This is a genomic window from Caproicibacterium sp. BJN0003 (assembly GCF_026314295.1).
Classification (GTDB): Bacteria; Bacillota; Clostridia; order Oscillospirales; family Acutalibacteraceae; genus Caproicibacterium.
Window position 1 is genome coordinate 1,611,059 of sequence record NZ_CP111108.1, and the last position, 230,686, is coordinate 1,841,744.

Annotated in this window: 239 protein-coding genes, 1 tRNA gene, 7 pseudogenes and 2 riboswitches (2 of these 249 cut by a window edge); of the genes and pseudogenes, 98 read left to right on the top strand and 149 right to left on the bottom strand. The window is 45.8% G+C overall.

Annotated elements, in window-relative coordinates:
* The 10 genes from rimO to OP489_RS07965 all read right to left on the bottom strand — a co-directional run.
* Positions 1–332: the start of a 30S ribosomal protein S12 methylthiotransferase RimO gene (rimO, locus tag OP489_RS07920; RefSeq protein WP_266161425.1), read on the bottom strand. It extends 1,015 nt beyond the left edge of the window; only the first 332 of its 1,347 coding nucleotides appear in the window; the start codon lies at positions 330–332; its stop codon lies beyond the left edge, outside the window.
* On the bottom strand, positions 295–939 hold the full coding sequence (locus OP489_RS07925; RefSeq protein WP_266161426.1) for a regulatory protein RecX: 645 nt from the start codon (positions 937–939) through the stop codon (positions 295–297). Before OP489_RS07925 ends, rimO begins: the two co-directional genes overlap by 38 nt.
* A 38-nt stretch (positions 940–977) precedes the next feature.
* Positions 978–2,108 carry a recombinase RecA gene (recA, locus tag OP489_RS07930; protein WP_266161427.1) on the bottom strand — a complete coding sequence of 377 codons (1,131 nt, stop codon included), beginning with the start codon at positions 2,106–2,108 and terminating at the stop codon, positions 978–980.
* 119 nt (positions 2,109–2,227) lie between these two features.
* Positions 2,228–3,076 (bottom strand): peptide chain release factor N(5)-glutamine methyltransferase, encoded by an 849-nt coding sequence (prmC, locus tag OP489_RS07935; protein ID WP_266161428.1) that lies wholly within the window; start codon positions 3,074–3,076, stop codon positions 2,228–2,230.
* Positions 3,073–4,023, bottom strand: a complete 951-nt coding sequence (locus OP489_RS07940) for a DUF1385 domain-containing protein (protein ID WP_266161429.1) — start codon at positions 4,021–4,023, stop codon at positions 3,073–3,075. Before OP489_RS07940 ends, prmC begins: the two co-directional genes overlap by 4 nt.
* Positions 4,024–5,493, bottom strand: coding sequence for a sensor histidine kinase (locus OP489_RS07945; RefSeq protein WP_266161430.1), 1,470 nt, complete (start codon positions 5,491–5,493; stop codon positions 4,024–4,026). It lies immediately after the preceding gene.
* A gap of 30 nt (positions 5,494–5,523) precedes the next feature.
* Positions 5,524–6,228 (bottom strand): response regulator transcription factor, encoded by a 705-nt coding sequence (locus OP489_RS07950; protein ID WP_266161431.1) that lies wholly within the window; start codon positions 6,226–6,228, stop codon positions 5,524–5,526.
* 30 nt (positions 6,229–6,258) lie between these two features.
* Positions 6,259–7,602: a hypothetical protein gene (locus OP489_RS07955; RefSeq protein ID WP_266161432.1), complete on the bottom strand. Its 1,344-nt coding sequence runs from the start codon at positions 7,600–7,602 to the stop codon at positions 6,259–6,261.
* Between the two features lie 134 nt (positions 7,603–7,736).
* Positions 7,737–9,032, bottom strand: coding sequence for a murein hydrolase activator EnvC family protein (locus OP489_RS07960; RefSeq protein ID WP_266161434.1), 1,296 nt, complete (start codon positions 9,030–9,032; stop codon positions 7,737–7,739).
* A gap of 299 nt (positions 9,033–9,331) precedes the next feature.
* Entirely contained in the window at positions 9,332–10,216 is an 885-nt protein-coding gene (locus OP489_RS07965; protein WP_266161435.1) for a DMT family transporter, read from the bottom strand.
* 454 nt (positions 10,217–10,670) lie between these two features.
* Here OP489_RS07965 and OP489_RS07970 point away from each other — a divergent pair, with 454 nt between their 5' ends.
* A complete protein-coding gene (locus tag OP489_RS07970) occupies positions 10,671–11,138 on the top strand; it encodes a phosphate-starvation-inducible PsiE family protein (RefSeq protein WP_266161436.1) in 468 nt (155 codons plus the stop codon).
* Between the two features lie 93 nt (positions 11,139–11,231).
* On the opposite strand, the gene OP489_RS07975 is transcribed toward OP489_RS07970, so the two are convergent.
* The 4 genes from OP489_RS07975 to OP489_RS07990 form a co-directional block, all read right to left on the bottom strand.
* On the bottom strand, positions 11,232–12,152 hold the full coding sequence (locus tag OP489_RS07975; protein WP_266161437.1) for a DUF6179 domain-containing protein: 921 nt from the start codon (positions 12,150–12,152) through the stop codon (positions 11,232–11,234).
* Entirely contained in the window at positions 12,149–12,616 is a 468-nt protein-coding gene (locus tag OP489_RS07980) for a DUF6323 family protein (RefSeq protein ID WP_266161438.1), read from the bottom strand. The genes OP489_RS07975 and OP489_RS07980 overlap by 4 nt, the downstream gene beginning before the upstream one ends.
* Positions 12,617–12,762: 146 nt before the next feature.
* Positions 12,763–13,302: an ECF transporter S component gene (locus OP489_RS07985; protein WP_266161439.1), complete on the bottom strand. Its 540-nt coding sequence runs from the start codon at positions 13,300–13,302 to the stop codon at positions 12,763–12,765.
* 22 nt (positions 13,303–13,324) lie between these two features.
* Complete coding sequence (locus OP489_RS07990; protein WP_266161440.1) at positions 13,325–13,924, bottom strand: uridine kinase family protein; 600 nt, start codon at positions 13,922–13,924, stop codon at positions 13,325–13,327.
* A 265-nt stretch (positions 13,925–14,189) separates the two neighbouring features.
* Between OP489_RS07990 and OP489_RS07995 the strand changes: the two genes are divergently transcribed.
* Complete coding sequence (locus OP489_RS07995) at positions 14,190–15,230, top strand: M23 family metallopeptidase (RefSeq protein WP_266161441.1); 1,041 nt, start codon at positions 14,190–14,192, stop codon at positions 15,228–15,230.
* Positions 15,231–15,782: 552 nt separating this feature from the next.
* On the top strand, positions 15,783–16,934 hold the full coding sequence (locus OP489_RS08000) for an antiporter (protein WP_266161442.1): 1,152 nt from the start codon (positions 15,783–15,785) through the stop codon (positions 16,932–16,934).
* Between the two features lie 254 nt (positions 16,935–17,188).
* Here OP489_RS08000 and OP489_RS08005 read toward each other — a convergent pair whose 3' ends face one another.
* From OP489_RS08005 to brxC, 12 genes are all read right to left on the bottom strand, one after another.
* Positions 17,189–18,337 (bottom strand): glycerate kinase, encoded by a 1,149-nt coding sequence (locus OP489_RS08005; protein ID WP_266161443.1) that lies wholly within the window; start codon positions 18,335–18,337, stop codon positions 17,189–17,191.
* A 55-nt stretch (positions 18,338–18,392) separates the two neighbouring features.
* Positions 18,393–19,796: a GntP family permease gene (locus tag OP489_RS08010; protein ID WP_266161444.1), complete on the bottom strand. Its 1,404-nt coding sequence runs from the start codon at positions 19,794–19,796 to the stop codon at positions 18,393–18,395.
* Between the two features lie 139 nt (positions 19,797–19,935).
* Positions 19,936–20,841: an IS3 family transposase gene (locus tag OP489_RS08015; RefSeq protein ID WP_416232442.1), complete on the bottom strand. Its 906-nt coding sequence runs from the start codon at positions 20,839–20,841 to the stop codon at positions 19,936–19,938.
* Positions 20,841–21,182, bottom strand: a complete 342-nt coding sequence (locus OP489_RS08020) for a transposase (RefSeq protein ID WP_236875328.1) — start codon at positions 21,180–21,182, stop codon at positions 20,841–20,843. Before OP489_RS08020 ends, OP489_RS08015 begins: the two co-directional genes overlap by 1 nt.
* A gap of 754 nt (positions 21,183–21,936) precedes the next feature.
* A complete protein-coding gene (locus OP489_RS08025) occupies positions 21,937–23,301 on the bottom strand; it encodes an MATE family efflux transporter (protein ID WP_266161445.1) in 1,365 nt (454 codons plus the stop codon).
* Between the two features lie 2 nt (positions 23,302–23,303).
* Positions 23,304–23,882 (bottom strand): TetR/AcrR family transcriptional regulator, encoded by a 579-nt coding sequence (locus OP489_RS08030; protein ID WP_266161446.1) that lies wholly within the window; start codon positions 23,880–23,882, stop codon positions 23,304–23,306.
* A 553-nt stretch (positions 23,883–24,435) separates the two neighbouring features.
* Entirely contained in the window at positions 24,436–25,320 is an 885-nt protein-coding gene (locus OP489_RS08035; RefSeq protein ID WP_266161447.1) for a Kiwa anti-phage protein KwaB-like domain-containing protein, read from the bottom strand.
* Between the two features lies 1 nt (position 25,321).
* Positions 25,322–25,858, bottom strand: a complete 537-nt coding sequence (locus OP489_RS08040) for a hypothetical protein (protein ID WP_266161448.1) — start codon at positions 25,856–25,858, stop codon at positions 25,322–25,324.
* Between the two features lie 18 nt (positions 25,859–25,876).
* On the bottom strand, positions 25,877–27,952 hold the full coding sequence (gene brxL, locus OP489_RS08045) for a protease Lon-related BREX system protein BrxL (RefSeq protein ID WP_266161449.1): 2,076 nt from the start codon (positions 27,950–27,952) through the stop codon (positions 25,877–25,879).
* An 18-nt stretch (positions 27,953–27,970) separates the two neighbouring features.
* Entirely contained in the window at positions 27,971–30,559 is a 2,589-nt protein-coding gene (gene pglZ, locus OP489_RS08050) for a BREX-1 system phosphatase PglZ type A (RefSeq protein WP_266161450.1), read from the bottom strand.
* A gap of 9 nt (positions 30,560–30,568) precedes the next feature.
* The gene (gene pglX / locus OP489_RS08055; RefSeq protein WP_266161451.1) at positions 30,569–33,922 is read right to left on the bottom strand and encodes a BREX-1 system adenine-specific DNA-methyltransferase PglX; all 3,354 of its coding nucleotides are present in this window, start codon (positions 33,920–33,922) and stop codon (positions 30,569–30,571) included.
* Between the two features lie 14 nt (positions 33,923–33,936).
* Positions 33,937–36,288, bottom strand: coding sequence for a BREX system P-loop protein BrxC (gene brxC / locus OP489_RS08060; protein ID WP_266161452.1), 2,352 nt, complete (start codon positions 36,286–36,288; stop codon positions 33,937–33,939).
* On the opposite strand from brxC, the gene OP489_RS08065 reads away from it, so the two are divergent.
* From OP489_RS08065 to OP489_RS08260, 40 genes are all read left to right on the top strand, one after another.
* Positions 36,281–36,817 carry a DUF2815 family protein gene (locus OP489_RS08065; RefSeq protein ID WP_266163505.1) on the top strand — a complete coding sequence of 179 codons (537 nt, stop codon included), beginning with the start codon at positions 36,281–36,283 and terminating at the stop codon, positions 36,815–36,817. The genes brxC and OP489_RS08065 overlap by 8 nt on opposite strands.
* A gap of 71 nt (positions 36,818–36,888) precedes the next feature.
* Positions 36,889–38,829, top strand: a complete 1,941-nt coding sequence (locus OP489_RS08070; protein ID WP_266161453.1) for a DNA polymerase — start codon at positions 36,889–36,891, stop codon at positions 38,827–38,829.
* Positions 38,830–38,910: 81 nt separating this feature from the next.
* Complete coding sequence (locus OP489_RS08075) at positions 38,911–39,336, top strand: DUF4406 domain-containing protein (protein ID WP_266161455.1); 426 nt, start codon at positions 38,911–38,913, stop codon at positions 39,334–39,336.
* Complete coding sequence (locus OP489_RS08080) at positions 39,336–41,609, top strand: phage/plasmid primase, P4 family (protein ID WP_266163506.1); 2,274 nt, start codon at positions 39,336–39,338, stop codon at positions 41,607–41,609. Before OP489_RS08075 ends, OP489_RS08080 begins: the two co-directional genes overlap by 1 nt.
* A 137-nt stretch (positions 41,610–41,746) precedes the next feature.
* The gene (locus tag OP489_RS08085) at positions 41,747–42,028 is read left to right on the top strand and encodes a VRR-NUC domain-containing protein (protein WP_266161456.1); all 282 of its coding nucleotides are present in this window, start codon (positions 41,747–41,749) and stop codon (positions 42,026–42,028) included.
* Positions 42,009–43,376: a DEAD/DEAH box helicase gene (locus OP489_RS08090; protein ID WP_266161457.1), complete on the top strand. Its 1,368-nt coding sequence runs from the start codon at positions 42,009–42,011 to the stop codon at positions 43,374–43,376. The genes OP489_RS08085 and OP489_RS08090 overlap by 20 nt, the downstream gene beginning before the upstream one ends.
* A gap of 71 nt (positions 43,377–43,447) precedes the next feature.
* Positions 43,448–43,645 carry a hypothetical protein gene (locus OP489_RS08095; protein WP_266161459.1) on the top strand — a complete coding sequence of 66 codons (198 nt, stop codon included), beginning with the start codon at positions 43,448–43,450 and terminating at the stop codon, positions 43,643–43,645.
* Positions 43,635–44,069, top strand: coding sequence for a hypothetical protein (locus OP489_RS08100; RefSeq protein ID WP_266161460.1), 435 nt, complete (start codon positions 43,635–43,637; stop codon positions 44,067–44,069). Before OP489_RS08095 ends, OP489_RS08100 begins: the two co-directional genes overlap by 11 nt.
* Positions 44,070–44,179: 110 nt before the next feature.
* Positions 44,180–44,545, top strand: coding sequence for an HNH endonuclease (locus OP489_RS08105; RefSeq protein ID WP_266161461.1), 366 nt, complete (start codon positions 44,180–44,182; stop codon positions 44,543–44,545).
* A gap of 180 nt (positions 44,546–44,725) precedes the next feature.
* Positions 44,726–45,277, top strand: a complete 552-nt coding sequence (locus OP489_RS08110) for a P27 family phage terminase small subunit (protein WP_266161462.1) — start codon at positions 44,726–44,728, stop codon at positions 45,275–45,277.
* 5 nt (positions 45,278–45,282) lie between these two features.
* Positions 45,283–46,515, top strand: coding sequence for a site-specific DNA-methyltransferase (locus OP489_RS08115; RefSeq protein ID WP_266161463.1), 1,233 nt, complete (start codon positions 45,283–45,285; stop codon positions 46,513–46,515).
* Between the two features lie 167 nt (positions 46,516–46,682).
* Positions 46,683–47,591, top strand: coding sequence for a virulence protein (locus tag OP489_RS08120; protein ID WP_266161465.1), 909 nt, complete (start codon positions 46,683–46,685; stop codon positions 47,589–47,591).
* Positions 47,581–47,817, top strand: a complete 237-nt coding sequence (locus OP489_RS08125; RefSeq protein WP_266161466.1) for a DUF4314 domain-containing protein — start codon at positions 47,581–47,583, stop codon at positions 47,815–47,817. Before OP489_RS08120 ends, OP489_RS08125 begins: the two co-directional genes overlap by 11 nt.
* Complete coding sequence (locus tag OP489_RS08130) at positions 47,807–47,983, top strand: DUF5049 domain-containing protein (RefSeq protein WP_266161468.1); 177 nt, start codon at positions 47,807–47,809, stop codon at positions 47,981–47,983. The genes OP489_RS08125 and OP489_RS08130 overlap by 11 nt, the downstream gene beginning before the upstream one ends.
* 153 nt (positions 47,984–48,136) lie before the next feature.
* Positions 48,137–48,316: a hypothetical protein gene (locus OP489_RS08135; RefSeq protein ID WP_266161469.1), complete on the top strand. Its 180-nt coding sequence runs from the start codon at positions 48,137–48,139 to the stop codon at positions 48,314–48,316.
* A gap of 12 nt (positions 48,317–48,328) precedes the next feature.
* Complete coding sequence (locus tag OP489_RS08140; RefSeq protein ID WP_266161470.1) at positions 48,329–48,556, top strand: hypothetical protein; 228 nt, start codon at positions 48,329–48,331, stop codon at positions 48,554–48,556.
* Positions 48,557–48,671: 115 nt separating this feature from the next.
* Positions 48,672–50,273: a terminase large subunit gene (locus OP489_RS08145; RefSeq protein ID WP_266163507.1), complete on the top strand. Its 1,602-nt coding sequence runs from the start codon at positions 48,672–48,674 to the stop codon at positions 50,271–50,273.
* Between the two features lie 16 nt (positions 50,274–50,289).
* A complete protein-coding gene (locus OP489_RS08150) occupies positions 50,290–51,603 on the top strand; it encodes a phage portal protein (RefSeq protein WP_266161471.1) in 1,314 nt (437 codons plus the stop codon).
* Positions 51,548–52,327, top strand: coding sequence for a head maturation protease, ClpP-related (locus tag OP489_RS08155; RefSeq protein WP_266161472.1), 780 nt, complete (start codon positions 51,548–51,550; stop codon positions 52,325–52,327). Before OP489_RS08150 ends, OP489_RS08155 begins: the two co-directional genes overlap by 56 nt.
* Before the next feature lie 15 nt (positions 52,328–52,342).
* The gene (locus tag OP489_RS08160; RefSeq protein ID WP_266161473.1) at positions 52,343–53,524 is read left to right on the top strand and encodes a phage major capsid protein; all 1,182 of its coding nucleotides are present in this window, start codon (positions 52,343–52,345) and stop codon (positions 53,522–53,524) included.
* 13 nt (positions 53,525–53,537) lie between these two features.
* Positions 53,538–53,759 carry a head fiber protein gene (locus OP489_RS08165; RefSeq protein WP_266161475.1) on the top strand — a complete coding sequence of 74 codons (222 nt, stop codon included), beginning with the start codon at positions 53,538–53,540 and terminating at the stop codon, positions 53,757–53,759.
* Between the two features lie 19 nt (positions 53,760–53,778).
* Positions 53,779–54,096 (top strand): head-tail connector protein, encoded by a 318-nt coding sequence (locus OP489_RS08170; protein WP_266161476.1) that lies wholly within the window; start codon positions 53,779–53,781, stop codon positions 54,094–54,096.
* A gap of 2 nt (positions 54,097–54,098) precedes the next feature.
* A complete protein-coding gene (locus OP489_RS08175; protein WP_266161477.1) occupies positions 54,099–54,434 on the top strand; it encodes a head-tail adaptor protein in 336 nt (111 codons plus the stop codon).
* Positions 54,434–54,865, top strand: a complete 432-nt coding sequence (locus OP489_RS08180) for an HK97-gp10 family putative phage morphogenesis protein (RefSeq protein ID WP_266161478.1) — start codon at positions 54,434–54,436, stop codon at positions 54,863–54,865. The genes OP489_RS08175 and OP489_RS08180 overlap by 1 nt, the downstream gene beginning before the upstream one ends.
* Entirely contained in the window at positions 54,862–55,200 is a 339-nt protein-coding gene (locus OP489_RS08185; protein ID WP_230397514.1) for a hypothetical protein, read from the top strand. The genes OP489_RS08180 and OP489_RS08185 overlap by 4 nt, the downstream gene beginning before the upstream one ends.
* A gap of 3 nt (positions 55,201–55,203) precedes the next feature.
* A complete protein-coding gene (locus OP489_RS08190) occupies positions 55,204–55,794 on the top strand; it encodes a major tail protein (RefSeq protein WP_230397515.1) in 591 nt (196 codons plus the stop codon).
* 12 nt (positions 55,795–55,806) lie between these two features.
* A complete protein-coding gene (locus tag OP489_RS08195; RefSeq protein WP_230397516.1) occupies positions 55,807–56,217 on the top strand; it encodes a hypothetical protein in 411 nt (136 codons plus the stop codon).
* 71 nt (positions 56,218–56,288) lie between these two features.
* Positions 56,289–56,423, top strand: a complete 135-nt coding sequence (locus OP489_RS08200) for a hypothetical protein (RefSeq protein ID WP_266163544.1) — start codon at positions 56,289–56,291, stop codon at positions 56,421–56,423.
* A 14-nt stretch (positions 56,424–56,437) separates the two neighbouring features.
* Positions 56,438–58,861: a phage tail protein gene (locus tag OP489_RS08205; protein WP_230397518.1), complete on the top strand. Its 2,424-nt coding sequence runs from the start codon at positions 56,438–56,440 to the stop codon at positions 58,859–58,861.
* A 13-nt stretch (positions 58,862–58,874) separates the two neighbouring features.
* The gene (locus OP489_RS08210) at positions 58,875–59,726 is read left to right on the top strand and encodes a phage tail family protein (RefSeq protein WP_230397519.1); all 852 of its coding nucleotides are present in this window, start codon (positions 58,875–58,877) and stop codon (positions 59,724–59,726) included.
* A gap of 2 nt (positions 59,727–59,728) precedes the next feature.
* Positions 59,729–61,645, top strand: coding sequence for a siphovirus ReqiPepy6 Gp37-like family protein (locus tag OP489_RS08215; protein WP_230397520.1), 1,917 nt, complete (start codon positions 59,729–59,731; stop codon positions 61,643–61,645).
* An 18-nt stretch (positions 61,646–61,663) separates the two neighbouring features.
* Positions 61,664–62,167, top strand: coding sequence for a hypothetical protein (locus OP489_RS08220; protein WP_266161480.1), 504 nt, complete (start codon positions 61,664–61,666; stop codon positions 62,165–62,167).
* Positions 62,168–62,643: 476 nt separating this feature from the next.
* Positions 62,644–64,536, top strand: a complete 1,893-nt coding sequence (locus OP489_RS08225) for a hypothetical protein (RefSeq protein ID WP_266161481.1) — start codon at positions 62,644–62,646, stop codon at positions 64,534–64,536.
* A gap of 73 nt (positions 64,537–64,609) precedes the next feature.
* Entirely contained in the window at positions 64,610–65,038 is a 429-nt protein-coding gene (locus OP489_RS08230; protein ID WP_266161482.1) for a phage holin family protein, read from the top strand.
* Entirely contained in the window at positions 65,035–66,423 is a 1,389-nt protein-coding gene (locus tag OP489_RS08235; protein ID WP_266161484.1) for a hypothetical protein, read from the top strand. The genes OP489_RS08230 and OP489_RS08235 overlap by 4 nt, the downstream gene beginning before the upstream one ends.
* A 16-nt stretch (positions 66,424–66,439) precedes the next feature.
* Positions 66,440–67,159 carry an N-acetylmuramoyl-L-alanine amidase gene (locus tag OP489_RS08240; RefSeq protein ID WP_266161486.1) on the top strand — a complete coding sequence of 240 codons (720 nt, stop codon included), beginning with the start codon at positions 66,440–66,442 and terminating at the stop codon, positions 67,157–67,159.
* Between the two features lie 139 nt (positions 67,160–67,298).
* Positions 67,299–67,520: an SHOCT domain-containing protein gene (locus OP489_RS08245; RefSeq protein WP_266161487.1), complete on the top strand. Its 222-nt coding sequence runs from the start codon at positions 67,299–67,301 to the stop codon at positions 67,518–67,520.
* Positions 67,521–67,570: 50 nt separating this feature from the next.
* The gene (locus tag OP489_RS08250; RefSeq protein WP_266161488.1) at positions 67,571–69,133 is read left to right on the top strand and encodes a recombinase family protein; all 1,563 of its coding nucleotides are present in this window, start codon (positions 67,571–67,573) and stop codon (positions 69,131–69,133) included.
* Positions 69,134–69,565, top strand: a complete 432-nt coding sequence (locus tag OP489_RS08255) for a recombinase (protein WP_266161489.1) — start codon at positions 69,134–69,136, stop codon at positions 69,563–69,565.
* Positions 69,552–71,120, top strand: coding sequence for a recombinase family protein (locus OP489_RS08260; RefSeq protein WP_266161490.1), 1,569 nt, complete (start codon positions 69,552–69,554; stop codon positions 71,118–71,120). Before OP489_RS08255 ends, OP489_RS08260 begins: the two co-directional genes overlap by 14 nt.
* Positions 71,121–71,175: 55 nt before the next feature.
* On the opposite strand, the gene OP489_RS08265 is transcribed toward OP489_RS08260, so the two are convergent.
* From OP489_RS08265 to OP489_RS08355, 20 genes and pseudogenes are all read right to left on the bottom strand, one after another.
* A complete protein-coding gene (locus OP489_RS08265) occupies positions 71,176–71,697 on the bottom strand; it encodes a ferritin-like domain-containing protein (RefSeq protein ID WP_412317289.1) in 522 nt (173 codons plus the stop codon).
* 307 nt (positions 71,698–72,004) lie between these two features.
* Entirely contained in the window at positions 72,005–72,535 is a 531-nt protein-coding gene (locus tag OP489_RS08270) for a VanZ family protein (protein ID WP_266161492.1), read from the bottom strand.
* A gap of 30 nt (positions 72,536–72,565) precedes the next feature.
* Positions 72,566–73,036, bottom strand: a complete 471-nt coding sequence (locus OP489_RS08275; RefSeq protein ID WP_266161493.1) for a GNAT family N-acetyltransferase — start codon at positions 73,034–73,036, stop codon at positions 72,566–72,568.
* 35 nt (positions 73,037–73,071) lie between these two features.
* Positions 73,072–73,689, bottom strand: coding sequence for a lactate utilization protein (locus OP489_RS08280; protein WP_266161494.1), 618 nt, complete (start codon positions 73,687–73,689; stop codon positions 73,072–73,074).
* A 469-nt stretch (positions 73,690–74,158) separates the two neighbouring features.
* Positions 74,159–75,064 carry a teneurin-3 gene (locus OP489_RS08285; protein WP_266161495.1) on the bottom strand — a complete coding sequence of 302 codons (906 nt, stop codon included), beginning with the start codon at positions 75,062–75,064 and terminating at the stop codon, positions 74,159–74,161.
* Between the two features lie 4 nt (positions 75,065–75,068).
* Positions 75,069–75,494: an SMI1/KNR4 family protein gene (locus OP489_RS08290; protein WP_266161496.1), complete on the bottom strand. Its 426-nt coding sequence runs from the start codon at positions 75,492–75,494 to the stop codon at positions 75,069–75,071.
* 12 nt (positions 75,495–75,506) lie between these two features.
* Positions 75,507–75,731, bottom strand: a complete 225-nt coding sequence (locus OP489_RS08295; protein WP_266161497.1) for a helix-turn-helix domain-containing protein — start codon at positions 75,729–75,731, stop codon at positions 75,507–75,509.
* Between the two features lie 519 nt (positions 75,732–76,250).
* The gene (locus OP489_RS08300; protein WP_089981971.1) at positions 76,251–76,502 is read right to left on the bottom strand and encodes a YdbC family protein; all 252 of its coding nucleotides are present in this window, start codon (positions 76,500–76,502) and stop codon (positions 76,251–76,253) included.
* Positions 76,503–76,550: 48 nt separating this feature from the next.
* A complete protein-coding gene (locus tag OP489_RS08305; protein WP_172036006.1) occupies positions 76,551–76,706 on the bottom strand; it encodes an SHOCT domain-containing protein in 156 nt (51 codons plus the stop codon).
* Positions 76,707–76,897: 191 nt separating this feature from the next.
* A complete protein-coding gene (locus OP489_RS08310) occupies positions 76,898–77,908 on the bottom strand; it encodes a hypothetical protein (protein ID WP_266161499.1) in 1,011 nt (336 codons plus the stop codon).
* Between the two features lie 117 nt (positions 77,909–78,025).
* Positions 78,026–79,642, bottom strand: coding sequence for an exonuclease domain-containing protein (locus OP489_RS08315; protein ID WP_266161500.1), 1,617 nt, complete (start codon positions 79,640–79,642; stop codon positions 78,026–78,028).
* A gap of 63 nt (positions 79,643–79,705) precedes the next feature.
* Entirely contained in the window at positions 79,706–80,548 is an 843-nt protein-coding gene (locus OP489_RS08320) for a hypothetical protein (RefSeq protein WP_266161501.1), read from the bottom strand.
* Between the two features lie 15 nt (positions 80,549–80,563).
* On the bottom strand, positions 80,564–80,785 hold the full coding sequence (locus OP489_RS08325) for a helix-turn-helix domain-containing protein (RefSeq protein ID WP_266161502.1): 222 nt from the start codon (positions 80,783–80,785) through the stop codon (positions 80,564–80,566).
* Between the two features lie 142 nt (positions 80,786–80,927).
* A pseudogene (locus tag OP489_RS12345) lies at positions 80,928–81,014 on the bottom strand (DNA recombinase); the annotation flags it as partial.
* 99 nt (positions 81,015–81,113) lie between these two features.
* On the bottom strand, positions 81,114–82,490 hold the full coding sequence (locus tag OP489_RS08330) for a recombinase family protein (protein ID WP_416232443.1): 1,377 nt from the start codon (positions 82,488–82,490) through the stop codon (positions 81,114–81,116).
* Position 82,491: 1 nt separating this feature from the next.
* Positions 82,492–82,908, bottom strand: coding sequence for a recombinase (locus OP489_RS08335; protein WP_266161503.1), 417 nt, complete (start codon positions 82,906–82,908; stop codon positions 82,492–82,494).
* Positions 82,909–83,565 (bottom strand): zinc ribbon domain-containing protein, encoded by a 657-nt coding sequence (locus OP489_RS08340; protein WP_266161504.1) that lies wholly within the window; start codon positions 83,563–83,565, stop codon positions 82,909–82,911.
* Positions 83,566–83,612: 47 nt separating this feature from the next.
* Positions 83,613–84,083 (bottom strand): annotated as a pseudogene (locus OP489_RS08345) (hypothetical protein); the annotation flags it as partial.
* A 73-nt stretch (positions 84,084–84,156) separates the two neighbouring features.
* Positions 84,157–84,708 (bottom strand): DUF2815 family protein, encoded by a 552-nt coding sequence (locus OP489_RS08350; protein ID WP_266161505.1) that lies wholly within the window; start codon positions 84,706–84,708, stop codon positions 84,157–84,159.
* A 5-nt stretch (positions 84,709–84,713) separates the two neighbouring features.
* Complete coding sequence (locus OP489_RS08355) at positions 84,714–85,115, bottom strand: DUF2800 domain-containing protein (RefSeq protein WP_266163508.1); 402 nt, start codon at positions 85,113–85,115, stop codon at positions 84,714–84,716.
* Positions 85,116–85,304: 189 nt separating this feature from the next.
* Between OP489_RS08355 and OP489_RS08360 the strand changes: the two genes are divergently transcribed.
* The 4 genes from OP489_RS08360 to OP489_RS08375 all read left to right on the top strand — a co-directional run bounded on the left by OP489_RS08360 (position 85,305) and on the right by OP489_RS08375 (position 88,277).
* Positions 85,305–86,216, top strand: a complete 912-nt coding sequence (locus OP489_RS08360; protein ID WP_266161507.1) for a DUF2326 domain-containing protein — start codon at positions 85,305–85,307, stop codon at positions 86,214–86,216.
* Between the two features lie 11 nt (positions 86,217–86,227).
* Positions 86,228–86,431 (top strand): helix-turn-helix domain-containing protein, encoded by a 204-nt coding sequence (locus OP489_RS08365; RefSeq protein WP_266163509.1) that lies wholly within the window; start codon positions 86,228–86,230, stop codon positions 86,429–86,431.
* 75 nt (positions 86,432–86,506) lie between these two features.
* The gene (locus OP489_RS08370) at positions 86,507–87,160 is read left to right on the top strand and encodes a DNA-3-methyladenine glycosylase family protein (protein ID WP_266161509.1); all 654 of its coding nucleotides are present in this window, start codon (positions 86,507–86,509) and stop codon (positions 87,158–87,160) included.
* Between the two features lie 13 nt (positions 87,161–87,173).
* Positions 87,174–88,277 carry a hypothetical protein gene (locus OP489_RS08375; protein ID WP_266161511.1) on the top strand — a complete coding sequence of 368 codons (1,104 nt, stop codon included), beginning with the start codon at positions 87,174–87,176 and terminating at the stop codon, positions 88,275–88,277.
* 31 nt (positions 88,278–88,308) lie between these two features.
* Here the strand turns inward: OP489_RS08375 and OP489_RS08380 are convergent, their stop codons facing one another.
* The 3 genes from OP489_RS08380 to rlmD form a co-directional block, all read right to left on the bottom strand.
* Entirely contained in the window at positions 88,309–89,397 is a 1,089-nt protein-coding gene (locus tag OP489_RS08380) for a DNA cytosine methyltransferase (RefSeq protein ID WP_266161513.1), read from the bottom strand.
* Positions 89,390–89,584, bottom strand: coding sequence for an AbrB/MazE/SpoVT family DNA-binding domain-containing protein (locus OP489_RS08385; protein ID WP_266161514.1), 195 nt, complete (start codon positions 89,582–89,584; stop codon positions 89,390–89,392). The genes OP489_RS08380 and OP489_RS08385 overlap by 8 nt, the downstream gene beginning before the upstream one ends.
* Positions 89,585–89,885: 301 nt before the next feature.
* A complete protein-coding gene (rlmD, locus tag OP489_RS08390) occupies positions 89,886–91,250 on the bottom strand; it encodes a 23S rRNA (uracil(1939)-C(5))-methyltransferase RlmD (RefSeq protein WP_266161515.1) in 1,365 nt (454 codons plus the stop codon).
* 623 nt (positions 91,251–91,873) lie between these two features.
* Here rlmD and OP489_RS08395 point away from each other — a divergent pair.
* Positions 91,874–92,560 carry a UDP-N-acetylglucosamine pyrophosphorylase gene (locus OP489_RS08395; RefSeq protein ID WP_266161517.1) on the top strand — a complete coding sequence of 229 codons (687 nt, stop codon included), beginning with the start codon at positions 91,874–91,876 and terminating at the stop codon, positions 92,558–92,560.
* The gene (locus tag OP489_RS08400; RefSeq protein WP_266161518.1) at positions 92,553–93,218 is read left to right on the top strand and encodes an HAD family hydrolase; all 666 of its coding nucleotides are present in this window, start codon (positions 92,553–92,555) and stop codon (positions 93,216–93,218) included. The genes OP489_RS08395 and OP489_RS08400 overlap by 8 nt, the downstream gene beginning before the upstream one ends.
* 118 nt (positions 93,219–93,336) lie before the next feature.
* Here the strand turns inward: OP489_RS08400 and OP489_RS08405 are convergent, their stop codons facing one another.
* The 9 genes from OP489_RS08405 to OP489_RS08445 all read right to left on the bottom strand — a co-directional run bounded on the left by OP489_RS08405 (position 93,337) and on the right by OP489_RS08445 (position 102,952).
* Positions 93,337–94,704 carry a penicillin-binding transpeptidase domain-containing protein gene (locus tag OP489_RS08405; RefSeq protein WP_266161519.1) on the bottom strand — a complete coding sequence of 456 codons (1,368 nt, stop codon included), beginning with the start codon at positions 94,702–94,704 and terminating at the stop codon, positions 93,337–93,339.
* Positions 94,704–96,551 (bottom strand): FtsW/RodA/SpoVE family cell cycle protein, encoded by a 1,848-nt coding sequence (locus OP489_RS08410; protein ID WP_266161520.1) that lies wholly within the window; start codon positions 96,549–96,551, stop codon positions 94,704–94,706. Before OP489_RS08410 ends, OP489_RS08405 begins: the two co-directional genes overlap by 1 nt.
* 141 nt (positions 96,552–96,692) lie before the next feature.
* Positions 96,693–97,544 (bottom strand): pyridoxamine kinase, encoded by an 852-nt coding sequence (locus OP489_RS08415; RefSeq protein ID WP_266161522.1) that lies wholly within the window; start codon positions 97,542–97,544, stop codon positions 96,693–96,695.
* Between the two features lie 156 nt (positions 97,545–97,700).
* A complete protein-coding gene (locus tag OP489_RS08420; protein ID WP_266161523.1) occupies positions 97,701–98,804 on the bottom strand; it encodes a dockerin type I domain-containing protein in 1,104 nt (367 codons plus the stop codon).
* A 219-nt stretch (positions 98,805–99,023) separates the two neighbouring features.
* Entirely contained in the window at positions 99,024–99,656 is a 633-nt protein-coding gene (gene upp, locus OP489_RS08425; RefSeq protein ID WP_180340294.1) for a uracil phosphoribosyltransferase, read from the bottom strand.
* A gap of 31 nt (positions 99,657–99,687) precedes the next feature.
* The gene (gene rpiB, locus OP489_RS08430) at positions 99,688–100,131 is read right to left on the bottom strand and encodes a ribose 5-phosphate isomerase B (RefSeq protein ID WP_266161524.1); all 444 of its coding nucleotides are present in this window, start codon (positions 100,129–100,131) and stop codon (positions 99,688–99,690) included.
* Positions 100,132–100,156: 25 nt separating this feature from the next.
* Positions 100,157–100,861, bottom strand: coding sequence for a tRNA (adenosine(37)-N6)-threonylcarbamoyltransferase complex dimerization subunit type 1 TsaB (gene tsaB, locus OP489_RS08435; protein ID WP_266161525.1), 705 nt, complete (start codon positions 100,859–100,861; stop codon positions 100,157–100,159).
* A 4-nt stretch (positions 100,862–100,865) separates the two neighbouring features.
* Positions 100,866–101,285 carry a tRNA (adenosine(37)-N6)-threonylcarbamoyltransferase complex ATPase subunit type 1 TsaE gene (gene tsaE / locus OP489_RS08440; protein ID WP_266161526.1) on the bottom strand — a complete coding sequence of 140 codons (420 nt, stop codon included), beginning with the start codon at positions 101,283–101,285 and terminating at the stop codon, positions 100,866–100,868.
* Positions 101,285–102,952, bottom strand: coding sequence for a formate--tetrahydrofolate ligase (locus OP489_RS08445; protein ID WP_266161527.1), 1,668 nt, complete (start codon positions 102,950–102,952; stop codon positions 101,285–101,287). The genes tsaE and OP489_RS08445 overlap by 1 nt, the downstream gene beginning before the upstream one ends.
* Before the next feature lie 217 nt (positions 102,953–103,169).
* Between OP489_RS08445 and OP489_RS08450 the strand changes: the two genes are divergently transcribed.
* Together OP489_RS08450 and OP489_RS08455 are read left to right on the top strand one after the other, a co-directional pair.
* Positions 103,170–103,616, top strand: a complete 447-nt coding sequence (locus OP489_RS08450) for a PaaI family thioesterase (RefSeq protein ID WP_266161529.1) — start codon at positions 103,170–103,172, stop codon at positions 103,614–103,616.
* 53 nt (positions 103,617–103,669) lie between these two features.
* Positions 103,670–104,116, top strand: coding sequence for a PaaI family thioesterase (locus OP489_RS08455; RefSeq protein WP_180340288.1), 447 nt, complete (start codon positions 103,670–103,672; stop codon positions 104,114–104,116).
* A gap of 123 nt (positions 104,117–104,239) precedes the next feature.
* Here OP489_RS08455 and OP489_RS08460 read toward each other — a convergent pair whose 3' ends face one another.
* On the bottom strand, positions 104,240–105,529 hold the full coding sequence (locus tag OP489_RS08460; protein WP_266161530.1) for an O-acetylhomoserine aminocarboxypropyltransferase/cysteine synthase family protein: 1,290 nt from the start codon (positions 105,527–105,529) through the stop codon (positions 104,240–104,242).
* Between the two features lie 317 nt (positions 105,530–105,846).
* Positions 105,847–106,266, bottom strand: coding sequence for an RrF2 family transcriptional regulator (locus tag OP489_RS08465; RefSeq protein WP_416232444.1), 420 nt, complete (start codon positions 106,264–106,266; stop codon positions 105,847–105,849).
* A gap of 150 nt (positions 106,267–106,416) precedes the next feature.
* Here OP489_RS08465 and OP489_RS08470 point away from each other — a divergent pair, with 150 nt between their 5' ends.
* From OP489_RS08470 to OP489_RS08480, 3 genes are all read left to right on the top strand, one after another.
* On the top strand, positions 106,417–107,568 hold the full coding sequence (locus OP489_RS08470; RefSeq protein WP_266161531.1) for an FtsW/RodA/SpoVE family cell cycle protein: 1,152 nt from the start codon (positions 106,417–106,419) through the stop codon (positions 107,566–107,568).
* A gap of 101 nt (positions 107,569–107,669) precedes the next feature.
* Positions 107,670–109,010: a MurT ligase domain-containing protein gene (locus tag OP489_RS08475; protein ID WP_266161532.1), complete on the top strand. Its 1,341-nt coding sequence runs from the start codon at positions 107,670–107,672 to the stop codon at positions 109,008–109,010.
* Entirely contained in the window at positions 109,010–109,753 is a 744-nt protein-coding gene (locus tag OP489_RS08480; protein ID WP_266161533.1) for a type 1 glutamine amidotransferase, read from the top strand. Before OP489_RS08475 ends, OP489_RS08480 begins: the two co-directional genes overlap by 1 nt.
* A 30-nt stretch (positions 109,754–109,783) precedes the next feature.
* Here OP489_RS08480 and OP489_RS08485 read toward each other — a convergent pair whose 3' ends face one another.
* Both OP489_RS08485 and OP489_RS08490 read right to left on the bottom strand, forming a co-directional pair.
* Positions 109,784–110,923, bottom strand: a complete 1,140-nt coding sequence (locus OP489_RS08485) for a metallophosphoesterase (protein WP_266163511.1) — start codon at positions 110,921–110,923, stop codon at positions 109,784–109,786.
* Positions 110,924–110,960: 37 nt separating this feature from the next.
* The gene (locus OP489_RS08490; RefSeq protein ID WP_266161534.1) at positions 110,961–111,560 is read right to left on the bottom strand and encodes a putative ABC transporter permease; all 600 of its coding nucleotides are present in this window, start codon (positions 111,558–111,560) and stop codon (positions 110,961–110,963) included.
* 207 nt (positions 111,561–111,767) lie between these two features.
* Here OP489_RS08490 and OP489_RS08495 point away from each other — a divergent pair, with 207 nt between their 5' ends.
* Genes OP489_RS08495 through OP489_RS08505 form a run of 3 tightly spaced genes read left to right on the top strand, consistent with a single transcriptional unit; the run spans position 111,768 to position 118,911 of the window.
* A complete protein-coding gene (locus OP489_RS08495) occupies positions 111,768–116,555 on the top strand; it encodes a nicotinate-nicotinamide nucleotide adenylyltransferase (RefSeq protein WP_266161536.1) in 4,788 nt (1,595 codons plus the stop codon).
* A gap of 29 nt (positions 116,556–116,584) precedes the next feature.
* Positions 116,585–117,832: a lactate dehydrogenase gene (locus OP489_RS08500; RefSeq protein ID WP_266161537.1), complete on the top strand. Its 1,248-nt coding sequence runs from the start codon at positions 116,585–116,587 to the stop codon at positions 117,830–117,832.
* 14 nt (positions 117,833–117,846) lie between these two features.
* Positions 117,847–118,911 (top strand): flavodoxin family protein, encoded by a 1,065-nt coding sequence (locus OP489_RS08505; RefSeq protein WP_266161538.1) that lies wholly within the window; start codon positions 117,847–117,849, stop codon positions 118,909–118,911.
* A 327-nt stretch (positions 118,912–119,238) separates the two neighbouring features.
* Here OP489_RS08505 and gdhA (OP489_RS08510) read toward each other — a convergent pair whose 3' ends face one another.
* The 12 genes from gdhA (OP489_RS08510) to OP489_RS08565 all read right to left on the bottom strand — a co-directional run bounded on the left by gdhA (OP489_RS08510) (position 119,239) and on the right by OP489_RS08565 (position 131,741).
* The gene (gdhA, locus tag OP489_RS08510; RefSeq protein ID WP_266161539.1) at positions 119,239–120,591 is read right to left on the bottom strand and encodes an NADP-specific glutamate dehydrogenase; all 1,353 of its coding nucleotides are present in this window, start codon (positions 120,589–120,591) and stop codon (positions 119,239–119,241) included.
* Between the two features lie 386 nt (positions 120,592–120,977).
* Positions 120,978–121,100: a hypothetical protein gene (locus OP489_RS08515; protein WP_266161540.1), complete on the bottom strand. Its 123-nt coding sequence runs from the start codon at positions 121,098–121,100 to the stop codon at positions 120,978–120,980.
* A 16-nt stretch (positions 121,101–121,116) separates the two neighbouring features.
* A complete protein-coding gene (locus tag OP489_RS08520; RefSeq protein ID WP_266161541.1) occupies positions 121,117–121,290 on the bottom strand; it encodes a DNA-binding domain-containing protein in 174 nt (57 codons plus the stop codon).
* Positions 121,291–121,328: 38 nt separating this feature from the next.
* Positions 121,329–122,543, bottom strand: a complete 1,215-nt coding sequence (gltS, locus tag OP489_RS08525) for a sodium/glutamate symporter (RefSeq protein WP_266161542.1) — start codon at positions 122,541–122,543, stop codon at positions 121,329–121,331.
* A 164-nt stretch (positions 122,544–122,707) separates the two neighbouring features.
* Positions 122,708–123,598: a glutamate racemase gene (murI, locus tag OP489_RS08530; protein ID WP_266161544.1), complete on the bottom strand. Its 891-nt coding sequence runs from the start codon at positions 123,596–123,598 to the stop codon at positions 122,708–122,710.
* 1,062 nt (positions 123,599–124,660) lie between these two features.
* Positions 124,661–126,013, bottom strand: a complete 1,353-nt coding sequence (gdhA, locus tag OP489_RS08535) for an NADP-specific glutamate dehydrogenase (protein WP_266161539.1) — start codon at positions 126,011–126,013, stop codon at positions 124,661–124,663.
* A 386-nt stretch (positions 126,014–126,399) separates the two neighbouring features.
* A complete protein-coding gene (locus OP489_RS08540; protein WP_266161540.1) occupies positions 126,400–126,522 on the bottom strand; it encodes a hypothetical protein in 123 nt (40 codons plus the stop codon).
* A gap of 16 nt (positions 126,523–126,538) precedes the next feature.
* On the bottom strand, positions 126,539–127,384 hold the full coding sequence (locus OP489_RS08545; RefSeq protein ID WP_266161546.1) for a response regulator: 846 nt from the start codon (positions 127,382–127,384) through the stop codon (positions 126,539–126,541).
* A 3-nt stretch (positions 127,385–127,387) separates the two neighbouring features.
* Positions 127,388–128,644, bottom strand: a complete 1,257-nt coding sequence (locus OP489_RS08550) for an ATP-binding protein (RefSeq protein ID WP_266161547.1) — start codon at positions 128,642–128,644, stop codon at positions 127,388–127,390.
* A gap of 320 nt (positions 128,645–128,964) precedes the next feature.
* Positions 128,965–129,624: an HAD family hydrolase gene (locus tag OP489_RS08555; RefSeq protein ID WP_266161548.1), complete on the bottom strand. Its 660-nt coding sequence runs from the start codon at positions 129,622–129,624 to the stop codon at positions 128,965–128,967.
* A gap of 14 nt (positions 129,625–129,638) precedes the next feature.
* On the bottom strand, positions 129,639–130,637 hold the full coding sequence (locus tag OP489_RS08560) for a YdcF family protein (protein WP_266161549.1): 999 nt from the start codon (positions 130,635–130,637) through the stop codon (positions 129,639–129,641).
* 81 nt (positions 130,638–130,718) lie between these two features.
* Positions 130,719–131,741: an aldo/keto reductase gene (locus OP489_RS08565; protein ID WP_266161550.1), complete on the bottom strand. Its 1,023-nt coding sequence runs from the start codon at positions 131,739–131,741 to the stop codon at positions 130,719–130,721.
* 158 nt (positions 131,742–131,899) lie between these two features.
* Here OP489_RS08565 and OP489_RS08570 point away from each other — a divergent pair, with 158 nt between their 5' ends.
* Positions 131,900–132,334, top strand: a complete 435-nt coding sequence (locus OP489_RS08570; RefSeq protein WP_266161551.1) for a GTP pyrophosphokinase — start codon at positions 131,900–131,902, stop codon at positions 132,332–132,334.
* Here the strand turns inward: OP489_RS08570 and OP489_RS08575 are convergent.
* The gene (locus OP489_RS08575) at positions 132,309–133,760 is read right to left on the bottom strand and encodes an alanine/glycine:cation symporter family protein (RefSeq protein ID WP_266161552.1); all 1,452 of its coding nucleotides are present in this window, start codon (positions 133,758–133,760) and stop codon (positions 132,309–132,311) included. The genes OP489_RS08570 and OP489_RS08575 overlap by 26 nt on opposite strands.
* A 237-nt stretch (positions 133,761–133,997) precedes the next feature.
* On the opposite strand from OP489_RS08575, the gene OP489_RS08580 reads away from it, so the two are divergent.
* A complete protein-coding gene (locus tag OP489_RS08580) occupies positions 133,998–135,176 on the top strand; it encodes an iron-containing alcohol dehydrogenase (protein WP_266161553.1) in 1,179 nt (392 codons plus the stop codon).
* A 124-nt stretch (positions 135,177–135,300) separates the two neighbouring features.
* Here OP489_RS08580 and OP489_RS08585 read toward each other — a convergent pair whose 3' ends face one another.
* The gene (locus OP489_RS08585) at positions 135,301–136,569 is read right to left on the bottom strand and encodes a PepSY1/2 domain-containing protein (RefSeq protein WP_266161554.1); all 1,269 of its coding nucleotides are present in this window, start codon (positions 136,567–136,569) and stop codon (positions 135,301–135,303) included.
* A gap of 156 nt (positions 136,570–136,725) precedes the next feature.
* Between OP489_RS08585 and murD the strand changes: the two genes are divergently transcribed.
* The 6 genes from murD to OP489_RS08615 all read left to right on the top strand — a co-directional run bounded on the left by murD (position 136,726) and on the right by OP489_RS08615 (position 142,433).
* Positions 136,726–138,111, top strand: coding sequence for a UDP-N-acetylmuramoyl-L-alanine--D-glutamate ligase (gene murD / locus OP489_RS08590; RefSeq protein WP_266161555.1), 1,386 nt, complete (start codon positions 136,726–136,728; stop codon positions 138,109–138,111).
* Positions 138,112–138,230: 119 nt separating this feature from the next.
* Positions 138,231–139,238: a M42 family peptidase gene (locus tag OP489_RS08595; RefSeq protein ID WP_266161557.1), complete on the top strand. Its 1,008-nt coding sequence runs from the start codon at positions 138,231–138,233 to the stop codon at positions 139,236–139,238.
* A complete protein-coding gene (locus tag OP489_RS08600) occupies positions 139,238–140,260 on the top strand; it encodes a M42 family metallopeptidase (protein WP_266161559.1) in 1,023 nt (340 codons plus the stop codon). Before OP489_RS08595 ends, OP489_RS08600 begins: the two co-directional genes overlap by 1 nt.
* A complete protein-coding gene (locus OP489_RS08605; RefSeq protein ID WP_266161560.1) occupies positions 140,257–140,985 on the top strand; it encodes a GNAT family N-acetyltransferase in 729 nt (242 codons plus the stop codon). The genes OP489_RS08600 and OP489_RS08605 overlap by 4 nt, the downstream gene beginning before the upstream one ends.
* 23 nt (positions 140,986–141,008) lie before the next feature.
* Positions 141,009–142,286 carry an aminotransferase class I/II-fold pyridoxal phosphate-dependent enzyme gene (locus OP489_RS08610; RefSeq protein ID WP_266161561.1) on the top strand — a complete coding sequence of 426 codons (1,278 nt, stop codon included), beginning with the start codon at positions 141,009–141,011 and terminating at the stop codon, positions 142,284–142,286.
* Positions 142,287–142,349: 63 nt separating this feature from the next.
* Positions 142,350–142,433, top strand: a tRNA-Leu gene (locus OP489_RS08615).
* Between the two features lie 58 nt (positions 142,434–142,491).
* Here OP489_RS08615 and OP489_RS08620 read toward each other — a convergent pair.
* The 11 genes from OP489_RS08620 to OP489_RS08670 form a co-directional block, all read right to left on the bottom strand.
* Positions 142,492–144,201, bottom strand: a complete 1,710-nt coding sequence (locus tag OP489_RS08620) for a recombinase family protein (protein WP_266161562.1) — start codon at positions 144,199–144,201, stop codon at positions 142,492–142,494.
* A gap of 97 nt (positions 144,202–144,298) precedes the next feature.
* Positions 144,299–144,496, bottom strand: a complete 198-nt coding sequence (locus OP489_RS08625) for a hypothetical protein (protein WP_266161564.1) — start codon at positions 144,494–144,496, stop codon at positions 144,299–144,301.
* Between the two features lie 14 nt (positions 144,497–144,510).
* Positions 144,511–144,675 (bottom strand): hypothetical protein, encoded by a 165-nt coding sequence (locus OP489_RS08630; RefSeq protein WP_266161566.1) that lies wholly within the window; start codon positions 144,673–144,675, stop codon positions 144,511–144,513.
* A 368-nt stretch (positions 144,676–145,043) separates the two neighbouring features.
* On the bottom strand, positions 145,044–145,286 hold the full coding sequence (locus OP489_RS08635; RefSeq protein ID WP_266161567.1) for a helix-turn-helix domain-containing protein: 243 nt from the start codon (positions 145,284–145,286) through the stop codon (positions 145,044–145,046).
* A gap of 148 nt (positions 145,287–145,434) precedes the next feature.
* Positions 145,435–145,851: an RNA polymerase sigma factor gene (locus OP489_RS08640; RefSeq protein ID WP_266161569.1), complete on the bottom strand. Its 417-nt coding sequence runs from the start codon at positions 145,849–145,851 to the stop codon at positions 145,435–145,437.
* 262 nt (positions 145,852–146,113) lie between these two features.
* Positions 146,114–146,248 carry a hypothetical protein gene (locus OP489_RS08645; RefSeq protein WP_266161570.1) on the bottom strand — a complete coding sequence of 45 codons (135 nt, stop codon included), beginning with the start codon at positions 146,246–146,248 and terminating at the stop codon, positions 146,114–146,116.
* Between the two features lie 111 nt (positions 146,249–146,359).
* Positions 146,360–146,443: riboswitch (cyclic di-GMP riboswitch) on the bottom strand.
* 72 nt (positions 146,444–146,515) lie between these two features.
* On the bottom strand, positions 146,516–146,899 hold the full coding sequence (locus tag OP489_RS08650; RefSeq protein WP_323135403.1) for a metalloregulator ArsR/SmtB family transcription factor: 384 nt from the start codon (positions 146,897–146,899) through the stop codon (positions 146,516–146,518).
* Positions 146,900–146,955: 56 nt separating this feature from the next.
* Complete coding sequence (dhaS, locus tag OP489_RS08655) at positions 146,956–147,555, bottom strand: dihydroxyacetone kinase transcriptional activator DhaS (protein WP_266161571.1); 600 nt, start codon at positions 147,553–147,555, stop codon at positions 146,956–146,958.
* A gap of 106 nt (positions 147,556–147,661) precedes the next feature.
* Positions 147,662–150,025, bottom strand: coding sequence for a heavy metal translocating P-type ATPase (locus OP489_RS08660; RefSeq protein WP_266161572.1), 2,364 nt, complete (start codon positions 150,023–150,025; stop codon positions 147,662–147,664).
* A 443-nt stretch (positions 150,026–150,468) separates the two neighbouring features.
* The gene (locus OP489_RS08665) at positions 150,469–151,722 is read right to left on the bottom strand and encodes a hypothetical protein (protein WP_266161573.1); all 1,254 of its coding nucleotides are present in this window, start codon (positions 151,720–151,722) and stop codon (positions 150,469–150,471) included.
* Positions 151,715–152,797 carry a toll/interleukin-1 receptor domain-containing protein gene (locus OP489_RS08670; protein WP_266161574.1) on the bottom strand — a complete coding sequence of 361 codons (1,083 nt, stop codon included), beginning with the start codon at positions 152,795–152,797 and terminating at the stop codon, positions 151,715–151,717. The genes OP489_RS08665 and OP489_RS08670 overlap by 8 nt, the downstream gene beginning before the upstream one ends.
* On the opposite strand from OP489_RS08670, the gene OP489_RS08675 reads away from it, so the two are divergent.
* The 6 genes from OP489_RS08675 (at position 152,783) to OP489_RS08700 (ending at position 158,141) form a co-directional block, all read left to right on the top strand.
* Positions 152,783–153,193 carry an RNA polymerase subunit sigma-70 gene (locus tag OP489_RS08675; protein WP_266161575.1) on the top strand — a complete coding sequence of 137 codons (411 nt, stop codon included), beginning with the start codon at positions 152,783–152,785 and terminating at the stop codon, positions 153,191–153,193. The two genes, OP489_RS08670 and OP489_RS08675, sit on opposite strands and share 15 nt — an antisense overlap.
* The gene (locus OP489_RS08680) at positions 153,190–153,351 is read left to right on the top strand and encodes an SHOCT domain-containing protein (RefSeq protein WP_266161576.1); all 162 of its coding nucleotides are present in this window, start codon (positions 153,190–153,192) and stop codon (positions 153,349–153,351) included. Before OP489_RS08675 ends, OP489_RS08680 begins: the two co-directional genes overlap by 4 nt.
* Before the next feature lie 57 nt (positions 153,352–153,408).
* Positions 153,409–154,737 carry a recombinase family protein gene (locus OP489_RS08685; protein WP_266161577.1) on the top strand — a complete coding sequence of 443 codons (1,329 nt, stop codon included), beginning with the start codon at positions 153,409–153,411 and terminating at the stop codon, positions 154,735–154,737.
* Positions 154,713–156,308, top strand: coding sequence for a recombinase family protein (locus OP489_RS08690; RefSeq protein ID WP_266161578.1), 1,596 nt, complete (start codon positions 154,713–154,715; stop codon positions 156,306–156,308). Before OP489_RS08685 ends, OP489_RS08690 begins: the two co-directional genes overlap by 25 nt.
* A gap of 217 nt (positions 156,309–156,525) precedes the next feature.
* Positions 156,526–157,704 carry a recombinase family protein gene (locus OP489_RS08695; RefSeq protein ID WP_266161579.1) on the top strand — a complete coding sequence of 393 codons (1,179 nt, stop codon included), beginning with the start codon at positions 156,526–156,528 and terminating at the stop codon, positions 157,702–157,704.
* A gap of 14 nt (positions 157,705–157,718) precedes the next feature.
* Positions 157,719–158,141: a hypothetical protein gene (locus OP489_RS08700; RefSeq protein ID WP_266161580.1), complete on the top strand. Its 423-nt coding sequence runs from the start codon at positions 157,719–157,721 to the stop codon at positions 158,139–158,141.
* A gap of 393 nt (positions 158,142–158,534) precedes the next feature.
* Here the strand turns inward: OP489_RS08700 and OP489_RS08705 are convergent, their stop codons facing one another.
* The 29 genes and pseudogenes from OP489_RS08705 to OP489_RS08845 all read right to left on the bottom strand — a co-directional run bounded on the left by OP489_RS08705 (position 158,535) and on the right by OP489_RS08845 (position 179,135).
* Positions 158,535–160,118, bottom strand: coding sequence for a recombinase family protein (locus tag OP489_RS08705; RefSeq protein ID WP_266161581.1), 1,584 nt, complete (start codon positions 160,116–160,118; stop codon positions 158,535–158,537).
* Positions 160,106–161,413: a recombinase family protein gene (locus OP489_RS08710; RefSeq protein WP_266161582.1), complete on the bottom strand. Its 1,308-nt coding sequence runs from the start codon at positions 161,411–161,413 to the stop codon at positions 160,106–160,108. Before OP489_RS08710 ends, OP489_RS08705 begins: the two co-directional genes overlap by 13 nt.
* Positions 161,398–161,634: an SHOCT domain-containing protein gene (locus tag OP489_RS08715; RefSeq protein WP_266161583.1), complete on the bottom strand. Its 237-nt coding sequence runs from the start codon at positions 161,632–161,634 to the stop codon at positions 161,398–161,400. Before OP489_RS08715 ends, OP489_RS08710 begins: the two co-directional genes overlap by 16 nt.
* Complete coding sequence (locus tag OP489_RS08720) at positions 161,627–162,124, bottom strand: RNA polymerase subunit sigma-70 (protein ID WP_323135404.1); 498 nt, start codon at positions 162,122–162,124, stop codon at positions 161,627–161,629. Before OP489_RS08720 ends, OP489_RS08715 begins: the two co-directional genes overlap by 8 nt.
* Before the next feature lie 126 nt (positions 162,125–162,250).
* Complete coding sequence (locus OP489_RS08725) at positions 162,251–162,391, bottom strand: hypothetical protein (protein ID WP_266163545.1); 141 nt, start codon at positions 162,389–162,391, stop codon at positions 162,251–162,253.
* 15 nt (positions 162,392–162,406) lie between these two features.
* Positions 162,407–162,820 carry a phage holin family protein gene (locus tag OP489_RS08730; RefSeq protein ID WP_266161584.1) on the bottom strand — a complete coding sequence of 138 codons (414 nt, stop codon included), beginning with the start codon at positions 162,818–162,820 and terminating at the stop codon, positions 162,407–162,409.
* Positions 162,821–162,891: 71 nt separating this feature from the next.
* Positions 162,892–163,251 carry a head-tail adaptor protein gene (locus OP489_RS08735; protein ID WP_266161585.1) on the bottom strand — a complete coding sequence of 120 codons (360 nt, stop codon included), beginning with the start codon at positions 163,249–163,251 and terminating at the stop codon, positions 162,892–162,894.
* A gap of 11 nt (positions 163,252–163,262) precedes the next feature.
* Positions 163,263–163,538 (bottom strand): head-tail connector protein, encoded by a 276-nt coding sequence (locus tag OP489_RS08740; protein ID WP_180346787.1) that lies wholly within the window; start codon positions 163,536–163,538, stop codon positions 163,263–163,265.
* Between the two features lie 4 nt (positions 163,539–163,542).
* Complete coding sequence (locus OP489_RS08745) at positions 163,543–164,736, bottom strand: phage major capsid protein (protein WP_266161586.1); 1,194 nt, start codon at positions 164,734–164,736, stop codon at positions 163,543–163,545.
* 18 nt (positions 164,737–164,754) lie between these two features.
* Positions 164,755–165,480 (bottom strand): head maturation protease, ClpP-related, encoded by a 726-nt coding sequence (locus OP489_RS08750; RefSeq protein ID WP_266161587.1) that lies wholly within the window; start codon positions 165,478–165,480, stop codon positions 164,755–164,757.
* Complete coding sequence (locus OP489_RS08755) at positions 165,477–166,763, bottom strand: phage portal protein (protein ID WP_266161589.1); 1,287 nt, start codon at positions 166,761–166,763, stop codon at positions 165,477–165,479. Before OP489_RS08755 ends, OP489_RS08750 begins: the two co-directional genes overlap by 4 nt.
* A gap of 54 nt (positions 166,764–166,817) precedes the next feature.
* Positions 166,818–168,419, bottom strand: a complete 1,602-nt coding sequence (locus tag OP489_RS08760; RefSeq protein WP_266163514.1) for a terminase large subunit — start codon at positions 168,417–168,419, stop codon at positions 166,818–166,820.
* Positions 168,420–168,529: 110 nt separating this feature from the next.
* Complete coding sequence (locus OP489_RS08765; protein ID WP_266161591.1) at positions 168,530–168,754, bottom strand: hypothetical protein; 225 nt, start codon at positions 168,752–168,754, stop codon at positions 168,530–168,532.
* Positions 168,755–168,768: 14 nt separating this feature from the next.
* Positions 168,769–168,948: a hypothetical protein gene (locus OP489_RS08770; protein ID WP_266161592.1), complete on the bottom strand. Its 180-nt coding sequence runs from the start codon at positions 168,946–168,948 to the stop codon at positions 168,769–168,771.
* Between the two features lie 111 nt (positions 168,949–169,059).
* The gene (locus OP489_RS08775) at positions 169,060–169,233 is read right to left on the bottom strand and encodes a DUF5049 domain-containing protein (protein WP_266161593.1); all 174 of its coding nucleotides are present in this window, start codon (positions 169,231–169,233) and stop codon (positions 169,060–169,062) included.
* Positions 169,226–169,456 (bottom strand): DUF4314 domain-containing protein, encoded by a 231-nt coding sequence (locus OP489_RS08780; protein ID WP_266161595.1) that lies wholly within the window; start codon positions 169,454–169,456, stop codon positions 169,226–169,228. The genes OP489_RS08775 and OP489_RS08780 overlap by 8 nt, the downstream gene beginning before the upstream one ends.
* Positions 169,443–170,135 (bottom strand): virulence protein, encoded by a 693-nt coding sequence (locus OP489_RS08785; protein WP_266161596.1) that lies wholly within the window; start codon positions 170,133–170,135, stop codon positions 169,443–169,445. The genes OP489_RS08780 and OP489_RS08785 overlap by 14 nt, the downstream gene beginning before the upstream one ends.
* A 117-nt stretch (positions 170,136–170,252) precedes the next feature.
* On the bottom strand, positions 170,253–171,497 hold the full coding sequence (locus OP489_RS08790) for a site-specific DNA-methyltransferase (protein ID WP_266161597.1): 1,245 nt from the start codon (positions 171,495–171,497) through the stop codon (positions 170,253–170,255).
* Between the two features lie 3 nt (positions 171,498–171,500).
* A complete protein-coding gene (locus OP489_RS08795; RefSeq protein WP_266161598.1) occupies positions 171,501–172,052 on the bottom strand; it encodes a P27 family phage terminase small subunit in 552 nt (183 codons plus the stop codon).
* 113 nt (positions 172,053–172,165) lie between these two features.
* Entirely contained in the window at positions 172,166–172,525 is a 360-nt protein-coding gene (locus tag OP489_RS08800) for an HNH endonuclease (protein WP_266161599.1), read from the bottom strand.
* A 126-nt stretch (positions 172,526–172,651) separates the two neighbouring features.
* Positions 172,652–173,113 (bottom strand): hypothetical protein, encoded by a 462-nt coding sequence (locus tag OP489_RS08805; protein ID WP_266161601.1) that lies wholly within the window; start codon positions 173,111–173,113, stop codon positions 172,652–172,654.
* A gap of 55 nt (positions 173,114–173,168) precedes the next feature.
* Positions 173,169–174,538 (bottom strand): annotated as a pseudogene (locus OP489_RS08810) (SNF2-related protein).
* Positions 174,535–175,029, bottom strand: coding sequence for an HNH endonuclease (locus OP489_RS08815; RefSeq protein WP_266161603.1), 495 nt, complete (start codon positions 175,027–175,029; stop codon positions 174,535–174,537). The pseudogene OP489_RS08810 and the gene OP489_RS08815 overlap by 4 nt, the downstream one beginning before the upstream one ends.
* Entirely contained in the window at positions 175,026–175,313 is a 288-nt protein-coding gene (locus tag OP489_RS08820; RefSeq protein WP_266161605.1) for a VRR-NUC domain-containing protein, read from the bottom strand. The genes OP489_RS08815 and OP489_RS08820 overlap by 4 nt, the downstream gene beginning before the upstream one ends.
* Entirely contained in the window at positions 175,283–175,498 is a 216-nt protein-coding gene (locus tag OP489_RS08825) for a YozE family protein (protein ID WP_266161606.1), read from the bottom strand. The genes OP489_RS08820 and OP489_RS08825 overlap by 31 nt, the downstream gene beginning before the upstream one ends.
* Before the next feature lie 155 nt (positions 175,499–175,653).
* Positions 175,654–177,120: a DNA primase family protein gene (locus OP489_RS08830; RefSeq protein ID WP_416232445.1), complete on the bottom strand. Its 1,467-nt coding sequence runs from the start codon at positions 177,118–177,120 to the stop codon at positions 175,654–175,656.
* Positions 177,121–177,226: 106 nt separating this feature from the next.
* Positions 177,227–177,820: an MFS transporter gene (locus OP489_RS08835; RefSeq protein ID WP_266161608.1), complete on the bottom strand. Its 594-nt coding sequence runs from the start codon at positions 177,818–177,820 to the stop codon at positions 177,227–177,229.
* Positions 177,817–178,635, bottom strand: a complete 819-nt coding sequence (locus tag OP489_RS08840) for an MFS transporter (RefSeq protein ID WP_266161610.1) — start codon at positions 178,633–178,635, stop codon at positions 177,817–177,819. The genes OP489_RS08835 and OP489_RS08840 overlap by 4 nt, the downstream gene beginning before the upstream one ends.
* On the bottom strand, positions 178,632–179,135 hold the full coding sequence (locus tag OP489_RS08845) for a MarR family transcriptional regulator (protein WP_266163515.1): 504 nt from the start codon (positions 179,133–179,135) through the stop codon (positions 178,632–178,634). Before OP489_RS08845 ends, OP489_RS08840 begins: the two co-directional genes overlap by 4 nt.
* 310 nt (positions 179,136–179,445) lie before the next feature.
* Between OP489_RS08845 and OP489_RS08850 the strand changes: the two genes are divergently transcribed.
* From OP489_RS08850 to OP489_RS08885, 8 genes are all read left to right on the top strand, one after another.
* The gene (locus tag OP489_RS08850; protein WP_266161612.1) at positions 179,446–180,636 is read left to right on the top strand and encodes an anaerobic nitric oxide reductase flavorubredoxin; all 1,191 of its coding nucleotides are present in this window, start codon (positions 179,446–179,448) and stop codon (positions 180,634–180,636) included.
* Positions 180,637–180,796: 160 nt separating this feature from the next.
* A complete protein-coding gene (locus OP489_RS08855; RefSeq protein WP_266161614.1) occupies positions 180,797–181,081 on the top strand; it encodes a GNAT family N-acetyltransferase in 285 nt (94 codons plus the stop codon).
* Between the two features lie 136 nt (positions 181,082–181,217).
* Positions 181,218–181,949 (top strand): Crp/Fnr family transcriptional regulator, encoded by a 732-nt coding sequence (locus tag OP489_RS08860; protein ID WP_266161616.1) that lies wholly within the window; start codon positions 181,218–181,220, stop codon positions 181,947–181,949.
* Positions 181,950–182,040: 91 nt separating this feature from the next.
* Positions 182,041–182,748, top strand: a complete 708-nt coding sequence (gene ric / locus OP489_RS08865) for an iron-sulfur cluster repair di-iron protein (RefSeq protein WP_266161618.1) — start codon at positions 182,041–182,043, stop codon at positions 182,746–182,748.
* Positions 182,738–182,977: a DUF1858 domain-containing protein gene (locus tag OP489_RS08870; RefSeq protein ID WP_266161619.1), complete on the top strand. Its 240-nt coding sequence runs from the start codon at positions 182,738–182,740 to the stop codon at positions 182,975–182,977. Before ric ends, OP489_RS08870 begins: the two co-directional genes overlap by 11 nt.
* Positions 182,974–184,179 carry a DUF438 domain-containing protein gene (locus OP489_RS08875; protein ID WP_266161620.1) on the top strand — a complete coding sequence of 402 codons (1,206 nt, stop codon included), beginning with the start codon at positions 182,974–182,976 and terminating at the stop codon, positions 184,177–184,179. The genes OP489_RS08870 and OP489_RS08875 overlap by 4 nt, the downstream gene beginning before the upstream one ends.
* Before the next feature lie 31 nt (positions 184,180–184,210).
* Positions 184,211–184,552 carry a cupin domain-containing protein gene (locus tag OP489_RS08880; protein WP_266161622.1) on the top strand — a complete coding sequence of 114 codons (342 nt, stop codon included), beginning with the start codon at positions 184,211–184,213 and terminating at the stop codon, positions 184,550–184,552.
* Between the two features lie 35 nt (positions 184,553–184,587).
* The gene (locus OP489_RS08885) at positions 184,588–184,776 is read left to right on the top strand and encodes a ferredoxin (protein WP_266161623.1); all 189 of its coding nucleotides are present in this window, start codon (positions 184,588–184,590) and stop codon (positions 184,774–184,776) included.
* Between the two features lie 83 nt (positions 184,777–184,859).
* Here OP489_RS08885 and OP489_RS08890 read toward each other — a convergent pair whose 3' ends face one another.
* From OP489_RS08890 to OP489_RS08925, 8 genes are all read right to left on the bottom strand, one after another.
* The gene (locus OP489_RS08890) at positions 184,860–185,282 is read right to left on the bottom strand and encodes a DUF488 family protein (protein ID WP_266161625.1); all 423 of its coding nucleotides are present in this window, start codon (positions 185,280–185,282) and stop codon (positions 184,860–184,862) included.
* A gap of 211 nt (positions 185,283–185,493) precedes the next feature.
* On the bottom strand, positions 185,494–185,865 hold the full coding sequence (locus OP489_RS08895; RefSeq protein WP_266161628.1) for a hypothetical protein: 372 nt from the start codon (positions 185,863–185,865) through the stop codon (positions 185,494–185,496).
* Positions 185,855–187,351, bottom strand: a complete 1,497-nt coding sequence (locus OP489_RS08900) for a type I restriction-modification system subunit M (protein WP_266161630.1) — start codon at positions 187,349–187,351, stop codon at positions 185,855–185,857. Before OP489_RS08900 ends, OP489_RS08895 begins: the two co-directional genes overlap by 11 nt.
* 13 nt (positions 187,352–187,364) lie before the next feature.
* Positions 187,365–188,936, bottom strand: a complete 1,572-nt coding sequence (locus OP489_RS08905) for a restriction endonuclease subunit S (protein WP_266161631.1) — start codon at positions 188,934–188,936, stop codon at positions 187,365–187,367.
* A gap of 300 nt (positions 188,937–189,236) precedes the next feature.
* Entirely contained in the window at positions 189,237–190,946 is a 1,710-nt protein-coding gene (locus OP489_RS08910) for a recombinase family protein (protein WP_266161633.1), read from the bottom strand.
* 97 nt (positions 190,947–191,043) lie between these two features.
* Positions 191,044–191,241: a hypothetical protein gene (locus OP489_RS08915; RefSeq protein ID WP_266161635.1), complete on the bottom strand. Its 198-nt coding sequence runs from the start codon at positions 191,239–191,241 to the stop codon at positions 191,044–191,046.
* A gap of 59 nt (positions 191,242–191,300) precedes the next feature.
* Entirely contained in the window at positions 191,301–191,600 is a 300-nt protein-coding gene (locus tag OP489_RS08920; protein WP_266161637.1) for a hypothetical protein, read from the bottom strand.
* Positions 191,601–191,770: 170 nt separating this feature from the next.
* Entirely contained in the window at positions 191,771–192,196 is a 426-nt protein-coding gene (locus OP489_RS08925; protein ID WP_195464742.1) for a sigma-70 family RNA polymerase sigma factor, read from the bottom strand.
* A gap of 548 nt (positions 192,197–192,744) precedes the next feature.
* Here OP489_RS08925 and OP489_RS08930 point away from each other — a divergent pair.
* The gene (locus tag OP489_RS08930) at positions 192,745–194,130 is read left to right on the top strand and encodes an IS3 family transposase (protein ID WP_266163516.1); all 1,386 of its coding nucleotides are present in this window, start codon (positions 192,745–192,747) and stop codon (positions 194,128–194,130) included.
* A 223-nt stretch (positions 194,131–194,353) separates the two neighbouring features.
* On the opposite strand, the gene OP489_RS08935 is transcribed toward OP489_RS08930, so the two are convergent.
* From OP489_RS08935 to OP489_RS08980, 10 genes and pseudogenes are all read right to left on the bottom strand, one after another.
* The gene (locus OP489_RS08935; protein ID WP_266161638.1) at positions 194,354–194,668 is read right to left on the bottom strand and encodes a hypothetical protein; all 315 of its coding nucleotides are present in this window, start codon (positions 194,666–194,668) and stop codon (positions 194,354–194,356) included.
* 180 nt (positions 194,669–194,848) lie between these two features.
* Positions 194,849–195,508, bottom strand: coding sequence for a Crp/Fnr family transcriptional regulator (locus OP489_RS08940; RefSeq protein WP_195464745.1), 660 nt, complete (start codon positions 195,506–195,508; stop codon positions 194,849–194,851).
* A 39-nt stretch (positions 195,509–195,547) separates the two neighbouring features.
* The gene (locus OP489_RS08945) at positions 195,548–195,844 is read right to left on the bottom strand and encodes a hypothetical protein (protein ID WP_195464747.1); all 297 of its coding nucleotides are present in this window, start codon (positions 195,842–195,844) and stop codon (positions 195,548–195,550) included.
* A 25-nt stretch (positions 195,845–195,869) separates the two neighbouring features.
* Positions 195,870–196,085, bottom strand: coding sequence for a heavy-metal-associated domain-containing protein (locus OP489_RS08950; RefSeq protein ID WP_195464749.1), 216 nt, complete (start codon positions 196,083–196,085; stop codon positions 195,870–195,872).
* A 126-nt stretch (positions 196,086–196,211) separates the two neighbouring features.
* Positions 196,212–198,092 carry a heavy metal translocating P-type ATPase gene (locus tag OP489_RS08955; protein WP_266161640.1) on the bottom strand — a complete coding sequence of 627 codons (1,881 nt, stop codon included), beginning with the start codon at positions 198,090–198,092 and terminating at the stop codon, positions 196,212–196,214.
* Positions 198,093–198,228: 136 nt separating this feature from the next.
* On the bottom strand, positions 198,229–198,519 hold the full coding sequence (locus tag OP489_RS08960; RefSeq protein WP_266161641.1) for a hypothetical protein: 291 nt from the start codon (positions 198,517–198,519) through the stop codon (positions 198,229–198,231).
* Complete coding sequence (locus tag OP489_RS08965; protein WP_266161642.1) at positions 198,495–199,253, bottom strand: hypothetical protein; 759 nt, start codon at positions 199,251–199,253, stop codon at positions 198,495–198,497. Before OP489_RS08965 ends, OP489_RS08960 begins: the two co-directional genes overlap by 25 nt.
* Positions 199,254–199,552: 299 nt before the next feature.
* Positions 199,553–200,251: an FprA family A-type flavoprotein gene (locus tag OP489_RS08970; RefSeq protein ID WP_195464773.1), complete on the bottom strand. Its 699-nt coding sequence runs from the start codon at positions 200,249–200,251 to the stop codon at positions 199,553–199,555.
* Positions 200,252–200,274: 23 nt separating this feature from the next.
* A pseudogene (locus tag OP489_RS08975) lies at positions 200,275–200,553 on the bottom strand (hydroxylamine reductase); the annotation flags it as partial.
* A 62-nt stretch (positions 200,554–200,615) separates the two neighbouring features.
* Positions 200,616–201,059: a DUF488 family protein gene (locus tag OP489_RS08980; protein ID WP_266161644.1), complete on the bottom strand. Its 444-nt coding sequence runs from the start codon at positions 201,057–201,059 to the stop codon at positions 200,616–200,618.
* A 115-nt stretch (positions 201,060–201,174) separates the two neighbouring features.
* Between OP489_RS08980 and OP489_RS08985 the strand changes: the two genes are divergently transcribed.
* Complete coding sequence (locus OP489_RS08985) at positions 201,175–202,551, top strand: MFS transporter (protein ID WP_266161646.1); 1,377 nt, start codon at positions 201,175–201,177, stop codon at positions 202,549–202,551.
* A gap of 84 nt (positions 202,552–202,635) precedes the next feature.
* On the opposite strand, the gene asrC is transcribed toward OP489_RS08985, so the two are convergent.
* Together asrC and OP489_RS08995 are read right to left on the bottom strand one after the other, a co-directional pair.
* Positions 202,636–203,598, bottom strand: coding sequence for a sulfite reductase subunit C (gene asrC, locus OP489_RS08990; RefSeq protein ID WP_266161648.1), 963 nt, complete (start codon positions 203,596–203,598; stop codon positions 202,636–202,638).
* A gap of 17 nt (positions 203,599–203,615) precedes the next feature.
* A pseudogene (locus tag OP489_RS08995) lies at positions 203,616–203,930 on the bottom strand (anaerobic sulfite reductase subunit AsrB); the annotation flags it as partial.
* Between the two features lie 505 nt (positions 203,931–204,435).
* On the opposite strand from OP489_RS08995, the gene OP489_RS09000 reads away from it, so the two are divergent.
* Entirely contained in the window at positions 204,436–204,951 is a 516-nt protein-coding gene (locus OP489_RS09000) for a hypothetical protein (protein ID WP_266161649.1), read from the top strand.
* A gap of 56 nt (positions 204,952–205,007) precedes the next feature.
* On the opposite strand, the gene OP489_RS09005 is transcribed toward OP489_RS09000, so the two are convergent.
* Positions 205,008–205,676: a Crp/Fnr family transcriptional regulator gene (locus OP489_RS09005; protein WP_195464790.1), complete on the bottom strand. Its 669-nt coding sequence runs from the start codon at positions 205,674–205,676 to the stop codon at positions 205,008–205,010.
* Positions 205,677–205,847: 171 nt separating this feature from the next.
* On the bottom strand, positions 205,848–206,462 hold the full coding sequence (locus OP489_RS09010; RefSeq protein ID WP_266161651.1) for a pyridoxamine 5'-phosphate oxidase family protein: 615 nt from the start codon (positions 206,460–206,462) through the stop codon (positions 205,848–205,850).
* Between the two features lie 364 nt (positions 206,463–206,826).
* Between OP489_RS09010 and OP489_RS09020 the strand changes: the two are divergent.
* Positions 206,827–208,001, top strand: a pseudogene (locus OP489_RS09020) (IS3 family transposase).
* A complete protein-coding gene (locus OP489_RS09025) occupies positions 207,958–208,149 on the top strand; it encodes a TIGR04076 family protein (protein WP_323135405.1) in 192 nt (63 codons plus the stop codon). The pseudogene OP489_RS09020 and the gene OP489_RS09025 overlap by 44 nt, the downstream one beginning before the upstream one ends.
* A 328-nt stretch (positions 208,150–208,477) precedes the next feature.
* Here OP489_RS09025 and OP489_RS09030 read toward each other — a convergent pair.
* Positions 208,478–208,639, bottom strand: a pseudogene (locus tag OP489_RS09030) (transposase); the annotation flags it as partial.
* Positions 208,640–209,437: 798 nt separating this feature from the next.
* Between OP489_RS09030 and OP489_RS09035 the strand changes: the two are divergent.
* The 3 genes from OP489_RS09035 to OP489_RS09045 are packed head-to-tail and all read left to right on the top strand — an operon-like array spanning position 209,438 to position 212,315.
* Entirely contained in the window at positions 209,438–210,325 is an 888-nt protein-coding gene (locus OP489_RS09035; protein ID WP_266161652.1) for a tyrosine-type recombinase/integrase, read from the top strand.
* Positions 210,322–211,284: a tyrosine-type recombinase/integrase gene (locus OP489_RS09040; protein WP_266161653.1), complete on the top strand. Its 963-nt coding sequence runs from the start codon at positions 210,322–210,324 to the stop codon at positions 211,282–211,284. The genes OP489_RS09035 and OP489_RS09040 overlap by 4 nt, the downstream gene beginning before the upstream one ends.
* The gene (locus tag OP489_RS09045; RefSeq protein WP_266161654.1) at positions 211,272–212,315 is read left to right on the top strand and encodes a tyrosine-type recombinase/integrase; all 1,044 of its coding nucleotides are present in this window, start codon (positions 211,272–211,274) and stop codon (positions 212,313–212,315) included. The genes OP489_RS09040 and OP489_RS09045 overlap by 13 nt, the downstream gene beginning before the upstream one ends.
* A 251-nt stretch (positions 212,316–212,566) precedes the next feature.
* Here the strand turns inward: OP489_RS09045 and OP489_RS09050 are convergent, their stop codons facing one another.
* From OP489_RS09050 to OP489_RS09070, 5 genes are read right to left on the bottom strand one after another with little or no spacing between them, the layout of a single operon-like run.
* On the bottom strand, positions 212,567–212,755 hold the full coding sequence (locus tag OP489_RS09050) for a ferredoxin (RefSeq protein WP_266161655.1): 189 nt from the start codon (positions 212,753–212,755) through the stop codon (positions 212,567–212,569).
* Positions 212,756–212,776: 21 nt separating this feature from the next.
* Complete coding sequence (gene hcp, locus OP489_RS09055) at positions 212,777–214,408, bottom strand: hydroxylamine reductase (RefSeq protein ID WP_266161656.1); 1,632 nt, start codon at positions 214,406–214,408, stop codon at positions 212,777–212,779.
* A 21-nt stretch (positions 214,409–214,429) separates the two neighbouring features.
* The gene (gene rd, locus OP489_RS09060) at positions 214,430–214,594 is read right to left on the bottom strand and encodes a rubredoxin (RefSeq protein WP_180340664.1); all 165 of its coding nucleotides are present in this window, start codon (positions 214,592–214,594) and stop codon (positions 214,430–214,432) included.
* A 21-nt stretch (positions 214,595–214,615) separates the two neighbouring features.
* Positions 214,616–214,930, bottom strand: coding sequence for a cupin domain-containing protein (locus tag OP489_RS09065; protein WP_266161659.1), 315 nt, complete (start codon positions 214,928–214,930; stop codon positions 214,616–214,618).
* A gap of 15 nt (positions 214,931–214,945) precedes the next feature.
* Positions 214,946–215,650 carry a 4Fe-4S binding protein gene (locus OP489_RS09070; protein ID WP_266161660.1) on the bottom strand — a complete coding sequence of 235 codons (705 nt, stop codon included), beginning with the start codon at positions 215,648–215,650 and terminating at the stop codon, positions 214,946–214,948.
* A 98-nt stretch (positions 215,651–215,748) separates the two neighbouring features.
* Between OP489_RS09070 and OP489_RS09075 the strand changes: the two genes are divergently transcribed.
* Positions 215,749–216,489 carry a Crp/Fnr family transcriptional regulator gene (locus OP489_RS09075; protein ID WP_266161662.1) on the top strand — a complete coding sequence of 247 codons (741 nt, stop codon included), beginning with the start codon at positions 215,749–215,751 and terminating at the stop codon, positions 216,487–216,489.
* 40 nt (positions 216,490–216,529) lie between these two features.
* Here OP489_RS09075 and OP489_RS09080 read toward each other — a convergent pair whose 3' ends face one another.
* Positions 216,530–217,213: a Crp/Fnr family transcriptional regulator gene (locus OP489_RS09080; protein WP_266161663.1), complete on the bottom strand. Its 684-nt coding sequence runs from the start codon at positions 217,211–217,213 to the stop codon at positions 216,530–216,532.
* A gap of 102 nt (positions 217,214–217,315) precedes the next feature.
* Here OP489_RS09080 and OP489_RS09085 point away from each other — a divergent pair, with 102 nt between their 5' ends.
* The 6 genes from OP489_RS09085 to OP489_RS09110 all read left to right on the top strand — a co-directional run bounded on the left by OP489_RS09085 (position 217,316) and on the right by OP489_RS09110 (position 222,076).
* The gene (locus OP489_RS09085; RefSeq protein ID WP_266161664.1) at positions 217,316–218,494 is read left to right on the top strand and encodes a 2-hydroxyacyl-CoA dehydratase family protein; all 1,179 of its coding nucleotides are present in this window, start codon (positions 217,316–217,318) and stop codon (positions 218,492–218,494) included.
* Positions 218,495–218,542: 48 nt separating this feature from the next.
* Positions 218,543–218,941, top strand: coding sequence for a hypothetical protein (locus OP489_RS09090; RefSeq protein WP_013485811.1), 399 nt, complete (start codon positions 218,543–218,545; stop codon positions 218,939–218,941).
* A complete protein-coding gene (locus OP489_RS09095) occupies positions 218,938–219,651 on the top strand; it encodes a 4Fe-4S binding protein (RefSeq protein WP_013485812.1) in 714 nt (237 codons plus the stop codon). The genes OP489_RS09090 and OP489_RS09095 overlap by 4 nt, the downstream gene beginning before the upstream one ends.
* Positions 219,651–220,883: a 2-hydroxyacyl-CoA dehydratase subunit D gene (locus OP489_RS09100; protein ID WP_013485813.1), complete on the top strand. Its 1,233-nt coding sequence runs from the start codon at positions 219,651–219,653 to the stop codon at positions 220,881–220,883. Before OP489_RS09095 ends, OP489_RS09100 begins: the two co-directional genes overlap by 1 nt.
* Positions 220,884–220,887: 4 nt before the next feature.
* Positions 220,888–221,697 carry an acyl-CoA dehydratase activase gene (locus OP489_RS09105; RefSeq protein ID WP_266161668.1) on the top strand — a complete coding sequence of 270 codons (810 nt, stop codon included), beginning with the start codon at positions 220,888–220,890 and terminating at the stop codon, positions 221,695–221,697.
* A 19-nt stretch (positions 221,698–221,716) separates the two neighbouring features.
* A riboswitch (cyclic di-GMP riboswitch) is annotated at positions 221,717–221,805 on the top strand.
* A gap of 79 nt (positions 221,806–221,884) precedes the next feature.
* Entirely contained in the window at positions 221,885–222,076 is a 192-nt protein-coding gene (locus tag OP489_RS09110) for a cysteine-rich KTR domain-containing protein (RefSeq protein WP_013485815.1), read from the top strand.
* Positions 222,077–222,160: 84 nt separating this feature from the next.
* Here OP489_RS09110 and OP489_RS09115 read toward each other — a convergent pair whose 3' ends face one another.
* A complete protein-coding gene (locus OP489_RS09115; protein ID WP_013485816.1) occupies positions 222,161–222,502 on the bottom strand; it encodes a helix-turn-helix transcriptional regulator in 342 nt (113 codons plus the stop codon).
* Between the two features lie 555 nt (positions 222,503–223,057).
* Here OP489_RS09115 and OP489_RS09120 point away from each other — a divergent pair.
* From OP489_RS09120 to OP489_RS09135, 4 genes are all read left to right on the top strand, one after another.
* A complete protein-coding gene (locus OP489_RS09120; RefSeq protein ID WP_266161672.1) occupies positions 223,058–223,483 on the top strand; it encodes a sigma factor-like helix-turn-helix DNA-binding protein in 426 nt (141 codons plus the stop codon).
* Between the two features lie 537 nt (positions 223,484–224,020).
* On the top strand, positions 224,021–224,206 hold the full coding sequence (locus OP489_RS12320) for a hypothetical protein (protein WP_013485818.1): 186 nt from the start codon (positions 224,021–224,023) through the stop codon (positions 224,204–224,206).
* 125 nt (positions 224,207–224,331) lie between these two features.
* Positions 224,332–225,996 (top strand): recombinase family protein, encoded by a 1,665-nt coding sequence (locus tag OP489_RS09130; RefSeq protein WP_266161674.1) that lies wholly within the window; start codon positions 224,332–224,334, stop codon positions 225,994–225,996.
* Positions 225,980–227,638 carry a recombinase family protein gene (locus OP489_RS09135; protein WP_266161675.1) on the top strand — a complete coding sequence of 553 codons (1,659 nt, stop codon included), beginning with the start codon at positions 225,980–225,982 and terminating at the stop codon, positions 227,636–227,638. The genes OP489_RS09130 and OP489_RS09135 overlap by 17 nt, the downstream gene beginning before the upstream one ends.
* A gap of 246 nt (positions 227,639–227,884) precedes the next feature.
* On the opposite strand, the gene OP489_RS09140 is transcribed toward OP489_RS09135, so the two are convergent.
* The 3 genes from OP489_RS09140 to OP489_RS09150 all read right to left on the bottom strand — a co-directional run.
* On the bottom strand, positions 227,885–229,291 hold the full coding sequence (locus OP489_RS09140; RefSeq protein WP_180340660.1) for a relaxase/mobilization nuclease domain-containing protein: 1,407 nt from the start codon (positions 229,289–229,291) through the stop codon (positions 227,885–227,887).
* Between the two features lie 76 nt (positions 229,292–229,367).
* Positions 229,368–229,598, bottom strand: coding sequence for a hypothetical protein (locus OP489_RS09145; RefSeq protein ID WP_180340659.1), 231 nt, complete (start codon positions 229,596–229,598; stop codon positions 229,368–229,370).
* Positions 229,599–229,794: 196 nt separating this feature from the next.
* A protein-coding gene (locus OP489_RS09150; RefSeq protein WP_180340658.1) for a GGDEF domain-containing protein crosses the window boundary here: on the bottom strand, positions 229,795–230,686 show its 3' portion. It continues 122 nt past the right edge of the window; 892 of the gene's 1,014 nt are visible here — the last part of the coding sequence; the start codon falls outside the window, past its right edge; it ends in the stop codon at positions 229,795–229,797.

The following is a 230,686-nucleotide window of genomic DNA, read 5'->3' on the forward strand; positions in this document are numbered from 1 at the left end:
TCAATTTGTCCATCTGCGCCGATTCCGCAGACCGCATCACATTCCGGAAGTTCCTGCAAAATTTCTTTCTGATACCGCTCTGCAAGACAGCCGGTCACAACGATTGCCCGTACCTTTCCGGCTTTTTTAGCCTGTGCCAATTCCAGAATCTCGTTGATGCTTTCCTGCTTTGCATCTTTGATAAAGCCGCAGGTATTGACAACTGCAACATCACAGCAAGCTGCATTCTCCCGTATCTCCCAACCGGCTTTTGCAAGGGATGCCAGCATAATTTCCCCATCAATCCGGTTCTTATCACAGCCCAGATTCACCATTCCTATGGAATTCGCCATCGATTTCCTCCTCATTAACCGCCTCCCGCAGCGCTGTGCGGATTTCATCGGTCTCATATCCCATTCGCTGCAGCGCAGCATATGCTCTGCGGTGAATTTTCTCATCATTCAAATTTTGATATCGTTTTTGTAAAATTTTTGCAATCTGTTCATTAGGATCCGGCGTATTTTCTTCCAGAATCATTTCAATCAGTTCCTGACTGATTCCTTTTCGGGAAAGCTCAAGCATCACTCTTCGTCTGGCATATCCTTTGCGAAAGAGTTCTTTTGCATAGCGGATTCCAAAATCCCGGTCATCCAAAAGACCCAGCTCTTCCATATGATCAACAGCTTTTTGAGCCGCATCCCGATCCACCGTTCTCGCAATCTTATCGGCCAATTCTTTTTTAGAATGACTGCGATGTTCCAAAAGGTAAAGTGCTTTTTCATTAGCTTGATGTTCTTTTCCCGTTTCGATCAGTGCATGCAGTTCTTCATCAGAAATTTCCTGTCCCAATCTCCAACCGGATCTCAAAAGTGTTTCGGTATCAATGTTCAATGCAAATTCCCCATCAAAAAACAGTGCGGTCTTTCGATGTCGACGCGGCTCCATCGCTGTCAGTTCCAATCGTACGAAACCTCTTTCCAATGAAAAAGTTTAAGCTCTTAGTCAGCTTCAATATCAATATTGGTTGGCTTTCCACGAGAAGCTGTCTTTTTCTCGTTGTTTTGGGTCTCATCCTTCTCAGCAGCGGGGGTAACTTCAACCGGATGTGCGGCTGACGCTCTTACCGGCACTGTTCGAGCATAAAGCTGATCTGCATGTTCCCGAATCTGCTTCTCAATATCTGCCGCAAATTCCGGATTGTCGAGAAAATATTTCTTTACATTATCGCGTCCTTGACCAAGGCGCTGATCCTGATAAGAAAACCAGGAGCCGCTCTTATGGATAATATCCAGTTTTACGGCAAGGTCGACCAGTTCTCCCTCTTTGGAAATGCCTTGTCCATACATAACATCGAATTCAGCCTGACGAAATGGCGGTGCAATCTTATTCTTTACCACTTTTGCACGAGTGCGGGAACCAACCTGTTCCGTACCATTTTTCAGTGTCTCAATCTTGCGGATATCGATTCGTACGGAAGAATAAAACTTCAGAGCACGACCACCGGGAGTGACCTCTGGATTTCCGTAAACAACGCCAACTTTTTCGCGCAGCTGGTTAATAAAAATCGCTACACAGTTTGATTTGCTGATTGCTCCTGCAAGCTTTCTCAAAGCCTGGCTCATCAAGCGCGCCTGCAGTCCAACGTGGCTGTCGCCCATTTCGCCTTCGATCTCAGCGCGTGGCACCAATGCAGCCACAGAGTCTACGACAATCACATCGATTGCACCGGAACGTACCAAGGCCTCTGTAATCTCCAATGCCTGTTCGCCGGTATCCGGCTGCGAAACCAAAAGGCTGTCGACATCGACTCCCAAAGCCGCCGCATAAATCGGATCAAGTGCATGTTCTACATCAATAAATGCTGCATTGCCGCCGGCCTTTTGTCCCTCTGCAATACAATGTAAGGCTAAGGTTGTCTTACCGGAGCTTTCAGGTCCATAGATCTCCACAATTCTGCCACGGGGAAGTCCGCCGATTCCCAATGCTAAATCCAGCGAAAGGGAACCGGTCGGAATTGCCTCTACATGCATCGCTTCATTTTGGCCCAGACGCATAACAGCTCCTTTGCCAAACTGTTTTTCAATCTGTGCCAACGCAGTTTGCAGTGCAGTATTTTTATCCGTTGCCATATATAATCATTCTCCTTTTCACAAGTCCGCAATGGGAACTCTTCCTCATATTTTATCTTTTTAAGTATACTTGAAAAGAGATTAAAAATCAACATTTCGAACAAATATTCGTAACTTATTTACAAATTTGGAACAATTCCAACCACAACTCTAGGAAGTTCATTAAAGTCCTGTAGAAGGTGTAGATTCTGCAGACTGGATTTTTGAAAAAGGTTCAGAACAGCTTGTCCTTCTTCTTCGCCGATTTCAACAGCAACCACTCCATTTGGTGCAACCTGCGGCACCCAAATGCTGCATAACGCGCGATAGAAAAGCAAGCCGTCTTCTCCGCCATCCAACGCGGTACGGGGCTCTTGCTGCACTTCCGGCTGAAGGCCTGCAATTTCCGCAGAACGGACATAAGGAGGATTACATAAAAGTCCGTTCAGGATTCCTACTCTTTTGGCATCTTCTTTTGAAAAAAGGTCCATCTGACAGGCTTCCACCTGATAGTTGGGATACCTTTTTGTATTCTGTAAAAGGTAAGAAAATGCTTTCGGGAATTTTTCTCCGCAAAGGACTTTGAGATCCGAGCGCAAAGAGGCAAGTCCCAACCCTACAGCTCCAGTTCCGGCACAAAGGTCCAGCACACGTCCATTTTGAGGAATCCGTTCTGCAGCAGCACGCACAAGTTCTTCGGTTTCCTCCCGAGGGCAAAGAACACCTTCTCCAACTTTCAGTCTGAGATCTAAGAACTCCCATTCTCCCAAAAGATATTGCAGCGGCCGCCCAGCGGCACGAGACTGTGCCGCCGAAAGCAGTGCTTTGACCCCATCGGGGTCTGCGGCCGCTTCGCCGGAAATCAGCAGCTGCTCTCTAGAAAGCCCCAGGAATTTTTCACAAAGGCAGGCGGCATCAAAAGCCGGGCTGTCTTTTCCTGCCTTTTCTAAAATTGATTTTGCTTTTCGATATGCTTCCCGGTTCGTCATCTTACTTCCACCATATCTTCACCGTTTCCAGGAATGACTGCTTTCATCGCCGTGATAGCGACTTCAATCATCGAGTCATCCGGCTCTTTTGTCGTAATGCGCTGCATCCAAAGGCCCGGTGCCGCTACGATTCTGGTAAAGAGATTATCATAAAATCCGCAGAGACGAATCAATTCAAAGCCAAGTCCCATTACAAGCGGAATGCACAGCAATTTTACGAATGTCCGCAAAAATGGATTGGTAAACGGAATAAAGAAACCGATTATAATTCCCACCAAAATCATCAGCACCATAAAACTGGTACCGCAGCGCGGGTGAAACCTTTTTTGTTTTCTCACATTTTCTACGGTTAATGGCAATCCATGCTCATAGCAAAAAATAGTTTTATGTTCTGCCCCGTGGTAACGAAACATCCGATGAATGTCACTTTGGTGACTGCATAAAATCAGATAAATTAAAAAGATCAGAATTCGAAAGATCCCTTCAACGAGACTTCTCCATGGAGCGATTCCTTCTCCTGCCCCTTTTTGAAAGAGATTAAAAAGGACCGAAGGCAGAAGGATAAAAAGCACAACTGCCAAAACAAATCCTAAAATCATGCCAATCGTCATGATCAAATTGCTCGTTTTCTCTCCAAAATGAGATTCGAGCCAATGATCAAATTTACTTTCCTCTTCCGTATTCGTCATACCGGATTTATCTGCGGCCATATTGAGCGCCTGAAAGCTCATGGACATACTCTCGATAAAAGACGCAACTCCTCTTAAAATTGGTGCTTTTAAAATTGGATATTTTTGCCGCAGCGGCTGATAGTGCAACTCTTCGCTGTCAATGATTCCATCAGGTGTACGTACTGAGACTTCAATTCTCTTGGGGCCGCGCATCAAGATTCCTTCGATCAAAGCTTCCCCTCCAATCGAAGTATAGCATTTTGCTTTTTTATTCATTTAGGAAAGATTCCTTTCTTCTTCCACATGGCGTTCCAACTTCTGAAGCGTTGGAATCGTAATGGTTACGGCAGTCCCCTGCCCCTCCTGTGATTCGATCTCCAAACTGCCGGAATGCAGGCGCATAATCTCATCAGCAAGGGCAAGCCCTATGCCGCTCCCGCGGACAGTCTGATTTGCTTTATAAAATTTCTTTTTAACATTCGGCAAATCTTTTTTTGGAATTCCACAGCCATTATCGCTGATAATTACCTGAATAAATCCATCGGTTTCGGTGGCAGAAATATTCACCGTTCCACCCTCCGATGTATATTTAAGTGCATTGTCAATTACATTGACAAACACTTGTCGCAGACGGTTAATATCTCCGAGAACAGGGCTAAGCATTTCCGGTTCTTCATACAGCAAAAATTTATGTTCATTTTTTGCACGTTCACTAAACATATAAACGGCTTCGCCAAGCTCTGCCAAAATATCGATTTTATCCATCACAAGAGTCATTCTACCGGACTGCATTCTGGAGAAGTCGAGCAATTCCTCTACCATTCCAGAAAGGCGTTCCGATTCATGAATGATAACATCCATGCCCTTATTGAATGATTCTTGATCAAGGCCACCGCTCTGAAGTGTCTCTGCCCATCCCTGAATAGCCGTCAGAGGTGTTCTCAATTCGTGAGAAACGGAAGAAATAAAATCGTTTTTGAGCCGTTCCGAAGTTCCCAGTTCCTGCGCCATATCGTTGATGGTTTCACAAAGCTGCCCTAACTCATCTTCCTCATGAGGAGCAGTAATTCTGGCTTTAAAATCACCTTGTGCAATTCTTTTTGCCGTAGCGCTGATTTCCCGAATCGGTTCCAAAATCGACTGCATAAAATACGAACTGGAAATGACTACAAAGCAGATAATTACAAGTCCAATTAAGATTAGAATACAGACCATTAAAAAGACTTGTCGGTCCGCATTTTCCAAAGATACCACATAACGAATCGCGCCCACCGTATTCCCATCATCATTATGCATAACACGGGTAACCGCCAAAATCTTTTCTCCGCTAGAAAGGGAACCCGTCCAGGTACCGTAACCGTTGGGATCACTTAGTGCCGAATCATAATCCGGCATTGGCTGTTTTTGATCCGGCGCAAATCCAACACTCGTAATAATGATCTTTCCGTTAGAATTAAGGACCATCAATTCCATATTCTCTTTTTCGGGAAAATTCTCTACATATTTACGTGCAGCTGTACTGAACTCTTCTGCAGAGCGTCTGCCATAATCAGCAAATACATTGGTTAATTCTCCGCTGCGTCCATCAAGCGTCGTTTGAATGCTGTTATAGATATAACTGCGCACTCCCACCGACAAGATAATAATAAACGCCACAAAGATCAATACAATGATGCCTAAGCTGTTCAGAATCCATCTGCGCGCAATTCCGTTCGCATTATTGCTGAAAGCGTTTTTCTTCTTCACTGAGCGCATCTCTTTCTCGAATCAAATCTTTTAGGCTTCCCATTTATATCCTAAGCCCCAGACCGTTATAATATGTTTCGGATTACTCGGTTCATCTTCCACCTTCATACGAAGACGCCGAATATTTACATCGACAATTTTTTCCTCTCCATAATAAGCTTCTCCCCAGACATGCTTCAAAATCTCAGAACGATCCAATGCTTCCTGCGGATGGCTGAAAAAGAACTCCATAATCTGAAATTCTACCTGTGTCAGCTCAATCGGGCGCTGTCCTTTTAACAAGGTACGGCTGCGCAGGTTGAGTGCAAATTCTCCGGAATGCAGCTCTTCCTTGAAATTTTCTTCCGTCCGATTTTTGGCCAATGCCACTCTGCGATAAATTGCATCCACTCTAGCAACCAGTTCACTAGGAGAAAATGGCTTTGTCACATAATCGTCTGCTCCCATCATTAATCCACTGACCTTATCCATCTCCTGCGTACGCGCAGTAAGAAGAATAATGCCAATCGTCCCATTTGATTTGCGCAGCTCTTTGCAGACAGAAAGCCCATCATGATCCCCCGGCATCATAATATCCAGAACTGCGACATCAAAATTTCCGTCATTTTGCTGGTAAACTTCCAGTGCCTGGTCTCCATTTTCAGCTTCCCACACCTCATATCCGGCGCGTTTGAGATTAATGACAACAAACTCGCGGATTGCCTGTTCATCTTCGGCTACCAAAATTCTTTTCATACTAATTCCTCCAATATCGTCTCTCCGTTCTCAACCGCCATTGTCCAAAAGCTTCATTCGTCCCAGAGCTTCTGAAACAGAAATTCGCAGAGATGACTGTGTTTGCGGACAAGTAACTGCCAATACCAGATCTCCATTTTTTTCGAATTGGGTATATCCTTGCGTCCCATTCTGATTGTCCCAATCCGCCTGTGAAAAAGCCCGAATCGTTAAAAGTGCATCTCCCCGAGAATCTTCCTTCTGCCGATCTAATTCGTAAAAAGTGAGACTTCTGTCATAGGTTCTCTCTGTCGTTACATTTTTACTCCATGAATCCGGTAGAGAAAAAGAATACCCATCGCTCGAGTTTCGAACCATCAGCTGTGCCTGCGTAAAAATCCCTTTAGAGCTATCATATTTCTGCCAGGAAATCAAATTGCCTACATCGTCAGAACTCTGTCCCACATAGGCGGGCAGCAAACTGACAAATGGAACCTCCGGCAAACCATCCCCATCGACATCCTGACTGGAAACGGTGACGCTGCGCAATGCCGAGTTTTTCATCGTATTTGTCTCGTAAAGCGGAGCCATCAAAGCCTGATCCTTTGCATCCCAGTAAAGGATCTCGGTGATCATATTATTACTCATGGTCCCGTCCAAAATGACACCTTTTTGTCCTGCACTGATATCTCCGGTAATCACATTCGTAATTGCAGAAACACTGGAATCCAACTTTATACTATCCATCATCTGCATTGCACCATCTTTTAGCCGAAACAGAGAAGCAACAATTGGCTGATGCGGATTCATTGAAATGGTCATCAGTTCATCAATACCATCCCCATCAAAATCCTGAACAATCAGTTCATTATAAGTTTGGCTCAATTTTTCTTCTGTGATCTTTCCGCTTTTTCCAGAATAAACGGTTAAATTACTTAGGCCCGCCGTACTGTCGCCCCAGCCGACAATGGCCTCGTCTATTCCATCGCCATCCAAATCGCCAAAGCACACACGATCCACATGAGAAGCTGCATTCTGAAACTTTCCGGCCAATTCCCATTTTCCGTCTTTCTCTGTCATAAAGAGCAGATTCGTTCCGGAAATGGCCTTGCTTCCATCATTTGTATCGGAAGGAGTTTTATAAAAAGCCATTGCTTCTTCGCTGCCATCCCCCAAAATATTATGAAGCAAAATGGCAGATCGATAATCGCCCGCTCCAGGATAGCTCAAGGTAACATTGGAGCCTGCCTCTTGCGTCAAAAGGTCATGAATCTGTGCCCGTTCTCCTGTTGGGCGCGGCGGTGTCATCAGATTCTGAGGGTCCAACGCCGGAAAGGAACAGCCGGAAAGTAAAAAGCAAAGGGAAACGGCTAAAATAGCAATTCTTTTTTTCATACTCCGATCTCCCTTCATTCAAATTGTCCTTAAAATTATACCATGATTTTCGCGATATGGAAAGATACAAAACACCGATAAAATTCAAAAAAAGGCCGGGCTAAATTGCCCGGTCCTTTTAAAACCAATTTAGATTAAATATAATTTCCAGGATCCACCGCAGAACCATTTTTATAAACGGTAAAATGCAGATGCGGTCCGGTACTGCTGCCGCTTGTCCCAAGGGCTCCGATTACTTGTCCCTGAGAAACACTTTGTCCAACACTAACCGAAACAGACTTCATATGACCATACAAAGTGGAAAGCCCATTCCCGTGATCGATAATGACGTAGTTTCCATATCCGCCGCCATCCGTACAGCCATAGTATCCGTCTCCAAAACCGGAGGAAACATAAGCTACCGTGCCACTTGCCGCCGCTACAATGCTGGTCCCATAGACACCAGAATCAGAAAGATCATAGCCGTTATGGAAAGCACCCCAGCGATATTCAAATCCAGTCGTAATTGTATGAGCAGAGGGTGCCGGCCAAATTAGGCCACTGCTGGAAGAATTCCCCTGATTCCCGGAAGTATTGTTGTTATTATCAGAGCCTTGAGCTGAATCACCGGATCCGTTTTGATATGTATTGTCGTTATTCGTCTGAGATTTGGTTTGTTGCTGTGCATAATAATTTGCCATCCAGCTATCAATCGCTGCCGCTGCTTCTGCCTCTTTCTGAGCTAACTGTGCATTTTGATCTTCCAGAGAGGAGGCAGAAGAACTAATCTGCTGAATTGCTTCCCCTGTTTCATTCGAAAGCTGCGTTAGTTCTTGCTGACGCTGATCCAAAGCCGTTTTCGCATTCGTCGCTTCCTGCTTGTCCGATTCGACGGTCTGTTTTGCGGCTTCAACATCTGAAAGTTCTCCTTTTAGCCGATCAATCAAATCCGTGTCGTGCTTTGTAACCATCTGCAGTGCTTCGATCTTATCTGAAAGGTCATTAAGGCTCTGCGAAGAAAGCAAAATTTCCATATTGCTGGCTTCTCCGGAAACATAAAGTGCATAAAGGCGCTCTTTTAAAAGAGAAATATCTCCGTTGACCGCCGTCTGCTTATCTGAGATCTCAGCCTCTTTGTCTTTAATCTGCTTGTCTAACGCATCAATTTGAGCAATACTGGTAGAAATCTGATCTTCTACAATACGTTTCTGATCAAGTAATGTCTGCTGGTATGCTTCTTTTTGACTCTGATCTTCTTTTAAAGAGGCAATTTTCGAATCATTATCTGCTTTTTGGGCAGCATATGTTTGCTGTTGTTGACGCAAAGCATCCAGATCTGTTGTATCACCGGTATCCTCTGCAAAAGCTGTCAAGCAAGGGGTAAACGCCATAGTCGACGCAATTAGAAAGGCAATGATCGTCCGCATTGGGCGATGCTGATTTTGATTCATTGCAAAAAGACCTCTCTTTCATTTAAACTGATGATTCTCAAGTGGAAAGTGGAATATTTCAAGTAAAATCAACATAAAAATAATTGTCTATTTTGTTTTACATAATACTATAATTTGCTGTTATTATTATTCCCATAGAGAACAATCATAATTTTTTTGTTACTTTTTGTGATTATTTTGAAACTATTTCGACAAAATTTAGCTTTATTTGCAAAAGCCACAAAAAGTCCTTACGAATAATAGCAAAAGTACCAATTCGCTTTTAAAACCATTTCACGCTTTATTTTCTCTGTACTATTTTAAGAATCAACCTGCTCTTTTTTCCGAATACTTAAGAGTGCCGGCAGAATTGAAGAAAGTGATCCAAGAAGGATGAAAACGATCCCAATCATCATCGACAGAGAAATCTCTTCTCCAAGAATTGCCAATGCGAAAAGCGGTGCAATAATCGGTTTAAAGAAAAACACAAGGGAAGTTTCATGGGCACTTGTCATTTCCATAGCTTTAAAATAGCATGCAAAGCCAATCCCGGTATTAACAATACAAATAAAGAGGAACAACGGCAAAACAGACAAAGTGATCCCACTAAAGAATGGAATATTTGCAAAAAGTTTTCCCAGTCCTGCCTGCTGTGCCGATTGAGCCACCGCTGGAATATGAGTAATGCCCATCATAAGAAACATTTCAGCACTGCCCAGTAAAAAGCTCATGCAGGTAACCACTACTCCCCCAAAGCGGGCACAACTGCGCTTTCCAAGAACCCCATAAAATGCGAAAAGCAGGGTTGCTCCTAGACTCAAAGCAATTCCCAAAGGACTTAATGTATTATGAAATGGGTCTATAATGACAACAATTCCAATCATATCGAGGATCAGTGCCAGCACATGATGTTTACGAATCGGTTCACGCAACAAAAAGAATGCTAAGATTGTCACAAAGATTGGATTGCTGCTGAAAAGTACTGCCACAACAGACGCCTTTGTCTCCTGTACTGCCATCTGATAAAGGTTCATGGAAAGGAACATCCCTAAAAATCCTAATCCAGCAAAGCGCAAAATATCTTTTCCTTGTAACGTAATATGATTTTGTCTAAGTATCCGCACAGCAAAAGGAATCAGCACCAACCCACCGATAAAAAAGCGCAGTGCCGTAATCTGCAGTGGATGGAAAACCCCACCAGTCATTTTCTAAATGACTTCCATAGAACTAAAAATCAATGTCGTCAGCAGAATGTAAATATAACCCTTTTTCAACAAAAACGCTTCTCTCTCCTTAATTTATATCTTAATTATAAAAGATTTTCATTAAAGAAATCAAATCTTTTTTCTGACTTTCCCCATATTTCTTCATAGAAGTTCCTGACTATGAAAATTTTTTTTAATTTATGCATTTATTTGTGCTTTAAGGTAGATAATTCTGCAAATTTTCTTTTTTTAAAACAGTTTTTGAAAATTTTTAAAAAATTCTTGCGTCTTTTGAGGCGTGTCTGTTATAATAATTTTGTACTTCTGATTTGAAAATTAGAAGAAAATTTTGTGCATATCTAAATAATGCATAATGCGCTTGGATTTTTACTTTTGGCAATCGGCACAAAGCAAATCCTAATGATAAAAGATATTTGAAAAGGAGTTATTTCTCATGCGGGAAAAAATGCGCCCCATTATCTCAAAATTAAGCCATCTGCTCGAAATCGCTACGTCTCTTATCATCATTGCAGCTGTTTCCATGGGAATTTTTCATATGGCCGTCTATATATTTACAAACGGTGATGTAGACCAATCTAAATTTGAAACTTTCTTTGCAAACATTATGTCAATGGTTGTAGGGCTGGAATTTGTAAAAATGCTAGTCCGCCAAACACCTGCTGCAGTTTTAGACGTTTTGCTGTTTGCAGTTGCCCGGCAGATTATTATTTATCATCACAGCGCACTCGATAATCTGGTCGGTGTAATTGCGGTTGCAGGACTTTTCGCCATTCGTAAATATCTTTTTGTTGTGACCTTTGGCATCTGCGAAAAAGATAAGCGCAAGGCCATGGAGGATTCTCAGATGCACGAGGAGCTTCATCCTTCCGCCCCGAATGAAGGACCCGATCATCCCGTCTAATTTTTCTAAAACGAAAAGCAGAAAGCACCTTTCATTTTTTAACAAAATGAAGAGTGCTTTTTTATTTTGCATCCATTATTTCAATGAATAGTTTTAAGCAATATGAGGAAAAAGGTTCTGTAATTCTTTTGCGCTACAGGCTGCATTAAGCCTCGGAAAAGCATCTTCTGCTGTCTTTAAAAAATACGCGTAATCATCATGTCCCTCTATTTTTAATAATCTGCAAAGCCATAAAACCGCATCAGAAAGCACTTGACGCATTTCTTTTTCCGATAAAGCCTGCAAATACAACTGCAGTTGTTTCTGCTCTTGAGGTGACAAATCAAGTGCATACGGCTCTTTTTTCAGGATAGAAAGTCCGAGTGCCTGTATCATAACCGGCTCTGTAAGATTGATAAGAAGTTCCTGATAATCCGGCTCGACAACCTGTAAAAGTTTTTCAATTCGCTCTACATCAAAATGAAGCAAAAAGCGATTCTCAATCAAGAGGCAATGAAGATATTCGTTAAGATAACAAATTCCGGAAAGAGACTCTGGGACCGGATTCATCAACTGATAGTCAATATAGCAAGGAATCTGATGTGCAAAGAAACGAACATCATATTGTTTCCAAAAAGCACCGATCCCCTGCAGTGTATCAAAAAGGGAACGGTTTGAAATTTTTGGCGCACTCATACAGGCAGTTTTCCAAAGTCTCTTTCCTCTTCGAACTTCCCACTCGGCCCGCTTTTTTCCACGCTCAAAGAGTTCCTCTGCATTCATGTTTTTCAGCTTCAAGGGTTGCTCTTTTCCTTTAGGAGCAGCACCCAGATCCGTTAGGAAACAAATGGATGAAAAAAGTTCTTTGACGGTTTCTTTCGGGAGAGAGCTGCTTTCCCCCATGGTATAAAGGCGCACCTGTTTTTTTAGGATCTCCCAGATCGATGTTTGAAAAGGAAGACTCTCTTCTGAAAGCGCAGAATCAGATTCATCAGAAAAAGAATCTGTCCCTGTAAACCGAAGTGTCTCTGTCATTCTTCAGGATCCCTCCCATCCACAGAATCAAACGAATCAAATCGAAGATTTCGGCAAAGATCCTCCAAGGCTGTCTGCGAAAGATAAGAAAGAGAGCCCTGTGCTTTTCCGTTATAAATTTCCTTCATCGCTTCGATCAATTCATCGTCAGAAATCCGTTCCATAGACTCTGTTTTAAAATAATAAAACAGATCCTGCAGTTCAATTAAAGTCTCCTCATAGGAATTCGGAAGCAGAAACGGAGAATCACAAAACGCATAGGCAAGCTTTTTTAAAATTCCCTCGCCAAATTCAATCCGCCCGGTATTTTGAAGTGCTTTTATCCGATGCTCCTCCAGATTCTGAATTTGTTTGTCCGAAAGAGAAAGTCCGAATCTCTCCGTTATCTGATTGCAGTCCTGCATTAATCCGAGCAGTTCTTTTTTTTCAAGCTTTTTGGGTACCATTGTAAAATCCGATCTCATGTGTAATCCCCCCTAATATTGTTCTTACACCCTTAGGAAGAAAAAAACAAGACTTGAAAAAAGGCCCAATTTGTGGTAATATAAAGGCAGAAAAAAAGATCCGTTTTGCATATTTTTATGCAAAACGGATCTTTTTAAATATAAGATTAAGAATTCTGTTGAGCGGGAAAAAGTTTGGATTTTTTCAGGATTACGACCAAAAGCGGAATCAGTGTCAACTGCAAAAGAATTCCAGGCAATGCCGTAACAAAAGCGGAAGTAAGGAAGAGTTCAAATGTATAGCCTTTTCCTGCAAGATTATAAAATAGCAAACTGGAAATCCCCATTACAAATCGGCCGCCCAGCATAGCCACGAAAAGGGTCACATAGATTTTCCCCTGCGTCATCTGATAAAGAAGTCCAGAGAGAATCCCATAAGTTGCAAGCTCACAAATCATTGAAGCTCCCGTAGGAAACAAAGGCGGCATCCCGGTAATTATACTTGACAAAAGGGGGGTTAAAATCCCGCATAAAAGTCCCCAGGGCCATCCGCAGAGGATTCCGCAAAGCAAAACCGGGATATGCATTGGGCACAGGATCACCCCTGCATTTGGAATTGGTAAAAAATGAAATGCCTGCGGCAAAATAACACCGCCAGCCAAGCAGAGCGCAGAAATCGTTAACGGCACAGTTGCTCTTTTTTTCATAAAAATTTCCTTTCTCCGTCTTTTAAAAAGAAGGAATATGATATCCAGTTGTATTCAACACTAGACTGCATCCTTCTGCAATTCGATAGTTGGAAAAATACCGTTCTTCCATCGGAATCCAATTTTCTTTATAAAGCTGTAAAATTTCCGGATTGCTGCGCTTCAGAATTCGCTGTTCCTGTTCCTCTTTGGAAACGGTCAAAAACACTTCGTCATCATAGAACACCCGCAGACTTGGATGCATACTATAGGATCCCTCAATAATTGTCAAAGGCCCCGGACAGGCTGTTTTAGGCTCTCCAAATGTATTCTCTTTGCAATCATAAGGCCGATAAACCGCAGGCTTTCCGGTTCTTAGCGGGCGCAGCACCTCTTGTAGGAAACGTTCCCAATCAATATTTCCACCCGGTATCTGCAGACGTTCTTTTGTTCTGTGATTTTTCGGCAGATAAAAATCATCCATATGAACCACTGGGCACTCATATTGTTGGTGCAAATATTCCGCCAAAGTTGTCTTTCCACTTCCGCAGCGACCATCAATCGCAAGCAAAGCACAGCCATCTCTTCGCAGTCTCTCACAAAGTTTCTGCACTTCTTTCAGTGCTTTTTCTTCTTCGCGCAAAATATTCTCTCCTTTTATTTTATCTTAAACCTAAAATTCGGTTTAATTATACATGTATCCGCCTCAAAAAGAAACCGTCAAAAAGACACAAGTGTACCATGTAATTGAATTCAATTTTATAAAATCCGTCTGATTTTCTATAATGGATCTCCAAACATATTTTCACTTTATTAAATAAACAATTGGCAGCATCTTTTGGAGAAGGCATAGATTTCTTTTCCCTCTCATAAATTCTTTAGAAAGCGTTTTATTGGGAGGGAATCTCATGATTCGGAATTTTAAAAAAAAGAAAATTTTCTTTGTAGGATTTTTTATTCTGACTTTTCTGCTCTGTTTCGGAATTTTTGATCTGTGCAATAGAGCTGTCCAAAATGCAGCCACCACACCGGAGCCAAAAAAAGATTTTATTCACTATGTAGAATTCAATGTGAACTTTGAATCTCTGGATTGCGCACTTTCTCTTGATATAAAGGGGAATAAAGAAAATAAACCGGTTAACTGGGTAGACCTTTTAAGTTTAGAAGCCGCCCGCACCGGTGGAAAATTCACAAGTTCTTCTCCAAAGCACTTGGATGAAGACGCTGAAAAGCTACAAAATGGTTCGTCTGTTTCCGAACTGTCCGAAGGACTCTCTTACTATGCCTATTATCGAAAAGCATATGGTGCTGTTCTAGATGGACTAGTCGGAAATTTCGAAGAGGAAGTCCCGGATGAATCCGCTCCAAATGGGAAGCGTTGGGAACAAAAATACGGACTTTCCGCTTATTCTCCTATCGCAAAAGGATTTCCATATTCTGAATTTGATGATTTTGGAGTAAGCCGTACTTATGGCTATCGTCGACAACATCTTGGACATGATATGATGGGACAAATCGGCACTCCTATTATTGCCGTGGAAAGTGGAACAGTCGAAGCTCTCGGGTGGAATCAATATGGAGGCTGGCGGATTGGAATCCGAAGTCTTGACAAACAGCGCTATTATTATTACGCACATCTACGACAGAATTATCCTTATCAATCCGATTTAAAAGTTGGCTCTTCTGTTAAAGCAGGAGATGTAATTGGCTACCTTGGTCACACCGGATACAGCACCAAAGAAAACGTCAACAATATTACAGAACCTCACCTTCATTTCGGATTAGAGCTGGTTTTTGACGAGTCTCAGAAAGAAAGTGACAATGAAATCTGGGTAGATGTCTACCCGCTTTGCCGACTGCTTTCACGCCATCAATCCCTGGTTGCAAAGATTCCCAATACGAAAGATTATCAACGCGTCTACGATTTTCAAAACACTGAGAATCCGTAATCTGATTTTCCGGGGATACTTTCGCTTCTGTGAATCGATCCCACACCCCCCAGTATAATCAAGTATTTAGATTAGGCTGCAAAACATAAAATTTATTATATTTTTCTAAACCATCAGTTTTCGCCCCCCTTAAAATGATCTTTGTAAAATTCATCTTATGGGAGCTATTCTGGTGGTTTTTTTATTTACTTACTTACAAATTATAAGTTTACTTACCCTTTTTTATTGTTAAATTAACATGAAGTGAATTAATATATTGTGCAAATTGCTGTAATTGTTGTATAACAGATAGGACCATTGTCAAAGTTGTTCTAGTGCTTAATTAAAATGACATATTGGGGCCCCTAGGAGGTGATGAAATCCACATAACGTTTCGCTCGATGATTATCATATGATTTTTACTTTCACGGGTTTGCAACTCAAAAGCGAAACGCCTTCTGGCCGGGGATTTAGAAAAGTTATCACTAAGCATCATGAGTTTTTAGGGCAACTTATATTTTTGCGTAAGAAGCGAGATAATAACATGAAATATGATATGGAGGAAACAAAAATATGGGCTTTTTAACCAAGCTTTTAAGCAATAGCGTTTTTATGGCCTTTCTTGCATTGGCATTGGGGTATCTATTTGGACGAATATCTTTTGGTGGGCTTAAATTTGGGACATCCGGTGTCTTAATTGTAGCCCTTATTCTTGGCAGCTTCGGGATGAAAATTCCTGATGTGCTGGGCTCTATAGGACTTGTTATGTTCTTGGGCTGTGTGGGACTTTCAGCTGGTCCTTCTTTTGTAACAAACATAAAGGCTAATTTTTGGGGATTTATAGCAACCACTCTTGCTATTCTTTTATCTGCCGGAGTAACAATCGCCATGGCAGTAAAAATATTCAATCTTCCAATTGATTTATCACTTGGCGTTATGGCAGGCGCACTCACCTGCACAGCTTCGCTGACTTCTACATTGGAAATTGTAGGCTCTGATTCGGCAGCAGGTGTAGGCTATGCACTTGCGTATGTATTCGGTATCATCAGTATTGTGCTATTTGTACAGATTATTCCAAAGCTTTTCAAAGCAAATGTTGAGGAAGAAAATGCCAAAATACCAGATCCACCTGTGTCTAAACGTTTGGCCGGACTAAAAAATGCAAAACTGATTACAATGGATGCCCCGGGCGTTTTTGTAGTATGCATTACAATTGCTTTCGGTGTGATGCTTGGAGCGATTGCAATTCCTGTCGGCGGTGGCTTAACCTTCTCATTGGGCAACGGCGGCGGCGCAATCATAGCAGGCATCGTCATATCTGCCATCGGCAAAATCGGAAAAATCAATTTCCAAGCACCTAAAACCACACTGGTCCCCATGCGTGACTTCGGAATTTCTCTTTTCCTTTTAGCAAATGGTGCTGCTGCTGGCCCGAAATTTGTATCCACCTTATCTCAATATGGTATAACATTATTCTTGGTAGGCGTATTAATGAGCGTTGTTGCCATACTGGCCGCATTTGTTGTATCTAGGTATCTATTCAAAATGCCTCTCTTTGCTTCCCTTGGAGCAACCACAGGTGCTATGACTTCAGCACCTGCACTTAATGCACTTATGTTGGTTTCTGGGAATGACAAAGTAGCTGCTTTCTACGCAGCATGCCAGCCAATTGCTACTGTAGGTCTGGTTATATTACCACGAATTATGGTCGGATTGCTGCATTAACTTTAATTATGAACTAAGTGAAATTTTAATTTCTATTTACCCTTCTTACTTACCTATAAAAATAAGAAACGCTGTGACTTATGAGTCACAGCGTTTCTTATTTTTAGGAGCATCTCTTTGCATATAAAGAGTGACCCAAACTTCGTATTGTTGTTCTTGACTTTCCTGCTTGATAGGTATCCATAATATCCATTTAGACGCTGTCAAAACATGTTGCCTAATTCATTTCTTAATGCCTATAATTGCGAATTTCTTCATTGCAGATCTGGATGTTTTTGCAGCATCCTGAAAAAGCGCATAAGGTTATCCATCGTAAGGGCCAGATCTTCCTTACAACGCTGTTTTGCTTCTGAAAAGGGAACCGCTACGCGATTGATACTGAAGACAGCGCTGACTCCTTCTCTGTAAGCATTTTCAATCTGGTCACCAATGTCGCCGACAATAGCAATAAGCGGAACCCCCTGCTTTTGGGTGCGGTGGGCCACCCCTACAATAACTTTTCCTCTGAGAGACTGAGAATCCAATTTTCCTTCTCCGCTAAACACAAGGTCTGCTCCGCGGATCTTATCATCAAATCCAACGACATCAAGTACAGTCTCGATTCCCGGCTGCAAACAGCTGCCAAAAAAAGCTGCCATCCCGCCGCCCATACCACCTGCCGCTCCCGAACCTGGAAGGAAGCGAATGTCTTTTCCAAGATCGCACCGGATAATTTCAGCCAAATGATTGAGGTTTCGGTCAAGTAGACGGATTTCCTCTTCAGAAGCCCCTTTTTGAGGCCCAAAGACAGCTGCAGCTCCATGGGAACCACACAGCGGATTGTCAATGTCGCACATTGTGATAAGATCAATGCCTTTGAGGTCAGCATTCAATCCACTCGTATCAATAGAAGTAATCTTTCCAAGCGTTTCCCCGACAGGAACGAACTCGTGTCCGCCTTCGTCAAAAAAGCGGATTCCCAATGCAGCGGCAGCTCCTGCACCTCCGTCGTTCGTCGCACTACCGCCTAAACCGACAATGATTTTGTGACAGCCGGATTTCGCGGCATGCGCAATTAACTGCCCTACCCCAAAGGTGGTCGTTTTGCCAGCAGAACGATTTTCACCAACCAACGGCAACCCTGCGGCCGCCGCCATTTCTATCACGGCAGTTCCATCGGGAAGCACCCCATAGAAAGCCGGGATATCTTCAAAATATGGTCCTTTTACAACAAGGGGAACCTTCCGCCCACCAACAGCGGAAAGGAAGGCATCCACGCTGCCCTCACCACCGTCAGCTACAGGGATACTGAGTACCTTGGCGTTGGGAAAATAATTCAGTATTACTTTCTTCATAATATTGCAGACTTCAGACGAAGACATCGTCCCTTTAAAAGAATCTGGTATCAGTATGACTTTTTTCATTAAACGGATTTCCCCCATTCATGCAATTATTCCCGACAAACACATTTTCCTGACATCAGTGTAGAATCAGAGAAAGGACAAATACACCGACCATAGATGCGAGACCTTCTACTAGCGTGTTCATCGTCTGCGTCTTATATCCCTGTTCCGGTGTCATGGAACCAAAGTTCGTGACAACCCAGAAGTAAGAATCGTTTGCGTGTGATACCGTCATGGCGCCTGCACCGATTGCCATCACTGTCAGCGCCGTAGAAACAGGGGACTGTAACCCGAGTACGGTCATCAGCGGAGCCATAATGCCGGCCGTGGTGGTGATAGCGACCGTCGAAGAGCCTTGTGCGGTCTTCAGAATCGCCGCGAGCAGGAATGGGAAGAAAATCCCGACGCTCTGGAGCAACGGAGCATTGGACGTGATATACTGCACCATCCCGGAAACGGCTATCACCTTTCCGAGGACGCCGCCCGCCGCGGTAATGAAAAGAATAGGGCCAACCGTTTTCAGAGTCTTATCGGTAACATCATAAAAATGATCTATTTTATGCATATCCACGAGAAGCCATACTCCGAACAATGTGCCAACAGCAAGTGCAATAATTGGCGTTCCAAGGAAATTGCACAAATGTGCGCCAAAACCAGACCACTTCGCCATGGAAGAAATAGAACCGAGAGCCATCAGAAGAATTGGAACAACAATTGGGCTAAGCGAAAGTGCTCCGTTTGGCAGCCGACCATATTCTTTCAGGATTTCATCGTATGTTTTAACAATTTCTCCGTCAGCCGGTTCCACATCCGCTTCGTCTGCAGCCCGAACTTTTTTGCTGATGTGACCTGCATAGAGATATGTAGCAATCAGCGCCGGAATGGAGACAAGCGCGCCCAGTCCCATAACCAAAAGCAGATTGTCACCGATGCCAAGCGAATTTGCGGCTGCAATTGGACCCGGTGTTGGAGGGATAAATACATGGGAAGCATAAAGGCCGCCCGCCAAGCAGACCGTCATCGCAACGCTGCTTTTACGGGTACGCTGTACCAAAGCCCTACGGATTGGATTCAGGATGACGAATCCGCTGTCGCAGAAGACAGGAATGGAAACAACCCAGCCCATGATCAACATAGCCACATCCGGGTGATCTGGTCCGACCACATGGATTACCATGTCAGCAAGCTTAAAAGCAGCTCCTGTCTCTTCCAAAATTGTTCCGACCAACGCACCAAGAATAATAACAATGCCGATGCTGGTGAAAGTGCCGCTGAAACCGGCTCCAATTACATTGGCAAGTCCCAGCACGGTGGTTCCATCTGCTTTTTTCGTATCGACCAAAGGAATCCCCGCAACCAAACCCAGCAGCAGAGAAATGGTCATAATCGCTAAGAATGGATGAACTTTCAGCTTAGAGATTGCCAAAATCATGGCGATAACTGCGATGATAAATGCAATGATTAACCCAAACCCAGACATTTTTTCTACCCCCTCTAAAAATTAAGCAAAATAACTATGCATAAAAACAGGTATGTATTCGCTTAATTTATATTATATTAGTACAAAATTATGATATTGTCAATATTGGTTTACACTTTTTTCTCAAGAATGTTCGACCTTATGCTGCCTCCTGCAATGAATCATAGTACTGCTGTCGCTTAACCATCGGAGGTAAGCCACCGTTAGCTGAACAGATTCGCCGGTTATTCCAATAGCCGATGAAGTATCTCCAAATAAGAGTTTTTAACTGTTCTACTGTCATTGAGCTGGTATCGTAACGTCCATAAAGTAATTCCTCTTTGAATCTTGCCCACATACTTTCACATCTGGCATTGTCATGGCATCTGCCACCGGCACTGTTCATGCTTTGAAGAATGCCATATTTGTTGATTGCCTTACGATATAACCCGCTGGTATACTGCGTACCTCTGTCACTGTGAAGAATAGCTCCCCTAAGCATAGGATAGGCTCTATAAGCGTTATCTAAGGTTTGTTCACAAAGGGGAGCTTTCATATTTGTATCCATGGCAAGACCCAATACCGCTAAATCGTAGCAGTCAAAGATGGCTGAAACATACAGTTTTCCATCAGAAGCTTTTATTTCAGTCATATCAGTAATACATTTTTTTAGAGGTTTTTCAGCAGTGAAGTCACGTTTTATTAAATCATCTGATTTCCGGGCTTCTTTGTCAGCTTTAGTAATACCATTAGGCTTGCGTTTTGGTTTGTGATTAAGACCAATTTCGTCCATGACACGATAAACAGTTCTCTCGCCGGGAATGTGTATACCCTCCGGCTGTTTGAGTTGTAATGCCTGATACATACGGATTCTTCCATAAGTGTCATTACATTCATCCTCACTACAAATATCAAGCATTGTATCTACCAATTCCTGATATTTCCATGGAGCATCCTTTGCTTTTAGGTATTTATTGAATGCTTGTCTGGAAACATGAAGCACTCTGCAATAAAAAGAAATTTTGCCCTTAATCTCGCCGTCATCAGTTTTGGTTGCAATAAACATCAGTCTCTGTTTTTTGCTGACTTCCGACGGCTGGCTGCGAAAAAAGCACTGGCTTCTTCGAGAAATTCATTTTCTTCTTTTAAACGACGGATTTCCTTATCCTGCTCTTTAATGCGCTTTTTGAGTTCGATAAGCTCATCGTTAAGAGATAAGGCATTCTTAGGCGTATGAACCGCGTCATTTGCGCTGAGACGACCTTCTTTGAAGGCTTTTATCCAGGTGTACATAGTACCCTTGGGAATCCCTAATTCGTTAGCTGCTTTATGCCCACCAATTTCCTGAGCAAGTTTTACAGCTTGTGCTTTAAATTCATTGTCATAAGATTTTTGATTTTGTGCCATAGGTTGTTTCTCCTGTTCTCGTATTGATTATGATTATATATCAAAGTCCTTGAGAATAGGGTGTCAACTTTTATGATACAACATCATTATTCCACTTGTTAATGTTATAATGAGTGGAAATAGAGGTCGGTTTTCGCAGTTTGTATTGCAAGATATTTTTATGAATGAAAAGACGTTTTGCGGCACATGTAGTAGGAGTCTCATCCTCTTCCCTTACACAGAACTCCATCAAATGCTCATCAATGATTTTTTCGTCCCCACATGTAAATTATCGCTCCATTTTGGATCTATGCTGGTGATAATATCGACGTTTTCATCCATAATTTTTCATCCATAATGTTGATGTGCTGCTTGACAATTAAACTGATTTTCTAAGAAATTTGTTTGTTACTTCACGTAGAGATAAGCATACCAGCAAGTTTTCTTTCCCAAATCTGTTGAAAAACAGAGAAATGAATACTTAGATATTTATTATAGCTCATATCTGTCGAAAAAGGTATCTGAGCCTTCTCTAATTTTTTGGAGACAAAAGCAGATCGCAAGTCAAAGGAGATTGCAAGCGGTAAGGAATATTACTTAATGCCATAACGAAACAAGTTAGTGGCATAAATAAAGAAAGACTGACAAACTGAGGCTTCTATGATCCAGTCTCGGTTTATCAGTCTGTACATATTGAAATGAAAGTACCGTCTTCTATTTAATTTTCGTCTTCCGCAGAAATAAAAATTTTTCTAGTACAATGCTGTTTCATTCTTTAGCGCAGCTCAACTTGGCCCATTCTGAGTTTTTTCAAATACGGTATCACCAATGCGCCTGACACGACAAGCGCGACCATGTCTGCCGCTGGAGTTGCCCACGCTATCCCGCTTATACCCATGAGATGATCGAACAAAAACATCAAAGGAACGTCAACTGTTCCTTTGCGCAGCAGTGACAGAATGATCGGCTGGATCTTTTTTCCGGTGGCCTGAAACACTGTAATAACAAAAAAATTGACTGCCGTTGTTGGGCATGCAAGACAAATGATTCTGAGAAAAGTTCGCCCGTATTGCACCGTTTCAGCATTGTCAATAAACAGGCGTGTAATCGGTGCAGCAGTGAGCAGCAAGATTGTCATACCGGAAAGCGATATTACCAGACAAGCATAAAGCAGCGTTTTGATCACTGACATCATTCTTGTTCTGTTCCCCGAGGTATAGTTATATCCGATCAGGGGCAGCGTTCCCTGAGTCATTCCTTGTGCAATTGCAAACGCCATTAGATCAATTTTCTTTGCGATTCCCATCCCGGCGACGGCTTCATTTGAATAAGTAGAGATAATATTATTGAGGACAGTATTCGATATGGTAGCCATCATAGATATGATAAAACTAGGCAATCCCACCGCCAGCACTTCCCCAGGGATATGATCTTCGAGTGTATACAGTTTGGGCGACATCGTTATTGTACTAACATTCCTAATTTTATAGATAAAGCAAAAAAAGTAAACTACGGCAGCCGTATTTGAAATCATAGTTGCAATTGCCGCCCCCATAATCTCCATCTTAAAAGTGAAAATGAAAAGCGGATCAAGTCCCATATTAAGAATTCCTCCAAATGCCACACCCAAGCTGGCCTGCTTCGAATAGCCCTCTGATCTTACAAGATGAGCGAGTTCAGGGTTCAGTACCGTAGGAACGGCACCGATGCCGATTGTCCAAAATATGTACTCCGAACTATACTCCCACGTTCCGTCATTCGTGCCGAGAACCGGTAGTAAGGCCGGAAGAAAAATGAGCACAGAGACACCATAAATAAATGCGGCAGCAATAGCTGTCCAAATGCAGAAGGAAGAACAGTGTGAAGCTTTTTCTCTGTCGTTCGCTCCAAGGGATCTGGAAATAAGACTTGCGCCGCCGATTCCAAACAGGTTTGCGAAAGCGGTCATGACCATAAAGAGCGGCATTGCGAGCGTCGCCGCCGCCACCTGGTTAGGGTCATCCAACTGTCCTACAAAAAACGTATCTGCCATATTGTAAATGACGGTAATAACCTGACTGATGACAGTCGGAACCGCTAGTGTGAGCACCGCCTTTTTTTCTGGCATAGAAGAAAAAAGGTCTTCTTTTTCTGTTCCCACGTTCAATGCCGCCTCTTTTCCGCACGGTCCAGGCTATCGATAAAACATGCGATTGCAAAATGAAAGGTCTTATCTGTATCCGCTGGGGAATGTGAAAAAAATCCGGCATCCATCTCTGAAACATAACCATGCACAATACTACGGAAAAAACGCCGAAAATGTATCTTTTCGTCTTCTTCAATATCATAATCTGCCAACATCTTTACAATTGGCTCCGTGATGCATATAGCAGCCTCATCCAGTACATGACTGTCGGAAGCCGCAACGTTCATGACAAGCCAGTATAGCTCTCTGTGCTCTTTTGCGAAGCGCCGATAAGCTTCAGCCAGTGCATAAACTGCCTGCCCCCGGTTTAGGCCCTTGATTGCCTGCATTTCTGCGCCTTTTTGCAATTTCAGCGCGTAATTGCACACCCCCACCAACAACTCCTCCATATTTTTTACATGGTTATACAGTGAGGCAGTCTTCACGCCCAATTCGTCCGCGACGAGCTTCATTGAAAAATTGTTCTGTCCATATCGTTCGATGACATTTACTGCAGCATCAATGAGCACTTCCCTGCTTAACCCTTTCTGTGCCATTTCTTCGCCTCCCAAAAACTAACGCTATTAGTTGTATATTAAACTAATAGCGTTAGTTTGTCAATAAAGTGCTCACTTTTTTGCAGACAAAAAACCAGGCACTTGTAAAAATACAGATGCCTGGCAATGTTTTTATTGTAGAACCCTTCAGACTGGTCTTTTCCAGTACATAGGTCTTAGTTATAAATCATTTTACTCTCGACGGCAGTCACATTTATCTTACTTCCTGTTGAGATCAATTTTCAATATGCTCGTTTGCATCAACTTTTGACAATAAACATACCGCCTCAACATGGAACGATAGCATCAGTTTGATGTCGGGTATGTGTTTTGTTGATTTTCAGTGCAGGGAAATAGGTCGATAATGGTTTTTATGGGCTGTTTCCGTCCGAGGGAATATGTCCACAGTATATTAAAAGTTCAATGCGTTCTTGGGAACAAGTCAATGTAAGGTCTAAAGCCCACCGCTTCCGTTAGCAAATGCTTAAAGTATTGGTACAGTGTGCATTATCACTGACAATTCGTAAGCAAGGGTATCAATCGTTAGTGAAGGTTATTGCACTTTTCTCTTTGAATTCGTGATGTATGTTTCCTCTGTAAAAGCGCCCTTGTAAACTTCATCATCAAGGAAGCCTAAAATCTCTTTTAGTTTTTTCTTGTCTGCCGGGATGATCAGTTTTTTATTTTCAACGGTAATTTCCAAACCACAACTCTGTGCCAACTTCTTTATTTTAGCTGCTGTATTGTTCTTGAGAACGCCTGAGTCATTTATTGCTGCAATTTTTCGGCGTATCCAAGTATCAGCCATTGACTGAAACTGGTCTTTGTCCGCAAGACTCAACAAGTCCAATCCGCTGAAGCTTTGAACTTCAGCATCAGTTGCGGAGCGATAATACTCGCTCAGGTCAAATATCTGGCGAGCATAAAAATATGAGGAAAATCGAAGTTCCATCTGAGTGAATACACAATCGATAGTATCTGTAATCCCGATGCCCCACCGATTCTCAAGAATAAAAGTGTCTTGGTCATAGAACAGGCTGAACTTTTTTGTGGAAAGATACTGTTCCTTGCGGAAACGCTGAAAAGCAACGTTGAATATCTCAGTGTTATCAGCCTCTGTACGTTCACCAATAAAAATTGCTCTTATATCTGGCTCTGCATCTTTGTTGTAGGCAAAGGTCTGTAATCCAAGCGGGTTTCTGACCGCATCGGTTATAACTTCTGGTAGGTGAAAATTGCAGATAGACAAGCCCTCGTCCTCGTTTGGCTTATAGCTACCGTCAAAAGGGACGATTTGCTTGCCCGAAAGTAATGGCACGGCGGCATCTGAAAAACTACTGCAAATCGCCGCTTGCGTAGTCTTGTCTACTTCCAGCAACTGAACCGGGTTCTCATTTCCATCGTTCAATAGAACCATAATTGAACTGTTATCGAACATTTTATTTTTCCCCCTTTGTATCTATAAGCAGTTTTTCAAAGACTCTCATAACCGTTTTTACATCGGCTTTATTTCGAATTCGTCGTCGCTTTGAAATAAGCATATAATCCCCCACACCGGTACTTTCCGTTTCAATTTCGTAGAAGTGGTAGCCTACAAAAAACAGGAGGATGTTCGGTAACGCCATAATTGCTGGAATAATAACTAAAACAAGCATAAGCGCGACCACTATAAGCGAAACGATATTGTAATCTGACATAACCATATATGCGAACGGTAACACATAGGCAATCACATAAGCTACTAACCATGAATCCTTTGAAATGATTTTTGACACATTAATGCTTTTAACCGAGCAGTTATTCTTCCCATAGTAAAAGCAAAAAGCAAACAAAACTGTCACAGCTACAGCTGCTGTGAGCAGAATGATCGGAATACGCCAAGTCTTAAATTCAAGATACCAAGCCAACGCCGTCATAACCGCGAGCGGGACAGCGTTGGCAAGATTATAAATTGCCCGTTGAAGTCCATTTGCCACTATTTTTTCTCCTGTCGTTTATTCCACGCCCAAAGCCTTAAACACTGCTTCCTGCGGTGTTGAGTAAAATATTAAACTGAATGCGCCGATAAGGTCTGACGGAACCGTTCCAAGTTCGGCGGCTGATGTTATTGGTATTAATACTTTCTTTGCTCCGGCATCGAGGCAGACTTGCAGGACGCTCGCCAGTTCTTCTACCTTGAGGATTGTGCCACTGATGCTGATTTCACCGAGGACTGCAAGGCTTGATAGAGTAGGTTTGCCAAGGGCGCAGGATGCAAGTGCTATCACTGTCGGCAGGGTCAGAAACTTCGTCATCCCGATGCCGTTAAGGTCTTGGTAGTTGATAATGTAATCCTTCGTGGTCGTGCTGAGTTGACCGCTTATCTGGTTGCCGCTTGCTTTCAGGTAGTTGAACGCGGTGTTTGTGGCTTCCTTTGCGTCACGGTCGGAGCCAAGCCCAGTGCGTTCGAACTTGCCGTTGCCGGGAAGCATCTGCGTTTCAAGGCGGTATACACCTATCATACCGCTCTTGCCCTGCGAGATTGTGTAGACATTGCCTGGATTAGTCATTCCTTCGGGGATTATCTTTCCGCCACCTTGCTCCGGAACGGAAACATAACGCTCCTCAAAAGTCTCGTTGTCGATGTAGGAGAAGTTCACATCGTAAAACTCCATGCCGCCAATTTTCTTAAGCTGCTCTTTAACACGGCGGCGCATTTCGAGGGCGAAAGTTAGGATTTCTTCAATTTCATCTTTGGTGAACTCGCCGTTTGGATAGAGCAATTTGGCAAAGCCGGACACTATTTTGCGGACGGCAATAACGTCACGTTGATTCAGGTTGCTGCCAAACCGGAAGTATTTGTCGCACACGTCGCCGAACGGCTCTTTCCGCATCTGTCGCATAAATTCAGCGAGGTAGTCGGTGATAAAACCGTAACCGTCGGTGAACGATTCTGGGCGGTACTTTGGAATTTCCCAACCAGGGATATAACAGTGCATACGGTCGAGAAATGCCGTATCATACGCCATCGCTTCAGGAAACGGATCAAAAAGGTGCGAGGTTTTCAGCAGCACGTCCACGCTCTGGTTGATGTTACCGACGAAAGCCATTGAAGCCGACGCCGCCTTTTCTTCCTTGCCTCTGGCAAACGAGCCGGAAGCCATATAGTCTTTCATTATTTGAACGCCGTCTTTGTCCTTGAAGGTGATGCCTGCTACCTCGTCGAAAGCCACACAATCCCAAAGCCCGACAAGCCCAACTTGCTTGCTCGACATATTGTAGAAGAGGTTGGCGACCGTGGTCTGCCCGCCCGACACGAGGATGCTATTCGGCGAGATTTCCTTGTATAGATGCGACTTGCCTGTACTGCGTGGTCCCAGTTCGCAGAGATTGAAGTTGTTTTCAATCAGTGGAAGCATCCTGGCGAGTTGCAGCCACTTCTCGCGATCTGTGAAGCGGTCGGCCTCCATGCCTGTGGAACGGAGCAGAACTGTTATCCACTCGTCCTTGGTAAAGGCGCGACGGCCTTGCTTTATTTCGTCCATATCGATGTGCGGCATCTGAATCGGGGTCAGCTTCATGATGCGGATTGGCGTGGACTTCTTGTCTTCCTCGATGTACTCATATTCAAGCCCGACAATACACCAGATACCACCGCATAGCAGGCGATCGTACTTAGATACATAGTCCGAAGATATGGGAATGTTGCGGATACCGAGGTTTGAAAAGTCGGCTTCATAGCGGTCAAGTTTAATGTTTAGGCTCACAGTTAGACGATCGATGACCGTGTAGCTACCGCGCTCACGTAAGCCGGACAGCACCTTCTGCGCTTCATCGGGTCGCACGAAGTTCTCGGAGAGGATTCGCTTGACGTTCTGAACACCGCTCTCAATGATGTTCGGGTCGTCGGAGGAGCAATACTGCCCAAGCAAAAACTCCAAGACGTAGACAGGCACATTCGCGCCTTCTTTGATAGCCTTGGTCAGGTCTTTGCGAACAATCTTTCCGTCGAAATGCTCACGCAGTTTTCGATAAATGACTTCATTTGCATCATCTGTTTCCGGTGTGTATTGGGTTGAATCTATATCCATCGCGGAATCCTCCTTGTGCTACAGGTCAAAGCCGAAATCATCGGCAAACGCTATGTCAATGCGGAACTCGACCTCTTCTGGCGCATCGGTATCATTGGCAATGACAAGGCGATATAATTTAATTTTGTTGTATTGCATTTGCTTCAGCGTAAACCTCACGCGGAACACACGGTCGGAGGCGTTTGCGCTCGTCCTGTCAGCGATAACCGTCTGGAAGTCGCTGATGGGAATACCCTCGTCGTTGGTAAAATGCAGGGTGTAATTACATGGCTGAATCTTGTCGCCCACAGGCTGCTTTTGCAGGAAGTCGAGCGAAAACATCAGGTTAGAAACCTTGTGGCTTTCGGAAATGAGCGACAGCCCCGGATTCTGCACCTCGACATACTTCTTATAGTCTGTCCGCATACCTTTATAGACGATGACAGGCACAACCATTTCCTGTAGACTGATGCCGCCGTGGACATAGTTCTCACCACCACCCTGAACCTTGATACGGACGGTATCCTGCGGTGCATAGCCTTTCATGGAAGTTCCGCCAATCGTCCTCTCCGTCTTGACGGGCAGTAGGTAGTCGGCGGCCGTATCTGTAGCAGCAAGTGCGTAACGTCTGCCCAGTTCGTACACTTCGCCATCAAAGGTCTGACGGCTGATTTTTTGGCTCTCATCGAGTGCTTTATAAGTGTACAGGAAGCCATGGTCGGCGGTTATGAAAATATTAGTGCCTAAGCGATTAAGAATTAACTTTACAATACCGCTTAATTCATTAATGGCCGTTTGACATGCTTCAAACACCTTCATTTCAGTGGCGGGCTTGTCGCCGAGCGCATCTATTGTGTTGTGATAGATGTACACGACTTGCTTCCCGACTACAAGCGCACTTTGCTCTGATGGCTTCATTTGAAGCAAGTCGTGGTAGGTTACGGCTACGCTGTCGGGGTTGGCGACGTTTAGTATCGCACCACGCTGGGCGGTGCTGGCGGTCGGATTACCGTCCACGAATACTTCAATTTTATCGTTTGTTGATACCTCTTTGCCGGGCAGGAGCGCTGCCATTCCAAATTTCGTGATGCTTGGGAACACGGCTTGCATGGATTCAAGAGTCGCCTTACCCTTGGTATTGTGGTTGAGGGCTTCGGAGAGCTCGGCAGCGACCTCATAGCGCAAGGCATCAGAAATTACCACAAACACACGGTTACTTTTGCTCATGTTCGGCGAAACATAACGGTTGTAGAATCTGCGCTGTTCATTTATCTCTGAAACATACCCGAGCGAATCCAAATCGCCCGCTATGGCTTTAGTCCAAGTCAAGGTGAGTTGCTTCAAGAACCACTCTCGGTACAAGCCCTCCACCACATCGGAACACTTCTTCAAAGCGTCCTCCAAGAGGGTGTTCGGGGATTTTAGTGTATTACCAAAACTGAAATGGAAGTGCCTGTAATGGCTGTCCATCTCGTAAGCGTCGGTCGCGTAGAGTTTCCAGACCTTCGCAGGCTCGACGATATGAAAGCCGTCGATGTGCGCCAAGTAGAACTCCTGCATCTTGGCGATATAATAAAGGCTTTCGAGGTAGTCTTCGGTCAGAGCATACCAAGCGGCGGTACGGCGGTTCTCAACCGCACCGATGATATCATCCACCTTTATGACGTTCTCACTAATCTCGTTAAAGAAGCGTTTCAGTATACTTTCATTGATAGCAAGGAAAACATCACTCTTTAAGAGGATGTTTATTTCCGTCTTGTCAAACCGGTCAGAAAGGCGTAAATCATGTTCAACATAGCGGCAAATCTCGATTAAGCCGTCGCTGCCGTCTCCCCGCTGCCACTCGTGAACAAGTTGATAGCAGTACGCCTTACATGGGTCGGAAATGAATCGTTCCAAGCCACGCAGAGCGGAGGCAGGCACTGTCTGCGACAGAGCGGTGATTAGTATGTGTGCGGCCAGCTCACCGAGCGGTCTATCCTCCGCATTCATATAGCCTGTGTACTTTTGTACAAGCTGCCAGAACGCTTCGATGTTGCCAAACTTGTCTATGTTAATCAGCGCATCGTTGCTTTCTTTCTCCAAGCCTGCCGATAGCACGGCGACGATAACGTCCTGTGCTGAGCCACCGTTTATGCCACACAGAACCGCCATAATGTCGATGTGAAGTTGCAGCGGGGTCTGGTATGTACGCCCGATACGGCGTAGCTTCTCCTTGCGGTCTATTTTATTGAAGAATTTGGCGTACAGTTTCATTGTCTTTCGCATAGCGGATGACGGCTCGACGAGCAGTTCCTCCATTTGCATCGACACAAGGTCGGCTCGGAACTCCTCGCTATAAAGCCTGATGTCCAGCAGCCAGTCGTCGTGCTGATCTTTCTCATAGGATAGCGGGTCGTAAATAAGGTAATCGCCCGTAAGATCGTCCGATGAGAGCAATTTCTTGACGGCGAAGTTGTTTGTGCCGGTAAGTTTGACAACGCTCACTCCGGACAAATCGAGTTCGTCAATCTCATCCGAAAATTCGCCGTCTTCGTCGTGCCAGAAGACGATGCGGCGTTTATGAAATTCCGGTAGCGGCGCGTAAAACCGCTCCGCGAGCCTAAGTTTTATCGTTTCTGACAGCATAGTGTCCTCCTATATCTTCGCCAGAACGTCGGTGAGAATTTCGTAGTTCTTCTTAACACCGTCGTCGAGGTCAATCTCAATGTTTTGGTCGGCGAGGTGGTGTACCTTCTCTTCAAAAGCGGTGATTTCTTTCAGCTGCTCAGTCAGCTTGTCCTGCTGTTTTAAGAGCCGCGCCCGTTCTGCGCCTGTTGCTGTGTTCAGAGCAGTAGTGATGTGCGCCAGCTGTGTACGGTAACGCTCCTGCTGCTCGTGGACGTAATCCGTACGAAGTTTGGCGAGCAGATCGCGTGAATAGCGGTGCAGGTACACAAGAGCCTTGAAGCCATTCTTTTTACCGCTGTCAAACAGCCAGTAAATCGGGCGCTTCTGATAAATCTTGCAATGGTCTTTGTAAAAGTCATTCAAGAAATAATTACGAATGACCTCACGCGGCGTACCCTTGCCGCCGAGTGCGTCGGCGATGAACTTCAAATTTTCCTCCAATGTTTCCGCACCGTAGACCACGCGCACGAAGTCCACAAACCGACCGCAGATGTCGTCGTCGAAATACTCGTCGTCGCAGATAGGGAGGATATTGTCCTTGTCGGGAATGAACGTCTTATATTTACCATTGTCCCAGCCGCCGCCCGCGTAGGCAAGACCTTCGATATCAAGTGAGTACCGTCCAAACATACAGCCAACAGCATAGCTGATGAAACTGCGAATATCCCGCCCCAGGTTGGCAGGTCGCACGGTCACGTCTTTGTCTTCAACCTCCGGCGTGAGTTCGTCTTGCAAGCCGTAGATGTCGATGAAGATGCGGTTGAGCTCTTCTTCGTTGGCTTTGAGCGTGTCAAAACGTTGCGCTGCCTCGCGCTCCCACTTGGCAAATGCTGCCGTAATGGTCCTCTCACCGCTAATCAACGGATGACGCTTGAAGTCCCACGAGGTTTCAAAGGAATCCCAGTCAGCACGAGCGAGAGAAACATTTTCTTGAACTGTCACAGATACTGCTTGAATGCTTCGCTCATCACCTATAAAAGGTATGTTCAGCAAATCAGTTACGACAAGGTTGACTGTTGGGTTTAGAACCGCCGTTAACACTCTAACAATCTTTGTGTTTAAAAGCCCAAGAATATACCACTTGTATTTCTCGCTGTTACAAAACATTGATGGACCGGCAGCGTTGAATATAAAGCCTGCTGGTATATAACGAAAGTTGGCAGACGAGGTTATCTGAGGCCAAGTAATACTTTCTCTGAAGTAGTAATCCATACTTGTGATAGTCCGAGTGACACTCTTGTAAAGGCTCTTTGCATAAGCCTTTATTTCAAAACCATCATTTTCCCAGTTGATGACATACCAGTTATCTCCGAACCATCTCTGCGTACCGCCTTTATTAAGTGGAATCCACTTCTTCCGAGATAGTTTGGCTTCATTTATTGAGCGAATGGAAGAATCAATGCTTGAAACTGAAACCTCCGTCCAGAATCTGAAAAATCTCTTGTCATCAGAAGATTTTAGCCCTTGCTTGGTGTCTACAATTTCACGTAATAGTTTTTCCTGAGCATATATTTCAACAATTCTGTTACTAACCCAATACGCTACTGGGTAGCCGGGTATTTTTTCAAAGTTCTCAATTTTAGCCAAGTAACGGTCATTGCCCGACAAAAAAGCTTTTTCTTTCGCGTCTTGGTTACCATAATCCACTAAACGCACATAAGTAGCATCATAGTTAGAGGTTTTACGCTTTGAAAGCACAAATGCAGTAGTCTGCACAACTTCGCCGCCGATTTCTTCAAACGCTCGTGGACCCAAATGAGCCATGTTTACAATGTCACGGTGTATCAGTTTGCCGCGCAGTCTATCGTAGCTTGAAAGAAACATCCACGCGTGTTGCGTAATCATTGTCTGATAACCCGATGGTTTCATCAATTCTCCACATCTTTCGATGAACACGGCGAATAGGTCGTACTTACTGTCGGGATAGTTCAATTTTACAAAGTCCGACAGTTTCGCACCCATACCCGAACCGCCCATATACGGCGGATTGGTGACAACCACATCATACTTCTGAGCCAAGAGCCGCTTAAAGTTCCAAGCGTGCAGCTGCAAGTCGTAGGCGGTGTCTTCAATACTTAACTGCCCGGATTTCTCGACGGGCTTCGGTTGGAGCGTTTCCACTTTCACAAGCGAGCCGTATTCTTCACCGTCGGGGAATCCGGCGGGGTAATAAACCTGCGGCTTTATGTCCTCAGTGAAAATGCGGCGGTTGTACTGACGAGCTTTCATCATTAACGAAAAATAGGCAAGCTGATACGCCCTACGGTCGATGTCTAGACCGTAAATATTTTTCTCAAGTATTAATTTTGCGGCATCGCGTGGATTGTAGCCCTCGCTCTCGTATATCTGCATCAGCACATCAAAAGCGTAAACTAATATGTGGCCGCTGCCCATGCAGGGGTCGATTAGAAGAATATCCTCAGGTGACTTCACAGGCGACTGCGAACGCATGACACGCAGACACTCCGCTACTTCCGGTGTTTGCGCGGCTTCGTCGAGATAATACTTCCAGTTCGCTTTCATTGCGTCGTTCGGATGCGATTCAAGCCACAGCCGTCCGAGAGAGTTCTCCACCATATACCGCACAATCCAGTCCGGTGTAAAAAGCTGTGTCGCGGCGGGGATTTTCTCCTTGGTAATTTTCAAGTTCTTTTTAAGGCCGTTAAACACAACTTGCTTTGGCTCGGTGTTGTAATACTGGTACATCCAGCCGATAATCTGCACAGCATCTCGGAAGTCTTCTTCGGGTATATCCGTCACAAGCCTCCCAAGAACACTGTCCGGTTTCAGAATGTTATTTGGCAATAGCATTTCGGTGTAGCTGCCGAGTTTCTCGAACATCTCCGGCAATGCCTCGTTTAATGCGTTGCACTGCGTCAGAAGGAGATAGCGGTAGAGTTCCTCCGTCTGGTTGGCGTTCAGCAGTTCGGACACTTTCGACTTGTCCAAACCTTCCAGTTCGAGGTGCAGGACGTCTTTGAGAATTTCGGGATTGAAACTGCCACTAGTGTCCGAAAACACACGGACATGAGTAGGCAGATAATCGTTGGCTTCCATATAGCGAAGGGCGACAAAGCGGTTGAACCAAGTGTACGCCACTTCCTCAACTGCTTGTTGATAGCCGTGTTTCTGTATCTCGTGGACAAAGGCTGTGCGCTGCCGCTTCTCGTCTGTGGATAGAACACGTCCAGCAATAACTGTGGCGTTCTCATCGCCGTAGCCCTTATCGTTAATGCCATATTGATAGGCACGTTGATCGATCTGCTCGATCAACTCATTCCGCGCCCAGACTGCATATTTTTGAATGGCGTTCTTGTTCATATTCACACCCTCGCTTAATTTATCTGAATTCCATCGTTTGCTTCCAATGTGTCGTACAGCTTCTTGCGTATACCTTCAAGATAGGCGTCCACGTCGTCTTTTGAAGTTAGCCGTTTAACAGGGAACACGTCGTAGCGGCGAACTTGTACGATTTTTTGCGGCTTCGGCTTTTCAGCCCCCGCTTCGTGGGGCGCTGGGTCTTCATGAAGCATGGACTCCACCCGTTTGCAAACTTGGTCTTTATAGTTCTGTAATTGCGTTATCATTGCGTCAAGCACGGTAAGGCTTGTGGCATCGGTGACTTTCTGCTTGTACTCGGTGAAGCGGTCGTCCGACTTCTTTACTTCGTCGTTTGCTTTGCTTCCAACACCTGCAAGTGTGTGGACATCACCCATACATAAGGTGATAATACCGCGAACTTCCTCTTTCTTTTGCTCTAAAAGAACGCCATAGGCAATCTTTATCCCCTGCATAAGATCGGAGAGATCTTTGATTCTTCCATAAGGCTTCGGCATACCGAGGATAGCAGAAATCTCATTAATTTTACCGTTGGTGTCAGAGTCGGTAACGAAGTAGTCCCGCTCGTTTTGCAGATCGCTTTGAAGTTTTCGTGCTGCGTCAAAGATAGTCCGTTGGGACTTAAAGAAGGCTTCGATTTCTTCCATATCTTCCGTGCTATCAAGCAGATCATCCTGCTTGGCAAGCAGACGTTTTAAGAGAGCTACGTTGTCGTTCTTCTGCGAGAGAATGTCACGCATCAAATCGCGGGCACTTATAACCACTTCCTTTTGCGGGTAGCGGTCACGGCTGTATTCTGCTGTGAGCAGGTTTTCATAACTTTGTAGTCTTGCGGTCAACGTGTCCTTGACAAAGGTCAGCAAACCGTCCTCGTCCTCGGCGATGCTCATCTGTCCGAGCCAGTCGCGTAGAAATTTGACTGTTTTCCGCATATCGTCCTCGGACGGAGCGATTCGACGGCTTACGCTTGCCTTGTCAATCTCGGACTTCACGCGCAAATAGCGGACGAGATTCTTGTCGTCCTTACCCACGACCGCTCCACCATAGCGGATTTCAATCTTTTGTGACACGATAAGCCGTGCCACAAGAGCGGCAATGTCAATCTCTCGCCAACCGTAAGGTATCGCCTGGTAGCGCCTCTGCACATCGCCCATAGACACGGGGACGTGGCTCATGTGGCGTTCCTCAAGCCACTGACTGACTTCGTTCAGAGCAAACTCATTGTTGCTGCCCATCCCAGCAAAACCGCTCTGCTGCGGTTCGCCGTTGAGAATAGTAAGAATGTCGGCATCACTCTCATAGAACGTGTTCACAAGGTTTAGTTTGGAGTAGACGCTCTCGATGAGTTGCTTCAAGGCTTCATCCAGCTTGCCCTTGGCTTCGCCGTATTTGATTTCTATCTTCTCGCCGCAGATGAAGAATGCACCGCCCACGATAGCCTTGTCAATCTGAGCCTTCGCACTCTCTTCCAGAGTGCGAGCTTGTGCCTGACGCTTGCGGATAATGTCCTGAATGCTCTCCGGCAATTGGGACACGTTCTTCTGCTTGATGTATTTGCGAATCTTAGCGGCGGTTTCGAGTTCCTCAAAATACTGAACTTCGCTCGACAGCAGTACAATAGCTTCGTTGTTGACCTGCGAATCCATAATCAGACGTGCTTCGGGTACGTTGTAATAGTCACTCGCCACAGTCACAAAACGTAAGCGAACCCCACCCGTAGCCGCGCCGACGATGGTTTCGTCGATGTACTGGTCGTAGGAGAAGTCATATTTGTTGTATTTGTATTTCTTTGACGGGTAAATCTCGCTGAAAATCGTCTGCCCGATGCTCTGGACGATAGTCCCGCTGTCCACGGAAGTATTGCGGATATCAATGGCAATATCCTGCTCCTCATCGGTCAGGAACGAGTAGTTGTCGCCGTTTCGTGCGACGTAGTTCTGGCGTTCCAAACGCTCAAGACTCTCAGCGATTTCACGGCGCAGGGTTATCTTGTCCGTGCGGATGTCGTCCACCATCAGGATAGCGATGTTGTCGATGTTCGCCTTAATATCGTCGATGTAGCGAACAAGATAGAGTAATTTCAGAACGCTCACGTCACGCTGTTCCAAACCGTCGTGCTTGTCGGCAGCGGTCTGGCAGCGGTCGATTACGCGGCGTATTGGGCTTTCAAGGAAGGTATGCACCGTGTCGTAAAACTGCGAGAAAGGCACAAGGGCATTCTCATCTTTGCCCTGTACCTTCTGTGCCGCCTCTTGGAAGCCGGAGAGCATCGAACGCTCACCGCCTGATAGGTGTTTACCGGAATTGCCGTGCTTACGGATTTCGGCTAGTACCTTCTGAATTATCACCGGTCCCGACATCCGATGGAGCTATGCAAACGTCTGGGAGGCCAAGAGTATAAACGGCGGTACGCCAAAGTTTTCTGTCAGCCTTATCGTTCCCAAGTCTGACACCAAGACCGTCGCCAAAATCAAGGGCGCTATTGAAGCAGCCTACCACGACGGCGAGTCCAAGCTGAAAGGCAACGGCAAGTCTGTGCCTCCGCTGGCAGCACTCATAATTCCTCTCAGGGACGGAGATTCTGAGCGTCCTGACGATCCCGCTTATGCCAATGCTTACTTCATCAACGCCAACTCTGCCACCGCTCCCGGTATTGTCGATGCTGACCGCAATCCTATTCTGACCCGTTCCGAGGTTTACTCCGGCGTGTACGGCAGGGCAAGCATCAGCTTCTATGCCTTTAATAGCAATGGAAACAAGGGTATCGCATGTGGCTTGAACAACTTGCAGAAGGTACGAGACGGCGAGCCTCTCGGTGGCAAAGTCAGTGCTGAGTCCGATTTCGCAACAGACGATGACGAGGACTTCCTTTCCTAATACATCTAGTCCCATGGGTGGTGGGCTTCGTGCCTACCACCCTATATGGGTTTCTGAAAGGACGGTTGCCTATGAAAACACTCAGTATAGATATTGAAACCTATAGCAGCGTCAATCTCGCAAAATCAGGTGTTTACCACTATGTCGAGTCACCGGACTTTGAGATTCTTCTGTTCGGTTATTCTGTAGATGGTGGTTCTGTTCAGGTCGTTGACCTTGCCTGCGGCGAGAAAATACCGCCAGAAGTGATAGACACGCTCATGGATGAAACGGTGACTAAATGGGCCTTTAACGCCAACTTCGAACGGGTCTGCCTGTCTCGCTTTCTTGGACTGCCAACCGGCGAGTATCTCGACCCTGTTTCATGGAAGTGCTCGATGGTATGGGCTGCGACAATGGGACTGCCGCTTTCACTGGAAGGCGTCGGATCGGTGCTTAAGCTGGATAAGCAGAAGCTCACCGAGGGCAAAGACCTCATTAAATACTTCTGCCAGCCTTGTGCTCCGACGAAATCCAACTGCCAGCGCTCCCGAAATTACCCGTACCACGCGCCGGACAAGTGGTCGGCGTTCAAAAAATATAACGCCCGCGATGTTGAAACGGAGATGTCTATTCAAGAAAAGCTTGCCATGTTTGCGGTGTCGGATAGCGTCTGGGATGAATATCGCCTTGACCAAGAGATAAACGACCGAGGTGTGGCTCTTGATATGACACTGGTGCAGGGGGCCGTTGCTATGGACGGTCGCTCCCGTTCTGATCTCACCACTGCCATGAAATCGCTGACCGAGCTAGATAACCCAAATTCGGTTCAGCAAATGAAGCAGTGGCTTGCTGACAACGGCATGGAAACCGATACGCTCGGTAAAAAAGCTGTTGTCGAGTTACTCAAAACTGCACCTCCGGATCTTGCTAATGTTCTATCCCTACGGCAGCAACTTGCCAAGTCATCGGTACGAAAGTATCAGGCAATGCAAAACGCAGTCTGCTCCGATAGTCGCGCCCGTGGGATGTTTCAGTTTTATGGAGCCAATCGCACAGGACGCTGGGCAGGCAGGCTTATACAGATGCAAAACCTGCCACAGAACCATTTGGAGGATTTAGCTGAAGCTCGCGCCCTTGTTCGCTGCGGCGACTTTGATGCGTTGGAAATGCTCTACGAAGATGTGCCGGACACGCTGTCGCAGCTCATTCGCACAGCATTTGTTCCAAGAACCGATGCGAAGTTCATCGTTTCCGACTTCAGCGCCATCGAAGCCCGAGTGATCGCATGGCTCGCCGGTGAACAGTGGCGGCAGGACGTGTTTGCCAAAGGCGGCGACATCTACTGCGCCTCAGCCAGTCAGATGTTCAAGGTGCCGGTTGAGAAGCATGGTGTCAATGGCCATCTGCGCCAGAAAGGCAAAATCGCCGAACTTGCCCTCGGTTATGGTGGCTCAGTTGGTGCGCTCAAGGCAATGGGTGCTCTTGAAATGGGGCTTGCTGAAGATGAGCTCCCTCCGCTCGTTGATGCATGGCGGCAGTCCAATCCGCGCATCGTGAAATTCTGGTGGGACGTTGACCGCGCCGCGATGGAGGCAGTTCGTCACAAGCATACCAATGAAACCCACGGCATCGTTTTTACCTGCCGGAGCGGGATGCTGTTCATCACACTTCCGTCTGGTAGGCAGCTTGCCTATGTAAAGCCGCACATCGGCGAGAACAAGTTCGGCGGCAGTTGCATTACTTACGAAGGCATCGGCGGAACAAAAAAATGGGAGCGGCTGGATTCTTATGGGCCGAAGTTCGTGGAAAACATCGTTCAGGCTACAGCTCGTGACATTCTCTGCTACGCCATGCAGACGCTCCGGTGCTGCTCGATTGTCATGCATATCCACGACGAAGTAGTAATCGAAGCCGATACGCACATGTCGCTGGATGCTGTCTGCCAGCAGATGGGTCGGACGCCGCCATGGGCAAAAGGACTGCTACTCCGTGCCGATGGATACGAGACAGCTTTTTACAAAAAAGATTAAAAGGGTTCGTCCAAAGTGGGCTTTTTGTTCCAGTGAGATTTAGAGGTGGGCAAAAAGTCCGCCGTGAAAGGAGTGTTCCTAATGAGTATAGACAAGTACAACAGTGAGGGCTATTACGACCCAACTGCCTATGAAGCAATGTCCATTATTGAAAAAGAGGAACGGACGCTTCGAGCATTCCGGCCTATCATATATATTTGCTCTCCATTTTCAGGAGACGTGGAAGGTAACGTGAAGGCCGCGCAGGGCTACAGCCGATATGCCGTGGACAATGGCTACATTCCCGTCGCACCGCACCTGCTGTTCCCACAGTTTCTAAACGATGATAATCCCGCCGAGCGCCAGCTTGGGTTGTTCTTCGGAAACGCCCTGATGAGCAAATGCTCAGAGGTATGGGTGTTCGGCAGCATTATCTCGGCCGGTATGGAGGCTGAAATCAAAAGGGCCAAGTGGAAGAACTACCGTTTGCGCTACTTTACCGAAAACTGCGAGGAGGTGCAGGTTTGATGTTCACCATTTATCATTCTGATTTTATCGGCAACCCCGGCAATTGCTCCTACCCTCACAAGTTGGAAATTACCGATTCAGCATCGCTGGCCGCTGCGGTCGGTCGAGACTATGTGTGCGCAGAGTACAAAAACAACTATCGAAACGGTGATAACTTCATAGGCAGCAACTGCCTGCCGGTGGACTGTGATAACGACCACTCGGAAAACCCTGAAGATTGGATGCTGCCAGACGATGTTATGGAGGCATTCCCCGGCGTGACCTTTGCCGTTCACTACAGCCGGTCCAATATGCGTGAAAAGAACGGTAAACCCGCTCGGCCGAAGTTTCACGTTCTGTTTCCCATAGACCACATTACAGACGCAGCCTGCTACAGTGATATGAAGAAACTGGTTAATGCCATCTTTCCATATTTCGACACCAAGGCGCTGGATGCCGCTCGTTTTTTCTTCGGTACCAATTCGCCGGAGGTAGAGATTTACGAAGGCGGCATGAACTTAAGCGAGTTTTTGGAAAGCGATGATTTCGATGTGGATATGACCAGTGGTCATCATGCCAATCAGGTCATCCCGGAAGGAAGTCGTAACGCTACCATGTCCCGCTTCGCCGGTCGAGTCATTAAAAAGTATGGTGATGGTGATGCCGCTTATCAGTGCTTTTTGGAAGAAGCCGCAAAATGCTCTCCGCCACTTGGGGAGCAGGAGCTATTTACCATCTGGCACAGCGCCCAGCGCTTCTTTGCAAAGGTTCAACAGCAGGACGGATATGTGCCACCGGAGGTGTATAACGACCCGGCGTCATATAAACCCGGAGATTACTCCGATGTAGGACAGGCGGAAGTACTGGCAAAATACTTCTCTTGTGAGCTGCGGTACTCTCCGGCTACGCACTTCATCCGCTATAACGAGCACTATTGGCAGGAAAGTGAGCCCGGCGCACAGGCCGTCGCACATGAGCTTACCCGTCGCCAGCTCACGGAAGCCACAAAAGACCTACAATCGGCGATAAAACTGCTTACGGAAAACGGCGGTCAGGAAATCGTCGAAAATACCTCCAAAGCAAAGGCTGAATCTCTTATGAACGACGCACAGCTTGAAGCATATCGGGATTTTCTTGCAGCCAAAGCATATCAGTCCTTCGCCATTCGTCGCCGGGATTCCAAGGATATCACCGCGACGCTTAAAGAGTCGCACCCAATGCTGGAAATATCACCGCGTGACCTCGATGCCGACTGCTTCCTGTTGTGTACGCCCGCCGCTACTTATGACCTGCGCAAAGGCATGGCCGGAGCCAGAGAACATTCGCCGGAGGATTTTATCACCAAAATGACCTCGGTCTCACCCAGCGATAAAGGCAAACAACTCTGGCTGGACAGCCTGAATCTCATCTTCTGTGGTAATCAGGAGCTAATTGACTATGTGCAGATGATTTGCGGTCTCGCTGCTATCGGTAAGGTTTATGTGGAAGCTCTGATTATTGCCTATGGCGGCGGGCGCAACGGCAAGTCCACGTTCTGGAATGCAGTCTCCCGTGTACTCGGCCTTTACAGCGGCAATATCTCCGCCGATACGCTGACGGTCGGATGCCGCCGCAATATTAAGCCAGAAATGGCCGAGGTCAAGGGCAAGCGACTGCTCATTGCGGCTGAAATGCAGGAAGGCGCAAGGCTTAATGATTCTACTGTCAAGCAGCTTTGCTCCACAGATGATGTTTTTGCCGAGAAAAAGTACAAGGACCCATTCAGCTTCACGCCATGTCACACGCTGGTCCTCTATACCAACCACCTGCCGAAGGTCAGCGCCTCTGATGACGGTATCTGGCGCAGGCTGATTGTCATTCCATTTGATGCCAAGATTGAAGGCAGCAGCGATATCAAGAACTACGGCGAGTACCTATATCAGAACGCCGGTGAAAGCATTCTCGCGTGGATTATTGATGGTGCCAAAAAAGTTATTGCGCTGGATTATAAGATTCCGGTACCGGAATGTGTGCAGAAAGCCATTGCGGAGTACCGGGCGCAAAACGACTGGTTTGGCCATTTCCTTGAGGACAAATGTGAGCTTGGTGCGAGCTTCCGGGAAAGTTCCAGTACGCTTTATCAGACGTATCGGAATTACTGCATTGACACCAATGAGTATATTCGCAGTACCACTGATTTCTATTCTGCACTGGAGGCTGCTGGGTATGGCCGTATCAAGGTCAAAAACAAGCGGTTCTTTACAGGACTGCGATTAAAAACCGACGACGGAGATTTTGAGGATTTCCTGAACTGATGGACTATGGGGTAACCTCGATAAAGGTCATATACAAAAAGTCTCTTAAGGCCTTAAAAAATAAGTCTAAGAAAATTTTTAGAAATGACATGCGCCGAGGTTACCCCTCCTCAAAATTCCTGATGGAGCGTGAGAATATGCGAGAAAAAGCAATTGAGAAAAAACTGGTTCAGGAAGTTAAAGCGATTGGCGGTATTGCACCGAAGTTTACAAGCCCTGGCTTTGACGGTATGCCCGACCGCATTGTGCTTCTGCCGGGTGGCCACATGGCTTTTGTGGAAGCAAAGGCTCCCGGTGAAAAGCCGAGACCGCTGCAACTGGCAAGACACAGATTACTACGAGGGCTTGGTTTCAGAGTTTATGTTTTGGATGACGAGCGGCAGATTGGAGGAATTCTTGATGAAATACGAACCACATAACTACCAGAAATACGCCATCGACTACATCGAGGAACACCCCATCGCCGCCGTTCTGTTGGATATGGGCCTTGGCAAGACGAGTATCACCCTGACGGCGCTGAACGACCTGCTGTTTGACAGCTTCGAGGCGCATCGCATTTTAGTAATCGCACCACTGCGAGTGGCACGGGACACATGGCCAACTGAAGCAGATAAGTGGGACCACCTGCAGAACCTCATCTGCTCCGTGGTAGTCGGCACCGAAGCAGAGCGCCGTGCGGCACTGATAAAGCCCGCCGACATTTACATCATTAACAGAGAAAACGTCCAATGGCTCATTGAGGACAGCAAGCTACCATTCAGTTATGACACCATTGTGGTTGATGAGCTGTCTTCCTTTAAAAACTACCAAGCAAAGCGATTCCGAGCGCTGATGAAGGTGCGCCCCACGGTAAAACGCATCATCGGATTAACCGGAACGCCAAGCAGCAATGGCCTCATGGATTTGTGGGCTGAATTCCGGCTGCTGGATATGGGTGCTCGCCTCGGACGGTTTATCAGCCACTACCGGCTTGACTATTTCATGCCCGACAAGCGCAATGGGCAGGTCATCTTCAGCTACAAACCGTTGCCCGGAGCCGAGCAACGGATCTATGACAAAATCTCTGACATCACCATTTCCATGAAGTCAACCGATCTTCTGAGAATGCCGGAGCTGATCAGCAGCGAATACACCGTCCACCTCTCCGAAGAGGAGCGCCAACGTTATGATGATCTGAAAAACGATCTCGTGCTGCAGCTCCCGGACGGCGATATCACCGCCGCCAACGCCGCCGCTCTCACCGGCAAACTGTGCCAGATGGCCAACGGTGCGATATATACCGACGACGGCGGCACCCTCACCATCCATGAACAAAAGCTGGATGCACTGGAGGATATCATCGAAGCTGCTGGTGGCAAGCCTCTTCTTGTGGCCTATTGGTTTAAGCATGACCTTGCCCGGATCACCGAGCGGCTACAATATCTCCATATACCGTTCTCCAAGCTGGACAGCGCCGAGAGCATACGCCGCTGGAACGCCGGTGAGCTACCAGTGGCGCTGGTACATCCCGCTTCTGCCGGACACGGGCTGAACCTTCAAAGCGGCGGCTCCTGCATCGTCTGGTTTGGGCTGACCTGGTCACTGGAATTATATCAACAGACCAACGCCCGTCTGTGGAGGCAGGGCCAGAGCGCCGAAACGGTTGTGGTGCAGCACATCGTCGCCAAGGGCACTATTGACGAGCGAATTCTGAAGGTGTTATCCAAGAAGGACAGCACTCAAGCCGCCCTGATCGATGCCGTTAAGGCCGAAGTCTCAGTAAACTGAGACAGCAAATCTGAGACAATCAACGACAATCCGTGCCAATCCGAGAGAAATAAAAATCGGAGGTACAGATTATGAACAACCCCTATGAGAACCTTGCAAACGCCATTGTGCTGCAGGCCGTGAAGGATTACCGACTTCACGACGACGAGCGTGAGCTTGCCAGCATTGAGCGTTTCTTCCGTTCCGGCTGGTTCAGCGTGTTGACCGGCCTTGACCCGGAGCTGCTGATCTCCAAGCTGAGAAAGGAGAAGGTGTGCTATGACTACTAAAACCTACCTTTCTCAAGCCCGCTACCTTGATATGCGTATCAAGTCAAAGCTCCAGCAAATTGATTCACTGAACGAGCTGGCAACAACCTGTACGTCAGTGCTGACCGGTATGCCCCGCAATCCCAACGGTTCAACCTCCCGCATGGCAGACGCCATTTGTAAAATTGTTGACCTGCAGAATGAAATCAACCGTGACATCGATAAGCTGGTTGACCTAAAGAAAGAAATCATGGGCGTCATCAAAGCGGTATCCAACCCGGAACACCAGACCCTTTTGGAGAAGCGTTATCTCTGTTTCCTATCTTGGGAGAAAATTGCTGTGGACATGGGTTATGACCTGCGGTACACACATAAGCTCCACAACTGGGCACTGGAGGAATGTAGCATTCCCACTTCGCCGGAAGTGGACACGAAAAGACACTGAAAGACACCTGCCACTTATGATAGTATTATAATCAGGAAAGCAGAATGAAGATGAGCCTTGTGGGAGTAATCCCGCAGGGCTTTCTTTATGTCCCGAAGGAGGTGAACCGAATGCCATACAAACCGAAACGTCCCTGTGCCTACCCCGGCTGCGGTCGGCTTGCTGTACGCGAGCAATACTGTGCCGAGCATCAGAAGGTCATGGACAAACGCTACAACCAGTACGAGCGCGATCCTGCTTCCAACAAACGATACGGTCGTTCGTGGAAACGTATCCGCGACCGCTACATCAAAGCGCACCCGCTCTGTGAGGAATGCCAGAAGCAAGGAAAACTGACACCCGCCGAGGAAGTTCACCACATTCTTCCGCTCTCAAAAGGCGGCGGCAGTAACGAGGGGAACCTCATGGCTCTTTGCAAAGCCTGTCATTCCCGTATTACCGCAGAGAGCGGCGACCGATGGGGAAAGGGATATTGAAAGAGGCATCGTTTACATTTTGGTACGATGCCTCAAATCAATTTGTTTTTCACGGTCACACCCGGTGGGGGGATCAAAATCTCTAAAACTTTTTTAATCGGACAGCGGCGTGGGGCTTCGTGTTGAAAAACGCGGTTTCAAACGGTGGAATAGCCCCAGCGCGAAAGGAGTGTGATGAATATGGCGAAAGACGGAACAAACAGAGGCGGCGCTCGTGTCGGCGCGGGCGCGAAAAAGAAGCCTCTCGCCGATAAAATATCAGCCGGCAATCCCGGCGGAAGAAAATTGATTGTGATGGAGTTTTCTGACACTGCCGACCTGCAAGTTCAAGCGATGCCGGAACCGAATAAAATGCTCGAAGCCGTGCAAAAGGACGGCAAGACGCTTGTGGCAGCAGATATTTACAAAAACACATGGCAATGGCTGAATGAACGCGGCTGTGCGGCGCTCGTTTCACCACAGCTTTTGGAACGCTACGCCATGAGTGTGGCTCGGTGGATTCAATGCGAGGAAGCGGTTACCGAATATGGCTTTCTGGCCAAACACCCCACAACGGGTAACGCCATTCAAAGTCCTTATGTTGCGATGGGCCAGAACTACATGAACCAAACAAACCGTCTGTGGATGGAGATTTTCCAGATCGTCAAAGAAAACTGCACCGGCGAGTATGGCGGAGCTAATCCGCAGGACGATGTGATGGAGCGGCTGCTTACCGCTCGGAAAGGCGGTTGATAGCTATGCAAATAGAAAAGATACAGACCGAGCGGCTCATCCCCGCCGATTACAATCCCCGCAAGGACCTGAAACCCGGCGATCCGGAGTACGAAAAACTGAAACGCTCCCTTGAGGAATTTGGATATGTTGAACCCGTTATATGGAATAAAGCCACCTCCCATGTCGTTGGCGGTCATCAGAGATTAAAAGTGTTGCTCGATATGGGTGTTACTGAGGTCGACTGCGTCGTTGTCGAGATGGACGCTGAAAAGGAAAAAGCGCTTAATGTTGCGCTTAATAAAATCAGTGGTGACTGGGATAAAGACAAGCTGGCTCTGCTCATTGCAGATTTGCAGGGTACTGACTTTGATGTGTCGCTCACGGGCTTCGACCCCGCAGAAATTGACGACTTATTCAAGGATTCACTCAAGGACGGTATCCACGACGATGATTTTGATGTTGACGCGGAACTTAAAAAGCCCTCCGTTACAAAGCTCGGTGATATCTGGACGCTTGGCCGCCATCGGCTGGTCTGCGGCGATTCTACCAAAGCTGACACCTTCACCTCTCTGATGAATGGGAAGCTCGCAAATCTGGTGGTGACCGATCCACCGTACAACGTCAATTATGAAGGAACAGCAGGCAAAATCAAAAACGACAATATGGGTAACGAAGCGTTCTATGACTTCCTGCTTGCAGCATTTACAAACACCGAAGCGGCGATGGCGCAGGACGCTTCCATTTATGTGTTCCATGCCGACACTGAAGGGTTGAATTTCCGTAAAGCATTCTCAGATGCAGGCTTTCAGCTTTCCGGGTGCTGCATCTGGAAGAAGCCGTCGCTGGTTCTGGGACGCTCACCATATCAGTGGCAGCATGAACCTGTCCTCTTCGGTTGGAAGAAAAAAGGCAAGCACAACTGGTATGCCGACCGCAAGCAGACCACCATCTGGGAATTTGAAAAGCCAAAGAAAAATGCTGACCATCCGACCATGAAGCCGATTGCTCTGCTGGCATATCCAATTATGAACAGCAGCCTAACGAACTGTATCGTGCTTGACCCTTTCGGCGGCAGCGGTTCTACGCTCATCGCATGCGAGCAGTCCGACAGGATATGCTTCACCATAGAACTTGATGAAAAATACTGCGACGTCATTGTAAAACGGTATATCGAGCAAGTCGGTGGCGCAGACGGTGTTTCCGTTATCCGCGATGGTGTCACGATGAAATATCCGGATGTGGCTGTCGATGAGTAAACTCACGTTTGGCTCTCTTTTTGACGGCAGCAGGCAATGTACCATCTACACAAAAAACCGCCGAATAATCGGTACAGTATTCTCCACAGAAATCGCATAAAACCGTTGCTATATAAGCGGTTTAGAGTGATTAATGTAATACCGAAAAAAGAAAGGCGGTTTAAAAAATGGAACTTAAATACAATGTTACAGGTAACGGACGCAAATCACTGGTCGGAGCAATCAGCACAGCACTGGATGCCCCAACCAACTACCTCGGTGCTCCTACCTTCGCCTACGAGGTCGGAGGCTACCGCATTGACAAGGCTGGAATGCTTACGGGTCCAGACAACCTTGACTTGGAGGATTCGCTACATCAAGCGGGCTTTGACGCAGACGGCGACAGTCGCAAGTATGACGAAGCCGACACCTACGAGAGCGGGCTTAGCGGCATGAGTGCGCTTGACGAATTTCCGGATATTGACCAGCACCACCCCGGACAGTATGCCAACCCCGATGCGCCCTTTACCGAAACCATGCAAAAGCAGATTGATGAGGTGATTGCTTTCGAGGATTTCCAGATGGATAGTCGTGAGGAATTGGGGCTGGTAATTGAAATGCCACGCTCCTCATTCACCGACGCAGCACTCGACAACCTTAAGAAGCTGGTCGAAAGCAAAGGCAGCCTTATTAAAAAAGCACTCGGCGCGGAAACGCTCGAGCTTGAAATAACAGATGACAAGGTGCGGTTCCCGTGGTTTGAGGATGGCACCGATGCAGATGCAGTCAAGGCTTACACGCATTTTGTGGCTGCACTCTGCGAGATGGCGAGAGTGCAAAAGCGTGTCACCTCAAAGGAAAAGGATACAGATAACGATAAATACGCTTTCCGCTGCTTTCTCCTGCGGCTCGGTTTCATAGGTTCGGAATACAAAGAGGAACGGAAAATTCTGCTCTGCAATCTTACCGGCAGCGCTGCTTTCAAGAACGGTCAGAAGAAAGGCTTCTCGCAGGAAGACCTCGAAAAAGCAAAAGCCGACCCTGCTGTACGTGCCGAAATTAAAGCCATTTTGGGAGGAAACGATAATGAGCAATAATTTTCCATCAAGAGAAACCGTTGAGCGTATCCGAAAACAGTACCCGGTCGGCTGCCGTGTGGAGCTTCTCCGTATGGACGATGCCCAAGCACCGCCAATCGGAACAAAAGGCACCGTGCGATATGTGGATGACATCGGTAGCCTGGGTGTTGCGTGGGACAACGGGAGTTCGCTCCAAGTGGTCTACGGCGAGGACCTTTGCAGGAGATGTGACGATGACAAATAAGGTACGCGAGCAAATCCTCACCATTCGCAATACCGGGCTGACAAATATGTTTGACACCCGCGCCGTTCAACGCATTGCCCATGAAATGAACTTATTTGAACTGGTGGTTTTCTTGGAGGAGCATAAGGACCAATACGTCCGCTTCATCCTCACAGGCGAGGAATAGCAGGTGTATACTACACAATTCAACCGGCGATATTCGCTTGAAAGATCGTGTAGTTTATGCCCGGACTTATCGCGTAATTGTCTGGATATAGTGTGTTTTCAGAGTTAATATGTGACTACCGAAAGGGAAAACACACAAACGGAGGAAACGAAAATGACCGAAAAACAGATGAAGCAAATCGAAAGCCAACTGCCGCAGGGCGAGAGAATCGACAGAATGTACACAGCCTTTGAAGGAGGCATTCGAGTAATTACAAAAAACGCCCACGGCTGCGAAATCCGCTACAACGTGAGCTTCGATACCGACGGCAATGCCAGCATCAAAAGATTTTAGGAGGACGCGGCTATGTGGAAAGAAGGAAGCCTGAAAATTCACGACAGCGTTTTTCATTACTGGATGAAGCAGTATGACCAAGGCTCACAATTTGGTATCGACGGCGGCAGAATCAGTAAGTTGATGCTCAAGCGTAACGGCAAAATCGTGTGCAACTACGACAGAGGCTGGGATGTGGAACCCTCCGACCCAGACACACAGCTTGCCCTTGAACTTCTGCTGCACAGCGAAAACTACTAACCACGCTAATAAGATAGACGAGATTCCGCCCTGCATGGGGCTGTATCTCGTACAGATAAATTTTGAAGGACTGCCGATAGCGGTCTATTTTTATGCCCGAAAGGAGGCGGTCGATATCCGTAAACTAAAAAAATACAACTCGACACGGTTTAAAGCCACGGATTCCGTTTACGACAAAACCGCCGCCGACTATGCCGTAGCTTTTGTTGAAGCTCTCTGCCATACCAAAGGCACCTGGGCCGGAAAGCCCTTCGAGCTTATCGATTGGCAGGAACAGATTATCCGTGATATCTTTGGAATCCTCAAACCCAATGGCTACCGCCAGTTCAACACCGCCTACGTGGAAATCCCGAAAAAGATGGGCAAGTCAGAGCTTGCGGCGGCTGTCGCACTGCTTCTCACCTGCGGGGATAACGAAGAACGCGCCGAGGTCTATGGATGTGCCGCAGACCGAAATCAAGCGTCCATCGTTTTCAACGTGGCGGCAGATATGGTGCGAATGTGTCCGGCGCTCTCCAAGCGTGTCAAAATTCTAGACGCAACCAAACGGCTCATCTATCAGCCGACCGGCAGCATCTATCAGGTGCTGTCCGCCGACGTCGGAAACAAGCACGGTTTTAACACCCACGGCGTTGTATTTGATGAGCTGCATACCCAGCCAAACAGAAAACTATATGACGTTATGACCAAGGGCAGCGGCGATGCGAGAATGCAGCCGCTGTATTTTTTGATCACCACTGCTGGGGATAACCAGAACAGCATCTGTTGGGAGGTACATCAGAAGGCACTGGATATTATTGATGGCAGAAAGCACGACCCTACCTTCTACCCGGTAATTTACGGCGCGGCGCAGGAGGACGATTGGACAGACCCCAAGGTGTGGAAAAAAGCAAATCCCTCCCTTGGCATCACGGTAGGGATGGATAAGGTCAGAGCTGCATTTGAATCGGCAAGGCAAAACCCTGCCGAGGAAAACAGCTTCCGGCAGCTCCGACTGAACCAATGGGTCAAACAGGCGGTGCGCTGGATGCCAATGGACAAATGGGATGCCTGCGCATTCCCCGTGGATGAAAAATCACTCGAAGGGCGCGTCTGTTATGGAGGACTTGACCTTTCGTCCTCTACCGACATTACGGCGTTCGTGTTAGTGTTTCCACCCATCGACGAGGAAGATAAGTACAGCATTCTACCGTACTTTTGGATACCGGAGGACAATATCGACCTACGTGTTTGGCGCGACCATGTGAACTATGATGTCTGGAAAAAGCAGGACTTTCTGCAAACCACCGAGGGCAATGTAGTGCATTACGGCTACATCGAGCAGTTTATTGAATCCCTCGGCGAAAAATACAACATCCGTGAAATCGCGTTCGACCGCTGGGGCGCAGTGCAAATGACACAGAATCTTGAAACGCTCGGCTTTTCGGTCGTGCCGTTCGGACAGGGTTTTAAGGATATGAGCCCTCCGACCAAAGAACTGATGAAGCTGACGCTGGAAGAAAAGCTCGCCCACGGCGGCCACCCGGTACTCCGTTGGATGATGGACAACATCTATATCCGCACCGACCCGGCTGGAAATATCAAAGCAGATAAGGAAAAATCCACAGAGAAAATTGACGGCGCAGTCGCCACTATTATGGCGCTTGACCGGGCGATTCGCTGCGGCAACGATACGGGCGAAAGCGTGTATGACACACGCGGACTGCTCGTTTTTTAATTGGAGGGAACTGCCTATGAACATCTTTCAAGGAATTTTCAAAGCCCGTGATAAGCCTAAGAACTTAGGCAGCACCAGCTTTTTGTGGGGCGGCTCGTCCTCCGGCAAGGTCGTTAATGAAAGAACGGCCATGCAAATGACAGCTGTTTACTCTTGCGTCCGTATATTATCCGAAGCAATCGCGGGCCTGCCGCTATTTGTATATAAATACGGAAATGATGGCAGCAAGGACAAATATCTTGACCACCCGCTGTGGCGTGTGCTGCACGATGAACCTAACCCGGAAATGACTTCGTTTGTTTTCCGGGAGACCATGATGAACCATCTGCTGCTGACAGGCAATGGGTACGCACAGATTATCCGAAACGCTCGCGGCGATGTCGTGGCGCTATATCCCCTCATGCCTGACCGCATGACTGTTGACCGGGATTCGCAGGGACGGCTGTATTACCGCTACAGAAAAAATAGCGATGACGCGCCGGAGGTCAGCAGGAACAAGCCGAGCGATGTCATCCTCGCACCAAGCGATGTGCTGCACATTCTCGGTTTAGGCTTTGACGGACTGGTCGGCTACTCGCCGATTGCAATGGCAAAAAACGCCGTAGGACTTGCTATCGCCGCCGAGGAATACGGTGCTAAATTTTTCGCCAACGGCGCGGCACCCAGCGGCGTGTTGGAGCACCCCGGCACCATAAAGGACCCGGAGCGGATAAGGCAAAGCTGGCAGTCCACCTTTGGCGGCAGCGTCAACAGCAACAAAATAGCCGTACTTGAGGAAGGGCTCAAGTATACGCCTATCGCCATTTCTCCCGAACAGGCGCAGTTTTTGGAGACGCGGAAATTTCAGATCAATGAGATAGCTCGAATTTTCAGGGTCCCGCCCCATATGTTGGCGGATCTCGAGAAGTCGAGCTTTTCTAATATTGAGCAGCAGTCGCTGGAGTTTGTGAAATACACGCTCGACCCGTGGGTCGTTCGCTGGGAACAGGCAATGAATAAGTCGCTCCTGCTTGAAAGCGAAAAGCGTGATGTGTTTACAAAATTTAATGTGGACGGACTGCTTCGCGGCGACTACGCCAGCCGCATGACAGGTTACGCGACAGCCCGGCAGAACGGCTGGATGAGCGCAAACGATATCAGACAGCTTGAGAATCTCGACCGGATACCAGCGGAGCTCGGCGGCGACCTATACCTTATCAATGGCGCGATGACCAAATTGCAGGACGCCGGTGCATTCGCAAACACAACTATAACAGAAACGGAGGAAACCTCAGATGGACAAAACAAATCGGGCGCAAAGCCCAGGCAAAGTTCCCGTCAGGGCACGTGACAAAACGCATTTCTGGAACTGGGAAAACGATGATGAATTGGGCGTCCGTACTCTTTACCTCGACGGCACCATTGCGGACGAAAGCTGGTGGGACGATGAAATCACACCCAGAATGTTCAAGGATGAGCTGTTTTCCGGCAGCGGAGATATTGTCGTATGGATCAACTCTCCCGGCGGGGACTGCGTGGCAGCTTCACAGATTTACACCATGCTCATGGACTACACAGGCAATGTCACAGTAAAAATTGACGGTCTGGCGGCGAGTGCCGCTTCGGTCATCGCAATGGCGGGTACACAGGTGCTCATGGCTCCAACGGCACTGTTGATGATTCACAATCCGATGTCAATTGCTATTGGCGATACCGAGGAAATGCAGAAGGCCATCGCCATGCTGGACGAGGTCAAGGAAAGCATCATCAACGCCTATGAAATCAAAACCGGGCAGTCGAGAGCGAAAATTTCACATCTCATGGATGGCGAAACCTGGATGAATGCGAACAAAGCTATCGAGCTGGGCTTCGCAGACGGCATCTTGGAGGACTCCAAGCGTGGTCATACTGATGATGTGGTCTTTGCGTTTTCCCGCAGGGCGGTTACCAATTCGCTTATGAACAAGCTCATCTCTAAATCCGCTCCAAAGCCGGAGCAAAGGAAGCAGAATGCGCCGACCGGCGTTTCCATTGAAGTGGCTATGCAGAAACTGCAAGCCCGTAAATACATTTAACGGAGGTATTTGATTATGAAAAAGGTACTCGAAATGCGTGAAAAACGCGCAAAAGCATGGGACGCGGCAAAGGCGTTCCTCGATACGCGCGCCAAGGATGGCGTTCTCTCTCCCGAAGACAACACAACCTATGACAAGATGCTCGCGGATGTGGACGCAATGGCGCATCAGATTGCCATTGAGGAAGACCGCGTGGCAAGAGACGCCGCTATGGCCCAGCCGACCAGCTCTCCCATTACGGCAAAACCCAACGCACAGAACGGAAAGCCCATCAGCCCCAGAGCAACCGCCGAATACCGTGAGGATTTCTTAAACATCGTGCGCGGTAAGCGACCGATTCACAACGTTATGGAGGAAGGCACTCCTTCTACCGGCGGCTATATCGTTCCGGTGGAATTCGACAGCACCCTTGTGCAGGCACTTGCCCGTGAGAATGTAATTCGTTCTCTGGCAAAGGTTATCACCACCGCAGCACCGCACAGAATTAACGTCGCACTCACCGATGTGTCCGCCGACTGGGTAGCAGAAAGCGGTACGTTTACGCCCAGCACTCCTACCTTCAATCAGCTCTCCCTTGACGCTTATACGCTCCGCGCGGCGGCGCTGGTTTCAGAGGAACTGCTTCAGGATTCCATGTTTGACCTCGAAGCCTACCTCATCGACAACTTCGCACGCGCTTTTGCAGCGAAGGAAGAGCAGGCATTCTGCGTCGGTAACGGCAGCGGTCAGCCCACGGGCATCTTCACTGCGAGCGGCGGCGACGTCGGTGTGACCACCGCAACTGCGGCGGATATTAAGGCTGATGAAATCATCGACCTAACCTATTCCCTCAAGGACGGTTACAAGAAAAATGCCGTGTTTGTTTTGAGCAGCGCCACTCTCGCGGGCATCCGCAAACTGAAGGACGGCAACGGCGCATATATGTGGCAGCCGTCGCTGCAGGCGGGTCAGCCCGACCGTCTACTCGGTTTCCCGGTGTATGTCTCCCAGTATGCTCCGACCATTTCGGCAGGTGCATATACCGTTGCTTTCGGTGATTTCCAGAACTACTGGATTGCCGACCGCAGCGGCAGAACCGTGCGCCGTGCGGACGAACTGCATATCGCCAACCTTCAGACCGGCTTCTACGCTTTCCAGCGTGTGGACGGTAAAACCGTACTGCCAGAAGGTATCAAGCTGCTCAAGCAGCATGCTTAAGGAGGGCTGACCTATGAGTGACTATAACGCAAAAAACTACACCGAGCAGGGCGGAGAAAAAACCGTCATCGGCGGAACACTGGAAATTCTGGAGGGAGCCTCGGTGACGGGGCTTCCTGCTGCGGAAAATCAGGCGGACAGCACCGCGACCGATGCCGCTGGTCTGGTTACGGACTTCAACGCCCTGCTTGCCAAGCTGAAAGCGGCGGGTTTGATGGCGGCGGACGAAGAATAACCCAAAGGAGGCGGATGGCATGACGACAGATAACCTTCTCCCCAAAGTCAAAGCGCACCTTATTTTGTCACACGACGAGGACGACGGCCTGCTGCTGAGCTATATTGCCGCCGCCGTCTCCTATGCCGAAAGTTACCAGCACGTTGCTAAGGGCTATTATGAGGAAACTTCCATGCCGTCCACCACAGAGCAAGCCGTGATTATGCTGTCGTCCTTCTTTTACGAAAGTCGGGACGGCAGCACAGCCGGCTTTTTTGGTGATAGCGTGCAGGCGGGTCAGCAGGTGTGGGAGACGGTCAATATGCTTCTTCGGCTTGACCGAGATTGGAAGGTGTAATTATGTCCTTTGGCAAGATGAACACTCAGATTGACATCATCTCCGCCGCCCCGGTGAAGGACGCGGACGGCTTTGTTACTAACGGTGACCATGTTGTTGCTTCCGTCCGCGCATACAAAGAAGACCGCCACGGAAACGAGCGATGGGCAAATATGGCGGCGTTCAGCGAAGCAACGGCCCTCTTTCGTTTTCGGAAGATTCCCAGCGTAGAGATAACAACCTCTCTGTTTATCGTCTGCGGTGGTGAGCAATATCGAATTATCAGCGCGGAGGATGTTCGCGGGCGTGGGATGTATGTCGAAGTGCTCGCAGAAAAGCAGGAAGGGACGGTGAGGTAATGGCAAAAGCCCAAATTAAGATGCCGGAGGAATTTCTTTTGAAGGTTTCCCGGCTAGCTGACCAAACAGACGTAATAATCCCCAAAGTGTTGGAAGCTGGTGGCGAGGTTGTTCTGACCAAAGTGAAGTCGAATCTGTCAAGTGCAGTCGGCAGCGGCACAAAGGAAAAAAGCCGCTCCACCGGCGAACTGGAACGCTCCCTCGGGCTTTCTCCAGCCAAGCAGAACCGGAACGGTAACTGGGATGTTAAAATTGGTTTTGCCGAGCCGCGCTCTGATGGGAACTCCAACGCCAAAATTGCCAACATTCTCGAATACGGCAAATCCGGCCAGCCGCCCAAGCCTTTTTTAAAGCCCGCAAGGACTCAGAGCAAAAGCGCCTGCATTGAAACCATGAAGTCAAAGCTTCAGGAGGAGGTCGACGGAATATGAGCATTTTAACAGAATTGAACACATTGCTTTCGCCTGTTCTCCCTGTGGAAACGGGCGTTTTTTCCGGCGTTCCTCCCGACGAATACCTTGTATTCACACCCATGACGGACGAATTTGCCCTGTTTGGAAATAACACACCGCTCTTCGATATCTCCGAAGTGCGGATTTCGCTGTTTTCCAAAGGCAACTACCTCCAGAGGAAAAGGCAGATAACAGCGCTGCTTCTGGGAGCAGAATTTACGATTACCGACCGCCGGTATATCGGCCATGAGGACGATACCGGCTACCACCACTACGCCATTGATGTGGAAAAATCATACGAAACGGAGGAATAAATTATGGCGACAATCGGTCTTGATAAACTGTATTATTCAAAAATAACCGAGGATTCCAACGGCGAAGAAACCTACTCTACGCCTTTGGTGCTTGCCAAAGCCATCACCGCCGAACTCTCGGTGGAACTGGTGGAGGCAATATTATACGCTGACGACGGTGCCGCCGAAGTGGTGAAAGACTTCAACAGCGGTACGCTCACCCTCGGCGTTGACGACATCGGCCCCACGGCAGCGGCGGATCTGACCGGCGCATCCACAGACGATAACGGCGTACTGATCTCCGCCAGTGAAAATGTGGGAACGCCTGTCGCGGTAGGCTTCCGCGCAAAGAAAGCAAACGGTACCTACCGTTATTTCTGGCTTTACCGCGTAAAATTCGGCCTGCCAGCGACCAATCTGCAGACCAAGGCAGACTCCATCACTTTCTCCACGCCGACTATCGAAGGGACGGTCATGCGCCGCAATAAGCTGGATGCTTTTGGCAAACATCCGTGGAAAGCGGAGGTTACCGAAGGCGACGCCGGAGTTGCTTCCGCTACAATCACCGGTTGGTTCACCGAGGTTTATGAACCGGTCTATACACCGGAGCCGTAAGGAGGATTCTGAATGGATAACGTCATTTTTACAAATACCGCTGAAAGAAGCGCCGCTATCAATATTGGCGGCAAGGAATATGAACTGGTACTGACCACCCGCGCAACCAAGGCGATTGCAGGACGGTACGGCGGGTTGGAGAACCTTGGCGAGAAGCTTATGAAATCAGAAAATTTTGAAATGGCGCTGGATGAGATCGTGTGGCTTTTAACCCTGCTCGCTAACCAGTCTGTTTTAATTCATAACCTCAAAAACAAGGATGCCCCGCAGGAGCTCCTGACAGAGGAAGAGGTAGAGCTTCTCACCTCACCGCTTGATTTGGCGGCCTACAAAAATGCGATTACAGAGGCAATGTTCAAAGGCACCAAGCGCAACGTGGAAAGTGAGGACGAAACCTCCTTAAAAAACGCGCAAGTCGAGTAGACGGACTGTGTCAGCAAACTGACGCGGAAACCTTTACTCGACTTCTTTATTACGGAACGGTGCAGATGGGTATGGGCTCGGAGGAATTCTGGCTCATGCCCATCGGCCTGTTTCTGGACCTGTGGGCCTGCCACAAACAGTTTCTCGGCATGGAAAAGCCGAAGAAAACACGGACGATCGACGATATCATTCCGCCCGGAATCTAAGGAGGTGAGCAGAAATGGCGGACAATTTCGGCTTAAAAATCGGCGTTGAGGGCGAGCGCGAGTTTAAAAAGGCGCTTTCGGATATCAACCAGAGCTTCAAGGTACTCGGTTCTGAAATGCAGCTGGTCACCAGCCAGTTTGATAAAAACGACAAATCCGTACAGGCGCTCACCTCACGCAATGAAGTCCTAAATAAGGAAATCGACGCGCAGAAAAGCAAGATTGAAACCTTGCGTGCCGCCCTGCAGAACGCCTCTGAATCCTTCGGTGAAAATGACCGCCGCACCCAAAACTGGCAGATTCAGCTGAACAAGGCACAGGCGGAGCTTAACGGCATGGAGCGCGAGCTTGCACAGTCGACGGAAGCTACCGACAATCTTGGCGACGAACTGAAGGACACCGCTGACGAAGCGGAGAAATCCGGTCCGAGGTTTGAAAAGCTGGGAGGTGTCCTCAAAGGCATCGGCGTAACGATAGGTGCGGTGGCTGTTGCGGCAGGCGCGGCGGCAATCAAGCTGGGCAAAGAAGTCGTGCAGCAGTTCGGCGAGCTGGAACAGAATCTCGGAGGCTCGGAAGCGGTCTTCGGCGCATATGCCGCATCAATTCAAAAAACAGGCGAGGAAGCGTATAAAAATCTCGGTGTATCCCAGTCGGAATATCTAGCTACGGCCAACAAAATGGGTGCTCTGTTTCAGGGTTCCGGCATCGCACAGCAAAAAAGTCTGGAGCTGACTGAAAAGGCCATGCAACGTGCTGCAGATATGGCATCAGTCATGGGCATCGATATGTCCACCGCCATGGAAGCCGTCACCGGTGCGGCGAAGGGCAACTTTACCATGATGGACAATTTGGGCGTTGCAATGAACGCGACCAGCATTCAGGCGTACGCCGCCTCGAAGGGTCTGGATTTCGTATGGAATAGCGCGAGCAATGCCGAAAAAGCCGAAGTCGCCATGCAGATGTTCTTCGAGAACACGGAGCAGTACGCCGGCAACTTTGCAAGGGAATCCACGCAAACCATCAGCGGCTCTATCGGATTGCTGCAGGCAGCCCTATCTTCGTTTACGGCGGGACTTGGCAACGCAGATGCTGATATGACGAATCTGACGCAGAACCTTGTGGACGCGTTCCAAGCTGTAGTAAAGAATGTCGTGCCGGTACTTGAAAACATCGTTGCGGCACTCCCGCAAGCAACGGGAGCAATTTTGCAGGCGGTCGGTGACCTTCTTCCTTTGCTGCTTGAAACGGTGACGAACATCTTCACGCAGGTACTGAACACGATTTTATCGCTCCTGCCCGAACTCATCCCCGCAGCCGTAGACGCTGTGATGACAATAGTCGGAGCGCTGATTGACAGTCTTCCACTTCTCGTCGACGCGGCGGTTCAATTGGTAACGGCTCTTGTCGGCGGCATCGGCTCAGCTTTGCCAAAACTTATCCCAGCGGCAGTAAGCGCGGTCTCAACTATCGTTCAAGGCTTGGCGGATAACCTTCCCATGATTCTGGATGCGGCACTGCAGCTCATTCTTGGGCTTGCCCAGGGTCTGCTAGATGCGATTCCGCAGTTAATCGCCGCCCTGCCTTCGATTATTACTGCCATCGTTTCCTTTATCATCGCGGCGATACCACAGATTATCGACGCGGGCATTCAGCTGCTGACCTCTCTGGTTGAGGCGCTGCCTGTAATTATCGAGGCAATTGTGGAAGCCATACCGCAAATCATCGACGGGATTATTACGGCAGTCATTCAATCTATCCCACTCATTATCGATGCGGGGGTGCGACTCCTCATATCGCTGATTAAAAACCTACCCCTTATCATTACAACGGTGGTCAAGGCTATCCCGCAGATTGTCGGCAGTTTGGTGAACGCCATCGTCGGGAACATCGATAAGATTATCCTTGCGGGCGTTCAGCTGCTTGTTGCTTTGATTGCGAACCTGCCGAAAATCATCGTCGAGGTGGTCAAGGCGGTTCCGCAGATTATCACGGGATTGGTTAAAGCGTTCGCCAGCTATATTGGGCAGATGGCTCAGGTTGGCGGCAACCTCATCAAAGGGTTGTGGCAGGGCATCTCGGACGCGGGCGCATGGCTGTGGAACAAAATCAGCAGCTTTTTCGGTGGGATTGTAAACCGTATCAAGGACTTCTTCGGCATCCACTCTCCCTCCACTCTTTTTGCCGGGCTTGGTAAGAACATGGGTGAAGGCATCGGTGTGGGCTTCGAGGACGCCATGTCCGCCGTTTCACGGGATATGCAGAACGCCATCCCCACACGCTTCGATTTCAGTACCGGCGACATGTCCGGGCAAAGCGGATCTGTTCCCGGCACGAACATTACGCAGAACATCTCCGTAGTGACGCCGAAAGCACTGTCCGAAAAGGAACTGGCAAGAGAATTCAAGAACCTATCGCGCAAGCTGGCACTGGAGTATTAAAGGAGGGACGGTTATGGAACTAACCTATATCAATGCAAATGGCAAAAGCATCACGCTCAAACAAGGCCGCCCGTATTTTCTTAAAAAAATAGACGGTGCTGGCGACATTCGTCAGACCGTTAACACGTTCAAGGCACCGGATCAGGACGGCGCTTTTTACATCTCCTCAACACTGGATATGCGCAATATCACGCTGGAAGGCACAGTCATCGCGGACACACCTGATGAAGCCTACGCACGAAGGCACACCTTTCTTCAAATATTCAGCCCCAAGGTGAACGGGACGCTCCTGTACCGGGAGCGGCAAATTGCCTGTGTCGTTGAGGAAGCGGGCTTTACAGTTTCCACCCGGCAGCGGATACCCGGATTTTTTGTCAGTTTACTCTGCCCATCTCCGTTCTTCGAGACGCAGAATGAGGTTCGCGAGGAACTGGCATCATGGATACCAATGTTCGAATTCGAACTGGATATACCGGAAAGCGGCATGGAATTCGGAATGCGTCAGCCCAGTCAGATTATCACGGTAGATAACATTGGCGATGTTTCATGCGGCTGTGAAATTGTGTTCCGGGCGCTGGGTACGGTGACAAATCCGGAACTGCTGAATATGGACACAGGGGAATATATCCGGCTCCTCACGACAATGAGCATCGGGGATGAACTCCGGGTATACACGCATTTTGCCGGAAAGCGCGTGGTCAGCGTTGACGGCTCGACAGTAACAAACGCATTCTCTCTATTGGATACCGGGTCGGCGTTTTTCCAGCTTGCCGCCGGGGTGAATACTTTGCGTTATGACGCTTCAGTCAATATGGAACTACTGGAGGTCAGCATTTATTATCGGCCACAGTTTCTGGGGGTGTAAGGATGGAACTATATATCTATAATTCAGACCGGGAGCTTACAGGCATTGTGGAATCCTTTGAATATCTGCGCTGGACGAGGCGTTATTCCCAGTGCGGTTCCTTCGAACTGCGGGCCATAGCGACACCGGAAAATACCACGCTCCTGCAAGAAGGTAACTTTATCTGGAAGAACGACGATGAGGAAGTCGGAATCATTGAACACCTGGAAATGGTTCAGGCAGAACAGGAAATCATCACGGCAAGCGGTCGTTTTGCAACCTCTTTTCTTTCCCGGCGTATTGTCTGGCAAACGGAGGTACTGTCAGGTGATCTTTCCGCCTGTGTGGAGCAGCTTTTAAATAATAATCTCATCAGTCCTACTGATACGGCGCGGCAAATCGACGGTATAGTCTTCTCGTCCCCGAACCTGAGCGTACCCGTCAACACCCAGATATCATACCGGGGCCTGATGGATGTGGTAACGGAACTGTGCGGTGCTTCAGAAATTGGCATTAAGACCGTGTTCACTCCGGCAACGCACCTTTTTACCGTAACACTGTATAAAGGCACCGACTCCCAGGCAGTGTTCTCCAAGGAATATGAAAATCTAACGGAACAGAGCTATACAGAGAGTGCGGCGGATTACGCCAACACCGCTCTCATCGGCGGCGAGGGTGAAGGCGAAAGCCGTACATTTGTCGCTATTACAAGCGGCTCCGGAGAGACCCGGCGAGAAATTTTCGTGGATGCCAAGGACCTGCAGGCGGCAGATTTTGGCACAGGTTATACCGACGCGCTGATCTTCCGGGGACAGAGCAAGCTGAGCGAACAGGGAATCCGTTATTCGTTCGACACGTCGGTGAACCCTCACGGCAACTTGACCTACAAGACAGATTTTGACCTTGGACAGACCGTTAAAGTCATTTCCAAGGCGTGGGGCGTATCCATGACGACGCGCATCGCCGAAATTGAAGAAACTTACGACGCGGACGGTCTGAGTATCAGCGTTGTATTTGGCAAGGCCGAGTTAACAATAGCGCAGAAGATCCGTTCCGACATGAGCGAGGTCAAAACAGCACTGTCGGCTCCAACCGGGATAGCCGAAGTAACGGAGGCTCTTGACGCTGTAGAGGAAACGCTGGGAAATCTGTCGGAGGTGGACCCGGAAATTCAGGGAGAAACCTTTACAGCCACCGTGAACAACTTATATGGAAAGCTGCCCGCGCTTGAAATAACCGTGGGTGCAGGCACGATATCGGTTGGACAATATGCCCTGCATCATATGGAACCTGGAGATTCGTTGTATTTCACCTCGTGGAGCGGCAACAAATTCAGCGACCAGCCAAGTGATGACGGTCATGTCTTTCTGGTAAAGCACAATGGTGACAATACAGGAAGCGGATACCAACGGGCAATGGGCTTCTTCATATCCCGCAATACCATGACGTTTTATGTGATTTCCATTTTCGTTTACAACAATCCATCCGGCGAGGCGAACTGGCTGAATATCAACAATGAGCCTATCACTACAACGCGGATTGCAACCGGAGCGGTCACCGGAGTAAAGATTGCGGACCGCACCATTACCGCTGTCAAAATTGCGTCTGCGCTGACCGATTACTCCGCAACAGAACAAAACACCGGACGCCTATGGATAGATGGTAAGACCATTTACCGAAAAGAAATCAATCTCGGCTATCTTCCGAATGCGGTGCCGGGAAGCGTAGCGCACGGTATATCCAATCTCAGCACGGTTGTGAGTTTATCAGGCTTCGCTACAAACGGGACGGTGTTCCTGCCGTTACCGCTTGCACGATACAACAACTTTGCTTCCCAGATTGGTCTCTACGCGGATACCACCAATATTATCGTCGAGCCCGGAAATGACCGAACCGCATATACGGGCTACGTGATAATTGAATATACAAAAACCAGCTAAACAAGGAGGAAACAGCGCATGGAGAAAAGCGGATTTTTTAACTCGTCGGATGGAGACAGAGTCTATGACGCGACGGATTTCGCGGCATATTTCGGAAGCCTTGTGTCGAACGGCGTATTCTACGCATCGGCGACGAACCTGCAGGCAACGCCCGGAAACGGGCTGGCGGTGAGCGTGGCGGCAGGCAGCGCTTGGATTAACGGATACCGGTATGAAAATACAGACGACCTAAACCTTCCGCTCACTACGGCAAACGGTAGCAACCCCCGAATTGACCGGATTGTGGTTCGTTTAAGCCAGGTCAGCCGGAATATTCAGCTTGCCGTTGTTGACGGTACTCCCGCCGCGACGCCGTCAGCTCCAGCGCTGACAAGAACCAGCGACGTCTATGAACTTGGCATCGCCGATGTGCTGATACCGGCCGCCGCAACATCAATAGCCACAAATAACATCACCGACACCCGGCTGAATACCAGCCTTTGCGGGCTGGTCAATTCTCTTGTGACAGCAGTCTATGAATGAGGAGGTGAACGACGATGGCGGATATTTACGGTGTAACGTTGCAAGCAGGTTCAAGCCCAACCGTCTATTACACCATTACCTATTCTAAGTGCCGGCCGAACAATAGCCAGATGACCTATAACTTCACCATTTCCGCCGCGCTGGGTTCCTCTGGCTCCTACATCCACAGCGGCTACGCCCTGCTCTGTACCATGACGGTAAACGGTTCATCTGCACAAGTGCGCATCAAGGCGGCAGATGGCGACGACTGGGACGGAACCACGCCGAGGCTCAGATATGTTTCGGTCACATGTGCTTCCACTACGGGAAACACCGCGCAGGGCGTGCGCTTTCAGGTAGTGTCGGATGGAAGACTGCCCCTGACATCCGGCGTAATCGATAACTCAAGCTACACCGTGTTAAGTTCGGCTCTTCTGACCACGGCCTGCGGAGCACCGACCTCCTGCTCGGTTAGCCCAATACTTGCGGAAGGAACCGTGACTCTTTCCTGGAGCGGAGCTTCCAGCGGCATAAACAATACAATTTCCAGTTATGAAATCCAGTACAGTGATTCCACTGACAATCTCACATGGGGAGCCTGGACTGCACTGACAACGGTGAATACCACAGCTACAAGCGGCAGTGTATCAGTTGATCCGCCTTCGACGCGCGGGAATTACCGCAGATTCCAGGTGCGGACGCGTGGTACGGCAGGAGCAAGTTATTACTCCGGCTGGAAAGTATCCACGAACTCCGTCCGCAGGAATACGGCACCGAGTCCCGCTGCGTCAGCCGTTGCTTCTCCCGCTGAATACAGCAATGAGACGATAACGCTGACTTGGAGCGGAGCCTCCGGCGGCACCAGCCCGGTAAAGGGCTACCAGATCGCCAGCCGCACATCATTGGACAACAGTACCTGGAGTGCATGGAATGTGCTGACCATTCTGATACTGTCCGCCAGCGGTGGCAGCTACAACCCGGTTGTATCAAGCACACCGGGGACCTATACGCAGTTTGGTATCTGGACAATCGACACCTTTGATGTCTATTCGGTCGAAAAAATCAGTAACAGCATCTACTGCGACGTAACAGCTTGCGGAGCGCCGACCGTCTGCTCAGTAAGCGCGGCATTAGCTGAAGGAAACGTCACTCTCTCGTGGAGTGGCGCAGCTAATGGCGCGGGCAATGCCATCACGTCTTATGAGATACAGTACAGCGACTCACCCGACAACAGCAGCTGGGGCGATTGGACGGCTCTGACCACGGTGAGCACCTCGGCGACAAATGGTAGCTTGAGTGTCAGCCCACCGGCCACGAGGGGCAATTATCGCCGGTTTCGGATACGGACGCGCGGTGCTGCCGGTGTAAGTTTTTATTCGGACTGGACGGTGTCCAGCAATACTGTTCGCAGAAATACGCTGCCAACGCCGCCGACATCTTTTACAGCCGCACCCGCGATTTATGAAGGCGTCGTCGTAACGCTTGCGTGGAGCGGAGCAGCTCCTGGAACCAGCGCCATCAAACAGTACGTCATCCAGCGGTCAACCTCCACGGATGGAACGAACTGGTCGGCATACGAGGCTCTTACAATTGTTGTTTCAAGTTCCACCTCGGGAACGTATTCGGCGAACGCTTCCCAGATAGCCGGAACGTATACTCGTTACCGTATCAGTGTTACCGATACTTTAGACGCGGTTTCCGCTTATGTAATCAGCGGGACGGTAAAGAAAAACAGTCCTCCATCTGCTCCTGTAATCGTCTGCCCGTCGTCCAGCGGGTCCAGTTACAATACCACTCCACGTTTTATGATTACAACGGGTGTCGAACCGGACGGCCAGTCGCAGATTGTGGAAGTAAAAATCGATACGGGCACTTGGATCAACAGTGTGGATAATCCAGAGCGATTTTCCACGAACGGATACCTTGGGAACGGCGTTAAAACAGTGTATCAGGCGGAAACGCTGGCGGCGGGAAGTCATTCCATTACCATTCGCTGCCTTGACAGCGATATCGAGTCGGCAAGTCCGGAGGTTGTCCGCACTTTTACAATACTGACGACGCCATTCGAGACAATTACCGCGAACGAAACCCATGTGAAGGCGGCGCATATCCAGACACTCCGAACCGCTGTAAACATGGTACGAAGCTATTATGGCCTGTCTCCTGCAACTTGGAGTGAGGAAATTACAGTTGGAAAAACCACGGTCAAGAACTGGCCATTCCACATCACGGAGCTTCGAAAAGCCATCGAGCCTGTCATTACGGCGGTCAACAGTTTCGATTCCTCATCGTCTTTTGATATCCCGCCCTTAACTTGGCTGTCCATCGGAGCAGGACGGCCAAAAGCGGATGTGATACAGCAAATTCATAATTTAATTCTAACTCTTTAACACAGTGTGGATGATGCGCCTTTGCGGTTGCGGGGCGCATTTTTTATATTCAAAACAAAAAGGAGGACTCCCAATGAAAGAAGTATGGAACTGGATTCAAGTATTGGCGGCAGCGGCCGGAGGCTTCTTCGGCTGGTTTTTCGGCGGCTTTGACGGCTTTTTGTATGCGCTGCTTGTGTTCGTAGTTGTGGACTACATCACCGGCGTCATGCGCGCCATAGCGGACAAAAAGCTGTCCAGCGAGGTCGGCTTCAAGGGCATCTGCAAGAAGGTGCTGATTTTTGTAATGGTTGGCGTCGCGCACATCATGGACATCTATCTCATCGGCAACGGCGAGGTTCTGCGTACCGCCGTCATCTTTTTCTACTGTTCCAACGAAGGTGTGTCCATGCTGGAAAATGCGGCGCATCTGGGGCTACCTATTCCCGAAAAGCTCAAGGCGGCGCTGGAGCAGCTTCACGGGCGGAGCGACGACTCGTCAAGGCCGGGTGATGGAGCATGATTGATTTAACAAAAGCCGCGACAGTATTCATCGGTCGGCAGGGCGAGAACCATTTTCGCAATCTGGAGTTTGATGTCTCCAGCCTGCTTGGTGACGAATATCCCGGCGAGACGTTGACCGCCATTTACAAACGGCCGGACGGCGTCGCTTATCCAGTAGTTACAAGCTATGCGGACGGTGTGCTGACATGGTCGCCCGGTTCAACGGAAACTGAAGTTGTCGGCGTGGGGCAGCTCGAGATCAGGGTCACCCATGAAGATGTTGTCGGGAAAAGCGTGCGGGTACTCACCATCGTGGAGGAGGCTCTCGCGGACGGGATTGTCGAACCGCCGGAGCCGCCCGCGCAGGAATGGCTGAATCAGGTGCTGACAGCGCTCGCCGCAATTGATGTGAATGACACCTACGCGCTGCTTAATCTCACGTACAACCTGTTAAATGATGACTATACTCTGCTCGGAACCACGCATGACCAGATGGAAAGTATGCGTGACATGCTGTATACCCGAACGGGGATTATCCTCAATCACCTGCACCCGGTGGAGACTGCCTCGGCACCGGACATGGCGAGCCGCAGAGCGTCCATCACCTTTACCGGAATATCGGCAGGCAGCAATATGGTGATGGACAGCGTAACCTATTTGTTCGTTGCGGCGCTTGGAAGTCCGGCGGCAAATACCGTGCAGGTACTGATTCAGAGTAATCTCAGCGACACTGTCAAAAAGATTGCCGAAGCCATACGGGGCGTTCAGGATGCGGGAAACATCGCATACGGCAGCGGAACAAATCCGCACCCCACCTGTACAGGCTACTGGACAAAGCAGAGGTTTTCCATTGGGGACATTTCCGTTGCTCCCGGAGAAAGCCTGTTCCTGCTGGAAAAAGCTGAGGACGTCAACACTGCTTTGACTCTGACCTCCACCGCCGCGTCAACCATCAATGTTTTCATTCGGATGCCGCACCTGCGGTATGTTTTGTCAGGCAATACTCTCGGCTCGGGCGGCACAAGCAGCATCAGAGGGCCTATGCATACCATTCTGCCCATCGGCAGCATTGTAATCGGCGGTCAGGACGATCCGCTTATCCCGGTGCCCTACGACTGCCACCTGGTCACGATCTGCCGCCAATCGGATACCACCGAAAAAGAGCTGGACTTCTATATTTCAAACGACGAGCAGACCTTTACCCGCATCTCGAGAAGCACGCCACTCGGCGCGGATAGTTCCACAGAGGCCCAGCACGCTCAGATCGCTATGCGACAAAGCAGAGTACCTGCCGGCTACGGGCTATACGCTCGCATTGGGAGCAACGGCACATCGGCGACCGCTTACTGCGATCTAAAGTTTACCTACCATCTGTACCCGGCCGCGCTTGCGGCTTACATTTAAACTGTGAGGTGCTTTTATGAATCTGCATCAACTCATTCTGACGAACAATGCCTGCTACAGGGCAGGCAAAACCATTACGCCGAAGGGTATCATGGTGCATTCCACCGGGGCGAACAATCCCAATTTGAAACGCTATGTCAGTCCGGATGACGGACTACTTGGAAAAAATCAGTACGGCAACCACTGGAACCAGAATACGCCGGACGGCCGTCAGGTCTGCGTCCACGGTTTTATCGGCCAGCTTGCCGACGGCTCCATCGCAACGTACCAGACCTTGCCGTGGAATATGCGCGGTTGGCACTGCGGCAGCGGTGCAAAAGGCTCCGGTAATGATACGCATATCGGCTTTGAAATCTGCGAGGACGGTCTGACCGATGCCTCGTATTTTTCTGCCGTTTACAAGGAAGCCGTAGAGCTTTGCGTATATCTCTGCAAGCAGTATGGGCTGACGGATAAGGACATTATCTGTCACTCGGAGGGCGCGAAGCTGGGAATCGCCAGTAATCACGGCGACGTCATGCACTGGTTTCCGAAGTTTGGAAAGAACATGGACAGCTTCCGCGCTGCAGTCAAGGCTGGATTGGCGGTAGCGGAAACGACCGCTGAATCTGACACACCGAAGAAATATTACCGTGTGCAGGTCGGCGCATATTCCGTCAAGGCAAACGCCGATGCTATGCTCAGTAAGGTCAAGGCAGCTGGCTTCACTGACGCTTTTGTCAAGTATAGCGAGTAACCATATACACATCGCAGTAATGCCTACTGGAGATTATCTCTCTGGTAGGCATTATTTTTTTGCTTTTTTTTCGTCCAAACAGCCTGAAATCTTCCAGTGAGTTGTGAGGACAGAGGTTCTTAGACTGGAGGAAAAATACATGGCCAATATTACTGGCGTAATACCAGAAATCAATTATGAAAAGAAACCTGTTCCGCAAGAGCAATTGCAGCGCGAAGTAGATTATGTAAGGGCACAGCGGATACTCTCTTTCATGCTCCAAAACGGACTTGTTTCCTTGTCGGAATTCAACAAGATAACCACATTAAACCGCAAATCTTTCTCACCGGCTCTGGCACAGATTATGCCCGAAAGCCGTTGATATTACTGAACTTCAGAGGTAATATGTCACACTGACAAGGAGGTGAAAAATTGAAAAAGGTAACGAAAATCAATGAAAATACGTCTGATTTTACAGAGCTTCCCAAACTGCGTGTTGCGGCTTACTGCCGTGTGTCCACCGATAGTGATGATCAGCTGGTCAGTCTCGACACACAGATAAAGCACTACGAATCCTACATCAAATCAAATCCTGACTGGGATTTTGCCGGGCTTTATTATGACGAGGGCATCACCGGTACAAAAAAGGAAAAGCGGCCGGAGCTGCTTCGCATGATTGCCGACTGCGAGAACAAGAAAATTGACTTCATCGTAACAAAGTCCATTAGCCGGTTTGCAAGGAATACAACCGACTGTCTGGAACTGGTGAGGAAGCTGCTTGACCTCGGCATTTTCATTTACTTTGAGAAGGAAAATATAAACACCGGGTCAATGGAAAGTGAACTCATGCTGTCAATCCTGAGTGGACTGGCCGAAAATGAGTCGGTCTCTATTGCGGAAAACAGCAAATGGTCGGTAAAGCGTAGGTTTCAAAATGGGACCTTCAAGATTTCCTATCCGCCCTACGGCTACGATACTGCTGATGGAAAGCTGGTCATAAACGAATCACAGGCGGAAATAGTCCGTTTTATTTTCTTCGAAATTCTTTCCGGCAAGGGTACCGGCAAAATTGCAAATGAGCTGAACCGCCGCGATGTGCCATCCAAGAAAGGCGGTCGCTGGACGGCGACAACCATTCGCGGGATGCTCGGTAATGAAAAATACACCGGCGATGCCATTTTTCAAAAAACCTACACCGATATGCACTTCAACCGCCACTACAATTACGGTGAAAAAGACCAGTTCCTGATTAAAAATCATCATGATGCGATTATCAGCCATGAGGATTTCGATGCCGCGCAGGCTATCATTGAACAGCACGGCAAAGAAAAAGGCGTGGAAAAATATCAGGATAAGTACCAAAACCGATATCCGTTTTCAGGCAAAATCATCTGCGGTCAGTGCGGTGGCAAATTCAAGCGTCGCATCCACTCCACCGGCAGGCATAATATCGCATGGTGCTGTACCAATCATATAGAGGACGCTAAGAAATGTTCCATGAAATACATCCCGGAGTCTGATTTTGAATATGCGTTTGTAACTATGGTGAATAAGCTCATATTCGGTCACCAAACCGTTTTAAGGCCCTTATTAATGGGCCTTCGCGGTATCAACTCCGAAGACAGTGTGGCAAAGCTGCACACCCTCGATAAAAAGCTCGAAGAAAACGCGGAACAGCGAAAGGTGCTGGTTACACTACAGACCCGTGGCTACCTTGAGCCTGCCGTTTACAACAAGGGAAATAACGAACTTTTGCAAGAAGCCGAGCGCATACAGCGCCAGAAAGAATCCATATCCCGCTTCATAAACAGCGACAATATTAACCTGCATGAGGTCAGCGAGCTCCTGCAATACGCCACAAAGGCGGCAATGCTGAAGGGCTTTGACAGAGAACTGTTTACTCGCTTCGTGGAGCGGATTCTTGTATATTCACGAACAGAAATAGGGTTCGAATTAAAATGCGGCATTACGCTGAAAGAAAGGTTGGTGAGATAAATGGGCCACACTCCATACGGTTACCGGATTATAAACGGAAAAGCCGTGATTGATGAACAATCTGCCGAGCGGATAAAAATCCTGTTTCAGTCCTATCTGACCGGCGATTCTTTGGCAACGGCAGCAAAAAAAGCTGAAATTATAGCATTCCACGCAGGCATCAGCAGGATGCTCCAGAATAAGCGCTATCTCGGTGACGAATATTACCCGGCGATTGTCGACCCGGACACATTTACGGCTGCTGAAGCGGAACGTATCAGACGGGCAGAAAAACTCGGCCGAGTCCGAGAACTAAAAGCAAAAAAAGAGGTCGTCTATCCCACTGCCTTCCGCATCAGCGAAGACAGAGAGCGGTTTGACGACCCATTCCAGCAGGCGGAATATTCCTACAGCCTGATAGAAACGGAGGTGGATATAGATGGAGGTCAGTAAGAATGTAACCGTCATTCCGGCGAGGAAGCATACCCGAAAGAGCAAGGACGAAGAAAAACCGAAGCTCCGCGTTGCTGCCTACTGCCGCGTTTCCACAGACAGCGACGAACAGGCGACCAGTTATGACGCACAAATTGAACACTACACCGCTTACATTAACGGCCACCCAGACTGGGAATTGGCGGGAATCTATGCGGACGACGGCATCTCCGGCACCAATACAAAAAAGCGCGAGGAATTCAACCGCATGATTGACGAGTGCATGGCCGGCAATATCGACATGGTCATCACGAAGTCCATCAGCCGGTTTGCCCGAAATACGCTGGACTGCTTGAAATACATCCGTCAGCTCAAGGACAAGAACATTCCTGTTTTCTTTGAAAAAGAAAATATCAACTCTATGGATTCCAAGGGCGAGGTCATGCTTACCATCATGGCGTCGCTTGCCCAGCAGGAAAGCCAATCCTTAAGTCAGAACGTTAAGCTGGGCCTGCAATACCGATACCAGCAGGGCGAAATCCAGATAAATTGTGCTCGGTTCCTCGGTTATACAAAGGATGAGAATAAGCATCTTGTAATAGTGCCGGAAGAAGCTGAAATTGTGAAACGCATTTACCGGGAATACCTTGAAGGTGCCAGTATGCTTAAAATCGCTCGCGGTCTGGAAGCGGACGGTATTCTGAACGGAGCCGGTAAGGAAAAATGGCATACCAGCAACGTGAACCAGATTTTGCGCAATGAAAAATACATCGGTGATGCTCTACTGCAGAAAACCTATACCGTTGACTTCCTTACGAAAAAGCGGGTTAAAAATAACGGCCTTGTTCCACAATACTATGTTGAAAACAGCCACGAAGCCATCATTCCGCGTGGAATTTTCATGCAGGTGCAGGAGGAACTCGTCCGCCGTCGTATCGTCCACACCAGCCCCAATGGGAAGAACCGAGTCTTCAGTAGCAGTCACTGCCTATCAAACGTCGTTTTCTGCGGCTGCTGCGGGGAGTTTTACCGCAGGATTCACTGGTACAACCGTGGTAAGAAGTCCATCGTCTGGCGGTGCATCAGCCGTCTTGAAAATACCGGGTTGTTCTGCGACGCCCGCACCGTGCCGGAAAGCCAGATTGAGCAAGTGCTGGTTGCCGCAATCAATCAGACATGGTGTGACAAGGACACCTTCCTCACCACCCTGCAAAGAAACATCGAAACCGTTCTGGAATCAGAAAAAGGCCAGCCACTTAGCGACATCGACAAGCGGCTGGCAGAACTGCAGGAGGAACTTTTAAAGCGGACCGGCGCCCGAGCTGATTATGAGGATGTCGCCGAGGAGATTTACCGCCTGCGCGAGGATAAGCAGAAGCTTCAGCTGGAAAGCGCCGGGCGGGACGAGCAGAAAAAGCGCATCGCCGACATGGGCACCTTCCTGAGGGAACAGCCCACTGCCATTGCCGAATACGACGAGCCGCTTGTCCGGCGGCTGATTGAAAAAGTCACCGTCTACGAGGACAAATTCACGGTGGAATTCAAGTCCGGCGTGACGGTGGATGTGGATGAATAAGGACACAAATGAGCATGCCCGCCAATCTGTCAGCAAACTTTTGACCAAAACCAATTTATTTTGAAATATGCTGCAGCATGTTATTGAATATCTCGATGTGTCGTTCTTCATCCATAACAATGCGTCTTAAGATGCTTGCAATGTTGGAATTCTGTATCGTGTTGGCTTGCCGGTTATACTTTTGAATGGCCGCTTCCTCTCCTTTGATGGAGTTAATGATGACATCGCGAACATTTCTCGGGTATTGATTGTATGCCGGCGTCCAATAGGATTTTCTTCGATTTTGTACCGTCCACAAGCGTGGGTCGGCCCCCATCTTGTAGGCAAGCTCTGCGAATATATCCAAGTGATGCATTTCCACGATGCTGATTTCATGAAAGCACTTGGCAAAACCAGTGTAGCTTGGTTCGAGTATGACGCTGTTATAAAAGTACAGGCTTACAGCGGTCATTTCAGAGTTGCTACTGCCTATATTACTTAACATAGCGAGAGCATATTCGGGGTTTTGGCTTTCGGGCTGGGTCGGGGGGTATGGCAGATTGACAGAGACATCGCAGGTAAAATCATTATTCATCATCATAAGCCTCCATTGAAAATACTTAGCATTATGATATATATGAAGCGCCCGGCAGCAAAAGACCTGTAAAACAAAAAATCGAAAAATAAGAGAAACGGTCTTTGTCATCCTGAAATTTTTTAAGGAAATGCCCTCCCTGATTACAGTATTTTCAGTTTGCATCATATATCCAAACTTTCAAAAAAGGTCTGGCCGTAATGGAGGCGTAGGTTTCAAAGAAAAGCACATTGCTTTGCCCCGTCCGTCGTTCCAATTCCGCTACAAGAAGGGGGGATTGATAAACAAATCCACGTTTTTCAAATGATCTCTATGTTATCATCACCCATCGATGGCTGATTAACAGCAAAATGACGAGTAATATTGCCAATATGGTGAATACCGCGGCAAGTACATTGATCACCTTATTTGTCCTGCCTTTCAGGGCCTTGGCGAGCAAGGCGTAAATGCCAATTCCGATAATTCCTCCGAGCGTGTTGCTAAGCACGTCGGTAATATCAGCTCTGCCGATCGCGAAAATAAACTGTATGATTTCAAAGGCAAAAGCCAAGCCGGCAATCGCGAGAAGCTTTTTCACAAAAGGCCACGGGGTTTTCAACATACAAAGATAGATTCCAAAAGGGATGAAAACGAGAATGTTATTTCTGATTTCGCTGAACTGAATCATGCCGCTGTCACAGAAAGACCCCAGAAACGGAATCGGGTTAATGACTCGCTCCCCATGCATATCCGGGATGGAAAACTGCAATTTGAAGAGAATCAGCCATGTTAATGCCAGTAAATAAATTGCGAACAACACGAGTGTAAGCGTGTTTTGTTTTTTTGATTTTAAATTTTTCATAGAGTGATCTCTTCTCCGTTTCAGACGGTATTAATTCCCCGAGGCCGTCTTTGCCATTCTGAAATTTGTCAGGGAAACGCCTCCTCTGATTACGATGTTTTCGGCTTGCACAGTGTATCCAAGCTTTTCAAAAAAGGGCCTGGCCGTAATGGATGCGTACGTTTCAAAACAAACGACATTTTCATCTATGGCGCGGCGCTCCAATTCTTTTACCAGCGCTGTTGCAAGCCCTTCACCTTGATAATCTTTGTGGACATAGAGCCTGTCCAGATAGCCATTCCTGTCCATATCGGCAAAACCCGCAATCACACCGCTTTGCACAGCCACCAAAGTGGTGTGCTCTAAGAAGGAGCGATTCCATTCGTCCAAATCGACATCCCCAGTGGCCCAAGCGTCAAGCTGCTCTTTTGTGTAGTCCTTCGTATTGACTGTATGAACGGTATCGTAAAATAATTGTGCCAGCAAAGGGCAATCGTCAGGCTTGTATTCTCTGATTATCATAGTACCCGCCTCATGATCCGAAATCTCCTTTAACTTTAATAGCCATAATTTCCATCAATGAATATGACCTTAATTCGTTCCTTCTCAAATTGACCGGTTATCAGTACGAAATCATTGCAAATCCGCTGGGAATGATGACAATCAATACACCGGCCCAATGTTGTACACGGTGTTTCTTTTCCAAGCCGTTTTGCATCCAGCGGTGCGGCAATCTGGCGGGTACGCAGAATGGCATCATCTACTGATTTTACGATCTTATTCGTTCCTATAACAGCAATCACCTGTCTTGGCCCATAGATAATCGGCGCAACACGACTGCCGTTTCCATCAATATTAAACAGTTTGCCGTCCGCTGTTACTGCATTGATTCCCGTTAGAAAGGTATCCGCGCGGAAGTTCTTAAGATAAAGCTCCCGTTTTTCCTCGTGGCCCAAACCTTCCTGGTGCTTATCTAGAAAATTGTAATAATGATTCCTGACATATTCGTACACGCCGGTCTGCTCCAGCGTGACGGAATCACCGCAGCCCACGGTCTGCCCTTCGGGCATCAATTTCCGAATCAACTCATGTAACTGAAAGATGGATTCCACATAGTATCCGGCTATGTGATTTTTTCCTAAATTGTCTATTGTCTCTTTGATGGTATCCTGCATATTTCTCTCCCCAAGCGCTTATCGACACACGAATATCCCGACCTGTTCCCATGTACACGCCAAAACTCAAAAAACATCAATCCTGTACTCTCGCCAAGTCCCAAAAACGCGAAACATCTATCCTGTCCTATCACGAAAGCCCAGTATCAATCCTGTTCTCTCGCGAACGGAATCCGACCCGATAGACTGATTCCCATGAACGGGTAAAATCACGTTCTGAGTGTACAGTATAAAAACGCAAAATCACAGAAATGGCTTATATACTGGGGTTTCTGTACACTCAGTCTTTTACCCTTGACATCAATACTACGCACTCGACGTGTTTTGAGATGAATTCATAGCTGTCAAAGGACAATTTCCATTTTCCTTTTTTACTGAATTCTCTTTGAGGGAACATATCTACTGTGGACTTTCGTATGTGGGAAGATATCCATTATTATATCAACTATGATGCCAGGAGGGTCTTTTGTTATTCCTCATTGTTTCCACCACGCGGGTATGGATCCTTATCTTTCCATTTAACACTACCATCTTTATAATGATAATGTTGACCATGTCCTCTCACTGTCTGTTCATTCGGGGAAGAACGCTCCGAGGATTCTGAAGTGTCCTGATCTACAGGATAGTATTTATATGAATCCTCATACTCAGCACGGTCATCATCTGACCATCCGTATTCTGAATTTGATGAACCGCTCCTTGATGATTCTTTGGCAGCAACTACAGCCACTGTAGCCACAAATGTTCCAACGACCTTTATTGCTTTCATTGCATTCGGATGTTTATCTGAAAATTCTATAATTGTTTTACTTATGGTTTTGAAACCGCTCTTCAATTTCGGTACAAATCCCTGCTTCGTTATGTCTTCAATGTTATTAGGTGGTACGGTCTCGTGTAGAGATTCATATTTTTTGTCTGACTCTGCCTTTTTCTGAACTCCACTTACAGACTCTTGATTAACTTTTTTCTCGATTTCTGGTTTATTTTGTGCTTCGTTTACAGGATCGGCTAATTGTATTGTTTCGCATTGAATAAATTTCCCATCTCCAAAGTCAGTCTTTTCTTTTGTAACAGGATTAAAATGCCAATTAGTCGGATTTCTCCAATCCCCATCGTGGGCCTCTAAATGTTCTGCTCTTGTTAGGAACTGAATATTTCCGGGATCTCCTTGATATTCTGGATATCTTTCCACACTTTTCATATGCTGTCCTTGAAAAGCTACACCATTCTCATCATAGGCTTTACCTTTATCAAGAATATCTTTCTGTTGTTGGGCAGTCCATTCTCTTGTCCCTTTTCCTTCTTGGACAAGTTCCTGCTCCTTATTCCATGCCGCAAGTATCGCCTTGTTAGATTCTGCTGTTCTTCTCGACATATAATCAACCACCTATGCCAAGCAAATCATGCAGATGTTTAAGAAAGACTATAAAATCATCATAAATTTCATCGTCTTCTATCCTTCCAGCTTCTTGATTATATATAGCTATTTTTTCGCTATTTTTTGCGCAGATGATTGGGTCGCCTGATGCTAAAGCCCCAATGACGATATAATCATCGTTTGGTCGTGAATTATCATTTACATTAATCACTGGCTTGTGTTCAATTCCATATAATTGAATACCTGCTGGCAAAAAGAACTCACCACCATCAGAAAGCTGCAGCCATTCTTTGTATTTGGATGGAAAAACGACATTATTTTCTTGTTCAAAGGTTGTGATTTTTTCTTCTGTAGTCGCCTCATGAAAAATCATTTTCCCCTGTGTACTTAATTCATCAATAATTAGCTTTAATTCTCCAGAAACCATTGTTTTCCTCCTTCACTCGTTACCCGTCTTTATTTCTTCTCCATCTGGTAAAATAAATGCCTGCACAAACTTGACACCTAGCACATCAGCAATGGCCTTCAACTCATCCAAGGTAACTGTTTCTCGTTGTAATTTTTTATTGAAATTCTGTGTAGTCTGGCCAATACGTCTAGCAAGTTCAGAAACGCTTATATTCATTTTCTCACACAGTTCTTTAATCATTTCTGCCGTAGTCATACAGCACCTCCAAGTTAACGCTAAGAATATTATAAACCATTTGGTTGATAAATACAATAGTTATTAAAATATTATTATAATCAGCAAGCAAAAAAAAAACCACAACTCTACTGTAGAGTCATGGGCTATTTACTTTGGGTTTTCATATTTCCATTTCGATTCCAGATTTGAATGCTATGACGAAGTGGTCTTCATACACAGTAACGTTCTGGATTATTTTCCTTACAAGTTTATCGTCATATTCTAAGGTGCGGAATTTGTTCTTGCCGATAAATTCAATCAGCTCATTGATTCGCTCGTTCTCGCCACTAAGGGAGGCATCTTCTACTAAAAGGAACTGTCGCTTGTCTCTCAGCTCATCAATCTCTTCTGCTATGCTTAATCATTAGACTCAGAGTATCTACAGTCTAGCTTGGAAGGGTTCTCTTCTATATAAAATGATAGCTCCTTGTATATTTCATTATAAAATAGAGCTTTTACGACATCCTTAAAAGAGTTTATTTCCCCATTCCTCCAACTCTAAAGTTCCATTTCATTAAGTAACTCCCTAAGCTTTTTAAGTTCTTCTACGCTTAAGGTTACACCTTTGCCCATCTTCTCATGTTCCGGCGACCAATCCCTGATGTCGTATTTAGGCTCCCTGTCATTCCAGCTGATTAAATTCAGTTCCTTTGACCAGCCTCTATTGTTTTCTGAAAGAATGCCCACGGTTTCTTTGATTTCATATTTAATATCTGCCTTGTCTTTCACCTCCTTTTTTACTAGTAACATATTCCCGTACAAACGGCTATTTATCAAATTTTATAGCATTATTTCGCCTTAAAAAGGTGTGAACTTTTCTATATTGTAACAAGTGATTTCTTCATATTCTTCAAGTGAAATTAGACCTAATAAATACATTTCTGCAAGTATTTCACTTGAAATATAATATGCTGATTCTTTTTCTACATTTTCATAAGTTATTTGACTATTCATTTTTCCCTCCATGTCCAATATTTATTCTTCACTATCCCTAGGACATCTGAGGTATTTTTGAGTAAAAAAAAAATAAGACCTACGAAAAAAACTCGTAAGTCATTATGTTAAAGAATTAATATTATTTTTTATTTCAACAAACTGACATTTATCAGTCAATACAAATCCCTTTGAACGAAAGTTTTACTAATTTATTTTTTGTGGAGAGCATTTTTCCAAGTCTTTCCCTGGTTTAAAGATTCATAATTGGTTTGATTATTATTAATATCCGTAAATCTTAAATGTATTTTTCCTTCAGAATCAATTTCTCCCTCAACTTTAGGAGATGTATCTGGAGCATCAGAAATATAAATCATCCTATTTTCCTCAATTCTTACAAAATACCATAGACTTCTAGCCATAGCCCTATCAACCTCTATAAGTCCATAGTTAGAATTTGGTATTATGATAGCATTTTCAAGAGATAAACTATCTAATATTTCTTGTTTAGTTAGTGGTTTATGAATGGTATCTTTCGCAGGAAGCGTAGGAGAATAATTTTCCTCATAGACAATAGGCTTGCCCTCAGAGTCTAAATTATCATGTTGAACATCCCTATCACTATCTCCTAAGGAAACTTTTACTACATCCCATGTCCCAGTCCCAAGTTCATCCAACATCGCAAGGCTAACCCTATTTCCATCCCACTTTATCCAGTACTTACCTGCTGAAATTGGTGCAAATCCATCATCGAGGGAGGTTTCTGCGCCTAAATCTTCAATAAATAAAGGATTTATCCTTTCAAATAAACTTACATTTGACAAAAGCAAGAGCGAAGCCTCATCAACTACTAGCGTATGTTTTTTATCAGGGGAAATAAAAGTATAGTAGGTACTTACAAGATGACCACCTAAAAAAATTAAAGACCCAAATAAGAATCCTGCAATTAATAAAATCCAGCCTGTTACCAGAATAACTCTAGCAATGTTACTAGAATATTTCTTCCAAAATAGCTTTAGAAAAAAGATAAGCCAAGCTACAATCATCAGTAAAAGAATAAATAGGACATCTCCTTGCCTTAATTGTAACCCAAAGAAATCAATTAATATTCTATAACCAGTCCTACTTTTTATATATAAAAGTATCATGGAAAATACTAGCCATATTAATGTTATTGCTGATAGAATGTATGTTTTTATCTTGTTATTTTTTACTTTTACCATGTTTTTATCCTCTAAATTCTAATTTGTATTTATTATACCATAAAAAATAAGCCTACAGATTTTACTCCGTAGTCTTAGTATATTTTTATATTAACTTATTAACTTCGTTTTGAACCTCTAAATATCCTCTTTTTTGTTCGCTTTTAGAAAATCAGATTTTTCCTTAGCTATCCGCTCTGCCTCTTGTTTAGCAAATAATAGCTTAATTGCCTTATCCCTACGAGCCTCTAAAGTACCAACATCGTGCCGTGTTTTACGTATAATTCCTTCATCAAGAATGATAATTTCATTATCGTAATCCTTAATTTTTCGATAAGCTTTAGCATAAGAATCATATAGCGCAGGAGCATCATAGCCGTTATATCGAGCTTTATCAAAAAGTGCAATAGCTTCATCTACTTTGCCATTTTTCCTAGCAGTTTCTCCACGCTCCCAATATGGATAACCTGCATCAAATCCTTTCTCCCAATTCCCTATATTTCGTATCTTGTTTAATGAAACTCGATTATGCAACCCGTTAATAATTACATCTTCTCTAGATATCACTTTTTCAATATTTAGGTTAACTTCAGTCTCATCATATCCACGATTTTTTGCATCGAATAATAACTCTTTCATCGCTGATTTTGAAATAGATTTCAGCATACTAAGGCTTTGCTCTGCTTCTTTTTTAGTATAATTACTAACACTCATATATTCATTCATAGAATTATAACAATCGCTATAAGCACTGAAAATATAATTTGAAAGAGGCGTTAAGTCAAAGGGGCTACGAAAATAGACTCGCACATTTGTTGTACCGCCTTCACTTACAGTACAAGGTTCTATAGGTAAATCAATTCCATTTGTAGCATCTTTTCTAATAATGATGTAATTTCCCTTCTTAGCAAACTTAAACTTTAAGAATGTATATAGACAAGTTACATCGACATAATTATTACTGTTTTTTCGATACCTGATCCAACTGGTGTCACATCCTTTTTTCTCAATAATATCTTGAATAAAAGCACAAACTTCAAGTTCTTTTATGTCTGGAGTCATCTTTTCTATTTGCTTTTTTTGTTCTTCCAACGACTCCTCAATAATATCTAAAACACCCCAAAGGATCTTTCCACATGTATCTGCATCTGATTCTGCTCTATGGGCAGTGTCATTTTTTAATCCGAAATATTCCGCTACAGTCTCTTGCTTATGATTTACAATGCCTTTTATATGTTTTCTAGAGAGACTCAGCGTATCAACATACTTAATTTTTGCATCATACCCAAGCCTAGAAAATGTGTTACTTAAAAATCCAAAATCGAAATTTGCATTGTGTGCACACATAGCGATTTTTCCTTCTAGTGCATCTCCCAAAAATTCTACTAACCGGGGGTAAACTTCCTGCTCACTTGGAGCAGAGTTTAGCATTTCATTACTTATATTATTTATAGCCGAAGCTGAGGATGTAATTCTAACTTTTGGATTGATAAGAGTTCCGAATGATTGAATTGGAACTCCTTCTTCAAATAGCACTGCACCAATCTCTACAATTCTATCTGAAGAAGAATTTAGGCCAGTTGTTTCCACATCAAAAGCGATAAAAGTTTTACGAATCTCATCTACATTTGATATGTCCACATCCAATTTTTCAGCAAAAAATTTACCAGTACGAAAGGGACTAGAAACCAGCTGATGATCAACTTGCTTACTAACCTTTCCTTGTTTTTTCTTTAGAAAATCAAATAATCCCACTATTATTTCCTCCCTCACAAATTTTATCCAGACTCGCTTTTTACGATGCCTTTTTCTTATATTCTACCTATTCGCATACCACAAGAAGTGATCTAACTTTCTTCTTCTAAAAGGAATGTGTATATTATTTTCATCAAGTAGTTTTCCAACACATTCGTTAAATGTCTCGTAATCAAAACTTCTTCGCCACGTATCAATCTTATTCGTAGTTAGTCCTTGGACATACTGAGGAAGAGTATTTTTAACGATGCCATCAAAGATGGAGTAATCATCTCTCCCATACACTTCCACGTTATGATATGTACAGTACTTGGATGCAAATGAGAACATATTAACTGGACCAATGTTCCTTGCGATAATATTTACCAGTTCAGGATCTCCTTTTGCCAACCGATCATCAAAATTAGGAATCTCCAGAATTACTTTAGCCAAATCATATAAAGACAACCTGCTCTTATATTGAGAAAGATGCGTTGAATTGGTTACATCAATTACCGCAATCTTCATCGCAATAGTATTTAAATCATTATGAAGAGGAAATGCATTCAAAACATCATGAATTATTAGACCTTCTTTTCCATAATTAGAGCTTGCACCTACAAATTTATGCTGTTTCTCAATATTCTCTTCTGTTAAAGGTAGGTATTTCTGTTTATGGATTGTTTCCCTTATAGTTTTTTCTTTACTTGAACCAAGCCTAAGAACCTTGTTAATGCACCAATATGTAGTTGCTCCTTTTATAGGGGAAATATCATTCTGGTTAAGATATTCTTTTAATAAACTCAGTTGTTTTCCTTCTGGAATAGTGCCAGATTTCGTTTCTATGATATGAGGTTGTGGTTTGGCAGTACCTTCATTAGCAGCAAATACAGCATACTCAACATCATTTATTGTTATGATTTTCAATACAAATCACACCTCCTAATTACTTGTTTTTATCTCATCACCATCTGGTAAAATAAATGCCTGCACAAACTTGACACCTAGCACATCAGCAATGGCCTTCAACTCATCCAAGGTAACTGTTTCTCGTTGTAATTTTTTATTGAAATTCTGTGTAGTCTGGCCAATACGTCTAGCAAGTTCAGAAACGCTTATATTCATTTTCTCACACAGTTCTTTAATCATTTCTGCCGTAGTCATACAGCACCTCCAAGTTAACGCTAAGAATATTATAAACCATTTGGTTGATAAATACAATAGTTATTAAAATATTATTATAATCAGCAAGCAAAAGAAAACCCACAACTCTACTGCAGAGTCATGGGCTATTTACTTCTGATTTTCATATTTCCATTTCAATACCAGATTTAAAGGATATGACGAAGTGTTCTTCGTAGACTGTAACGCTCTGGATTATCTTCCTTACAAGCTTATCATCATATTCTAGAGTGCGGAATTTGTTCTTGCGGATAAATTCAATCAACTCATCGATTCGCTCATTTTCGCCACTAAGAGAGACATCTTCTACTTAAAGGGTCTGTCGCTTGTCTCTCAGCTCATCAATCTCATCTGCTAGTTGTTCATAGTCTTGCCCCTTATTAGCCAACTTGATGAGTTCTTTTTGTTTTTCCTCTAGCAAGTTGTTAATCTCTGAAATTTGGTATTCTGTTGTTTCGCCAATCACGGCATGAATATTTTCTTCCAAGGTCTTTATCATGTTATTGCCACCTGCAAGTAGCCTATTAATCGCAGTCATTACAGCACCATAGATTTCACCTTCTTTTACCGTTCTATTCTTACAGACCTCAGGTCCTTGCTCGATTCTAGTCACGCATCGCCAGACAAATTCTTTTCTGCCGTGAATATTCCAATATGTTCTCCTGTAAATATCGCCACAATCTCCACAGAAGGTGATGGCACTTAAAGCGTACTTGCTACTATAAATTCGTTTGTTCTTGCCTGCTCCTGTGTAGATATTGCTTCTTCGATGAAGTTCTTCCTGTGCTTGTAAGAAGAGTTCTTTAGGAATAATCGCTTCATGGCTATTTTCAACATAATACTGCGGAACATGGCCTTCGTTCTTAACTCGCTTCTTGGTAAGAAAATCTACTGTGACGGTCTTTTGCAGAAGAGCGTCTCCGATGTATTTTTCGTTTTGAAGGATCTTCTTAACTGATTCTGGTCGCCATCTTGGTTTTCCTGCTGCTGTTAAAATACCATCCTTTTCAAGACCTCGACCAATGCCTACCAGACTCTGACCTTCAAGGTATTCACGGTAGATGCGTTTAATAATCTCAGCTTCTTCTGGAACAATGATTAAGTTTCCGTCTTCATCTTTGGTGTATCCCATAAATCGCTTATGGTTGACCTGCACCTTTCCTTGTTGGTATCGGTATTGAAGTCCAAGCTTAACGTTTTGTGAAAGGCTCTGGCTTTCCTGCTGTGCTAGAGATGCCATAATGGTAAGTAGCACCTCACCCTTGGCATCCATTGTGTTGATGTTCTCTTTTTCAAAATAAACGGATATGTTCTTATCCTTGAGCTGTCTAATGTATTGAAGGCAGTCTAGGGTGTTACGTGCAAATCGGCTGATGGATTTTGTAATAACCATGTCGATATTACCGTCCATACACTCTGCAATCATGCGATTAAATTCGTCACGCTTTTTGGTGTTCGTCCCGGAGATACCATCATCTGCAAAGATGCCGGAAAACTCCCATTCATTATTTTTCTTTATAAACTCTGTATAGTGTGCGACCTGAACCTCATAACTAGAATTTTGTTCTTCCGTTTCTGTAGAAACACGGCAATAGGCGGCAACACGAAGTTTCTTTATCTTTTCTTTTGCGGCCGTACTTCCCACTCTTTTACGAGCAGGAATGACCATTATATTTTTCTCTGCCACATTATTCCTCGCTTTCTATCAGACTGTATAAGTATTCTGCTCGTTCAAAAGGATCCACTGGCATCTTATTATCTGCCTTTCTCATTTTGAATCGTTCTTTGGGAGGAGGAGAGGTGAAAGCGGCAAGCTCTACCACTCGACCTAAATCCTTTGCACGTTTCTCTCTAACTTCTTCAGCTTTATCAAATATCTCTTTATCAATAATTGCTGGATACTTATCATTTCCAAGGTAGTTGACGTTTTTCAAAATGCGTCCCATCACAGAGTGTGTCTTATCAATACCTGCCTGTTCGCCAGCCACTGTAAGGGATAGTCCTGATATGTATTTCTCAAAGAATACCTTTACTTGACCTGCTGCCTTTTCATCGACAGTAACCACTCCATCTTGAATTCTGTATCCATATGGAATATATGCCATTTATCTCACCACCTTTTCTTTCAGGGAAAGACCGCATTTCAAATTGAATGTCAGCTCATCCCTGGAATTTACAATGATGTTTTCTACAAATTCTTCAAGTAATTCTTCCGTGTAGTCACCTTTAAAACTATCTGCTGACACATAATCAATGAGGTCCTTTATCTCGTTCGCTCGCAAAACACCACTCGTAGAGTTCGTTACAAGGTTTGTTTTTTCAGTTGTAAGATTTTTCATCTCACTATCCAAGACATTACGTTCCTGATTAAAAAGAGCAGGCTCAAGGAAACCTTTGGCCATCAGTGTAATAAGGGTGTTGCGTTCTTCCATTAATTGCTCTACTCGCTTATCAATAGCATCCATTCTTTCACGGTCGATTTCTTCATCAATTTGGCTAATTGATTTGAAAAGTGGCTCTAGGATTAGCTTGTTACTGAAAGCAAGCTTATTCATCATGGTTGTAAATGTGGCTTTGATTTCCCCATCTCGCAAGAACAACATGGAGCAACTCTCTTTGTCTTCGATATGACCGATGCAACTCCAAGCAATGTAACTCCTACCAGCTGAGTAGTTTGTCTTTCTCCTAAAATTGCGACCACATTCTCCACAGACGATCTTGCCACTTAAAGCATATCGGTTGAGATAAACGTTCTTTTTCACGCCCTTACACTTCATCTTGGCTCTTTCATCGATGAGATTTCATCAGTGGGTAGGTTACGGGTTCTACTACCATTTATTTTTGTTGGAGCACATGGAAGACAAAAATATCGTATCAGGTCTTTACCCTCCGTCAGCTTTTGCTTTTCAAGTCCTAGCACTGCACCTACACCTTCTAAAGAAAGAGGAAGTCCCATATAGGCAGACCAAACCATGGAACATTTCCATGAGGAAGGATTTAGATAAGTCCCAGTGGGATAGCCCAAATAACGTGAAAGGCATACTCGCTCAAACTGAGCATTAAATGCCCATTTCGTAATGGTTTCATCGGTTAAGGCATCTAGGATTTCTTTTGGAATCTTTTCTCCATTCATCAAATCGATGACCTTAACTTCATCACCGTCAACCGCATAACCAAACAGCATCACCTCAAAATCATCTGCTTCTACGTAACGATAAACACCACTCTTTTGTAGATTGGTAGATGAATAGGTTTCTATATCAATTTCTAAGTTCTTCATAGCTACCACCTTTCCTAAATGAAAAAAGGTGGCAGAGGTAAGACCTCCACCACCATCAAGTTTTCTATTCCTTTTAGGCAAGGAAGTCATCATCGACAAGAGTCGTAAAATCATCTACTGCAGAAGTCTTACCGCCTAGAGGTTCTCCGTCTCTAATTTTTTGAATGTTACCAAGACCACAAGCTACACCTTTATTACCATTTGAGTTGAAAGCATAGAAGTTAAGAGAAACCCTGCCATAACAACCGCTGTATACCTCACTGCGATCCATGATTGGCTTAACACTTCTGTCAACAATCTGTGGAGCAGTTTTGCTATTCGCATTAATAAAATAATGTCCTTTATAAGCCTCATCATCACGCTCTACATCTCCATCACGCAGCGGTAGTTTAATGGCTGCCTTATTTGGTTTCTTACCACCAAACTTTGCGATACCTTCCTCAATGGCAGCATCAACTGCTGCATGGATGGCATTAATGGTTTCCTTATCATCCTTTGGAATGAGAACGGACACACTGTATTTCTCAGCACCGCCGTTAATAGATACCGGCTCCCATCCGTGGAAGTAAGAGAGCCTTGTGTTTACACCTGTGATAACCTTAGTTTTATTAGTGTTATTTGCCATAATATTTAATCCTCCATAATTTCGTTAAATTCGTTTTTTGCATCTGCTACGTTCATAGCCGGTCTTTTATCCGAGTTGGGAACAAGAGTCGGCTTGCCCGGTGGTTTATAAATGAGGTCACCGAGTATTTCCTCAAATTTGGCTTTACCCATCAGCTTCTGCATCTCTGTCATAGGGATGAGGCTCTTACGGTAAATGTCCTTAAATCCGCTTGCCACAGCTTTTTCTGCGATGGCATCTTCATCTTTGTATTTGCGAACAGAGCGACCTTCCACAACCTTAAAACCATTCCACTCTTTGCCGTGATTCACAGCGGCATCTGTGGCATAGGCTGTTATTTCATTTGCCCATTTAGTAAGGTCGGGAAGAATGAATAAAATCTCTTCTATCTCATTGTCAGTAAGTATCGCTCAGAGTTAAAGAAAGTATCTGACAAGCTTGATGCGCTAAAAAAAGCAAAAAAGCAAGATGTTATATCCTATGGCTCTATAACAACGAAAAAACGTTATAACGAGAATCTCAATGAACTGGAATCATTAAGGGAAGATCTCATAGCTCATACGGCTTCTAATAACTCTAGCTATGTAAATCTTGATTTGGAACAGGCTGATCAGATAAGCGAGATTAAAACACAGCTTAATGTTCTGATGAGGAACAGAACTACAACGAAGACACAGTTAAGTCTTGTAGAAGAAAATCTCTCCAGCAATTCGGAAGTACATCATGGTCCCTATGAAGAGCTAAAGCAATTTTTCCCGGGAGTTAACGTTCGAAAATTATCAGAAATTGAGTCTTTCCATGCAAGGCTAAGCGAAATTTTGATGGCGGAGTACGAGCAGCAAAAAAGTGAGTTGAATAAGAACCTTGAACGATTAAATCAGGAGATTGAAAGTCTAAAAAATCAACTTTCAAAACACGGAGAACCCGCGAACTATTCAACAGCATATTTAAATAAATATAAAGAGTTGAACCGTGCAATCGAACGCCTTGAGGCTCAAAATCGAGATTATCTTTTGGTAGAAGAACTTAACTTGTCAAAGAAGGATTCAAAAGAGCAGCTCCAGAAGGTCGAAGAGGCTGAATTGCGTCGCATTGAAAGTAGTATTAATGAGCAAATGGTTCGTTTCAATGATAGAATTTACGAGAAAAAAAGAAAAGCGCCTGTACTAGACTTAGACAGTGGCACTACGTATGAGTTCTACACGCCTGATGATAGTGGCACAGGTACTTCTTATAAGAGTCTCATTGTATTTGACCTAAGTGTTCTAGAAACTACTAAACTTCCTGCATTGGCACATGATTCTCTACTGTTCAAGAACATAGGTGATGAGCCACTTAATAAGATAATTCAACTTTACACAGAATTTGATAAGCAGATATTTATTGCTTTTGATAAAGATGAATCCTATACAAATGAAACTAGCCAAATTCTCAATAGCACTGCTGTTATTCGATTGAACGAAAATGGCGATGAGTTATTTGGTCGTTCATGGAATATCAAGGAGTAAAAAGCATGGATATTAGCTTGAGTTATAATCGGCTATGGAAATTGTTAATAGATCGAGGAATGACTAAGCAAGATCTTCGAAAGGTTACAGGTCTTAGCTCTGCTTCGATTGCCAAGTTAGGTAAAAGTCAGAATGTCAATACAGATGTGTTACTTAGAATATGTAAAGCACTAGATTGTGATTTGGATGACATTGTTGAAACTGTGCGTAAGTAAAAAATATATTCCTAATGAGTTAGGTGGTGTGAGTGCCACCTCTATTACATAGTAAGACGATTAAGGGAGGTTCTCGTGTCAGAAATTATTACGCTCGATATGAATACACCTTCTGTTCAATATCTCTGTAAAAAAGATAGGCGATTGGCAAAAGTCATCTCAATGGTTGGGAGAATAACATATTCGCCACATGACGATGAAAACATATATTCCTTCTTAGTTCATGAGATTATTGAACAGATGCTCTCTATAAAAGCAGGAGATAAAATTTACAAAAGGCTTGAGGATCTTTGCAATGGCAATGTCACACCAGAGAGTATTTCTAAATTATCAGACGAAGAAATCAGAAGTGCCGGCACGTCAAAAGCAAAAGTTACCTACATCCGTAGCCTAACAAATGCTGTAAGTAATAACGATATTGATTTTCTGGAACTTCAGAAATTGTCAGATACAGAGATAATAAAAAAGCTGACTGCAATCCGTGGGATCGGAAATTGGTCAGCGAAGATGTATTTAATTTTCGTTTTGAATCGCCAGGATGTTTTGCCATTTGAGGATGGTGCATTCTTGCAATCATATCGATGGATGTACAAAACCGAAGATTGCAGCGCTAAAGCGGTGTCATATAAATGCAAAAAATGGAGGCCTTATTCTTCAATTGCTGCGAGATATCTTTATCGTGCATTAGATATGGGGTTCACTAAAGAAGAATTTCACTTGTTTAAATGAGAGGAGCTAGAAAATGGGTATTGTTGATGAAAGAAATGAACGTGTAAAGCAAGTTCTAAACTCGCTGTATAATAAGGCATTAAATAAGAGCCTGTCTATTGATGAAAATGCATATAAGACTTCTTTGGATAAGCTGTTTGCAACAACAGCTTGGGGTTTTAGGGAAATTCTCTTAGTCGTAATTATTGGAATGAGACTTGATAACTCATTCAAGGCCTCAACAGGTCTTTATGATTGCAATCCACGAGCAATTTATGAAGGACCAATTAAAGAATTTCTTATTGAAAGAGAAATACCCCACAGAAAATCTGGCCCCCTTAACGTTGCAAAAGCTACTGTTGGATTGGATATGATTTGGGCAGCACAACGAAGACCCTCCGAGGTTGCTGTACAAGTTGTCAAGCTTGTTGAATACATGGAAAATTCGGAAGAAGGATTTCTTGAAAGGATTAATAATGTAGGGATTTCGCTACTGCGAAGACTAATCGCTGAATCAAATCGCATGGAAGCTCTTTCGGTGGAAATCGAGCCATCAGCCGACCCGGAATTCTTATATTATTTATGCTATGAATTAATTACCAAAACTCCTGATGCTGGAAACACACCACAAAAAATTGCTGCTTCCTTATTGAAAAATTATCATGCATCAATGGAAACAGGCATTGTTGTAACCGGAGAAGAGGATCGTGCGTCTGTAACAAGCACCACAAGTAAAAAACCAGGTGATGTAAATGAAGAATCTTCCGATGGTATCATTTACAAAGTCTACGAAATCACAGTCAAACCTTTTGACTTAGCCAGAATTCGTGATTCATATGATTGTATAATAAAATATAACGAAGCAAATAATAGTGATTTAAATGAAATAATTGTCATCTGTCGTAAGGAAGACTGTTTTATTGATATGAAAAAGAGCGGTCTCCATTCATATCTTGGCAGCTATGCCTATCAAAATATTATGTACTACTACTGGGACATTTATGAGTGGGTTTCTGACACACTGCAACGCATGACTCAAGGAGGGCGTATCGCTTTCTATAATGATTTGAATACATATATTGAAGATATAAACACAGCAGAAAAAGTTAAAAAATTATGGTATGAATTACATCAATAAAGAACACTATTAAAAAGGACTGTGTCCAGAATTAAACACAGTCTTTTTTTAATAGTTGTTTTTGCTCTAAATATCCAACAGCAGCCCTGGCAACTACCTCTGCTAATTTACACGGAACAGCATTACCAATCTGAGTATATATTTTCCCTTTATTACCACAGAATATATAGTCATCTGGAAAGGTTTGAATCCGTGCAGCTTCTCTTATTGTTATACGCCTAAGCCTTGGTGGTGCCTCCTTAAAATCAGGTTCAATTGTTCCTTCTAGCAATCCTTTATGATAAGCAACTACCCAATCTTCATCTGCATCACCATAAAGGTATTCCTCATCCACAAAAGGAGTTTTATTTCCTCCCATGGAGGCAGGTAGCGTATTGGCATATCCATTTATATCAATCGGTCTACCTTGTCCGTTAAAATACATACCGGCATAAGGAGACTTTCTCATAACTGGTCGAGTAGCAAATGTAATTTTTGCCGTACAAGTAATCGGATTGGATTTCGTTCCAGCACGTCCAAGTGACTGCAAAATTTCTTTAATAATTGGAGCCTTATGCTTCTGTTCCTCTATAAGATTGGTCATATTATATTCGAAGAATGGGTCTTCATTACCTTTAATTCCAATGAAAAAAACTCTCTCTCTTTTTTGTGGCACCCCATACTCAGTTGCATTCAAAATAAATGGAGCGCATAAGTATCCGATTTGACTAGCTCTATCTAAGTATTTCTTCCTTACAGCACCCCACTTATCCAAGACCCCTAAAGCCTTAACATTTTCCATTACAAACGCTTTAGGTTGTATTTTCTCTACAGCATCAAGGAATGTAAATATTAACTTACTACGCTCATCATTGGGGTCCATCTTACCTGCAACAGAGAATCCTTGGCATGGTGGACCACCAAAAACAAAATCAACATTTTTGAATTTTTCAAGACTGTTGAGAACATTATTTATATCATCATTTACCATTACTCCCTTGGAATGATTGGCATTATATGTTTCTGCAGCCTCTTTCATCAATTCATTTGCAAATACAGCTTTGATGCCAGCTCTTTCAAAGCCAATATCCATGCCTCCCGCTCCGGTAAACAAAGATACAGCAGAATATTCCTTATTCATTATTTGAACCTCCATCTTCTTCATTGTGAATACGTAGAAGCAATGAATCGTCTGAAGAATCCAGATATATATCAAATTTTGTTTTTCCTTTTTCTACCTTCATATTCGAAAGAATGGCTTTAGGCAAGCGAACTCTCATATCTTGCTGCAACACATATGTATCCAAGTATATATATGAATCTGCCATACATTTTCCTCCCCAGTTTAAACTTAGTCTAATTATACCCTATTTTCAGTCTAATATCAAGATTTAATTCGCCAACCATTCTATCAACTCGTAACTTCTTTTACAGTAATTTTATCCACTCGCCACCTTTTTGACAGTAATTTCGTCAACTCGGTAGCCAAAAAGTAATAATGTCCACACAACCTTGTGTTTTTATAGTTTTAGATATGTTCTTACAATAAACAATTCCGTGACCTTGAACCCAGCTTGAATATGAGTTCAAAATCACGGAAATCCCTTTATATCAAGCACTATTATACTCTTATTTTTCAACCCTTGACAGCAATACGACCGTCTCAACGTGGGGTGTTCTTGGGAACATATCGACCGGCTGCAAAGAGCGCAGCGAATATCCAAGCTCCGTAAATAGTTTGAGATCCCTTGCCAACGTAGCAGGATCGCAAGAAACATATACAATACGCTCCGGAGCCATTTTAACTACAGTCCGGATTAATTCTTCTCCACAGCCTTTTCTCGGCGGATCTAAAATCACAACGTCGGGCTGAATTCCTTCCTTCTGCAATTTCTCGGCGGCTTCTGAAGCATCTCCGCAAAAAAAGCGTGCATTCTTAATTTGATTCTGCTCTGCATTGCGACGTGCATCCTCCACAGCAGCCTCTACGATCTCTACTCCGATCACCTGCCGCGCATCTTTTGCCATAGAAAGACCGATTGTTCCAGTCCCACAGTAAAGATCAAGCAATGTCTCTTTTCCAGTCAAAGCGGCCGCTTTTGCCGCCAGATTATATAGTCGTTGTGCCTGTTTGCGATTTACCTGATAAAAGCTTTTCGGCGAAATAGAAAAAGAAAGTCCACATAGCGTATCGGTAATCGAATCTGTCCCACACAACGTTTTCCCTTTCTCGCCCAAAATCACATTGGTTCGATCACGATTAAAGTTAAGCACAATGCTTTTCGTCTCTGGAACCTCGTTTTTTAATAATTCTATCAAAACATCTTCTTTATGAATCTTGCTGCCATTAATTACAAGGCAAACCATCAGATCTCCTGTAGACATTGCGCTGCGCAAATATAAATGACGTAAAGTTCCTTTTCCCGTTTTTTCGTCATAAATCGTATCTTTTGAGATGCTTTGCCATTTTTTCACCGCCTGCATTGCACGAAAAAAAGATTCCGGCTGCAACAAGCACTGATCACAAGGAACGATTCTGTGACTATGCACCGCATAAAATCCAAATACCAAATTTCCATTTGCATCTGCCTGAAGCGGAATCTGTGCTTTATTTCGATAGTGAATGCAATCCGGTGACGGCAAAATTTCAGCAACTGGAAAATTGATTCCTCCAATTCGGCTAACTGCATCCTGCACTCGTTCTTGTTTTGCCCACAATTCTTCCTGATAGGTAAGATGACGAAAAACACAGCCTCCGCATTGAGCAGACACCGAACAATCCGGTTCAATACGAGCTGGAGACGGTTCCAAAATTTTTTCAATCCGCCCAAACGCATATGTTTTAAGCCGTTTGACGACTCGTACCTGAAGGACATCTCCTCTGGCAGCTCCAAAAACAAAAACTGGCAGCCCTTCGGCTCGGCCAACGCCACTCCCCTGTGCTGTATATCCTGTAATTGTTAACTTTACAATATCATTCTTTTTTAATTCCAAAAATTTTTTCTTCCTTTCCATGATTTTGTTTTCTGCATGTATGTTTATTTTTCCTGCAAATTGATCCACAAATTTTTTCGCTAAGAGAAAACGTTTTCTCAAAAGTCTGTCTTTAAAATTTTTGAAGAAATTTTTTCTAATAAGTAAAATTTCATATTTCGTTAATTATTACTAAAACATTCCTGCTAAAATTAGCGTTTTGTATAAATTGGAGATTGTGAAAAATCGTTAAAAAAGGCGTTGACACAACATTTTTGCATGTTATAATAAAAACAGAAAGAAAAATATTTCACAAACTTTTGATGATAAGTCTTACAGCCAGACGGCTGTGAACCTTTTCAATACAACTCCTCCCCAAAAAAGGCAAGAATGGTTTTCCGTTCTTGTCTTTTTTCTTGCTTTGTGCAAGATTTTTTATTACATATGCAAAATGACGTTCTTTTTAAACTGCTGATTAAATTTTCACAAGTTCTTGTCCAATATTTGGAGTCTTTCATTTATTTTATTATAATCACTTTCTTCGGCTTCGTCTATGCTTTCTCTGATTTTCTATTGACCCTAATACAAAATCTTTCTATAATAAGAGAGGCCTTTTTCGGCCTTACAGAAAGGATGTTTACTCTATGGTACAAGAATTGACGATAAAATCACTGTTAGATCTTTCTCATACATTGGCAGCGCCTCTTCTACAGAAATTTCAATATCCATGGGAAGCACTGGATGAGATCGATTCCTTCATCTTAGCACTCGGTCCTACTCTTCCGAAAGAAGAGTATGAACAGCGGGGAGAAAATATTTGGATCGCAAAATCCACCAAAATCTATCCTAATAATTACATCTCAGGGCCCTGCATTATTGGTCCGGAAACTGAAGTGCGTCCAGGCGCTTTTATTCGTAAAGATGCACTTGTCGGAAGTCACTGCGTAGTTGGAAATTCTACCGAACTAAAAAATGTGATTCTTTTTGACAATGTGCAGGTTCCTCATTATAACTATGTTGGCGATTCGATTCTCGGATTTCACAGTCATATGGGCGCAGGTTCCATTACCAGCAATGTAAAATCAGACAAAACATTAGTTGTAGTTCATGGCCCCCAGGCCATCCCTACCGGAAGAAAAAAGTTCGGCGCGATTCTCGGTGATCGAGTCGAAGTGGGCTGCAATTCTGTTCTGAACCCGGGTACTGTGATTGGCCGTGACAGCAATGTTTATCCTGTCAGTTGTGTGCGGGGATTTATTCCACAGAATAGTATTTTCAAGTGTGCAGATCATATTGTTACAAAACATGCAGAGGATTCTTCACATGTATAAAGCCTGCATCTTTGACTTGGATGGAACCCTTTTAAATACTTTATTTTCTATTGCAGAATTTTCCAATGAAGCACTTGAAGCCTGCCATTACACGACAATTCCTCCGGAAGATTTTCGAAAGATTGTGGGAAACGGCACTGTGATACAAATTGAGCGTATGCTAAACCACGTAAAACCAGAAGGCCATACAAAAGAAGAGGCTGCCCATCTTCGCCATATTTATGAATTCCTCTATGCTTCTGACCCTTGCCGCAAAATTGCAGACTATCCGGGGATCAAAGAACTCCTAAAGGAACTGAAGGTACGTTCCTTTCCGACAGCAGTTCTTTCCAACAAACCAGATGCATGGGTACAAAAAATCATTGCAAACTGTTTTCCAGCGCAGACATTTACAGTTTGCTGCGGCCAGCAAGATGGGATTCCCAGAAAGCCCGCGCCGGACGGTGCGCTCAAAATTGCAGAAGCATTTCACTTAGCCCCCAAAGAAATTCTCTATATCGGCGACACAAACACCGATATGCAAACCGGTACAGCAGCAGGGATGGATACAGCCGGTGCGCTTTGGGGATTTCGTGATGCCAAAGAACTTTCCCAAAATCATGCAGTCTACCTAGTAAAAAGTCCTTTAGATCTTTTACCGATTATCACTCAAACATAACATTAAAAAGCGGCAAAGCCTTTCCATTTAGGCTTTGCCGCTTTTTTAGAAAATTTCCAAAAATATAAGTAATTATAATAATAATGAAAATAATAAAAAATTCATTTTCCCTCATCGATCATTTTTTCAAATTTGTAGCAGCTTGCATCAAACCACTGGCCACTCGTCCAGCTGACTGATAGCCATACTGAGAAGTATTCTCAACTACTACAACAAATGCATACGGTGTGCTGTCATTTTGAGAAAATCCGACCATCCAGCCGTTATTTTGTTTATTCTCTCCGAGTTCTGCCGTACCAGTCTTAGCGCAAACCTGCATCCCAGCAGGGAACATCTTATCACCATAATAATTCTGCACATTCCAGCGCAAGTAGGCTTTTACACGATCGGCAATCGTACTGGACATCATGGACTCCCCCGAATTGCCAATCAGATCAGGAAGACCGGAAGTCTTGATAAAATGCGGTGTCACTGCATTTCCGCCATTCGCAATCGCTCCCAGAATTCTTGCCATATGGCATGGATTCACGGTATCCGTATACTGTCCTACGCCAGACCAGCCCAGCTGATTTTCGCTGGCAGAACTAACATCAAAGCTGCTCTTTGCAGTTGGGATCCCATCCACTTCAAAACTCTTGTTAAATCCCAATTGTTCTGCTGTTTTTGTCATCGTATTGGCACCGAGGTTGATAGACAGATGTGCAAATGCAATATTACAGCTATTGGCAAGTGCCTGCTGAAAATTCTGATCTCCATGTACTTCGGTACAAGTAATCGGCGATCCTCCAATCACTTCAGATCCATCGCAATGAAAACTCTGACTGTCCAAATCCGGCATGTTTTCACTAGCCGCCACTGTCGTAATAATCTTAAAAATAGATCCCGGAGTCAAAGCACCTGAAAGTACTTTATTTACATAAGCGCCATCATAAGCAGCATTTGTACCAATATCCTGTGGCGGATTCTGTGGATCAAATCCGGGGTTACTCACCATAGAAAGGATTTCTCCTGTCTTCCAGTTATAAATCATCGCAGCACCTTTTTGCCCATTCATAAGTTCATAGGCGGTTTTATTTAAGCTGCTGTCAAGCGTAAGCGTTACATCACCCGTCGTTTTTAATCCAAAAGGCGTGCCAAGACCAGTAATTAGATTATAACCGGTTAACCGACTGCGCATGGCAGTCTGCACCCCGGTAGAAATATTTCCTTCCGTATCTCCTACTGCATGCAGCATACTGCACCGAATTTCTTTGTCACTATTATAAAGGCGCTCCCCATTTTGGCTATAGGCAAGCAATACCCCATTGCGATCATAAACACGCCCGGTAGAATCGCTGCCTGCCTGTGCTGTTGCAAGTTTATTGACAGGATTCGTTGCCCACGAAGAAGCACTTGTAAAATATTCGAATAAAAAAAATCCAAGACAGCCGATAAAGGCAGCGATAATAAAATACAAAATAAAAGAACGTTTACGGGTTACATTCATTAATCACCGTCTCCCTTCACCGCTCTGCGCGGCCGATATTCCGGCGCTTCTCTAATAGGCTGCGAAACCGGGACACTGCCCCGACGGCGACCTGCATAAGTACGCTCATCACTTGCCTTTAAAAACGCAAGCATTCCCCAACAGCTGATCATGCTGCTGCCGCCTGCGCTGATAAAAGGCAGCGTTACACCGGTAAACGGCAAAACATCTGTACTGCCAAAAACATTCAGCATCGCCTGAAACAAAAGTATTCCAGCCGCCGCACAAGAAGAAATTGAATAAAAAGTACTGCGGCTGCGGCTGACATCTCCACGCACATAAAAAGTCAATAAAATCAAACCGATCAAAATGACAATCGCCAAAACGATTCCAAGTTCTTCACAGACCATGTCAAAAACTAGGTCACTGTTGGCAGCAAAAAGCATATTGGATTTTCCGGTCATAGGCCCGGTACCAGCACCCATTCCGCCGTTTCCGATCCCCAGACCGAAAAGCCCTCCGCCAGCACCATAGCTCATTCCGCGGGACTGCTGATATCCGACATTCTGAGTATCCTCCCAAACATGTCTCCAACCGTCAAAACGACTGGCAACATGAGGCATCATCTGCAAAACGAGCAATCCCCCAAGGCCGGCAGCAGAAATTGCTAAAGCGACTGTACGAACACTTCCGGAACGCATAAAAGAAATGATTAAGAAGGTCACAAAAAAGATCACTGCGGTTCCCAAATCTTTCATAAGGAAAAGTGCACCCATGCAGATAGCGGAAAAGCCGATAAATCCAGCCAAATTTCGTTTTGTCTGTAAGCGGTCTAGTGTTGCAGCACCGGCAAAAATAAAAGCGAGCTTGACAAATTCGCTGGGCTGAATGCTGGCTCCGCCAATACTGATCCAGTTTTTAGAACCATAAGTAGAATGTGCAAGCAAAAGGTTCAACGCCAACAATCCGACTGCCGCAACAGTAACCGGAATTCTCCACTTTGTAGTACGTTCCAGATCCTTCATAAACCAAACCATAACACAGAAAAGAATCACACCTATTATCATGGTAATCATCTGTGTATAGGTTACTTTCATACTGGCCCAATGAAAAAGGGTGGTAGCGCTCGGCAAAGCTTCTCCCTCATCCAGTTCCAAACGCTGTCCGGACAATAGAGCTAGTCCAATTCCAGAAAATAGAAACCCGATTGTTTCAATTTCAAAGCTTACGCGGCTAAGGATCCTGCGGGAATAAAAATAAAGTCCCCATTCTACAATCAAAAGCACTACAAATGGCAAAACCGGCAGCAACGAAAGCTCTCCAGAGCCATAGCAGGCCTGCGAAAAAAGCAGGATCTGAATCAAAGTTGTTGTGAGAAGCAAGCCTGCCGGAGATGGTGTTTTTGCCTGCTGATGACGTCCGGGACGTGCCTGAGGCTTTACATCGGTCACTCTTTTTAAAATTAAAGAGGTTGCACCCACTTTAATGGTATCTCCGGGACGTACACTCATAGATCCCTTGATTTTTTTACCATTCAAAAAGGTACCGGATTTGCTTTCAGTATCTACAATCGTCCAACCGGATTCCCGACGCATCAGGACGGCATGATCCCGACTGATGGTATCATCCGGAATCCGAATATCACAACTTTTACTTCGTCCAATGCTGTTTTCCCAATAGAGAACCGGTATCATAACACCAGAAGCTGCATCTTTCAAAAAGACTACCGGTTCTTCTCTTCTGCGCCCTGCACGCATAGAAGCATAACAGCGTAAAATCACCAAAAGTGACAGAATTGGGATAATAATGCGAAAAATAAAGAAGACCAGATTGGGTACAGATTTCAGTACGGTTAGTACTTGCTCCAAGTCTTCCCCTCCTTTCGGGATAAAATAAAATTTTTAATTTAATAAAGAAAAGGAATCCAAGCGACAAAAATTGCCAGCTTCGATTCCTTAAGTATAGCCTGAATTTCATAAAATGTAAAGATTACGCCTTTTCGTTTTCAATCAAAAACAGCCGATTGCCTTTTGAAACTGCGGCAAAAGTGGTTCGAACAAAACTCCATAACGGGGGTCTGTTCCTGCTTCCCATGTTGTACGAATACTGAGAGACGTAAAATCGACTGCTGCCTGTAAAGCTCCTTCAAACGAGATGCGGTTTAAAATTCCCGCTAAAAGAGACGCTGCTAAAAGATCTCCTGTTCCGTGATAATTCCCCTGAATTTTTGGTGCCAGTGCATAGCTAAACTTTCCTGTATCACGGTCAAATCCTGCTGCTCCTAAAAGTGCCGGTGCAAACCAAACGCCGGTCAAAACCACTTTACGCGGTCCCAAATCTGAAAGGCGTCTTAACTGGGATTCAATTTCTGCCCGCACACAAGGTTTTTCCTCATAGGGTTCCTGAAGAAGGAAAGCGGATTCGGTGCGATTGGGAACAATTAAATCCGCAGCAGAACAAAGTTCTGCAGTTTCTTCTGCCATTTTTTTCGTATAAGTCTGATAAAGCGCACCATGATCTGCCATTGCAGGATCAACCAATATAAAAGTCTTCGGCCCAGAAAACGTCTGCAAAAATTCTTTGACCACAGAAATTTGTTTTTCACTGCCTAAGAATCCTACATAAATTGCATCAAAAGTCAAACCAAGCTGTTTCCACTGCTTTAAAAATCCCTCCATGGCCTCCGTGAGATCTTGATGCCAAACGCCCGGCAAACCACCGGTATGGCTGGAAAAAACAGCGGTTGGAATCGGACAGGCCTCAATTCCGGCTGCACTCAGAACCGGCAGAACAATACTCAACGAGCAACGGCCGAAGCCGGAAAGATCATGAATTGCTGCTACACGCGGTTGTTTTTTCATAGAATCACCCTCTATACAGTTTCTGTTCATCATACAGGATTCTTTTCTGTGGTTCAAGGAGAATTTTGTAAAACCAAAAAATTTTTATACACCCATTCTTCTTTTCTCTTCTAGTGCTGTAAATTCGGTAAATTTCGCACTGTCTTCGCCGGTTTTTTATCCGACTGTGCCATAAAGAATTCTCTTCTTTAAAAGCAAAAGATCAGAAGTCGTCACCGTTCCGTCTCTGTCCAGGTCAGCGGCACGACGTTGAAGATCGTTAAATGAATCATAGGCAAGCGCCGGATAAAATACTTTGAGCGATTTGGAATCCGGCCTTCCGGAGCCTGTCAGATCCCCCAAAATAACCGCGGTTATCGTTTTTTGTTGCCCTTCGCTGTCTAAAAATGAAATTTGATCTCCTGTTACAACGGCGCCTTCAGAAACATCATATCCCGACTTCGTAAGAACTTCCACATCTTTATTTTTTCTAACGCGATTAAATGTCTCTTTTAACTGACTGACCGTAATCGGTTCATCAAAAATATAATAATCTTCATCTTCGGTATTGGTCTGTGGGCTTGCTGAAGAAATAGGCAATGAAGGACTCGACTCAGGTTTAGAGCTGACCACCTCGGATGAAGATTCGGCAGAACTCTCAAAAGGTTCAGAAATCTCTGACGTCTCATCCGGAAGAGGAACTCCTATAGAGGCCTGTGGTTTCTCATGCGTCCTCATCAACACTGGTTCCTTTCCCCACGAAAGTTCATAGTTAAGAATTGATGCACGCTTTCCATAATAGCGCAAAATCATCTTATTGATTTCGGAATTGAAATACAGGTCACTGCACTTTATAGAGTCTTCCGGCAAAAAGCCGCTCCATTCGCATGTCTCTCCAGAGGAAAGAGAAACTGCTTCTACCCTGAGCGAATAATCTTTTTCAAAGCCAACAAAGACAGTCTTGTCAGCCTGAACGGCACCAAATAAATAGCTTCCTTCCAATTCCATCGGTGTTGTTCCTTTGCTGAGTTTTCCAGAATCCTCCACAAGAGCAAGTCTCGTTTTCTGCCCATCTGTACTGAAGATTACCCATTGACTGCCAAGTGGAAAAGCCATTCGATTTTGTTTAAATGCCGCCTCATCTGAAATTTTTGTCGGTGCCGTTTTTTCAGCGCCGTGAATCTGATACTGCCACACTCCGATCAAAACAACTGCCAATATAAAAGTTAATACCGTTCCAATTAAAATCTTTCGCTTTTTTCGCAAACACTCTTTTCCCATAAGCTCCGCGCCTCTATTTTTTTAAATTACCTTAATTATAGCAAATTTTTTGAAAAAGTTAAGGGAAAAAGTAATTTTTTGTAAAAAAGTACTATTTTTAATAGAATTTAGTCGAAAGTTAAAATTATAAGGCTCGGATTCTTTATCAAAAAATCCCGAAAGCAAAAAGGTTTTTCCTTTTCACAATCGGGATTTTTATTTTTTACAAAGGTGATTTTTTTACAGGGTTCCAAAGATACGGTCTCCTGCATCTCCAAGACCCGGAACAATATATCCATGATCATTGAGGTGATCATCCACTGCTGCACAATAAAGCTGCACATCCGGATGTGCTTCGGTAAATGCCTTAAGGCCTTCCGGCGCTGCAATAATGCACATGAATTTAATGCTCTTAGGATTGCTGCGCTTGATAATGGTCACTGCATCAATTCCGGAACCGCCTGTCGCCAGCATGGGATCCAGTACAATGACATCACGTTCTTCAATATCATGGGGCAGTTTGCTGTAATATTCTACCGGCTGCAGTGTCTTCGGGTCACGATAAAGACCAATATGTCCAACCTTCGCCGCAGGAACCATCTCCAGAACGCCTTCCACCATTCCAAGACCTGCACGCAGAATCGGAATGAAAGCAAGTTTACGTCCTGCGATAACCTTTGTATGTGCAACTGCAACAGGAGTCTCTGTATCGACCTCCTCCAGAGGAAGATCCCGTGTTGCTTCATAGCACTCCAGCATGGCAATCTCGCTGACCAACTGACGAAACTCCTTTGAGCCCGTATTCTTGTCTCTTAAGAATGTGAGCTTATGCTGGATCAGCGGATGATCCATGATGAAAACCTGTTTGTCCATTTTTAAATGACCTCCATATTCTTTTTATATCTTACAGCTTATTCTGTTCGATTGCAGTAATTTGATCTAAACGGCGCTGATGGCGTCCACCTTCAAACGGCGTTTCCAAATAAATCTTAGTGAGTTCTACCGCTTTTTTCCCGTCAATCACACGGCCACCCATGCAAAGGCAGTTACAGTTATTATGGCGGCGGGTCATCTCTGCACAAAACTCATTATCACATGCAGAGGCACGAACACCATTTACCTTATTAGCGGAAATTGACATTCCAATGCCGGTTCCGCAGCAGAGGATTCCTTTTTCGCATTCTCCACCAGCTACCGCATGCGCTACCTTTGCGGCAATAGGGGGATAATCCACACTTTCTTCACTGTGGGTTCCAAAATCCTGATAAGCAATATTTTGACTGTCCAAATACGCTTTCACAGCTTCTTTGATCTGAAATCCGCCATGATCAGCTCCGATTGCAATCATGAATTTTTATACTCCTTTTTCCTTATCAAACTTTTTTATTCTTTAGGCGCAAACTGCGCTCTGCTTGAGGCGACCGCAGATAAATTGGCTGCAGTTCCCGGGCTGTCACCGTTTCACCGCGTAAAAACTTTTCTGCTGCTACCCGCGCTACCCCAGATGCTCTCTGATATTGAATTGGTTCCGGGGAAAGGCACGCATTAATTTCGATAAACTCCGGCGATTTTGCACAAAGTTGTGCACCATCTCCAACTAGGATCAATGGTTCCGACAGTCCGGCGCATTCTTCTGCCAGTTCTTTAATGGATAAAGCGCGATCTTCACAAAGGCGCCGTACTTTTCCATCTTCAATGGAAAACAGAGCATTGTAAACCTGCCCGCAGCGAGCATCCATTACACAGCATGCCGTACAGGGCAATACCAAAAGATTTTGTGCCATCGCTTCGAGCGTTGAAACAGAAATACATGGTTTTCCAGTTGCCATAGCGATTCCCTTGATGCTGGAAACCGCAATGCGCACCCCGGTAAAAGATCCGGGGCCAGCAGAAACTGCAAATGCGTCGATTTCAGAAAGCGGAATCTTGGTATACTGCAAAACGCCGTCAATCATCGGCATCAAGGTCTGGCTATGAGTCAAACGCGTATTGATATAATTTTCTCCGAGTACCTTTCCTTCTTCCCAGACACAGGCAGAAGCTGCCCCTGCAGAAGCATCAATTGCCAACAATTTCACAGAATCACAGCCCTTCTATTGTAAAAATACGATCATTCTCTTTTTCTCCGGGTTCAATCGTAATCCGCACTGCAGTTTCCGGCAGCGCTGCCTCGATATTTTCACTCCACTCAATAATCAGCACACCACCCGACTCGAGATAATCAAAATATCCGGTAGAAGAAAGATCGTCCCAGCCATCCACCCGATACATATCAAAATGATAGACGGGGAATCTTCCCTCATAACAATGCACCAATGCAAAAGTGGGGCTGCAAACACCGCTTGTAATTCCAAGCCCTGCACAAACACCCCGCGTAAATGCAGTTTTTCCCATTCCCATCGGTCCAAAAAGAGCAAGCACCTCTCCGCCTTTTAATTGTTCTGCAATTCGGCGTCCAAATGCTTCGGTCTCCTCCGGGGAATGACTTAAAAAGGGTTTCATTAGAACAATCCCTCAATTTTTCCATTTTTTGCAACATCGATCTTTAAAGCAGCAGGTGCTTTCGGCAATCCGGGCATTGTCATGATATCCCCCGCATAGGCCACAACAAATCCGGCACCGCTGGAAATCTTCAGATCACGGATCGTAATCCGAAATCCCTGCGGGCGTCCCAGCAGAGACGCGTCGTCAGAGAGGCTGTACTGCGTCTTTGCAATGCAGACCGGCATTTTGTCTCCGCCAAGATTTTTAATCTCCGCAAGAGACTTTTTCGCCTGCTTAGAATAGGAAACTCCATCTGCCCCATAGATTTCTTTTGCAATCGTCTCAATTTTTTCCTCGACAGAAAGATTTTCCTCATAAATGGGATGAAAATCAGAAGGCTTTTCACAGGCAGAAACCACCTTTTCTGCCAGAGCTCGTCCGCCTTCTCCGCCTTTTGCAAAGACTTCGGACAGAGCAAAATCCGCTCCATTCTCTTTACAGAACTGCTCAATATAAGAGAGCTCATCCTCCGGATCTGTGAGGAACCGGTTGATCGCAACCACCACCGGCACGCCATACTTTCTCATGTTTTCAATATGCTTGCCAAGGTTGACGATTCCTTTTTTAAGTGCTTCCAAATTTGGCTTAGAGGTATCTGTCTTTGGCACTCCGCCATTATATTTCAGTGCGCGGTCGGTTGCCACCAGCACAATACAGGAAGGATGAAGCCCCCCAAGACGGCATTTAATATCCATAAACTTCTCAGCCCCAAGGTCACTGCCGAATCCTGCCTCTGTAATGCAGTAATCTGCAAGTTTCAATGCAATTCTAGTTGCACGCACGCTGTTGCAGCCGTGTGCAATATTTGCGAATGGACCACCATGCATGATTGCCGGAGTATTTTCGAGCGTCTGCACCAGATTGGGGTTAATTGCGTCTTTAAGAAGTGCCGTCATTGCCCCTTCGGCATGAAGATCCCCTGCATAAACCGGTTTGCCGTCAAACGTATAGGCAACTAGAATTTTAGAAAGTCTCTCCTTGAGATCCATCAAATCTTTTGCCAGACAGAAAATCGCCATGACTTCACTTGCAACGGTAATACAGAAATGATCTTCGCGCGGAACGCCGTTGATTTTGCCGCCCAAACCGATCACAACATTACGCAAAGCACGGTCATTCATATCCATGCAGCGTGTAATCAAGATTCTTCTGGAATCGATTCCAAGCTGATTTCCTTGGTGCATATGGTTATCCAGCATCGCGCAGAGCAGATTATTGGCCGCAGTAATAGCGTGCATATCACCGGTAAAATGGAGATTGATATCCTCCATCGGTACAACTTGTGCATAGCCGCCTCCGGCAGCGCCGCCCTTAATTCCAAAAACCGGGCCCAGACTCGGTTCCCGCAGCGCGATGATCGCATTTTTTCCGATCTTAGCCATTGCTTCCCCAAGACCTGCCGTTGTAGTTGTCTTTCCTTCTCCTGCCGGTGTCGGGTTGATAGCGGTTACCAAAACCAGTTTTCCATCTGTTTTTCCCTGTAAACGGTCAAAAAGGGACTGGTTGAGCTTGGCTTTATATCGGCCATATGGCTCCAGTTCCTCTTCGTGAATTCCAAGGTTTGCAGCAATTTTTGCAATCGGCTGCATTTTCGTTTGCTGTGCAATTTCAATGTCACTCAGCATAAGTTATCCTCCAAAAATTCAATTTTTATGAAATCGTTACGTTCCCGATCTCATGTGCGGAAAAGCTCCACAAATCATTTAGAATTATTATAACACACTTTATTGCCCTGGAAAAGCGCTTTTTCTTTGATAATCTGCCCACTTTCGTTGCATTTCTTCAGAAAAGGCGATAAAATAAACCTAAATTATGCTATTTTAAGGAGGCTTATAAAATAAAATGAAACTTACTCCCAGACAATTATTGGATCTATATTTGGAGGGAAGAAATCAGCCGAACATTCACCGGATTTATACCATGATGGCACCACATCTTGTCTCAATAGATGAAGAAAAACAAAGCTTGATTTTGGGTTTTCCCATCCGCGATTGGCAGCTAAACGATATGGGCAATCTTCACGGTGGAATGATTTTCACTGCCATGGATTCCACGATGGGGACGCTCGCCGGCATTTTTGCTCCCGGTCATGCAGGCCCTACAATCCAACTGAGTATTGATTATGTCTCCCCGATGACAGCAGGCGATGAGCTTCAGGTAGAAGCGATCATCGATTATACCGGTCATCGGGTCACACAAACCCGTGGAATCGCCCGCAGCGCCAAGACCGGCAAGATTATCGCTTCATCCCACGCTTCCTTCTTAAGTCAAGGACGCATGGAAGATTAAAAAGCAGCCCGGAATTACAGAATTTTTAAATCAAATCACGGAGGTTTCAATTTATGAAGCATACCCCTCAAGAGCTTCTCAACTCTTTTATCGAAAACCGCAATCGTACTGATGTTGATACACTCAATACAAAAATGACCCCTCGGCTGATTGCCTTTGATGAACAAAAGCAAAGTGTTAAACTGGGATTTCCGATTCGGGAATGGCAGCTTAATCCGCTTAATAATATTCACGGCGGCATCATTGCAACCGCAGCCGATTCCACAATGGGCTGCCTGCCTTATATCTTTTCCGAGGGACACGATGGCCCTACCATTCAAATGAGTCTTAACTATGTTGCCCCGGCCGCTGCCGGCGATGAACTCATTGTCGAAGCTGCTGTCGATCATCTGGGACACCGTATCTCCCAAACACACTGCACTGTTTACAGCAGAGACACCGGCAGAGTTGTTGCCACAGCACATGCTTCTTTTCTGGTCAGTGGAAAATCAGCAGACTGATTTTAAACCTTATCACGTATACTTATTATTATCTTAGAAATAAAAACAAAAAGGACCGGGTTCCCGCAAATGAAACGGGCCCGGTTCCTTTTATAAAAAGAAAGGATTTCGGCGCAATTTGGTTTAGCGAACAGCCTCAAAGCCATGCTCAAGGTCATTCAAAATATCATCAATATGTTCGGTGCCAATGGAAAGGCGAATGGTATTCGGCTTGATTCCTGCCGCCAGCAACTCTTCTTCGGAAAGCTGGCTATGCGTTGTGGAAGCCGGATGGATTACCAGAGACTTTACATCGGCAACATTGGCAAGGAGTGAAAAAAGTTCGAGTGATTCTGTAAATTTCTTTGCTTTTTCAGCATCTCCTTTAATTTCAAAAGTGAAGATGGAAGCAGCTCCATTTGGGAAATAAGAATCATAAAGCTCTTTTTCACGGCCGGTTGCCAAAGACGGATGGTTAACTCGCTCCACCTGGGGATGATTCTTTAGATAATCGACAACTTTCAGCGCATTTTCTACATGGCGCTCTACCCGCAGAGAAAGGGTTTCGAGGCCTTGCAGAAGCAAGAAGGAATTAAACGGAGAAATTGTCGCTCCCTCATCTCTCATGATCGTTGTGCGCAGTTTGGTGATATAAGCCGCATTCCCGCAGGCTTTGCTAAAGACGATGCCATGATAAGAGGGATTCGGCTGAGAAATTCCCGGAAACTTGTCGTTCTGAGTCCAGTCAAAATGTCCGCCGTCTACAACAACGCCTCCCATTGTAGTCCCGTGACCGCCGATAAATTTCGTTGCAGAATGCACAACAACATCTGCACCGTATTCCATAGGTCGCAGCAAATACGGCGTTGCAAAAGTATTATCCACGATAAACGGGATTCCATGACGGTGTGCAATCTGTGCAATCGCCGCAAGGTCAATTACATTGGAATTGGGATTTCCCAGTGTTTCCGCGTAGAGCAATTTTGTATTCTCTTTGATTGCCTTTTCAAAATTTTGCGGGTCGGAAGGATCTACAAAAGTGGTTTCGAGTCCCTGATCACGCAGTGTATTTGCAAAAAGATTATAGGTGCCTCCATAAAGGTCGGAGGAAGACACAATATGGTCTCCTACCTTTGTGATGTTCTGCACCGCATAGGTGATTGCCGCTGAACCGGTCGCCGTCGCCAATGCACCAACGCCGCCCTCGAGCGCTGCAATGCGCTTTTCAAACACATCGGAGGTCGGGTTCATCAGGCGAGAATAGATATTGCCTGACTCTGTTAGGCCAAATCTTCCGGCCGCCTGTGCAGAATCTTTAAACACATAAGAGGTCGTTGCATAAATTGGTACCGCTCTGGAATCGGTCGCCGGGTCAGGTTTTTCCTGACCGACATGAAGCTGCAAAGTTTCAAATTTATAGTTTTTAGAAGACATGAGAATCTTTCCTTTCCGTTTTTTAAGTCATGTTGATTGTTTTTGTAAAAGCCCAATCACATTCGTCCAAAGCGGAAATTTTGTCTCAGCAGTTTTTCAAATTTATGTTTCATTAACATCCCACCATTTCTGTTGGTTTGTTAATACAATACCCTCTTTTTCATACTATGTCAATAGGTTTAATATGATTTAATTAAAAATTAAAATAGAAAAGTCAAATTATCTAGTATTGCACAACTAAAAATGCTGTTATAGAAAAAGGTCCCTGCCAAAAGATATCTTTCAGTAGGGATCTTTACGCCGTTTTAAACAGCATTTTATTTTTGCGGCTCTTGCTGTTGTATTAAATCTTTTAATGTAATTCCTTCAAAAAAATCATGAACAAGCGTATCAAGTTTTTCCCACATAGGAAGAGTTCGGCAGGTTCCTTTTCGGCTGCATTCATTTTGATTGCCGCTTAAGCAGGCCACCGGTGCAAGGTTCCCTTCCGTTTCCTGTAGAATACTTCCAATCGTGTATTCTTCGGGTGCACGGGCAAGTTTATAGCCGCCGCCCTTTCCACGCATCCCAATCAGATATTGATTTCTCGAAAGGATTGCAATAATACTCTCCAAATATTTTTCAGAAATTTCCTGTCGCTCAGCAATTTCTTTCAGCGGAACAAAACCTTCCCCGGTATGCTCCGCCAGATCCACCATCACCCGCAGCGCATATCTTCCTCTGGTTGAAATCATCATTACTTCCGCCTTCTTTCAGTATTTTAATTATACAATAAATCCGATAGGAAAATCAAGCTGTCGCCAAAGATTTCTGTCCCGATAGGACTGGTTCCGCCTTTCTCTTTATGATATAATATCACTACAATCTCAAAAATGAGGAGGGAAAAAATGCAGCGGCAATTACTAAATTACTTTAAAAAATCTGACCGGATCCTCTGGGGAATTATGCTCATGATTACTGCGTATGGGCTGCTGCTCTTAAGAACAGTCCCTACAGAAGAGGGACGCCGCCTTTCTTATTTTGCGGTTCAGCTTTTAGCAGCGGTAACCGGATATTTTTTTGCGCTTCTTCTCTCTCTGATCGATTATCGACAACTTGCTCATTTTTGGTATGTAGTTGCCGCGCTCTGCCTATTTTTGATGCTTTTAACGCAGCTGAAAGGACAAACGGTAACGGGTGCCGACGGGGTTGCTGCCAAAGCATGGATTTCATTGCCGGGAGGGTTAACCTTTCAGCCAAGTGAACTTGTAAAAATTGGCTTTTTAATCACTTTTGGCAACCATTTATTTGTTTTAAAAGAAAAGGGGCTGCTCACTTCCCCCTTGCATGTGGTTCTGCTTGCCGCCCACGCGATGATTCCTATCATGCTGGTTCATCTGCAGCACGATGACGGCACTGCCATTATTTTTTTCTGTATGTTTTTATTTATGTCATTTGGTGCTGGAATCCAGCTACGGTACTTTGCAATTTTGGCCGGACTTGTGACCATCGCTTTTCCAATCGCATGGACTTCTGTCCTGGATGTTTATCAACGCAAACGTTTTCTAATTTTTCTTCATCCGGAAACTGACCCGCTTGGATATGGACTGCAGCAGCTGCGGGGAAAAATCAGCATTGGCAGTGGAGGCTTTTTCGGAAAAGGCCTTTTTCAAGCTCCCCGCGTCAATTCCGGATTGGTGCCGATTCAGCAAAGTGATTTTATTTTTTCCGTTGCAGGAGAATCTCTTGGATTTGTAGGTTGTATGGCAGTAATTGTACTGCTCGCACTCCTGCTTACCAGAATTTTAAAGGACTCAGGATATTCGACTGATCTTCTGGGAAGCAGTATCTGCATGGGCTACTTTGGAATGATTTTTTCTCAGATGATTTTTAATCTTGGCATGTGTCTCAACCTTTTTCCTGTCATGGGAGTCACCTTGCCATTCTTTAGTGCAGGAGGTTCCTCATCCTCCTGTCTGTATTTTGGTATTGGGCTGGTACAAAGCGTTGTCATTCACAGACGTTCCAGTGACCGCCTGCTCTACACACCCGCAAATTGACAAAATGGCAGAAACTTCTTATAATAAGGAACATATTTGCTAATGATAAAACGAAGACAAAGAGGGAATTTTCCCTTTCACAATGATAGGAGGAGTCCGGCATGAAATGGCTGTCTGTAAAAGCCGCAAGGCTGATGACTGCGCTTTGCCGAAAACTTGGCCGTTCCGGTAGTGCATGGCCAGGAGCAGCCGCCAGAGCGGTAGACCCATGGATTCTGAAAAAGCTGGCAGCAGATGTGACCGAAGGGATTATCGTCGTCACCTCTACAAATGGAAAAACCACAGTCAATAATCTTCTTTACCGAGCACTCCAATCGCAGGGAAAACGGGTTGTCTGCAATGCAGAAGGCGCCAACATGACCAATGGCGTCATTGCAGCATTTCTGCGAATGGCGGATTCTCATGGAAAGGTGCAGGCAGATTGGGCGACTTTAGAGGTGGACGAGCTTTTCACCCGTAAAATCGTCAAAAAAGTGCAGCCAACCTATCTTTTGATCAATAATCTCGTCCGTGATCAGTTGGATCGATGCGGAGAACTGGATACGGTAGCCGCAACCATTCAAAAAGCTCTTTCGTTTTCTCCCAAAACCACGGTGCTCTATGATGCCGACGATCCTTTGGTCACTTATGTTGCTAAAAATTGTGGGCACCCTGCCAAATCCTTTGGACTCTGCGAAACGCTCGGTTCCTATAAAGGAAAGAATCAGGGCGGTTGTTTTTGCCATTACTGCGGAACTGAATTGCAGTATCACGGCGAACATTATGGCCGTTTAGGAGACTTTTACTGTCCAAACTGCGATTTTGCCCGTCCTATCCCGGATTACCAGCTGAAAGATTTGACGATCGGATTTGGTGAGCAGACTGAATTTTCAGTTAACGGAGAAACGATTCAGAGCCATTTGCCTGGAATTTATAATGTCTATAATGTGCTTGCCGCCTATACAGCCGCCCATGAAGCAGGAGTTTCCACACAAAAGTTTCAGGAAGCTCTCAATCATTACCATCCTCAGAATGGGCGAATGGAATTTTATCAGAATCTAAAAAAGCCGTTGGTCTTGAATCTGATTAAGAATCCGGATGGCACCAACCAGGCTATTTCTGTCGTTTTGCAGGATCCCCGCCCAAAAGCCGTTATCATGATTATTAACGACCACGATAACGATGGCAATGACCCTTCATGGTTATGGGATACGGATATTGATTTGATGGCTTCTCAAAAAGGAAACACCTATTATGCCTGTGGAATTCGGAGAAATGATCTGCAGGTTCGCATGAAATACGGCGGACTGCAGGCAAAACTCTGTGAAACCGTACAAGAAGCAATTAATGATGCGCTTTCGGGTGACCGAGAGGTCGTCTATATTCTTCCGAATTACTCTGCGCTTGCCCCCACTAAAAACTTTCTTGATCATTTGGCATCGAATGAAAAGGAGGGAGCATAATGGAAAACCGAAAAATTACGATTGGTCACTTGCTGCCGGATCTTTTAAACCTTTATGGTGATGACGGCAACATCCTCTGCCTCTCCAAACGAGCTCAATGGCGCGAAATTGGGGTAGAACAGCGGGATTACTGCCTTCACGATCCGGTAGATTTTGAAAATTTAGATATCCTTTTTATCGGCGGTGGTCCCGATCGGGAACAGTCGATTGCAATGGATTATATTCACTCTCTTCGCTCTCCTATTTCTGATTATATCGAACGCGGCGGTGTATTGCTTGCAATCTGCGGCGGCTACCAGTTTCTCGGCCGCTCCTATATGGCCGCTGATGGTTCTAAAGTAGATGGTCTTGGACTTTTGGATTTGGAGACGGTCAACGGCCATGGAAGATTAATTGGCAATTTAATTATTAAGACTTCTCTCTGTGAAATGCCCGTTGTCGGATTTGAAAATCATGGTGGGCGCACTTCTCTTGGTCCTAATGTCAATCCGTTGGGAAAAGTACTCCATGGAAAAGGCAATAATGGGCACGACGGCGGCGAAGGCGTCCTTTATAAAAATGTAATTGGCACCTATCTGCATGGCCCACTTTTAAGCAAAAATCCACAGTTGTGCGACCACCTCTTATCTACTGCCCTTCAAAATCGTTGGGGAGACGGCACACTTGTTCCTTTGGATGATACCATAGAAAAAAATGCAAATGCTTATATTCAGCAGCGATTTTTACACGCTCTGAAAGAATAAAAAAGGCCTCCGATTTTTCGGAGGTCTTTTTTATGACACCATTACGTTTGCACAAAGGATTTCTGCATTTCCTGTCGTTCTCATTTGAAATCCCCATGCACCATATCCCCGGGTGACTGCCAGAGTAAAATTGTTTTCCCGGTAAATACCATTTGAAGGAGTTTGATAATGTAATTTAAAAATAGAATGAACAATCAAATCTCCAGGCCAAATCTGACCATTATGCGTATGCCCCGAAATTTGCAGCAAAGCACCCTCCTTTTCTGATTCACGATAATCCTGTGGCTGATGGTCAAGTACCAAAAGAGGTAAATCAGTATGTTGGCCTTTTAAGATCTGAGAGATGGGCATTCTTGAATGACTTTTTCCACCAACCGTATAATCATCACGTCCCAGCAGAAGAAGCTTCCCTCCAATATTTTTTGTTTGATTGCAAAGCAGCTCAACACCGCTTCCTTGATAAAAGGCTCTCATCTGTTCAGGAGTATTATAATAATATTCATGATTTCCCATAACTGCATAGACTCCATAACTGGACTTTATGGAGGAAATTTCTTTTGTAAAAGTCTCTTTATCGGCTTGATCCGTTCGATCATCCAAAACATCTCCAGCAAAAAGCACCAGATCAGGATTTAGGTCATTGATTCGCTCCACCATCTTTTTCAAATCTAATGTACCGCCCACTGTACTATAATGAAGATCAGAGAGTGCCACCACCCGCATTTTTTCCTTTCCCTCATGACCAACATTAAAGGATGTAACCGTTGGATTCTGCAATGCCCAGAATCCCCAACAGCAAATTGCAATGCTAAAAATTGCGCCTACTGCAAGTTTATATAGTTGAAAACGTGGTGTTAAAAAGCGTTCTTTCTGATGCAAAACAGCTCCCAAAATTTTTTGAAGCAGCCTTAGAACCACCAAACTGATCAAAAAATAGATTAAAAATCCCATGACCCAAAAACCAGCTGCTGAAAGTCCCCTTAGGGAACGCACCGGAAATAAAAATTGATAAATAGAGCCCATTGGAATGATTTCCAGTATGAAGCAAATCCCCCCAAAAAAGTTCTTCTTAATTCCCGAAAAATTTTGCGAGATAATTCGCCAGATCCAACGGTCGAACAGCAGCATAAAACAGAGATAAGCTACCGTTCCCAAAGCAAACAAAAGCACATCTGTCAAAAAAGGAAACCCTCTTCCTGATTATTTTTTAATAAAGCGGTACATATCCTCCGTTTCTCCAAACTCGCCAGCAAGTAAAAAGGAAATCCCCTAAAATTAAAAGAGTTGTCCCCCAAAACCAAGCTTTTCTCCGACTAGGCAAAACAGAATCGGCCCAGCGATTAATTTTAGGAATCACAAGCAAAGGGTAAATTCCTCCAGCCAAGCCCCAAAAAATGCTGACCGGAAGCGAAATATATCGCAAACTTAATGGGAAAACTCCTTCATAATACCACAGTTGGATCCCAAATTGTTCTAAAATTAATCCGCTGAATCCTTCGAAAACAGTCCCCGCAGCTGCTACCACAAAAAAAAGACGCCAAAAATTTTTAATGGAAGGCTTCGGTGATTTTCCCATTAAAAGATAAAGAAAGACTCCAACCGCATAAATTGGACAAAAAGGCAAACTAAGAAATCCTCTGTCCTGCAAGGAGTGATATAAGATCGAACAAAAAACGGTTTCCATTGTCCAACCAAAAATACCGGCCCAAAGACAGTTCCAAAAAATCCGAAAATTTTTCTTAGAAGAAACAATTGAAGAAACAATTTTAGAAATCCAATTTATGGATTTTTCACGATATTGTTTCATTACTGAATTCCTTTCTTTTCCGCTTTTACCATTTTTCATATCCGTAATCAATATATCATATCCACGTTTTTTTGGCAAATTCATTTTTAAAAATATACAAATTAACGTATATGATCTTTCCATTTACCCTTCTTGCCAAACTGTTTAAAAGCGTGCATAATAAGAGCATAAAAATCAGTTTTTTACCAAACCGGGAGGATTTCTCAGATGAAAAAACAACTATCTGAACGCATTCAGAATACGCTTCGTATCGTGCTCAATGATTCGCTGTTTTCAAAGCAAACGACTCTGAGCAGCGCTAAAATAGAGCACTTTCTTTCTGATACAAATTGGATCGACTCTATGGAATCCACCCTATTCCCAATCACTAAAAGGCTAACCTGCGCACAAATTCTTGAATGCTGTGAGACCCCCCTCTCCAATATCTCACCAGTTCCAGAAGAAGGCTGGCTTTCTTTTTCTTTTCAGTTCGCAAAAAACATCATGTTTCCTGAACAATCATTTCGTCAGCAAGCAGAAAAATATCGGAATGGTGCGCTTTGCTTTCTAAATATTTTGCAGGTGCTTTTTGATTATGAGCGAAAAGCATTACCATTTGACCCCTTTATGGATTTTCATTTTGTTCCTCAGGAAGTGCTTACTGACAAGGACGACGTTCAAAAATACGGCCATTTTCTCGACGTTTTCCGCAAGGAATTTGTCTATGAACTAATGAGACTTGGAATTGAAGTGACCCCTTACCCTCTGCTTTATCATGTTGCCGGTGTTCATTATATAGCAATGAATGCTGCAAGAGGTCTTGATCATGCAGGCGTTCCCATTAACCTTTCCTTGATCTCTACCGCTGCTGCAGGGCATGACTTTGGAAAATTCGGCTGCAAAGTTCCGCAGCGTGTTCCTTATCAGCACTATTACTACACCGACCAATGGTTTTCCTCCCGTTATCTAAACGCAGCCGGCCGTATTGCCGCAAACCACTCTACATGGGATCTGGAACTGGAAAATTTAACGGCAGAATCTTTATGTTTGATCTATGCCGATTTTCGAGTCAAACAGATTCGAGATGAAAAAGGTCTTGAACACTCAAAAATATTTTCTCTTCAAGAGTCTTTTGATGTTATTCTCAATAAGCTTGACAACGTAGACGCCGCTAAAAAGCGCCGCTATGAATTCGTATATGGAAAGCTGCATGACTTTGAAGATTATATGCGCCGTCTGGGAATTGATGTGGATTTTACGGGAGAAATCATTCCTCCAAAGCCAAAAGTCAATGCAGCACTTCTTGATGAAACAGAAATTACCGAAGAAATTACGATGCGCTGCATTGACCACAATCTGCGCCTGATGCACCGCATGAACAGCGGCCGACATTTTGGGAATATTTTGGAAGCTGCTCACAGCGAAAAAGACTGGAAAAAACTGCGGGCCTATTTAAATATTCTTGAAGAGTATTCTATTTATCTCAGTCAACACCAAAAGGTTCAGATGCTCAGTTTCTGCTATGAACTGTTAATGCACAAAGAAGGCGCCATTCGTCTGCAGGCCGCAGAGCTGATGGGCATGCTTTTGGCAAAATTCAGACTCGGCTATCGAAAAGAACTGCCGGCAGATGTTTCCTCCGATCCAAAGGAGCAGACCCCCTTTACTCTTTGGACACGATTTTTAGACATGCTTATTTATCCGGACCATAAAATAACGATCCAACAGCGTGACCGAATCGGATATTCTGCAAAACGTGTGATTGCTTCTCTTCTGGAAAATTGTCAAAAACAAGATACTCCCTATTTTATGGATGCCATTATGCGTTATTATATCGCTCCCCAAAAAGTTCCCACAGACATCGCTTTTGTCCTGCTCAATCTTCTTCCGGATTCTGCTTTTTCCCTTTGCTCTGAATCCGTGCTTGATCTTTTAACGCAATTTGCGGGATATTTCTGTCTAAATGGAAATCAACTTCACTTGCAGGTTTCTGCTCTGCAGTTTTTAATGCGCATGACAGATACACTGCCCACCGACAGTCATTGCCGTCATCATGCTGGAAGCATTGCGCTTTCAGTCCCCTATGAAGATAGCTTTTCCCTGACTTTTTTGCAGTGCCATATTTTACAGAATGCCGGAATAGATGCAAGCCGTCAGGAACATAAGCTTTATAAAGAAAATATTCTGAACGAAATTTTCCGGGAAGATTTAAAGCCTTCTGTCCATTGGTCGGTTAAAATCGTCAATATCGAACTTTTGATGGATCAAGTAAAAGAGCGGCATCTGGAAAATCCAACTCACATTGCAGCACATCTTGCCAATTTGATTCGGATCAGCGAATGGGCCGTTGTCCGAGATGAAGCTGGGTCCGCATTAGTCGACCTGATTCCAATGTTGGAACCGGATCAACGAACAGAAATTGTTTTGGAACTTACCCGCAGTTTGGAAGGCAGCGAATACGAATTTTCAAAAGAAATTCCTGCTTATCTCGGCAGACTTGCACTCTATCTTGATCCGGAATCTTTGGAAGGATTAATCCGCCGTCTTCAACGTCTTTCAGGCAGTTCTAATCTTCACACAGTTTCGGGAACATTGGGCGTTGTCGGCGCAATGCTTGCTTCTTTTCCCTCTTATCAGACTCGATTTCCCCAATCAAAAGAGAGATTCGATGAATATAAAAAGCGTCTCATGGGATTATTGCTTTCCGGTCTTGCACATTTTCAGCAATCGGTACAGCAGGAATCTCTGCTGATTATTGGAAAAACGATTTTTGCTTCTCCGGAACTTTCCAATGAATCCAAAGCGGATTTGTTTTCTCTCAGCGCAAAAAAAATTCTATTCCTTCTCGACGAAAGCCCCGAAAATGAACTCTCATTTCTTTATCGGGCCGCCGCATTTTCGCATATTTATCGCTTTCTTTCGTTTTATCGGCTGGATCATAAATTTCCTGTCTATCCAAAGCAGAAAAAAATTGCCTTCTTTCCCGGCACTTTCGATCCTTTCACTCTTTCTCATAAAGAGATCGTCCGAAAGATTCGGAATCTTGGATTTGAAGTTTTTCTTGCGATCGATGAATTTTCATGGTCAAAAAAGACACAGCCGCATCTGATTCGCCGTGAAATCGCTAAAATGTCTATTGCAGATGAATTCAATGTCTATCTTTTTCCAGATGAAATTCCGGTAAATATTGCGAATCCAAATGATTTAAAACATTTAAAAGATATTTTTCCCGATAAAAGCCTTTATATGGTTGTTGGCAGTGATGTTGTACGTAATGCTTCCTCCTATCATACACCACCTTCAGAAAATTCCATTCATAGCATGAATCACATTATTTTCAGTCGTCTGGAAAGCGGAAAAACAACCGCTTCTGAGGATCAAAAAGCACAGGCCAAAATCACCGGAGAAATGATTCACCTTCATCTTCCAGATCATCTCGAAGACATCAGTTCTACCAAAATTCGTGATAATATCGACTTAAATCGCGACATTTCCAATCTGATTGACCCCATCGTAAAAGATTTTATTTATGAAAACAATCTCTACCTTCGCGAGCCGCCTTATAAACCTCTCGAATCTGCGGAAGGGCTTCATTTTCAGGAAGTTTCCTCCGATAATCAGAATTTCGTTGGTCCCCCAGAAAAAAGCATTTTGCTCTTAAACTCTGAAGAAAAAGAGCAGCTACTCGGAGATCTTACGATGTCCATTATTTCTCCCAGTGATCTGTTCGATGTTCTGCACGATCTTTCACTGTCAGACCAGATTCGCCGCAAAACAAGCGGTAAAATTCTTTTGATTACCGGAGTTCATACGCTTGCGCCATGGAAAACACAAAATATTGACCAGTTGCTGTTATCGGAAGCACTTTCTTCTGCACTGCGTCAGCATTGTGGATTTGCGCTATTTTTACCTCGTTATTCCGACTATTCCCCTGATCTGATTTCTACGCTCCGCCGACTTGGATTTTCAGAAGCCGGATCGAATCGTCTCGGCGTACCGTGCATGGCTGTCGACATGCACGCTCCAATTGTTTTGATTCAAAATCTCGAAACTACAATTAAAGAACCGCTTAGTTCCAGCCCCGAGCTTCTCAAAACAATTGGAGAAGCTCATAATCGTCTACTCTTGACTCTTACGGAACTCTATCCCGGGAATTTGGTACTTCCTTTTTCTGCAGAGATCATTTATCATCGCCTAGTTGAAAAGATTACCGCCGCAAACAATGTCCCAAACACGGTAACCGTCCCGCGAGCACTTGGAAAATCCATGTGTGTTCCATTCGGCAAAATTCTACGTGGAAAAGTAATTCCCAACACTGTTACAAAGACGCTGCACACAGATAAAGTTTTTTCGCCGGACAGCACTTCCAGCCGAATTGAAGCATTCCCACACTACACCCCCATTGAAAGTCAAGTGCGGTGTATCAAATCCTTTGACCGCCCTGTCATTCTTGTAGATGACTTGATCCACGAAGGAGATCGTATCCGTGCATTGGATCCAATTTTTCGCCGTCAACAAATTCCGATTCAAGAAGTTTTGGTCGGCATTCTTTCTGCTCGCGGCCGCGATCTGATGAAGCTACAGGGACACCCAGTAGACAGCGTTTACTACATTCCGAATCTGCGACAATGGTTTGTGGAGTCCACACTTTATCCCTTTATTGGCGGCGATACTGTTCACCGCAGCAGTAACCCGGTGCCCGGATTGCAGCCCTCTATTAACCGTTTCCTGCCTTATGCAATTCCAGAAGACTCCGGAGAATATTCCAAACAGGCAATCTTTTCTCTTTCCCGCTGCTGTATCGAAAATGCCATCGCTGTATTTCGAGTTTTGGAATCTCAGTATCGAGAAAAGTTCTCTCGCAATCTCACGCTTAACCGCCTTACGGAAGCAATCATTCTGCCGCTGTGTCCAGATAAAGGCAGCAGAATTTCTTATGACCCAAATCTCCCGGTCACAAGTTATCTTCAAAATGATCTCGAAATGCTGATGCGCATGCAAAATCTAATGATTTAATCGGATGTTCTAAGAGAGGTGTCATTGATATGTTTTACTATTACGAAAAAGATGGTCTACAACTTTGCAGTCTTAATCCGAATCTGCCGCTTGTAAAGTCCAAGTGTCCCAAAGCCGGAGATGCACCTACTATTTTTCTTTTTGAGCGGGATCCTCAAAATTGCCGTGCAGCATTCTCTGTAAACCATCCGGGACAAATTTTGGCAAAGGAAGAGGATATCCGTTTTTTGGATGCTTCCCGCATGCCCCAAGGAGCAGGTGATCCATTCCTTTCGGAGCAAATTTCAAAAGGACATTTGCGAGCTGTCAATTTTCGCCATCCCCGTTGGCCGGAATTGCTGAATTCACATGAAAGTTCTGGAAAAAAGCGAATCAATTTACTAGCAATCGGAGATGTCGGCAGTACCCTTTTGATCGGGTTATGTCTGCTTGGAAGAGACCAGATTTCTTCTATTGGCATTTGCGACATTTCAGAAAAAGTAACCGCACGGTGGGCTATGGAAATGAATCAGATTTCTCTGCCATGGAATTATGATGCTTTTCCACCCGTAGAAGTGATCTCTCCAGATCAACTCTTCGATTGTGATCTTTTTGCCTTTATTGCTTCTAAAGGGATTCCCCCGGTAGGCTCCGGTATAAAAGACGTCCGTATGGCACAATTTGAGGCTAACTCGGCAATTGTTTCTCACTATGCAAAGCTTGCTCGGGAAAAACACTATCAGGGACTTTGGGCAGCAGTGAGCGATCCGGTGGACCCTCTTGCCAAAACTGCTTTTCTTGCAAGCAATCAAAATGAGCATGGTGAATTCGATGGGCTTGGACTGTTCCCGCAGCAAATTCAAGGGTATGGGCTTGGTGTTATGAACGCACGTGCAGCGTACTATGCAAAGAGGGACTCGCGCTTTACGGATTTCTTATCAGAAGGTCGCTCTTTCGGCCCTCACGGAAGCGATTTAGTCATTGCAAATTCCATTTCACATTATGATGATACTCTCTCTAAAGAATTGACACAGCTAACAGTCACCGCCAACCTAAAAATGCGTGAAATCGGCTATAAACCTTATGTAGCCCCTGCAATTTCATCCGGCGCCCTTTCGCTTCTCCTCACCCTGGAGGGGAAATGGCACTGCGGTTCCGTTTATCTTGGCGGCGCTTTTATGGGAGTCAAAAACCGTTACACATCTACTGGAATAGAAACAGAAGTTCTTTCAAAAATGCCGGATCTACTGTTTGACCGCATTGAAAATGCATCTAAAAATCTGCGTTCACTGATCTAAAGGAGGCAATCGATTTGGAATCTTCATTATTGCTTTTTCGTCCAAAAGCTTCCGAAGATGTGAAAACGAACCGTCTGCAGCAAGTGCTTGATTATGCCCTTGATGGAATCTCTTATGACACGATAGAATTTGCTGATCAACTTTCTCCCTTAAATGGCAGAAAAATTTTATTTGCAATTGATCTTGGAAACTCCGGGGTTAACTTTGAATACTATCATTTTTTAAAATGGTTGCGTATGCATTCCAATGGCCTTTGTGACTGCACTGCCGGGATTTTAGTTGATGGGGAAAGTGAACTCTATACAAAATCCATCGCAAGTGAGTTAGTCTTTTCTGCGAACCTTGCAGGATGTGCTTTTGTTGGCCGCCCTTTGGTAGAAGGTACCCGCACGTTGGACAACTTTACAATTTTATCACAAAATATGGGAACCGATTCTTTTGGTGCTTATCAGGAAAGCGCACGCATCTTAGTAAAACGCCTTTTAAAAAATTCATTTCCCGTCCATCAAAGGCCAAACATACTGGCTCTTCATGCCTCAATTCGTCAAACTTCCAATACTTTGGCTCTCTGGCAACAGGTAAAAACAAAAATTGAAAATTCCTGTGATCTAACAGAAATCAATGTCCGAAACGGTGCTGTCTCAGATTGTGCAGGATGCCCTTACACAACTTGTCTCCATTTTGGCGAAGAAGGGCGCTGCTTTTATGGTGGTGTTATGGTAGAACAAGTCTTTCCCGCAATGAAAAAAGCGAATGCACTTATTATGCTATGTCCAAATTATAATGATGCCATTTCTGCCAACTTAACTGCCTTAGTAAATCGCCTAACAGCGTTATTTCGTCAAACTCGTTTTTATGACAAAGCAGTCTTTGCGATTATTGTCTCCGGATATTCCGGGAGTGATTTAATTGCCAGACAACTAATTGCCGCACTCAATATGAATAAAAGTTTTTATTTGCCCGGAAATTTCGCTATGCTTGAAACCGCAAATAATGCCGGTACTGCTTTAAAATTACCTGGAATTGACGATCGGATTGAAAACTTTTGTAATCGGATTATTTCGGTCTTAAAAGGATAGAGCAGTCTCTATAAAGTTCTTCATCCCATTCTAATCAAAAAGGCACCCGATTTTCTCGGGTGCCTTTTTTGCATAAGAAAACAGACAGAGCTTGTTGGGAACTCTGTCTGTTATTAGGGAGCGATCGGCCAATAGTGCCGGTGCGGTAAAAATCAGGTTGAATGAAGGGATCTCCTAGAATCTTAGATTCTTCTCGGTCCCTCAAACAAGTTCCTGCTATCCAGCAGTCTACTCAAAGTTTCGCTTTATGATTATGAAACCGGAACCAAAAAGGTCCCGGTTTCACAATCAACCACTTGAGTTGTTCAATAGAGGATATGCTCCAAATTAGTAGCAAATACCTTGTGCCAGCATTGCGTCAGCAACTTTCTTGAAGCCTGCAATGTTTGCGCCGGCAACAAGGTTGTAGCCTAGGCCATACTCTTCTGCTGCTGCAACGGAAGAATCATAGATGTTCTTCATGATGTTGTGCAGACGCTCGCCAACTTCTTCTGCTGTCCAGCAGATATGTTCTGCGTTCTGGCTCATTTCCAATCCGGATACTGCAACGCCGCCTGCATTTACTGCCTTGGACGGTGCTACGATCATATCTTTCTGACCCATCAAATATACCAGTGCTTCGTTGGTTGTCGGCATATTTGCAACTTCGATGTAGTATTTAATATGATTATTGACAATCTTCTTTGCTTCTTCAAGGTTTACATCGTTCTGCGTTGCACACGGCATTACGATGTCAACTTTGCGCTCCCAAGGTTTCTTGCCGGGAACAAACTCGCAATGGAACTTGTCAGCATAATCCTGAACCTTGTCGTGGCCGCTTGCACGCATCTGAAGCATGAAGTCCAATTTCTCTTTGGTTGTTACACCATCGGGATCATAGATGTAGCCGTCCGGGCCGGACAGAGTAACTGCCTTGCCGCCGAGCTGTGCAATCTTTGTTGCTGCGCCCCATGCTACGTTGCCGAAGCCTGCCAGTGCAATGTTCTTTCCTTTGACTTCTTCGCCTTCGTGACGGAGAACTTCTTGCAGATAGTAAACAGCTCCGAATCCGGTTGCTTCCGGACGGACCAAGCTGCCGCCATAGGACAAGCCCTTGCCGGTGATGGTTCCGTTTTCAAAAGCTCCGCGGATGCGGCGATACTGACCATACAGGTAACCAATTTCACGTCCGCCAACTCCAAGATCGCCTGCCGGAACATCAACATCTGGTCCGATATGACGATACAGTTCGGTCATAAAGGACTGGCAGAAACGCATCACTTCTCCATCGCTCTTTCCGCGAGGATCAAAGTCGGAACCGCCTTTTGCACCGCCCATCGGCAGTGTTGTCAAGCTGTCCTTGAATGTCTGCTCAAAGCCCAGGAACTTCACGATCGAAAGGTTTACGGAAGGAGCAAACCGGAGTCCGCCCTTGTAAGGTCCGATGGCGCTGTTGTACTGTACACGGAATCCACGGTTTACCTGTACCTTACCTGCATCATCTACCCATGTTACACGAAACTGGATTACACGCTCAGGCTCAGCCATACGCTCGAGCAGTGCAGCTTTTTCATATTCCGGATGAGCATCCACAACCGGTGCCAATGAAGAATAAACTTCTTCCACCGTCTGCAGGAATTCAGGCTCATTCGCATTTTTCTTTTTCAGGTCAGCAATCACTCTGTCAACATACTTGCTCATAGTTTTGATTTACCTCCGTTTGTTAATACTTTTGTTCCTTTTCCTACAAAAAAAGCCTTCTTCTTTTCATAAACTCTTTTAAGTTATTGAAAAAAAGCTCGTTTTGCTGTCTTGAAGTCAATCCAAAGCAAACTTTTGCACAGCAAAGCAAAAATTTTTGTACTGCATCGTCTCTTTTACAATTACTGCAAAACTGTAAAATACATTTATGCGGTACAACGCCACATGGCTCTGAAAACAGCTCTTAGGTATTAATCTATCTTAATATTTCAACACCTTACCACTTGTTTTCATCTATATTGTTCAGGTGACTTTCAGAATTCTACAAAAAAATACAGATCATCAAAAATATTTTTGCACTTTTGACGTAATCAACAGTTTCTTTCTCAACTATTCATCACAATCACAAAAATATTTCTCTTCCTTTTTGAATCTTCTGAAAGCTTCTCAACTTTAGCCATCGGATTGACTCCCTTTTCTTGCCTCACCCCCTTTCCTTGCTTTTTCATCTCTTCTGACCTCTTTTTACCCTTGTTCCGTCAGGATCATCAAGCCATCTATGAATTTCTTAATATTGATCTTTCCTCCGCGCTCTCGTTTCCCTCGTATAAAATCCATCTCTGCACGAATCTCTTCAAACGGAAACAGGCTCCCTGAGTAGCGCTCAAACGTCTCGTTCATAGCAAAAAATGAAAACATCCGAAAATGTTTTCATTTTTGCAGACAGAAATATAAACTTAAGCCACAAAGTTTATAAAGGCTGTAATAATAATTGCATTGAAGAAGTCAATAAACATACCACCAACAATGGGGAGAATGAAGTATGCACGAGGTGCAGGACCATATTTGGAAGTTACAGCATCCATATTGGCCATGCCGTTTGGAGTGGCGCCCATGCCAAATCCACAATGGCCAGCGGCCAAAACAGCAGCTTCGTAATCTTTGCCCATAATTCTGAATGTTACAAAACGAGCATACACAAACATCAGCACGCACTGTGTAAGCAAGATTACCAACAGCGGCAAAGCCATTGCAGCCAACTGCCACAACTTCAAATCACAAAGAGCTTCTGCCAAGAAGATTTGTAAACCAATATCGCCTAAAACAGCTATCTCTTGCGGACGAGTTGCAAAAGCTTTTCCGGAATCTGATTTGAAAATATTACGCATCAAAACAGCAATTAACATAGAACCAATGTAAGCAGGGACTGTAAAACCAGTCTTATTAATCAGCAGCGATACAACGTTGCCAATACCAATTGCAATTGCAATCTGGAAAAAGGCATCACAGAAATTACGACTGCTAATCGGTTCTACTTTTCCGGTAAGTGCTTCAAGATCTCCTGCTGACTCTCCATTGCTCTCTGCTTTAGGATGAAGATCATATTTACTAATCAATCCCGCTGCAGTAGGTCCGCCAATCAAACTGCCTGAAATTAATCCAAATGTTGCAGCAGCAACTGCAATCGTAGTCGCTCCTTGCAGCCCTGCTTGCTCCATTACAGGTCCGTATGCAGCAGATGTAGCATGACCACCAGTCATAGAAACAGAACCTGCGCACAAACCTAACAATGGATTCTGTCCCATTGCACTCGCAATTCCAGCACCGACAGCATCCTGAATAATACAAAGGACAGCAGAGATAATTAAGAAAATAACAACTCCGATTCCTCCTTTTTTCAGGACCTCAACACTTGCACTGAATCCGATCGTCGTGAAGAACAAAATCATAAAAAGATCTTTAAAATCCATTCCCAGGGTAAACATGAAGGCTCCGGCTTCATAACCAATCAAGTTTACAATAGCAAAAATCAAGCCGCCAACGACTGGAGCAGGAATACAAAATTTCTTTAAAAAGCCAACTTTGTTAACTATAAAACGTCCACATAGCAAAACAAAAACACATAAACCTAACGTCTGATAAGCGTTAAGCTTTATTTCCAAAGGTGTCATATCTAACTTTCCTCCCAATAAATTTCATCTAAACAGCAACACAATCAATCAATCTACGCTTGCTTTCTTTCTCCTAAAAAATGATCAACAGCAGATCATTTCCTTTTTATCACCTAAAAAGTTACAACACGCATTTGATTTCATTCAGAATCTTAAAAATTGTTTTAGTTTGAATTTTCTTGGGCTGTAATTGGATATGCAGTTTTAATCCCCAATTTTTTTACCAAAGCATCATAAGGAGAGGCTACACCACTCGTAAAAATCCTCAGTGATCCTTTGCCAGAAACATTCAATAAATCTTTCGATTTTAAGTAATCATGCACTGCTTGTGCCTGCTCAACAGCTGGATTAATAAAGGTCATCCCGCTAGGAGATACTTCTTCGAATGTATTTGTAACAATTGGGTAATGCGTACAGCCCAAAATAATATGTTTTATATTCCGGTCCTGTTCAAGTAACTTTTTCACATGTAATGAAACTTCGTCTGTAATTTCCTTCCCCTCATATTTTCCCTGATCAATCAAAGCAGCTAAATTAGGGCTTCCTTCTCCATAAACCTTCATAGAAGGATTATATTGATGGATTAAATTTTGATAAACCCCAGTTTTAATCGTGAATGCAGTAGCGATAATTCCTACTACATCCAGATTTTCTTTTGCTATCTTTTGAGATGCAGGTTGCACTATTCCAATAATTGGGAAAGGGAAATCGGTTTGAAACTGATCAATAATGGTCGAAATTGTATTACAAGCTACAGCCACTAATTTAACATTTTCTTTTTGTAGAAATTTAAGCATCCGACATGTAAGTGAAACTATCTCATCTTGAGAACGATTTCCATATGGACAGTTCGCACTATCTCCGTAGTACACAAGATTTTCCCCCGGTAGTAAACGTTGCAGTTCTTTTACTACCGTTAATCCACCCACCCCGGAGTCAATGACTCCGATTGGATTTTCTTCTTGCACACTTCTCACTTCTCTTTCGTAAAACAGAATTGCTTCATAAACAAAACAGGTCTTTTTAAGCTTGCCCCGTTGACTATCTGCCTGCATGTATATGAAAACGTTTTGAAAACTTTTCGTATCAAATTATCGATCACAAAATAAAAAACATCTTTTTGCATTGCTCGACTTCGATACTAAAAGCCTCCCATTTTCATTTTTACAAAAGATCGCTTTGGATTAAACTTTATCTTATTATAACTAATCTAAATTAAAAAATCAATAACTTTAGAGACTTTTTCTATAATATCGTCCATATGATCGCATTATTTTATTTATCATACAATAATTTGTTAAAAAACTGTAAAATAAGTACTATAAGGAATTTTTTATTTTTGACTTATTCTCCAAAAGTTACTCCGATAAAAATTGTTAAATAATTTAGGGCATTATGTCCATTTTTTAGAGAGAAGTAATTCAAAACCAATTCAGCCTTAAACAATTTCATTGACTATTTAAAATTTTCCAACAGAATATTTTATCATGTCTTTCACTTCGTATCTTTTTAATTTTCTATTTAAACCTTATCATTTAATTGCTTTTTCTTATAAATTTAGGCATCCTTTTTAACCAAAAAAGTTTATAGATTCTACAATGAAATCAATTTATTTCATTCATAAAGTTTTAAGTGATTTAAAGTTCGAGCATTAAAATTTTTTTAGATGGTTCAATACTAGTAGACAAAAAAATTTTTTAATTATTAACACTCTTCAAAGTCAGCTGTTTCAATGCAATCAAAATTAATATTTTTAATTTGTTTTGATTTTGTAAATCTTTTCCTTTTTTCAATATACCAAACGAATTCTTCATCCCATTCTAATCAAAAAGGCACCCGATTTTCTCGGGTGCCTTTTTTGCATAAGAAAACAGACAGAGCTTGTTGGGAACTCTGTCTGTTATTAGGGAGCGATCGGCCAATAGTGCCGGTGCGGTAAAAATCAGGTTGAATGAAGGGATCTCCTAGAATCTTAGATTCTTCTCGGTCCCTCAAACAAGTTCCTGCTATCCAGCAGTCTACTCAAAGTTTCGCTTTATGATTATGAAACCGGAACCAAAAAGGTCCCGGTTTCACAATCAACCACTTGAGTTGTTCAATAGAGGATATGCTCCAAATTAGTAGCAAATACCTTGTGCCAGCATTGCGTCAGCAACTTTCTTGAAGCCTGCAATGTTTGCGCCGGCAACAAGGTTGTAGCCTAGGCCATACTCTTCTGCTGCTGCAACGGAAGAATCATAGATGTTCTTCATGATGTTGTGCAGACGCTCGCCAACTTCTTCTGCTGTCCAGCAGATATGTTCTGCGTTCTGGCTCATTTCCAATCCGGATACTGCAACGCCGCCTGCATTTACTGCCTTGGACGGTGCTACGATCATATCTTTCTGACCCATCAAATATACCAGTGCTTCGTTGGTTGTCGGCATATTTGCAACTTCGATGTAGTATTTAATATGATTATTGACAATCTTCTTTGCTTCTTCAAGGTTTACATCGTTCTGCGTTGCACACGGCATTACGATGTCAACTTTGCGCTCCCAAGGTTTCTTGCCGGGAACAAACTCGCAATGGAACTTGTCAGCATAATCCTGAACCTTGTCGTGGCCGCTTGCACGCATCTGAAGCATGAAGTCCAATTTCTCTTTGGTTGTTACACCATCGGGATCATAGATGTAGCCGTCCGGGCCGGACAGAGTAACTGCCTTGCCGCCGAGCTGTGCAATCTTTGTTGCTGCGCCCCATGCTACGTTGCCGAAGCCTGCCAGTGCAATGTTCTTTCCTTTGACTTCTTCGCCTTCGTGACGGAGAACTTCTTGCAGATAGTAAACAGCTCCGAATCCGGTTGCTTCCGGACGGACCAAGCTGCCGCCATAGGACAAGCCCTTGCCGGTGATGGTTCCGTTTTCAAAAGCTCCGCGGATGCGGCGATACTGACCATACAGGTAACCAATTTCACGTCCGCCAACTCCAAGATCGCCTGCCGGAACATCAACATCTGGTCCGATATGACGATACAGTTCAGTCATGAAGGACTGGCAGAAACGCATCACTTCTCCATCGCTCTTTCCGCGAGGATCAAAGTCGGAACCGCCTTTTGCACCGCCCATCGGCAGTGTTGTCAAGCTGTCCTTGAATGTCTGCTCAAAGCCCAGGAACTTCACGATCGAAAGGTTTACGGAAGGAGCAAACCGGAGTCCGCCCTTGTAAGGTCCGATGGCGCTGTTGTACTGTACACGGAATCCACGGTTTACCTGTACCTTACCTGCATCATCTACCCATGTTACACGAAACTGGATTACACGCTCAGGCTCAGCCATACGCTCGAGCAGTGCAGCTTTTTCATATTCCGGATGAGCATCCACAACCGGTGCCAATGAAGAATAAACTTCTTCCACCGTCTGCAGGAATTCAGGCTCATTCGCATTTTTCTTTTTCAGGTCAGCAATCACTCTGTCAACATACTTGCTCATAGTTTTGATTTACCTCCGTTTGTTAATACTTTTGTTCCTTTTCCTACAAAAAAAGCCTTCTTCTTTTCATAAACTCTTTTAAGTTATTGAAAAAAAGCTCGTTTTGCTGTCTTGAAGTCAATCCAAAGCAAACTTTTGCACAGCAAAGCAAAAATTTTTGTACTGCATCGTCTCTTTTACAATTACTGCAAAACTGTAAAATACATTTATGCGGTACAACGCCACATGGCTCTGAAAACAGCTCTTAGGTATTAATCTATCTTAATATTTCAACACCTTACCACTTGTTTTCATCTATATTGTTCAGGTGACTTTCAGAATTCTACAAAAAAATACAGATCATCAAAAATATTTTTGCACTTTTGACGTAATCAACAGTTTCTTTCTCAACTATTCATCACAATCACAAAAATATTTCTCTTCCTTTTTGAATCTTCTGAAAGCTTCTCAACTTTAGCCATCGGATTGACTCCCTTTTCTTGCCTCACCCCCTTTCCTTGCTTTTTCATCTCTTCTGACCTCTTTTTACCCTTGTTCCGTCAGGATCATCAAGCCATCTATGAATTTCTTAATATTGATCTTTCCTCCGCGCTCTCGTTTCCCTCGTATAAAATCCATCTCTGCACGAATCTCTTCAAACGGAAACAGGCTCCCTGAGTAGCGCTCAAACGTCTCGTTCATGAAATCTTCTATTCCAAGATGCGCGAGATTACACATTCCCGCAGCAATCGCCCGCCGAACCCGCTGTTCCATATTCTGGGGAGTTCTGGTAAGTGTCTTAAAAAGCTGCCCCAGACTAATCTGCGATAAAGAAACATGATTTTCCCGCAGATACTGGCACATTTTTAAAATATCCTCGCTGCCCCGTTCTCCAGACATTCCCAACTGATTTAATATGTATTGATAGCGGCGCATGGAAAAGTTGTCCTTTTCCTCTTTTCTCGCAGGCGAAAGAGCTGTATCTTTCTGAAAAATATTGCGAATATTGGAAAGCGTCTTTTCATTCTCAATCTGATTGATAGTATTCCCAATCACCGTTTTTACTTCAATCACATTAATTGGTTTACTAATAAAGAAATCAATCCCCGCATGATAGGCTTTTCCAATCAGTTTTTTATCAGATACCTGTGAAATCATAATACATTTGGCATGGCAATTCATTTCTCTTAGGTTTTGAACAATTTCAATTCCATCTTTTTCGGGCATCAGAAAATCAACAAGAATCAGATCCGGATTGTGGGATAGGATTTCCTGCTCATCAGGGACTTTTCCTCCAGAATCTCCGCAGATTTCTCCCAAATGATATTCTTCAATAATATCTTCAAGAATATCGATCACCGTCTGGTCGTCTTCCACTATATAAATATTCAAAAGCTATCCCTCCAATGACGCAATGGGAATCGTAATCCGAAATTCCGTTCCCGCTTCCAAAGCCGAACGGACCTCTAATCTTCCGTGAAATTCTTCTTCCACGGCTGCCTTAACACCTGCCAGACCGACGCCACGGTATATATTTCCGGTTTGCTTATCGAATTTTGTGGAAAATCCCATTTGAAAAATTTTCGTCAGATTCTTCTCTGCAATTCCCGGGCCATCATCCCGCACTGAAAACACATAAGAATCGCCTTCCTGTTGTTCAAAAATTTCAATCAGCCCCGAAGAACGCACCGAAGCAATCGCTTCAATCGCATTGTTTTCGAGATTTTTAAGAATCGCCATAAGAGAATAATGTTTATCTGTAAGAAAATCCTTTTGATAACGAAAATCCAGTTTAATATCCAAATTTTTGGACTCCATCATTCGATAAGTGGATTCCTGCAAAATATTCAGGATATCTTTAAGGTGCATCTTCTTTTCAGGATACTGTTCATCAACCTCTTTTTCAATTCCCTGAATAATCCTAAGATAATCTTTTTTGATCTCATGCACATCCCGTGCAATCGCTAAAGACAGCTTTTGTGTTTCCTGCGGAACATCCAAATCGGAAAGCATCTCATATAAATGATAGGCATTCCCCATGATTGCCTCTACATTTTCAGTGTTTTTGCGCATAAAATAAAGTTCAGTTTTGAGGCCAGTTGTCATCAAAAACAAACGCTGATATCGCTTTTCATGTTCTTCTTTCGTGAGCAATGTCCGATAACTCTTTAGGAGAATCAGTAAAACCACTACAATGATAGTTCGAATTGCAGCAACTTCAAACAGATAGAGAACTCTTTCTGCCTGTACTAATGTAAAAAACAGCTTACTGCGAACCAGTGTTTCAAAAAGATTGGAAATAAAATCACAGCCGAAAGCTGCCAAAGTCAAGCGGGTAACGGAAGCCGTATACTTATTTTCGACCATCATTTCAAAAAGGAGGCCATAACACAAAAAGAACAGTGCTCCTGGGAGAATCGTTTGTATGCTGCCAATGGCTCCTTGTCCATTTATAATGGCCAATACCCAGCGAAAAAGGAATACCATACAGGAAACGCATCCACAGGTTGCAAGTGAACTTTCTTCCTTATTAATCGTTGTCAAAAAAATCGGCAAAATAGCAACAGCCAAAGAAACACGAAAATCATCGAGAAAAATATTCCAGTAAATTTGAGAGATTACTGCAGTGACAGCCCCTGTCAGAAGATTCATCTTCCATTGCCTTCTGCGATTCATGAGTAACCCGAATCCTTTCTGAAATTTCAGCAAAATCCAATCATACAAATTTCACATCATAAAGAGTTCCAAAATCTCTCGTATTTCGAAAATAAAGTAGGGAGTCACAGCTGAAATATTAAATAAATTATAACATATCCAAAAGCAAAACAGAATAGCTCTTTTGAATTTCTTTGTAAAGTGAACTAAATCTACTGATAATTTTGTCTTTGTCGTTTTTTCCCTGATATCTGCCCCTAATCTTTATTTTCTAAAAATTTTTGCAGTACCAAAAAGCGACCTGATTGATTCTTGCTCTACTTAAAAACATCTGTACAAAGCCATTCTTTCAGGTCGATTAAGGAGTTAAAAACTCGATCATAAAAAGGTTCCAATTCCTTATTAGGGGCCACCTGATCAGGTATCATCACAACAAACATGCCGGCACGACGGGCAGATTGAAGTCCATTGGGGGAATCTTCTATCGCAATTGTTTCTTGAGGATCGGTTCCAAGGGCTTTACAGGTATTACAGTAAATTTCAGGATTCGGTTTACTATGCTTAACCGTATCTCCCGTTACGACCACTTTAAAATAATCTTCGATCCCCACTTCTTTTAAATGTGCAATCGTTTTTACTCGCCTAGTGGAAGTCGAAAGAACCACAGGAATTTTTGCTTCTTTTAAGTAAGATAAAATTTCTAAAACACCGGGCTTCATTGGAAGTCCCTCTTTTAAAAGTTCTCCATCAAAAATTTCCGAGCAACGAGTACGAAAGTCATCATAAGGAAAGTCATTCCCATATTTTTCAAAAAATAAGGCTCTGGTATCCTCATAATTAAGTCCCATTGCACGGTTTAAAAGACTCTCGACTCCCGGGAGATTCCATTCTTTTCCAACCTGAGTCCATGTGCTTTTACTAATTCGTTCTGTATCAAATAAAACACCATCCATATCGAATGCAATCGCTTTGATCATAAAATAACTCCTTCTCAGTTACTGCAGCTAACTAAATAGAAAAGCAGCCACGGAATCATTGGAACCAGAAAGCCCCATTTAAATTGCCTCATCACCGCAACATACTCTCGAATCACTGCGCTGGGCCAATAATAAAGAGCTGTTTTGCTCCCGACGCCCTGCGCATCAATTCCAATCTTCCTGGCATAAAGGCTTGTCCGAAACACATGGTAATTACTGGTGACAAAAACGCAGTGATATGGCCTTCTAATTGGATCGAGCAATTTGCGACAAAGCTGAAGATTTTCAAAAGTTGTCTTTGATTCTTTCTCCATAAGAATTTTGGGATTTGGAATTCCTCTCTTAATCAAATAATCCCGCATCGCCTCTGCTTCTGAGATTGTCTCATCTGCTCCTTTTCCACCGGAAACCACAAATTTTGCCCGGCAGCCACCTTTTCGATAGACCTCTATTCCCTTTTCAATTCTACCTGCCAAAAGCGGTGAGATCTGGTTCCCATGGAGCAGACCCGCTCCATGAATAATCACATAGTCACATTTTACTTCTTTCGGTAGTTGACTATATAAAAAAGAATAGAGCAAAAACGCGACAAAGGTAAAACCGATATAAGCACTTAAACAGAGGATCAAAACAATCAGTGCCTTTTTATTTGTTGACAAGTTTTGTTCTACTAAAGCCATATAAAGGAGTAAACCCACCACCAAAAAGATTGCCATACCGGCCCCAAATGACAGCAAATTCTGAATTCGTCTGCCTTCTTTTCTCACCATAATGACGCCGTTGATCAGAAGAAAAACTGCCACTGCCAAAACGCTGAGTGGAATTACAATTACAAGAATTAGAGATAAAATGGTTGCAATTAACGGAGTACGATCGCTTTCCATCATGATCCCGGAAAAGAGAAAAAAAATCGTTGTCAGGAGAAATATGCTGTTGCGAAACCGACGTGGTTCTCGAATAATTGAGCTCAACGTCAAAGCACCGCAGATGACTGCAAAAAACAAAAAGATCAATTTTTTCTCCTCTCCAGGTCTATTTTACAGCCCTATTTTTAAAATTCCTCTCAAAAAAAGAGACTTTTTTAAAGCCTCTTTTTAAATTTTCTTTCCTGCAAGCACTTCTTTATAATCTTTTAGATTTTCTTCCAGAAGTCTTGGCGTATTCAGCCCATACGGACATTTTTTCATACAGGCACCACAATGCAGGCAATTTTCTATTTTTTTCATCTTTTGCTGAAATTCCTGTGTTAAATATGCTTTAGAAGGGGCTCTTCTTAAAAGCAGCGACATTCTGGCGCAGTTATTGATCTCAATTCCTGCAGGACACGGCATACAATAGCCACAGCCGCGGCAGAAATCCCCCTGCAAAGTTTTTCGATCCTCATCGATTATTTTTTCATATTCCGAATTCATTTTCGGAGGATTCTCCTGAAAAGATAAAAACTCATCCAATTCCGACTCGCGCTGAATCCCCCAGAGTGGAAGCACCTGCGGAAACTCGCTTAAATAAGCATAGGCGGCCCCCGCATTATGAATCAATCCGCCAGAAAGTGCTTTCATCGCTAAAAATCCCATGTTTTTCTCTTTTGCGCCATTGACAATCTCCAAGTCTTTTTGCGTTGCAAGATAACAAAATGGGAACTGAATTGTATCATAAAGCCCGGAATCAATCGCTTCTTTGGCAACCGAAAGGCGATGATTGGTAATTCCGATAAAGCGGATTTTTCCCTGTTTTTTTGCTTTTTCCATCGCCTCGTAGAGCCCTGTCCCATCTCCCGGTTTTGGACAAAAAGAAGGGTTATGGAATTGGTAAATATCAATATAGTCGGCTTTAAGCTTTAAAAGGCCGGTATCAAGATCTTTCCAGAATCCCTCTGCTGTCAAAGACGGCGTTTTGCTGGAAATATAGACTTTTTCGCGCATATCAGAAAATGCGGCACCGAGCTTTTCTTCACTATCAGAATAACTGCGTGCTGTATCAAAGAAGGTAATGCCGCCCTCATAAGCTCGTCTTAAAAGGTGAACTGCCTCCGGTTTTGAAATCCTCTGAATCGGCAATGCGCCAAATCCATTTTTGCTCACCGTAATGCCGGTTTTGCCCAAAACGACTTTTTCCATTATAATACCCTCTTTTTTTTAAAATCAGATCTGTTTTATTATAATAAAAATTGACAAAAAGCGCAATCTTTTTCCCGGAATTTGAGAGGATTTCTCTTGACAAATTTTAAAGTGCTTTTTACCATAATCTTATTTAAAGCCGAAAGGAAGCCCTCATTTTGGACGAATTAACAAAAGCTTATTTTTTTGCACAAAAAGCACATCTTGGGCAAGTAGACAAAGGCGAAAACGACTATTTTCTGCACCCGCTTGCAGTTTCCGGAAAAGTAAAAGAGATTCCTTTAAAAGTAATCGCTCTGCTCCATGACGTGATCGAAGATACTGTTTTAACCGCAGAGGATTTAAAATCTGCAGGCTTCTCGGAACGAACAATTTTGGCGGTAACAGCACTCTCCCGCAAAAAAGACGAATCCTATGATGATTATCTTCTGCGTCTTTCTACAAATCAGGATGCAGTCATTGTAAAGATTGCCGATCTGGAACATAACGCTGATCTTTCCAGGATTTCCACTCCCACTCAAAAAGATTTTGCGCGCACTCAAAAATATCGTGAAAAACTTTGTTTTCTCAAGAAAATACGGAAGAACTTTTGACCGATACTATTTTTTCCTTCTGCTCTTTTGCTTCCTCTGCAAAGGTATCCCGGGCAATCTCTCCACTGAGTGCCAAAAGGCAGAGCAAATTTGGTCCTGCCATTAAGCCATTCATAATATCAGAAAAAGTCCATACCGCTTCCAACGGTATGGTTGCCCCCACAAGGACAGCAATCGTATAAATGATTCGGTAAATTTTGCGGTAAGAAAGTTTCGGTAATAAGTATTCCAGCGCTTTCTCCCCATTATAGGCCCAACCAATAATGGTGGAAAAAGCAAACAAAGTTATTCCAATTGCAATGAGCTTTCCTCCAAAAGGTCCAAGGATCGTTTCAAAAGCAACAATGGTCAAAGCCGCCCCTTCAACCGGGTTTCCATTAGGATCGGTAATGCCCAATACGCCGGAAGCAACGATTGCAAGCCCAGTTATCGTACAGATGACAGTGGTATCAAAAAAGACTCCGGTCATGCTGAGATAGCCGATTTCTACAGGGTTTTCCGAAGAAGCTGCCGCTGCTGTAAATGTAGCGGACCCCATCCCCGCCTCATTGGAAAAAACACCGCGGGCAATTCCCCATTCCGCTGCTCGCTGCATCGAAGCCAAAATCGTTCCGTCCACTCCTGCTGCCGCAGCTTTGGGGGAAAATGCAAGGCGAAAAATCTCAACAACTCCGCTGGGAAGATTTTGAAAATTTCCAAGAATCACAATTGTTCCACCGATCAAATAAAGGATTGACATGGCCGGAATCAAAACGGAGGAAATTTTAGAAATACTGCGAATTCCTCCAATCAAAATAATAAAAGTCAACACCATCAGCACGATTCCGCTGATGGCCGGCGAAACTCCAAAAGTAACATAAAGTGCTTCCGATGCAGAATTTGCCTGCGTCATATTTCCGATTCCAAAGGAGGCGAGCACTGCAAAAGCCGCAAAGAGAATTGCTAGTATTTTTCCTATAAAATGAAAAGGAAAACGTTCCTGCAGCGGATACATTGATCCTCCAATTATTTCCCCCAATTTATTTTTTCTGCGGTACTTTGCTGCCAACATACATTCGGCATATTTTGTAGCAAGTCCTAAGAGTGCTGAAATCTCCATCCAAATCAGCGCTCCCGGTCCGCCCAAAACCAATGCGGTAGAAACTCCAACAATATTCCCTGTGCCTATGGTAGAGGCAAGCGCCGTCATCAAAGCAGAAAAGGGGGAAATCCCACCGTCTTTTATCGTACTGCGTGCTTTTGGACTAAGCGCAAAGTGCAAAGATTTTGAAAGGTTTTTCCACGGCAAAAAGCGAAGGCGCAAAGTTAAAAAAACTCCGGTTCCCATAAGCAAAGTCAATAGTCCCGGCCCCCAGATAAAAGCATCAACCGTCTTTAAAAAATACAAAATCAGCGCCTCCAAAACGATCAAAATAAGCCTTATCATTCTTATGAAACCTCCTTTCAAAATATCCGTCAGGAAAATAAACAAGCATTCCTAAAATAAGCTCTAAAAATATGCTTAATAGATTGTTGATTTTCCCAATATACAAAACCGACTTCGTTTGTTAAAATATAAACGAAATAAACGAACTGATCGAAAAGATTTCATAATTCTGCTTAGAATGCAGTTTTATGGAAAAGATAACGTTCAGTTTAAAAATATTTAAGGGGGAATCAAAAGATGGCACGTTTTACACTTCCACGTGATATTTACTATGGCAGAGGAACTCTGGATGTATTAAAGGAGCTCTCCGGAAAAAAGGCAATGGTTGTTGTGGGCGGCGGCTCAATGAGACGGTTTGGCTTTTTGACTAAGGTCCTCGAAAATTTAAAAGCTGCAGGCATCGAAACCCGCCTTTTCGAAGGCGTAGAGCCGGATCCTTCAGTAGAAACTGTCATGAAGGGCGCTGCGGCAATGCGCGAATTTGAACCAGACTGGATTGTTTCGATTGGCGGCGGTTCCCCAATTGATGCAGCAAAAGCAATGTGGGTCTTCTATGAGTATCCAGAAACCAAATTTGAAGATCTGATTACACCATTTAGTTTTCCAACCTTACGGAAAAAAGCGCATTTTCTTGCGATTCCTTCTACCTCCGGTACTGCAACCGAAGTAACCGCTTTCTCTGTAATTACTGATTATCAAAAAGGGATTAAATATCCGCTGGCAGATTTTAATATTACGCCGGACGTCGCAATCGTCGATCCCGATCTCGCCGAGACTATGCCTCAGAAACTAACTGCTTATACCGGCATGGATGCTCTTACTCATGCAACAGAAGCTTACGTCTCTAAACTTCATGGTCCCTTTACTGATCCTTTAGCACTCAAAGCAATCTCGATGGTTTTTAAATATTTACCGGATTCTTATAAGGGTGATCATGAAGCCCGTGAGCAGATGCACTATGCACAGTGTCTTGCAGGAATGGCATTCTCCAACGCACTTTTGGGAATTGTTCATTCAATGGCACATAAAACCGGCGCGGCATTTTCTACCGGACATATTCCACACGGTTGTGCCAACGCTATTTATCTGCCTTATGTCATTCAATATAATGCAAAGGATCCCGAAGCGTTAGAGCGTTACCATGAAATTGCCGATATGCTGGGAATCGAAGGCGATAAAAAATCTCAGGTATTCAGTCTTTGTGAGCGTATCTGGAGTTATAATGACCATTTCTCAATTCCGCGTACATTAAAAAGTTTTGGAATTGATGAAGATGAATTTAAGCAGAAGCTTTCCAAAATTTCAGAAGACGCAATTGGTGATGCCTGCACTGGTTCCAACCCGCGCTCTATCACACCAAAAGAAATGGAGCATTTATTTACCTGCATCTATTATGGAACACCGGTAGATTTCTGATTTTTGCTTTTAGTCTCTTATAATTTGTAACCCCCTATTTTTAATATCAGTGTAGGAAAGCTCACGCACTTTCCGCACAAAAAAAGCCGGACGGAAATTTCCGTCCGACTTTTTTTACCTTTTTTTAAAAAACCAACGTACCAAGGTCTCCGGTTTCCAAAATTAAAATCTGTTCTTCAAATCCAGTTTTAGCATTGATATAAACCAATACCTGATCTCCATTATCTCCATCGCATAAAAATTCCCAGCATAGCGTTTCTGTAGATCCCTTTGTGGGAATCAGAGAAAGTCGATGAGATTTTACCGTCAAATGCGGACTAACCTTTTCCTGTGCTTGTTCTACAGAAAGTTCCGGCGACGGAATTTCTCTCTCTTTATGGTTCATAATATATCCGGTAGCATTATATTCTGTAATTTCTCCATTATCCAGTGCGACAGATACCTTGATTAAATCCGGGTAACAACAGGCATCTCCCTGCTGAAATGCAAAATTAAAAGTCACTCTTCCATCATGCTGCACATAATAGCGCTCTGTCATATTGGACAGTCCCCGTGAAGATAGAAAATTCTCCGCTGATGTTTTCGCATCTTCTACGCTGACGTTTTCTTCTGAGATTTCCCGGGTATTTTCGTAAGTGACTACCTCTCCTCCCTGTTTAGAAACGCTCACTGTTGCACTTTCTAACGTAAAATTATAAGTGGGAAGATTTCCTTCCGTATCCTGTGTATGATCAAGCGAATTCACATCAATTCCCAGAAACTTTTCTGCGTTGAGCGCTGCGTTTCCCTGAGAGATCTCTTCTTTTCCTTCCAAAAATTGAGGCTTTTTCTGCATAACTTCATCAGAAAACGGTCCATCATAAATGAGGGATGGAAAATCCGTAAAATCCTCCGCCGTCTCTTTTAACTGATCTGAAAATTGCCCATCAAAGACTGGTTTTACATCCGTTAAATCTTGATTCAAAGTCTGGGCATATTTGGAAAGCTGTTTCATGGTATCATACTGTTCGTCTGTAATTTGCTTTCCGGCGCTGACTTCCTCAGAAAGCGTCATAGAGAAATCTCCCACCTGTGTGATAAATTTAGAAACTGTATTGAGAGAATCGTCATCGATTGGCAAAGCGCTCAAAGCCCCTTTTGCCAGGCTTGTCTGTCTCACCAGCCTGGCTGCAAGTCCGGTTTGCTGTGTTGCCGTATTGGCATAGGAGCCCTTTCCCAATGTAGTCTGTACATTTTTTATGCTGTCCCGCAAGTCTCCCATTGCTCTTGTATAACTATAATTGAGATTCTGCTGCGCTGCCTTTGCTTCCATTCCGTTTTTAACTGCAAAACCACCTGCGGTCAAAACAATCGCAACCGCAACTGTGGACATAATAATTTGTTTTCGGGTCATTTTCTATAACCTCCTCTTTTCTTCTATAGTCTTTACCTCGTATTTTAGATTATACAATTATACAAATTGCAAATTGACCTCAAATGGCGTATACTATTTTTTGATTATCTATCTTTTTTTAAACAAAATCCAAATCAAATGTGGAGGAACTAAAGCATGACGATGGAGGAATTTTATAAATCCATTAAGGGTAAAACGATTGCTTTCTGTGGCTTAGGCGGAAGCAACGTTCCCCTTGCAAAAACTTTTTCGCAAAAGGGTGCAATTGTAACCGGTCGTGACCGCCGAAGCTATGAAAAGTTGGGTGATACCGCGACAGAACTAGAAAAAGCCGGCGTTCGGCTGATTCTAGGAGATGACTATCTCAATGATCTTCATGAAGAGATTATTTTCCGTACGCCTGGCATTCGCTTTCATCTTCCCGAACTGGAAACGGCACGCAAAAACGGTCAAATTGTCACAAGCGAAATGGAAGTTTTCTTTGACGTCTGCCCTTGTCCGATTTTTGGAATTACCGGCTCTGATGGAAAAACAACAACAACCAGTATTCTCGCCGAAATTCTAAAAAAATCCGGCAAGACTGTCCATGTAGGCGGCAACATCGGCACCCCACTTCTTCCAAAAGTTGAAACGATCAAACCGAATGACGTTGTGGTTGCAGAGCTTTCGAGTTTTCAGCTCATCAGCATGAGACGCAGCCCGATGGTCGGTATCGTAACAAATATTACTCCCAATCATTTGGATATGCACAAAGACATGAATGAATATATCAACGCCAAAAAGAACATCATTCTGCATCAGAATGCGTTCGGTCGAGCTGTTTTAAATTTGGATAATGAAATTTCTGCCTCCTTTGCCCCTAAAGTACGCGGTCAACTGCTATATTTTAGCCGCAAACAAAAAGTAGAACACGGCTGCTGGCTCAATAAAAACGAACAGATCATTTTTTCTGACGGGGGAAAAGATACTGTCATTCTGGATACCAAAGATATCCGGATCCCCGGCAGCCATAATATTGAAAATTATATGGCTGCAATCTGTGCTTCCTTTGGCTTTGTTTCTCCCGATGACGTAACAACCGTAGCAAAAACTTTTCCCGGCGTTGCCCACCGTGCCGAATTTGTCCGCGAACTGAATGGTGTTCGCTGGTATAATGATTCGATTGCAACAACGCCCAGCCGTACAATAAAGGGAATGCTTTCTATTTTTTCGGAAAAGCTGATTTTAATTGCCGGCGGCTATGATAAGAAAATCCCATTTGAGCCTCTAGGTCAGCCAATCTGTGACCATGTAAAGACATTGGTCCTTCTTGGCAACACAGCCCCAAAAATCGAAACTGCTGTAAAAGCTGCCGCCGGTTACAAAGACGGTGCCCCAAAAATTCTGCATGTTTCCACTCTGCAAGAGGCCGTCGACCTCTGCAACAAAGAAGCACACAGTGGCGATGTCGTTGCTCTTTCCCCCGCTTGTGCAAGCTATGATATGTTTCCAAATTTTGTGATTCGGGGCAACACCTTTAAAGAGATGGTCATGGCTCTTTAATTTTTTCAATCATTTTCAGCATTTTATCCATTTATAATTTTAATTGTTTTAATCTCTTTTTATGATTAGATAAATTTTTATTTTAATCTAATTTGTTCTTTGAAAGGACCTTTGGATTCATGAAATTAACGGATATTTTAACCCAACTATGCGAAAGCCGTGGTACCAGCGGAGATGAAGGTGCCCCCATAAAAACGGCCATCGAATTAAGCGGGCTTCCCGGCAGACGAGATACGCTCGGAAACGGCATTGTATTTTTAGGGGACCCTCATGCAAAAGAGCAGATCCTTTTGGACGCTCATATGGATCAAGTAGGACTCATTGTCACAGGAATTGATGAAGAAGGATTTCTTCATATTGACCGCTGCGGTGGTGCGGATCGAAGGGTTCTCCCGGGATGTCCTGTAACAGTCTTCGGAAAAGATTTACTCTTCGGTGTGATTGGGAATTTACCGCCGCATCTCTCTGACGGCAAAAGCGATGCCGTTCCGGCCATTACAAAGATGACGGTGGATTTAGGTCTCCCCTCTGAAAAGGTAAAATCTCTTGTAACTCCGGGAGACCGTGTAATCCCTCAATATCAACCACAAAAGCTTTTAAAAAACCGCTTTGCCTCTGCTGCTTTGGACAACCGTGCCGGTGCAGCTATTTTGATTCGCTGTATTCATCTTCTAAAAGAAGAGCCTTTATCCTGCGGTATTTCCATTCTGTTCAGCACAAGAGAGGAAATCGGCGGACAAGGTGCAGTCACAGGTGCTTTTGGGCTTTCTCCAACACGTGCTATTTGTGTAGACGTCAGTTTTGGCGATCAGCCCGGCGTACGGGAAGAAGTCAGCCTTCCTCTCGGAAAAGGGGTAATGATTGGGGTTGCTCCTGTTTTAGATCGATCGATGTATCAGAAATTGGCCTCTCTTGCTGAAAAGAGGAACATCCCCTATAAATGGGATGTTATGGGCGGTGACACCGGAACCAATTCCGATGCGATTGCAACGACACAAAGCGGAGTACACACAGCCCTTTTAAGCGTACCGCTCCGGTATATGCATACTGCCTGTGAAGTAGTCGATACCGATGATCTCGAAAATGCAGCTCAACTGATGGCTGCTTATCTGCGGGAGGTGAAATAATGGATCAAATTTTAAAGGAACTTTGCTCCATTCGTGGAATTTCCGGCGACGAAAAACTGGTGCAACAAAAAATCCTCAAAGAAATTGGGCCTTTTGCGGATTCCATTTCTATTACACCGCTTGGCAGCATTTTAGCACACAAAAAAGGAAAATATCCTGCAAAAACAAAGCTTCTTATCAGTGCACATATGGATGAAGTCGGCATGATCATCACTCATATTGGAAAAGAAGGGCTGCTTCATTTTACTACTGTCGGCGGGATTGATCCTCGAGTGCTGGCTGGACGGACCGTCAAAATCGGCGATCAAGAAATTCCCGGCGTCATCGGAATGAAACCGATTCATGTTCTTTCGGCTGCCGAACGCGAAAAGACTGTCCCCATTGAAGATTTGGCAATCGACATTGGTGCTTCTGGAAAAGAAGAAGCAAGCAGTGTTGTTTCTCCGGGAGACAGCGTCACTTTTGAACGTATCTTTTATGAAAATGGCCATACCATTATGAGTCCTGCTCTGGACGACCGCGCCGGGTGTGCAATTCTGATTTTCCTCATGCGGAAAGTGGAATGGAAATATGATACCGACTTTCTATTTGCCGTACAAGAAGAAGTCGGACTCAACGGTTCTAAAACCGCAGCATTTGCTGATCAGCCGCAGGCTTCTATCATTGTAGAAACTACGACGGCCGCAGATGTTGCCGGAATGGCTCCGGAAAATCGGGTCTGCGTTTTAGGAAAAGGCCCCGTGATTTCCTTCATGGACAAACGAACAATCTATGATCGGGAATATTGCCGCATGGCTTTTGAAGAAGCTAAAAAAGCAGGAATTCCCTGCCAGTATAAGCAGGCCGTTGCAGGCGGCAATGATGCAGGTGCCATTCATACCAGCCGAAGTGGAGTTCGCACCGTTGCCGTTAGCCTTCCAGGCCGCTATCTGCATTCTCCGATGAGTGTAATCAGCTGTAAAGACTATGAGAATGCAAAATCTCTGATTACCCTGATGGCAGAACGGATTGCCGGCGAATGATTCATCTGATACAAGACCCGCAGGAACTAGCCCCATGGGATAATTCCCCCTTAGGCTGCCGCATCTTTTCTATGGCACTGGGCTATGGAACCGAAATTCCATTTCTTCATTTCTGGGGCGAAAAATCCGGCTGTATCTCCCTGATGGATGACGTCATGACTCTTGTTGGTGATTTTGAAGATCCTTTGGAATTACGGGAATTCATTCACTTTTCGGGTGCAAAAACTGTTTTCTGTGAAAATGCCTCTCTTTCTAAAAAGCTTGGGTTTTTAGTCTCGGATCAAGGCCCCGAAATGATACGAGATTTAGAGCGCCCTACAACTCCTTGGAATCTTTCTCATCCAATTTCACTCAAAAAAATGCATGCCCTTTTAAAAGCATGTGAAACACCGTCTTTTTCGGTTCCGGATTTTGAGCCCTTTTATCTCGATCTTAATCATCGAATTCGCCATCAGACAGCCGATGTCTGGGGAATCATGGAACAGGATGATCTGATTGCATGTCTTGCAGCCTGCATATCCCCCAAAAATGCCTTGCTCTTTTCCGGCGCAGTTCATCCGGATCGACGCCAGCACGGAATTTTTTCTGCCATGATGGAGGCCGTTCCAGCTTATCTTCTGGGACGCAATCTTTTTCTCTGCTGTGAAAATTCTCTTTGTTCCTATTATCAATCGCTGGGATACCATATCTGTGGGCAATGGATTGAAATGAAGCCCTTATCTTAAAACATAACAAAGGAGATCCTCTCTTGAATTTATATCCTTATTTTAAAATTGACGATTCTATAAAAAAAGCTGCTGATCACGCTTTGCAAGAATCCGATACTCAGTTACAGAAAATTGAAAAAACAACAGATTACAATCAACAAAAAATGCTTGCCGCTTTTCTCGAAAGCGGTGTGAGTGAAAGTCACTTTGCTGCGAGTACCGGATATGGATACGGCGACCGCGGCCGGGAGGTACTGGATCAAGTCTATGCAAAAGCCTTAGGCGCTGAAGATGCACTGGTGCGTCATAATTTTGTCTCTGGAACACATGCGTTAACCGTAGCTTTGTTTGGCGTTCTGCGACCGGGAGACACCATGCTCTGCGTAACCGGACTACCATATGATACCCTTCAAAGCGTCATTGGTCTAACCGGCGATGGAAATGGTTCTCTAAAAGAGTTTGACATTCACTATGAACAGGTCGATTTGACTCCCGACGGAAAGCCTGATCTTCCCGCAATTGCTAAGCGGGTCCATGAGCTTCAACCTAAGATGGTCTATATCCAAAGAAGCCGTGGCTACAATTTGCGTCCTTCTCTTTTCGTCGAAGAAATTGAAGAAATTATTCGTGTGTGCAAAAAACAAGCGCCAAACTGTATTGCAATGGTAGATAATTGCTATGGTGAATTTGTAGAAAAAGAGGAACCCACTTCTCATGGTGCCGATCTTATGGCAGGCTCTCTTATCAAAAATCCAGGCGGTGGTATTGCTCCCACCGGAGGCTATATTGCAGGCAGAAAAGATTTGGTTGAAAGCTGTGCCTATCGGTTAACGACCCCCGGAACAGGGCGTGAAATCGGATGTACATTAGGACATAACCGAGAGCTTTTTATGGGCGCTTTTCATGCTCCTCATGTGACTGGAGAAGCTCTTAAAACGGCCGTCTTTACCTCTGCCCTATTTTCTCAATTTGGGTATGAAACTTCTCCGCGTTGGGATGAACCGCGTGCTGATATTATCCAAACACTGCTGCTGCGTAATGAAAAATCATTAATTGCCTTTTGTCAAGGCGTTCAAAAAGGAGCCCCGGTAGATGCTTTTGTAACACCGGAACCATGGGATATGCCCGGTTATGACAGCAAAGTGATCATGGCAGCCGGCGCTTTTACTTTGGGAGCTTCTATTGAACTTTCCGCCGATGCGCCTTTGCGTACTCCATGGGCCGCATGGATGCAAGGTGCTTTGAATTTTCACAGCGGACGTTTAGGAGCAATGTTGGCAGCACAATCTATGCTAGAACAAGGGCTTTTAGGAAAATAAAGTTGCAATCCAGCTTTATTTTTGATAAAATAAGGGCACCGGTATTTTTACTGCTGCTCATATGCGGGTATGGTGGAATTGGCAGACACGCCAGATTTAGGTTCTGGTGCCAACAGCATGCAGGTTCAAATCCTGTTACCCGCACCATGCCGAGTGTTCTTATAGCATTTGAAAGTGCTGTAAGAACACTCGCTTTTTTATATGCTTATCCTGCCATCTGCGCTTGGGAGTAGCTTACGGCTACTCCTTTTCTCGTCTGTATCAGAACGTCCGGTTCCGGCAGAGATGAAACATCTGGTATTTCAATGGAACCGATACAATTATAATGAATGGTCAGCTTCTGGACGTATACGCCGTTTACCTTCTCAGCCTGATGGACTTCAATGTGATCGATCAGTTCGTTCAGCATACGCGGTGTGAGCTTTCTGGCTCTGGTATATTTACGCACAGTGGCAATGAACATATCCGTGCCCACAGATTGACGGCTTTCTTTATCAAGCTCGGCCCTCAGCGTTTTTATCCGCCCTGCTAATCCGCTCTGCTCATCTTCATACTGCTTGGTCATTTTTGAAAACCGCTCGTCGGAAATTTTCCCGGCCACATTGTCCTCATACATTCGATCAAACAGTCGGTCAATCTCTTTATCGCGGGCCAACAGAGCATTGTATCCTTTTTGCTTTTTCTGCCGCTCAAGTTCCACCGTTTGCTGAGAATGTCCCATAACCGCTTTGACAAATTCATCTTCATACTTGCTCGCAAATTTTGTGAGCCTGTGGATTTCTCCCAGTACGACCTGTTCCAGAAAGTCAACGCGGATATAATGGGTAGAAGTGCAAGTGCCGCGGTTGCCTTTGTAGTTGGAACAGTTGAAATACTTGATGTCCGGGTTGCCCTGATTGAAGTGATAATGCAGATTGTGACCGCAGTCGGCACAGACAAGCAAGCCGGAGAACATATTGGTTTCTCCCTCATTGGTTTTCCGCTTACGGATTTTGCCTCGCTTCTGCTGTACTTTTTCCCATGAAGCGCGGTCAATGACCGGATCGTGCACATCCTTAAAGATAACCCAATTGTCACGGTCGTTTTCAATCCGTTTCTTATTCTTGTAAGATTTGCTGTATGTCTTGAAATTGAGTACGTCACCGCAATACTCCTGCAGAGAGAGAATCTTGGTAATGGTAGAACTGTTCCACTTCGTGGGTGGTGCGTCTTTATGCTTGCCGGGGCGGTTGACACCTCGTGTCTGCCAATAAGATATTGGAGTCAGGATACTATCCCTTTCCAGCGCGGCGGCGATTTGTTCCGGCCCAAAGCCGTCCAGCGTCATTTGGTAGATGCGGCGAACGACGACGGCGACTTCCTCGTCCACAATCCAGCGCTTGGAATTGTCCGGATCCTTGATGTAACCATAAGGCGGTTGTCCCATCGGTTCTCCGGCATTTCCCTTGATTTTATTGCTTATGCGCCGTTTTTTGCTGATATCACGGGCATACCACTCGTTAAACAGATTGCGAATCGGTGTCAGTTCATTCTCTCCCTCGGCGGTATCCACATTGTCGGAGACCGCGACAAGCCTTATGTCGTGATCGGGGAGAAATTCCTCCGTGAGTTTTCCAACCTCAATGTAGTTTCTGCCCAAGCGCGACATATCTTTTACGAAAACAGCCGCTGCATGGCCTTCCTCAAGTTCTTGAATCATCGCCACAAAACCGGGCCGCTCCATTGTGACACCGGAAATGCCATCGTCCGAGAAGTGGACAAGGTTGGTATATCCCTTTTCTTTGGCAACCTTGATTAAAAGTTTTTTCTGATTGCTTATGCTGTAGCTTTCACCCTCAAGATTGTCATCGCGTGACAGCCGCTCATAAAGAAAGGCTGTGTCTTCCCGGTTCTTTCTCCTATTTGACCGTTTCATAAATTCTCCTTTCCGGCAGTCAAATAAGCAGTATTTACAGGGTAAGGTATATCATATCGACCGCCGATTGTCACGCTTGCCGCATTGTCACTTATTATCAAAGCCGATCTGCGTCGGCCCTCATCAGTTTCATTAAAATGGTTCCTAGTGTGTCATGCCCTTCTGTTTGAAAAACGGGTTCGACAATGAAAGTCTTGCCGTTCACCTTATAGGTAGATGTTTTATCTAAACGATTGTGTCCGGAAGCGCCGGGCGGTATATTGCTGTTGCAGGCAGCAAATTTCGCACTTCTCATCGTAATACCTCCGTCTAAATAAAAACAGCCGCGCCGTCTATTTTCATATTTGCATAGCTCGACAGGGCAATGTATGGAATGACGGCGTCGCTTTTTTTCGTAATTACAAACAGATAACCCGGACGGGCGGCGGCTTGTCCGCCCCATAGGAATTTCACCTTTCCCCATTCTGATGGCAAAGCGTTCTCATTGCCTGCGACGGCTCACGGTCTAAATGGCCGCTTCACGCTCGGACTGTGACTGAACGCAAGTATCCGGGTTTGTGTGCTTTATCCGGCGGGGCCAAGTCCCGTCCCGCCTGCGGCATGGGCCTTGTCGCTCTCTCCATCCTCTGGCGATGGAGGTCATGGCGGGCCTGTCTCTCGGCACACGTACCCTTCTTATCCGGGTATCTTTTTATTCAGCTTTCAATGTACAACGAGGAAAAAGTATCCTCTACTACTTAGGACGGAAAAAGGCGTTTTGTGGCCTCCCTCTCCCAGTAAATTTGCAAAAAAACATCCCACAGTTTTTTTGAACTGCGGGACGCTTTCTTATATTGTGCAAGCTATTCAATTTCCGGAGAAAGATTTCGGAATAAATCGCAATCGTAAAAGTCTATGATACACAAATCTAATCCGTCGCACAGCTTCTTGACCGTGACCGCACTCACATCCCGGCGCTCCGGCTGCAACATGCTGTATACGGTCGAGGGCGTGACGCCAGCTAATCGCGCAAGCTGCGTATAAGATATGCCGCGCTCTGTGCATAATTGTCGAAAGCGTTCCACAATCGCGTCTTTGATCTTCATGCCCTCACCACCCTTTCAGTAATCTCAAAACAAGCATAACAGTTCATACGCAAATACGTATACGCACTTGCGTATGAACTGCTTTTCTGCTAAACTGATTCTGAAAGGGAACGGCCCCGTCATTTGACGGGGCCGCCCGAAAAATACGTTACTCGGTGAGGTACTTTTGCAGTTGGACAAGGGCGCGCTCAATGGAACGGCCTACCGTTCTGAAATCGACTTTTTCCAGTTTGGCAATCTGGCGGTATGTCAGGTTGTCCACAAAATGCAAAAGCAGCCTCCGGCGCTGTGCTTCTGAAAGTCTGTTGACCGCCGCATAAAGCTGGCGGTAGCTTTCCATCCTAATTAGGAGATCGGCGGCGTCCGCCTGTGGATGATTCATAGCCGCGTCAGTCAAACCGCCTATGAAATCCACGTAATCAAGATGTCGCCTGTCTTGCCGCCTTTGGGAACGGATTTGCCGGTCGGACTGCTCCAACAGTTCTTTGACCGGGGTTGAAACCTCAACACAAATCCTGTTTCCATTGGCGGTTTTGTATGTGATCGTTACAAGGGACTTGTCCATTATGTTACCTCCGTTCAATTGGGTCGTGGGTTGACGGCTGATGAACGGAGGACGGCGGGGAACGGCAACTGGGGCAAATATGCTGCACAGGCCCGAAGTGATAGGGTTTGCCCCGCGATACCGAAACAAGGAACAAAAAAACACCTGTGCGGGGGGGCTCCCGCAAGGCGTTAAATAGTAAATGGGCGCAGTATTCACCCATGATTATTTTTACAGATTTTTTGAAAGAATGAAAGATTAGGCTATCAGCTAAGCCAAACCGTTACGGCGGGGTAACGGTTCCTCCCATACGAGAAACAGCGACTTCGGGTGCATAAAAGCCTCCTGTCCCAAAGCCGCCGATAAAAAAGAGCGTAATTATTACGCCCTCCGTAATCTCGTTTTTGAAAAAGGACACGGCGGCTTTACTCGCATTTTTAAGATATGAATTTGTTCATCGGGCCAAATTGGCCCGATGTAAACTATAAAACATAAAAGAGGTCAGAACCATCGCGGGTTCTGGCCTCTTTCTTGCAACCCGGCTGTCATAGTATAAACCTTAGACCCGCAGCTTTGCGCCCCACGCCTTTCGACGGGTTTGCTTAAAATATTCATTTTTGCTATAATTATAAATTTACTACTTTAAGATTGTTCTTATTTTTGTTCAAATTACTATTTGTTGCCCTTATTCTTTGATGTGCGTTATACATAGATCAAACATCATTTTAATGAGTGCATCATTCAGCGAATAATAAGCAATTTTCCCGTCACGCCTATATTTAATTAAATGAGTTTGTCTTAACGATTTTAGATGATGCGAAATAGCAGGCTTCGACATATTCAGTAAAGCTGAAATATCACACACGCACATTTCAGAAAGCATAAGTGCATTTATAATTTTTAGGCGTGTAGGATCGCTGAGTACTTTAAATATACCTGCCATATTATACAAAGTATCATCGTCAGTTATTTCCTTTTTCACTTTGTCTAATATATCCTGATGAACAATAGTAACATCACACAGTGCATTTTCCTGATCTGTCATGTTTTCCTGGTTTTCAGACATCATAGTCACCCTTTCACATAAACAATTAAGCTATAAATATCAGACACTTTCAATTTGATTTACTTTATTAAAAAGTTTAGCGCCATTGATTTTGGCTCAGTCATCCTTTGTGATTCTTCTCCGAGTATTTTGCTATTGTCCTTGATAAAATACTGCATACGCCGAACCATTTGCTCAGGCGATTCCTTCATCTCGTGATGCGCCCACTGAACTATGATTCCGGCCAGCCCGTAGGCGTAAAAATCTGCAACGAAATCCTTATCTTTTCTATCCAACTCTTTATCTTTTGCAAATGCATCCATTCTTTCGGTAATTATCTTCTTCGTCACGTCGAAGAAATCATTCTGAAGCGTGTTTTGTTCAATATTATTAAGTACATTCTTGTAAAAATGTTGTTCACGGTTCATGCTTGTCAGTATAGCAAGCACTATTTCGTTCCAATCGTCGAATCTTTTGCTTCGGATAACTGCAACAACCTCATCATAATATATCCAGTTGACCAAATCATATTTATCCTTAAAATGATAGTAAAAAGTCTGGCGGTTAATACCACAATTTTGTACTATATCGGATACAGATATTTTTGGGAAGCTTTTTTTTCTCATCAGCTCCTTGATGGAGGTCGCAATTGCCCTTTTCGTGATAAGTGAATCTGACATTTATTATCCCTTCCCATTAGATAGAGATCAAAAAACCAAAACAGATTTTTCGATCTCTAATTTCCCCCCTGACTCCATTATGATTTTAAAACAACCGTAGAGAGATTTATAGCTTTTTCGTATTCAATGCACGCATTGCATTGAGAACCGCTATTATGGCAACTCCCATGTCTCCAAACACTGCTTCCCACATTGAAGCCACACCTAAGGCTCCTAATACCAGAAACACGGCTTTCACTCCTAATGCAAACACGATATTTTGCGATACAATGCCTCTTGTTCTTTTTGCAATTTTTATACCAGAAACAATCTTTGATGGTTCATCGGTCATGATTACAACATCAGCGGCCTCAATCGCAGCATCCGAGCCCAAGCCTCCCATGGCCATACCTATGTCGGCTCTTGCAAGCACTGGCGCATCGTTAATCCCATCACCGACAAATACAATCTTTCCTTTATGAGATTTTTTTGCTTCCAGGGATTCAATTTTTTCTACCTTATCAGCGGGTAACAACTCGGAATAAACCTCATCCAAACCTAATTTCTTGCCGATTTTGTCCGCTACTACCTTTAAGTCACCGGTAAGCATAACTGTTTTCCCAACGCCAAGAGCTTTCAACTCTTTAATTGCAGTAGCTGAATCTTCTTTCACTTCATCTGAAATCACGATGCTGCCCGCATATGTCCTGTCTATTGCGACGTGTATTACTGTACCTAAGGTATCAACATCATTGTACTCAATATTTTCACTGGTCATTAATCTGGTATTACCGGCAAGAACTTCTTTTCCATTGATATTAACCTTGATACCATGCCCCGCAATTTCCTGATAATTTTCGATTCGGTTTTTATCAATTTCTGAATTATAAGCACTTATAATCGAAAGTGCAATCGGGTGGCTTGAATAGCTTTCCGCATATGCTGCGTATTCTATTAACTCTTTATCTGTATAGCCATTTTGAGGATTTGTTTCAGTAACTTTGAACACACCCTTGGTTAAAGTGCCTGTCTTATCAAAAACGACTGCTTCAACATTGTTCAGTGCTTCGAGGTAGTTTCCGCCTTTCACTAAAATTCCTCTCTTGGAAGCTCCTCCGATACCCCCGATGAATCCTAACGGGATTGAAAGTATTAATGCACAAGGGCAGGATACCACTAAAAATACCAAGCCTCTATAAATCCAATCAGAGAAGGTTGCCCCCGGAATAACCAAAGGGGGTATTACTGCAAGCGCCAAAGCGCCAAATACAACAACCGGAGTATAATAACGCGCAAATTTTGTAATGAATTTTTCAGTTGGAGCTTTTTTGCTGCCGGCGTTTTGTACCAAATCCAACACTTTTGATACAGTGGATTCTCCAAATTCTTTTGTTACTTCAATAGTCAAAACACCATTCTTGTTTATAAATCCACTCAAAGCATCGCTGCCAGGCTCCAGTTCACGAGGAACGGATTCACCGGTTAGCGCTGCCGTATCAACCATTGAGGTTCCCTCAATGACCTTGCCGTCCAGAGGGAATTTTTCTCCCGGTTTTACGACAATAATATCTCCGATGTTTACTTCATCAGGTGATACTTTTTTCAGTTCGTCGCCAACTTTAAGGTTTGCATAATCAGGTCTTATATCCATTAATGCACTGATTGATTTTCTGGAATGATCTACAGCCATATCCTCGAACATTTCACCTAATAGATAGAACAACATAACAGCTACACCTTCCGGATACTCTCCAACGAAGAAAGCACCAATTGTAGCCACGCTCATTAGGAAGTGCTCGCTAAACACATCGCCTCGGGCGATTCTCTTTATTGCGCTCAAGACAACTTTTCCGCCAACTACAATGTAGCTTATTAAAAATATTGTGAGTTCAAGCCAATTCTGAAATTTAAAAATCAATCCGACTGCAAATAAAGCGCCGCCAATCACAAGTTTTATTATTTCTTTTTTGCGGTCGTCTCCATCTTCATCTTCATCATCATTTTCTTTTATTTCAACTTTGGAGGAATTTTCCTCAAAAGTAACCTTAACAACGGGCTCAATTTTTTTTACTATGGCAGTTATTTCACCAAGGATTCTATTTAAATCCTTTTTATCGGAAGCTTTAATTTCCAATTTTTTAGAAACAAAATCAACTGTTGCATCGTTGACTCCTTGAATGCCTTTAATCTGCGTTTCAATCTTAGCAGCGCAGTTAGCACAGTCAAGGTCTTCAAGTATCAATATTTTTTTAACACCTTTACTATCAGTTCGTTCTTTTACTGCCACATCCGGTTCATGCCTATGTACTATCGACTTAATTTGTTCGAGTACATTCGCATATTCCTCTGTGGATTCAATTTCTAAAGTTAATGTCTTGTTCATGAAATTCATATATGCCTTGACTCCATTTAGTCCATTAACTTCATCTTCAATTTTGGCAGCACAATTGGCGCAGTCTAAACCTTCTAACAAAAGCTCTTTCTTTAACATTCTGATCCTCCTACTCCATATAACGAATAAACGATTGCTTAATCGTTATATTATCATCATTGCAAACCGTTGTCAATATAAAAAACAAAAAAATGCAAACTATGTATATGTTAACTCAACAACATATAGATTTCCGCCCTCCAAGTCTGAGATAATGTCCTCAAAGAATGTGGGGAAGGCTTTATCATGCTTCCTGATAAAAATGGCAAGCAATGCATCGTGGTACCCACGATGCCCATTTCCCGATTTTTCGCTTGCGCGAAAACCGTGAAATTGCTTGTTGGTGGCAGGCCCCCAATCCCCTCTGATCGCACAATAAATTGTGCGGCTGCGCGTCCTGCGGACGCTTTAGATACTAAAGGAGCATGAACTGTATATCGTTCATGCTCCTCTCGCTTATTTGAACACTTGTTTTCATTATAAAAAATGAAACGTTGGCTACCTCACAATGTCGACTTTAGCGTATTCCAGTTCGTAGCAACCCGCAATTCTACACCATCCTCCAACGCCTTGAAGTGTTGTCTACCGCAGTGAATTTTAAGCTGTTCTTTCGTCCGCAAATCCATAAAGTTGGTGCTACCCTTTGTCTCCAAAATAAAGTATAATTTCTCTTCGCCATTTTTGGTCAGATACACTGCCCAATCAGGATTATAGGTGCCAATGGGTGTTTCAATCTTAAAACGATCAGGTATTTTGAAGAACATCTTTACATCCGGGTCATTGTCCAGCGCGACGGCGAAGGGACGTTCAATAGTGCTACTGTCATAGACAATATAGTCGTAGACACTATGTTCAACCTTGACTGCATTGCGATCAAGGTTGGCAATCAGTTCAGCAGTGTCAAAAATCTCCTGCACATAGTATTCCTTACCATCCAGTTTTACATAACTAATACCGTCGATAGCCAGAGCATGGCGGTTACTTCGGATGATCTCCGTAGCCTTTTCCATGAAGGCTTCCGGATTGTTCAAAAAGTCGCCACACCGCCCGCTACGTACAAGAATTTCATTGACCGTAACAGGCGTCAAAAGTGTCTCATCACTGATAGCGGTAATCAGGTCAGGCAGTGTCTGATAGGAATTATCGATATCCATTGTGCGCATTTCGCGCTCCGTGTGATATATGCCAGCTTTTTCAATATGAATATCCGCTGTCTGAGAAATGAGCCGTGTTTTTGGAATGACTGGCATTTCCTGCAATGCCTTGATGCAGTTTTCAATCAGCTTATTTGTGTCAATGTTAACGCGGTAGACTGTTTTCTGTTTGATCTTGTTCCACAGCTCCAGAAATTCCGGAGACATCATGACCTGCTTTTTGATGCGCACTACCACGTCCTTGGAAGCGTCGCGCACCGGAGGCCTGCGGTCAGCATTCGCAATAATCGTCTCAAAACGATTCCGCACAGTTTCGTACTTTTTCGGTAGATCAAGCGTTCCGGCTTTGAGGGCGTTTTTCATCGTGTCTTTCATCTTGCCAGCGCTGGTGATGTAGCCTTTTTTCTCAAAATGTTCCATCAGATCCTGTGCATCCTCATAGGTCATCTGTTTTTCCTCGGTCACAGTTTTCGTGTAGATCGCACCAGCAAAAGTTTCCGGCGCAATGGTATCTGTATGTTCAATTACCGCGGCCACAGTTTGTTTGATCTCGGACAGTTCTGCTGGAAGGATGATTTCTTGCGGTTTTACAGCATTATCCACTTTTTTGTGACAACTTTCTTAGTTCCCTATAAGTATTAATTTCCATTTTGTATATACTGGCGTGTGTAAAACCTCCGTCGATAAATATAATGATTTCATCGTCTATTAATACATCAAATGCTTCTTTCACCGATATTGTAACTTTCTTTTTTTGAAGCCAGTCATTTATTTGTTTAAAATCGTCGCTTATAGAATTGGTTTGAGTATCATAGAAATAATTAAGTACAAGCAGTTCCCCATCAGAAAACTCATTTGACAAAATCCTTTTCTCTAACACGTTGGTTTCATTTGGTATAATTGGGGGCTCTATATTTCTTGTTTTAATAACGCCCTCATATTGTTCAATCAGGTGATCAATGTTGGCATTGAGTTTAGCATTTGAAGATACAAAATCAGGGAAAAACTTCTTTACAATATCACATATCGCGGAAATATCGCTCTTACTGTTAAGTCGCCTTATTTTGTACTCGCTATTCAGGAATCCTTCCATAAGGCTGTCATCAATTTCAGGTAATGCTATCACTATTTTTTCGGTATCAAGGAACCAAATGATTCCTGACTCATTTTGACAATATGCGCTTTGATAATAATCAGCGGATAACAAAGCAATGTTTAATACGCTTGCTTTCAGATTTTCTTTAACTTCCAAAGATATTTTTTCTTCAATATCATTTCCCGGTAGTGACGAACAAAAAATATTACTGTATGAAATACCACAAGAGGTTAAAAAATTTTCAATAATATCGGCTAACTTCTTATCGGTGCTCCTGTGGCTGATAAATATTTTCCTTGCTTCTTTCTTGTCGGTGACCAATGGCGTTTCCGCATTCGTATAATCATCTTCATTTACTAAATATAATCTTAAAATTCCAAGCACTGAATTCGCATCGCGAAGACCAGTACCGCTTTTAAGCAAAACAGCATCTTCTATATTCGGAATCTCTTTCGAAAACACATTTCGAATTTCTATAATTGTATCAAACAAATCATCTTCAACTTGATCAGTTGCATATGGTTCAGAATTGTTATAGGTATAAAGCGTACCGGGGGGATGAGTTTTATGACCGGTGAGCAAAAAGAATCCATCCATCAAATGAGGGCTGAAAAATTCAGTTATTCGCAGATTGCCGCTTCCCTTGGAATCTCTCTGAATACCGTAAAATCCTATTGCCGCAGGAATGGACTTCAGGGCAACCTTTCGCAAACAGCCAAGGGTGACGACACTGTTTGCCAGCAATGCGGGAAAAGGCTGTATCAGAAGCAAAAACAGAAACCAAAAAAATTCTGCTCCGATGAATGCCGCCATGCATGGTGGAAAGACCACCAAGACCAATTGCATAAAAAGGCAGTTTATGTACTTACCTGTGCACACTGCGGCACTTCATTCCAAAGCTACGGCAATAAAAAACGCAAATACTGCAGCCACGCCTGCTATATAAAAGACCGGTTTGGAGAGGAGAATGCATCATGACCCACGAGCAGTTTGAGCGAGAGAAAAATTACAGAGTTTCTCTTGCTGTGGCAAAAAGGATGCTTGCAGCCGGAATTTTGTCGGAGCAGGACTACGGAAAAATTGATACAATTTTACTGCAGAAATATCGTCCATTATTGGGCTGCTTATGTTGCTGAATTGCTTGATTGCATAGGGGTACAGAGGTAACATGTGTGCTGAAAGGAGGCGCTTTTATGGAACGAATCATAACAAAAGTGAAGATTTCAGCGCCCGCGTTACCCCGCAAAAAGCGAGTCGCCGCCTATGCCAGAGTATCCAGCGGCAAAGACGCCATGCTTCATTCCCTGTCGGCGCAAATCAGCTATTACAGCAATTTCATTCAGCATCACGGCGACTGGGAATACGTCGGCGTTTATACCGATGAGGCACTGACCGGTACAAAGGACAGCAGAGCGGAGTTTCAGCATTTGCTTTCGGACTGCCGGAACGGAAAAATCGATATGGTGATTACAAAGTCCATATCAAGGTTTGCAAGAAACACCGTAACCATGCTGGAAACCGTACGCGAACTTCGGCTTTTGAACATCGATGTGTTTTTTGAAAAAGAAAATATTCACTCTCTCAGCGGGGATGGCGAGTTGATGCTTACCATCCTCGCTTCTTTTGCACAGGAGGAAAGCCGCTCCGTCAGCGAAAACTGTAAATGGCGGATACGCAGGCAGTTTGCGGACGGCAGACCCGGCAGCACGACCATGCTCGGCTACAAATGGGTGGACGGAACATTGCAGATGATACCGGAAGAAGCCGAAACCGTGCGCATAATATTTTCCGATTATCTTAGTGGCATGGGCAAAAACGCGATTATGAAAAAGCTGAACGCAAGTCGCATACCTACGAAATGCGGTGGTGCCTGGTGTGAGAGCGGCGTGGCAAAAATACTCGACAATGAAAAGTATGCGGGAGATTTGCTTTTGCAGAAGTCATACAGCTCCAATTATATGGAAAAGAAAAAGTGCATGAATCGCGGGCAGCTCCCTATGTATTTTGTTAAAGACAGCCATGAGCCGATTATTGACCGAGAAACGTTTGAACGCGTCCAAAAGGAGCGGAAGCGCCGGGCGGCAGGTTACCTTTCTATTAATAAGGAAACCTACCCTTTTACCGGAAAAGTTCAATGCGGCTGCTGCGGAAAGAACTACCGAAGAAAAATCGCCAACGCCGGGAGTAAATATGCAAGCCCAGTTTGGATATGTTCGACCTTTAATTCAAAAGGCAAGGCAGTCTGCAGTTCAAAGCAAATTCCTGAGGATATTCTAACGGCAATGACAACGGATGCCTTGGGGCTTTCCGAATTTGACGAGGCGGTTTTCATTGGGAAAATTAAGCAGATTGTCATGTGTGGCCCGGATAAGATGCTTTTTATTTTTCATGATGGGCGGCAAGTGGAAAAGACGTGGCAAAACAAATCGCGGCGCGACAGTTGGGATGACGCAGCAAGGCAAAGGGCGCGTGAAATGAATGAGAGGAGGAATAACCCATGGCAGCAACAGCAAGAGCAGTAACCGTCATACAGCCTACGGTTATTCACCGGATTCCATTCAGCGCGGAGAACCGCACCGCCCGGAAGCGTGTTGCCGCCTATGCGAGAGTATCCACTGACAATGAGGAACAGCTTTCCAGTTACGAGGCGCAGGTCGACTACTACACCCGGTATATCCACGCCAATGAAGCATGGGACTTCGTGGAGATTTACACCGATGAGGGCATTTCAGCGACCAACACAAAAAAACGTGACGGCTTTAAACGCATGATTGCGGATGCGCTGGCCGGAAAAATTGACTTCATCCTCACAAAATCAGTTTCCCGGTTTGCTCGGAACACAGTTGATACTCTCACGACCGTCCGAAAACTGAAAGAAAAGGGCATTGAAGTTTATTTCGAGAAAGAAAATATTTACACGCTCGACAGCAAAGGAGAACTGCTGATTACCATAATGTCCAGCCTTGCACAGGAAGAATCGAGGTCAATCAGTGAAAATGTCACCTGGGGTCAGCGCAAACGTTTCTCCGACGGCAAAGTCAGCCTGCCATACAAACACTTCCTCGGATATGAGAAAGGTGAGGACGGTTTACCAAAGATTGTGGCATCAGAAGCCAAAACGGTGCGTTTGATTTACAAGCTGTTTTTGGAAGGTAAAACGCCGTCTGGCATTGCCAAGCACCTGACAAAAAGCGGTGTACCCACTCCATCCGGGAAAACCAACTGGCCATCCAGCACGGTCGAGAGCATTCTCACCAATGAAAAGTACAAGGGTGACGCCATTTTGCAGAAAACATTTACGGTGGATTTCCTTACCAAGAAAATGAAGGAAAACGAAGGCGAAGTTCCCCAATACTATGTGGAGAACAGCCACCCTGCGATTATTCCACCGGAAGTATTCGACTTGGCACAAAATGAGATGAAACAGCGCAAAGCCGCTACAGGTCACCAAAGCGGGAATAAATGCTTTTCAAGCAAGATTATTTGCGGCGAATGCGGCGGCGTTTACGGCAGCAAGGTGTGGCACTCCACTAGCAAATACCGCCGCACAATATGGCAATGCAACAACAAGTTCAAAAATGCGGAGCCCTGCAAAACGCCTCATCTGTATGAATCCTCGCTAAAACAGGCATTTGTGAATGCTTTTAACAGCCTGATTCAAAGCAAAAGTACCATCCTTGACGGTTATGATGCCATTATTCAGTCCTTGACCGACAATACCGTTCTGGATGCCGATAGCGCCGCCCTTCAAGAGGAATGCGATGTGGTGATGGAGCTGATACGGAAATGCGTGGATGAAAATGCCCACAGCGCCATCGACCAATCCGATTACCAGCAGCGGTATGCCGCGCTGATTGAACGGTACGAAACCGCAAAAAGCAAATTTGAAGCGGTGAATGAACAGCGGCAGGAGCGCACAGTAAAACGCGAGAAAATGTCCGGGTTCATTCAAACACTGAAAAAGAGCAGTACTCTCCTCACTGAATTCGATGAGGAGTTATGGTATGCGACAGTGGACAGGGTTATGGTTCAGTCCGACCATGAGATTGCTTTTCAATTCAAAGACGGCACCGAGCTACCGTGGACAATTTAAGATTTTAACAATACAACTCCTGCAGGGCTGGCAGTAATGTCGGCCTTGCGGGAGTTTTTGTCATTTATGGGGATTTACCAATTGAAACCATGTAGTGGTTATCGCTTCGTTCCACTATATATAAATGGTATAATTTCTCGTTGCCTTTATTTGAGGAAACATAAGGTGCAGGCATGCACCGCACGGGCTATTGCTATCTGATAACGGTAAAAAGGGGGTGATAATTACGAAAAGAAAAATTGAAATAGGCAACATTCAAAAATGGGAAAAATCATCAAAAGCAAATGAAAAACGGCAAGCGCAAAAGGAACGAATCCGGGAGGCTTATAAAAATGGAACTACTGTTGAGGTGATTCCTGCAAAAGCGGAGCAAAAATCAGACAACATGAAACACTTGCGGGTAGCCGCATATTGCAGAGTCAGTACGGATGAAGATGCCCAAGCCAGCAGTTATGAGCTGCAGCTCCAGCATTATCGGGAGATGATAATGAATAATCCAGATTGGGAACTGGTGGATATTTACGCTGACGAGGGCATTTCGGGTACCTCAACAAAAAAGCGTGTTAATTTTTTGCGAATGATGGATGATTGCAATACTGGAAAAATAGATATGATAATCACAAAGAGCGTAAGCCGATTCGCAAGAAACACGTTAGACTGCCTTGAAAATGTGCGAAACTTAAAAGCACTAAATCCTCCAGTTGGCGTACTTTTTGAAACTGAAGGCTTAAATACTGCTGAAAGCAAAAATGAGTTTACCCTTGGCATTATGAGCCTTGTAGCTCAAGGTGAATCGGAGCAAAAAAGTGCAAGCATACGGTGGTCTATTGTCCAGCGCTTTAAAAAAGGAATACCCATAATTCCAACGCACTGCTTATTAGGTTATGACAAAGATAAATTTGGCAATTTGTTCATTATTCCTGAAGAAGCAGAGGCTGTAAAATACATATTTGCCTGTTATCTGGATGGCTTGAATGCTCGTGAAATCGCAAATGCTTTAACAGAATCCCACGTACCCACCGCAAAAAACAATGCAGTCTGGAGTCCAAGTGTGGTGTTAAGTATATTGCGCAATGAAAAATATTGCGGAGATGTACTTATGCAAAAGACTTATACGATTGATTGCTTTTCGCATAAAGCAATAAAAAACACAGGCCAGGTTCCACAATACAGACTGCGCGATCATCATTCTGCCATTGTACCTCGTGAAGACTGGCTTATGGTGCAGGAACAGTTAAAATATCGGAGGCATTCCTCCAAAAAGAAAGAAGTTCCTATTGAAAAGAAGTTTTATGTTCATCGTGTCAAAGGTGGCTTGCTTCGTGGATTTGCAATAATCAATCCAAAATGGGATAACCGTGAAGTTGCTTTATTTCTGCAGAAAATTAAAAAATGAAAGAGGTCAATACAATGTTTAAAGAATTTAATCAGTTTAGTTTTAATGTTATCGATGTTACTCTTAAAGGCGAATCCGACATACTTATCAATACAAAAGGAATCACTATCAGCAGAGGCGTTATTGAAGAAATGGGCTACCCATCTCATGTACGGATGATGATCGACAATGAAAACAAAGTTTTTGCTATTCAGGCTTGCAAACAGACCGATGAAAATGCATACAGATTTTCAAAACCAAAGGGCGAACAGAAAAAGCCAGTTTATTGCCACATTATAGCCATTAGAAATATTATCCATGATTTGATGGCTGACAGCTGGTCAGAAAAAGATTCGCATCGCGTAAAGGGTATCTATTACAAAGATGCCAAAGCTATGATTTTTAATTTAAAGGCCGCAACCCGGCAGGAACCTTATTCTGCATCCAAAAAAGATTAATAGCTTTTTGTATCGTTAGCAGCAGCCGCCTGGATTGAATTTCGGGCGGCTAACTGCATTTCGCTTATCTCATGGTTTATATTATACTTTTTGGCGATACCATACTTTTTAGCGAAAGATAGAGGAATCGCTTAATTGTATCAAACATTGCGCCCTTAGACATAACTGAACGCCTATTTTGATACAATGTGTATCGGGATAGGCGTTCAGTTTTTTATTGAAAAAGCGCCTATTTACAAGGCTTCCTCAATACTTTCTAACGAAAACAGGCTCTGCGGCGGTGGTCAAATCACTGCCGAAGGGCCTGTTTCATATTTTTCGGATTAAACCTTTTAACGAAAGGTCGTTACCGTGTGCACTTTTTAATTATTTATCAGTAAAAAAAGCCGGAGCCTATTCAGCTCCGACCTCAATTTCAGTTCCGTTGTAGAATACGAAGGTGATATGTCCATCTTGATGGACGATGCCTTTCTCCACCATGACCGTCCAAATGGTGTCCTCCCATTTGTCGAGGACCATCGGATTCTTTTTTAGCGTTCGGATAAACAGTGACATAGCCTTGTCCTGCTGTTGACGCAAGGTTCGTTCGGCCTTCAGTTTTTCGAGTTTACTGACTGCATCCTCATAGCGTTTATTTAGGCTGTTGTATTTTTTCAAGTATCTATCCTGCGATTGCGCGGTAGAAGCGTTTTCCTTAACCACCGACTTGACCGTCTCGGCCACGATCTCGGTCTCCTCAAGCTGGCGGGTGATTTCTGCATTAAGGCCATCAAAGTCCGTCAGGCTCCGGCGCATGAGCTCACAGTCAGCAATTACCTGCGACCGCTTCTCCATCAGATGGTTATATGCCTTGATGAACATGGCCTGAATGGTATCGGTATCAAGGACCGGGGTGCCGCATCTCTTTTCGTTATCAAACTTGCTGTTGCACTGCCATATTACTCTGCGGTACCGGTCGGTAGAGTGCCATACCTTCTGGCCATAGTATCCGCCGCAATCGGCGCAGACCAGCTTGGTGGAAAGTACGCTCTTTCCGCTGTAGGCCCGTCCGAACTGCTTACGTCTGACAAATTCGGCCTGAACCTGATCCCACTCATCTGGCTCAATTATGGCCGGGTGGCTGCCTTGAACATAGTACTGCGGAACCTCACCTTCATTGGGCTTCATTTTCTTCTGCAGGAAATCAACAGTAAACTTTTTCTGAAGAAGCGCATCACCTTTGTACTTTTCGTTGGTAAGGATGCTTTCTACTGTTGTTTTGCTCCATTTACTGCTGCCGCCCGGCGACGGAATGTTTACACTTTCAAGGTATTTACAGATGCCAGACGAGGTTTTGCCATCAAGGAAAAGCCGATAAATGAGTTTTACAATAGACGCTTCCTTTTCAACAATAACCGGGTAGCCATTTTCTCCCTTCTTGTAGCCGAGAAAACGTTTATAAGGCATACTGACTTTTCCGTCCGAAAAGCGTTTTCGCTGGCCCCATGTGATATTTTCAGAAATGGACCGGCTCTCTTCCTGTGCCAGCGAAGACATGATGGTTATAAGCAGCTCGCCTTTGCCATCGAAGGTATAAATACCCTCCTTCTCGAAATAGCACTCGACGCCGTTTTCCTTCAGTTTGCGGATAGTTACAAGGCTGTCAACGGTGTTGCGGGCAAAACGGCTAACCGACTTGGTGACAATCAGGTCAATTTTCCCGGCGAGCGCGTCTGAAACCATCGTTTTGAAGCCCTCGCGGTGCTTGGTATTGGTGCCGGATATACCTTCGTCGGTATAAACCTTGATAAATTCCCATTCCGGTTTTGACTGAATGAACTTGGTATAATAATCGACTTGCGCCTCATAGCTGGTGAACTGCTCATCACTGTCGGTGGAAACGCGAGCATATCCGGCAACGCGGCGCTTTCTTACCGTGGCTGACGGCAAATGTGTCAGCGGATTTATAGTCGGCGGTATTACTGTTACTTTTGGCATCCGTTTTTCCTCCTCTCAAGGGTTTTCCGCCGGGCAGCAGCTTTCATTTCATCTGTCCAGCTTTGGCTACGAGACCGGTCTTTCCACTGCATTTTGGTCTCGGTCCCGTCTCTAAATTGGTAAATCAGTGTATTCTCGGCGCAAACTCGGATGTGAGCCACACGATCAGAAAAGGTTTGTTGATTAAAATCGTCAATGCCAAGGACCTCTGCGGTAATGCTCATCAGAGTAGATTCCGGTATCTGCTTTGATGCACAGGCAGCCTTGCCAATTGTGTTGTATGTGCCGCAAATCCAGACGGGGCCGGTATGTGTAACTTTGCGTCGGTAGTTTTTACCGCAAATGCAGCAAACCAGCTTCCCAGAAAACGGGTACGTCGCTTTGGGCACATTCGCCTTTTTGAACCTTTTTGCGCGTTGAGCCATTTCAGACTGAGCTGCTTCAAATGTCCTCGGACTGATGATTGCCTCGTGCGTATTCTCCGCATGATACATTGGGAGCTCGCCATGGTTAACAAGCGTTTTCTTTGTAATATGGTTTTCCCTGTAGGTTTTCTGAAGAAGCAAATTGCCCGTGTAAGTATAGTTTCGAAGAATTTTCATAATCGTATTGTGATACCAGGGCTTACCGTTTCGAGTTTTGTAGCCCTCAGCATTCAGCCTATTGGCGATGGCGTTATATCCAAGCCCTTCAAGATAATATTCGAAAATCAGCTTAACCAGTGCGGCCTCATCCGGGACAACTACATATTTCCCTTTTTCGTAGCTGTATCCCAGAATAGTGCCGTTCCAGGGCATCCCTTCCTCGAAATTTCTCCGGATGCGCCACTTCTGATTTTCACTTGCCGAACGACTTTCTTCCTGTGCGTAGGATGCGAGAATCGTCATCATCAATTCTCCGTCTCCGCTCATCGTATGGATGTTCTGCTCTTCAAAATAAATGTCCACCCCCAACGCCTTGAATTCACGAACCGTCTGTAAAAGGGTAACAGTGTTTCGTGCAAAGCGGGAGATGGACTTGGTAAGTACCATATCGACTTTTCCGGCGCGACAGTCGGCTATCAGCCGCTGGAAATTGTCTCTGCTGTCTTTCGTGCCGGTTTTGGCTTCATCAGCATAAACACCGACGTACAGCCAGTCATTGTGGTTCTGTATGAGATTGCTGTAATAGCTAACCTGCGCTGATAGCGAGTGGAGCATCGCATCCTTGCCGCTGGAAACGCGGGCATATGCAGCGACCTTCTTTTTCTGTTCGAGCTTTGGCAGTTTTGGCACTACCGTTATGGTCCTTGGCATTTTGTCACCCCCTTGTAGTGTGACATATTACCGTTGAACCCGCTATATATCAAGTCAATCCCGCGATATAAACTACACGAAGATATTCCGTATTTTTCGGCTATGATTGTATCAATTTTGGCGTAATCTTCCGGGGTTAAAATCTTCTTCAATAGCATCTTTTTTGCCTGCATCATGGACGCAAGGTAGCTCTCCAGTTTGGCACGGTAGGCGTCATTCATGGGGGTAACGCTCCTCTCCGAAGCGAGCCGCAATATAGCAAGCGTGGCAACAATATTTTCTGTTCTTATTTCCGTATGCTGAGAAAGGCTTCCCGCAATAGGTACAAGTAAAATGATATACAGCCTTGCGGTTCACACAGTCAAGGTGACTATTCCACCACAACGTTCGGCAAGCATCAGAGCAGAATTTTCTCGGTTTGTGTCCAGTAGCTATTTTTATTGGCTTTCCGCACTGCTTGCAGATGACGGTGTTCGTCATAGTATCACTGTCAAGGCCATTCCTACGGCAAAAGGAGCGCACCGTATTATCTGAAATGCCAAGCTTTTGGCCGATTTTTATATAACCGTAGCCTTGATGACGCAAAGTTGCAATGGTTTCTCGTCGTTCGTTTGTCATAGGTTGTCCTCCAGTCTGAGGACTTCCGCCCTCACTACCCAATGGAGGCAAAAACGCCGTCTGGCCGAAAAGTCGAAGAAAAAAATTGCTCATAATGCAGCCTCCGGTTGAAGGCGGATTTTTCCGTCTCCACCCTACACAGGACAGAAAGGCCGCGTTTGAACGAAAAAAATAAAGGCCCGACAGGATTTTTTTCCCGTCGAGCCTTAAAACAATGTGTTACGGCTTTGCCGCATAGTCCAGTGAAATCCAGCCATTCTGGCCAGCCTGATAAGATTTGAGCAGTCCCCACTTGGTCGCTCCGGTGTCGTTCGCTTCCCCGACAATTGTGAATACACCCTTGCGTGTGAAGCGATTCACGGTGTCGTACTCATATTATTTTTCTCCCTTATCGCTGTGGTCCTTTAGCTGTTCCAGTACGTCCTTGAGTTTTTGCGGCACCGGAAGTCCGATAATTGTCGTGTTTTCCAGAATGCTGATGCCCTCGTTGGAAAGATAGAAGAAGATGACCGCCGTGCGAATGGCGCTGCCGTTGCCGATGATCTGCACATCGACGATGTTTGCCATGCCAATAAGAATAAAAATGAGCACCTTTTTGCAGATGCCCTTGAATCCAACTTCACTCGAAACTTTTTTCTGAATCGCGGCCACCATCACGCCTGTGATATAGTCGAGAATCACGAGGGCGAGCAGCGCGTACAGAAAGCCGTCAGTCCCTCCTAGAAACCAGCCGAGCATCCCGCCAATGGCTGTGAATGCGACCTGAATTCCAGTCCAGATTTCCTTCATTTTCATTTACCTCCTTATGCTTTTACGTATGAAAAAAGCGGCCGCCCGTATGGACGACCGCTCAAAAGAGATTAACCGTTCAGAGAAGCCTTGACTTTAAAAGCTGTCCATTCGCGGTGTTGATCCGGGTCCATCGGACCCATGATTGTGTAAACAATGTTGCCACGGATCAGTCTGCAGGAAGCGGTAATCAGCGGATTATACCTCAAGATAACATTTGCCGCATCAATAACCTGGACAGACTGGGCAATCCACGCTTCGGAGCCACCCAAAGGAAACCATTTGCACCGCAGATAACGGGGCGGATCGGTGGAAAGCGTATTGCCAAGGTCAATCCAGCTTATTGTCTGATGAATGCCTGTACCAGTGACAACTTTCCTCTGGATGCGGATTATGGTCCGCAACTCGCTGATATGCATTTTGTATCTCATGGCAGGCACTCCTAAAACGCGTCTTTGCGGATACCAAAAAGGAGAGCGCGGAGCATGGAAGTCAGTTCTCCAAAATCCGCGTTTTCCCGGTTTTCGTACAGATAGGCCACCGCGTAAAGTTCCGCAATCCGCGAAGTCTCTTTTGAAGCGAGAAGCTCCGTTTCATCTACACGCGCAATGTCCATACACAACTTCTCTGCTGTTTCAATAAACCCTGTTATCACAGAGTCCTCATCCGCAGAGTCAATGTGCAGATAAAGTTTTGCTTCATCCAGTGTAATCAGCATTGGCTTACGCCCCCGCACCTTTGATGGCAAGTGCTTTGACCGCTTCAGGAAGAACCAGCTTTCCATCTACACGCTGGCTGGCAAGGAAACCTACCTGACCATTTGCGGCATAAAGCTCGTTCAAGCGCTGAAAAGAGCGGCCCTGTCTGTCCGCAATCCAGTAGTAGCTGTAATCACCGAAAGCCATAACTTTATTTCCGGCTGCGATCTCCGGAACAAAAGTGCTGGTGTAGTACGGACGGCTAAGAATCATATCCGGCTGCCCCATTTGGATTGACGGCTGCCAGATGTAGTTGCCGTTGCTGTCTTTTAGTTTGCGCAATGCTTTCACAGTGGAATCATTCAGAATCCAGGCCGCGTTTCTACGGTAAGGAGTGCGCAGGGAATGATAAAGATCCATTACATCATCAAACGTAATAGAAGCACTGGCAGCGGTAACACCGATTTCCGCGCTGGTTAACAGCCCGGTAGGCTTGCTGCTTCCGTCACCAATGAGAAAGGCTTCCTCCTCCTTTGTACCGATCCGGCGGGCAAACTCGTTTGCAATATAGCTTTCCAGATTGAAAACGCTGTCGTTCAAAAGCTCATCGGAAATTTTGATGATGGTTCCCAGCTTGAACGCGCCGATGGTTGCCTGCCCGAACGCGTCGTCGCTTTCCGGATAAAGGCCATTCTCATCCATCCAGCTCGCTTCGCCGTGCCCGGTAACAATCGGGATTTTGCGGTCGCCGCTGGCCGTCTGAATAATGGTTGCGAGGGTGCGCATGAAATTCTGCTCCTGCAGCTTATCAATCAACTGCTGCTCAAACTCATCCGGCACCAGATAGCCGCCCTTTGCATCCGTTCCCACAGAAAGGTCGTTGCTCACGTCATAGAAGTTGCTTTTGCGGATACTGTTCCAAAATGCTTTTTTATAGGCATCGGACGCGCGTCCTGTTTTTGCTTCAGCACCGTTTTTACCGGGCTGGTTGGTGATGGGTTGCGAGGTCGGCTTTGCAAGCTCCGCGTCAATCTCGTCCTGTCGCTCCAGACGGTCAATTTCTTTGCCAAGATTAATGACTTCAGCTTCCATCTTGTCATAGGTCGCGGAGTCCTCGGTGGAGATCAGACCGTCAGCGCCGCGCTTGGCGTCGAGAAACGCTTTCGCCGCTTCCCACGCCTTCGCTCTTTTTTCTCTGAGTTTCAAAATCTGATTCATAGTAAAATCCTCCTCAAATTAATGAGCCAGCAGGCTCAGTCTTTTATCGAACTGCGAAATGGGTACTTTGTTTTCACTCCGCTTTTCCGGCTTTTTCGGGATCAGCTTGGAAAGCAGAGAATTAGTGACCGCCGCGCGGGAGAACAACATGGCCTCCGTATCGTCCGGCAGATCTTCCTTTTCCTCCGGTGAGAAGAGAATCTCGTCGGCAAAATGGAGTTCCACGGCCTTCTTGGCGTTGAACCACGATTCCGCGTTCATGAGATGCGAGATCACCGTGCGGGATAGGCTCGTTTTGATTTCGTAGGCGTTCATAATGCTTTCCTTGACTTCAGCGAGCATGTCGATGGCCTTTTGCATTTCGCCTTCGTCGCCGATTGCTACGGTCGCGGGGTTGTGAATCATCAGCATGGCGACCGGCGACATGCATACTTTTGTGCCCGCCATTGCGATGACAGAAGCGGCCGAGGCCGCAAGCCCGTCAATCTTGACCGTGACGTTGCCCTTATAATCCATGAGCAGGTTGTAGATCTGCGCCGCCGCGAAGCAGTCACCGCCCGGCGAGTTGATCCAGAGGGTAATGTCGCCGCTCCCGGCGTTCAGTTCGTCTTTGAACATCTGTGGGGTGACTTCATCGCCGTACCAGGTTTCATCGCTGATCTCGCCGTTCAGGTAAAGCGTGCGCTGGCTGCCGAATTCGTCGGAATCGTCGTTTTTTACCCAATTCCAGAACTTCCTTTTCACGTATTGTTACCTCCCTGACCCGGTTTGTCGCCGCCCACTTTCGTGGACGTTGCGAAGATTCCGGCGTCTTTCAATTTGGTCATGTTGCCGTTGATGAGATACAGATCGCCGCCTTCCTCGGCCGGGATGGGATTCAAATCTTCCAGCTCGCGAATGTCGTTGGCGGAGAGCCAGCCGTTCTGTCTGCCTGTGGCGTAGCCGTTCATGCGGCTTTGGTAATCGCCGCGCTGTAGCCCGTCCACGTTCAGCTTGATGAAGTATTGCTGTTTTTCCACAGGAGTGAACAGCGAACGCATCAGGCTCTGCTCCCAACGGATCACCCACGGGTCGAGCGTGTATTTCACGAATTCCAGCGACTGCTGCTCAATGTTGGAAAAGCTGGACTTTTCGAGGTCACCCACCATGTGCGGCGGGATGCGATAGAGCCGCGCGATCTCGTCAATCTGAAATTTCCGCGTTTCCAGAAACTGCGCTTCCTCCGGTGAAATGGAGATCGGCGTGTATTTCATGCCTTCCTCCAAAACGGCAATCTTGTGAGCGTTGCCAGAACCGCGATAGACCTCATTCCATGAATCGCGCACTTTTGCCGGGTCCTTCAGAATACCCGGATGCTCCAGCACGCCGCTGGGGTTGGCTCCGTTAGCGAAGAAACTGGCACCGTATTCCTCGCAGGCCAGCGAGATGCCGACCGCGTTCTTGGCCATCGCGATCGGTGAGTAGCCGACGAGGCCGTCGAAGCCCAGTCCCGGAATATGCAGTACGTCGTACCGGGAGAGCCGTACCTGACCGTATTGCTTCACGTTCGGGTTTTCATCGCTGCTTTTTGTGTACAGGTAGTAGAGTTCGCCTTGCTCATCCCGGTCGACCTGCATCTTGTCGGGCAGCAGCGGATAAAGCGCTACGACCCGCCCGGCTCCGTCCCGGATGATCTGCGCGTAGGCGTTGCCCCAGATGAGCAGATGGCTCATGAGGGTTTCGCGGAATACGAACGATGTCATTTCCGGGTTCGGTTCATCATGCAGGATGTGATAGAGCGGGTGGTCGTACACGCGCTCCTTCCCGCCGTCGCTCTTGTAACGGTATAAATTGAGCGGCAGAGAAGCAATGGCTTCCGACAGAATGCGGACGCAGGAGTAAACCGCCGTTGTCTGCATCGCCGTGAACTCATTGACGCTCTTGCCGCTCGTCGTCGGGCCGAAAAGGTATCGAAAATCTGTGCCGGTGTAGTAATCCTTAGGCTTGTCTCTTGCCTTGCCAAAGTTAAAAAACTCTTTGATTCCCATATCTGTCCTCCTGTAAATTCGCATGAAAAAAGCACCTCCGAGGAGATGCAACGGTTAAAAGGAAAGGATGCCGCGCTCGTCGTAAACGGAGTTTCCACTTGCGATGCCACATCTTATTGCTCTATCCAATGCCATAATCGTGGCGACCGCGCCGTCGATCTTTTCCGTGGATTTTTCCTTGTCCGGTTTGATGTTTCCGGCCGGGTCCGTGCGGATGAAGATGTTGTCCATCATCCAGCGGAGTACCGGGTGGCCTCCGTGCGCGATCTGCCCAGCCAGCGTTAGCCGCATGAGCTCCTTGGTCGGCGGGCTCATATCTTTGAAGCCCTGACCGAATGGAACGACGGTCAAGCCAAGGCCCTCAAGGTTCTGAACCATTTGCGTCGCGCCCCAGCGGTCAAAGGCGATCTCGCGAATGTTGTAGCGGGTGCCGAGTTTTTCAATGAAGCTCTCGATAAATCCGTAGTGAACCACATTGCCTTCAGTCGTCTGAAGATATCCCTGCTGTTTCCACAGATCATAGTTGACGTGATCCCGTTTTACGCGGAGGTCCACGTTTTCCTCCGGTATCCAGAAGAATGGCATGATGTTGTATTTGTCCTTCTCGTCCTCCGGAGGAAACACCAGCACGAACGCCGTGATATCCGTAGTGGAGGAAAGGTCCAAGCCGCCGTAGCAGACGCGGCCTTCCAGCGACTTCGGGTCGACCGGGAAAGCGCAGACGTCCCATTTTTCCATCGGCATCCAGCGGATAGACTGCTTTACCCACTGGTTCAGTCGGAGCTGACGAAAGGCGTTTTCTTCGGCGGGATTCTGCCGGGCGGATTCGCAAGCGTCGCGGACTTTGTCAATACCAACCGTGATGCCGAGCGACGGGTTTGCTTTTTTCCATACCTTCGGGTCGGTCCAGTCGTCGTCTTGGCCGGCTCCGTAAATGACCGGGTAGAAGGTGGAGTCGTGCTTCCTGCCTTTAATGATGTCCTTTGCTTTTTCATGGACTTCCCAGCAGATGCTGTTCTGGTTGTCCCCGGCCGTTGTGATGAGAAAATAAAGCGGTTGCATCCGGGCGTCGCCGGAGCCTTTCGTCATGACGTCGTAGAGCTTTCGGTTCGGTTGGGTGTGCAGTTCGTCAAAGATAACGCCATGAGTGTTGAAACCGTGCTTGTTTGCCACGTCCGCCGAGAGTACCTGATAGAAACTGCTGGTCGGCTGATAGATGAGGCGCTTTTTGGAGTCGAGGATTTTAACGCGCTTTGAGAGTGCCGGGCACATGCGGACCATATCGGCGGCGACATTGAAAACGATGGACGCCTGGTTGTGATCGGCGGCGCAGCCGTAGACCTCGGCGCGTTCCTCACCGTCGCCGCAGGTGAGCAGCAGCGCGATGGCGGCGGCGAGTTCGCTTTTGCCCATCTTCTTCGGGATTTCTACATAGGCGGTATTAAACTGCCGGTAGCCGTTGGGCTTCAGAACGCCAAACACATCCCGGACGATTTGTTCCTGCCAGTCGATAAGCTCGAACGGCTCCCGGTACCACCGGCCCTTGGTGTGCCGCAGGCTTTCGATAAAGCTGACGGCATAGTCGGCAGAGTCTTTGTCGTAGTAGGAACCCTTTGCCATGAACCTGGTTGGTTTGTATTTTCTGAGCTTCCGTATATGCCGTCGCCTCCTTTTAGCTGGCATGAAAAAAGACTGCCGAAGCAGCCTCGCAAAAATCTATAGATAACGAGAGACAGGGCCTTCCGGCCCAGACTCCCGGCTGCGGTTCAGTTGTAATCCTTCATCAGAATGGCAAGGGCGGTCGCGGTGCTTTCGTCGGCGGGCTCGATGTCCCAGCCCCGGTCGTAGTTGCAAACCGTCTCACCGTTCCGCTTCAGCGTCAGCTTGGAGATGCGGCCCTTGTCGATGCCGTACTGCGAACCATCATCGTAGTGCTTGACCCAGTAACGAAAAATGTCGCTGCCGATTTTAATGCTTCCTTCTGACCACATGGCCGCTTGCCTCCTTAAAATTTCCTGATTGTTGCGTTGTCGTCGGCGTCGAAGCTCACGGTGTAGCGGACCTCGCTGCCGTCCGGCTTGCGGGTGATCACCCGGATGTCGCCTTCAAAAGCTCTGTAGCAGCGGTTGATTTTCTCGCCCTTCGGAAGTTGGTTTTGGATCTGCTTCATCTGTTTTTCTGTCATGGTGGTGTGCTCCTTTCGTTTTGGTATGTACATATATCACTCTGAAGCCCTGTAATAGCAAGCGATTCAGGCGATATATAGTACACAAACCTTGGCGGGGAAAAGTGTGTATTACTCACCGGTCAGAATGAAGTGAGCGTATTCCTTTTTGTGCTCCTCCAGAAAGAGGACCAGTTCATAGAAGCCGCGATCATAGGCCATGCGCTGGACGCGGGCGGTATCAAACATGTTCGTCTCGCCGGTGTCGCGGATGGCGAGAATCTGCTCTCTGAGCTTGTCAGTCATGGCAATCACCGAGCTTTCGGCAGGAATCGACGCCGTAGACCACGTTCAGCCCGGAGCCGTTGTCCCAGTTCACCAGCATGGAGCCGGTGTCATCGACTCCGTACACGGTGCCTTTGGTGCCGATGGGCGGAGCCTGTACGTCGTCCATCCGCACAAGCTCCACACGGGTCCCGGCCGGGTAAGTTTCCCGGAGGTGCGCCAGCAGTTTTTTATTCATCAGCATCGGGAGCGCCTCCTTTGAAAGCCGAGGACCCGGTCAGGTTCTTCAGCAGGATTTTTCGGTCGGCCTTGTACTCGGCCCCGATGAAGCCCAACCGCAGGAGGAAGCAGCGGAAGGCGTACTTGTCATTGTCGACCGTCTTGTCCTTGGCGGTGACGCGATTCTGGGTTTTGGCCATGCCGCAGAGCCTACCGATGAACTTGGCGTAGGCGCTGATTTCTTCCGGTGCCGGGAAGCCCGAAAACCATGGGAAGGAAATCTTGTCGTCCTCAACCGTAATCGGCAGGCCCTCTGCGCCCAGAGCTTTTTTGATGAGCGTCGCTTTACTTTCGACCAAGAGCTTTAAGTTGGCGATAGCCTCGTCGGTGAAGCCGTTCTTTGGCATCGAAATTGTGAGGCTGTCCGGCGCTTCGACTTCCTCGGTGGGAGCAGCTTCTTCGGCTGCGGACTCCGTGGCATTATCGGCGGCGGTGAAGCCGTCCGCGATTAGGTTGTGTGCGATCCGTTCGGCATTGGCGTCGTCCTCACAGATGAGGGTGCCTTCTTTATCGACCGTGATGTCGCCGATTTTGTAAGCGCAGGTCGGCATCTTCATGTATAACGGCTTGACCTGTAGAATGACTCCAATTGCTTTGACCAGTTCCTTGCGCTGTTCGCCTGTTACGTTGTAGTTGATTTTCATGGGGTTTGACCACCTTTCTTTGTTCTGGTAGTCATATACATCACTCTAAAGCTGTGGAATAGCAAGTCATTTACGGGCTGATTATTTGACAAACTGTAGCCAAATTTTTTGTGTAGATTATGACGCGGTGGCTTCCGTGGCGAGTTCGGAATAAGCCTGCTTCTCGCCGTTGCGGATGAGGTACACGCTATCCGCGTTTCCGGCCTGCTCGATGTACCGCTTTACGATGACGTCGCAGTATTTTTCGTCAAGCTCGATCATGTCGCAAATACGCCCGGTCTGCTCGCAGGCGATGAGCGTGGAGCCGCTGCCGCCGAAGGGGTCGAGCACGATGCAGTTCGACATGCTGGAGTTGAGAATTGCATAGGCCAGCATTGCCACCGGCTTCATGGTCGGGTGGTCTGCATTCTTCTTGGGCTTGTCGAATTCCCAGATGGTGGACTGTTTCCGGTCGGAATACCATTCGTGCTTGCCGGATTTCTTCCAACCGAACAGGATCGGCTCATGCTGCCACTGATAGGGCGAGCGGCCGAGGACCAGAGACTGCTTCTTCCAGATGCAGGTGCCGGACAAATAAAAACCGGCATCCGAGAAGGCTCTGCGGAAGTTCAGCCCTTCGGTGTCGGCATGGAATACATAGATGGATGCATCCTGTGCCATCGCCTTTTCTGTATTGGTGAAGGCGTCGAACAGGAACTGATAGAACTTGTCGTCCGCCATGTTGTCGTTCTGGATTTTCCCGGCGCTGCCCTCGTAGTTCACGTTGTAGGGCGGGTCGGTCACTGTGAGGTTGGCGAGCTTCCCGTCCATCAGGAGAGCGTAGGTGTCCGCCTTTGTGCTGTCACCGCAGACGAGGCGGTGATTGCCGAGCAGCCACAGGTCACCGGGCTTTGTAACGGCGGGTTTCTTCAATTCCTCGTCGACGTCGAAGCCGTCCTCTTTCACGTTCTCCGCCGCGCCGGAGAGATTGTTCAGCTCCGCGTCGGTAAAACCGAGCAGAGAGACATCGAAGGCATCGGCCTGCAGATCAGATAACTCGACCGCCAGCATTTCCTCATCCCAGCCCGCGTTCATGGCGAGGCGGTTGTCCGCGAGGATGTAGGCGCGTTTCTGCGCTTCGGTCAGGTTCTCCGCAAATACACAGGGAACCGTTCTATAGCCTTCCTCCTTGGCGGCGGCCACACGGCCGTGCCCGGCGATGATATTGTAATCGCTGTCGATGATTACGGGAGAGACAAAGCCGAACTCCCGGAGACTGGACCGAAGCTGTGCAATCTGCTCTTTGCTGTGGGTGCGGGCATTCCGGGCATAAGGCACCAGCTTGTCGATATCCACTTTTTCAAAGCGTTCTGTATTCGCCATTGGTTATTTTCCTTTCCGCGCCGTGAGCAGGCGCTCCATCAGGTCGTCCTGCGGATTGTCGCCGCTGTAACCGGCAGCGCAGTTTTCCTTTACGATCTGAAAAATCTCGGCCCAGTCCGCGCGGGTCTGGCTCTTGAAGCTGTTTGCCATCGTGACGTAGGGCGAGGCGATGGCGTTGCCGGTGGTGGGGTGTTTTGCGAGAAAACCGTATTCCGTGATGGCCTCCTCGCACTGAATCCAGCGGGCCGCGCTCATGGCGTAGCGTTCGATGGTATCCGGAGGAACGAGGTGCGCACAGCCTCGGTCCGACAGCCACTGCCAGACGGATTTGTAAATCTCGGCTGCGGGCAGAGCCTTGCCATTTTTCTGGACCGCCGAGAGCATCTCTTTTGGCTCCGGCATATCCTGACCGCGCAGGTCCGCAGCGTTTTTGAATTCCATAACGGTGAGTGGGTGCTTGCCCGGATTGCCGTCCGCAATTTTATCCGCCAGCGGCTTCCGTTTTGCCCCGGCCCCGGCTCTTGCGCCGCCACGGTTTGTACCATCTTTGGCCATGCGGCAATTTCTCCTTCCTCAGCGAGGTCAATATGCCGTTTGATTCTGCGTTTTAGCGAACGTGACCCCACGACCGCTCCCCAACACGATTGGCGCAGAGATTTCGACCGCCCCTACCGGTCATGCCAACGGTCACCCATCTTTGCAGTGATTCTCGAATGACATTCATGGCATAAGGCTTCGAGGTTACTATCAACGTGGGTTCCACCATGTGAGAGTGGCAGGCGATGATGCACCTCGGTCGCTGGCGTGTAGACGCCATGCTTCAGACATTCCTCGCACAAAGAATGCTGGGAGATATATCTGTCACGGATGCGTTTCCACGCTCGGCCGTACCGTTTCTTTTCAACGGGATCGCGTTCGTACTGTTCGTATTGCTTGTTGATGAGCTTTTGGTGTTCCTCACAGTAACGGCCGGGTACCAGCTTTGGGCAGCCGGGATAGCGGCAGGGCGTCAAAGGTTTGTGCGGCATGGCTGCCTCCTTTCCGGGCAAAACAAAAGTCCCCACGGGTTTGTCCCCGTGAAGACTTTGTTGTTTTACAACTTTCTATGCTACCAGTATATACTGGCCAGCCGCGAAAGTCGTCCGCGATATTACTCAACGTTTGCCATAGAGCAATGTGGACAGCCGGTCGAGCGCGCGGTTCTTCTTGTTGTACGCGGAGGACCGCTCAATGTGAAAATGCTCGCAGATGTCGTAAACCGAGTCAATCTGCTTTCCCTCGTCACACATATAAAACTCCCGCAGCACATACTGCTCGTCCTCAGTCAGGTTTTCCCATGCTGGCTGGAACCACGCCATGTATTCCAGTGCCTGCCGGTAGCGTTCCTTCAGAACGTCGATCTCCTCGATGCCGTTCAAGATGCGTTGCTCACCGGCCTGCGGATTGTGGACGTGGGGCATCCCGTCAAAGCCGGGGCTGCGGATACTTTCCATCTTTTCGTGCTCCGCCCGGATGTCGTCGTCCGTGTGTTCCAGAATGAATTGCATGCTGCCGTAGTCCTTGAGCGCGTCCAAGGCGGCAGCCCGTTTGTTTAGGTATTTCCATGCTATCTGCATAACCGCACCTCCGTCATGATAAATTGGAATCCACTCGGATTGGCACGGATTGTCTTTAGATTTTCAGATCCGCTTTCACGGCGTTGATCAGGGCTACCTGCGTACTGTCCTTCTGCGAGAGGGCCTTCAGGATGCGGCCGTCAATGGTTCCCTTTGTAATGATGTGCTGGATCACAACGGTGTCGGCAGTCTGGCCCTGTCTCCACAGACGGGCGTTGGTTTGCTGGTACAGCTCCAGCGACCAGGTCAACCCGAACCAGATGAGTGTGGAGCCGCCGCTTTGCAGGTTCAGCCCATGCCCGGCAGAGGCGGGATGCACAAGGGCTACAGGCAACTCGCCGTTGTTCCACCTGCGGATGCTGTCGGACGTGTCAAGGCAGGAGAACGGGATATGGAGCTTGTGCAACCGCTCGAATATTCTGGCGAGATCATGCTTGAACCAGTAGGCCACCAGAACGGGCTTCCCGTTTGCCGCTTCGATTAGATCCTCCAACGCGTCCAGCTTGCGGTCATGAATGTGAACGACATCGCCGGTGTCAGAATAAACAGCGCCGTTAGCCATCTGGCACAGCTTTCCGGAGAGGGATGCCGCGTTTGCTGCTGTAATGTCGCCGCCCGGAAGCTGCAGAACCAGATCTTCCTTCAGATCGTCATACCGTTTCTGCTCGTCGTCCGAGAGGCGGACTTCGCACTCGGCGCTGATGAGTTTTGGCATCTTGAGGTGATCCGTGGACTTCATGGAGATCGTAATATCCGAAATGCGGCGGTATATCTCGGCTTCCGCGCCGGGCAGCGGCTTATAGGAATAAATGATCTGGCCATTCCGCTTATCCGGCATGAAGTAATTGGTGCGATACTGCCCAATGAAACGGCCAAGGCGCTGACCCATGTCCAGAAGCCGGTATTCGGCCCACAAATCCATAAGTCCGTTCGCGGAAGGGGTGCCGGTCAGTCCCACGATGCGGCGGACGCGCGGGCGGACCTTCATTAACGCCCGGAAACGTTTTGCCTGATAGCTTTTGAAGGACGACAGCTCGTCCACCACGACGGTATCGAAGTCGAAGGAAACGCCACTGCTTTCGATGAGCCATTGGACATTTTCACGGTTGATGATGTAAATGTCGGCGGGCTTCTGCAGCGCCGTTTTTCGTTCAGTTTCATTGCCAACAGCAACGGAGTAGGTCAGCAGCGACAGGTGGTCCCATTTCTGAAGCTCCGAAGGCCAAGTGTCGCGGGCCACACGAAGAGGTGCGATGACCAGAACGCGGTGGGCTTCAAAGCTGTCAAACAGCAGGTCGTTCAGGGCGGTCAGCGTGATGCTCGTCTTACTCAGCCGAGGCCCATATCGAGAAGAACAGCAGAAATAGGATGGTTTTCGATATAATTGATAGCATATCTCTGATACTTATGTGGTATGAACTTCATTCGGCATCACCTCCTTCAATTTCGTTGATAAACCACCGCAACTCGGCGTGGTGCTTTGCATGGGCACTCTGGGAAGGGAAAACAACTATATTCTCAGGTGAGTTGTTTCTTTTGTTGCCGTCCCTGTGGTGGACGACTTCACCCGCCAAAAGCGGCCTGCCCAGTATCTGCTCTGCAATAACTCTGTGAGCGGGCTTACCATATATTTTTGAGTAACCGTCGCATTTGCCTTTTCCAAGATGTGAGACTCTCAGCTTTTTTCTGACCGCTGGTGTCATTCTTGTCGGATTCCTGCTTTTTGCTAAAGCAGAGAAATTGGCTGCCATATTTGTGTAATCCTTTAATTCCGCATATCCGGCTGGGTTTTTGCTCTTATTGCTAAAATCCGCAAGACACTGACGAGAACAAAAAGCGTGTTTTTTCCCTTTCATGTAACATTCCAGCCGTCTAAATTCTTCTCCACACCAGTCGCATCTATAGGTCCTCATCATCGGGCATCACATCCAATTTCTGCAAGCATTTTTGCAATCTGACCAGTATCGTCAAGCACGTAAACCTTGAAGCCCAGCTTCCGCAGCATCCGGTGTCTGGCTTCCTGCAGCGGACGCGGGACTTTTCCGGGAGCCTTTACTTCCACGAAAGCTATGTGGCCACCCGGTAAAAGTACAATTCGGTCTGGCATCCCGTCAAAGCCTGGGCATACGAGCTTCGGCGCGATGCCGCCCAGCATCTTTGCCGCCTGTGTTAGTTTTGCTTCAATCTGTTTTTCTCGCATTCTTCATATTCCTTCCAGCATTCCTCAAAAGTATCAAGGCATGCTTCGCAAGCGTTACGGCAAACGAGGTACTTTCGAACTTTGTCATGGCGGCCCTGCTTCGGAAAATAGAAGCCGTCAGATTTTACATCACGGGCAAGGTCGCCCTTGGGAGAGTGCTCATTGATATATTTTTCTTGAGCCATGTATTAAACTGCATATTTTACTCCTTTTCGTCAGGTCATAATGTGGCTGGGTTAACCTCTCCGATGTCTCTGCATAGACTTTTTCTTATATGATTTTTTATAGCTCTAAGAAAAGTTCCAGTCAGAGAGGTCGTAGAGGTTAACCCTTTAAGCCCTTATGCCAGAAAATCCTCAAAATCCCCGTCGTCTTTTTTCAGTCTTAAGCCTTTAAAATAACGCTTATTTTTACTGACGACTCGTTTATAGCCCGCATTCTCCAGTGCAAAATAGAAATCTGCGGTGCTGCGAACGTACTCGTTTGTGTCAATGCTGTAGTTACGGTACGCCTGATATAAGGCACCGGAGTTCTCTCTGAAACCGGCATCAAGCTCGCATTTGTCCTCAAGAAAATGGCCAAACCAGTCGTTCTGCGACCGGTACTCCGCAATCGCTTTCTGCACGCATGCCGGGACCGGGATTTTATAGTCAAGCGCGATGACCTTCTGGGCACCCTCGATGATCCAAGTGAGGATGCTTTCACCGGCGTTGTTGTAAAGATACTCGCCGTAATTCTTGATGTCGCTGGTACCTTCGATCTTGGCGTAGAACGGGATGACGATCAGCCTGCGCCAGATGCCGTCATCGGAAGCGCTGACCTTCGGCAGATGGTTGGTGTAGAGGACCAGTGTATGGCAGGGCGTGAAGCTGAACGGGTCCTTGTACTTTTTCTCCGCAAATACGTCGTCGGTGGAGCAGAGTTGCTTGACGGTCGAGTCGTTAAGCCTTGCGCCTTCCTGCATTTCCGCCGCAATCAGCAGACGCTTGCCTTTGACCTCCGCCATTTCTGGCTTGATATTCCTTCGGCAGCCGACCGTCAGCGTATCGGCAGAGATGTTGCCGCTGTAAAGGCCCAGCACACGGGAGACAGCATTCCAAAAGGTCGATTTGCCGTTCCGCCCGCAGCCGTAAGAGATGATGAGAGCTTCCACAAAGACCTTCCCGATAGCGGCCAGTCCGCAGATCATCTGGACATAGTTGATGAGCTCTTGATTCTTGCAGAAGATTAGGTTCATGCTATCCCGCCAGAGCTGTTCGCCTTTACTGCTGGGTGAAACGGACGTGATCTTGGTGATATAGTCCTCCGGGGAATGTTCCCTCGCTCCAGCGATACCTTTGCGGAGATCATAGGTTGCGGCCGGGGTGCTGAGGAGAAAGCAGTCGGCATCCAGATCACGAGGCGAAATCTCCAACATGGGGTGCACTTCCTTCAGCGTCGCGGTGATATTCTTGGAATCACGGCGGCGGATTGCAAAGGACTGATATGCCTTTGCTGCGAGGAAGGCAGTGTAGGCTTCAGCCTGCGTATCATTGAACAGGGCCTCGGCCTTGGCCTTTGAAGTTGTATCGAGGATTCCTTGAGCGCCGCAGTCCGTCAGGGCTTTCATCGCCTCGTGCATATCCTTCGCGGCTTCCTCCAATTGGCGTCGGGTAAGTTCATAAGGAAACGTCAATATTGATACAATGTTGATGTGTGAAAAAGTCCAGCGTTGCTGGGCTTTTTTGCGTTTTATATGAAATTTAGGCCGCCTTTCGGGGCGGCCTTTTTTGTTTTTTGAAACCCTATCGTGAAATAATGCAACCACTCTACCCTGTCCTCCTACCTTTTGTGAAAAGATTTAGGAAACGTGAAAGAGTTTAGGTATCGTGAAAAAGTACACCCGCTTTTATTGTCGAGAACAATCCAGCATTTCATTCGTGATTTCCAAGAATATATTTGCCTTTTCGCGATAGCAAAGCCAAAACCAATCCGAAGATAGTTAGACCGAGGAAAAAGCCGAGGCTCCCGCGAAGCCCATCAGCATAAGCCTGTTCCTTGGTCAAACCGTTTGACAAGGCCCGGCTGACGCTGGGAGTCAAAAAGCTGGATGCCAGCGCCGTGCCGATCGCGCCACCCGTTTGCTGCAGGGTGTTCATGATCGCGGAGCCGTCCGCATTGTTTTCCGCAGAAAGCCGATTGAGAGCATTTGTCTGAGCCGCCACAACGATCAGCCCCGCGCCAAACATAAAGGCGAGGTAGAAGCATATAACCATGCCAACCGTATAAGCCGCCTTCAAGAAAACAATAAGCATGACACTTTGAAGAAGATAACCGGCGAGAAAAAAGGTCGTGGCACGGTGCTTTTTCAGCAGAGAGCCTACCCAAAGACTCATAACGGCGTTTGCCGCCGCTCCGGGGAGCAGAATAAGCGCAGCCGTCAGGCTGGAACTGCCGACGCCGTTCTGTAAAAAGATCGGAAGCAGGAATCCCAATGCCAATACGTTCATCTGAGAGATCATAATCATGCCGATTCCCGTTGTGAACGCCGGTACCGAAAAACACGGACTTGAATCAAAGGCACCTCCAGCCGTAACTGGCGCCATACAAAAGGCAGCAGGCAGCCGACGCCGATGATAAGGATGATCCATGTCCGGTAATCCCAGCCCCAATCGCCGGAGATACTGAACGCAAGGACAATGCCTGACAGAGCGATGACGGAAAGGAATACCGATAAAAGATCGATCACCGGCTTTTCACCCTTGCGGATATCCTTGACGGTTAGACTTCCCGCTATCAAGGAAAAGAGAATAAGCGGGAGAAGGAACAGGAATAACCAGTGCCAGTTCAGATATTCCATAACGATTCCCCCGAAAATGGGGCCGACGGTAGGGGCAACGGTTGTGACCATCACAACGAGGCCCAGCAAAAAGCCCCTTTGCTGGAAGGGCGCTTTTTCCAGAACGATATTGGTCAGCAGGGGCAGGGAAATACCGGTTCCCACGGCCATAACCAATCTGCCCAGCAGCAATACGGAGAAATTCGGGGCACATGCTCCGGCCAAAGTCCCTACGAAAAAAGTGAGGACAGCCGCCTGTAGCAGCCGTTTTGTCGGGAACTTTTTTACCAGGAAGGGCGAGATCGGAATCGAGATGGACAACACCAGCAGATAACCGGTAGTCAGCCACTGAATGGTTGACGCGGAAACCTGAAATTGATTCATAAGAGCTGGATAGGCGATGTTCAATGAGGTTTCCGACACAACCCCCATGAAACTGATCGCTACCAGCGAAATAATGGTGATGAGCAAATTTTTTTTGATTTTATCTTTCTCGCCGTTCACTGCACTTTATCCTCCCCATCCTGTATCAGCGGCTTTTTTCTGTCGATGCGTTCCGACCTTTCAATCTGTATGGGGTGGGCCTTCATCAGCCGGTACATTTTTTCCATTGTTTTGATCGCGATTGCACAGTCTTCTTCCTGTATGGGTTCAAGGATCTGGACCAATTCTTTATGACAGTTCAAAACATATACCGTAAAATATTCCATCCCCAATTCCGTAAGCGTCAGCGTTAAGGTACGTTTATCCTCCGTGTGCGCGTGCTTTTCTACTATGCCGTAATCGGTAAGCTCATTGATCAGCTTTGTTATGCTGGGGGGCGTAATACGAAGCGCATGGCTGACGTCGCTGACACGGACACAATTCTGCTTCTCCTGAAGAGCGTGAATGATTCCGATTACAGACATATGACGCGGTTTCAGCTTTTTTGGTAAAGACGGCATCAATTCCGTGATCTGTTTTCCATAAAAGCAAGCGTCCAGAAGTTGCTGCAAGATCTCCATATTCACGAAGAACCCTTCCTTCCCATAAACTTATTTTTAGTAATTACTTTAAGTCAGCTTATTCTTTTTTATGAAGGATGTCAATCCCATTGATTGAGACTCACAGGATGAACGTGCGGCACATGGTTTGCAAATCCTGCTGGTTTTGGCATAGCGGGAATTCTTTGATGTGACGCTTTGCGGACCATAAGTAAGTGATGAACCGGAATAGGGTCGTTCCATTCTGTCCGTTTTTGATTCAAATCACAGACAATCGTAAAAAAGGTGGTAAAATAGACAATTAGGGATAAATAAAAGGGAGGTTTTTACTATGGGCAAGAAATTAACGGATAAAGTGAGCTGGGTCGGGAAGATCGACTGGGAGCTCAAAAAATTTCACGGCAACGAATATTCGACGCACAGGGGTTCCTCCTACAACTCCTATCTCGTGCGGGATCGGAAGACCGCCCTGATCGATACGGTGTGGCAGCCGTTCGACAAGGAGTTTGTCGCCCGGCTTAAACAGGAGATCGATCTGAAAAGCATCGACTACATCGTGATGAACCACAATGAGATCGACCACAGCGGCGCCCTGCCCGAGCTGATGCGCGAGATCCCTGATAAACCGATCTACTGCACGGCGAACGGTAAAAAGATCATTCAGGGACATTATCATCATCCGGAGTGGAATTTCGTCACCGTCAAAACCGGCGATACCCTTGACCTCGGCGACAGCAAGCTAATCTTTGTCGAGGCCCCCATGCTCCACTGGCCGGACACCATGTTTTCCTATCTGACGGGCGAGAACGTCCTGTTCAGCAACGACGCCTTCGGCCAGCACTACGCGACCGAGTCGCTGTATAACGACACGGTGGATCAGGGCGAGCTTCTCGCTGAGGCGCTCAAATATTACGCCAACATCCTGACGCCGTTCAGCGCGTTCGTGACGAAGAAGATTCATGAGGTTCTGGGGCTGAATCTGCCGCTCAGCATGATCTGCCCGAGCCACGGGGTGATCTGGAGGGACAACCCCGCCCGGATCGTCGAGCAGTATCTGAAATGGGCCGACAGCTATCAGGAAAACCAGATCACGCTGGTCTATGATACGATGTGGAACTCGACGCGCAAAATGGCAGAGGCCATCGCCGACGGCATCCGGCAGGCTGACCCCGCCGTGAAGGTCAAGCTGATGAATACCGCCAAACGGGACAAGAACGACGTCGTTACCGAGGTGTTCCGTTCCAAGGCCGTTCTGGTCGGCTCCCCGACCATCAACAACGGGTATCTCTTTTCCATCGGCGGGATCATGGAGATGATGAGGGGGCTGAAATTCAAAAAGAAGAAAGCGGCCGCGTTCGGCAGCTACGGCTGGAGCGGCGAGGCGGTCAAGCAGTTGACCAAGGCCCTCGGCGACGGCGACTTCGAGGTAGTGAACGAAGGCCACCGAGCCTTGTGGATCCCGGACGAAGCGGAGCTCGCCGCCTGCAGGGAGTACGGCAAACAGTTTGCGGAAGCCCTCTGAACTCAAAGTAATAAGCGAGGATGGGGCCTTCGGCACACGGGATTCCCCCGCGGGGGGATCCGTTCCAAATTCGGCGGTCCAATGGAAAACCGACGCGGGATCGGCCTCGACCGGATTTTGCGGTGCAGATGTTCCATAAATCGGAAAAGGGGAACGGAAAATGAAGTTGAATTATTCTGAAAGCAGAATCTATATCAACGACGAAGCCGGAAAAACTGTTGCGGAAGTGACGTTTCCACCCGTTTCGAAGGACCTGGTCGAGATCAAGCACACTTTTGTCGATGATTCTCTGCGAGGTCAGGGGGTTGCCGGTGAGCTCCTTCTGGCAGTTGCACAGGAGTTGAGGAAAACCGGAAAGAAGGCATACCCAACTTGCCCCTATGCGATACATTGGTTTTCCGGGCATCCGGAATTTGCGGATGTATATTCCGACCATAAATCCTGATTTGTGCGGCAGTGCCCTGGACGCGGGGTATTTCATCCATTGAAGCAGGCGAAAGCGCGTTCGCCTGCTTTTTCTTTAGCTTGACTTTGACGCTCCTTCCGATAAAATATAGGTAAATGATATTTTATGAAAGGGGATGATGGAATTGGCAGACCGCGTCCACTGTGGAGAAGAATGCATAGAAAAGCTCTGCGTCCATAAGGTGCCGATTTTTTCATTTTTGGAACAGGACGACCTCATCCATATCGCATCCTTGATTCATCACAGAGAATACAGAAAAGGGGAGACGCTTTTTTCCGAGGGGGACAGTCCCGACACCTTAGTGATCGTCAATGAGGGCAGCGTCAAGGCGTTCAAAATCACACCGGACGGTCGGGAACAGATCCTTTATGTGTTTTCGGAAGGGGACTTTTTCGGGGAGAGGAACCTGTTCGACAGGCAGACGGCCGCCTACACGACAGAAGCGCTGGAGCCGGTCAAGGCCTGCCTGTTTATAAAAGGCGACTTTTATAAATTGCTTCACGCATATCCCGATATTGCGATAAAAATCATCGAGGCGTTGGAAGAGCGCATGTCGCACATGGAGAGCGCGCTGCAAAGCATGGGCGTGCGCAACGTGGACAACCGAATCAGCACGCTGCTTCTTGGTTTTGCCGACAAATACGGGACGGCCGTGCCGGAGGGTATCCTGATCCGCCTGCCGCTGAGCCGCGAAGGCATGGCCAATTACCTGGGGATCACCCGCGAAACCGTGAGCCGGAAGCTCGGCCAACTGGAGAGCGAGGGCGTCATCCGTTCCGTCAGCAATAAGAGCATTCTGGTGCTCGATCATGGCGCGTTGGAGCTGTCGGCGGGCGTTCCTTCCTAAAAACTGAAAGTTTGATTGCAATCACATACATTCCTTCCGCTCCCTGTTACAATAATGATGAAATCGAAAGACAGGACGGAGGGAATTTTCTATGATATTTGAAAAGAACGCGACGGTCGGCAGTATAGCGGCAACCATGCCGGAAGCCCTGCCGGTTTTCCAAAGGTTCGGCATTGACTTCTGCTGCGGCGGGAAAAGACCGCTTGCGGCAGCGCTCGCCGAAAAGCATGTCGGCCCGGAGCAATTCTCCGGGCTGCTCGAAGCGGAGCGGACAAACGGAGAAAGACGGGAGAAAGGCGCGGACTTTAACGCCATGAGCCCGGCCGTCCTCTGCGCCTATATCGAGGACACGCACCACGATTACCTTCGCCGGGCGCTGCCGGAGATCGGTCAACTGACGCTCGCGGTACTCCGTGCCCACGGGAGAAACCATCGGGAACTTTTTGAAGTTTATCGGCTGTTCGGACGGCTGAAAACCGATCTCGAACAGCACCTTGTCAAGGAGGAAACGATACTGTTCCCCGCGCTTGCGAAGCCCGGCACACCGGAGAAAGCGACGAGGGACCTCGCCGCCGATATCATAGGCGAGCATGAGGCCGCGGGAAAGCTGCTTCGGGAGCTTCACCGTGTGACCGTCGATTTTACGGTTCCTTCCGACGCGTGTGAAAGCTACCGAAAGGTTTATGCGCTGCTTCCGGAGCTTGAGAACGACCTGCACCGGCATATCCATCTGGAGAATAATATTCTCATGAAGAATTTTAATTTTCCTCAGGGGGAGGCGGCGGAAGATGGAAGATAAGATTCTCGACCTCAAAAAGACGGTCTATGAATTATGCGCGGCCGATCCGGGAATTGCTAAAATATTGGAGGAAGTCGGCTTTCAAGATATTACCAAGCCCGGCATGCTGGCGACGGCGGGCCGGTTCATGACCATTCCGAAGGGCGCGGCGCTGAAAAAAATCGACCTTGAAACGGTAAAACGGGCTTTTGCAGCGCACGGTTATCAAGTAAAGGGGGATGCCAAATGAGCGAAGAGATCAACAACCGGGAATACCGTCAGAAGGTTCTGAAGGAACTGATCACGCAACTGCATAACGGGGCAAGCGTAGAAGAGGTAAAAGGCCGGTTTGCCGCCGTGTTCGACGGGGTTTCCGCCGAGGAGATCGCGCAGGCGGAGCAGGGTCTGATCGCAAACGGCCTGCCGGTTTCCGAGGTGCAGCGCCTGTGCGACGTCCACGCGGCGGTGTTCAAGGGCTCCATTGAGGAGATCCACCGACCGACCGACCCCGCAGAGATTCCGGGTCATCCGGCCAACACCCTCAAGCGCGAGAACCGGGCCGTTGAAAAGCTGATCGGGGAGATCCGGGAGCAGCTTGCCCGGCTGCCCGGCGGCGACGCGGAAAAGAGGATATCCGATGGACTCGAGCGGCTGGCCGAAATCGACCGCCACTATCTGAAGAAGGAAAACCTGATCTTTCCCTATCTGGAGCAGTACGGCATCACGGCCCCGCCCAAGGTTATGTGGGGCGTGGACGACGAGATTCGCGCGCAGCTTAAGGAGATCAATAAAAAGCTCAAAGGGCAAGACGCCGCGCAGCTCCGGGAACCGATCGGGGCGCTTCTCAATAAGATCACCGAGATGATCTTCAAGGAAGAAAATATCCTGCTCCCCATGCTGCTTGAAAATCTGACGCAGGACGAATGGAAGCGCATCGCCGACGAGAGCGGCGAGCTCGGGTATTGCCTGATCGATCATGTGCCTTCTTGGGCTCCGGCCGCGAAAGGCGAAGCGGAGCAAACCGCGCGTCAGGAAGCAGCCTCGCCCGGCGTCGTCACGCTGCCGACCGGCGCGCTGAAAATCGAGGAACTTGTCCGGATGCTTGACACCCTGCCCATCGACATCACCTTTGTGGACAAGGACGACACAGTAAAATACTTTTCGCGGGGCGCGGAGCGCATCTTTCCCCGCACAAAAGCCGTAATCGGCCGGAAGGTCGCCAACTGCCACCCCCCGGCAAGCGTGCATATCGTCGAAAAGCTCGTGGAGGATTTCAAGGCCGGCCGGAAGGATCACGAGGATTTCTGGATCGACGCGGGCGAAAAATATATCCTCATCCGGTATTTTGCCGTCCACAGCGACGCGGGCGAATATCTCGGCGTGCTGGAAGTGACGCAGAATATCCGGCCTATTCAGGCGATCAAAGGGGAAAAGCGTCTGGTTTCGGAGTGAGACATGAATCAGGAGGAAAGGCGATTATACAATGAGCGCACATATTCTGAAAAATATCGAGTTTGAAAAGGAGCTGGAGCTCGCCGTGCTGGTGGAATACCAGCCGGGTCAGGTCGTCAGCCGGACCCTCGCGCAGAACGGCGCGGTGAGCGTCACCCTGTTCGCTTTCGACGAAAACGAGGAGATCAGCTCCCACGCCTCGGAGGGCGACGCCATGCTGACCGTCCTCGAAGGAAAGACCCGCGTCACTATCGGCGGGCAGGTCTTTTCCCTGACGGGCGGCAAGACCGTCGTGATGCCCGCGGGCGTCCCCCACGCCGTGGCGGCGGACGGTCGGTTCAAGATGCTGCTTACGGTCGTGTTCCCTCAATAACAATGTTCAAAATATTTTGAAAGGATCTGATTTCTATGAAAGCGACGATTGACAGAGACGGATGTATTTCCTGTGGACTGTGTGCGGAAACCTGCCCGGAGGTTTTCCGGATGGGCGACGATGGTAAGGCGGAGGTGTATCAGGACCCCGTCCCGAAAGAGGCGGAGGGTAAAGCCATCGAAGCGCAGGAAGGCTGCCCTGTTTCAGTAATCACGGTGGAATGATCCCCATCTTATTTCAGAAGGACAGACAAGCGGCGGCCGCTTTCAGAAGGCGGCCGCCGCTTGCTGCTAAAAATGAGAAATAATTATTCCGTTTTTTCCTGCAGCAGATCGGAGAGCACTTCGCTGTGGGACCGGCGTTTCGCTGTGGCCGTCCCGAGCAGACCGACGCAAGAATAATCTCGGTAATGCGTTTTGTAATAGCGGGCTGCGTCTTTATCTTCCATGGCAGCTCGGTATTCCTCCGCATACTGTTCCCATTGGATCCAATGCTTGATATAGCGGTCCAGCAGATCCGGATCGGGTGCAAAGAAGCGGTCGTGAATATAGGCGGCATGGCAGATCTGAGGCACGAAATACGCAAGGTCGCCCTTTTTTGTAAATCCGCAGAGCTGCGATTCGTTTTTGAGACGGATATCCAGCACAAGGTCCGCCCGCATGCCCAATATTTTTTCAAAGAACTGCTCTGCCGTCGTCTGGTAAGCGCTGAGGGTGAAGAACTTGCTCATTTGGCCCCCTCCATTTCAACTCCATTATATCACTAAAAATAGGTTTCGAGGTTGCGTATGCAACGTCAATAGGAGAAATAGTTTTCGAAGTCATAGGAAGGCATATCATCAATCAATATAACTTCCGTAGGATACGGCCTATGGCGGCGCTTCTGGTTTTAATGCTTTTCCCCTTTTGTCTGCTGGCGGCCAGAGAACCGCTGTCCGTCTTTCAAATAGCCGTTCTATTCCCGGTCATCCCTTGTTTTTTATCCGTTACCTTTATCTTGCGGCGCAGGTGGGTGATTGTGTTATATACCGCGTCTTCTTTGCTTCTTGTCGCGCTATCCCGTATAGGCTCAATCCCCCTTGCATACCTCCTATTCCTTTTGGTGATCAATTGGGCATCCATGGTTGTTCCCCAAAGGATGACAAAGTTTAGCTCTGCAATTTTTATAACGGGTTTTCCAACATCAGAAAAGTTAATATCCTTAAATGCTAATCCATTTTTCCATTTTGCCAGATCGTATAATGATCTGCGTTTCCAATCGTTACAAAAGTCTGGTTCATACAAAAGTTTTCCCTTTTGATCTTCAAACTTCATATCCAATCGCCCCCAGTCTCTTGCAGATTTCATTCTCCAGCTCGTGGCTCTGACGGAACATCCCGGACAACTCGCCGGTAAGCTGGGTCATCTTCTCATCAAAGGGTTCGCCGTCGTCTTCCTGCTCCTCCATACCCACATAGCGCCCCGGGGTAAGGATGTAATCCTGGGCCCGAACCTCGCCCAGCGCAGCGGATTTGCAGAAACCCTGCTGGTCCTCATAGTCCGGCTTGTCGTCCCGCCAGTTGTGGTAAGTGTCGCAGACCGTCTGGATTTCCTCGTCGGACAACTCCCGGTGTTTGCGGTCAATCATGGTGCCCAGTTTGCGGGCATCGATAAACAGCAGCTTTTCCCGGCGATTTTCCCGCTTTCGGGAGAGGAACCACAGGCAGGCGGGAATGGTGACATTGTAAAAAAGGTTGGGCGGCAGGGTGATGATGCAATCCACAAGGCCCGCCTCAATGATATTTTTTCTGATTTCCGCCTCAGCAGTTGTGGTCGTGCTCATGGAACCGTTGGCTAGAACGAAGCCCGCCACACCTCTGGGAGAGAGCTTGCTGATGATATGCTCGATCCAAGCGTAGTTGGCATTACCCGCCGGTGGCATTCCGTATTTCCAGCGCACGTCCTCGGTGAGATTGGGCGCTCCCCAGTCTTTAATGTTAAAGGGCGGGTTTGCCAGCACGAAGTCGGCTTTCAGCAGCTTGTGCTGGTCGTTTCCAAATGTGTCCGCATTTTCCTTGCCCAAGTCGCCGTCAATACCACGGATGGCAAGGTTCATCTTACACAGCCGCCAGGTTTCCGCAATGGATTCCTGCCCATAGATGTGAATTTTATCCAGTCTGCCCTCGTGTGCCTGCACAAATTTTGCAGACTGCACGAACATCCCGCCGCTGCCACAGCAAGGGTCGTACACACGGCCCTCAAAAGGTTCGATCATGCCGACCAGCAGCTTGACGATGGAAGGCGGCGTGTAATACTCCCCCTCAGTGGAACCAAAATGCCCCAGAAAATATTCATACACACGGCCCAACACGTCCTGAGCCCTTGCCTTTTTTCCTCCCAAGTTAAAGGAAAACAGATCCACCAGCTCGCCCAGCACCTGCTTGTTGATTTCCGCCCGGGCGTAAGTCTTTGGCAGTACGCCCTTGAGGGTGGTGTTCTCACGTTCGATGGCCACCATGGCATCGTCTATGATCTGCCCGATGGTAGGCAACTTAGCACTTTCTTTAATGAATTTCCACCGGGCAGATGGCGGAACAAAAAACACGTTTTTCTCGGCGTAGGCATCCCGGTCTTCCTCAAAACCTTCGCCCTCGACCACCAAGTCTTGATATCGCTCGTCAAAGCTGTCAGAGATATATTTTAGGAAAATAAGCCCCAGCACCACATTGCCGTATTCGCTGTCCTTTACGCCCATGCGACCCCGCATTTTGTCTGCCATTTCCCAGAGTTGATTTTCAAAGCCTAATGTCACTTCTGCCATATTGCCGTTCCTCCTATATCATCTCATCATATAATTTGTTTTTCTGCTCTTGCAACCGCTGTTCCGCTTGCGCCACTGTTTGACGGTAATGTGTGAGCTCGACTTCGTAGAATTCTGTCAATTTTCTCTGCCTGTCCAGAGGAAGAAGCGGAATTTCCAGTTCCATAATGTCTGTATGGTTGATGTTCATAATCGTCACGCCGCGCTGAAAGCTCTTGACCATCACCTGACCTGTAGGGCTGTCCAGAAACATCTGGATGAACGCCGGAAGTATCTGCCCTTTGCTCCGGATGACAATGATGTTTGCGGATGCAATTGTAATGTCTTCCTGCTTCCGGAACAGGGCGGATTTGATAGCCGTTCCCCTACAGGAGAGTATTACATCGCCGTCTTGCAGCTCATAACGCTTTATTTTGCGTTCATCCTCCGCAATGGTGTCCAGACCCTCGTAGTCGATTACGCCGTTTTCTATATTGCCGATGTTCAGCACGGCAATCTCTCCTGGCACGGCGTCTTTTTTCAGGATCGATTTTCCGCGAAACACCTCAGCCACCTCGCCGAGTTTGACCTTTGGCGTATCAGATTTCTTGAACCGTGCGATATTCCGATCGTCCTCCGAGAGCAGCAATTCAATGCGCCAGTCGCCATGTACCCGGAACTTCTTAGTCGGGATCGCTTTAGGGTGATAGGGTGCAAGCGCATCCTTTTTCACTTTCAGCTCTCCAATGCTAACAGTCGCTGTTTCCTGTCCGGTAATCGACAGCAGATAGGTTTTGATGGCAGTCCACGGCCGGAATGTTCCGTCAGGCAGAATATAGAGCGATTCCACGTTCCGCGTATCCGCAATCTGCCGACGCAATTTTTCATAACCGCCGGACGCAAAGGTAAGCTTCGCCGGAGTGATGAAGTCCATCGTACCTGTCGAGGTCATAAGGCCCAGCAGATTTTCCAGTGCTACGCCATCATAATCCTGCGTCAAAAAAGCATTGGCTTCCGCTCCGACTCTCCCTCCAAATGCCGGTAGGCAGAAAATATAGTCATAGCTCTGCGATGTTTTCGGCAGAGCCGAATAGATGGAAATAAAACGAACATCAACCGCCGAGTTTCCTTCAAACAGCAACCGTAGCAAAATCTCAAATGGGTGGAGTTGTGTGGTAAGCGTTACCTTTCCGGGACACGCCGCTACAAGCTCTGTCAGCCCGTTCAGGTGCCGTTCAGCATCGGTAATCAGCACTGTTTCTGGGGCAAGAGCGGTAATTCGTTTTTGGATATACTGAGTCAGAAGCGTTGGTGTGATCACCTCTCCGCTTCTGTCATTTTCATAAATGGACTTGGTAAACTCACCGAGATCTATCTCTTTCAAAGCGTCATAAATATCCCGAAAGTCATTTCTGTCAGCAGGAAAGAAGCCCAGCGTCTCTTCTGTTTTCTGTTTCATGATGGAAAACAGCTCGCTGGTAGTCTCATTTCCCCGCACAGCTTTTTTAGTAAGCGCAACACGCAGGGCTTCTGTCAACAGCTGGTCACGGGATGTGATCTGGCGCTGATAAAGAACTGCCAGAGCACTTTGGATATCGTTATTCAAGCAGTACACCTCCATATCATGGACTGTTTATAGAATACTGCTAATATTTTAGTATGTCAATACTAAAATATATATTTTGATTAATGGTACCTCGCAACTCTCTCGATTACTATTACAAATGCCACGAAGCCCATAAACTACACGACCCCGCATGCAGCAATGGCAACTTTCTTTTGCATATGCACCTTTTAACGAAAGGCAGTACCGTGTGCATTTGGTATCAAAATTGGTCACTACTTTCATGCCGAGTGTTCTTATAGTATTTGAAAGTGCTGTAAGAACACTCGGCTTTTTATATGCTTATCCTGCCATTTGCGCTTGGGAGTAGCTTACGGCTACTCCTTTTCTTGTCTGTATCAGAACATCCGGTTCCTGTAGAGATGAAATATCCGGTATTTCAATGGAGCCGATACAATTATAATGAATAGTCAGCTTCTGGACGTATACGCCGTTTACCTTCTCAGCCTGATGGACTTCAATGTGATCGATCAGTTCGTTCAGCATACGCGGTGTGAGCTTTCTGGCTCTGGTATATTTACGCACAGTGGCAATGAACATATCCGTGCCCACAGATTGACGGCTTTCTTTATCAAGCTCGGCCCTCAGCGTTTTTATCCGCCCTGCTAATCCGCTCTGCTCATCTTCATACTGCTTGGTCATTTTTGAAAACCGCTCGTCGGAAATTTTCCCGGCCACATTGTCCTCATACATTCGATCAAACAGTCGGTCAATCTCTTTATCGCGGGCCAACAGAGCATTGTATCCTTTTTGCTTTTTCTGCCGCTCAAGTTCCACCGTTTGCTGAGAATGTCCCATAACCGCTTTGACAAATTCATCTTCATACTTGCTCGCAAATTTTGTGAGCCTGTGGATTTCTCCCAGTACGACCTGTTCCAGAAAGTCGACACGGATATAATGGGTAGAAGCACAAGTACCCCGATTACCTTTGTAATTGGAACAGTTGAAATACTTGATGTCCGGGTTGCCCTGATTGAAGTGGTAATGCAGATTGTGACCGCAGTCGGCACAGACAAGCAAGCCGGAAAACATATTGGTTTCTCCCTCATTCGTTTTCCGCTTGCGGATTTTACCACGTTTCTGCTGTACCTTTTCCCATGTTGCGCGGTCAACGACCGGATCATGCACATCCTTAAAGATAACCCAATTGTCATGGTCGTTCTCAATTCGCTTCTTATTCTTGTAGGATTTGCTGTATGTCTTGAAATTGAGAACGTCCCCGCAATACTCCTGTAAGGAAAGAATCTTGGTGACGGTTGAACTGTTCCACTTCGTGGGCGGTGCGTCTTTGTGCTTGCCAGGGCGGTTGACGCCTCGTGTTTGCCAATAAGATATAGGAGTCAGTATACTGTCCCTTTCCAGTGCGGCGGCAATTTGTTCCGGCCCAAAGCCGTCCAGTGTCATTTGATAAATGCGGCGAACAGTGGTGGCGGCTTCCTCGTCCACAATCCAGCGTTTGGGATTATCCGGGTCCTTGATGTAACCGTAAGGCGGCTGTCCCATAGGTTCCCCAGCATTTCCCTTGATTTTATTGCTGATGCGCCGTTTCTTGCTGATATCACGGGCATACCACTCGTTGAATAGATTGCGGATCGGTGTCAGTTCATTTTCTCCCTCAGCGGTATCCACATTGTCGGAAACCGCGACAAGCCTGATGTCGTGATCGGGGAGGAATTCCTCCGTGAGTTTCCCAACCTCAATGTAGTTTCTGCCCAAACGTGACATATCCTTTACAAAAACAGCCGCTGCGTGGCCTTCCTCAAGCTCTTGAATCATTGCCACAAAACCGGGTCGCTCCATTGTGACACCGGAAATGCCATCGTCAGAGAAGTGAACAAGGTTGGTATATCCCTTTTCTTTGGCAACCTTGATTAAAAGTTTTTTCTGATTGCTTATGCTGTAGCTTTCACCCTCAAGGTTGTCATCGCGTGACAGCCGCTCATAAAGAAAGGCTGTGTCTTCCCGGTTTTTTCTCCTATTTGACCGTTTCATAAATCCCCCTTTCCGGCAGTCAAATAAGCAGTATTTACAGGCTAAGGTATACCATATCGACCGCCGATTGTCACGCTTGCCGCATTGTTACTTATCATCAAAGCCGATCTGCGTCGGCCCTCATCAGTTTCATTAAAATGGTTCCCAGCGTGTCATGCCCTTCTGTTTGAAAAACAGGTTCGACAATGAAGGTTTTGCCGTCTACTTTATAGGTGGATGGCTTATCTAAACGATTGCGTCCGGAAGCTCCGGGCGGTATATTGCTGTTGCAGGCAGCAGTTTTCGTGTTTTTCATCGTTATGCCTCCGTCTAAATAAAAACAGCCGCACAGTATATTTTGTATTTGCATTGCCCTCATGGGCAATGCAGAGCAATTACGGCGTGGCTGTCCCTTTGTTTCGATTTGCTTTTTATGTTTACAGATATTCCGGACGAACAGGCGGCGTACCTGTTACCATAGGAATCGCACCTCCCCCCATGCTGATGGCGGGCCGTCCTCATTGCCTGCGACGGTTTTATCACGCTCGGACTGTGACTGAACGGAAGTTTCATCACATACAGATGATTGCCGCAGAGCTGCCTTGCGTCTGAAAGAAGCTGCTCTACCTGCGGCGCTGGTGTTTTTCGCTCCCTTTCCGTTACGCTGAAATCCAATCATCCTCTCCCGCGCAAGAAAAGATCGTGGCGCACCCGCCGCCCGGCTCCCTGTATGCCGCTGCTTGCGGTATGTATCCGGCTTGTCCTTTATTAAATTTTCAAGCTACAACAGGGGAATAATATCTCCCTCATAAACCCTTTCATTTTTGGGGCCTGTTAGGATACACCTAATGGTCATTTTTTAGAAAGATTTCCATGTTTCGAAGCCCCTTCCTGATTGACTTGCGTACATTTCGGGCATCCACACCTTCTACCCGTGCAATATCGGCTTGACTGATACCGAGTATGTAATGGGCATAAACGCGTTTGGCCTGCTTGTCCGGCAAAGAGGCAATCGCTGCGTGGAGCTGTGCGACCGTTACTTTACGCTCATATATTTCACAGGGGGACAAAGAGACAAACAGGATGTCATTCTCGATGCCGTCGTCACAATCCAGAGAGTAATACGCCTTGTGCCGGTATCTTCGTAAGTAGTAGGCAGCGTCGGCCCGTTCATAGGAAACCATGAGCGCCGCGACTTCATTCGGCACTTCGATAGTGCAGTCGGTGGTATAGAAATCGGGATAATATTCCCGCAAATTAATCTGTGTCATTAAATTTTCCTCCATTCCGATTTTTGAGTTGTGGCAAATCGAAACAGAGGTAGGTGGGGAGCGACAGCGGGCTGAATGTCCCTTTGCAAGGCCAAAAAGACCCACTTGGGCATAACCCAAATGAGCCTTTTGCAAAAAAATGAACTTATATATCCAGTTTTTGAATCCTATAGGTTCCTGTTCGTGGCCACAGTTACCCGTTGAACAGCACAGGCTTTTTTTAACAGACTACCTATTAGAGCAACGTATAGCGAATAGATGTCCGCTTCATCACGCCCGGCCGCTGCTGTGCAGCGGTCGCCTAATGTTTAGAACATATCGAATGCACATGGAAAGCCCTCCAACCTGCAAGTCTGAAGGGGAATCGATATTGCTATTCAGACATGATGATACACCCACCAAACTCGCGCTTTTTGTGTGACAGAATCTTACTAAACAGAAAAATGCTGCCATAAGAGTACATTTTTGCAATATTACACGATGGTAAATCTGATATCGGTTAGGGGGTGCGGATAAAAAGCTGGACAAGTACAGGCTGTGACATGGGAGTGATCACATTGTTCGCATACGAAAAGCGAGCCCGAGCGTTGCAGATGTATGAGGAAACACATTCTGTAACCGAGACCATCCGCGTACTTGGTTATCCCGGACGGCAGACCCTGTACAAATGGATCAGTAAGCAGAATCAGCCGAAGAAAGTGAAATCACCCTATCGTGGCAAAAATACCGAGACCCATCCGCGTCACCCGCCAGTGAAGCTGAAATTGAAGGTTCTCCACCGTTGTTTTGAACTTGGCGAAGATGTAAAATCAGTATCAGATGAGATCGGGTATAGCCGAGCCAGTATTTATACATGGCGTAGGAAATATCTTCGAAAAGGAATGACTGCACTGATGAATCCGGAGGATGACCCCCGAGGTAAACTTGTGCCAGGTACAGCATCCTCCTCAGAGGAAATCAACGAGTTGAAATCCGAAGTGGAAGATATGCGGATGCAAATTGATATTCTAAAGGAAACCATCAACGTATTAAAAAAAGACCCCGGCGTCGATCAGGCAGTTCTCCGGAATCGGGAGAAGGTGGCGATCATCGGCGCCCTGAAGAGTAAGTATTCGCTGCCGAATCTGCTTTCTGCCTTGCATTGTCCGCGCAGCAGCTACTATTACCAACAAAAGACCGTGAAGCGGCAAGACAAATACTGTTTCGCCAAGAAAAGGATACAGGCTGTATTTGAAGAAAATCACGGGCGCTACGGATATCGGAGAATCCATGCTGCATTGAGAAAAGAAGGCCTACGTCTATCCGAGAAGGTTATTCGCCAACTCATGAAACAAGAGAAGCTGCAAGTCGCAGCAAAAAAGAAGCGAGTCTATAGCTTTTATCAGGGGGAGATTACGCCGGCAGTGCCCAATGTCATACAGCGCAACTTCCATGCCGATCTTCCAAACGAGAAGTGGCTGACCGACATAACGGAATTTGCAATTCCGGCTGGAAAGGTTTATCTTTCTCCTGTGATTGACTGTTTTGACGGTATGCCGGTCTGCTGGAGTATTGGGACAGCCCCGAATGCAGAGCTTGCGAATTGTATGCTGGATGATGCAATCTCCCACTTAAAAGAAGAACGTCCCGTCATCCACACAGACCGTGGCTGCCATTACCGATGGCCTGGTTGGATTAGCCGTATGGAAAAGGCGCATTTGCAACGTTCAATGTCAAAGAAAGGATGCTCGCCGGATAACTCAGCGTGTGAGGGCTTCTTTGGCAGAATGAAAAATGAGATGTTCTACGGCTTGTCCTGGATGGATGTGTCAATAGAGGCCTTTATTCAGATCATACACGACTATATGAATTGGTATCGGGAAAAGCGCATCAAAATTTCACTTGGCGGGATGAGCCCGCTGGAGTACAGACAAAATCTAGGCCTGAGTGCTTAGTCCAAAATTTTGTCCGCACCCCCTTATATCTAAAATGTGGTGTAAATTTCCATAGTCAGGTAAGATCTAAAAAGACCATAGGTAACATTTCCGAAAGCTTGTCAAGACCAAAAGCACTTATATTTTGATTACGTTAATGAGATTTTTATATATTACCGACATTGTGTACATTTGATGTTGCTTTTTAACTTTATAAAATCGTAATAGCAAAGGCTTTAGGCCATTACACCGCTGACAATATTGCATCAATCTGCGACAGAGCCTTATAGACGTTCTTATATGCTGGGCAAGCATCTGATGGAATTGCATAGTTTCTTGTGAGGCTTCTGAGTTTTTCCAATAAGGCCGTTGCTCTGCCAGTATCCATACCATCTTCAAATACGGCCTGCAGTTCGTCTGTTACCTGTTTAACTTCCATCAACTCCGGATGTTTCGCTCCATGTATTTTCAGCACTTTCGGCAGAAATATATTCAGTGTCTTAAACGATTTCTGTACAGATTTCGAGCAGTTCTTTAAATGATTTGATCTTCCGAACATCTATTGTCCTTCTTTTCATTTTTTCTCATTATACTGGAGACTTTCTCCGCTTACCTTGATTTATATCAAGTTTATTTAATTTTTGTAATTTTTAAAAGAAGAGGCAGAAGCCATAAACATTCGTGGCTTCTGCCTCGAAACCCTGTTGCTCCTGTTTGCCAGATAGGTATAATCCGCCTATTATAAGACGTTTTCCAATGCATCTTTCTGTAAGAGGCGTATGTTTTTCCCCGACCGTCCCAGAAATCCATCATCTTCAAACTGTCGCATTCGTCTTGAAAGGGTCTCGGGTGTGGTAGCTAAAAATGCTGCTAACTCCTTCATAGACAGTGGAAGTACAAATGTATCCGCCCCAGCGACCTTTGACAGGTCAATTAGGTAGGAAGCTAGTCTTAACGCGACACTTTCCGTCGCTGTGCGGGTAGTCAACTGGTCCGCCTCTGCCAGCTTGCGGCTGTATTCTTCCAGCAGCTTGACACTGATAGCAGGATATTGTATGAGCAGCTCCATGAATTCCTCACGCCCTATGACACACGCCTCAATATCTGTCAGTGCTTCCCCAAAACTGTTCGGATTGATGGAACCAAATAAGGTGTCTTCTCCTATAACACTTCCAGACTCCAGTACACGAAGCAACTGTTCCTTTCCAAAACCCGAAAGCTGATAAACTTTGATCCTGCCTTTTGCAAGGATAAATAATCCACATGATTTATTGGGAGAATAGATAATTTCTCCTTTTGCATAACAGCGGTGTTGCATGATTCCGCTGATTTTCTCCAGGTTTTCGTGACTTAAGTGATTGAAAATCGGCACATTCTCTGCACATACGTGTCCGGACATTTTTTCCCTCCATTCCGAAAGCGTTTTGGCGAGGTCCTTTTAAGCAGCTTTGCTTATATTTTCTGTAAGCTTTGCCAAAAGCTCATAGGTTCTACAAAAAGTAGCACATGCATCTGCAGGAACCATAAAACTTCCAGTTATGGATTTCAGTTCATCTAACAGCTTAGCCATTTCTTCACTGCTTTTACCGGATTTTGCGCCTTTAAGAATGTCTGAATAAATTTCTCCCACTCTGGAAAGTTCCGGATGGTTTCCGCCGTGAACGCGCTGTACGACTGGTAAGATCTTGTTTAATTCCTTTACATCGCTGCTATTTACAATTTCCTGATATGTCATGTTAACTCTCTCTTCTCTTTTATTCTTATGAAAGTTTCAATACTTCATAGCCGATACTTCTGACAACCTCGGCGAGCTTTTCAGGTTCCGTTGTCTGTTCATCGTACTGCACCTTGGCTTTACTGGAGTTGAACAAGATGGACACGGAATCCACTCCCGGAGCATTCTTCAGTACGGTCTCGATTTTCTGTGCACACATAGGACAGACCAGTTCGCCCAACTGCATGGTACATTTTTTCATATTAACTTCGCTCCTTTTTCATTGATATCATGATTTTAACATGGGTTGCTTATCAAATACTTGATGCAGATCAACTTTTTACAATCTATAATTTAAACTGCGCTTTTTCCATGGACTCATAACCCTTCATGATTTCTTTGTTCTATGAAGAAGCCGCATAGCATTCAGGATGACCACCAGGATACTTGCTTCATGTATGAACATGCCGCTTGCCATGCGGATATATCCGGCAAAAAGTCCCGCTAAAAGCAACAGCACCGTACTGACGGCAATCACGATATTCTGTTGCAGGACACTGACTGTTCTTTTTGCCAGCTTTATCGCCACCGGGATGCTCTCAAGGTTGGAGCGCATCAGAACCACATCCGAGGTTTCCACAGCCACATCTGTTCCGCCTCCCATGGCAATTCCTGTGTCTGCTGCAGCAAGTGCCGGGCTGTCATTAACGCCATCCCCTACGAATGCAACGATTCTGCCTTCTCTTTGCATCTTCTGTATTACGGAAAGCTTGTTCTCCGGCAGAAGTTCTGCCTGCACTTCATCTATTCCAATCTCTGCTGCAACTGCTTCTGCTGTCTTACGATTATCTCCCGTGAGCATCACTGTCTTTTTGATGCCCAGACGCTTTAGATTTGCAATCGTTTCTGCTGCGCCATCCTTAATCTTGTCAGAAATAGCAAACAATAATAAAATCTTTTCATTCTCAGAAATCAGAACTGTGGATGCGCCATTCCTTTGTGCCTCTTGTAAATCTCGCTGCTGTTCCTTTGTCAGGGTGATTCCCTGTTCCGTCATCATCCGTTTGCTGCCTGCTATTACGACATTTCCATCTATGTCAGCACGAACTCCAAATCCTTTCAATGTCTCACTGGCAACCGCTTTTTCCACTGTAACATCCCGCTTCTTTACATAATTCACAATTGCCTTTGCCAGCGGATGATCGCTTGTACTTTCTAAGGCTGCCGCCAACTTCATAGCACCTGGAATATCTTCTGTGTAGCTGTAAACATTTGTCACATCAGGATGACCTGTAGTAAGTGTTCCTGTCTTATCAAACAGGAAGGTATCCACCTTGGCGAAGGTTGTCACGCTGTCACCGCCTTTTAACAACACACTGTCTTTCGCACCGCAGCCGATACCAGCCACGTTGGCTACCGGTGCCCCAATGACCAGGGCTCCCGGACATGCAAGGACAAGAACGGTGATCGCCGTATCCAGGTTACGGGTAATGAGCAGAACAAGTGCTGCAATTACAACGACTGCGGGTGTATACCATTTGGCAAACCTGTCAATAAATCGTTCCACCGGAGATTTCGCATCCTGTGCCTCCTCCACCAGTGCAATAATCTTGGAAAAGGTGGTATCCTCTCCCACACGGGTTGCACGCATCTGTAAGATTCCACTGTCAAGGATGGTTCCGGCATAGACCTGATCTCCAACCACCTTATGAATTGGAACGGATTCGCCGTTGATGCTTGCCTCATTCAGATACCCTTCTCCGAATTCGATGATACCATCAACGGCTACCTTTCCACCAGTCTTGACCAGCAGCAGGGTATCCTCTTTCACCTCATCTGCATCAATCTCCTCTGGTTCAGCTGTCTGGCTCTCTAATCTCCATGCAGTGGCGGGTACCATCTCTGTAAGCATCCGGATGGCACTGCGGGTCTTCTGCAACGTACGCTGTTCCAGGTATGTTCCGAATTGGAAAAGAAATGTCACGATAGCTGCTTCGCTGTACTCTCCGATAAACAGTGCGCCAAATACTGCAATGCTCACTAAAACTTCAATGCCAATGGCTTTCATCCTCAGTCCTGTGATTGCCCGGAAGAAGATTGGCAATCCTGCTAGCACTGTGGCAACGAGATAACAAATGATTGTGGCTGTTCTCATATTTGTCACTCGTTCTGCCAGATACCCTAAGACTGTCAGTATGCCTGCTGCAAATGTAAAAGGTGTCGTATACTTTTTAAGGAATTGATTCAGTTTTCGATTCCATTTACTCATGTGTATCTACCTCCTAACTGTCTGAATCGTAGCAGATCCTGTCAGGGAAGTAATTGACGTGTGTCAAAAATCTAATGACACGCTAAAATATTGATTAAATCAGAGAAAAAGTTTTTAATTGTATACTGTTACGCATTTAATTTGATGCAGGAAGCCCACGCATAATCCATTTATAACTTTCTATCTCTTGGGAAAGTCCCAACATCGCAGCTTTTACAGAATATTGTTGTGAAAGCGTATTATATCTAATTTTAGCGTAATCCATGGTGGAGAGAATTCCTGCTTCATGTTTTTTCAAAGCCTGTTCTTGACTAAATTCCGCGGTTGCTAGTTTTTGCTGTTTAGCAGTCAGTACAACCTTTTTTTCTTGTATGGTTTTATACTGCTTATCCAGCGATGAGCCTATGTTCTGTAACTCAAGTTCCATGTCATCATTGAGAGCATTTTTTTATCTTTTTCTTTATATGTCTCGTCACTTAGAACTGCGCGCTGCTTGCGTTTAATTTTTATATTATAGCTTGCATCCTGTGCTGCAGTGAGATCACTGTCCAGATCAATTTTATTTGTATAATCGGTGTCCGGATTTGGAACATTTCCAAATACAATCGTATCGTTATAAGAATGTCCAAGTAAAATATTCATTTCAGTGTCGATAGCTTTCGACTGATTTTGTAGATTGGTTATGCTGCAATCCAAAGTGTTTAAGGCATCTTGGGCTTGCGCGACATCAAGGCTGGTACCCTGCTTCAGGTTGTATTTCGTTTGGGCAGTCGAAAGAGTGTTTTCTAGCAGTGCGCGGGAATCTGTCAGGTCCTCTATATTGTATTGGAGCTGATAGTGAGTAGAAAACAAACTTTGAGCGGTTCTCACAATCTGATAATTTGCCAAATCAGTTTGTAAATCCGTCAATTCAAAATCATCCTCTGAAGTATCTTCCTGCATATCTAATATTTTAGACAAGGTAGAAAGCGTTACGCTGGTACCCTTTGCAACAGTTTTCAATTCTTCCGAAGCATCCGGATCATTTAGAATTGCTGTAAGACTTTGAGAGGTTTTTGAAACCGTATCCAGAATATTTTCATATTTTTTCTTCAGCTCATTTTTATTATCAAGGCTGTCAAGGCTTAGCATGTTACTGTTTACCTGCAAATTATTTCCCAAAACAGTTTGTTCCACCTTTGAATATTCAATAATACGCCTTTTAAAATTCTTCAAAGCAAGGATCCTTTCCTTACAGACAGCAAAAAAATGTTCAGTCTGATTGAAGAAAGAATTCGCCGCGAGGACGGAATCTTGTATCCGTTGGCAGAAGATTAGCGAGCAGGAAAAAGAGTGAACCCAAAACAAATGCTTTGGACATTTCCGTGGAGAACGCTCCTGCCCAGAACTATAAGGAGACAGCCATTGCCGCAAGAGGGATGAATCCTTTCTCAGCAATGGCTGTCGTTTTGCCAATTCTATTATTCTATTTTGTTTCTATAAAGCTCCATTACAGCGGAGAATTCATTTTCAATAATCAGCCCATGCCCCGGAGCAATTAGCCGGATTGGCAGGTCCGCCAGTTTTAAAACCACTTCTTTTTCTGATTGTGACGCGGACCCGAATACTTTTTCGTAGTAACGCTCTGCCGCTTTTAAAAGCGTGTCTACTGGGTAATCAAGGTCTATCGGAGGTTCCGCCGCCGCATATTGTCCAAACAAATCGTTAGAGAAAAGGATATTGTTCCTGTTCCAGAAAGTTACCATGTTATCATCCCAGTGCAATCCCGGAGTCTCATAAAACGTGAACTTGTATTCCCCATATTCAACAGCATCACCGGTTTTAACCGCATGAAAATTGGCTTTCGGGAGTGCGCTCATAAGACGTTTCTTACAGGCTTCCGTGCACAAGACGGGAACGTCCGGGTATTGCTGCAGCACCATTGGAAGAGCACCGCTGTGGTCTTCTTCGGAATGGTTCAGGATGATGGCATCCAGCGGCTTTTCTCCAATGACAGAAACGATTTCATCCGTTAGCATGGAAGCAGTTCTGTCGGGGAGAGTGTCAATCAAGATGTTTGCTTTCCCAGTGATGAGGTAAGCCAGAAAAGAAAATTCCTTATCCGGCTTTATGATCGTCTTTCCGATAGCATAACATTGTTCGGATAGTTGATATTTCATGGTTCTCCTTCTTTCTAATGGTTTAGCGTAGTCTGAATGCGGTCAGTAATAAAATCAGGGTCAAAGTTCGCGTTGGTGATGGTCACAAAAAGATTTTCCGTAATAAGATGATTAATGTCCGTAGAAATCGTTTTTTTCTCTGTGCGAAGCTGTGTAGTTACTTCGGACAGACCTTTTGTTACATAGATAAGCAGATCCTGCAAATTAGCCGTTTCGGGTGTCTTTCCACAAACACCCGTTTGCGTGCAGCCGGAGCATCCGGCTGTTTCCTGACATTGATAGCAAAACATTTTGTTTCCCATTTCTTGTTCCTCCTGTTCTTCATTCAAAAAATATTTTTTGATTTTATGATACAAATTCATAATCACTCACCTGCCAGTCTTTTTGAGTCTGCAAGAAGCCCCCGAAGGACCTCGCTGTGGGAACGACGTCTTTTAGTGGCTGTACCGATCAGGCATACACAGGAGTAGTTCCCGTAATGCTCCTGAAAGTAACTGATGGCGTTTCGGGCTTCCATAGCAGACCGATACTCTGCAGAATATTGATCCCACTGAATCCAATGATGAAGATAACGGTCTAGAAGCTGCGGTTCCGGCGTGAAAAAGCGGTCGTGGACATAAGCAGCATGACAGATTTTGGGGACAAAGAAAGTTAAATCTTTTTTCTTTGTAAACCCGCAAAGCTGTGAATCGTTTTTCAACCGTACATCCAGCACAAGATCCGCGTGATTTTGCAGAATTTTATCAAAAAATTCGGATGCCGATGTCTGATAAGCACTGATTTCAAATATGCTGCTTATCTCTCTCACCCCCGTTTCTGTTCTCGATTGTACAGGATTTTGGGGTATGATGATGTTGCAAATGCAACATCATCATAATTTTTATTTATATATACTGAGAAAAACCTTTTCTGGGAGAGATACCATGAAATTTGAAACTACTCCAATAAAAGCATATCAAGGAGACGAAAAAATCGCATTTCCCGAAAAACTGGCCTACGGTTGTGGCGGTCTCGCGGACGTTGGTATTGCAGTAGCCATGAGCACATATCTTCTGTTTTACTATACGGATGTCATAAAAGTAAACGCTGCCGCAGTAGGAACAATTTTCCTCGTTTCGCGGCTGCTCAGCGCTTTCACCGATATACTGATCGGTCTTTTGGTGGATGCAGGAAAATCGAAGCAAGGGAAAGCCCGTCCATGGATTCTACGCATGTGCCTGCCATTTGCGGCTTCCGGCGCTCTGCTATTTTCATTGCCAAATCTGCCTGATATCGGAAAATACGTTTATATCTTTATTACCTATACCACATCCAACTTCTTTTTATCTTCGTTGAATATTCCTTACGGGGTTCTGAATTCCCTGATGACACAGAATCCATACGAACGGGCATCGCTGAATATTTTCCGCATGGTAATGTCGCTGATTGGAACACTTGCTGTCAATAATTGCATGCTGCCGCTTATAAAACTTTTGGGCGGCGGCAGGGTCGGCTGGCAACTTGTTTCTGCCCTTTATGGCACACTGTCGGTGCTTTTATATCTTGTTACTTACTGTTTTACAAAAGAACGGGTTGGGCAAGCAATTCCGGTTAAAAAAATCCGAATCCCGGTCCGGGAAGATTTCGGATTTTTAAAACAGAACAAATACTGGTTTATGCTGTTCCTCACAGCGATCGCATCCTACATCTCGGCTCCTGTTTCGGGCGGAATCAAAATTTATTACACGCAATATGTTTTGGGGAACAGCACGCTGATTGGGCTGCTGACAACCGTGAATACCTTGGCTAAGGTTGCGGGCCTTTTCTTACTGTCACCCCTTGTCAAGCAATTCGGAAAACGCAATTCGGTCATTCTGGGACTTAGCATTTCTGCCGCTGGGATTCTAATACAAACGTTAAATCCGCACAGTATCCCTCTGGCGGTGACGGACAACCTGCTGCGAGGAGTGGGGAATGCACCGATTACCGGCGTCTCTATGGCGATGCTTGCCGATACTGCCGAATACGGCTACCTAAAAAGCGGTGTACATAGCGAGGGAATTCTATTCAGCATGACGAGCTTTGGTAAGAAGATCGGCGCTGCGATTGGAAGTTCCGCCCTTCCACTGACGCTTTCTTTATGCGGATACTCAGCACATACTGAATCGCCCTCGGCATCCGCGGTCAATGCAATCCAATGGCTTTCTCTTGCTTTGCCGCTGGTAGTCATTGTATTTCAGATCGCGGTTCTTTCACACTATAAACTGGATCAAGAATATCCAGTGATTCTGGATGATTTAAAAAGGCAGAGGAAAGCGTAAAATGACCATCTGGGAAGCCGTGTTGAATAGCTCACCAGATGGTCGATGCTGATAAACAATTTTAATGCAATTTGTGCATTTAACTCAGTACCTGATTCCCTGCCAATAAACCGGTGAAACGACTTCTGCAATTTCAGGAAGAGAAATGTCATGGAGCGCCCAATTTTTGAATTCTTCAAATCCTGTGCGATCGACAATATAGCCAATGTGCTCCTTGCCGCCTACGGCGTTGGGGTCGATGTAGTGCTCTACATAATCGTATGTATTCAGAATAATTTTTACAATGCTGTCTTCATCCGCCCATTTGATGAAGTCTTCCCCTAGCCGGGGATTTTTCTTTCCTGAGCGGCCTAACAATGTCAGGCGGTAATATTTTTGACTGCTTCGCGTCCAAGCACGAGTTGGGCAGTTGAGCACACATTCTCCGCACCCAATGCACTTTTCCGCATTCCGGTGTGGACGATATTTCTCAACGGTGAGCGCACCAGCCGATTTTTTTTTGCAAAATTTGACGCAGGCACCGCAACTTACACACCGTTCCGGTTCCAGATGCGGTTCGGTCATGCCCATAATTCCAAAATCATGCATCCGAACCTTTGCGCAATCATTTGGGCAACCCGTGAGGGCAATCTTGAAATGCAGATCGTTTGGGTATATTGCCTTTTCAATTTGCTGTGCAAATGCCGTTGTATCATAGCAGGCATAGGGACAAACCCTACTTCCGACGCAGGCGGTGACATTACGGGTTCCGGACGCCGGATATCCTTTTCCCGCTTGTGTCTGGTTGATACCAAGCCCTTCGATCACCGGCTGGAGCATTTCGTTTACTTGCGGCATGTCCTCAAAACGGATGCCAGGCAATTCAAAGCCCTGACGGCTGGTGATATGGACGGTTCCGTTTCCGTAGGTTTCCACAATGGTTTGAATCATGGATAAATATTTCGCATCCATATGCCCGCCGGGCACACGAATTCGTGAAGCCGTTAGTCCGCGTTCCTTGGTAACGCGAAAGGCGTTCTTTTTCAACACTTTCGTATCAATATCCAATCAAAACACATCCCTTCTCAGTCTGCCAGACATTTGCCAGCAGCATAATTGAACACCGGACCGTCAAGGCACACGTAGCTGCTGCCAATTTTACAGTGTCCGCATTTACCGACGCCACAACACATTTTCCGTTCCTGTGAAATCCAGATATTCTTTTCCTTAAAATCTTCTTTTAGCAGACCCTGCACGGCAAACTTCATCATCACCGGCGGACCGACTACCGCCGCGACTGCATCGGGACAGCTTTTCAGCTTCAACTGAGGAATATATTGTGTGACCAGCCCTTCCCGATAGGAATCGTCTCCATGCGCGTCGTCCACGGTCAAAATGACCATTTTGAAGGAAGATTCCATCCAGCCGCTTGACTGCATGCAGGTTGCAACTGCGAAGGAAAACGATACTACCTTTTTCCTCCGGTTCCGCTTCACATATCCGCTCGTCCGTAAAAGACAGAAGTGTCTGAGAGACAGGAAACAGAACTTCTTTGAATGAATAATTTGATTTTTGGTCAAACACAATATCCCTGGCTTTTTTAATAACCCCGTACCGAATACAATCCACGTCAGAAAAAGTATTGCCACCGGTGATTCGGATTGGCCCATAAATCTTATATTCTTTTCCTAAGCATTCCAAGATAGCATTCAGGCCATTCTCGTTGAGATAAAAGCCCATCTATTTTTCCTCCTTAATAAAGCACTTGTCCGCAATCTTTTTAATATCTCAACTTTTTATTATAATGTTCAGTTTCCACAATGACGTTGCAATCGCAACATACAGAAGTGAATTTCAAATTTATAATGAATATTACTTCCTTCGACTGCTATAGGGGGCAATCAAATGTATAAAGAAGAAAATCCTCAAATTGCGAAAGGGCAATTGATAGGAGCTCTAATTGGACTTGCACGCGCAACAGATGGAAACGTAAACAGACCAACGGAAGAAACAGATAGGGCTTTTCTCAAAGGAATGCAGATGTGCTTCCCACATTGGGAGGAATCCTGTCAGCAGATTCACGATCAAATTGAGGTGATTCATGAAGAAAAGTGGAAACTGGTGCCCCGGTGTCTGGAATGTGCCTCGCCTTGCGGACGTAATAATGATTGTGATATTGCAGGGTTAAATGGAATGAAAAATGCGCAATTGAGATACGTGCTTCTCTCAGGTTTGCTTTTTATGGCTTCTTCGTCAATTTCTGATGTAAAGCTCTTGAAGGATCACAAAATAATGGGATTTTTTTATAGGGCTTTTTTCTTCATCGGTTACGATTGTGATGAAAAAGACCTAATCTTGTTTATTAATGAGCTTGGAGAATGGCAATACAAACTCTCTTTCCAGATGGACTCTGACGAATGATTTGCAAAAAAAATGGTTCCCGGCAATAGCGGGAACCATTTTAAAGAAAGATTCTATTATGTTAGCCTTTCCATGGAAAATGTATTTTTATCGTAATCCAGCAACCCGTCAGTTTTCATTCGGGATAGTTCCCTAGTTAAGGCGCTGCGGTCTACACATAAATAATCAGCCAGCTCAATACGTCCCAACGGCGACTCGAATTTATCACTTTGGTTTATCTGTACCTGCTGAGAAAGCCATGTTAGAACACGTTCCCGTATGGACTTTTTAGACAGAATATCCATCTTTTCCATCAGCTTCACGTTTTTTCGTGCGATTAAAGTCACCATATTTTCAATAAGCTTATGATGATAAACGCAGGATTTATTGCATGAACAAAGTACGCGATGGAATGACAGACATAGTATTTTGCAATCAGTTGCCGCCTGAAAGGATACGGCGCTGCTACTGTAATCTCCGCATACGAAACTTTCTCCAAAGATTTCCCCAGATGTCATGGTGGCAAAAATTGTCTTTTCACCCCATATATCTTCTTTGACCATATGAACGGTTCCCTCAATCACCACACCGATTTGTTTGAGTTCCGAACCTTCTATAAAAATAAACTCTGATTTTTGGAAACTTCTGGTTACTGCTCCCAGACAATTTAACATGGCGGTCAGCTCGGTTTCCTGAATATTTTCGAACAAGCGCGAGCCTTTAATTTTTATAATTTCGTTTGGCATACACTCTCACCCCATTTACGATCATAGCATACACAAAGTCATGTTGCAATCGCAACGTAAGGAGTATACTATGTTAAAATATCCAAGGATTATTTTGAAACTGATTCTTATGCACAGGCGACAGGAAATCAACCATCCATTTCGCTTTTACATAGCTTCTTAATCTTTGTTTTAGTCAATAAATCCCAGAAAATTTTTGTTTTTAATATTATCTTCCCTTGTGAGATATAAATCAGTATCATCATAGGGTTCGTTATCTTCTGGCACATTGTAGACATCTACAAACGGAACATCTTCAGGTCTGCGAACGGGAATTTCGGTCTTTCCCGACACATCCTCCCAATTACACTCAATAACATACATATTGATAGCCTTGATACCTTTAGGATTTTTACATCCGCTACGGTGTGTCTTTTTAAATAGAGCCTGAAGTGCAGTTTTACAGTATTCAGGTTCCTTATCCAATTCTATCATGTGAATTTTTCCAAAAGCCATAACAGACCGAAAATCATGGACATGTCCTTTATAAGGATGATCAGGATAATTTCTCCATGCTGCAAATGACAAACAGACATTTGGATTATTTTTAATCAATTTTAACTTATAACCTTCTTTACCTGTATGAACAAAAATCAAAAGCTTATCTTTTGTAACACCATATCCGTAATTCATGGGAACAACGTAAGCGTTATTTTTGTCCATGAACCCAACATGAACAATCTCACATAAATCAAGAATTGCAGTGATAATGTCGTGATCGTAAACATATCTCTCATATCGAACCATAATTTTGCTTCCTTTACACTTATTTTATTTTTGCTTTCCTGAATGTTTTCAAACAAGCATGAATCTTTAATTTTACAATTTCGTTTGGTATATACTCACCCCCATTTATGATCATAGCATATACAAAGTCATGTTGCAATCGCAACGTAAGGAGTATACAATGTCAGGACATCCAAGAATTATTTTGAAACTGATTGATCAAAGAGGCAATCATAAATGCCATCATGGTCATAGTATTGGTGATGAATTTGATTTTGACGCTGATAGAGGGAAACTATGCCCAATGGCCATGCTGTAGTGGTATAGTGAACTTGTAACGCTCCTGCCTAATGGATTACAATATTCATTAGAAAAGGAGTACGCCATGCAAACAATTACTGAGGAAACCAAGAAGAAAGTTGTAAAGCTGCATATTCAGGACGGTCGCACGATTGCCAGCCTTGCTGCCGAATATGGAATCTGTCACGCTACCGTTTCAAACTGGATTCGCGCTTACCGTGAAGAATGCCAAACAAATGATGCCGCAAAGTCTGAGAACGAATTAATGCAGGAAGTTCGGCAACTCCAGCGGAAACTTGCAGAAGCTGAAAAGGAAAACGACTTTCTAAAAAAAGCAGCGGCATTCTTTGCGAAGGAAATTGATTAGTGGCATATCGATTCATCGAGAAGCATCAAAGGCATTTCGGAACTCGTTGGCTGTTAAAACGAATGGGAATATTTCCAAACGCATACTACAATTACTTGAAACAAGCCAAGGCTGCTTACCATGCAAAGAAAAGTGAGATTTGCCGTAAAATTAAGGATATCTATCATGAATTCGGCGGAATCCTTGGCCATAGGAGTATGCGTGTTTTTCTTGCAAGGAATCAGATATTTTTAAGCAAAACTACGGTTCACAAATATATGAACAAAGAGCTTCATCTGCAGTGTGTCTGCCGCCGTAAGCGCCCTGGGTACAAAAAGGGACATACCCACAAAATCTTTCCAAATCTGTTGAACCGAAACTTTGTGGCAGACAAAGCCAATCAAGTCTGGTGCACAGATTTTACATATGTTTTTCTTACGAACGGTTCCATGCGTTACAACTGTACCATCATTGATTTATACGACCGCAGCGTGGTTGCAAGTGAAACCGGCAAATGGATTACGAGCGATTTAGCAATCTTGACTCTCGAAAAAGCCCTTCATTCCCAAAAGAAGAAACCCAAGAATTTGATATTGCATTCCGATCAGGGAAGCCAGTTTACTTCAGCACAATTTATTCTGTATTGTCAGAAAAGCGGCATCACGCAGAGCATGAGCGCCGCGGGGTGCCCTTATGATAATGCTCCGATGGAACGTTATTACAATACTTTTAAGGCAGAATTGATCAATCGTTTCAACTTCCGAACCGATGAAGAATTGGCACATGCTGTTTCAGAGTTTGCTTATGTCTGGTACAATCAGGTTCGTCCACACTCATACAACAATTATCGAACCCCATATGAGGCAAGGTATGGATCAGGTCAATTTAGACAGTTGTGTTACAAAATTGCTTGACCATTACATGCATACTGCATTTCCATACGTAGATATCTTGCGTTATGGTGGGAATGTTCCAAACAGCGAGGACTATGGGAAAATTGCTTTCTGCTGCCCCGATGCAGACGTTATTAATGTGTTTGAGATTGATGTTATCTCAAATTAATTACAAATTCAGTTGAAAACGCATTGATGAACTTGTTAAGCGTTTTGATATACAATTTATTGTCTGCCAACATGTTGTTAGGACCCTTGCCTTCGGGCGAAACCTTTAAATCAACCCACTCCGCAGAAATCGAGAAAGATTAGAAAGCTTGCCATAGCCCTGCGTAAGATTGATATAAAAGGCATCCGTTCTCTATGTCTTAGGCGGCTTCCAGCCGCCAATCTCCTACCGGCTTTAAGCCAGTAGTGGCTCAGATTATAGATATATTCTGATCAGCGGTCAGGATAAGCCTGCATTGTTTATCCTCTCTAACCATGCTGACTATAACTTAAAATAGCGTTCTTTGAAGCTGCGAGTAAGCGCGCTTGGATACATGTCTCGATTTGGAGCCGAATATTCTTGACTGAAACGGAGAGGCATCAACACCGTCAAACGCCACCAGTGCCGCCTTGCTGGTAAAGCGCCGCACGTCGCCGATTTCAGTCATGAGTTTTGGCCTCGTGTTTCTTCTGCACCTTGCATTGACATTACAATATCAGGTTCAGGCAGCAAGGAAGCTAACCGTATCATCTCCGCGCGATAGTATTTAGGGTATCATAGGCAGCGTTTAAACTGTCTGCCGCCAACCGTACAGCGCGACTTTTACGCTGTATGGGGTCAAACTCATGGTAGTTATCACTAATTGTTGATAATAGTGGTTATCCCGCAAATATAGTTATCCCGAAAGTGGCTGAAAAGCGCACACCAGTGAGCATTTTCGGACAAATCTTTCGGGATAACTTTTTTCCATATATCGTCTTCATCGGAGGGAAAACCTACTAAAGCAGATATGACCTTTCGGGATAATAATATCCTGTACAGAATTGCCGGGTACAATTGAAGGTGGCAGGTTTACATACCTGACTACTTTTTAAGGGGAAACGGCATGAAACATAATACAATGTATGTGGATGAAATGATTCCGCAAGTACTTGACATCCTTGAGACATACGGTTATTCCAAACGAACCTTATGGATGAATATGTACGGCGAATTTTCCCGCATCAAATCATTTTACCAGAGGCAAGGAACTCTTGTATATGACCCGGAAATTACTGAGGCGTGTGTAAGAGAAGCTACTGAACAGTATCGCGAGGGGAGGATTCAACGGAGCTTTTACAATACCGTTCGAAAAGCAGCGTCCAGACTTAACGAGTACTACCACACCGGAACCTTGGAGTGGTCATGTAACAAGCGCAATACGAAATATACGCTGTGCGATGAATTCAACAGGCTGCTGGATGCGTTTTTGCATTCACGTGATTTTCACAAGAATACCAAATGGGACTTCGCGTGGGCTGTCCGCAGATATTTGTATTTCTTTGAACAAATGGGATTTCGTCGGATGGCAGATGTGACGATGAAGCATGTCCGCCAATTCATCGTTGCGGCAGCACCGGAGATGACTGACGGCAGCCTGCATAATTTGCTCTGCTATATCCGTCAATTTCACATTTTCCTTCAGGAAAACGGCGAAGCTGCGCCTGACTGTATAGAGCTTCTGTCGTACCCGATTCCACGTAAAGCTCGCATCAAAGGATATATTACCGATGACGAGCTTGTGCGGATTATGGCGCAAATCAATACAAAAACGGCTATGGGAAAGCGTGACGCTGCCATCATAAGTCTGGGTGCGACTACAGGGCTGCGAGCCGTGGATATCGTTCATTTGAGGCTTGGGGATATTGACTGGCGAAAGGGCGAGGTTCGGATTTCTCAAAGTAAAACAAGCGAATCGCTATCTCTGCCGCTTGTTCATGAAACCGGTGAACTCATAAAGGATTACATCTTAAATGCCCGTCCTGCTTCTGCATACGGAGAGATATTCCTACGCGCAAGAGCGCCGATTTGCCCGTTGGCAGACGGCGTTCCCGTTGGGGACATGTTTGACCAATACGTGAAAAAAGCCGGGATAGAGCGCAAGCCGTATGACGGCAAAACCTTTCATGGTTTGCGGCGGCATCTGGCTAAAAATCTGATTGTCTCCGGTGTCCCGGTAACGACGATTGCTCAGATTCTTGGGCATCAAAGCATGGAATCCGTAAAACAATACCTGTCGTTGGACGGCCAGAATCTAAAGGAGTGCGCGCTCGATTTCAGCGCCATCCCCTTGGCTCGCGAGGGGGTGGTCATGTGAGCAATACTTTTTCTGGTTGCTTTGCCGACAGGCTTGAGGATATGCTTAAGTTCAAAACGGCTCTTGGATATTCACGCAATACATATTTGGGACAGGCTATGAGCTTTGACAAATATTGCTCGCAGCATTTCCCATCCGAAACTATTCTTACAAAGGACTTGGCAATGCAATGGGTAAACGCCCGCGATGCCTCCGGCTTCCACGGGAGAGCCTGTTTCATACGCGGTTTTGCCGAATACCTTACCTCCATCGGAGAAGAAGCATATGTGCTTCCAAACAAATATGCCGGAGGAAAAGCATCGTTTTTGCCATACATATTTACAGACAAGGAGCTTGCCGAAGTATTCCATGAAATTGACTGTACGAAAACCCGGGACTCGTTCCAGTCGTATCTTCTGTCCGTGATCTTTCGCTTAATCTATACTTGCGGACTGCGCCCCAATGAAGGACGCGAACTGCGCAGAAGCTCCATCAATCTGCAAACCGGAGAGATACTGATTACGGAAACGAAGAAAAACAAAGACCGCATCGTGGTCATGTCCGACGATATGCGTCGGTTGGCAACCGACTATGCGAAACTCCGGAACGCCGCGTTTCCAGACAGCGAATATTTTTTCCCGAGCAAAACCGGACGACCGTATTCTGCGTCATGGCTTCAAGGCAAATTCAAAGATTTTTTTGCTGCCGCTAATAACGACGTTGACCCGGATACGCTGCCGCCCGTGAGAGTTTATGATCTTCGTCATCGTTTTGCTTCCGCCGCGCTGCACCGCTGGCTGGATGAGGGTAAGGATCTCTACTCTCGTCTACCGTATCTCCGTACCTATATGGGACACAAGGAGCTCGCCGCCACAGCCTACTATATTCATCTGTTGCCTGAAAACCTTGTAAAATCCGCAGGAATTGACTGGGATGCACTGGGCAGGATGATACCGGAGGTGGAATTGTGGGACGAGTAAAGGATGAAACGCTGTTCAGGCTGGTGCATGATTATCTGAAAATGTATCTTCCCCAACAGAGACGCGCCAGTCCCCACACGATAAAGGCGTACAGAACAGCGATGGAACAGCTTTTCGATTATATTACAAAGAAAAACGGTATCCCGATAGCGTCGCTTACATTTGAAATGCTGGATGCCGAAGCGGTGTCTTCGTTCCTTGATTGGCTGACAGCAGAAAAGAAATGCTGTGCCAATACAAGAAACCATAGATTGGCATGTATCCGAGCCTTCTTTGCCTATGCTTCTGCCTGTGCGCCGGAGAATGTCACTTATTCGGCGGCGCTCACAAAGATTCCAATTCAAAAGCAGGACAAGTATGCGGGCGTGGACTATATGGATGAGGCTGCGGTTGAGGCTTTGCTGAAACAGCCGGACACACAAACACGAAAGGGCCTTCGAGACCAGTTCTTTATGATCTTAATGTACGATACTGCCGCCAGAATTCAGGAGATGCTTGATCTGCGCATCTGCGATATCCGCCCCGGCGCTACTCCCACGGCGACATTGCTCGGTAAGGGTTCCAAGGTTCGCACTGTGCCTTTGATGCCGGAAACTATGCAGCATTTTAATAATTATATATCTGTATTTCACCCGGGAGAAAGTATCTATTCTCAAGAAACGCTTTTCTTTGTGGAACGCAGAGGGCAAAGGCTGCCGATGTCCGACGATACGGTCAGGTACTTTCTCAAGCAATACGCTGTAGAAGCAAAAAGCGCCTGTCCATCCATACCGGATAATGTCCATCCGCATTTGTTCAGGCACAGCAGGGCAATGCATTTATACCGGCGCGGAATGGATTTGACGCTTATCTCCCAGTGGCTTGGCCACGCCCATCTTGAGACCTCTTTGATTTACGCGCACGCCGATACGGAACAGAAACGACAGGCGATTGAAAAATCCATGGGAGGAAAGGTTACCGGCGGCATTGAAGTCCCAAAGTACATCGTAGATGACGAGACGCTCCTGAAGCGCCTTTACGGTCTGCGTTGAAAAAAGTTATCCCGCAATTTTGCAAGCATCTTTCCAAACGGACAGGCAGAAAACGCAGTCTAATGGAAAAAAGTTATCCCGAAAGATTTGTCCGAAAATGCTCACTGGTGTGCGCTTTTCAGCCACTTTCGGGATAACTATATTTACGGGATAACTGGTTTTGTTCCGAATCTATTTCTTTAATAGCTGGCAGTTTAATAAAAGCGCCCATCTGAATGATTTAAATCTTTCAAATGGGCGCTTATTTATGGTTATTCTACTGTGATAACAGAGACGGGACAGTTATCTCGCGCTTCTGCTGCTGAGTCTTCCGAAGATTCAGGAACAGGGTCCGCGCAAACCTCCGCATGCCCGTCATCAGCCATCCGAAATACCTCCGGACAGGTGGATGCACATAGCCCGCAGGAAATGCAGTTTTCTCTGTCAATTATCGCTTTCATATACTGATATTCCTTTCTGAATCAGGCATTCATGAACAGTTTGATGTCATCATCAACTGTTCCGACACCCGCGATACCGAATTTTTCAACCAATACCTTAGCCACATTGGGAGACAGAAAGCCCGGCAGCGTGGGGCCGAGGTGGATGTTCTTCACGCCCAAGTACAGCAAAGCCAAGAGAACGATGACGGCCTTCTGTTCGTACCAGGCGATATTGAAAGCAATCGGCAGCTTGTTAATATCGTCGAGTCCAAACACCTCTTTGAGTTTCAGGGCGATGACCGCCAGAGAATAGGAGTCGTTGCACTGTCCGGCGTCCAGAACTCTCGGAATACCGCCGATATCGCCCAGCTTCAGTTTATTATAGCGATACTTCGCACAGCCCGCCGTAAGAATTACCGTGTCCTTCGGGAGCTTCTCCGCAAACTCGGTGTAGTATTCCCTGGACTTCATACGTCCGTCACAGCCGGCCATAACAAAGAACTTTTTGATCGCACCGGATTTGACGGCGTCGACGATCTTGTCTGCCAGAGCCATCACCTGATTATGGGCAAAGCCGCCGACAATGCTGCCAGTCTCAATCTCATCGGGCGCGGGAAGAGTCTTGGCAAGCGCGATGATCTCGGAAAAGTCCTTTTTGCCGTTCTCATCGGCTTCAATATGCTTGCAGCCGGGATAGCCGGTGGAACCCGTGGTAAAGATTCTGCCCCGGACCTCCTCACTTCTTGGCGGGACGATGCAGTTGGTAGTAAAGAGGATGGGGCCATGGAAGGAGACAAATTCCTCAAGCTGCTTCCACCATGCATTGCCGTAGTTTCCGGCAAAGTTGTCGTATTTTTTGAAAGCCGGGTAATAATGGGCAGGCAGCATCTCGCTGTGGGTATACACATCCACGCCAGTACCTTTGGTTTGCTCCAGAAGCTGCTCCAGATCGGTCAGGTCGTGACCGGAAATCAGGATCGCAGGATTTTTTCTGACGCCGATATTGACTTCGGTGATTTCAGGATTGCCGAACCGTGACGTGTTGGCCTCGTCCAGTAGCGCCATAACTTTGACACCGTATTCGCCGGTTTTCAGCGTCAGCGCGACAAGATCGTCGGCGGAGAGGGAGTCGTCCAGTGTTGCCGCCAGTGCCTCATAGATGAAGGCGTTGATGGTCAAATCTTCTTTTCCGATGTTTTTCGCGTGCTCGGCGTAAGCAGCCATACCCTTAAGGCCGTATGTGATCATCTCGCGGAGAGAACGCACGTCCTCGTTTTCGGTTGACAGCACGCCGACGGTAGCGGCCTTTTCCAGCATGGACGCTCTGGAACTTACCGTAAACGTGGCCGCATCGTGTAAACCCGCAGAAGCAACGGAATTTCTGAGCTTGTCTCTTACGGCAATCATTTTCATGATCTGTTTTTCAATCGAGCCGTCGTCGAAATTCGCGTTGGTGATGGTCATGAACAGGCTGCTGAGAACTTCATAATTTGTCTCGCCGAGGGTTTTGACGTCCAGCTTTCCTTTGACTACAATTTCTGAAATGCCCTTGAGCGTGTAAATCAGAAGATCCTGAAGCTTTGCCACTTCTTCGGTTTTTCCGCAGACGCCGCGCACCGCGCAGCCCTTTCCTCCGGCAGTTTCCTGACACTGATAACAAAACATACTCATTTTTGCTTCCTCCTTTAAAATTCAGTCTTCAACAGGTTCAAATTCATCTTTACCGACAAAACAAATGGGGCACTGCCAATCATCGGGTAAATCTTCAAATGCCGTACCGGGCGCGATGCCGCTGTCGGGATCACCAAGCGCGGGATCATAGATATACCCGCAGGGAATACACCTGTACTTTTTCATCCGGATTCCTCCTTCGCTTTCTCAGCTTTTCGGAGCAGGCGCCTTTACGACAATCAGCTCCAGCGTTTCGTCATGCACATTTCTGACATTCATTTTGGTTTGAAACGGAATTTTCAGCAGCGTTCCGGCCTCGTACTCATGGATTTCCTGATCATCAAGGCCGATGGAAAGCTGTCCTCGAATGACGGTCATATACACGTTTGAATTGGATAAGTGTTCCGGCAGCCCCTCGCCCTTGTTGAACACCATGTGGAGGTAATGCAGGTTTTCGTCAAATAAGATTTTTTCTATCGCTTTTTCATTGGTTCTGGACAGCTTATACTCTTTTTCTACCATAATAATAGACTCCTGTCAATCAAGAATTTTCCCGTCGGTTGAAATCGTGACAACCTGCCAGGGAATCATTTTTCCGCTGTTTTGAAGCGCCCTTTTTACCGCGTTTTCGATCCCTCCGCAGCAGGGAACTTCCATTCTCACCACCGTGACGCTTTTGATGCTGTTGTTCTTTATAATCTCGGTCAGCTTTTCGCTGTAATCCCCTTCGTCAAGCTTGGGGCAGCCAATCAGAGTCACTTTGTTCCGGATAAATCTGTTGTGAAAATCGCCGTAAGCATAGGCCGTACAGTCGGCGGCAATGAGGAGATTGGCGTCCGCAAAATACGGAGCATTGACCGGTGCAAGTTTGATTTGGACGGGCCACTGTGACAACTGGCTTTTGTTTTCGCTGATATTGGAATGGACGGCCTCACACTTATTTTCCCGATGGATGGATTTAGATTGTGTGCCAGGGCATCCGCAGGCCAACGTTTCTGCTTGCTGGCTCAGCTTGCTTTTCTTCACGGCGGCTTCATCGTATTCTTTCGCTTCGCGTTCTTCGAAACTGATAGCTGCTGTCGGGCAGGCCGGCAGGCAGTCGCCGAGGCCGTCGCAGTAATCGTCGCGGAGAAGCTTGGCCTTTCCGTTTATCATTCCGATTGCCCCTTCGTGACAGGCTTTTGCGCACAGTCCGCAGCCGTTGCATTTCTCTTCATCAATTCTGATAATTTTTCGAATCATGTTCCGTCCCCCACTTTCAAGTTGTTGTTGACTTTATGGTTTGAGTTTACTATTCTTAAATCAATAAGTCTGTTGGAATTCCAACGAAAGAGGATTTTATGAGAAATTATTTGGATGTATTGAAAACAGTACAATTATTCAGAGGCATTGAAGAGGCAGATTTGCAGCCGCTTTTGTTGTGCCTGGCCGCGAAATCGGTTCGTTTTGAAAAAGGGCAAACCGTATTTTCCAGCGGCGAAAGCATCGAAAAATTCGGCATTGTTCTATCGGGACAGGTTCAGGTCGTTCAGGATGACTATTACGGAAACAGAAGCATCCTCGGAAAAATTGACATTGGAAATCTGTTCGGGGAATCCTTTGCCTGCGCGGAAATAAAAATGCTTCCGGTCAGAGTAATCACAACGACCGAAAGCGAACTGCTATTTATCGACTGTCACAGGCTTGCCGTTCCATGCGCCAGGGCGTGTGCTTTTCACGGCAAGCTCATTCAGAATATGCTAAGCATTATAGCCATGAAAAATATAGCGCTGACGCAGAAAATTGAATTTATGTCAAAGCGTACCACTCGCGAAAAGCTCCTTGCCTATCTCTCGGCCGAAGCGAAGAAAGCAGAAAACACCCGTTTCAGTATTCCTTTTAACCGGCAGGAACTCGCGGACTACCTTTCCGTCGAGCGCAGCGCCATGTCAGCCGAGCTTTCAAAGCTCAGGGACGACGGCGTTCTAAGGTTTCACAAAAATCAGTTCGAGCTGTTACAAACGACCGGTGCAGTCGTCAGTCTCAATGATACCTCTGACCTTAATGATAAAATGAACTGTATTTTTCTTCGCAATGAATGAACATGATTATGGTACTGTTTGTTTCAAGATAATAATATTTTCAGGAGTCTATATGCAGTTTGTTCAGCAAATCAACATCCATGATTGTAATCTGTTTTGGATCATAGGTGATAAGGCCATCTTTTCTCATCTTATTCAGCTCTCTTGATAAAGAAGGCCTTTGAACCCCTATTTTTTCAGCCAGTTCTTTTTTGGTCATATTCAATTTAATTGTTGCGGATTTTTGAGTGTGGTATTCGTGAAGCAAAAACTCAATGATGCACTGTCTGATAGTTTTCAGTGACAAAGTCTTGATTTTTCCCATTAAAATCAATGTTTTGTCTGATGCAGACTGGAGAAAGCCATTTATAAACTTCATGTTTTCTTGGCACAGCTTTATAATTAATTCCTTCTTGATCTGGAGAATTTCCGTATCACACTTTGCTGTGATCGTCATGGGATAAAAATTTCTATGTGAAAAAAGAAGATTTTCTCCCATAGCCTCGCCAGCCGAAAAATTGCAAATCGTGAGCAGATCCCCATTCGAATCAATTTTTTGTATTAAGACAGTCCCGCTCAAAATGATGTCGAGGTTCTCACATTTTTCATTCTGAAGATGTACTATGGAATCTTTGAAGTAAGTGCTGATACGGTAAAGATTATTTTGAAACAATTTATCCAGTTCATTAGTCGAGAAGCACTTAAATAGATTTACCGTTTCAAGAAAAGAAATAAAATTATCCAAAATATCGCGCCTTTCTTCGAAGGAGTAACCATGGTTACTCCTTTCACTTTTGTTTTTGATTATAATACAAAAGTATCAAAGAAGAAAGGGGCCTTAAATGTCTTGGATAAAAAATATGAGGATCAGATTCTGAAATCGATAGATGCCGTGCGCGAAAAAGCACCAGATATCCCGCTGGATTATTTTTTCGATATCTGGAAGGGATTCTGGTTTGGGGAACAAAAGACAGAAATGCCGTCCATAGCGGTATTGGGGACCGGTATTCCCGAATTATATATCCGGGCTGCCGGTGCGAAACCGCTATTTTTGCTGGGAGGCAATTACTTTACGGATCAATACGCAGAACAGGTGTTTCCGCAGATTTCGGACCCTGTGCTCAAATCCGCAAGCAGCATTCTCTTTTCCGGACAGCTCTCCTGCATGAGGGATATCATCGGGATGGTTGTGTCGGTGAGCAACGCAGATACGCGTAAAGTTGTGTCTTATTTAAAAGGCCTGGGGCATCCGGTAATCGTGATGGAGGAGGAGCCGTTTCTGGATTCAAAAGCCACATCACGGTTTCGGTCGTCACAGATGGATTTAGTTATGGAGCTGCAAAAGCTCACACACCGACCGATTACCGCCAAGAGCATCCGAACTGCCGCGAAGCAAATCACCAGCGCACATGATGCCATCCGGCGCCTTAAGACTATGGATATTCCGCAAATCGCAAAGGATTTTATCAAGCAGACCTATTATCTTGCTCCTGACATTCAGGAATGGACCGACCGCGTGAATGGATTCGCCGAGGAAAACCTGAAGCCGATGCCCGAAAACCGGTCCCATCTGCTGCTGATCGGGTCACCGATCTTTTTCCCGAATGTCAAAATCCCGACTGTATTACATAATGTCGGCATCCAAGATTATGAGAATCACTGCGGAGTCCCTGATCCGGAGGATTACACAGAGCTTATGGAGCATGATCCTTTCTCGCTGAATTCCATGTTCAGGGATCTGAATGAAATTCATTACAGATCGGCACAAAACGATATTGCTCGCGCACTGTGTTCTGATACTTCTTTTCTGCAAAACGCCAGCGGTGTCATATACCATCTGCTCAAGGGACAACTCATGTATGCTTATGAAGCGAATCGGATTGAAAAGGCCGCCATCAGGGCGGGGATTCCGTTCGTCTGCATTGAAACAGATTATACGAATGCCGATACCGAGCAGATCAGAATCCGCCTGGAAGCATTTTCAGAACTGCTGACGCAGACCGGAAAACTGCCTGCGGCAGTATAAAAATAAATATTTATCAGCTTAAAACTCAAAGCGATTAAGGAGGAACTTATGCCATTCAGCTTTCTTTTACAAGAACTGCATCAAAAGGCTGCGGAAAAGATAAAAGCGGCAAAAGCGCATCGTAGGATTATTGCCGTCGTGATTGTAGCTGCTCTTGTCACGATCGCCTTTTTCACCGTCAAAACGAATCTTGCGCGGAGCTCAGAGGTTGGAAACTCAGCACCCGCAAGCAATATAATGCAAAGCGCAGGGAACGCAGCCCAGCCAAACGGTGGCAATCAAACCGAAACCGCTATGCAGGCCAAAACACTTAAGCGCATTGAAAATGTTGCCTCTATTTTAGGTATTGCCGTATTGACATCGGGAGGCATGATAATCTATTACCAAAAAAAGAAAAAACGCGTTGCACCGCTTCCGGTACTGCGGAGTGAGGAGGAGACACATTGAAGCAGCGTAAAATTACGGCTTTCCGTATCATGTGTCTACTGATTGCCGTTGCTGTACTCGTTTTTCTGGGAAGCGGATACCGGATTATTATTTTGTTGCTCAGCATCTTCAGCGCTCTGGTTTTTGGGCGTCTCTGGTGCGGCTATGTCTGCCCGCTGGGCTTTTATCAGGAACTGCTTTCAATGCTTCGGAAAAAACTGCATATTCCGACGTTCCACGTGTCATTAAAGGTGAAATCCTATTTGCGTCCGCTGAAATGGATCATACTTGTATATTTTCTGGCCAGCGTTTTGTTTTTTGGGCTGCGCCCAGTTATGTATATACGGCCCGACCTTTCCTTCAGCAGCGCAGATATGAGTATCTATAAAATCATTATTGTCGGTATTGTAACGGGAATTTGTTTTCTGAAAGAAAGGGCGTTCTGTAAATACTGTCCGCTAGGGACACTCCGGGGCTTTGTCAATAAAATCAGCTTCGGAAAAATTAAAAAGGACGGTACGGCGTGTACACACTGCCGCGCTTGTCTTGAATGTTGTCCAATGGATATCCGCTCCATTTATGAAGAACGCAACAAATCCGATATCACTCACTCGGATTGTATCTACTGTATGAAATGCATTGAGGCATGCCCGGAGCAGGATGTGCTTTCCTTTACCCTGTTTGGGAAAAAGGTATTGTCATCCAAACGTAATAGTAAGCAGGTGAAATAATGGAAGAGCGTACATTAGAACGTTATAAGCGAAATATTTCGCGCGTTTCGGCTGGTTCACTGAAACAGTTGACATCCATAGGAGATGTTCCCAAGGGGCTTGAATATTTTACGAATGTTCTTAAAAGAACATTCGTCGATTTTGAAAAGGATGACAACGAGTACATAGGTAGCTACTGCGTGATGGTGCCGGATGAAATGATATACGCATTCGGCTACAGGCCGCTGCGCTTATGCGCTGGGCACAGCGTTGCGGCGATGATCGGGGATGAGATCGTCCCGCGTGATGCCTGCCCAGTCCTGAAGGCAACTGCCGGTTTTCACGCAATGCGCGTCATGCCGATCTATCAGCAGTGCAGGCTGGCAGTGCTGCCGATGACCTGCGATGGCAAGCGAAAAAGTGCTGCGCTTTTGTCGCAGTACCTTCCGGTTATTCCCTTGCCGATTGAAATGGATAAGTCGGAGGAACGCTTTGCGCAGAACCTGCAAAACATGCATGCTCTCATGAAAAGTATTTCCAAAGAAACGGGCCGCAGGTTCTCCAACCGGAAACTGATTGAATCCTGCAAAAGCATTAATGCGGCACAGCAGGAAGCATATAAACTATACGGCTTGCTCTCATCCGACAATCCGCCTGTCACGGGTTCACAGGTTATGGCTGTGCTGAACAGCTATTGCTATGATACGCCGGAAAGCTGGGCGCAGCACGCGAAAATACTAAATGCCGGACTTTCCCAAAAAGCAGCTGCCATGCAGCCTTTGAAAAGGAAAAAGCCGCGTATCTTTATCGCAGGCTCTCCCATTACATTTCCAAACTATAAACTGCCGTTTTTGATGGAAGGTCTGGGGGCACAGATTGTCGGAGACGAGACGTGTATGGCGGGGAGGCTTTTATATGACCCCGTTGTTCCTGATGAGTACAGTACAGACGGCATCTTACGTGCGCTTACGGCGCGATATGTCTGCGCATGTACGTGTCCGGTATTCGAGCAGACGGACGATCGCCTCAGCAGTCTCACAGAAAAACTGCGTCAGACGAAAGCGGAGGGCGTTATTTATCATATCCTGCGCGGCTGCACGCCTTACGACTTCGAATTGTCCATGGTGGAACAGCTGGCAGATAAGCTTGATATTCCGGTTCTGCGTGTGGAAACAGATTTCTCCGCCGAGGATGCAGAACAGGTAAAAATCCGTCTGGAAGCGTTTGTTGAATTGATAGAACAAAGGAGATAAATACATGGGAAACTATTATGTGGGACTGGATGCCGGTTCGACATACCTGAAGGCGGCATTGATAAAGGATAACTGTGTTTTAGGCGCTGAACTTCTTCCAACAGGCATCGACTGTGAGGAAACTGCGGCCAAATTGCTGGAAAAGATCTATGCGAGCCAAAGTATCACACGCAATGATATCGCCGTAATCACCGCAACCGGATACAGCAGGCGCAGTATCGGCCTCGCAGATGCCACAATTTCAGAAATCACCGCTCATGCCTGCGGTGTACAATTGACAGCCCCTGAAAACGTGCATCCGCGCTTGATCATTGATATCGGAGGCCAAGACAGCAAGATCATCAGCCTTGGCCCCGATGGACATATCGTGAATTTTACAATGAATGATAAATGCGCCGCTGGAACAGGAAAGTTCTTGGAGGTCGTGGCTGATCTTCTGGAAACTACCATTGATCAGATTGCTTCGCTTGCGAAAGAGAGTACAGATCCCTGTCAAATCAACAGCACCTGCGCCGTTTTTGCCCAGACGGAAGTGATCTCTCTTCTTGCTCAAAAGAAAAGCCGAAGTGATATCCTTGCAGGTATGCATATAGCCATGGCAAACCGTATCGCCAAAATGGCGCGTAAATATAAGTCGGATGGCGATGTGATGATGACCGGAGGCGGCGCTAACAATGATGCTCTTCGATCTGCGTTGGAAGATGAACTGATGTGCGATATTTACAAGGCAAATTATCCGCAGTTCAACGGCGCAATCGGAGCTGCTTTAATTGGCATGCATAATACTGAAAAAATGCAGGTCCAAATTTCTTAATTTAGCATATAAAATTAAATATCAGAAAAGGCAAACTGGCCGAAAGGCAGGGGCATAAAGCCAAGAGTCTAAGGTAAATAAACGTACTATGATAGTCTGGTTGCAAAAAACATATCTTGACTCTGCCACTCCGGATAGAGTCAAGATATGTTTTGATTATGAATGATAAAACTATGACAGGAGTGATATTACGACGGAAATCAAATGGGTATTATGCCCTGTTTGTAATAACAAGACACGTCTAAAAATCCGTGAGGATACAATCCTTAAAAACTTTCCGCTATTTTGTCCCAAGTGCAAACATGAGACACTAATAAATGTACGACATCTGAAAATATCAGTTATCAAAGAGCCAGCCGCTGAGACGCAGAGCCGATAACATGTGAGATTAATCACAGTTATCGGCTCTCCTTGTACATGATCTATAAAGTTGATTGTACTTGTGGTTAAGTTAGTTCAAATACTATCCCTTGTTTTCATGGCGGAGTTCTTTCCAAATACCTCTTGCTGATGCAATAGCAATTTGCTGTTCTTGCTCGTTAGCATCCCGGAACTCCCGAATAAATTGTTCCTGCTCTGGCGTACCAGTTACATCCTCGGGACGAAAAATAAGATCAGCTGGAATACTTAATTCTTGAATGATTTTATAAAGGACCTCAAATGTTGGATTTCGTTTTCCAGTTTCAATGGCAATGATGGTTCTTAAAGAAACTTCTATTTTGTCAGCAAGCGCTGTTTGTGTCATTCCGCGCGATATACGGGCTCCTTGAATGATAGTACCCATTCGCTTCATGTCATAGTGCATTATGTATCACCTCTTATCTAAGTTTAGTAGAAAAAAGATGATTACATAATGTGGTTGTGCGTCATATTTGCATGCAACATATTTCACAAAAAACAACAGCCGGACAAGGCAAGAAAAAAAGACTGCTTTGGCGGGTTATATTAATGCATCCAAAATCAAATGAGTCACCTGCCAAAGCAAACTGAAAGGAGCTTTGGCAGATGTTGTTTTTACTACCAAAATACCACTTTTATAGAAAGGTGGCAGTTTAGCAGATGGCCTGAATATTCTATGGGCAACCTTCCAAGGTAATCGCTTAAAAAAAGTTATTGCTCCATAAGGATAAATTCTAACCTTGCATATGCAAGCTATGACATAATAGTATGTAATTTGTATCAATTTCGACGTACCATGCGGAGGATATTCTGCTTTGGTACGTTTTTTATCTTCTTTTCTCTGGATAAATATTTCTGGTACGTTATATCGACGCGGTGTGATATAAAGCCCCTCTGCCGCTCCCCTCCATCCTCTGTTTCGATTTGCCCAAGCCTAAAAATCGAAACGGAGGAAAAGAAAATGGTCAAGATCAATCTGCGGGACTATTATCCCGATTTTTATACCACCGACTGCATCATTGAGGTACCGGACGAGGTTGCGGCACTCATGGATTCCTATGAACACGCCGAAGCCGCCTACTATCTGCGGAGATACCGTCATAAGGCGTATTACTCTCTGGATCGCGGCGACGGCATCGAGCGTGACATCCTGTTCGTGTCCCTGTCCCCCTGCGAAATCTATGAGCGCAAAGTGACGGCTGAGCAGCTTCACGCTGCCATCGTCGCCTTGCCGGATAAGCAGGCCAAGCGCATCTATGCTCATTACTTCTTGGGAATGAGCAAAAGTGCCATTGCTAAGGCAGAAGGGGTAAATAAAAGTCAAATCTCACGTTCTATCAATAAGGCGCTGAAAAATATGGAGGCAGTCCTCAAAAATTTCATTTAAGGGAGCAACTTTTGCCCTGAAGATGAAAAGGTTTATGAGGGATATGTTTTTATTCTTCGCTGAACCTTGAAAATCGAATAAGGGACAAGCCGGATACATACCGCAAGCAGCGGCATACAGGGAGCCGGGCGGCGGGTGCGCCACGATCTTTCCTTACGCGGGAGAGGGTGATTGGATATCAGCGTAACGGAAAGGGAGCGAAAAACACCAGCGCCGCAGGCAGAGCAGCGTCTTTCAGACGCAAGGCAGCTCTGCGGAAATTATCTGTATGTAATGAAACTTCCGTTCAGTCACAGTCCGAGCGTGATAAAACCGTCGCAGGCAATGAGAACGGCCCGCCATCATCATGGGGGGAGGTGCAATTCCTATGGTAACAGGTACGCCGCCTGTTCGTCCGGAATGTCTGTAAACATAAAAGCAAATCGAAACAAAGGGACAGCCGCGCCGAAACGTGCCAGCCGTATGGCTGCTCAAACCTGTATCGGCGCGGCTGTCATCTTTTATATTGGATATGGTTTGAAATGGAGGTGTCTCTTTATGGAGCAAGCCACACCATGCGGAAAAGCAAATACCTCTTACAAGGAAGTCAAGATCGGGAATACGCTGTATCGCGTGACCAGCGTGTTTTCCGGTGAAAAGGACCTGGGGCATACGCTGGAACAGCTCGCCGTCCGGCGCGCCATGACAGAGCTTACACCGCCCCGCGTCCCTTCTGCTTCTTAACGATAAAACCCTCTCGGCCAGCCGCATCCTTGCGCGGCGAAAGCTCCCGCGTTATCCTGATGATGTTCGAGAGCCATAAAACCGCACGGGGTATGATGCTGAGATGATCGGGAGGTAAAACATAGATGATCGAAAAAACATACAACGTGGGCATCTACTGCCGACTGTCCAACGACGATGAGCGCGACGGCGAATCCGCCAGCATTGAAAATCAAAAGTTGCTGCTCCAACGGTATGTCCGTGAGCGCGGCTGGAATGAAATCGACGTATATACCGATGACGGTTATTCTGGAACGAATTTTCAACGCCCCGGTGTCCAGCGGTTGATTGAGGATGCCAAGGCAAAGCGCATCAACGTGATTTTGGTCAAAGACCTGTCGCGTTTCGGCAGAAACTACATTGAATTCGGGCAGTACACGGATTACCTGTTTCCTTCCATCGGGTGCCGCTTCATCGCGCTGAACAACGGCATCGACACGGAAAGCACCAACGGCAGCACCGATGTCATGTGCTTTTTGAACTTATTTAACGAGTTCTACAGCCGGGATACCAGCAAAAAGGTCAAGGCCGTGAAGAAAGCGTGTGCGGAGGATGGGAAATTCATGGGTACTTACCCCGCCTATGGGTACAAGCGCGATCCTGCGGATAAGCACCATCTTGTGATCGACGAAGAAACCGCGCCGGTTGTGCGCCGGATCTTCGCCATGCGCTGTCAGGGCATGGGGTTTTGGTCCATTGCCGTGGCACTCAACGAGGAAGGAATTCAGCCGCCCGGAGTGCTGTACTATCAGCGCAAGGGGCGAAGCGACCCGCGTAAGGTCAACCACCAGTGGGCCAATACCACCGTTCAGGTTATCCTCCGAAACGAGGTCTACATCGGCAATATGGTGCAGGGCAAACACGGGACGCTCTCGTATAAATCCCGCAAGCTCATTGTAAAGCCGGAGGATGAATGGATACGGGTGGAAAACACTCACGAAGCAATCGTTCCCCGCGACGTGTGGGACACGGTTGTTAGCATCGACCAAAAGAAAGTGCGGAAATCTCCCGCCGCCGCAGGCAGAAAAAGCATTTTCACCGGCCTTGTCTACTGCGCCGACTGCGGCTTCAAAATGCGGTCCCACAATGAGACGCGCAAGTACAGCGACGGCCATACGCAGGTATTTCACTCCTTCATCTGCGGCAACTACAGCCGCAGCGGGAAAACCGCCTGCACTGTCCACATGATTTATGAGGATGTCTTGAGTAAGCTCGTGTTGGCGGATATCCGGGAAAAGGCACAGTATGCGGAGTATGACCGGGATCGGCTTGTGGCGCAGATCACCCGGCTGAAGGACAAAGAAAACCGTAGCCGCCTGTCTTCTTATGAACAGGAACTGAAAACGGCGACCGCCCGTGTTTCGGAGCTGGAAAAGCTGATGCAAAATCTTTATGAGGATAAATGCAAAGGCATCATCCCGCAGACCGTATTCCAGACCCTGATGCAAAAATATGAATCCGAGCGCGCGGAAAAAGCCGCCGCCATCCCGGAACTGGAACAAAAGGTCAAGGCGCAGCTTGGAAACCGGCAGGACGCGGACCGCTGGACGGATATTATCCGGCGCTACACAGAAATCACGGAATTGGATGAAACCATCCTGTTTGAACTGGTGGACCGCATTGAAGTGGGCGAAACCCAAAAGCAGGGCGACCTTCGCATCTGCGACATCAAGGTGCATTACCGTTACGTCGGGAATGTGGACGAGGCGCTGACGCAGGAAAAGAGGGAGCGTTATGAAAAAGCTGTATAAGGTCGGCATCTACTGCCGCCTGAGCGTGGACGACGCTTCCAATTCCGCAAAAGCAAAAAATTACATTCCCGCCGACGAATCCGTCAGCATTGAGAATCAGCGGGAGATTCTCGCTAAATTTGTGATGCTGAACGGCTGGACCGAGGTAAAAACCTACACCGACGACGGATACAGCGGCGGCAACTTCCAGCGCCCCGGTTTTCTGGAGCTGCTGGAGGATGCCAAAAAGGGCATTATTAATCTCATTCTTGTCAAAGACTTATCCCGCCTGGGGCGTGACTTTGTGGAGGTGGGACGGTATACGGACATTGTTTTTCCTTCCCTAGGATGCCGTTTCGTTTCCGTACTTGACTGTCTGGATACTGAGGGCGGCAACACCGACATGCTCCATTTCCGCAGCTTGATGAACGACTACCATTTGAAGGATTTAAGCGAAAAAATTAAGTCCGTGCGGCACGCAAAAATGAAAAGTGGACAGTTCCTTTCCGCTTACGCTCCCTACGGTTATTGCAAAAGCGAGAATGACAAGCATAAGCTGGTGATCGACGAATATGCTGCCGCCGTTGTGCGTAGAGCCTTTGACATGCGGCAGAAAGGCGCGGCCTATGGCAAAATCGCTGCCGCTCTCAATTTGGACGGTATTCGTTCTCCACGTGGATACTGGCACAGTCTTTACGGAACCGGAGAGTGCCAATATTCACAGCTTTGGACCTGCTCAACCGTGAAAAATCTCCTGAACAACGAGGTTTACCTTGGCAATCTGCTTATGAACTACACCGGCTCCCGTTCCTATAAGGACGGCACGATGATCTACAAGCCGGAAACCGAGTGGATACGCTGTGAGGCAACCCATGAGCCGATCATTATGCGGGAAGAATGGGAGGCTGTACAGGAAATCAACCGCGCCGCAAGTTTCCGTGTGGCAAACAACCGAGAACCGACCCGAAGCCTTTTCTCCGGCAAGCTGGTCTGCGCCGACTGTAAAAGCCCTCTTATAGCAAATGCAGAAACGCACCGGCGTAAAAACGGCACCGTAAAACGCTATGTTTCATACTACTGCGGGCGATACGTCAATTCAGGCCGGAGCGTTTGTTCCTGGCATCGGATATATGAAATGACGCTGGTTCAAATTGTGATGGCTGAAATTAAAGCCCACGCCGAGGCCATAAGTTTGGATGAGGCCGGTGTGTTGGAGAAACTCAAAAGCCGGATGGCACAGTATGACGAACAGCGCATGGCGAATACCCGTCAGGACATCGGCAAACTGCGCCGCCGCTTGCAGGAATTGGAGAGCATGACCGCAAAGCTCTATGAGGACAAGGTGAGCGGGGCGGTCAGCGAAAGCACCTTCTCGGTGCTGATAGCAAAAAACGAACAGGAGCGCCTTATCAAAGCGGAACGCCTTGACGCGCTTCTGTCCGAAGTTAAAAAATCCGATCAGGATGCCGCCGACATTCAGAGTTGGGCGGCAATGATACGCAAATATCTGAACTTAAAGGAACTTGACCGGGAAACCATCGACGAACTGATAGACCACATTGAAATCGGCGAACGCACCGTTGTTGACGGAAAGCGCAGGCAGGATGTAAAAGTGTTCTATCGTTTTGTCGGGCAGGTCAACCGGGAACTTGATATGCAATGAAAATAGGCCGTCTTACAGGTTTTGAGAGTCTTTTAGCACGACGTTCCCCAATAACGTACGTTATCTTGAGTTCGGGATAATAGTGGCAAGCAATGCATCGTGGGACCCACGATGCCCATTTCCCAATTTTTCGCTTGCGCGAAAACCGGGAAATTGCTTGTTGGTGGCAGGCCCCCAATCCCCTCTGATCGCACAATAAATTGTGCGGCTGCGCGTCCTGCGGACGCTTCCGGGAGCATGGACAGCTCAACGCTGCCCATGTTCTTTTTCTTTCTCCGCTTCGCGCCTGTCGGTGCCGAGTAAACGATCCACATTGGCCTTGACGGTAAGCAATTCTTTCATCTCGTCACGATCATTACGGTAGTCGGCATAAGCCGCCTTTTTCTCTGTCAGAAGCGCCGCGTATTCGGCCTGTAAGCTCTTGACGGTGGGGATCTTTTTCACTTCCAGCTCATCAAACGCTTTCTTCGCCGCCTTGTGCAAAAGGATATCGCTCTCATGCTCCGAAAGAAACTTTTTTGAATACCCCGCCTTGCGATAGGTAACATAGGTGTCGCGGGTCTTGGCGTAATTGACGATCTGTGCTTTCAAAACGGCAATCTCGGCCAGCCGTTTTTCAGCCGCCTTGATTTGTGCGGAAAGCTCATTGTACCGGGCGGTTGCCAAAGCCGTTTTAGCGGCCAACGCATCGTACTCCAGCAGATTGTGCTCGGTCAGATAGTTCAATGTTTGCGCCATCTGCTTGAGGTTGAACACCTTGGCCCAGCGTTCATAACCGATGCCTTTCCCTGCGCGGAGCTTGGCCTGAATATCCACCAGCAGATTGACTTGTTTTTCCGACGTGGGCCGGATGATTTTTTTGCGCGGTGTGTGTGCTTTTTCGCCGGAGAGGACGGCCCGAAGCTCTGCTTCACTGTAGCCGCTGCCCAGCGTATCCAGCCGGATAAACCGCTTCTGATTTTTGCCGCGCAGGGCGAGCGTTTTTCCCGGTTTGATTTCATATCTGGCTTCCCGCAAGAGCTTCAGGAGCGCGTCAAAATCGGCGGGCTTTTGATCTAAAGCCGTGTCTATTGCCATACGCAAAAGCTCCCGGTTGGAGGGCTTTGCCTGATCGCCCAGCCACTTGTTATAGCTCTTGCCGTGCCGCTTCGGATTCTCCACAATGGACAGACAGTTCTCGATGCACAGCGTATCATTCAGCCGCCGCACGGCTCTGGTGCTTCCCCAAAAGTTTCGGAACTTCCGTGTGCAGTCGAGGGACGTGGAATTCCAGATGATATGATTGTGAATGTGGTGTTTGTCAATGTGGGTGCAGACGATGAAAGCATGTTTCCCGTTCGTAAAGCGTCTGGCAAGCTCACAACCGATTCGGTTTGCTTCCTCCGACGTGACCTCGCCGGGGACAAAGGACTGCCGGAGATGATAGGCAATCACATCATCCGCGCCGCGCGTCCTGCCGGTGAGCGCGGCATACTGCCGCTTGGAGAAAAGGAACTCGGCGTCGGCTGTCCGGCTGTCGCATTCATAGCCGGTGATGAGTCTGCCGTAATCCGTTTTCTCCGGATTTTCCGCGTAATCAATAATATCGCTGATTGCCGTGCCGACATCCCGGCCCTTGCCGGTATGCAGTGGCATCAGCCGCGTTGTTGCCATGAACAAAACCTCCTTCCTGAACTAATAATTGGCGCAGGAGTTTTAATCCCTGCGCCGATTATTGTCGTTATAATGGTTATTTCTTTTTTATCATCCCGGAAACGTACATAATCAATTCCTCTGGTGTGGGAATATCCATTTCCCTTGGAATACTGTTCCAAAACGCTTTGATCTTAGGGTCCGTACTGCACAGACCGTTTATCATTGCAATCTGCATCTGCTTTCTTACATACTCGATTGTTACCCCTTCCCGTTCTGCAATTGTTCTGATGGCATTTTCCGCTATTATCTGTTTCTTTTTATTCAAGTTATCGCTCCTCGCCAGAATAATTTTTTTGTGTTTATCAGAATAACATAGTAAAAATTATGCCGTTTCTTTATTTCTTCCTGTTCCCTCAAGCATAGAAAAATGTATTGCCCGTTATCGGAAAATGGCGGGCAATACGTACAACACATGGATGCAGCGCAGATAAAAAGCAAGGAAGGATACAGCGTATCGCATTTCAGTTCTTGCTATCCTCGCAGGCAGAGCCTGTCCTTAAATTGCCTGTGGCAATTACGCCATCCACGACATTGCCCCGTGATTGCTCAGTATGATTCCTGATAATAACCCTGTTATAAGAAATACAATTCCTTCCGCTTTTTTTAGCGTGGTATAAAGCCCGGTCCACACGGTTACAAAAGTCAATAAACGAATCGTCTGCCTGCGGTATACCCGTTTTCATGCCAATGCTTATAGATAAGTAATGGAAAGAGCCTGTACATGCCTTGATTTTCAAACCTGTGAGAGTTGAAAGAAGAAGCTGTGCCATTTTTACAATATGATCGTTACCTGTATCCGATAGGAAAATTAAAAACTCATCTCCACCAATCCGGCCTATAATATCGGTTTCTCTTTTGAAACAAGTTTTTATGTTATGCGCTACTTGTTTTAGAATATCGTCACCTTTCAAATGACCCAATGTATCGTTGTAACTTTTAAAATAGTCAACATCTATCAAAAGCAAGCCAACATTCTTTTTTTCGCGTTTGCAGAACGCCCAAGCTGTGGAAACGGCTTGTTCCAGACCGTTTCGATTAAGAAGCTGCGTTAAGCTGTCTGTAGTAGCTTCAATCTTCAAATGATTTAGAGTCTCAATTTCATTCGTGGCCGCCTGAATAAAATCATGGGCATTCTTTCTGGAAAGCAAAAACGCACCAACATTTATCAAGACAAGAATAAAAAACGATTCCGGATGTATTTGTTTATAAACGAGTAGCACGGCCACAATGATTGTTGCAGCAAGGAATATCAGAGTTGCGTTCCTATCGGAAAACACGAACAGCAAAAAGGAAAAAAGAAGTAGGACGGAGCAAAGCACAGAAAAGCGGATAGATAGAGCCTCATTTCCAAGC

Coding starts and splice junctions, on each gene's coding strand:
- OP489_RS08775 (WP_266161593.1), bottom strand. CDS start 169,233: ATGACTGACAAGCTCAGAGAGCAGATTCTCGCCATCCGCGACACCGGC.
- OP489_RS08850 (WP_266161612.1), top strand. CDS start 179,446: ATGGGCAAGAAATTAACGGATAAAGTGAGCTGGGTCGGGAAGATCGAC.
- gdhA (WP_266161539.1), bottom strand. CDS start 120,591: ATGAGCAAGTATGTTGACAGAGTGATTGCTGACCTGAAAAAGAAAAAT.
- OP489_RS07960 (WP_266161434.1), bottom strand. CDS start 9,032: ATGAATCAAAATCAGCATCGCCCAATGCGGACGATCATTGCCTTTCTA.
- OP489_RS08620 (WP_266161562.1), bottom strand. CDS start 144,201: ATGAAACGGTCAAATAGGAGAAAGAACCGGGAAGACACAGCCTTTCTT.
- OP489_RS08240 (WP_266161486.1), top strand. CDS start 66,440: ATGAATCTGCATCAACTCATTCTGACGAACAATGCCTGCTACAGGGCA.
- OP489_RS08490 (WP_266161534.1), bottom strand. CDS start 111,560: ATGAAACAATATCGTGAAAAATCCATAAATTGGATTTCTAAAATTGTT.
- OP489_RS08310 (WP_266161499.1), bottom strand. CDS start 77,908: ATGGTAAAAGTAAAAAATAACAAGATAAAAACATACATTCTATCAGCA.
- OP489_RS08720 (WP_323135404.1), bottom strand. CDS start 162,124: ATGAGCAATTTTTTTCTTCGACTTTTCGGCCAGACGGCGTTTTTGCCT.
- OP489_RS08005 (WP_266161443.1), bottom strand. CDS start 18,337: ATGAAAAAAGTCATACTGATACCAGATTCTTTTAAAGGGACGATGTCT.
- OP489_RS08900 (WP_266161630.1), bottom strand. CDS start 187,351: ATGGCAGAAGTGACATTAGGCTTTGAAAATCAACTCTGGGAAATGGCA.
- OP489_RS08470 (WP_266161531.1), top strand. CDS start 106,417: ATGCAGCGGCAATTACTAAATTACTTTAAAAAATCTGACCGGATCCTC.
- OP489_RS08230 (WP_266161482.1), top strand. CDS start 64,610: ATGAAAGAAGTATGGAACTGGATTCAAGTATTGGCGGCAGCGGCCGGA.
- OP489_RS08295 (WP_266161497.1), bottom strand. CDS start 75,731: ATGACTACGGCAGAAATGATTAAAGAACTGTGTGAGAAAATGAATATA.
- OP489_RS08105 (WP_266161461.1), top strand. CDS start 44,180: ATGCCATACAAACCGAAACGTCCCTGTGCCTACCCCGGCTGCGGTCGG.
- OP489_RS08885 (WP_266161623.1), top strand. CDS start 184,588: ATGAAAGCGACGATTGACAGAGACGGATGTATTTCCTGTGGACTGTGT.
- OP489_RS08420 (WP_266161523.1), bottom strand. CDS start 98,804: ATGGGAAAAGAGTGTTTGCGAAAAAAGCGAAAGATTTTAATTGGAACG.
- murD (WP_266161555.1), top strand. CDS start 136,726: ATGACGATGGAGGAATTTTATAAATCCATTAAGGGTAAAACGATTGCT.
- OP489_RS09105 (WP_266161668.1), top strand. CDS start 220,888: ATGGGAAACTATTATGTGGGACTGGATGCCGGTTCGACATACCTGAAG.
- OP489_RS08880 (WP_266161622.1), top strand. CDS start 184,211: ATGAGCGCACATATTCTGAAAAATATCGAGTTTGAAAAGGAGCTGGAG.
- OP489_RS08445 (WP_266161527.1), bottom strand. CDS start 102,952: ATGCTGAGTGACATTGAAATTGCACAGCAAACGAAAATGCAGCCGATT.
- OP489_RS08115 (WP_266161463.1), top strand. CDS start 45,283: ATGCAAATAGAAAAGATACAGACCGAGCGGCTCATCCCCGCCGATTAC.
- OP489_RS08650 (WP_323135403.1), bottom strand. CDS start 146,899: ATGATGTCTGAAAACCAGGAAAACATGACAGATCAGGAAAATGCACTG.
- OP489_RS08770 (WP_266161592.1), bottom strand. CDS start 168,948: ATGACAGAAAAACAGATGAAGCAGATCCAAAACCAACTTCCGAAGGGC.
- OP489_RS09100 (WP_013485813.1), top strand. CDS start 219,651: ATGGAAGAGCGTACATTAGAACGTTATAAGCGAAATATTTCGCGCGTT.
- OP489_RS08915 (WP_266161635.1), bottom strand. CDS start 191,241: ATGAAAAACACGAAAACTGCTGCCTGCAACAGCAATATACCGCCCGGA.
- OP489_RS08705 (WP_266161581.1), bottom strand. CDS start 160,118: ATGCCAAAAGTAACAGTAATACCGCCGACTATAAATCCGCTGACACAT.
- OP489_RS08300 (WP_089981971.1), bottom strand. CDS start 76,502: ATGTTACTAGTAAAAAAGGAGGTGAAAGACAAGGCAGATATTAAATAT.
- OP489_RS08455 (WP_180340288.1), top strand. CDS start 103,670: ATGAAGCATACCCCTCAAGAGCTTCTCAACTCTTTTATCGAAAACCGC.
- OP489_RS08635 (WP_266161567.1), bottom strand. CDS start 145,286: ATGAAGATCAAAGACGCGATTGTGGAACGCTTTCGACAATTATGCACA.
- OP489_RS08910 (WP_266161633.1), bottom strand. CDS start 190,946: ATGAAACGGTCAAATAGGAGAAAAAACCGGGAAGACACAGCCTTTCTT.
- OP489_RS07985 (WP_266161439.1), bottom strand. CDS start 13,302: ATGAAAAAAAGAGCAACTGTGCCGTTAACGATTTCTGCGCTCTGCTTG.
- OP489_RS08820 (WP_266161605.1), bottom strand. CDS start 175,313: ATGCGAGAAAAACAGATTGAAGCAAAACTAACACAGGCGGCAAAGATG.
- OP489_RS08000 (WP_266161442.1), top strand. CDS start 15,783: ATGGGCTTTTTAACCAAGCTTTTAAGCAATAGCGTTTTTATGGCCTTT.
- OP489_RS08380 (WP_266161513.1), bottom strand. CDS start 89,397: ATGAATAAGGAATATTCTGCTGTATCTTTGTTTACCGGAGCGGGAGGC.
- OP489_RS08165 (WP_266161475.1), top strand. CDS start 53,538: ATGAGTGACTATAACGCAAAAAACTACACCGAGCAGGGCGGAGAAAAA.
- OP489_RS08255 (WP_266161489.1), top strand. CDS start 69,134: ATGGGCCACACTCCATACGGTTACCGGATTATAAACGGAAAAGCCGTG.
- OP489_RS08155 (WP_266161472.1), top strand. CDS start 51,548: ATGGACAAAACAAATCGGGCGCAAAGCCCAGGCAAAGTTCCCGTCAGG.
- OP489_RS08080 (WP_266163506.1), top strand. CDS start 39,336: ATGTTCACCATTTATCATTCTGATTTTATCGGCAACCCCGGCAATTGC.
- OP489_RS08460 (WP_266161530.1), bottom strand. CDS start 105,529: ATGTCTTCTAAAAACTATAAATTTGAAACTTTGCAGCTTCATGTCGGT.
- prmC (WP_266161428.1), bottom strand. CDS start 3,076: ATGACGAACCGGGAAGCATATCGAAAAGCAAAATCAATTTTAGAAAAG.
- OP489_RS09000 (WP_266161649.1), top strand. CDS start 204,436: ATGTATAAAGAAGAAAATCCTCAAATTGCGAAAGGGCAATTGATAGGA.
- OP489_RS08175 (WP_266161477.1), top strand. CDS start 54,099: ATGTCCTTTGGCAAGATGAACACTCAGATTGACATCATCTCCGCCGCC.
- OP489_RS08270 (WP_266161492.1), bottom strand. CDS start 72,535: ATGAAAAATTTAAAATCAAAAAAACAAAACACGCTTACACTCGTGTTG.
- OP489_RS09130 (WP_266161674.1), top strand. CDS start 224,332: ATGATCGAAAAAACATACAACGTGGGCATCTACTGCCGACTGTCCAAC.
- OP489_RS08785 (WP_266161596.1), bottom strand. CDS start 170,135: ATGAAAATCAACTACAACGTAACAGGCGAACAGCGCAAGGAACTGGTC.
- OP489_RS08395 (WP_266161517.1), top strand. CDS start 91,874: ATGGTACAAGAATTGACGATAAAATCACTGTTAGATCTTTCTCATACA.
- OP489_RS09025 (WP_323135405.1), top strand. CDS start 207,958: ATGGATCAGGTCAATTTAGACAGTTGTGTTACAAAATTGCTTGACCAT.
- OP489_RS08860 (WP_266161616.1), top strand. CDS start 181,218: ATGATGGAATTGGCAGACCGCGTCCACTGTGGAGAAGAATGCATAGAA.
- OP489_RS08600 (WP_266161559.1), top strand. CDS start 139,238: ATGGATCAAATTTTAAAGGAACTTTGCTCCATTCGTGGAATTTCCGGC.
- OP489_RS09135 (WP_266161675.1), top strand. CDS start 225,980: ATGAAAAAGCTGTATAAGGTCGGCATCTACTGCCGCCTGAGCGTGGAC.
- OP489_RS08740 (WP_180346787.1), bottom strand. CDS start 163,538: ATGCTGATTACACTGGATGAAGCAAAACTTTATCTGCACATTGACTCT.
- OP489_RS08450 (WP_266161529.1), top strand. CDS start 103,170: ATGAAACTTACTCCCAGACAATTATTGGATCTATATTTGGAGGGAAGA.
- OP489_RS08575 (WP_266161552.1), bottom strand. CDS start 133,760: ATGATAAGGCTTATTTTGATCGTTTTGGAGGCGCTGATTTTGTATTTT.
- OP489_RS08275 (WP_266161493.1), bottom strand. CDS start 73,036: ATGATAATCAGAGAATACAAGCCTGACGATTGCCCTTTGCTGGCACAA.
- OP489_RS08020 (WP_236875328.1), bottom strand. CDS start 21,182: ATGGCACAAAATCAAAAATCTTATGACAATGAATTTAAAGCACAAGCT.
- OP489_RS09005 (WP_195464790.1), bottom strand. CDS start 205,676: ATGCCAAACGAAATTATAAAAATTAAAGGCTCGCGCTTGTTCGAAAAT.
- upp (WP_180340294.1), bottom strand. CDS start 99,656: ATGGACAAACAGGTTTTCATCATGGATCATCCGCTGATCCAGCATAAG.
- OP489_RS08700 (WP_266161580.1), top strand. CDS start 157,719: ATGTTTAAAGAATTTAATCAGTTTAGTTTTAATGTTATCGATGTTACT.
- OP489_RS08195 (WP_230397516.1), top strand. CDS start 55,807: ATGGATAACGTCATTTTTACAAATACCGCTGAAAGAAGCGCCGCTATC.
- OP489_RS07980 (WP_266161438.1), bottom strand. CDS start 12,616: ATGAGATCGGATTTTACAATGGTACCCAAAAAGCTTGAAAAAAAAGAA.
- OP489_RS08290 (WP_266161496.1), bottom strand. CDS start 75,494: ATGGTTTCTGGAGAATTAAAGCTAATTATTGATGAATTAAGTACACAG.
- murI (WP_266161544.1), bottom strand. CDS start 123,598: ATGCAGGCAGATAGTCAACGGGGCAAGCTTAAAAAGACCTGTTTTGTT.
- OP489_RS12320 (WP_013485818.1), top strand. CDS start 224,021: ATGGAGCAAGCCACACCATGCGGAAAAGCAAATACCTCTTACAAGGAA.
- OP489_RS08660 (WP_266161572.1), bottom strand. CDS start 150,025: ATGTTAAAGAAAGAGCTTTTGTTAGAAGGTTTAGACTGCGCCAATTGT.
- OP489_RS08085 (WP_266161456.1), top strand. CDS start 41,747: ATGCGAGAAAAAGCAATTGAGAAAAAACTGGTTCAGGAAGTTAAAGCG.
- OP489_RS09090 (WP_013485811.1), top strand. CDS start 218,543: ATGCCATTCAGCTTTCTTTTACAAGAACTGCATCAAAAGGCTGCGGAA.
- hcp (WP_266161656.1), bottom strand. CDS start 214,408: ATGAGTATGTTTTGTTATCAGTGTCAGGAAACTGCCGGAGGAAAGGGC.
- OP489_RS08805 (WP_266161601.1), bottom strand. CDS start 173,113: ATGCAGATAGCATGGAAATACCTAAACAAACGGGCTGCCGCCTTGGAC.
- OP489_RS08970 (WP_195464773.1), bottom strand. CDS start 200,251: ATGAAATATCAACTATCCGAACAATGTTATGCTATCGGAAAGACGATC.
- OP489_RS08625 (WP_266161564.1), bottom strand. CDS start 144,496: ATGAGAAGTGCGAAATTTGCTGCCTGCAACAGCAATATACCGCCCGGC.
- OP489_RS08640 (WP_266161569.1), bottom strand. CDS start 145,851: ATGGACAAGTCCCTTGTAACGATCACATACAAAACCGCCAATGGAAAC.
- OP489_RS08190 (WP_230397515.1), top strand. CDS start 55,204: ATGGCGACAATCGGTCTTGATAAACTGTATTATTCAAAAATAACCGAG.
- OP489_RS07975 (WP_266161437.1), bottom strand. CDS start 12,152: ATGACAGAGACACTTCGGTTTACAGGGACAGATTCTTTTTCTGATGAA.
- gltS (WP_266161542.1), bottom strand. CDS start 122,543: ATGACACCTTTGGAAATAAAGCTTAACGCTTATCAGACGTTAGGTTTA.
- OP489_RS08675 (WP_266161575.1), top strand. CDS start 152,783: ATGACCGGTGAGCAAAAAGAATCCATCCATCAAATGAGGGCTGAAAAA.
- OP489_RS08955 (WP_266161640.1), bottom strand. CDS start 198,092: ATGAGTAAATGGAATCGAAAACTGAATCAATTCCTTAAAAAGTATACG.
- OP489_RS08875 (WP_266161620.1), top strand. CDS start 182,974: ATGAGCGAAGAGATCAACAACCGGGAATACCGTCAGAAGGTTCTGAAG.
- OP489_RS08475 (WP_266161532.1), top strand. CDS start 107,670: ATGAAATGGCTGTCTGTAAAAGCCGCAAGGCTGATGACTGCGCTTTGC.
- OP489_RS08765 (WP_266161591.1), bottom strand. CDS start 168,754: ATGTGGTCAGAAGGAAGCATTAAAATCGGCAGCGACATTTTTCGTTAC.
- rd (WP_180340664.1), bottom strand. CDS start 214,594: ATGAAAAAGTACAGGTGTATTCCCTGCGGGTATATCTATGATCCCGCG.
- OP489_RS08715 (WP_266161583.1), bottom strand. CDS start 161,634: ATGAATGACGCCTACCGTGCCAAACTGGAGAGCTACCTTGCGTCCATG.
- OP489_RS08960 (WP_266161641.1), bottom strand. CDS start 198,519: ATGGAACTTGAGTTACAGAACATAGGCTCATCGCTGGATAAGCAGTAT.
- OP489_RS08465 (WP_416232444.1), bottom strand. CDS start 106,266: ATGATGATTTCAACCAGAGGAAGATATGCGCTGCGGGTGATGGTGGAT.
- OP489_RS08480 (WP_266161533.1), top strand. CDS start 109,010: ATGGAAAACCGAAAAATTACGATTGGTCACTTGCTGCCGGATCTTTTA.
- OP489_RS07950 (WP_266161431.1), bottom strand. CDS start 6,228: ATGAAAAGAATTTTGGTAGCCGAAGATGAACAGGCAATCCGCGAGTTT.
- OP489_RS08335 (WP_266161503.1), bottom strand. CDS start 82,908: ATGGCATATATTCCATATGGATACAGAATTCAAGATGGAGTGGTTACT.
- OP489_RS08815 (WP_266161603.1), bottom strand. CDS start 175,029: ATGATGAGGACCTATAGATGCGACTGGTGTGGAGAAGAATTTAGACGG.
- OP489_RS08800 (WP_266161599.1), bottom strand. CDS start 172,525: ATGCCGCACAAACCTTTGACGCCCTGCCGCTATCCCGGCTGCCCAAAG.
- OP489_RS07940 (WP_266161429.1), bottom strand. CDS start 4,023: ATGAATAAAAAAGCAAAATGCTATACTTCGATTGGAGGGGAAGCTTTG.
- OP489_RS08120 (WP_266161465.1), top strand. CDS start 46,683: ATGGAACTTAAATACAATGTTACAGGTAACGGACGCAAATCACTGGTC.
- OP489_RS08870 (WP_266161619.1), top strand. CDS start 182,738: ATGGAAGATAAGATTCTCGACCTCAAAAAGACGGTCTATGAATTATGC.
- OP489_RS08210 (WP_230397519.1), top strand. CDS start 58,875: ATGGAACTAACCTATATCAATGCAAATGGCAAAAGCATCACGCTCAAA.
- OP489_RS08200 (WP_266163544.1), top strand. CDS start 56,289: ATGGGCTCGGAGGAATTCTGGCTCATGCCCATCGGCCTGTTTCTGGAC.
- OP489_RS08500 (WP_266161537.1), top strand. CDS start 116,585: ATGTTTTACTATTACGAAAAAGATGGTCTACAACTTTGCAGTCTTAAT.
- OP489_RS08925 (WP_195464742.1), bottom strand. CDS start 192,196: ATGACACAGATTAATTTGCGGGAATATTATCCCGATTTCTATACCACC.
- brxL (WP_266161449.1), bottom strand. CDS start 27,952: ATGGATATAGATTCAACCCAATACACACCGGAAACAGATGATGCAAAT.
- OP489_RS08890 (WP_266161625.1), bottom strand. CDS start 185,282: ATGAGCAAGTTCTTCACCCTCAGCGCTTACCAGACGACGGCAGAGCAG.
- OP489_RS08835 (WP_266161608.1), bottom strand. CDS start 177,820: ATGATTATGATCTCTCAGATGAACGTATTGGCATTGGGATTCCTGCTT.
- OP489_RS08260 (WP_266161490.1), top strand. CDS start 69,552: ATGGAGGTCAGTAAGAATGTAACCGTCATTCCGGCGAGGAAGCATACC.
- dhaS (WP_266161571.1), bottom strand. CDS start 147,555: ATGTCAGATTCACTTATCACGAAAAGGGCAATTGCGACCTCCATCAAG.
- OP489_RS08985 (WP_266161646.1), top strand. CDS start 201,175: ATGAAATTTGAAACTACTCCAATAAAAGCATATCAAGGAGACGAAAAA.
- OP489_RS08350 (WP_266161505.1), bottom strand. CDS start 84,708: ATGGCAAATAACACTAATAAAACTAAGGTTATCACAGGTGTAAACACA.
- OP489_RS08375 (WP_266161511.1), top strand. CDS start 87,174: ATGGGTATTGTTGATGAAAGAAATGAACGTGTAAAGCAAGTTCTAAAC.
- OP489_RS08745 (WP_266161586.1), bottom strand. CDS start 164,736: ATGAATCAGATTTTGAAACTCAGAGAAAAAAGAGCGAAGGCGTGGGAA.
- OP489_RS09065 (WP_266161659.1), bottom strand. CDS start 214,930: ATGGTAGAAAAAGAGTATAAGCTGTCCAGAACCAATGAAAAAGCGATA.
- OP489_RS08265 (WP_412317289.1), bottom strand. CDS start 71,697: ATGATGAATAATGATTTTACCTGCGATGTCTCTGTCAATCTGCCATAC.
- OP489_RS08180 (WP_266161478.1), top strand. CDS start 54,434: ATGGCAAAAGCCCAAATTAAGATGCCGGAGGAATTTCTTTTGAAGGTT.
- OP489_RS08220 (WP_266161480.1), top strand. CDS start 61,664: ATGGAGAAAAGCGGATTTTTTAACTCGTCGGATGGAGACAGAGTCTAT.
- OP489_RS08895 (WP_266161628.1), bottom strand. CDS start 185,865: ATGAAGTTTGAAGATCAAAAGGGAAAACTTTTGTATGAACCAGACTTT.
- recA (WP_266161427.1), bottom strand. CDS start 2,108: ATGGCAACGGATAAAAATACTGCACTGCAAACTGCGTTGGCACAGATT.
- OP489_RS08205 (WP_230397518.1), top strand. CDS start 56,438: ATGGCGGACAATTTCGGCTTAAAAATCGGCGTTGAGGGCGAGCGCGAG.
- tsaE (WP_266161526.1), bottom strand. CDS start 101,285: ATGAAACCCTTTTTAAGTCATTCCCCGGAGGAGACCGAAGCATTTGGA.
- OP489_RS08685 (WP_266161577.1), top strand. CDS start 153,409: ATGGAACGAATCATAACAAAAGTGAAGATTTCAGCGCCCGCGTTACCC.
- pglZ (WP_266161450.1), bottom strand. CDS start 30,559: ATGCTGTCAGAAACGATAAAACTTAGGCTCGCGGAGCGGTTTTACGCG.
- OP489_RS08400 (WP_266161518.1), top strand. CDS start 92,553: ATGTATAAAGCCTGCATCTTTGACTTGGATGGAACCCTTTTAAATACT.
- OP489_RS08585 (WP_266161554.1), bottom strand. CDS start 136,569: ATGACCCGAAAACAAATTATTATGTCCACAGTTGCGGTTGCGATTGTT.
- OP489_RS08015 (WP_416232442.1), bottom strand. CDS start 20,841: ATGTTTATTGCAACCAAAACTGATGACGGCGAGATTAAGGGCAAAATT.
- OP489_RS08550 (WP_266161547.1), bottom strand. CDS start 128,644: ATGAATCTTCTGACAGGGGCTGTCACTGCAGTAATCTCTCAAATTTAC.
- OP489_RS08070 (WP_266161453.1), top strand. CDS start 36,889: ATGAAAACACTCAGTATAGATATTGAAACCTATAGCAGCGTCAATCTC.
- OP489_RS08680 (WP_266161576.1), top strand. CDS start 153,190: ATGACCCACGAGCAGTTTGAGCGAGAGAAAAATTACAGAGTTTCTCTT.
- OP489_RS08125 (WP_266161466.1), top strand. CDS start 47,581: ATGAGCAATAATTTTCCATCAAGAGAAACCGTTGAGCGTATCCGAAAA.
- OP489_RS08730 (WP_266161584.1), bottom strand. CDS start 162,820: ATGAAGGAAATCTGGACTGGAATTCAGGTCGCATTCACAGCCATTGGC.
- OP489_RS08140 (WP_266161470.1), top strand. CDS start 48,329: ATGTGGAAAGAAGGAAGCCTGAAAATTCACGACAGCGTTTTTCATTAC.
- OP489_RS08795 (WP_266161598.1), bottom strand. CDS start 172,052: ATGGCCAAAGATGGTACAAACCGTGGCGGCGCAAGAGCCGGGGCCGGG.
- OP489_RS09075 (WP_266161662.1), top strand. CDS start 215,749: ATGAGAAATTATTTGGATGTATTGAAAACAGTACAATTATTCAGAGGC.
- OP489_RS08160 (WP_266161473.1), top strand. CDS start 52,343: ATGAAAAAGGTACTCGAAATGCGTGAAAAACGCGCAAAAGCATGGGAC.
- OP489_RS08780 (WP_266161595.1), bottom strand. CDS start 169,456: ATGCTGATGAATAAAAAACTGCTGGCGCACCTCCGGGAAACTTACCCG.
- OP489_RS08285 (WP_266161495.1), bottom strand. CDS start 75,064: ATGTCGAGAAGAACAGCAGAATCTAACAAGGCGATACTTGCGGCATGG.
- OP489_RS08580 (WP_266161553.1), top strand. CDS start 133,998: ATGGCACGTTTTACACTTCCACGTGATATTTACTATGGCAGAGGAACT.
- OP489_RS07970 (WP_266161436.1), top strand. CDS start 10,671: ATGCGGGAAAAAATGCGCCCCATTATCTCAAAATTAAGCCATCTGCTC.
- gdhA (WP_266161539.1), bottom strand. CDS start 126,013: ATGAGCAAGTATGTTGACAGAGTGATTGCTGACCTGAAAAAGAAAAAT.
- OP489_RS08100 (WP_266161460.1), top strand. CDS start 43,635: ATGACTACTAAAACCTACCTTTCTCAAGCCCGCTACCTTGATATGCGT.
- OP489_RS08565 (WP_266161550.1), bottom strand. CDS start 131,741: ATGGAAAAAGTCGTTTTGGGCAAAACCGGCATTACGGTGAGCAAAAAT.
- OP489_RS07955 (WP_266161432.1), bottom strand. CDS start 7,602: ATGAAAAAAAGAATTGCTATTTTAGCCGTTTCCCTTTGCTTTTTACTT.
- OP489_RS09120 (WP_266161672.1), top strand. CDS start 223,058: ATGGTCAAGATCAATCTGCGGGACTATTATCCCGATTTTTATACCACC.
- OP489_RS08075 (WP_266161455.1), top strand. CDS start 38,911: ATGAGTATAGACAAGTACAACAGTGAGGGCTATTACGACCCAACTGCC.
- OP489_RS08035 (WP_266161447.1), bottom strand. CDS start 25,320: ATGTTCGATAACAGTTCAATTATGGTTCTATTGAACGATGGAAATGAG.
- OP489_RS08735 (WP_266161585.1), bottom strand. CDS start 163,251: ATGAGATACAAAATGCATATCAGCGAGTTGCGGACCATAATCCGCATC.
- OP489_RS08415 (WP_266161522.1), bottom strand. CDS start 97,544: ATGAAAAAACAACCGCGTGTAGCAGCAATTCATGATCTTTCCGGCTTC.
- OP489_RS08305 (WP_172036006.1), bottom strand. CDS start 76,706: ATGAATAGTCAAATAACTTATGAAAATGTAGAAAAAGAATCAGCATAT.
- OP489_RS08755 (WP_266161589.1), bottom strand. CDS start 166,763: ATGGGAATCAAAGAGTTTTTTAACTTTGGCAAGGCAAGAGACAAGCCT.
- OP489_RS08095 (WP_266161459.1), top strand. CDS start 43,448: ATGAACAACCCCTATGAGAACCTTGCAAACGCCATTGTGCTGCAGGCC.
- OP489_RS08170 (WP_266161476.1), top strand. CDS start 53,779: ATGACGACAGATAACCTTCTCCCCAAAGTCAAAGCGCACCTTATTTTG.
- rpiB (WP_266161524.1), bottom strand. CDS start 100,131: ATGATTGCAATCGGAGCTGATCATGGCGGATTTCAGATCAAAGAAGCT.
- OP489_RS08845 (WP_266163515.1), bottom strand. CDS start 179,135: ATGGAGATCTTGCAGCAACTTCTGGACGCTTGCTTTTATGGAAAACAG.
- OP489_RS09115 (WP_013485816.1), bottom strand. CDS start 222,502: ATGCACTATGACATGAAGCGAATGGGTACTATCATTCAAGGAGCCCGT.
- OP489_RS08790 (WP_266161597.1), bottom strand. CDS start 171,497: ATGGCGAATACAGAACGCTTTGAAAAAGTGGATATCGACAAGCTGGTG.
- OP489_RS08710 (WP_266161582.1), bottom strand. CDS start 161,413: ATGCCAAGGACCATAACGGTAGTGCCAAAACTGCCAAAGCTCGAACAG.
- OP489_RS09050 (WP_266161655.1), bottom strand. CDS start 212,755: ATGAAAGCGATAATTGACAGAGAAAACTGCATTTCCTGCGGGCTATGT.
- OP489_RS08245 (WP_266161487.1), top strand. CDS start 67,299: ATGGCCAATATTACTGGCGTAATACCAGAAATCAATTATGAAAAGAAA.
- OP489_RS09140 (WP_180340660.1), bottom strand. CDS start 229,291: ATGGCAACAACGCGGCTGATGCCACTGCATACCGGCAAGGGCCGGGAT.
- OP489_RS08135 (WP_266161469.1), top strand. CDS start 48,137: ATGACCGAAAAACAGATGAAGCAAATCGAAAGCCAACTGCCGCAGGGC.
- OP489_RS08515 (WP_266161540.1), bottom strand. CDS start 121,100: ATGAAAAAGCAAGGAAAGGGGGTGAGGCAAGAAAAGGGAGTCAATCCG.
- OP489_RS08595 (WP_266161557.1), top strand. CDS start 138,231: ATGAAATTAACGGATATTTTAACCCAACTATGCGAAAGCCGTGGTACC.
- OP489_RS08855 (WP_266161614.1), top strand. CDS start 180,797: ATGAAGTTGAATTATTCTGAAAGCAGAATCTATATCAACGACGAAGCC.
- OP489_RS08405 (WP_266161519.1), bottom strand. CDS start 94,704: ATGAATGTAACCCGTAAACGTTCTTTTATTTTGTATTTTATTATCGCT.
- OP489_RS08090 (WP_266161457.1), top strand. CDS start 42,009: ATGAAATACGAACCACATAACTACCAGAAATACGCCATCGACTACATC.
- OP489_RS08280 (WP_266161494.1), bottom strand. CDS start 73,689: ATGCAGGATACCATCAAAGAGACAATAGACAATTTAGGAAAAAATCAC.
- OP489_RS09010 (WP_266161651.1), bottom strand. CDS start 206,462: ATGGTTCGATATGAGAGATATGTTTACGATCACGACATTATCACTGCA.
- OP489_RS07995 (WP_266161441.1), top strand. CDS start 14,190: ATGATTCGGAATTTTAAAAAAAAGAAAATTTTCTTTGTAGGATTTTTT.
- OP489_RS08555 (WP_266161548.1), bottom strand. CDS start 129,624: ATGATCAAAGCGATTGCATTCGATATGGATGGTGTTTTATTTGATACA.
- OP489_RS08825 (WP_266161606.1), bottom strand. CDS start 175,498: ATGGCTCAAGAAAAATATATCAATGAGCACTCTCCCAAGGGCGACCTT.
- OP489_RS08605 (WP_266161560.1), top strand. CDS start 140,257: ATGATTCATCTGATACAAGACCCGCAGGAACTAGCCCCATGGGATAAT.
- OP489_RS08010 (WP_266161444.1), bottom strand. CDS start 19,796: ATGTCTGGGTTTGGGTTAATCATTGCATTTATCATCGCAGTTATCGCC.
- OP489_RS08520 (WP_266161541.1), bottom strand. CDS start 121,290: ATGTTTTCATTTTTTGCTATGAACGAGACGTTTGAGCGCTACTCAGGG.
- pglX (WP_266161451.1), bottom strand. CDS start 33,922: ATGAACAAGAACGCCATTCAAAAATATGCAGTCTGGGCGCGGAATGAG.
- OP489_RS08950 (WP_195464749.1), bottom strand. CDS start 196,085: ATGAAAAAATGTACCATGCAGTTGGGCGAACTGGTCTGTCCTATGTGT.
- OP489_RS08945 (WP_195464747.1), bottom strand. CDS start 195,844: ATGACATATCAGGAAATTGTAAATAGCAGCGATGTAAAGGAATTAAAC.
- OP489_RS08130 (WP_266161468.1), top strand. CDS start 47,807: ATGACAAATAAGGTACGCGAGCAAATCCTCACCATTCGCAATACCGGG.
- OP489_RS08110 (WP_266161462.1), top strand. CDS start 44,726: ATGGCGAAAGACGGAACAAACAGAGGCGGCGCTCGTGTCGGCGCGGGC.
- OP489_RS08385 (WP_266161514.1), bottom strand. CDS start 89,584: ATGGCAGATTCATATATATACTTGGATACATATGTGTTGCAGCAAGAT.
- OP489_RS08325 (WP_266161502.1), bottom strand. CDS start 80,785: ATGACTACGGCAGAAATGATTAAAGAACTGTGTGAGAAAATGAATATA.
- ric (WP_266161618.1), top strand. CDS start 182,041: ATGATATTTGAAAAGAACGCGACGGTCGGCAGTATAGCGGCAACCATG.
- OP489_RS09070 (WP_266161660.1), bottom strand. CDS start 215,650: ATGATTCGAAAAATTATCAGAATTGATGAAGAGAAATGCAACGGCTGC.
- OP489_RS08540 (WP_266161540.1), bottom strand. CDS start 126,522: ATGAAAAAGCAAGGAAAGGGGGTGAGGCAAGAAAAGGGAGTCAATCCG.
- OP489_RS08690 (WP_266161578.1), top strand. CDS start 154,713: ATGGCAGCAACAGCAAGAGCAGTAACCGTCATACAGCCTACGGTTATT.
- OP489_RS08185 (WP_230397514.1), top strand. CDS start 54,862: ATGAGCATTTTAACAGAATTGAACACATTGCTTTCGCCTGTTCTCCCT.
- OP489_RS08495 (WP_266161536.1), top strand. CDS start 111,768: ATGAAAAAACAACTATCTGAACGCATTCAGAATACGCTTCGTATCGTG.
- OP489_RS08030 (WP_266161446.1), bottom strand. CDS start 23,882: ATGGCACAGAAAGGGTTAAGCAGGGAAGTGCTCATTGATGCTGCAGTA.
- OP489_RS08235 (WP_266161484.1), top strand. CDS start 65,035: ATGATTGATTTAACAAAAGCCGCGACAGTATTCATCGGTCGGCAGGGC.
- OP489_RS08150 (WP_266161471.1), top strand. CDS start 50,290: ATGAACATCTTTCAAGGAATTTTCAAAGCCCGTGATAAGCCTAAGAAC.
- OP489_RS07965 (WP_266161435.1), bottom strand. CDS start 10,216: ATGACTGGTGGGGTTTTCCATCCACTGCAGATTACGGCACTGCGCTTT.
- OP489_RS08940 (WP_195464745.1), bottom strand. CDS start 195,508: ATGTCCGGACACGTATGTGCAGAGAATGTGCCGATTTTCAATCACTTA.
- OP489_RS08215 (WP_230397520.1), top strand. CDS start 59,729: ATGGAACTATATATCTATAATTCAGACCGGGAGCTTACAGGCATTGTG.
- OP489_RS08935 (WP_266161638.1), bottom strand. CDS start 194,668: ATGTTCGGAAGATCAAATCATTTAAAGAACTGCTCGAAATCTGTACAG.